General features: G+C 68.3%; 216 protein-coding genes, 1 tRNA gene, 3 rRNA genes, 3 pseudogenes and 2 riboswitches (2 of these 225 running past the window's edge). Of the genes and pseudogenes, 98 read left to right on the top strand and 125 right to left on the bottom strand.

Annotation, left to right across the window (positions count from 1 at the left end; all coding sequences use genetic code 11):
* From egtD to ACFQGD_RS15955, 5 genes are all read right to left on the bottom strand, one after another.
* On the bottom strand, positions 1-490 hold the 5' portion of the coding sequence (egtD, locus tag ACFQGD_RS15975; RefSeq protein ID WP_345390532.1) for an L-histidine N(alpha)-methyltransferase. Its footprint begins 479 nt before the window's first position; only the first 490 of its 969 coding nucleotides appear in the window; its start codon is at positions 488-490; the stop codon falls past the left edge of the window.
* The gene (egtC, locus tag ACFQGD_RS15970; RefSeq protein ID WP_345390529.1) at positions 487-1,239 is read right to left on the bottom strand and encodes an ergothioneine biosynthesis protein EgtC; all 753 of its coding nucleotides are present in this window, start codon (positions 1,237-1,239) and stop codon (positions 487-489) included. Before egtC ends, egtD begins: the two co-directional genes overlap by 4 nt.
* A gap of 3 nt (positions 1,240-1,242) precedes the next feature.
* Positions 1,243-2,586 carry an ergothioneine biosynthesis protein EgtB gene (egtB, locus tag ACFQGD_RS15965; RefSeq protein ID WP_390183617.1) on the bottom strand — a complete coding sequence of 448 codons (1,344 nt, stop codon included), beginning with the start codon at positions 2,584-2,586 and terminating at the stop codon, positions 1,243-1,245.
* Complete coding sequence (locus tag ACFQGD_RS15960) at positions 2,580-3,827, bottom strand: glutamate-cysteine ligase family protein (RefSeq protein WP_345390830.1); 1,248 nt, start codon at positions 3,825-3,827, stop codon at positions 2,580-2,582. Before ACFQGD_RS15960 ends, egtB begins: the two co-directional genes overlap by 7 nt.
* Positions 3,828-3,937: 110 nt before the next feature.
* Positions 3,938-4,855: a LysR family transcriptional regulator gene (locus ACFQGD_RS15955; RefSeq protein WP_345390523.1), complete on the bottom strand. Its 918-nt coding sequence runs from the start codon at positions 4,853-4,855 to the stop codon at positions 3,938-3,940.
* A gap of 357 nt (positions 4,856-5,212) precedes the next feature.
* On the opposite strand from ACFQGD_RS15955, the gene ACFQGD_RS15950 reads away from it, so the two are divergent.
* From ACFQGD_RS15950 to ACFQGD_RS15920, 7 genes are all read left to right on the top strand, one after another.
* Entirely contained in the window at positions 5,213-6,406 is a 1,194-nt protein-coding gene (locus ACFQGD_RS15950; RefSeq protein WP_345390827.1) for a Glu/Leu/Phe/Val dehydrogenase dimerization domain-containing protein, read from the top strand.
* A gap of 110 nt (positions 6,407-6,516) precedes the next feature.
* Positions 6,517-7,104 (top strand): TetR/AcrR family transcriptional regulator, encoded by a 588-nt coding sequence (locus tag ACFQGD_RS15945; RefSeq protein ID WP_345390520.1) that lies wholly within the window; start codon positions 6,517-6,519, stop codon positions 7,102-7,104.
* 260 nt (positions 7,105-7,364) lie between these two features.
* Positions 7,365-8,705, top strand: a complete 1,341-nt coding sequence (locus ACFQGD_RS15940; RefSeq protein WP_345390517.1) for a hemolysin family protein — start codon at positions 7,365-7,367, stop codon at positions 8,703-8,705.
* The gene (locus ACFQGD_RS15935; protein ID WP_345390514.1) at positions 8,702-9,778 is read left to right on the top strand and encodes a hemolysin family protein; all 1,077 of its coding nucleotides are present in this window, start codon (positions 8,702-8,704) and stop codon (positions 9,776-9,778) included. Before ACFQGD_RS15940 ends, ACFQGD_RS15935 begins: the two co-directional genes overlap by 4 nt.
* Positions 9,775-10,659: a 3-methyladenine DNA glycosylase gene (locus ACFQGD_RS15930; protein ID WP_345390511.1), complete on the top strand. Its 885-nt coding sequence runs from the start codon at positions 9,775-9,777 to the stop codon at positions 10,657-10,659. Before ACFQGD_RS15935 ends, ACFQGD_RS15930 begins: the two co-directional genes overlap by 4 nt.
* A 304-nt stretch (positions 10,660-10,963) precedes the next feature.
* The gene (locus ACFQGD_RS15925; protein ID WP_390221061.1) at positions 10,964-12,202 is read left to right on the top strand and encodes a hypothetical protein; all 1,239 of its coding nucleotides are present in this window, start codon (positions 10,964-10,966) and stop codon (positions 12,200-12,202) included.
* 75 nt (positions 12,203-12,277) lie between these two features.
* On the top strand, positions 12,278-13,582 hold the full coding sequence (locus ACFQGD_RS15920; RefSeq protein ID WP_345390505.1) for an MFS transporter: 1,305 nt from the start codon (positions 12,278-12,280) through the stop codon (positions 13,580-13,582).
* Positions 13,583-13,586: 4 nt separating this feature from the next.
* Here ACFQGD_RS15920 and ACFQGD_RS15915 read toward each other — a convergent pair whose 3' ends face one another.
* The 7 genes from ACFQGD_RS15915 to ACFQGD_RS15885 all read right to left on the bottom strand — a co-directional run bounded on the left by ACFQGD_RS15915 (position 13,587) and on the right by ACFQGD_RS15885 (position 21,580).
* Positions 13,587-14,486: an Rpn family recombination-promoting nuclease/putative transposase gene (locus ACFQGD_RS15915; protein ID WP_345390502.1), complete on the bottom strand. Its 900-nt coding sequence runs from the start codon at positions 14,484-14,486 to the stop codon at positions 13,587-13,589.
* A 308-nt stretch (positions 14,487-14,794) separates the two neighbouring features.
* Positions 14,795-17,707 (bottom strand): aminomethyl-transferring glycine dehydrogenase, encoded by a 2,913-nt coding sequence (gene gcvP / locus ACFQGD_RS15910; protein WP_345390499.1) that lies wholly within the window; start codon positions 17,705-17,707, stop codon positions 14,795-14,797.
* 56 nt (positions 17,708-17,763) lie between these two features.
* A riboswitch (glycine riboswitch) is annotated at positions 17,764-17,876 on the bottom strand.
* Positions 17,877-17,879: 3 nt separating this feature from the next.
* Positions 17,880-17,991: riboswitch (glycine riboswitch) on the bottom strand.
* A 93-nt stretch (positions 17,992-18,084) separates the two neighbouring features.
* A complete protein-coding gene (locus ACFQGD_RS15905; RefSeq protein ID WP_345390496.1) occupies positions 18,085-18,630 on the bottom strand; it encodes a MerR family transcriptional regulator in 546 nt (181 codons plus the stop codon).
* Positions 18,631-18,894: 264 nt separating this feature from the next.
* Entirely contained in the window at positions 18,895-19,368 is a 474-nt protein-coding gene (locus ACFQGD_RS15900) for a bifunctional nuclease family protein (RefSeq protein ID WP_345390493.1), read from the bottom strand.
* A 183-nt stretch (positions 19,369-19,551) separates the two neighbouring features.
* Positions 19,552-20,301 (bottom strand): transcriptional regulator FtsR, encoded by a 750-nt coding sequence (ftsR, locus tag ACFQGD_RS15895; protein ID WP_345390490.1) that lies wholly within the window; start codon positions 20,299-20,301, stop codon positions 19,552-19,554.
* Between the two features lie 95 nt (positions 20,302-20,396).
* Positions 20,397-20,858 (bottom strand): glycogen accumulation regulator GarA, encoded by a 462-nt coding sequence (gene garA / locus ACFQGD_RS15890; RefSeq protein ID WP_345390487.1) that lies wholly within the window; start codon positions 20,856-20,858, stop codon positions 20,397-20,399.
* A gap of 119 nt (positions 20,859-20,977) precedes the next feature.
* Positions 20,978-21,580 (bottom strand): CDP-alcohol phosphatidyltransferase family protein, encoded by a 603-nt coding sequence (locus ACFQGD_RS15885; RefSeq protein ID WP_390183618.1) that lies wholly within the window; start codon positions 21,578-21,580, stop codon positions 20,978-20,980.
* A 284-nt stretch (positions 21,581-21,864) separates the two neighbouring features.
* Here ACFQGD_RS15885 and ACFQGD_RS15880 point away from each other — a divergent pair, with 284 nt between their 5' ends.
* Positions 21,865-22,686: an alpha/beta fold hydrolase gene (locus ACFQGD_RS15880; protein WP_345390824.1), complete on the top strand. Its 822-nt coding sequence runs from the start codon at positions 21,865-21,867 to the stop codon at positions 22,684-22,686.
* A gap of 162 nt (positions 22,687-22,848) precedes the next feature.
* Here ACFQGD_RS15880 and cobA read toward each other — a convergent pair whose 3' ends face one another.
* The 7 genes from cobA to rpmB all read right to left on the bottom strand — a co-directional run bounded on the left by cobA (position 22,849) and on the right by rpmB (position 26,000).
* Positions 22,849-24,075 carry a uroporphyrinogen-III C-methyltransferase gene (gene cobA / locus ACFQGD_RS15875; RefSeq protein ID WP_345390481.1) on the bottom strand — a complete coding sequence of 409 codons (1,227 nt, stop codon included), beginning with the start codon at positions 24,073-24,075 and terminating at the stop codon, positions 22,849-22,851.
* A gap of 75 nt (positions 24,076-24,150) precedes the next feature.
* On the bottom strand, positions 24,151-24,594 hold the full coding sequence (locus ACFQGD_RS15870; protein ID WP_345390478.1) for a type II toxin-antitoxin system VapC family toxin: 444 nt from the start codon (positions 24,592-24,594) through the stop codon (positions 24,151-24,153).
* Positions 24,591-24,899 carry a toxin-antitoxin system HicB family antitoxin gene (locus ACFQGD_RS15865; RefSeq protein ID WP_345390475.1) on the bottom strand — a complete coding sequence of 103 codons (309 nt, stop codon included), beginning with the start codon at positions 24,897-24,899 and terminating at the stop codon, positions 24,591-24,593. The genes ACFQGD_RS15870 and ACFQGD_RS15865 overlap by 4 nt, the downstream gene beginning before the upstream one ends.
* A gap of 153 nt (positions 24,900-25,052) precedes the next feature.
* Positions 25,053-25,292 carry a 30S ribosomal protein S18 gene (gene rpsR / locus ACFQGD_RS15860; protein WP_390183606.1) on the bottom strand — a complete coding sequence of 80 codons (240 nt, stop codon included), beginning with the start codon at positions 25,290-25,292 and terminating at the stop codon, positions 25,053-25,055.
* A 2-nt stretch (positions 25,293-25,294) separates the two neighbouring features.
* A complete protein-coding gene (gene rpsN, locus ACFQGD_RS15855; RefSeq protein WP_345390472.1) occupies positions 25,295-25,600 on the bottom strand; it encodes a 30S ribosomal protein S14 in 306 nt (101 codons plus the stop codon).
* Positions 25,600-25,764 carry a 50S ribosomal protein L33 gene (gene rpmG, locus ACFQGD_RS15850; RefSeq protein ID WP_345390469.1) on the bottom strand — a complete coding sequence of 55 codons (165 nt, stop codon included), beginning with the start codon at positions 25,762-25,764 and terminating at the stop codon, positions 25,600-25,602. The genes rpsN and rpmG overlap by 1 nt, the downstream gene beginning before the upstream one ends.
* Positions 25,764-26,000: a 50S ribosomal protein L28 gene (gene rpmB, locus ACFQGD_RS15845; RefSeq protein ID WP_345390466.1), complete on the bottom strand. Its 237-nt coding sequence runs from the start codon at positions 25,998-26,000 to the stop codon at positions 25,764-25,766. Before rpmB ends, rpmG begins: the two co-directional genes overlap by 1 nt.
* Positions 26,001-26,048: 48 nt before the next feature.
* On the opposite strand from rpmB, the gene mrf reads away from it, so the two are divergent.
* The 3 genes from mrf to ACFQGD_RS15830 are packed head-to-tail and all read left to right on the top strand — an operon-like array spanning position 26,049 to position 28,040.
* On the top strand, positions 26,049-27,293 hold the full coding sequence (mrf, locus tag ACFQGD_RS15840) for a ribosome hibernation factor-recruiting GTPase MRF (RefSeq protein WP_345390463.1): 1,245 nt from the start codon (positions 26,049-26,051) through the stop codon (positions 27,291-27,293).
* Positions 27,293-27,451, top strand: a complete 159-nt coding sequence (gene rpmF, locus ACFQGD_RS15835) for a 50S ribosomal protein L32 (RefSeq protein ID WP_345390460.1) — start codon at positions 27,293-27,295, stop codon at positions 27,449-27,451. The genes mrf and rpmF overlap by 1 nt, the downstream gene beginning before the upstream one ends.
* 40 nt (positions 27,452-27,491) lie before the next feature.
* Entirely contained in the window at positions 27,492-28,040 is a 549-nt protein-coding gene (locus ACFQGD_RS15830) for a methylated-DNA--[protein]-cysteine S-methyltransferase (RefSeq protein WP_345390457.1), read from the top strand.
* Here the strand turns inward: ACFQGD_RS15830 and ACFQGD_RS15825 are convergent.
* Together ACFQGD_RS15825 and ACFQGD_RS15820 are read right to left on the bottom strand one after the other, a co-directional pair.
* Complete coding sequence (locus tag ACFQGD_RS15825; protein WP_345390454.1) at positions 28,037-29,065, bottom strand: LLM class F420-dependent oxidoreductase; 1,029 nt, start codon at positions 29,063-29,065, stop codon at positions 28,037-28,039. The two genes, ACFQGD_RS15830 and ACFQGD_RS15825, sit on opposite strands and share 4 nt — an antisense overlap.
* Positions 29,066-29,104: 39 nt before the next feature.
* Positions 29,105-30,130, bottom strand: coding sequence for an oxygenase MpaB family protein (locus tag ACFQGD_RS15820; RefSeq protein WP_345390451.1), 1,026 nt, complete (start codon positions 30,128-30,130; stop codon positions 29,105-29,107).
* A 102-nt stretch (positions 30,131-30,232) separates the two neighbouring features.
* On the opposite strand from ACFQGD_RS15820, the gene ACFQGD_RS15815 reads away from it, so the two are divergent.
* Entirely contained in the window at positions 30,233-30,838 is a 606-nt protein-coding gene (locus tag ACFQGD_RS15815; protein ID WP_345390448.1) for a TetR/AcrR family transcriptional regulator, read from the top strand.
* Between the two features lie 15 nt (positions 30,839-30,853).
* Here ACFQGD_RS15815 and ACFQGD_RS15810 read toward each other — a convergent pair whose 3' ends face one another.
* Positions 30,854-32,341, bottom strand: coding sequence for a flavin-containing monooxygenase (locus ACFQGD_RS15810; RefSeq protein ID WP_345390445.1), 1,488 nt, complete (start codon positions 32,339-32,341; stop codon positions 30,854-30,856).
* A gap of 687 nt (positions 32,342-33,028) precedes the next feature.
* Here ACFQGD_RS15810 and gltB point away from each other — a divergent pair.
* A complete protein-coding gene (gltB, locus tag ACFQGD_RS15805; RefSeq protein WP_345390442.1) occupies positions 33,029-37,570 on the top strand; it encodes a glutamate synthase large subunit in 4,542 nt (1,513 codons plus the stop codon).
* Positions 37,563-39,023 (top strand): glutamate synthase subunit beta, encoded by a 1,461-nt coding sequence (locus ACFQGD_RS15800; protein WP_345390439.1) that lies wholly within the window; start codon positions 37,563-37,565, stop codon positions 39,021-39,023. The genes gltB and ACFQGD_RS15800 overlap by 8 nt, the downstream gene beginning before the upstream one ends.
* 159 nt (positions 39,024-39,182) lie before the next feature.
* Here ACFQGD_RS15800 and ACFQGD_RS15795 read toward each other — a convergent pair whose 3' ends face one another.
* Positions 39,183-39,614 carry a hypothetical protein gene (locus tag ACFQGD_RS15795; RefSeq protein ID WP_345390436.1) on the bottom strand — a complete coding sequence of 144 codons (432 nt, stop codon included), beginning with the start codon at positions 39,612-39,614 and terminating at the stop codon, positions 39,183-39,185.
* Between the two features lie 101 nt (positions 39,615-39,715).
* Positions 39,716-40,744 carry an RNA polymerase sigma factor gene (locus tag ACFQGD_RS15790; RefSeq protein ID WP_345390433.1) on the bottom strand — a complete coding sequence of 343 codons (1,029 nt, stop codon included), beginning with the start codon at positions 40,742-40,744 and terminating at the stop codon, positions 39,716-39,718.
* Between the two features lie 190 nt (positions 40,745-40,934).
* Here ACFQGD_RS15790 and ACFQGD_RS15785 point away from each other — a divergent pair, with 190 nt between their 5' ends.
* The gene (locus ACFQGD_RS15785) at positions 40,935-42,050 is read left to right on the top strand and encodes an alpha/beta hydrolase (RefSeq protein WP_390221060.1); all 1,116 of its coding nucleotides are present in this window, start codon (positions 40,935-40,937) and stop codon (positions 42,048-42,050) included.
* Here the strand turns inward: ACFQGD_RS15785 and ACFQGD_RS15780 are convergent.
* Positions 41,959-42,858 (bottom strand): universal stress protein, encoded by a 900-nt coding sequence (locus tag ACFQGD_RS15780; RefSeq protein ID WP_345390427.1) that lies wholly within the window; start codon positions 42,856-42,858, stop codon positions 41,959-41,961. The genes ACFQGD_RS15785 and ACFQGD_RS15780 overlap by 92 nt on opposite strands.
* 155 nt (positions 42,859-43,013) lie before the next feature.
* On the opposite strand from ACFQGD_RS15780, the gene ACFQGD_RS15775 reads away from it, so the two are divergent.
* From ACFQGD_RS15775 to ACFQGD_RS15755, 5 genes are read left to right on the top strand one after another with little or no spacing between them, the layout of a single operon-like run.
* Positions 43,014-43,910, top strand: coding sequence for a DUF4129 domain-containing protein (locus tag ACFQGD_RS15775; RefSeq protein ID WP_345390424.1), 897 nt, complete (start codon positions 43,014-43,016; stop codon positions 43,908-43,910).
* Positions 43,895-44,320, top strand: coding sequence for a hypothetical protein (locus ACFQGD_RS15770; RefSeq protein WP_345390421.1), 426 nt, complete (start codon positions 43,895-43,897; stop codon positions 44,318-44,320). The genes ACFQGD_RS15775 and ACFQGD_RS15770 overlap by 16 nt, the downstream gene beginning before the upstream one ends.
* A complete protein-coding gene (locus ACFQGD_RS15765; protein WP_345390418.1) occupies positions 44,317-45,291 on the top strand; it encodes an AAA family ATPase in 975 nt (324 codons plus the stop codon). The genes ACFQGD_RS15770 and ACFQGD_RS15765 overlap by 4 nt, the downstream gene beginning before the upstream one ends.
* A complete protein-coding gene (locus tag ACFQGD_RS15760) occupies positions 45,288-46,580 on the top strand; it encodes a DUF58 domain-containing protein (protein ID WP_345390415.1) in 1,293 nt (430 codons plus the stop codon). The genes ACFQGD_RS15765 and ACFQGD_RS15760 overlap by 4 nt, the downstream gene beginning before the upstream one ends.
* A complete protein-coding gene (locus tag ACFQGD_RS15755) occupies positions 46,577-46,822 on the top strand; it encodes a hypothetical protein (protein ID WP_345390412.1) in 246 nt (81 codons plus the stop codon). The genes ACFQGD_RS15760 and ACFQGD_RS15755 overlap by 4 nt, the downstream gene beginning before the upstream one ends.
* A 47-nt stretch (positions 46,823-46,869) precedes the next feature.
* Here the strand turns inward: ACFQGD_RS15755 and ACFQGD_RS15750 are convergent, their stop codons facing one another.
* Genes ACFQGD_RS15750 through ACFQGD_RS15740 form a run of 3 tightly spaced genes read right to left on the bottom strand, consistent with a single transcriptional unit; the run spans position 46,870 to position 49,621 of the window.
* Positions 46,870-48,069, bottom strand: a complete 1,200-nt coding sequence (locus ACFQGD_RS15750) for a PLP-dependent aminotransferase family protein (protein WP_345390409.1) — start codon at positions 48,067-48,069, stop codon at positions 46,870-46,872.
* Entirely contained in the window at positions 48,066-48,857 is a 792-nt protein-coding gene (locus ACFQGD_RS15745; RefSeq protein WP_345390406.1) for a tryptophan 2,3-dioxygenase, read from the bottom strand. Before ACFQGD_RS15745 ends, ACFQGD_RS15750 begins: the two co-directional genes overlap by 4 nt.
* Positions 48,854-49,621 (bottom strand): PaaX family transcriptional regulator, encoded by a 768-nt coding sequence (locus tag ACFQGD_RS15740; RefSeq protein WP_345390818.1) that lies wholly within the window; start codon positions 49,619-49,621, stop codon positions 48,854-48,856. The genes ACFQGD_RS15745 and ACFQGD_RS15740 overlap by 4 nt, the downstream gene beginning before the upstream one ends.
* Before the next feature lie 104 nt (positions 49,622-49,725).
* Between ACFQGD_RS15740 and ACFQGD_RS15735 the strand changes: the two genes are divergently transcribed.
* Genes ACFQGD_RS15735 through ACFQGD_RS15700 form a run of 8 tightly spaced genes read left to right on the top strand, consistent with a single transcriptional unit; the run spans position 49,726 to position 58,054 of the window.
* Positions 49,726-50,535, top strand: a complete 810-nt coding sequence (locus ACFQGD_RS15735) for an LLM class flavin-dependent oxidoreductase (protein WP_345390403.1) — start codon at positions 49,726-49,728, stop codon at positions 50,533-50,535.
* Positions 50,532-52,664 carry an oxidoreductase gene (locus ACFQGD_RS15730; protein ID WP_345390400.1) on the top strand — a complete coding sequence of 711 codons (2,133 nt, stop codon included), beginning with the start codon at positions 50,532-50,534 and terminating at the stop codon, positions 52,662-52,664. The genes ACFQGD_RS15735 and ACFQGD_RS15730 overlap by 4 nt, the downstream gene beginning before the upstream one ends.
* On the top strand, positions 52,661-53,428 hold the full coding sequence (locus ACFQGD_RS15725; RefSeq protein ID WP_345390397.1) for a creatininase family protein: 768 nt from the start codon (positions 52,661-52,663) through the stop codon (positions 53,426-53,428). The genes ACFQGD_RS15730 and ACFQGD_RS15725 overlap by 4 nt, the downstream gene beginning before the upstream one ends.
* Positions 53,429-53,433: 5 nt before the next feature.
* The gene (locus tag ACFQGD_RS15720) at positions 53,434-54,990 is read left to right on the top strand and encodes a benzoate-CoA ligase family protein (protein WP_345390394.1); all 1,557 of its coding nucleotides are present in this window, start codon (positions 53,434-53,436) and stop codon (positions 54,988-54,990) included.
* Positions 54,987-55,685, top strand: a complete 699-nt coding sequence (locus ACFQGD_RS15715) for an SDR family NAD(P)-dependent oxidoreductase (protein WP_345390391.1) — start codon at positions 54,987-54,989, stop codon at positions 55,683-55,685. The genes ACFQGD_RS15720 and ACFQGD_RS15715 overlap by 4 nt, the downstream gene beginning before the upstream one ends.
* Positions 55,675-56,520 (top strand): enoyl-CoA hydratase family protein, encoded by an 846-nt coding sequence (locus ACFQGD_RS15710; RefSeq protein ID WP_345390388.1) that lies wholly within the window; start codon positions 55,675-55,677, stop codon positions 56,518-56,520. Before ACFQGD_RS15715 ends, ACFQGD_RS15710 begins: the two co-directional genes overlap by 11 nt.
* A complete protein-coding gene (locus tag ACFQGD_RS15705; protein ID WP_345390385.1) occupies positions 56,520-56,930 on the top strand; it encodes a RidA family protein in 411 nt (136 codons plus the stop codon). Before ACFQGD_RS15710 ends, ACFQGD_RS15705 begins: the two co-directional genes overlap by 1 nt.
* Positions 56,930-58,054, top strand: a complete 1,125-nt coding sequence (locus ACFQGD_RS15700) for an acyl-CoA dehydrogenase family protein (RefSeq protein WP_345390382.1) — start codon at positions 56,930-56,932, stop codon at positions 58,052-58,054. The genes ACFQGD_RS15705 and ACFQGD_RS15700 overlap by 1 nt, the downstream gene beginning before the upstream one ends.
* Before the next feature lie 36 nt (positions 58,055-58,090).
* Here the strand turns inward: ACFQGD_RS15700 and ACFQGD_RS15695 are convergent, their stop codons facing one another.
* Both ACFQGD_RS15695 and ACFQGD_RS15690 read right to left on the bottom strand, forming a co-directional pair.
* Complete coding sequence (locus tag ACFQGD_RS15695; RefSeq protein ID WP_345390815.1) at positions 58,091-58,696, bottom strand: maleylpyruvate isomerase family mycothiol-dependent enzyme; 606 nt, start codon at positions 58,694-58,696, stop codon at positions 58,091-58,093.
* Positions 58,697-58,722: 26 nt separating this feature from the next.
* Positions 58,723-60,090, bottom strand: coding sequence for a TrpB-like pyridoxal phosphate-dependent enzyme (locus tag ACFQGD_RS15690; protein ID WP_345390379.1), 1,368 nt, complete (start codon positions 60,088-60,090; stop codon positions 58,723-58,725).
* A 152-nt stretch (positions 60,091-60,242) separates the two neighbouring features.
* Here ACFQGD_RS15690 and ACFQGD_RS15685 point away from each other — a divergent pair, with 152 nt between their 5' ends.
* Positions 60,243-61,520 (top strand): YncE family protein, encoded by a 1,278-nt coding sequence (locus ACFQGD_RS15685; RefSeq protein WP_345390376.1) that lies wholly within the window; start codon positions 60,243-60,245, stop codon positions 61,518-61,520.
* A gap of 79 nt (positions 61,521-61,599) precedes the next feature.
* On the opposite strand, the gene ACFQGD_RS15680 is transcribed toward ACFQGD_RS15685, so the two are convergent.
* A complete protein-coding gene (locus tag ACFQGD_RS15680) occupies positions 61,600-64,575 on the bottom strand; it encodes an AMP-binding protein (protein WP_345390373.1) in 2,976 nt (991 codons plus the stop codon).
* Positions 64,576-64,969: 394 nt separating this feature from the next.
* On the opposite strand from ACFQGD_RS15680, the gene ACFQGD_RS15675 reads away from it, so the two are divergent.
* Positions 64,970-65,227 (top strand): hypothetical protein, encoded by a 258-nt coding sequence (locus ACFQGD_RS15675; protein ID WP_345390370.1) that lies wholly within the window; start codon positions 64,970-64,972, stop codon positions 65,225-65,227.
* Between the two features lie 9 nt (positions 65,228-65,236).
* On the opposite strand, the gene ACFQGD_RS15670 is transcribed toward ACFQGD_RS15675, so the two are convergent.
* Positions 65,237-66,316, bottom strand: coding sequence for a hypothetical protein (locus ACFQGD_RS15670; protein WP_345390367.1), 1,080 nt, complete (start codon positions 66,314-66,316; stop codon positions 65,237-65,239).
* 179 nt (positions 66,317-66,495) lie between these two features.
* Here ACFQGD_RS15670 and ACFQGD_RS15665 point away from each other — a divergent pair, with 179 nt between their 5' ends.
* A complete protein-coding gene (locus ACFQGD_RS15665) occupies positions 66,496-67,140 on the top strand; it encodes an alpha-ketoglutarate-dependent dioxygenase AlkB family protein (RefSeq protein WP_345390364.1) in 645 nt (214 codons plus the stop codon).
* A gap of 3 nt (positions 67,141-67,143) precedes the next feature.
* Here ACFQGD_RS15665 and ACFQGD_RS15660 read toward each other — a convergent pair whose 3' ends face one another.
* Entirely contained in the window at positions 67,144-67,329 is a 186-nt protein-coding gene (locus ACFQGD_RS15660) for a PspC domain-containing protein (protein WP_345390361.1), read from the bottom strand.
* Positions 67,330-67,407: 78 nt separating this feature from the next.
* On the opposite strand from ACFQGD_RS15660, the gene ACFQGD_RS15655 reads away from it, so the two are divergent.
* Positions 67,408-68,352: an RluA family pseudouridine synthase gene (locus ACFQGD_RS15655; RefSeq protein WP_345390358.1), complete on the top strand. Its 945-nt coding sequence runs from the start codon at positions 67,408-67,410 to the stop codon at positions 68,350-68,352.
* An 8-nt stretch (positions 68,353-68,360) separates the two neighbouring features.
* On the opposite strand, the gene ACFQGD_RS15650 is transcribed toward ACFQGD_RS15655, so the two are convergent.
* The 3 genes from ACFQGD_RS15650 to ACFQGD_RS15640 form a co-directional block, all read right to left on the bottom strand.
* Complete coding sequence (locus tag ACFQGD_RS15650) at positions 68,361-69,224, bottom strand: hypothetical protein (protein ID WP_345390355.1); 864 nt, start codon at positions 69,222-69,224, stop codon at positions 68,361-68,363.
* A gap of 1 nt (position 69,225) precedes the next feature.
* The gene (locus ACFQGD_RS15645; RefSeq protein ID WP_390183607.1) at positions 69,226-70,872 is read right to left on the bottom strand and encodes a choice-of-anchor B family protein; all 1,647 of its coding nucleotides are present in this window, start codon (positions 70,870-70,872) and stop codon (positions 69,226-69,228) included.
* 297 nt (positions 70,873-71,169) lie between these two features.
* A complete protein-coding gene (locus tag ACFQGD_RS15640; RefSeq protein ID WP_345392731.1) occupies positions 71,170-72,327 on the bottom strand; it encodes an MFS transporter in 1,158 nt (385 codons plus the stop codon).
* 196 nt (positions 72,328-72,523) lie between these two features.
* Here ACFQGD_RS15640 and ACFQGD_RS15635 point away from each other — a divergent pair, with 196 nt between their 5' ends.
* The 5 genes from ACFQGD_RS15635 (at position 72,524) to ACFQGD_RS15615 (ending at position 80,012) form a co-directional block, all read left to right on the top strand.
* Positions 72,524-76,171, top strand: a complete 3,648-nt coding sequence (locus ACFQGD_RS15635; RefSeq protein ID WP_345392505.1) for a nitrate reductase subunit alpha — start codon at positions 72,524-72,526, stop codon at positions 76,169-76,171.
* Between the two features lie 139 nt (positions 76,172-76,310).
* On the top strand, positions 76,311-77,855 hold the full coding sequence (gene narH, locus ACFQGD_RS15630) for a nitrate reductase subunit beta (RefSeq protein ID WP_345392508.1): 1,545 nt from the start codon (positions 76,311-76,313) through the stop codon (positions 77,853-77,855).
* Positions 77,852-78,496 carry a nitrate reductase molybdenum cofactor assembly chaperone gene (narJ, locus tag ACFQGD_RS15625; RefSeq protein ID WP_345392511.1) on the top strand — a complete coding sequence of 215 codons (645 nt, stop codon included), beginning with the start codon at positions 77,852-77,854 and terminating at the stop codon, positions 78,494-78,496. The genes narH and narJ overlap by 4 nt, the downstream gene beginning before the upstream one ends.
* The gene (narI, locus tag ACFQGD_RS15620; RefSeq protein WP_345392514.1) at positions 78,493-79,281 is read left to right on the top strand and encodes a respiratory nitrate reductase subunit gamma; all 789 of its coding nucleotides are present in this window, start codon (positions 78,493-78,495) and stop codon (positions 79,279-79,281) included. Before narJ ends, narI begins: the two co-directional genes overlap by 4 nt.
* A complete protein-coding gene (locus ACFQGD_RS15615; protein ID WP_345392517.1) occupies positions 79,278-80,012 on the top strand; it encodes a hypothetical protein in 735 nt (244 codons plus the stop codon). The genes narI and ACFQGD_RS15615 overlap by 4 nt, the downstream gene beginning before the upstream one ends.
* Positions 80,013-80,034: 22 nt before the next feature.
* Here ACFQGD_RS15615 and ACFQGD_RS15610 read toward each other — a convergent pair whose 3' ends face one another.
* Positions 80,035-81,219, bottom strand: a complete 1,185-nt coding sequence (locus tag ACFQGD_RS15610; protein ID WP_345392519.1) for a lipid-transfer protein — start codon at positions 81,217-81,219, stop codon at positions 80,035-80,037.
* Between the two features lie 657 nt (positions 81,220-81,876).
* Here ACFQGD_RS15610 and ACFQGD_RS15605 point away from each other — a divergent pair.
* Positions 81,877-82,176, top strand: a complete 300-nt coding sequence (locus ACFQGD_RS15605) for a hypothetical protein (protein ID WP_345392522.1) — start codon at positions 81,877-81,879, stop codon at positions 82,174-82,176.
* Positions 82,177-82,178: 2 nt separating this feature from the next.
* On the opposite strand, the gene ligD is transcribed toward ACFQGD_RS15605, so the two are convergent.
* The 4 genes from ligD to ACFQGD_RS15585 all read right to left on the bottom strand — a co-directional run bounded on the left by ligD (position 82,179) and on the right by ACFQGD_RS15585 (position 86,068).
* Entirely contained in the window at positions 82,179-83,183 is a 1,005-nt protein-coding gene (gene ligD, locus ACFQGD_RS15600; protein WP_345392525.1) for a non-homologous end-joining DNA ligase, read from the bottom strand.
* A 10-nt stretch (positions 83,184-83,193) separates the two neighbouring features.
* Entirely contained in the window at positions 83,194-84,270 is a 1,077-nt protein-coding gene (locus tag ACFQGD_RS15595) for an ATP-dependent DNA ligase (protein WP_345392528.1), read from the bottom strand.
* A 66-nt stretch (positions 84,271-84,336) separates the two neighbouring features.
* The gene (locus tag ACFQGD_RS15590; protein WP_345392531.1) at positions 84,337-85,083 is read right to left on the bottom strand and encodes an SDR family NAD(P)-dependent oxidoreductase; all 747 of its coding nucleotides are present in this window, start codon (positions 85,081-85,083) and stop codon (positions 84,337-84,339) included.
* A gap of 16 nt (positions 85,084-85,099) precedes the next feature.
* Positions 85,100-86,068 carry an Acg family FMN-binding oxidoreductase gene (locus ACFQGD_RS15585; protein ID WP_345392534.1) on the bottom strand — a complete coding sequence of 323 codons (969 nt, stop codon included), beginning with the start codon at positions 86,066-86,068 and terminating at the stop codon, positions 85,100-85,102.
* Between the two features lie 263 nt (positions 86,069-86,331).
* On the opposite strand from ACFQGD_RS15585, the gene ACFQGD_RS15580 reads away from it, so the two are divergent.
* A complete protein-coding gene (locus ACFQGD_RS15580) occupies positions 86,332-86,763 on the top strand; it encodes a pyridoxamine 5'-phosphate oxidase family protein (protein WP_345392537.1) in 432 nt (143 codons plus the stop codon).
* A gap of 5 nt (positions 86,764-86,768) precedes the next feature.
* On the opposite strand, the gene ACFQGD_RS15575 is transcribed toward ACFQGD_RS15580, so the two are convergent.
* Positions 86,769-87,689: a universal stress protein gene (locus tag ACFQGD_RS15575; protein ID WP_345392540.1), complete on the bottom strand. Its 921-nt coding sequence runs from the start codon at positions 87,687-87,689 to the stop codon at positions 86,769-86,771.
* A 96-nt stretch (positions 87,690-87,785) separates the two neighbouring features.
* Positions 87,786-87,986 carry a hypothetical protein gene (locus ACFQGD_RS15570; RefSeq protein WP_345392543.1) on the bottom strand — a complete coding sequence of 67 codons (201 nt, stop codon included), beginning with the start codon at positions 87,984-87,986 and terminating at the stop codon, positions 87,786-87,788.
* 202 nt (positions 87,987-88,188) lie between these two features.
* Here ACFQGD_RS15570 and ACFQGD_RS15565 point away from each other — a divergent pair, with 202 nt between their 5' ends.
* From ACFQGD_RS15565 to ACFQGD_RS15550, 4 genes are all read left to right on the top strand, one after another.
* The gene (locus ACFQGD_RS15565; RefSeq protein WP_345392546.1) at positions 88,189-90,522 is read left to right on the top strand and encodes a LuxR C-terminal-related transcriptional regulator; all 2,334 of its coding nucleotides are present in this window, start codon (positions 88,189-88,191) and stop codon (positions 90,520-90,522) included.
* Positions 90,523-90,699: 177 nt separating this feature from the next.
* Positions 90,700-91,962 carry a hypothetical protein gene (locus ACFQGD_RS15560; protein WP_345392549.1) on the top strand — a complete coding sequence of 421 codons (1,263 nt, stop codon included), beginning with the start codon at positions 90,700-90,702 and terminating at the stop codon, positions 91,960-91,962.
* A gap of 168 nt (positions 91,963-92,130) precedes the next feature.
* Positions 92,131-93,966 (top strand): dynamin family protein, encoded by a 1,836-nt coding sequence (locus ACFQGD_RS15555; RefSeq protein WP_345392552.1) that lies wholly within the window; start codon positions 92,131-92,133, stop codon positions 93,964-93,966.
* Positions 93,963-95,444, top strand: coding sequence for a dynamin family protein (locus ACFQGD_RS15550; RefSeq protein WP_345392555.1), 1,482 nt, complete (start codon positions 93,963-93,965; stop codon positions 95,442-95,444). The genes ACFQGD_RS15555 and ACFQGD_RS15550 overlap by 4 nt, the downstream gene beginning before the upstream one ends.
* Positions 95,445-95,455: 11 nt before the next feature.
* Here the strand turns inward: ACFQGD_RS15550 and ACFQGD_RS15545 are convergent, their stop codons facing one another.
* A complete protein-coding gene (locus ACFQGD_RS15545; protein WP_345392558.1) occupies positions 95,456-96,004 on the bottom strand; it encodes a hypothetical protein in 549 nt (182 codons plus the stop codon).
* 93 nt (positions 96,005-96,097) lie between these two features.
* On the opposite strand from ACFQGD_RS15545, the gene ACFQGD_RS15540 reads away from it, so the two are divergent.
* Entirely contained in the window at positions 96,098-98,209 is a 2,112-nt protein-coding gene (locus ACFQGD_RS15540) for an Hsp70 family protein (RefSeq protein ID WP_345392561.1), read from the top strand.
* Positions 98,210-98,329: 120 nt separating this feature from the next.
* Positions 98,330-98,821, top strand: coding sequence for an SRPBCC family protein (locus ACFQGD_RS15535; protein ID WP_345392564.1), 492 nt, complete (start codon positions 98,330-98,332; stop codon positions 98,819-98,821).
* 70 nt (positions 98,822-98,891) lie between these two features.
* Here the strand turns inward: ACFQGD_RS15535 and ACFQGD_RS15530 are convergent, their stop codons facing one another.
* Positions 98,892-99,647 (bottom strand): ATP-binding protein, encoded by a 756-nt coding sequence (locus ACFQGD_RS15530; protein ID WP_345392567.1) that lies wholly within the window; start codon positions 99,645-99,647, stop codon positions 98,892-98,894.
* Positions 99,648-100,091: 444 nt separating this feature from the next.
* On the opposite strand from ACFQGD_RS15530, the pseudogene ACFQGD_RS15525 reads away from it, so the two are divergent.
* From ACFQGD_RS15525 to ACFQGD_RS15500, 6 genes and pseudogenes are all read left to right on the top strand, one after another.
* Positions 100,092-101,489, top strand: a pseudogene (locus tag ACFQGD_RS15525) (ATP-binding protein); the annotation flags it as partial.
* Positions 101,466-102,935, top strand: a pseudogene (locus ACFQGD_RS15520) (Hint domain-containing protein); the annotation flags it as partial. The pseudogenes ACFQGD_RS15525 and ACFQGD_RS15520, both read left to right, overlap by 24 nt.
* Before the next feature lie 6 nt (positions 102,936-102,941).
* A pseudogene (locus ACFQGD_RS15515) lies at positions 102,942-103,580 on the top strand (toprim domain-containing protein); the annotation flags it as partial.
* Between the two features lie 71 nt (positions 103,581-103,651).
* Positions 103,652-106,138 carry a DNA gyrase/topoisomerase IV subunit A gene (locus tag ACFQGD_RS15510; protein WP_345392570.1) on the top strand — a complete coding sequence of 829 codons (2,487 nt, stop codon included), beginning with the start codon at positions 103,652-103,654 and terminating at the stop codon, positions 106,136-106,138.
* 4 nt (positions 106,139-106,142) lie between these two features.
* Positions 106,143-106,622: a YbaK/EbsC family protein gene (locus ACFQGD_RS15505; protein ID WP_345392573.1), complete on the top strand. Its 480-nt coding sequence runs from the start codon at positions 106,143-106,145 to the stop codon at positions 106,620-106,622.
* A gap of 165 nt (positions 106,623-106,787) precedes the next feature.
* Positions 106,788-107,465, top strand: coding sequence for a CPBP family intramembrane glutamic endopeptidase (locus tag ACFQGD_RS15500; RefSeq protein WP_345392578.1), 678 nt, complete (start codon positions 106,788-106,790; stop codon positions 107,463-107,465).
* 26 nt (positions 107,466-107,491) lie between these two features.
* Here ACFQGD_RS15500 and ACFQGD_RS15495 read toward each other — a convergent pair whose 3' ends face one another.
* The 5 genes from ACFQGD_RS15495 to ACFQGD_RS15475 all read right to left on the bottom strand — a co-directional run bounded on the left by ACFQGD_RS15495 (position 107,492) and on the right by ACFQGD_RS15475 (position 113,212).
* Positions 107,492-108,982, bottom strand: a complete 1,491-nt coding sequence (locus ACFQGD_RS15495; protein WP_345392581.1) for a vWA domain-containing protein — start codon at positions 108,980-108,982, stop codon at positions 107,492-107,494.
* On the bottom strand, positions 108,969-109,895 hold the full coding sequence (locus ACFQGD_RS15490) for an AAA family ATPase (RefSeq protein ID WP_390183608.1): 927 nt from the start codon (positions 109,893-109,895) through the stop codon (positions 108,969-108,971). Before ACFQGD_RS15490 ends, ACFQGD_RS15495 begins: the two co-directional genes overlap by 14 nt.
* A 91-nt stretch (positions 109,896-109,986) precedes the next feature.
* Positions 109,987-111,570, bottom strand: a complete 1,584-nt coding sequence (locus ACFQGD_RS15485; protein WP_345392584.1) for an FAD-dependent monooxygenase — start codon at positions 111,568-111,570, stop codon at positions 109,987-109,989.
* 3 nt (positions 111,571-111,573) lie between these two features.
* Entirely contained in the window at positions 111,574-112,533 is a 960-nt protein-coding gene (locus tag ACFQGD_RS15480) for an MBL fold metallo-hydrolase (protein WP_345392740.1), read from the bottom strand.
* Between the two features lie 64 nt (positions 112,534-112,597).
* Positions 112,598-113,212: a TetR/AcrR family transcriptional regulator gene (locus ACFQGD_RS15475; RefSeq protein ID WP_345392587.1), complete on the bottom strand. Its 615-nt coding sequence runs from the start codon at positions 113,210-113,212 to the stop codon at positions 112,598-112,600.
* Positions 113,213-113,292: 80 nt separating this feature from the next.
* On the opposite strand from ACFQGD_RS15475, the gene ACFQGD_RS15470 reads away from it, so the two are divergent.
* The gene (locus tag ACFQGD_RS15470; protein ID WP_345392590.1) at positions 113,293-114,666 is read left to right on the top strand and encodes an MFS transporter; all 1,374 of its coding nucleotides are present in this window, start codon (positions 113,293-113,295) and stop codon (positions 114,664-114,666) included.
* Positions 114,663-115,079: a PPOX class F420-dependent oxidoreductase gene (locus ACFQGD_RS15465; RefSeq protein WP_345392593.1), complete on the top strand. Its 417-nt coding sequence runs from the start codon at positions 114,663-114,665 to the stop codon at positions 115,077-115,079. Before ACFQGD_RS15470 ends, ACFQGD_RS15465 begins: the two co-directional genes overlap by 4 nt.
* On the opposite strand, the gene ACFQGD_RS15460 is transcribed toward ACFQGD_RS15465, so the two are convergent.
* The 3 genes from ACFQGD_RS15460 to ACFQGD_RS15450 all read right to left on the bottom strand — a co-directional run bounded on the left by ACFQGD_RS15460 (position 115,067) and on the right by ACFQGD_RS15450 (position 117,232).
* Positions 115,067-116,386 (bottom strand): LVIVD repeat-containing protein, encoded by a 1,320-nt coding sequence (locus ACFQGD_RS15460; protein WP_345392596.1) that lies wholly within the window; start codon positions 116,384-116,386, stop codon positions 115,067-115,069. The two genes, ACFQGD_RS15465 and ACFQGD_RS15460, sit on opposite strands and share 13 nt — an antisense overlap.
* Before the next feature lie 208 nt (positions 116,387-116,594).
* Entirely contained in the window at positions 116,595-116,855 is a 261-nt protein-coding gene (locus tag ACFQGD_RS15455; RefSeq protein WP_345392599.1) for a GlsB/YeaQ/YmgE family stress response membrane protein, read from the bottom strand.
* Between the two features lie 119 nt (positions 116,856-116,974).
* Positions 116,975-117,232 carry a helix-turn-helix domain-containing protein gene (locus tag ACFQGD_RS15450; protein ID WP_345392602.1) on the bottom strand — a complete coding sequence of 86 codons (258 nt, stop codon included), beginning with the start codon at positions 117,230-117,232 and terminating at the stop codon, positions 116,975-116,977.
* Positions 117,233-117,318: 86 nt separating this feature from the next.
* Here ACFQGD_RS15450 and ACFQGD_RS15445 point away from each other — a divergent pair, with 86 nt between their 5' ends.
* From ACFQGD_RS15445 to ACFQGD_RS15435, 3 genes are all read left to right on the top strand, one after another.
* Positions 117,319-117,666, top strand: coding sequence for a hypothetical protein (locus ACFQGD_RS15445; protein WP_345392605.1), 348 nt, complete (start codon positions 117,319-117,321; stop codon positions 117,664-117,666).
* 137 nt (positions 117,667-117,803) lie between these two features.
* Positions 117,804-118,283 carry a hypothetical protein gene (locus ACFQGD_RS15440; protein ID WP_345392608.1) on the top strand — a complete coding sequence of 160 codons (480 nt, stop codon included), beginning with the start codon at positions 117,804-117,806 and terminating at the stop codon, positions 118,281-118,283.
* Positions 118,280-118,504, top strand: coding sequence for a hypothetical protein (locus tag ACFQGD_RS15435; RefSeq protein WP_345392611.1), 225 nt, complete (start codon positions 118,280-118,282; stop codon positions 118,502-118,504). The genes ACFQGD_RS15440 and ACFQGD_RS15435 overlap by 4 nt, the downstream gene beginning before the upstream one ends.
* Before the next feature lie 181 nt (positions 118,505-118,685).
* On the opposite strand, the gene ACFQGD_RS15430 is transcribed toward ACFQGD_RS15435, so the two are convergent.
* Positions 118,686-118,762, bottom strand: a tRNA-Pro gene (locus ACFQGD_RS15430).
* A gap of 230 nt (positions 118,763-118,992) precedes the next feature.
* On the opposite strand from ACFQGD_RS15430, the gene ACFQGD_RS15425 reads away from it, so the two are divergent.
* From ACFQGD_RS15425 to ACFQGD_RS15415, 3 genes are all read left to right on the top strand, one after another.
* Complete coding sequence (locus tag ACFQGD_RS15425; RefSeq protein ID WP_345392614.1) at positions 118,993-119,265, top strand: hypothetical protein; 273 nt, start codon at positions 118,993-118,995, stop codon at positions 119,263-119,265.
* A gap of 151 nt (positions 119,266-119,416) precedes the next feature.
* On the top strand, positions 119,417-120,388 hold the full coding sequence (locus ACFQGD_RS15420) for an NAD(P)H-dependent flavin oxidoreductase (protein WP_345392617.1): 972 nt from the start codon (positions 119,417-119,419) through the stop codon (positions 120,386-120,388).
* Positions 120,389-120,624: 236 nt separating this feature from the next.
* Positions 120,625-121,461, top strand: a complete 837-nt coding sequence (locus ACFQGD_RS15415; RefSeq protein ID WP_345392620.1) for an SGNH/GDSL hydrolase family protein — start codon at positions 120,625-120,627, stop codon at positions 121,459-121,461.
* Between the two features lie 147 nt (positions 121,462-121,608).
* On the opposite strand, the gene ACFQGD_RS15410 is transcribed toward ACFQGD_RS15415, so the two are convergent.
* The 5 genes from ACFQGD_RS15410 to ACFQGD_RS15390 form a co-directional block, all read right to left on the bottom strand.
* On the bottom strand, positions 121,609-121,956 hold the full coding sequence (locus ACFQGD_RS15410) for an ArsR/SmtB family transcription factor (RefSeq protein ID WP_345392623.1): 348 nt from the start codon (positions 121,954-121,956) through the stop codon (positions 121,609-121,611).
* Between the two features lie 160 nt (positions 121,957-122,116).
* Complete coding sequence (locus ACFQGD_RS15405; protein ID WP_345392626.1) at positions 122,117-122,854, bottom strand: energy-coupling factor ABC transporter ATP-binding protein; 738 nt, start codon at positions 122,852-122,854, stop codon at positions 122,117-122,119.
* The gene (cbiQ, locus tag ACFQGD_RS15400; RefSeq protein WP_345392629.1) at positions 122,842-123,606 is read right to left on the bottom strand and encodes a cobalt ECF transporter T component CbiQ; all 765 of its coding nucleotides are present in this window, start codon (positions 123,604-123,606) and stop codon (positions 122,842-122,844) included. Before cbiQ ends, ACFQGD_RS15405 begins: the two co-directional genes overlap by 13 nt.
* Positions 123,603-123,908: a PDGLE domain-containing protein gene (locus tag ACFQGD_RS15395; protein WP_345392743.1), complete on the bottom strand. Its 306-nt coding sequence runs from the start codon at positions 123,906-123,908 to the stop codon at positions 123,603-123,605. Before ACFQGD_RS15395 ends, cbiQ begins: the two co-directional genes overlap by 4 nt.
* Before the next feature lie 2 nt (positions 123,909-123,910).
* Positions 123,911-124,606: an energy-coupling factor ABC transporter permease gene (locus ACFQGD_RS15390; RefSeq protein ID WP_345392632.1), complete on the bottom strand. Its 696-nt coding sequence runs from the start codon at positions 124,604-124,606 to the stop codon at positions 123,911-123,913.
* 205 nt (positions 124,607-124,811) lie between these two features.
* On the opposite strand from ACFQGD_RS15390, the gene ACFQGD_RS15385 reads away from it, so the two are divergent.
* From ACFQGD_RS15385 to ACFQGD_RS15375, 3 genes are all read left to right on the top strand, one after another.
* Positions 124,812-125,432, top strand: a complete 621-nt coding sequence (locus tag ACFQGD_RS15385; protein ID WP_345392635.1) for a D-sedoheptulose-7-phosphate isomerase — start codon at positions 124,812-124,814, stop codon at positions 125,430-125,432.
* A gap of 71 nt (positions 125,433-125,503) precedes the next feature.
* Positions 125,504-125,710 carry a HypC/HybG/HupF family hydrogenase formation chaperone gene (locus ACFQGD_RS15380; protein ID WP_345392746.1) on the top strand — a complete coding sequence of 69 codons (207 nt, stop codon included), beginning with the start codon at positions 125,504-125,506 and terminating at the stop codon, positions 125,708-125,710.
* A gap of 6 nt (positions 125,711-125,716) precedes the next feature.
* Positions 125,717-126,400 (top strand): D-sedoheptulose-7-phosphate isomerase, encoded by a 684-nt coding sequence (locus ACFQGD_RS15375; RefSeq protein ID WP_345392638.1) that lies wholly within the window; start codon positions 125,717-125,719, stop codon positions 126,398-126,400.
* A 45-nt stretch (positions 126,401-126,445) separates the two neighbouring features.
* Here ACFQGD_RS15375 and ACFQGD_RS15370 read toward each other — a convergent pair whose 3' ends face one another.
* Together ACFQGD_RS15370 and ACFQGD_RS15365 are read right to left on the bottom strand one after the other, a co-directional pair.
* Positions 126,446-126,817, bottom strand: coding sequence for a PadR family transcriptional regulator (locus tag ACFQGD_RS15370; RefSeq protein WP_345392641.1), 372 nt, complete (start codon positions 126,815-126,817; stop codon positions 126,446-126,448).
* A gap of 8 nt (positions 126,818-126,825) precedes the next feature.
* Positions 126,826-127,227, bottom strand: a complete 402-nt coding sequence (locus tag ACFQGD_RS15365) for a hypothetical protein (protein ID WP_345392644.1) — start codon at positions 127,225-127,227, stop codon at positions 126,826-126,828.
* A gap of 100 nt (positions 127,228-127,327) precedes the next feature.
* On the opposite strand from ACFQGD_RS15365, the gene ACFQGD_RS15360 reads away from it, so the two are divergent.
* The 4 genes from ACFQGD_RS15360 (at position 127,328) to ACFQGD_RS15345 (ending at position 128,665) form a co-directional block, all read left to right on the top strand.
* Entirely contained in the window at positions 127,328-127,858 is a 531-nt protein-coding gene (locus tag ACFQGD_RS15360; RefSeq protein ID WP_345392647.1) for a NifU family protein, read from the top strand.
* Between the two features lie 81 nt (positions 127,859-127,939).
* A complete protein-coding gene (locus tag ACFQGD_RS15355) occupies positions 127,940-128,227 on the top strand; it encodes a hypothetical protein (RefSeq protein WP_345392650.1) in 288 nt (95 codons plus the stop codon).
* Positions 128,224-128,484, top strand: a complete 261-nt coding sequence (locus ACFQGD_RS15350; protein ID WP_345392653.1) for a hypothetical protein — start codon at positions 128,224-128,226, stop codon at positions 128,482-128,484. Before ACFQGD_RS15355 ends, ACFQGD_RS15350 begins: the two co-directional genes overlap by 4 nt.
* A gap of 4 nt (positions 128,485-128,488) precedes the next feature.
* Entirely contained in the window at positions 128,489-128,665 is a 177-nt protein-coding gene (locus ACFQGD_RS15345) for a DUF1059 domain-containing protein (RefSeq protein WP_345392656.1), read from the top strand.
* A gap of 7 nt (positions 128,666-128,672) precedes the next feature.
* Here ACFQGD_RS15345 and ACFQGD_RS15340 read toward each other — a convergent pair whose 3' ends face one another.
* The gene (locus ACFQGD_RS15340; RefSeq protein ID WP_345392659.1) at positions 128,673-129,167 is read right to left on the bottom strand and encodes a hydrogenase maturation protease; all 495 of its coding nucleotides are present in this window, start codon (positions 129,165-129,167) and stop codon (positions 128,673-128,675) included.
* An 18-nt stretch (positions 129,168-129,185) separates the two neighbouring features.
* On the opposite strand from ACFQGD_RS15340, the gene ACFQGD_RS15335 reads away from it, so the two are divergent.
* From ACFQGD_RS15335 to ACFQGD_RS15305, 7 genes are all read left to right on the top strand, one after another.
* Positions 129,186-130,421, top strand: coding sequence for a tetratricopeptide repeat protein (locus ACFQGD_RS15335; protein ID WP_345392662.1), 1,236 nt, complete (start codon positions 129,186-129,188; stop codon positions 130,419-130,421).
* Between the two features lie 2 nt (positions 130,422-130,423).
* Entirely contained in the window at positions 130,424-131,206 is a 783-nt protein-coding gene (locus ACFQGD_RS15330; RefSeq protein WP_345392665.1) for a hypothetical protein, read from the top strand.
* 210 nt (positions 131,207-131,416) lie between these two features.
* Positions 131,417-133,027: an ABC transporter substrate-binding protein gene (locus ACFQGD_RS15325; RefSeq protein WP_345392668.1), complete on the top strand. Its 1,611-nt coding sequence runs from the start codon at positions 131,417-131,419 to the stop codon at positions 133,025-133,027.
* An 11-nt stretch (positions 133,028-133,038) separates the two neighbouring features.
* Entirely contained in the window at positions 133,039-134,004 is a 966-nt protein-coding gene (locus ACFQGD_RS15320; protein WP_345392671.1) for an ABC transporter permease, read from the top strand.
* Positions 133,988-134,860, top strand: a complete 873-nt coding sequence (locus tag ACFQGD_RS15315) for an ABC transporter permease (RefSeq protein ID WP_345392674.1) — start codon at positions 133,988-133,990, stop codon at positions 134,858-134,860. The genes ACFQGD_RS15320 and ACFQGD_RS15315 overlap by 17 nt, the downstream gene beginning before the upstream one ends.
* Positions 134,857-135,849, top strand: coding sequence for an ABC transporter ATP-binding protein (locus ACFQGD_RS15310; protein WP_345392677.1), 993 nt, complete (start codon positions 134,857-134,859; stop codon positions 135,847-135,849). Before ACFQGD_RS15315 ends, ACFQGD_RS15310 begins: the two co-directional genes overlap by 4 nt.
* Entirely contained in the window at positions 135,846-136,811 is a 966-nt protein-coding gene (locus ACFQGD_RS15305) for an ABC transporter ATP-binding protein (RefSeq protein ID WP_345392680.1), read from the top strand. Before ACFQGD_RS15310 ends, ACFQGD_RS15305 begins: the two co-directional genes overlap by 4 nt.
* A 17-nt stretch (positions 136,812-136,828) precedes the next feature.
* Here ACFQGD_RS15305 and ACFQGD_RS15300 read toward each other — a convergent pair whose 3' ends face one another.
* The 3 genes from ACFQGD_RS15300 to ACFQGD_RS15290 are packed head-to-tail and all read right to left on the bottom strand — an operon-like array spanning position 136,829 to position 140,656.
* On the bottom strand, positions 136,829-137,323 hold the full coding sequence (locus ACFQGD_RS15300; RefSeq protein ID WP_345392683.1) for a hypothetical protein: 495 nt from the start codon (positions 137,321-137,323) through the stop codon (positions 136,829-136,831).
* 27 nt (positions 137,324-137,350) lie between these two features.
* Positions 137,351-139,249: a nickel-dependent hydrogenase large subunit gene (locus tag ACFQGD_RS15295; RefSeq protein WP_345392686.1), complete on the bottom strand. Its 1,899-nt coding sequence runs from the start codon at positions 139,247-139,249 to the stop codon at positions 137,351-137,353.
* Between the two features lie 21 nt (positions 139,250-139,270).
* Positions 139,271-140,656, bottom strand: a complete 1,386-nt coding sequence (locus tag ACFQGD_RS15290) for an NADH-quinone oxidoreductase subunit B family protein (protein ID WP_345392689.1) — start codon at positions 140,654-140,656, stop codon at positions 139,271-139,273.
* Between the two features lie 162 nt (positions 140,657-140,818).
* Between ACFQGD_RS15290 and ACFQGD_RS15285 the strand changes: the two genes are divergently transcribed.
* Genes ACFQGD_RS15285 through ACFQGD_RS15275 form a run of 3 tightly spaced genes read left to right on the top strand, consistent with a single transcriptional unit; the run spans position 140,819 to position 141,650 of the window.
* Positions 140,819-141,085, top strand: a complete 267-nt coding sequence (locus ACFQGD_RS15285) for a hypothetical protein (protein ID WP_345392692.1) — start codon at positions 140,819-140,821, stop codon at positions 141,083-141,085.
* Positions 141,082-141,387, top strand: coding sequence for a hypothetical protein (locus ACFQGD_RS15280; RefSeq protein ID WP_345392695.1), 306 nt, complete (start codon positions 141,082-141,084; stop codon positions 141,385-141,387). The genes ACFQGD_RS15285 and ACFQGD_RS15280 overlap by 4 nt, the downstream gene beginning before the upstream one ends.
* Positions 141,384-141,650: a hypothetical protein gene (locus ACFQGD_RS15275; protein ID WP_345392698.1), complete on the top strand. Its 267-nt coding sequence runs from the start codon at positions 141,384-141,386 to the stop codon at positions 141,648-141,650. The genes ACFQGD_RS15280 and ACFQGD_RS15275 overlap by 4 nt, the downstream gene beginning before the upstream one ends.
* 61 nt (positions 141,651-141,711) lie before the next feature.
* On the opposite strand, the gene ACFQGD_RS15270 is transcribed toward ACFQGD_RS15275, so the two are convergent.
* Positions 141,712-142,476 carry an ATP-binding protein gene (locus ACFQGD_RS15270; RefSeq protein ID WP_345392701.1) on the bottom strand — a complete coding sequence of 255 codons (765 nt, stop codon included), beginning with the start codon at positions 142,474-142,476 and terminating at the stop codon, positions 141,712-141,714.
* Between the two features lie 131 nt (positions 142,477-142,607).
* On the opposite strand from ACFQGD_RS15270, the gene ACFQGD_RS15265 reads away from it, so the two are divergent.
* Positions 142,608-143,351: a nucleotide-binding protein gene (locus ACFQGD_RS15265; protein ID WP_345392704.1), complete on the top strand. Its 744-nt coding sequence runs from the start codon at positions 142,608-142,610 to the stop codon at positions 143,349-143,351.
* A gap of 6 nt (positions 143,352-143,357) precedes the next feature.
* On the opposite strand, the gene ACFQGD_RS15260 is transcribed toward ACFQGD_RS15265, so the two are convergent.
* Together ACFQGD_RS15260 and ACFQGD_RS15255 are read right to left on the bottom strand one after the other, a co-directional pair.
* Positions 143,358-144,092 (bottom strand): nucleotide-binding protein, encoded by a 735-nt coding sequence (locus tag ACFQGD_RS15260; protein ID WP_345392707.1) that lies wholly within the window; start codon positions 144,090-144,092, stop codon positions 143,358-143,360.
* Entirely contained in the window at positions 144,089-144,883 is a 795-nt protein-coding gene (locus tag ACFQGD_RS15255; protein WP_345392710.1) for a nucleotide-binding protein, read from the bottom strand. Before ACFQGD_RS15255 ends, ACFQGD_RS15260 begins: the two co-directional genes overlap by 4 nt.
* 171 nt (positions 144,884-145,054) lie before the next feature.
* Here ACFQGD_RS15255 and ACFQGD_RS15250 point away from each other — a divergent pair, with 171 nt between their 5' ends.
* The 5 genes from ACFQGD_RS15250 (at position 145,055) to hypE (ending at position 148,695) form a co-directional block, all read left to right on the top strand.
* Positions 145,055-145,459, top strand: coding sequence for a hypothetical protein (locus ACFQGD_RS15250; protein WP_345392713.1), 405 nt, complete (start codon positions 145,055-145,057; stop codon positions 145,457-145,459).
* A complete protein-coding gene (locus ACFQGD_RS15245; RefSeq protein WP_345392716.1) occupies positions 145,443-146,000 on the top strand; it encodes a hypothetical protein in 558 nt (185 codons plus the stop codon). Before ACFQGD_RS15250 ends, ACFQGD_RS15245 begins: the two co-directional genes overlap by 17 nt.
* 173 nt (positions 146,001-146,173) lie before the next feature.
* Positions 146,174-146,446 carry a HypC/HybG/HupF family hydrogenase formation chaperone gene (locus tag ACFQGD_RS15240; protein ID WP_345392719.1) on the top strand — a complete coding sequence of 91 codons (273 nt, stop codon included), beginning with the start codon at positions 146,174-146,176 and terminating at the stop codon, positions 146,444-146,446.
* Positions 146,447-146,456: 10 nt separating this feature from the next.
* Positions 146,457-147,593, top strand: coding sequence for a hydrogenase formation protein HypD (gene hypD / locus ACFQGD_RS15235; protein ID WP_345392722.1), 1,137 nt, complete (start codon positions 146,457-146,459; stop codon positions 147,591-147,593).
* On the top strand, positions 147,580-148,695 hold the full coding sequence (hypE, locus tag ACFQGD_RS15230; protein WP_345392725.1) for a hydrogenase expression/formation protein HypE: 1,116 nt from the start codon (positions 147,580-147,582) through the stop codon (positions 148,693-148,695). Before hypD ends, hypE begins: the two co-directional genes overlap by 14 nt.
* 102 nt (positions 148,696-148,797) lie before the next feature.
* Here the strand turns inward: hypE and hypF are convergent, their stop codons facing one another.
* Positions 148,798-151,155 carry a carbamoyltransferase HypF gene (hypF, locus tag ACFQGD_RS15225; protein ID WP_345392749.1) on the bottom strand — a complete coding sequence of 786 codons (2,358 nt, stop codon included), beginning with the start codon at positions 151,153-151,155 and terminating at the stop codon, positions 148,798-148,800.
* A gap of 145 nt (positions 151,156-151,300) precedes the next feature.
* Between hypF and ACFQGD_RS15220 the strand changes: the two genes are divergently transcribed.
* The 4 genes from ACFQGD_RS15220 (at position 151,301) to ACFQGD_RS15205 (ending at position 156,521) form a co-directional block, all read left to right on the top strand.
* The gene (locus ACFQGD_RS15220; RefSeq protein WP_390183609.1) at positions 151,301-152,575 is read left to right on the top strand and encodes an ATP-grasp domain-containing protein; all 1,275 of its coding nucleotides are present in this window, start codon (positions 151,301-151,303) and stop codon (positions 152,573-152,575) included.
* A 110-nt stretch (positions 152,576-152,685) separates the two neighbouring features.
* A complete protein-coding gene (locus ACFQGD_RS15215) occupies positions 152,686-153,960 on the top strand; it encodes an ATP-grasp domain-containing protein (RefSeq protein ID WP_390183610.1) in 1,275 nt (424 codons plus the stop codon).
* A gap of 72 nt (positions 153,961-154,032) precedes the next feature.
* A complete protein-coding gene (locus ACFQGD_RS15210) occupies positions 154,033-156,057 on the top strand; it encodes a CocE/NonD family hydrolase (RefSeq protein WP_345399543.1) in 2,025 nt (674 codons plus the stop codon).
* A gap of 191 nt (positions 156,058-156,248) precedes the next feature.
* Positions 156,249-156,521, top strand: a complete 273-nt coding sequence (locus tag ACFQGD_RS15205; protein WP_345399546.1) for a hypothetical protein — start codon at positions 156,249-156,251, stop codon at positions 156,519-156,521.
* Here the strand turns inward: ACFQGD_RS15205 and der are convergent.
* The 3 genes from der to cmk are packed head-to-tail and all read right to left on the bottom strand — an operon-like array spanning position 156,518 to position 159,323.
* Positions 156,518-157,957 carry a ribosome biogenesis GTPase Der gene (der, locus tag ACFQGD_RS15200; protein WP_345399549.1) on the bottom strand — a complete coding sequence of 480 codons (1,440 nt, stop codon included), beginning with the start codon at positions 157,955-157,957 and terminating at the stop codon, positions 156,518-156,520. The two genes, ACFQGD_RS15205 and der, sit on opposite strands and share 4 nt — an antisense overlap.
* Entirely contained in the window at positions 157,954-158,625 is a 672-nt protein-coding gene (locus ACFQGD_RS15195; RefSeq protein ID WP_345399552.1) for a lysophospholipid acyltransferase family protein, read from the bottom strand. Before ACFQGD_RS15195 ends, der begins: the two co-directional genes overlap by 4 nt.
* 8 nt (positions 158,626-158,633) lie before the next feature.
* The gene (gene cmk / locus ACFQGD_RS15190) at positions 158,634-159,323 is read right to left on the bottom strand and encodes a (d)CMP kinase (RefSeq protein WP_345399604.1); all 690 of its coding nucleotides are present in this window, start codon (positions 159,321-159,323) and stop codon (positions 158,634-158,636) included.
* A gap of 151 nt (positions 159,324-159,474) precedes the next feature.
* Here cmk and ACFQGD_RS15185 point away from each other — a divergent pair, with 151 nt between their 5' ends.
* Both ACFQGD_RS15185 and ACFQGD_RS15180 read left to right on the top strand, forming a co-directional pair.
* Positions 159,475-159,957, top strand: a complete 483-nt coding sequence (locus ACFQGD_RS15185) for a cation:proton antiporter regulatory subunit (protein WP_345399555.1) — start codon at positions 159,475-159,477, stop codon at positions 159,955-159,957.
* A gap of 5 nt (positions 159,958-159,962) precedes the next feature.
* On the top strand, positions 159,963-161,150 hold the full coding sequence (locus ACFQGD_RS15180) for a cation:proton antiporter (RefSeq protein ID WP_345399558.1): 1,188 nt from the start codon (positions 159,963-159,965) through the stop codon (positions 161,148-161,150).
* 79 nt (positions 161,151-161,229) lie between these two features.
* Here ACFQGD_RS15180 and ACFQGD_RS15175 read toward each other — a convergent pair whose 3' ends face one another.
* The 8 genes from ACFQGD_RS15175 to ACFQGD_RS15140 all read right to left on the bottom strand — a co-directional run bounded on the left by ACFQGD_RS15175 (position 161,230) and on the right by ACFQGD_RS15140 (position 168,421).
* Complete coding sequence (locus ACFQGD_RS15175) at positions 161,230-161,967, bottom strand: pseudouridine synthase (protein WP_345399561.1); 738 nt, start codon at positions 161,965-161,967, stop codon at positions 161,230-161,232.
* On the bottom strand, positions 161,957-162,703 hold the full coding sequence (gene scpB, locus ACFQGD_RS15170; protein ID WP_345399564.1) for an SMC-Scp complex subunit ScpB: 747 nt from the start codon (positions 162,701-162,703) through the stop codon (positions 161,957-161,959). Before scpB ends, ACFQGD_RS15175 begins: the two co-directional genes overlap by 11 nt.
* Entirely contained in the window at positions 162,700-163,569 is an 870-nt protein-coding gene (locus tag ACFQGD_RS15165; RefSeq protein ID WP_345399567.1) for a segregation and condensation protein A, read from the bottom strand. The genes scpB and ACFQGD_RS15165 overlap by 4 nt, the downstream gene beginning before the upstream one ends.
* A 24-nt stretch (positions 163,570-163,593) precedes the next feature.
* The gene (locus ACFQGD_RS15160) at positions 163,594-163,998 is read right to left on the bottom strand and encodes a cobyrinic acid a,c-diamide synthase (protein WP_345399570.1); all 405 of its coding nucleotides are present in this window, start codon (positions 163,996-163,998) and stop codon (positions 163,594-163,596) included.
* Entirely contained in the window at positions 163,995-164,990 is a 996-nt protein-coding gene (locus ACFQGD_RS15155) for a ParA family protein (protein ID WP_345399573.1), read from the bottom strand. The genes ACFQGD_RS15160 and ACFQGD_RS15155 overlap by 4 nt, the downstream gene beginning before the upstream one ends.
* A 116-nt stretch (positions 164,991-165,106) precedes the next feature.
* Complete coding sequence (gene xerD, locus ACFQGD_RS15150) at positions 165,107-166,030, bottom strand: site-specific tyrosine recombinase XerD (protein WP_390183611.1); 924 nt, start codon at positions 166,028-166,030, stop codon at positions 165,107-165,109.
* Between the two features lie 50 nt (positions 166,031-166,080).
* Positions 166,081-166,716 (bottom strand): NUDIX hydrolase, encoded by a 636-nt coding sequence (locus ACFQGD_RS15145; RefSeq protein WP_345399610.1) that lies wholly within the window; start codon positions 166,714-166,716, stop codon positions 166,081-166,083.
* A gap of 22 nt (positions 166,717-166,738) precedes the next feature.
* Positions 166,739-168,421, bottom strand: coding sequence for a CTP synthase (locus ACFQGD_RS15140; RefSeq protein WP_345399577.1), 1,683 nt, complete (start codon positions 168,419-168,421; stop codon positions 166,739-166,741).
* 203 nt (positions 168,422-168,624) lie between these two features.
* Here ACFQGD_RS15140 and aroA point away from each other — a divergent pair, with 203 nt between their 5' ends.
* Positions 168,625-169,893, top strand: a complete 1,269-nt coding sequence (gene aroA, locus ACFQGD_RS15135; RefSeq protein ID WP_345399580.1) for a 3-phosphoshikimate 1-carboxyvinyltransferase — start codon at positions 168,625-168,627, stop codon at positions 169,891-169,893.
* A gap of 62 nt (positions 169,894-169,955) precedes the next feature.
* Here the strand turns inward: aroA and ACFQGD_RS15130 are convergent, their stop codons facing one another.
* From ACFQGD_RS15130 to tyrS, 13 genes are all read right to left on the bottom strand, one after another.
* Positions 169,956-170,903 carry a copper transporter gene (locus tag ACFQGD_RS15130; RefSeq protein WP_345399583.1) on the bottom strand — a complete coding sequence of 316 codons (948 nt, stop codon included), beginning with the start codon at positions 170,901-170,903 and terminating at the stop codon, positions 169,956-169,958.
* The gene (gene steA / locus ACFQGD_RS15125; RefSeq protein ID WP_345399586.1) at positions 170,900-172,084 is read right to left on the bottom strand and encodes a putative cytokinetic ring protein SteA; all 1,185 of its coding nucleotides are present in this window, start codon (positions 172,082-172,084) and stop codon (positions 170,900-170,902) included. The genes ACFQGD_RS15130 and steA overlap by 4 nt, the downstream gene beginning before the upstream one ends.
* Before the next feature lie 75 nt (positions 172,085-172,159).
* Positions 172,160-173,905: a DNA repair protein RecN gene (gene recN, locus ACFQGD_RS15120; protein WP_345399589.1), complete on the bottom strand. Its 1,746-nt coding sequence runs from the start codon at positions 173,903-173,905 to the stop codon at positions 172,160-172,162.
* Between the two features lie 120 nt (positions 173,906-174,025).
* Positions 174,026-174,943 (bottom strand): NAD kinase, encoded by a 918-nt coding sequence (locus ACFQGD_RS15115; protein ID WP_345399592.1) that lies wholly within the window; start codon positions 174,941-174,943, stop codon positions 174,026-174,028.
* Positions 174,940-175,755 carry a TlyA family RNA methyltransferase gene (locus ACFQGD_RS15110; RefSeq protein ID WP_345399595.1) on the bottom strand — a complete coding sequence of 272 codons (816 nt, stop codon included), beginning with the start codon at positions 175,753-175,755 and terminating at the stop codon, positions 174,940-174,942. The genes ACFQGD_RS15115 and ACFQGD_RS15110 overlap by 4 nt, the downstream gene beginning before the upstream one ends.
* Positions 175,756-175,763: 8 nt before the next feature.
* Positions 175,764-175,949, bottom strand: coding sequence for a hypothetical protein (locus tag ACFQGD_RS15105; RefSeq protein ID WP_345399613.1), 186 nt, complete (start codon positions 175,947-175,949; stop codon positions 175,764-175,766).
* 16 nt (positions 175,950-175,965) lie between these two features.
* On the bottom strand, positions 175,966-176,970 hold the full coding sequence (locus ACFQGD_RS15100) for an HAD-IIA family hydrolase (RefSeq protein ID WP_345399598.1): 1,005 nt from the start codon (positions 176,968-176,970) through the stop codon (positions 175,966-175,968).
* Positions 176,970-177,797 carry a hypothetical protein gene (locus tag ACFQGD_RS15095; RefSeq protein WP_345399601.1) on the bottom strand — a complete coding sequence of 276 codons (828 nt, stop codon included), beginning with the start codon at positions 177,795-177,797 and terminating at the stop codon, positions 176,970-176,972. Before ACFQGD_RS15095 ends, ACFQGD_RS15100 begins: the two co-directional genes overlap by 1 nt.
* A 177-nt stretch (positions 177,798-177,974) precedes the next feature.
* Positions 177,975-178,091 (bottom strand): 5S ribosomal RNA (rrf, locus tag ACFQGD_RS15090).
* Between the two features lie 212 nt (positions 178,092-178,303).
* Positions 178,304-181,421: ribosomal RNA gene (locus ACFQGD_RS15085) — 23S ribosomal RNA — on the bottom strand.
* Between the two features lie 400 nt (positions 181,422-181,821).
* A 16S ribosomal RNA gene (locus tag ACFQGD_RS15080) occupies positions 181,822-183,352 on the bottom strand.
* The 16S, 23S and 5S rRNA genes sit together here, the layout of an rRNA operon.
* Positions 183,353-183,796: 444 nt before the next feature.
* Positions 183,797-185,734, bottom strand: coding sequence for an acyl-CoA dehydrogenase family protein (locus tag ACFQGD_RS15075; protein WP_345398763.1), 1,938 nt, complete (start codon positions 185,732-185,734; stop codon positions 183,797-183,799).
* A gap of 163 nt (positions 185,735-185,897) precedes the next feature.
* Positions 185,898-187,178, bottom strand: coding sequence for a tyrosine--tRNA ligase (gene tyrS / locus ACFQGD_RS15070; RefSeq protein ID WP_345398760.1), 1,281 nt, complete (start codon positions 187,176-187,178; stop codon positions 185,898-185,900).
* 65 nt (positions 187,179-187,243) lie between these two features.
* Here tyrS and ACFQGD_RS15065 point away from each other — a divergent pair, with 65 nt between their 5' ends.
* A complete protein-coding gene (locus tag ACFQGD_RS15065) occupies positions 187,244-188,281 on the top strand; it encodes a DUF2293 domain-containing protein (protein ID WP_345398757.1) in 1,038 nt (345 codons plus the stop codon).
* 5 nt (positions 188,282-188,286) lie between these two features.
* Here the strand turns inward: ACFQGD_RS15065 and ACFQGD_RS15060 are convergent, their stop codons facing one another.
* The 16 genes from ACFQGD_RS15060 to ACFQGD_RS14985 all read right to left on the bottom strand — a co-directional run bounded on the left by ACFQGD_RS15060 (position 188,287) and on the right by ACFQGD_RS14985 (position 204,604).
* Positions 188,287-188,766 (bottom strand): PIN domain-containing protein, encoded by a 480-nt coding sequence (locus ACFQGD_RS15060; RefSeq protein WP_345398754.1) that lies wholly within the window; start codon positions 188,764-188,766, stop codon positions 188,287-188,289.
* Positions 188,763-189,848, bottom strand: a complete 1,086-nt coding sequence (locus ACFQGD_RS15055) for a helix-turn-helix domain-containing protein (protein ID WP_345398751.1) — start codon at positions 189,846-189,848, stop codon at positions 188,763-188,765. Before ACFQGD_RS15055 ends, ACFQGD_RS15060 begins: the two co-directional genes overlap by 4 nt.
* Before the next feature lie 190 nt (positions 189,849-190,038).
* The gene (locus tag ACFQGD_RS15050; RefSeq protein ID WP_345398810.1) at positions 190,039-190,644 is read right to left on the bottom strand and encodes a DNA-3-methyladenine glycosylase; all 606 of its coding nucleotides are present in this window, start codon (positions 190,642-190,644) and stop codon (positions 190,039-190,041) included.
* 182 nt (positions 190,645-190,826) lie between these two features.
* A complete protein-coding gene (gene argH / locus ACFQGD_RS15045; protein WP_345398748.1) occupies positions 190,827-192,236 on the bottom strand; it encodes an argininosuccinate lyase in 1,410 nt (469 codons plus the stop codon).
* A complete protein-coding gene (gene argG, locus ACFQGD_RS15040; RefSeq protein WP_345398745.1) occupies positions 192,236-193,666 on the bottom strand; it encodes an argininosuccinate synthase in 1,431 nt (476 codons plus the stop codon). The genes argH and argG overlap by 1 nt, the downstream gene beginning before the upstream one ends.
* A 23-nt stretch (positions 193,667-193,689) precedes the next feature.
* Positions 193,690-194,202, bottom strand: a complete 513-nt coding sequence (locus tag ACFQGD_RS15035; protein WP_345398742.1) for an arginine repressor — start codon at positions 194,200-194,202, stop codon at positions 193,690-193,692.
* Positions 194,199-195,122 (bottom strand): ornithine carbamoyltransferase, encoded by a 924-nt coding sequence (argF, locus tag ACFQGD_RS15030; protein ID WP_345398739.1) that lies wholly within the window; start codon positions 195,120-195,122, stop codon positions 194,199-194,201. Before argF ends, ACFQGD_RS15035 begins: the two co-directional genes overlap by 4 nt.
* Before the next feature lies 1 nt (position 195,123).
* On the bottom strand, positions 195,124-196,305 hold the full coding sequence (locus tag ACFQGD_RS15025; RefSeq protein WP_345398736.1) for an acetylornithine transaminase: 1,182 nt from the start codon (positions 196,303-196,305) through the stop codon (positions 195,124-195,126).
* On the bottom strand, positions 196,302-197,222 hold the full coding sequence (gene argB, locus ACFQGD_RS15020) for an acetylglutamate kinase (protein WP_345398733.1): 921 nt from the start codon (positions 197,220-197,222) through the stop codon (positions 196,302-196,304). Before argB ends, ACFQGD_RS15025 begins: the two co-directional genes overlap by 4 nt.
* Complete coding sequence (argJ, locus tag ACFQGD_RS15015; protein ID WP_345398730.1) at positions 197,219-198,442, bottom strand: bifunctional glutamate N-acetyltransferase/amino-acid acetyltransferase ArgJ; 1,224 nt, start codon at positions 198,440-198,442, stop codon at positions 197,219-197,221. The genes argB and argJ overlap by 4 nt, the downstream gene beginning before the upstream one ends.
* A gap of 5 nt (positions 198,443-198,447) precedes the next feature.
* A complete protein-coding gene (gene argC / locus ACFQGD_RS15010) occupies positions 198,448-199,491 on the bottom strand; it encodes an N-acetyl-gamma-glutamyl-phosphate reductase (protein ID WP_345398727.1) in 1,044 nt (347 codons plus the stop codon).
* Positions 199,492-199,637: 146 nt separating this feature from the next.
* Entirely contained in the window at positions 199,638-200,759 is a 1,122-nt protein-coding gene (locus ACFQGD_RS15005) for a muconate cycloisomerase family protein (protein ID WP_345398724.1), read from the bottom strand.
* Between the two features lie 52 nt (positions 200,760-200,811).
* On the bottom strand, positions 200,812-201,579 hold the full coding sequence (locus ACFQGD_RS15000) for a dienelactone hydrolase family protein (protein WP_345398721.1): 768 nt from the start codon (positions 201,577-201,579) through the stop codon (positions 200,812-200,814).
* Between the two features lie 20 nt (positions 201,580-201,599).
* A complete protein-coding gene (locus tag ACFQGD_RS14995) occupies positions 201,600-202,379 on the bottom strand; it encodes a dioxygenase family protein (protein WP_345398718.1) in 780 nt (259 codons plus the stop codon).
* Between the two features lie 75 nt (positions 202,380-202,454).
* Positions 202,455-203,975 carry a 4-hydroxyphenylacetate 3-hydroxylase N-terminal domain-containing protein gene (locus tag ACFQGD_RS14990; protein WP_345398807.1) on the bottom strand — a complete coding sequence of 507 codons (1,521 nt, stop codon included), beginning with the start codon at positions 203,973-203,975 and terminating at the stop codon, positions 202,455-202,457.
* A gap of 68 nt (positions 203,976-204,043) precedes the next feature.
* Positions 204,044-204,604: a flavin reductase family protein gene (locus ACFQGD_RS14985; RefSeq protein WP_345398715.1), complete on the bottom strand. Its 561-nt coding sequence runs from the start codon at positions 204,602-204,604 to the stop codon at positions 204,044-204,046.
* A gap of 121 nt (positions 204,605-204,725) precedes the next feature.
* Between ACFQGD_RS14985 and catC the strand changes: the two genes are divergently transcribed.
* Positions 204,726-205,010 carry a muconolactone Delta-isomerase gene (catC, locus tag ACFQGD_RS14980; protein ID WP_345398712.1) on the top strand — a complete coding sequence of 95 codons (285 nt, stop codon included), beginning with the start codon at positions 204,726-204,728 and terminating at the stop codon, positions 205,008-205,010.
* 57 nt (positions 205,011-205,067) lie between these two features.
* On the opposite strand, the gene ACFQGD_RS14975 is transcribed toward catC, so the two are convergent.
* From ACFQGD_RS14975 to infC, 8 genes are all read right to left on the bottom strand, one after another.
* The gene (locus ACFQGD_RS14975) at positions 205,068-205,946 is read right to left on the bottom strand and encodes a dioxygenase family protein (RefSeq protein WP_345398709.1); all 879 of its coding nucleotides are present in this window, start codon (positions 205,944-205,946) and stop codon (positions 205,068-205,070) included.
* Positions 205,947-205,982: 36 nt separating this feature from the next.
* Positions 205,983-206,759: an IclR family transcriptional regulator domain-containing protein gene (locus ACFQGD_RS14970; RefSeq protein ID WP_345398706.1), complete on the bottom strand. Its 777-nt coding sequence runs from the start codon at positions 206,757-206,759 to the stop codon at positions 205,983-205,985.
* A gap of 125 nt (positions 206,760-206,884) precedes the next feature.
* Entirely contained in the window at positions 206,885-209,389 is a 2,505-nt protein-coding gene (gene pheT / locus ACFQGD_RS14965; protein WP_345398703.1) for a phenylalanine--tRNA ligase subunit beta, read from the bottom strand.
* A gap of 67 nt (positions 209,390-209,456) precedes the next feature.
* Positions 209,457-210,509: a phenylalanine--tRNA ligase subunit alpha gene (gene pheS / locus ACFQGD_RS14960; protein ID WP_345398700.1), complete on the bottom strand. Its 1,053-nt coding sequence runs from the start codon at positions 210,507-210,509 to the stop codon at positions 209,457-209,459.
* Positions 210,510-210,596: 87 nt separating this feature from the next.
* Positions 210,597-211,409, bottom strand: a complete 813-nt coding sequence (locus ACFQGD_RS14955; RefSeq protein ID WP_345398697.1) for a TrmH family RNA methyltransferase — start codon at positions 211,407-211,409, stop codon at positions 210,597-210,599.
* Between the two features lie 11 nt (positions 211,410-211,420).
* A complete protein-coding gene (rplT, locus tag ACFQGD_RS14950; protein WP_345398694.1) occupies positions 211,421-211,801 on the bottom strand; it encodes a 50S ribosomal protein L20 in 381 nt (126 codons plus the stop codon).
* A gap of 77 nt (positions 211,802-211,878) precedes the next feature.
* Positions 211,879-212,076: a 50S ribosomal protein L35 gene (rpmI, locus tag ACFQGD_RS14945; protein WP_345398691.1), complete on the bottom strand. Its 198-nt coding sequence runs from the start codon at positions 212,074-212,076 to the stop codon at positions 211,879-211,881.
* A gap of 122 nt (positions 212,077-212,198) precedes the next feature.
* Positions 212,199-212,756 (bottom strand): translation initiation factor IF-3, encoded by a 558-nt coding sequence (gene infC, locus ACFQGD_RS14940; protein WP_345398804.1) that lies wholly within the window; start codon positions 212,754-212,756, stop codon positions 212,199-212,201.
* A gap of 329 nt (positions 212,757-213,085) precedes the next feature.
* On the opposite strand from infC, the gene ACFQGD_RS14935 reads away from it, so the two are divergent.
* Complete coding sequence (locus tag ACFQGD_RS14935; RefSeq protein WP_345398801.1) at positions 213,086-213,394, top strand: DUF1844 domain-containing protein; 309 nt, start codon at positions 213,086-213,088, stop codon at positions 213,392-213,394.
* An 86-nt stretch (positions 213,395-213,480) separates the two neighbouring features.
* Here the strand turns inward: ACFQGD_RS14935 and ACFQGD_RS14930 are convergent, their stop codons facing one another.
* From ACFQGD_RS14930 to ACFQGD_RS14920, 3 genes are all read right to left on the bottom strand, one after another.
* Positions 213,481-213,921 (bottom strand): SRPBCC family protein, encoded by a 441-nt coding sequence (locus tag ACFQGD_RS14930; RefSeq protein WP_345398688.1) that lies wholly within the window; start codon positions 213,919-213,921, stop codon positions 213,481-213,483.
* A gap of 59 nt (positions 213,922-213,980) precedes the next feature.
* A complete protein-coding gene (gene uvrA, locus ACFQGD_RS14925; protein WP_345398685.1) occupies positions 213,981-216,836 on the bottom strand; it encodes an excinuclease ABC subunit UvrA in 2,856 nt (951 codons plus the stop codon).
* Between the two features lie 66 nt (positions 216,837-216,902).
* Positions 216,903-218,174 carry an acyltransferase family protein gene (locus ACFQGD_RS14920; RefSeq protein WP_345398682.1) on the bottom strand — a complete coding sequence of 424 codons (1,272 nt, stop codon included), beginning with the start codon at positions 218,172-218,174 and terminating at the stop codon, positions 216,903-216,905.
* 178 nt (positions 218,175-218,352) lie between these two features.
* Here ACFQGD_RS14920 and ACFQGD_RS14915 point away from each other — a divergent pair, with 178 nt between their 5' ends.
* Complete coding sequence (locus tag ACFQGD_RS14915; protein WP_345398679.1) at positions 218,353-219,030, top strand: MBL fold metallo-hydrolase; 678 nt, start codon at positions 218,353-218,355, stop codon at positions 219,028-219,030.
* A 136-nt stretch (positions 219,031-219,166) separates the two neighbouring features.
* Here ACFQGD_RS14915 and ACFQGD_RS14910 read toward each other — a convergent pair whose 3' ends face one another.
* Together ACFQGD_RS14910 and ACFQGD_RS14905 are read right to left on the bottom strand one after the other, a co-directional pair.
* Entirely contained in the window at positions 219,167-220,183 is a 1,017-nt protein-coding gene (locus tag ACFQGD_RS14910; RefSeq protein WP_345398677.1) for a tryptophan--tRNA ligase, read from the bottom strand.
* Between the two features lie 94 nt (positions 220,184-220,277).
* Positions 220,278-221,495 (bottom strand): PucR family transcriptional regulator, encoded by a 1,218-nt coding sequence (locus tag ACFQGD_RS14905; RefSeq protein WP_345398675.1) that lies wholly within the window; start codon positions 221,493-221,495, stop codon positions 220,278-220,280.
* Positions 221,496-221,620: 125 nt separating this feature from the next.
* Here ACFQGD_RS14905 and ACFQGD_RS14900 point away from each other — a divergent pair, with 125 nt between their 5' ends.
* Together ACFQGD_RS14900 and ACFQGD_RS14895 are read left to right on the top strand one after the other, a co-directional pair.
* Positions 221,621-222,331, top strand: coding sequence for an esterase/lipase family protein (locus tag ACFQGD_RS14900; protein WP_345398672.1), 711 nt, complete (start codon positions 221,621-221,623; stop codon positions 222,329-222,331).
* 173 nt (positions 222,332-222,504) lie between these two features.
* A complete protein-coding gene (locus ACFQGD_RS14895; protein ID WP_345398669.1) occupies positions 222,505-223,365 on the top strand; it encodes an SCO6745 family protein in 861 nt (286 codons plus the stop codon).
* Positions 223,366-223,368: 3 nt separating this feature from the next.
* Here the strand turns inward: ACFQGD_RS14895 and ACFQGD_RS14890 are convergent, their stop codons facing one another.
* Both ACFQGD_RS14890 and ACFQGD_RS14885 read right to left on the bottom strand, forming a co-directional pair.
* Positions 223,369-224,304: a threonine ammonia-lyase gene (locus tag ACFQGD_RS14890; protein ID WP_345398666.1), complete on the bottom strand. Its 936-nt coding sequence runs from the start codon at positions 224,302-224,304 to the stop codon at positions 223,369-223,371.
* Between the two features lie 33 nt (positions 224,305-224,337).
* Positions 224,338-225,321 carry a serine protease gene (locus ACFQGD_RS14885; protein ID WP_345398664.1) on the bottom strand — a complete coding sequence of 328 codons (984 nt, stop codon included), beginning with the start codon at positions 225,319-225,321 and terminating at the stop codon, positions 224,338-224,340.
* Positions 225,322-225,504: 183 nt separating this feature from the next.
* Between ACFQGD_RS14885 and ACFQGD_RS14880 the strand changes: the two genes are divergently transcribed.
* From ACFQGD_RS14880 to ACFQGD_RS14870, 3 genes are read left to right on the top strand one after another with little or no spacing between them, the layout of a single operon-like run.
* Complete coding sequence (locus tag ACFQGD_RS14880; RefSeq protein ID WP_345398661.1) at positions 225,505-226,497, top strand: LacI family DNA-binding transcriptional regulator; 993 nt, start codon at positions 225,505-225,507, stop codon at positions 226,495-226,497.
* A 44-nt stretch (positions 226,498-226,541) separates the two neighbouring features.
* The gene (locus ACFQGD_RS14875; protein WP_345398657.1) at positions 226,542-227,123 is read left to right on the top strand and encodes a DNA-binding protein; all 582 of its coding nucleotides are present in this window, start codon (positions 226,542-226,544) and stop codon (positions 227,121-227,123) included.
* Between the two features lie 16 nt (positions 227,124-227,139).
* On the top strand, positions 227,140-227,796 hold the full coding sequence (locus ACFQGD_RS14870) for an RES family NAD+ phosphorylase (protein WP_345398654.1): 657 nt from the start codon (positions 227,140-227,142) through the stop codon (positions 227,794-227,796).
* A gap of 17 nt (positions 227,797-227,813) precedes the next feature.
* Here the strand turns inward: ACFQGD_RS14870 and ACFQGD_RS14865 are convergent, their stop codons facing one another.
* On the bottom strand, positions 227,814-228,313 hold the 3' portion of the coding sequence (locus tag ACFQGD_RS14865; protein WP_345398651.1) for a TerC family protein. 487 nt of this gene lie beyond the right edge of the window; only the last 500 of its 987 coding nucleotides appear in the window; its start codon lies beyond the right edge, outside the window; the stop codon is at positions 227,814-227,816.

Genomic DNA, 228,313 nt, shown 5'->3' with positions numbered 1-228,313 from the left:
TGGTACTGCCCAGGAAAGCCACCAGCCGGGGCTCGTCGCCGTCGATCCGGTCCATGTGCGCGGTGAAGTCAGCGACGACGCCGTGGACGCGGAGGCCGGGGTAGTCGGCGGCGATGGCCTCGGCCGCTTCGCGCAGCGCGCTCTCCGAGACATCGAGGGGCACCATGTCGTGTAGCGTGCCCGCTTCCCGCAGCGCGTCCAGCAGCAGCCGGGTCTTCTCCGAGGAGCCGGAGCCCAGCTCGATCAGCGTCCTCGCCTGAGTGGTGGCCGCGATCTCGGCGGCACGGTCCGCGAGGATCTCCCGCTCCGCCCGGAACGGGTAGTACTCGGGCAGCGCCGTGATCCGCTCGAACAGCACGCTGCCGTCGGCGTCGTAGAACCACTTGGGTGGCAACGACTTCGGCGTCGACGTCAGTCCCTCCTTGACGTCGCGGCGCAAGCTCTGGCTGAGGTAGTCCGCCGTGAGATGAACCTCGATGGTGACTGTCATGCCGTACCTTTCGTCAGCGGGCGCACGTCGACGCCGTCCCGGTTCGCGACGACGAGCGAGCGGTCCGGCAGCACCGTCCACCCGTCGTCGTCGAGTGGTTCGGACGCGACCAGCACCGCACCGGGGTCTTGGCGCACCGCGAGGGCGTGTGTCCAGGTCGTCGCCACGATCGTCCTTCCGTCGGTGAGCAGCAGGTTCAGCCGCGAACCCGGCGCGGCCTCGCCGACCTCGGTCGCGACACCGGCCACCGCGTCCGCCATGTCCTGGCCCTCAGCGAGCCGCGCTCGCACCAGCTGCCAGAGCAGCGCGCTGTCGGTCGGCGCCGCCATGGTGAGCAGTTCGACCACCGACAGCCGTTCCGCGATCGTGGCGACCGAGTGCGGCCAGCCCGCGATGAGGCCGTTATGACTGAACAGTAGTCCGTCGTCGGCGAAGGGTGCACACGCTAGTTCGGTGACTGGCATGCCTGGAGTCGCCGAACGCACGGCTGCGAGCAGCGCGGTGCCTGTCACGCCGCGCGCGAGCTGGTCGAATCCGGGGTCCGCCCATATCGAGCACGCCTGGCGGTAGCGCAGCGGCTCCTTCTCGTCATCCGGATACCAGCCCACGCCGAAACCGTCCGCGTTGACGGTGCCGCCGCCCCGCATATCCCGTGGCGCCCAGCTTTGCGCCAGCAGCGAGTGCGGCCGATCCAGCACGGGGTCGGCGAGGCACAGCGGTGGGCCAAGGTAGGCCAGGTGTCTGCACATGGCTCAGCGCTCGCCGGCGGCGATGTCACGGGCACAGCGAAAGCCAGCGAATATCTGCCGCCGGATCGGGAAGTCCCAGTTGCGGAACGTGGCCCGGCAGGCGACGGCGTCCGTGCCGAACGACCCGCCGCGCAGCACCGCGTATTTCGTGCCGAAGAAGACCTCGGAGTACTCGCGGTACGGGAACGCGACGAAACCCGGATAACCGGCGAACGAGCTCGCCGTCCACTCCCAGACGTCGCCGATGAGCTGGTGCACGCCAAGCGGCGACGCGCCCGCGGGGTAGGCGCCGACCGGGGCGGGCCGTAGGTGCCGCTGACCCAGGTTGGCGTGCTCGGCGCCGGGATCGGCGTCGCCCCATGGATACCGGCGTGACGCGCCGGTATCCGGGTCCCACCGCGCGGCCTTCTCCCACTCCGCCTCGGTGGGCAGCCGCTTGCCAGCCCACTTCGCATAGGCGTGGGCCTCGTGCCAGGACACGTGCATCACCGGCTCGTCATCCGGCACCCGCTCGATGACGCCGAACCGTCGACGCCACCACGCGTCGCCGTCGGCCAGCCAGAACCGGGGCGCGCGGATGCCGTGCTCGCCGCGGTACGCCCAGCCGTCAGGAGTCCACCAGTGTGGGTCGTCGTAACCGCCCGCGTCGATGAACGCGGCGAACTGGCCGCACGTCACGGGAAACGCGTCGATCACGAACGTGTCGACGTCCACCTCATGCGCGGGCCGTTCGTTGTCCAGCGCCCACGGTTCCACTGAGGTACCCATGGTGAACCGCCCGCCCGGCACGATCACCTCGTCCGGCTCCGGATCCTCACCGCGCGGGGGTGGCTCCGGGGCGGACAACACCGGATCACCTACACGAAGCTGATGGGTGGCGAGCATGGTCTCGTCGTGCTGCTGCTCGTGCTGGGCGATCATGCCGAACGCGAAGCCGTTCGACGCCAGATCGCGCCCGGTCAACGCGGCGTGGGCGAGGACGTCGAACGCCTTGTCTCGCACCTCGGACACATAAGCGCGTGCCTCGGCGGGACCAAGCAGCGGCAACGCGGGCCGGTCCGCCCTCGGATGTTGGAAGGCGTCGTAGAGATCGTCGATGTCTGGCCGCAACGGCTGCCTGCCACCGACGTCCCGCACCAACCACAGCTCCTCCTGGCTGCCGATGTGTGCGAGGTCCCACACCAGCGGCGACATCAGCTTCGAGTGCTGGCGCACCAGGTCGGAATCGTCGACGACGTCGGTCAGCGCCCGCGTGCGGGTGCGGGCCGTCGTCATGGCCTCGGCGGCCCGTTCCTTCAACCGGGACTCGTCGACAGAGACCAACGGCGGGTTCGGCGCACTCACGATACTTCCTCCCTGCGGTGTGCTTTCCGATGCCACGATTCGGCCACCGCGGCCGTGCGCGGCGGTGCGAGACCGAGCCGGTCGATCCGGGTCATGGCGACGTCGACGAGCGACCGTGCGATCCGTGCCAGCTCGGGGTCGGCGAGCCCGGCCCGGGCCGCCCGCTGCCACAAGCCGAGCGCGGGCGCGCACCGGTCGAGGACGGCATCGGTCGTGGCGTCGTCGTGTAGCAGCGCGGCGAGCATCGCGACTGGGGCCAGCCACTGCCCGCGCGGCTGGGCGTCCAGGTAGCGCACCTCAAGGTGGCCGCGCGGGCGCACCGGCGTGAACAGCGTCGTCAGGTGGTAGTCGAGGTCGGCGTACGTTGGCCGCCGACCGCCCGCGTCGCCCCGTGCGATCCACTGCGCGAACGTCAGCCGTGGTGGCGCGTCCCACGAGCCGGTGTCATCGCGCAGCACCATCAGCGGCGTGTCCATCACCCGTCGCGCCCAGTCGGCGGCCGGATCGGGCGAGAGCGGCTGGGCCGCGGTCCGTGCCGGTTCGGTACCCATCACGGCGAGCCAGCGTGCCGATGCGTAGCCGGTGTCGCGTCCAAGGAGTCGCCGTGAGTTCGCGAACATCGCCAGCAGCGGCGGTCCCATCGCGTGCAGGGCGGCCCACCGACGAGCGAACTGGTGTGCTTCACCGGCGTCGAGACTGACCTGAATCGCCGCCGTGGCGCACATCATCGTGATGCCATCGCCGCCGCGGCGGGCGAACCGTCGCTCCATCGCCGCGTAGCGCGGGGTGCCGAGCACCCGTACCGGTGGCCGGTGCGGGTCGGAACCACTCGCGCCAAGCACGAGCCCGTACCTGGCTAGCAGGGCGGTGACGTAGTCGAGGTCCCGCTCGGCAACGTTGTCCACGACGGACAGGCTGTCGAGCGGCGGAGTGGAGATTTCCAGCTGTCCACCCGGCTCGACGGTGAGCACGGAGCCGGAAGGCAACGGCTTCGCGGGCGAGTCATCCCGCAGGGTACGGGGCGCGTGGGGGCCGATGGCGCTGGCGAGACGGCTGGGAGCGACGGGGCGAACGGGGTCGTGCCTGTGATGGACGGTGTACTCCAGTTCGACGCCAATCCGTTCCGGTGGGCCGTGCTTGAAACACACCGACGCGACATACGCCTCGCCTGCCGCTCTGTCGGAGATCACCTCCGCGGCGATATCACAGGGACGCTGGCACGTCGCGGCGGACAACTCACCCATCGCCGTCATGTCTCCCCTCGCGATCGATCAGGGCGGTGCCGTCGACCGCACCCGCGCCGACGCTACCGGGAGGCACCGACAATCGCGGTCGCCGAAACAGGCATGCGACGTCACCGCCCGGCCGCCGAGAGCCCCATCTCCGCTGCCGTCGAGCGCACGACGTCGATCACCAGGTTCAGCGCGGGACGCCGCAGCGCGGTGCTGCGGTACACGATCGACACGGTCCTGGTCAGCGGTGTGGTGAGGGCGAGCGCGTCCATGCCGGGCGGGGCGAGCGTGAGCCCGAGATCGGACACCATCGTGATGCCGAGACCGGCGGCCGCCATGTACATCGCCGTCGACTGCTCTTCCACCTCGTGGGTGATCTCAAGCTTAAATCCCGCGCGTAGGCACGCGGCTCGAACGGCGGTGCCGTAGTGGCTCTTCGGGCTGCACAGGATCCACGGATGCTCGGCCAGATCGGAGAGCGCGATCGGGCCTTCCCCCAAAGTGCCAGCCGCCGCGGCGACGTGCAGCCGCTCCACGGCGATCTGTGAGCCGAGCAGCCCGGCTTCCATCGGCATCGGCGCGTCGGGATAGTCGATGACGAACGCGAGATCCAGATCGCCGTTGGCGACGGCTTTCGCGCAGGACTCCGGCGGCAACTGTTTGGTCTTGACGTGGATGCCCGCGTGCCTGCTACCGATCGTGCGCAGCGCCTGCGGCAGCAGTCCAGCCGCGACGGTGGCGAACACCCCCGCCCTGAGCGTCACCGTCGCCGTCTCCTGCGCCTCCTCCAACGCGAGCGACGCACGCTCGACGGCGTCAAGGATCTCCTCGGCGTGCGCGGCGAGCAGCATCCCGAACTCGGTCAGCTGAACCCGGCGCCCCACCCGCTCGAACAGGCGTGCGCCCACGTCACGTTCCAGCTGCGCGAGTTGCTGCGACACGGCGGACGCGGTGTAGTGCAGCGCGGCCGCCGCGGCGGTGACCGTGCCCTTGCGGTGCAGCTCCCGAAGCATCCGCAACCGATGCAACGACAGTTCCATACGAAAACCCTACGAGAACTGATCGCCATCCCGGTCGCGCGGCGCGAAGCGGGCACGCCACCCATCACGGTGACGCGCTCGGCCAGATGCGCTGAAATACCCGTTGACCTGCGACGACGCCGGTCCGCCGATGATGTACGAACCCTGAACATCGCTGTGCAGGAACCGTAACTGGACGTAGCCAGCGTGCCGGGCACACCCTGGCAGTACCGACGGCGATCATGAACCCACTCGCCCGGCTCATTCACCAGGACGCAAGCGGCGTGACCACGTCGCTTGGTTACTCCTGTGCGCACGGGCAGGGGATCTCGGACCGCGGCACACGGACAACGCGAACGCAGGAGGTGGGTTGCAATGATGAGTGCGAGTGTCACCGAACCAACGGTCCGGGTGACCTGGACTGATCCGGTGACTGGCACGCACGGCTACCTAGTCGTGCACAGCCTCGTCTCCGGCATCGCCACCGGCGGCACGCGGATGCGTCCCGGCTGCACGTTGTCCGAGGTAGAGGACCTCGCCAGGGGCATGGCGATCAAGACAGCGACGTTCAACCTGCCCGTCGGCGGCGCGAAGGGCGGCATCGACTTCGACCCGAAGCACCCAGAGGCGCGCGGTGTGCTGCTGCGGTTCTGCGAGGCCATGCGGCCGTGGATCGACACCCGCTGGGTCACGGCGGAGGACCTCGGCGTGCCGCAGCATCTGATCGACGACGTCTTCGCCGAACTGGGGCTGCAGCAGTCCTACCACGCCGCGATCCGCCGCTCCGCCGACCCGCAGCTGACGCTCCAGCGGGTTCACGCCGGCCTAAACACGCCGGTGCCTGGCGGGCTGTTGCTCGGCGACGTCATCGGCGGCTACGGCGTCGCGCAGGCGTGCCTCGGCATCGCGAACGCGTGGGATATGGCCGAGGCTGACACCACCGTCGCCATCCAGGGTGTCGGCACCATGGGCGGCGGCGCGGCGTGGTACCTGCACGAGGCGGGCGTGCGTGTCATCGCCGTCGCGGACGCGGCTGGCACACTGTACGACCCGGCGGGCCTCGACGTTCCGGCGCTACTCGAACAGCGCGACCGCTACGGCGAAATCGACCGCACAGCGGTGCCAGAGCGGATCCAGCGGCTGGACCGCGACGCCATCGTCGGCATCAGCGCGGACATCTTCGTGCCAGCGGCGGTGTCGTACGCGATCCGTGAGGACAACGCGATGAACGTCGCGGCGCGAGCCGTCGTCGAGGCGGCCAACGCGGCGACCACCCCGAGGGCGGAGGCGATGCTGGCCGCACGGGACATTCCGGTGATCCCGGACTTCATCGCCAACGCGGGTGCCGCCGCATGGGCGTGGTGGCTGCTGCTGGGCGAGGTCGGCGCGGAGCCCGCCGACTCGTTCCTGCGGCTGCGCGGCGAGATGCAGTCAAAGGTGGCGCTGGTGCTCGCCGACTGGGACACCTCCCGCGTGCCACCCCGCGAGACCGGTCAGGCCATCGCCGATCGCAACCGCGCGGACCGGCTGGCGGAGGAGGCCGTCGGCGGCGGCGCGCTGGTCGTGCCGTAGGCGGTCGGGTGCGTCGTGGTCGCTGCCACGCCACACAGCGCGGCCACGACGCACGTCACAGTACGTACGTACGGATTGCGTTGGGCTGATCCTGGTGACAAGATCGCAGGGTGCCTAGGGTCAGCCAGCACCATCTTGACACCCGCCGTAGGCAGATCCTCGACGGTGCCCGCGTCTGCTTCGCGCGCCATGGGTACGAGGGCGCGACCGTGCGGCGGCTGGAGGAGACGATCGGCCTCTCCCGAGGCGCGATCTTCCACCACTTCAAGGACAAGGAATCGCTGTTCCTCGCCCTCGCCGAGGACGACGCCGCGCGCATGGCCGACGTCGTCGCGGAGCAGGGCCTGGTGCAGGTCATGCGCGAACTGCTCGCCGGGGACGGTGAGCACCCCGCCGACTGGCTTGGCACCCGCCTCGAAGTCTCACGGCGGCTGCGCACCGACCCCGACTTCCGGCGGCGCTGGGCGGAGCGCTCGCAACAGCTCACCACCGCCACCCGCAACCGGCTGCTGCGCCGTCGCGAAGCGGGCCAGCTCCGCCAAGACGTCGACATCGACGTGCTGACGTCGTTCCTTGAACTGGTGCTCGAGGGACTGGTCTCGCACCTCGCCATGGGCCTTCCCGCCGACGACCTCGAGCCGGTGCTCGACCTCGTCGAGGAGACCACCCGCCGACACCAAAGCCGGGAGGACGACTGAACTCTCCGGCCCTGCGCATCCGGTGTCGGGAGGAAGTACCCTAATGGCTAAGCACGGCGTAGCGTGACGTCCCGCTGATCGGATTGGCTCCGGCGTGCCACCCAACCCACACGAGCCCACTGGGCTTACCCATCGAGCTTCACGAGGAGTGAGACGTTTCCCGTGCGCGACGCGCAGTCACCGGGTGACAGTACCGAGCCGGGCTTATCGCCCGGCGAACCCCAATCGACCTGCCCTGTCTCCATCCGGGGTGCTGCCTGATGGACATCGTCATCACCATCGGCGGCATCATTCTGTTTCTGCTGCTCACGGTCGGCACCGGTCTCGCGGTCGCCGCTGAGTTCTCGCTCACGGCGCTGGAACGCAGCACCGTCGACGCCAACGTGCGCCAGGTCGGTGACCGCAGGTCCAAGGCCGTCCTCAAGGCGCACCGGACACTGTCGTTCCAGCTGTCCGGCGCCCAGGTGGCCATCACGATCACCACACTGGTCAGCGGGTACCTCGCGGAGCCGATCATCGGCGAGCTGCTGCGTCCGGCGGTCGACGCCGCCGGTCTCGGTGATGCGGCGGCGCAAGCGACGTCGCTGGCGCTGGCGATGCTCATCGCGACGTCGTTGTCCATGGTCGTCGGCGAGATGCTGCCGAAGAACCTGGCGGTGGCCCGCCCACTGGCCACCGCGCGCGCCGTCGCCGGATACCACGCCGGGTTCTCGGCGCTGTTCGGCTGGCTGATCGCGTTCATGAACAACAGCGCCAACTGGGTGGTGCGCAAGTTCGGCGTCGAACCGGCAGAGGAGCTGCGGTCGGCGCGCTCGCCGCAAGAGCTGGGCTCGATCGTGCGGTCCAGCGCCGAACACGGCACGCTCGACTCGGAGACGGCGGCGCTGCTTGACAAGTCGCTGCGCTTCGGCGACCGCACCGCCGACGAGCTGATGACGCCTCGCGTGCAGATCGCGTCGCTGTCGGCGGACAGTTCGATCAACCAACTGTTGTCACTCGCTCGCGAGACGGGCCTCTCCCGATTCCCGGTATACAGCGAAGACCTCGATGACATCAGCGGCGCGGTGCACATCAAGCAGGCGTTCACCGTCCCGATGGCCGAACGTAACCAGGTCAAGGCCGGTGCGCTGATGCGGCCGGTGCCGACGGTGCCGGAGTCGCTGCCCGGCGACGCCCTGCTGAACCGGCTGCGCGACTCCAGCTTCCAGCTCGCCATCGTCGTCGATGAGTACGGCGGCACGGCAGGGCTGGTGACGCTGGAGGACGTCGTCGAGGAGATCATCGGCGACGTCCGCGACGAGCACGACATCGGCGAGGCGCCATCCTCGCGGCGCATCGACGACGACAGCTGGCTGGTGTCCGGCCAGCTGCGGCCGGACGAACTGGCCGAAGCCACCGGGTTCGAGATGCCGGAGGGTGACTACGAGACCGTCGCCGGGCTGGTGCTAACCAAGCTGGGTGAGATCCCCGAATGCGGCACCCACGTGGACGTCGACGGCTGGCGGCTCACCGTCACCGAAATGGACCGACACCGTATCGCGGAGCTGAGCGTGCACCGGCTGAACGGCGCCGCTCCCGAGCATGAGGAGGCGGACCAGTGAGCGATACTGTCGCGATCCTGCTGATCGTGCTGCTGCTCGCGGCGAACGCCTTTTTCGTCGGCGCCGAGTTCGCGCTGATCTCGTCACGCCGCGACCGGTTGGAGGCGCTGCTGGAGCAGGGCATGCAGCGCGCGCAGATCGTCATCAACGCGAGCAAGAACGTCTCGCTGATGCTGGCCGGTGCGCAGCTCGGCATCACCATCTGCTCGCTGCTGCTGCTCACCGTGGGCGAACCCGCGATAGCGCACCAACTGGAGCTGGCGGTAGGTGCGTTCGGGCTTGACCTGCCGGACTACGTCGTGCACGCCATCGCGTTCACCGTGGCGCTTGGCGTCATGACGCTGCTGCACGTGCTTGTCGGCGAGATGGTGCCGAAGAACCTGGCGATCGCCGAGCCGGAGCGGCTGGCGCTGTGGCTGGTGCCGGTGCACGTCGGCTGGGTGAAGCTGGCGCGGCCGTTCATCGGGCTGCTGAACTTCCTCGCCAACTCGCTGCTGCGGCTGGTGCGGATCACGCCGAAGGACGAGCTTGAGACCGCCTACACCTCGCAGGAGCTGGCCGAGCTGCTCAGCGAGTCGCGCAGGGAAGGCCTGTTGGAGCGTTCCGAGCACCGCAGGCTGGCGCAGACACTGTCCTCGGCGGGCAAGTCGGTGGCGGACGTGCTTGTCCCGTATTCGGACCTGACGACGTTGCCGCGTGGCGCGACCGTGGGCGACGTTGAGCGCGCCGTGTCGTCGACCGGTTTCTCCCGGTTCCCGATCAGGACGCCGAGCGGCGATCTCACCGGCTACATCCACGTCAAGGACATCCTCGACCTGGCGAACGCCGCACCGGACACCGAGGTGCCCGCGCGGAAACTGCGGCGGCTGACGACGTTGCGTGCCGACGCGCGGCTTGACCAGGCGCTCTCGACGATGCGTAGCGAGAACAGCCACCTCGCCACTGTTGTCGGCGCGGACAGCACCACCCTCGGCGTGGTGGCACTGGAGGACATGCTCGAGGAGTACGTCGGCACGGTTCGCGACGGCACGCACGTCACGATCGGCCGCAGGCCCCACCCCAGGACGGTATGACCGCTGTCGAACATCTGACGGAGCGGGAATGGGAGGCACTGGCCGCCGCCCACCGGGACCGGATGCGGGTCTGGACGGAGCCGCGCCGCGCGCGCCAAGCGCGGGGCGAGCCGCATCCGGTGCTGGATTTCCTGTTCACCTACTACTCGCACCGGCCGTCGCTACTTGAGCGCTGGCATCCTGGCCCGTCACGCGTGCTCGCCGGGGATGCGGCGCGGGAGTTCCTACGCCGCGACGAGTACATCGCCACCGACGACGGCGTGCGACTCGATCTCGCGCGGCTGTCGGCGAAACGGCTCAGCGCCGTGCGGTTCATCCGCTCCCTGCTGGCCGCCACCGCGGACCGCCCCGCGCGCCTGAACTGTTTTGGCCTGCACGAGTGGGCCATGGTGTACCGGCTCCCGGACGACGAGGTCCGCCACGCCGGGGTGCCGCTGCGGCTCGGCGGCGCTGGCACCGACGACGTCGTCGAGTCGCTGGACATCCGGTGCGGCCACTACGACGCCTTCCGGTTCTTCACCGAGCCAGCTACGCCGCGTAACACGCTGTCACCCACCCGTGCGACGCAGCGGGACTACGAGCAGCCTGGTTGCCTGCACGCGAACATGGACCTCTACAAGTGGGCGTACAAGCTCTATCCGTACGTGCCCGCCGAGTTGGTCGCCGACTGTTTCGAGCTGGCCGCCGAGATAAGGGAGATGGACATGCGGGCCAGCCCTTACGACCTCACCGACTACGGCTACCAGGCGATTCGCATCGAAACCGCGGCCGGAAGGGCCGAGTACGCCCGCGCCCAAGGGGCCTTCGCGCGGCGTGCGGCTCCGCTGCGCACACGACTCATCGATGTCTGCGACATCCTGCTCGCCAACGCGACGTTGTGACCTCTCTCGCATCGGGCGTCGAATGGACTAATATCACGGTCCGATTCCGGAGTGTCGTCACGATTGGTCGCCCCACGTGCCCCGTTGGGGTGATATGGTTCATGGCCGACAAAGCGACGGCATCGATTCGATCTCGAAAGGATATCGACGCATGGGGCGACACAGCAGGCCCGAACCGCCCCCGAGCCAGCGCAGCCCCGAACCTCCCCCTCGCCAGTCGGCCCCGCGGGGACGCAGACGACGCGCGGCCGACGACGAGCACCCCAGCGGCCCACTCCCCCAGGTATCCGGCTACCACGAACCGGTGGCCTTCCCCGACGACCTGAGTAGTCTCGACGCACCCACCCGGAGAAACCCGTCCGGCGAGGACCTCAGTGGCCTGACGGGCGGGCAGGAAGAGTCCGGTTACTTCGGTGGTGCCGGGTTCTTCAGTGATTTCGGTGGCTACACCGAGCTGGAAGTCCCCACTACGAAGACGACGTCCGACGACTTGGATGCCCCGACCACCAAGACGTCCGGCGACGAGGAGCTGGAAGCCCCCACTACGAAAACGTCGTTCGGCCTCACGCGCCGCCGTCGCCGCGAGCCCGAACCAGACGTGCCCGAGGACCTCGACGCCCCCACCCGCAAGCACTCGCCCGGTCCGAAACGACGTCGCGCGGAGCCTACCGAGGACGAGCTCCGGCGGAAACGACGCCGTTCGGCGGAGAAGGCAGGGCGACGCGCCGCGACGGAGGAGCCCGCACCGGAGCGTGATACGGACTCCGCGCTGGACGAGAGCGCCGCCCCACGCGCCGCGTCGTCCCGCTCGGTGTCGTCGGAGCGGCCTGACACCCACACGGGTTCGGCGACACGGTCCCGAACCCGGCCGGGACCCGGACCATGGTCGAAGCGTTCCGGGTCAACCCGTGCGGAACCCAACTCCCGCACGGAATCTCCCGTCGAGACCGACGCCACGTCCTCACGCTCGGCCGCGGAGCCGAGCGAGACCGGCTACCACCGCGCTGTCGGCTCGTCCCGGCGCGGGATCGCCAAGTGGCCCATCGCTGTCGCGGCCGTGCTCGCGTTGCTCGCGCTCGGCGGTTTGGGGGCGGTCTGGGCGAACAAGTCGCTCAACGCGCAAGCCGAAGCCGAGGCGAACAGCTGCACCGAGGGCAACCGCACCTTGCGGGTGACCACGACGCCGACCATCGAGGACGACGTCGTCAGTGCCGCGAAGAACTGGAACGGCGAGAAGCCCCCGGTGTACTCGCACTGCGTCACCGTCAAAGTCACCGCGAAGCCATCGGACAAGGTGCTACCGACGCTGCGCGAGACCGGCTCCGACGCGGTGCCCGCCGTGTGGATCACGCCATCGGCCAAGTGGGCCGAGAAGTTGGCGAAGACGAACCCGGAGCGGGTGTCAAGCACGGCGAAGCCGCTGAAGAACGCCAAAGGCACGTATTACACCTACGTCGTCGTGGGCGGCGAGGGCGTCGACGAGATCCAGCAGCGCGCAGCGCAGCAGTTCCGTGACTACGTGCGGGAGGTCGTGGCGCGGTAACCCGTGCGGTGAGCCACCCCACCCGGCGCACCGGCACGCCGCCGTCGGCATCCGGTGACGAGGGATGATGCGTGGGTGACCACCCGCGCGCCCGCAGCCCCGCCGCGACGGCACGTCCGCCGTCGCGCACTCGCGCTGCTGCTGATTGGCACGACCGTCGTGCACACGACGATGTTCCTCGCGAAGCCGATCGTGTCGTACCGCGTGCTGGCGCTCGGCGGCGACGAGTTCGACGTCGGCGTGGTCGCGGCGGCCAGCGCGTTGCTGCCGATCTTCCTCGCCATCCCGATGGGACGGTTCTCCGACCGGGGGCGGGCGCCGGTGTTGCTGGTGTCCGGCGGGGTCGTGCTGATCGCGGGACCGTTCGGGCTCGCGAACGTCGAGTCGATCCTCGGCGTCGGGCTGGTCAACGCGGCCTACGGCTTCGGGCTGCTCGCGCTGATGGTCGCCGGGCAGGCGGTGGTCGTGGCGCTGTCCGGGCCGGGCGAGCACGACCGCAACTTCGGCTGGTTCACGGCGTCGGCGTCATTGGGGCAGATGCTCGGGCCGCTGCTGGGAGGTTGGGTGATGGGGGCGTCGAGCGGCCCGCTGCTGGCCGACACGACGGCGGCGTTCCTCACCGGCGGCGGCGTCGCGGTCGGCGCACTGCTCGCATATGGACTTGTCGTGGTCGTGCTGCGGGGCAGCGCGGCGTTCGGGCCAAGCGTGCCGGAGACGTCGAGTTCTCGCGCCGCCGGGAGCCGCAGCGCCCCGGCCACCAGCGCCACCCCAGATATCCCCTCAAACCGCCACGACGCGGACAGCGCGGGACGTGGCTCCGCACTAGGGCTGCTGCGGAACCGGCAGCTCGCCGTGGCGGTGTTCGTCAGCTTCGCGTTCATCTCCGGCGTCGACCTGCTGATCGCCTACCTGCCGGTGTACGGCGAGCACGCCGGGCTCTCCCCCAGCCTGGTCGGCACCATGCTGGCGATCAGGGCGGGGCTGTCGTTCGTCACCCGGCTGTTCCTCGACGCGCTCGTGCGCTTCGCGGGACGTCTGGTGGTGATCGTCGTCAGCGCCGCCGTGGCGACGGCGACGATGCTGACCATCGTCGCCAGTTCGGGACCGTTCATGCTCGGTGTCCTGATGGTGCTGCTCGGCCTGACGCTGGGACTCGGCCAGCCGTTGACGATGACGTGGGTGGTCGAACAGGCCCCGCGGCGGCTGCGCGCGACGGCGTTGGCGCTGCGGATCACCGGCAACCGTGTCGCGCAGACGACCGCGCCCGCGCTGGCGGGCGGGTTCTCCAGCATCATCGGCGTGGCTGGCCCGTTCGTGCTCGCCGCCCTGTTACTCGGCGCGGCGGGCGCGAGCGTCGTGCCGTTTCTCCGGAACCGCTGAGCTGTCAGGCGAACAGGTCGTCGGCCGACGTCACGGTCACGGCCTGGCGCACCCACGTTTCGAGCTGGGCAAGGTCGGTGCACTGCGTGATCCGCGCGCGAGCGGCCTCAGACACGGTGATGCCACGTGCCCCAAGCACCGTCAGCACTGACTCGGCCTTCGCCGCGACTGCACCCTCGGTGCGCCCCTCAGTCCGTCCTTCGGAGCGGAGCACCTCTGCGGTGGTCACGTAAGCCTCCTCTGCCTCCGGTCCCAACTGTGCGAACAGATCGTGCAACTCGCCCGTGGGCGCCTCACCCACGCTCTCAATGTACGTCAACAGTGCCACGAAATCCTCGATGCCACCGGAATTGTGCAGAATCTCCCGCAGATCGTCGATCCATTTTCGCAGCTCATCAGCTATCCGGGGGTTGCCAGCCGCGATCTTGAGCAACAGCAGCGTCATCCGAGCTTGCGGAGTCAACGGCCGAGCCCGCAACGCCTGCTCATCGACGCGCGCCAGGTCATCGAGCAGGAACCGAAATCGCGGCAGATACTGCCGCGCGGCGTCGGCGGTGGCTCGATCGAGATCGAGCAGGTCGAGCACGTCCGTCGGGCAGCTCCACGCCCGGTGGTTGTGGTGCACGACCAGCGGGATCACCGCAGGTAGGCGCGTCGCGTTCGGCTGCTCTGACAGGTAGCGATCCCAGATCCGCATGATGTAGCGCAGCATCCGAAACGCCATCAGCGGATCTTCGCCGCTCTGATGCTCGACGAGCACGTACACGAACGCGTCGCGGCAATCCACGGGGGCGGTAAATAGCAGGTCAGAATGTCGCCAGCGCAGCGTGGCGTCTACGAAGCTTCCGGAGAGCGCCTTCAGCCGGTCCAGGTCCAGCCGACTGGTCAGGGCATCCGGCAGCACCGCGCGCACTGCGATGCCGCGTTCGCAGGCTCACCAAGAACCCGGCGGAACACAGCATCGTGCGGACTCGGCTGGTTCGACATGTCGGCGACCGTACAAGCGGGCACCGACAGTCTTCGCCCGATCACGCGGGGAGATGCGCCGAAGGCTCGCCACCCTGCCGATATGACCATCGATACTCCGCAAAACGGACACGGATGTGGGCATATCGGCAGGGACGACGTCACGGCACCTGCAGGCCCGATGCAGCGAAAGCGTCATTCGCCGCGTTCCACGCAGCGAAGGCGGCATCCGGCAGCACCGCGCCCTCAGCTCTCGAAGGCCTCCGGAGCCGGGCAGGAACAGACCAGGTTGCGGTCGCCGCCTGCCTGGTCGATGCGGCCCACCGGTGGCCAGATCTTGCTGCCCGGGTCCCCCGCGGGGAACACGCCGATCTCGCGGCTGTACGGCCGGTCCCATTCCCCCGCGATGGACGACGCGGTGTGCGGGGCGTGGCGCAGCGGGCTGTCCTCCAACGGCCACTCGCCCGAGGCCACCCGGTCGCTCTCCCGCTTGATCGCGATCATCGCCTCGCAGAAGCGGTCCAGCTCGGCGAGGCTCTCGCTCTCGGTCGGCTCCACCATCAGCGTGCCAGCGACCGGGAACGACATCGTCGGCGCGTGCAGGCCGTAGTCGGCGAGGCGCTTGGCGACGTCGTCCACCGTCACGCCGGTCGCCTTGGTCATCGGCCGCAGGTCGAGGATGCACTCGTGCGCGACAAGACCGTCCGCGCCCGCGTATAGCACCGGGAAGTGCTCGTCGAGCCTGCGAGCGACGTAGTTCGCCGCCGCGACAGCGGTCAGCGTCGCGTCCCGCAGCCCGTCGGCGCCCATCATCCGCACATACGCCCACGAGATCGGCAGGATCGACGCGCTGCCCCACGGCGCCGCGCTGATCGGCCCGACACCGGTCTCCGGGCCCGCAGTCGGCTGTAACGGGTGGTTCGGCAGGAACGGTGCCAGGTGCCCGCGCACGCCGATCGGGCCGACGCCGGGACCACCGCCACCGTGCGGGATACAGAACGTCTTGTGCAGATTCAGGTGCGAGACGTCGGAACCGAACTTGCCGTAGCGCGCCAGCCCGATCAGCGCGTTGAGGTTCGCTCCGTCGACGTAGACCTGCCCGCCGTTGTCGTGGATGATCCCGCACACCTCCCGCACGGTGTCCTCATAGACGCCGTGCGTGGACGGGTACGTGATCATGATCGCGGCGAGGTCGTCCGCGTGCTTCTCAGCGACCTCACGCAGGTGCGCCAAGTCGATGTTGCCCTGGTCGTCACACTTCACGACGACGACGCGCATCCCGGCCATCACGGCGCTGGCGGCGTTGGTGCCGTGGGCGCTCGACGGGATCAGGCAGACGTCGCGCTCTGCCTCGCCCCGGTTGCGGTGGTACGCCCGGATCGCCAGCAGCCCGGCGAACTCACCCTGACTGCCCGCGTTGGGCTGCAACGACACGGCGTCGTAGCCGGTGATCTCGGCCAGCCACCGCTCTAGGTCGCCGATGATCCGCAGCATCCCGGCCGCGTCCTCGACCGGCGCGAACGGGTGCAGGTCCGCGAACGCGGGCCACGTGATCGGCTCCATCTCGGCCGCCGCGTTGAGCTTCATGGTGCAGGACCCGAGCGGGATCATGCTTCGGTCCAGCGCGACGTCCTTGTCCGCCAGCGTGCGTAGGTAGCGCAGCAGCGACGTCTCGGAGTGGTGGCTGTGGAACACGGGATGGGTCAGGTAGTCGCTGGTACGGCCCAGCGACTCGGGGATCGCGTCGGCGGTCTCCGCGTCCAGGGCGTCCACATCGGACACCGATAGCCCGAACGCCTTCCACACCAGCGAGATGTGCTCACGGGTGGTGGTCTCGTCGCAGGTGATACCGACCCGGTCGTCGTCCACCTGGAGCAGGTTCACGCCGAGCCCGCGGGCCTGCTCGACGACGGCCGCCGCCCTGCCTGGCACCGACGCGCGCACAGTGTCGAAGAAGGCCTCGTGCTCGACCCCGACACCGCCCTGGCGCAGCCCAGCCGCGAGCACGGTCGCCATCCGGTGCGCCCGCTGCGCGATCGCGCGCAGGCCCTCTGGCCCGTGGTAGACGGCGTAGGTCGCGGCGATCACCGCGAGCAACACCTGCGCGGTGCAGATGTTCGACGTCGCCTTCTCCCGTCGGATGTGCTGCTCCCGGGTCTGCAACGCCAGCCGGTACGCCTGCTTGCCCTCGGAGTCGACGCTGACGCCGACCAGACGGCCGGGCAACTGCCGCTCAAGGCCCTCGCGCACCGCGAGGTACCCGGCGTGTGGGCCACCGAAGCCGATCGGCACGCCGAAGCGCTGCGCCGAGCCGACGACGACGTCCGCGCCGATCTCACCGGGCGGACGCACCAGCGTCAGCGCGAGCGGGTCGGCGGCGACCGCGACGGACCCACCGAGCTCCTTGGCCTCGGCGATCAACGCCTCCTGGTCGCGCAGCACACCGGACGCACCAGGGTAGGACAGCAACACGCCGAAGAAGTCGCCCTCGATCCCAGCGGCGGCGATCCCGTTCGACAAGTCCGCGACGACGATCTCGATGCCGAGCGGCTCGGCGCGAGTCTCGATCACCGAGATCGTCTGCGGCAGCGTGTCGGCGTCCACGACGAACCGCGACGACGTGTTCTTGCGCGCTGCCCTGCGGATCAACGTCATCGCCTCCGCGGCGGCGGTCGACTCGTCCAGCATCGACGCGTTCGCCACGGGCATGCCGGTCAGGTCCGCGATCAGGGTCTGGAAGTTCAGCAGCGCTTCCAGCCTGCCCTGCGAAATCTCCGGCTGGTACGGCGTATACGCGGTGTACCAGGCGGGGTTCTCCAACACGGCGCGGCGGATCACCGGCGGGGTGACGGTGCCGTGATAGCCAAGCCCGATCAAGTGGGTCATTGGTCGGTTCTGTGCGGCCAGCTCGCGCAACTCGGCGAGCGCCTGCGCCTCGGTGGCTGGCGCGGGGAGCCCGAGCGTGTGCCCGGTGTCCCCGGCGTCCCGGATCGACTCGGGTACGGCCTTGTCGGCCAGCGTCTCCAGCGAGTCGACGCCGATGGCCTCGAGCATCCGCCGCAACTGGTCGTCATCGGGGCCGATGTGCCGTCGCGTGAACGGGATGCCCTGCTCCAGCTCGGCGAGCGGGCGACGGTTCGTGGGCTGACGAGGTGTCATACACGTGCCTCCGGTCATCGGGTTCCGGCCACGGACACCGCGTCCGCGGCCCTCCCCCTCTGTCCGTGCCCGAGTCCGGGCGCCTGAGAGCTTCACCCGCCGCACGCGGCGAGCTTGCACCTTCGGCGGGGCCCGATGGCGTCATCGCCGTGGGCCCGCTTTCCAGAGGCAGCTCACCCGAGCGGTCCTGGGTGCCTGAGAGGTTCCGGGGAGGATTTGCTCCTTCGGCGCCGGTCATAGCGCACTTTTCGTGCGATCCGACCAGACTCTCCCGCTCGGGTTCAGCTTCTGCGTAATCAAGTCTACCGGGTGAGGCCAGCCCCTGGCGGAACCCGTGAGTTGAAACGCATGTCGTAGCGGCGCGCCACGCCGTGTATCTATCCGGTGCGCCGGGCCTTGCGGCGCTCGGTCAGCTCGTCCGGCACGGTCGGCGCGATCTCACCGCCATCGGCGCGTTCGGCCGGGAACTCGTGAATGGAACCGGTGATCTCCTGCATGGCACCACTGACGGCGATCCCGAACACGCCCTGCCCACCCTGCAGTAAATCGACGATCTCCTCGGGAGACGTGCACTCGTAGACCGTGGTGCCGTCGGAGAACAGCGTGACAGAGGCGAGATCACGCACACCGCGCTTGCGCAGGTGCGCCACCGCGGTGCGGATGTTCTGCAGCGACACGCCCGCGTCGAGCAGCCGTTTGACGATCTTGAGGACGAGGAGGTCTTTGAAGGAGTACAACCGTTGGGACCCGGAGCCATGCGCGGTGCGGATGCTCGGCTCGACGAGTTGGGTGCGCGCCCAGTAGTCCAGCTGCCGGTAGCTGATGCCCGCGATCTGGCACGCGGCCGCACCGCGGTAGCCGACGAGGTCGTCCGGCACCGTCGCGTCGGGAAACAGTTCGCCCTGCTCGCCCGTGACCCGCATGGGACTCTCCTCGACCACGCATACCTCCCGCAGCTGCCGTGTAGTCGACACGTCATCGCGGATCACGCTGAATCACATCGACGCGATTCGCCACGACTACCACTGACGGTATGCCTGTCCGACATGCCGGTCAACGCGACTCGCGGTAGACCTCAAGTCGTTGTTGAGACTTACCTCGCAGGACACGGCCTAACCTGGCCCTTGTCACCAGCGGGTCCTCCGGTGTAGTGAATACTCCGCCCGGGTGATCCCGGCCCAGCGCCGCTAGGTGTCGGCGCCCCGGAAGTCCTCCGGCGAAACCGAGTCCAGGAACTCCCGGAACTTCTCGACCTCGTCCTCCTGCTCGTCCGGGATGATCAACCCCGCCTCGTCGAGCACGGACTCCTCGGCGTGAATCGGCACCCCGGCACGCAGCGCGAGCGCCACCGAGTCGCTCGGCCTCGCGGAGACCTTGATGCCGCCGTCGAAGACCAACTCGGCGAAGAAGGTGCCTTCCTTGAGGTCGGTGATCACGACCTGCTCCAACTCCCTGCCCAGCGCTCCGATGACCTCCTTCAGGAGGTCGTGAGTCAACGGTCGTGCGGGACGCACACCCTGCTGCTCCAGTGCGATGGCGGTCGCCTCGACCGAGCCGATCCAGATGGGGAGGTACCGCTCGCCTTCGGTTTCCCGCAGCAACAAGATCGGTGTGTTCGCGGGCAGTTCGACCCGCACACCGACGACGCGCATCTCGTTCATCGGGCCTCGCCTCCCTCTCTTGTGCGCGGGTTCAGCACCATCATCAACCTTCCCGCATCGACACTGTCGACGCTACCCGTCATCCGGGCCGCGTGCCCAGCGCTGGGCCATCTACACAGCGTAGGCGTGATCGCCAAGGACCTGAAGCCCCAGCGACCACCCGGTGCGTCGCTAACCCAAACGTCAGCGTCCTGTGACAGCACGGATACCCGCCTTGACCAGCAACGTATGCAACGTGACCGATAGTGCGGCCAATTCCCGCACCATCTCGTCCGCCCGCTCACGCGCCTCGGTGTCACGATGCCGCGAAACCGGGGTCACGATTTGTTCAAGGAGCCCCACTTCGCGGTCCGCCGAAGCACGAAACGCCCGCAGGTGGCGCGGTTCGATCCCGAAATCGGTCATGGCACGCACCGTTTTCGCCACCAGGACCGCATCGGGATCATAGAACCCGGCAGCGCCGGGTTTGATCAGGCCGTACTGCTCCAGCTCACTGAGCATGGCCTTGTCGATCCCCGCCTCAGCGAGTAATTCGTCTTCGGTCAGGCGGATCTCGGCACCGTCGGCGAAATCCGCCGCCGTCGGCAACCCCGCTCCGTTGCCGTCGGCGCCGTTGACGGAGACCAGCTTCCGAGGAAGCTTCGGCGTCGGCATCGACGGCTCCAGCCCCCGATCAGCGGCATCGAGCTGGTCCTTGATCACCTTCAGCGGAAGGTAGTGATCTCGCTGCGCGAGCAACACGAACCGAAGTCGTTCGACGTCGGCCGCGGTGAACTGCCGGTAGCCCGACGCGGTCCGCGCGGGCTGAACGAGACCCTCCGATTCCAGGAATCTGATCTTGGAGATCGTGACATCGGGGAACTCGGGGCGCAGCTGTGTGAGGACCGCCCCGATACTGAGCCCGTTCCGCTGAGGCCTGCCCGCAGCCGTCACCGTGCCGTCCTCCTCGTCGGGGCCATCATGATCGCCGTGGCACCTCCAGCAGGACCAGTCGCCGTCAGCCAGCCATCAACTCCGTCGCGGAACCGTCACTGACCGGCTTGTCCTTGCTTCGCACCGGTGAGGAACACCAGCCGGAACTTGCCGATCTGCACCTCATCACCCCCGGCGAGCACCGCCTGGTCAACCGGCTCGCGATTGACGTATGTGCCGTTCAGACTGCCGACGTCGATGACGACGAACTCCCCGCCCTCACGCCGAAACTCCGCGTGCCGCCGCGACACGGTCACGTCGTCGAGGAAGATGTCGCTGTCCGGGTGCCGCCCAGCGCTGGTGGTGTTGCGGTCCAGCAGGAAGCGCGAACCGGCGTTGGGGCCACGCTTGACGACCAGGAGCGCCGAACCAGCCGGCAGCGCCTCGACTCCCGCGACAGAAGCATCCTGTGACTGCGCGTCCGACGCCTGGGGCTCATCGAGGAAGTCGGCCCGGAACACGGAGGTCCGCTCCGGAGCCTCTTCTGGGGGAACGCCGGGCCCGTCGTTCGTGCTCACCTGGACTCTCCTTACGCACTGCTCAATGTGGGACTCGCGATCGTGTGGTTGCCAACGTACCGTGCCCGTCCGCTCGCGTCCCCCCTGACTCCCCAAAACCCGCCGGGAACGTGGCGGTCTTAGGCACCAGTGCCCTTGGCCGGTTCCGCCCCGCTGACCCCCGCCGCTCGCGCTCCCCGGATAGCCAGCACTGTTTGCACTGCGTACAGCACTCCCGACCAGACGTAGAGCGCTCCGCCCCAGATCATGAACGCGTAGGCGAGGGGGCGGACGATCTCGACCACCCACGGGTCGGCGAACGCGCCCTGGACCAGCAACAACAGCGGGAAGGCATACATCAGCACGAACGTCGCGCCCTTACCGATGTAGGTGACCTCGGGGTAGCTGAACCGGTAACGCCGCAACGCGAGCACACACAGCACGAGCAACAGTTCCCGCGCCACCAACGCGGCGATCACCCACGGCGGCAAGATGTCGCGCAGCAGGAACGCGATCAACAACGCCAGGATGTAGAGCCGGTCGGCCGCGGGATCGAGCAGCTGTCCCAGCTTGCTCATCTGGTCCAGCCAGCGGGCGAGCTTGCCGTCGAGCCAGTCGCTGACACCCGCGAAGACCAGCACCGCGATCGCGAGGCCGTCCTCCCTCGGACCGAGCAACAGCCACAGGAACACCGGCACCAGCGCCAGCCGCAGCAGCGACAGCAGGTTCGGCAGCGTCACCAGCCGCTGCGGCGCAGGCGGCGCGTCGCCATCGGCGTGTCCCGCGCGTTCCCGAGTGCTCACCAGACCACCATAGGCGACATGCGGGATGAGGCTGGCCTGATCGCGCTGCGAAGCTGATCACGGCCCGGGACCACTGCGCTTACCATGGTGGCACCCGGTTGGGGGACGCCCCGCGCCGGTGTGGCGACCGATGAGGAGGTCATGCGGTGAGGAAAGCGGCATCGGGGCCTGGTGCCCCCCACGACGGATCGACACCGGTCACTCCCCCGCTCGCGCTCGCCCCGCTGGAACTGGCGGGCGCGTTCACCTGGGACGGCTTCCGGCTCGAGTACACCGAGTACGGCAAGGGCGAGAAGGTCGTCGTGCTCACCCACGGCTTGCTGATGACCCGCAGGCTGCACCGAGACCTCGCGCGCAGGCTCGCGCGAGAGGGCTTCCGCGTGATCACGCTCGACCTGCTCGGCCACGGCGGCTCCGACCGCCCGACGGAGTCATGGCGGTACTCCATGACCGACAGCGCGCAGCAGGTCATCGCGCTGCTGGACCACCTCGGCATCGACAAGGCCGTCGTCGGAGGGACTTCGCTGGGCGCGAACGTCTCGCTTGAGGTCGCGGTGGCCGCGCCAGAACGGCTCGCCGGTCTGCTCGTGGAGATGCCAGTACTGGACAACGCGGTGTTCGCCGGCCTGCTTGCCTTCCCACCGCTGATGTTCGCCGGACGATTCACGCCGCTGCCGGTGCGTGTCGTCGCCCGGCTGGCGGCCATGGTGCCGCACGGCAACCTGTGGGTCGACGTCGTCACCGACACGTTGCGGCAGGAGCCCGCGTCGATGGCCGCCGTGCTGCATGGGTTGCTGTTCGGCAGGATCGCCCCGCCCCGGCGACTGCGCCAGCGGATCGAGACCCCGACGCTGGTGATCGGGCACGCGCGGGACCCGATTCACCCGTTCGGTGACGCCGACACGCTCGCCGCCGACCTGCCCGACGCGCGATTCGTCAAGGCGAGCAGCCCGGTGGAGCTGCGGTTCCGGCCGGAGCGCATCACCGAGTTGATCGTGACGTTCCTGCGGGAGCGCTTCGACGCCGAGGATGCCGCGGTGGCCTGAGGTACAGCTCACCGCGCGTTCAATGAGGCGACCGCGTACGGCGAGGTGTCTTTCGCGCAAACCGATACGATCGTATCGCGCACGATGCAGCCGTATCGGTTTCCACGCAAGAGGGCCTGCCCCGAGACCCGTGTCCGACACTCACAACGCCGTGTCCGACGTTCAGCCGAGTTCGGCGTAGAGACCCGCGACGGGGCCGATCACGATCACAGCGGGCGGGCGGATGTCCTCCGCGGTGATGTCGTCGGCCACGGCGTGCAGCGTCGTGCGCACGACACGCTGCCGCCGTGTGCTGCCCTCCTGGATCACCGCGACCGGCGTGTCATCCTTCCTGCCGCCCGCTAGCAGAACGTCGGCGAACTGCCGGACGCGCTGCACGCCCATCATCAGCACGATCGTGCCGCTGAGCTTGGCGAGCGCGTCCCAGTCGACCAGGCACTCGTCGCTGTCCGGCGACACGTGCCCGGACACCACGACAACCTCGTGTGTCACGCCCCGATGCGTGACCGGCACGTTCGCCAGCGCGGGCACCGAGAACGCACTGGTGATGCCGGGGACGACGCTCACCGGGATGCCCGCCTGGGAGCAGGCGATGAACTCCTCGAAGCCGCGGCCGTAGACGTACGGGTCGCCGCCTTTGAGGCGGACGACGAACTTGCCCTGCTTGGCCTTCTCGATCAGCGTGGAGTTGATCACGTCCTGGCTTGCGGAGCGACCGTACGGGATCTTGGCCGCGTCGACGACCTCGACGTGCGGCGGCAGATCGTCCAGCAGCTCACGGGGCGCGAGCCGGTCGGCGACGACGACGTCGGCTCTGCTGAGCAGCCGACGTCCGGCCACAGTGATCAGTTCAGGATCGCCCGGCCCGCCGCCGACGAGCACAACCGAACCGGTCCGCTCCCCAGGCGCGGGCTCCGGGCGCTGGTCAGCGACCCGGCCTTCGCGCAGCGCGTCGAGCAGGCCGTCGCGCACGGCGGCAGAGCGCAGCGGCTCACCGCCGGAGAGCACCCCGACTAGCAGGCCCTCGTGATTCCCGGTCGCGGGCGTGACGGCCGTGCCCAGCTCACCCGCGTCGGCACGCACACAGAACACGGCTCGCCGTTCCGCCTCGGCACAGACTGCCTCGTTCACGGCGGGGTCGTCGGTGCAGGCGAGCGCGTACCAAGCGCCGTCGAGGTCCCCGTCCGCATAAGCGCGCCGTTCCCAGCTCACCTCACCGGAGTCGACCATGCCCTCCACGGATGGCGTCGTCTCCGGAGAGATCACCACCACCCGGGCGCCAGCACCGACCAGGCGCGGCAGCCGCCGCTGAGCGACCGTGCCACCACCCACCATGACAACCTTGCGTCCGGTGAGATCGAGGCCTGCGAGGTAGTGCTGTTCCGGCATGCCCTAAGCATGACGGGCGTCCCGGTTCGTGGCGCGACGAGGTGGCGCGCTTCATGTCGCGCCCCACACCAGGGGTTACAGGACCGCGCGGAAGCCGTAGGCTGCCGCGACGTCCGCCTGCGCCCTGTCGCGCGTGGCGAAACCGTAATCCTCTTCAGCGGCGAGTTCCGGCACGGTGAGGGTGGCGGCCGCGATGTGCCAAGCGTCCATCGCACGGATGCCGTAGTCCAGCACGATCCGCAGCGCAGTGCGTTCGACGTCGTCTTGGTTCGCGGTGAGCACAGTGATCGGCCCGCTGTCGTGGTCGATGTCGGCGAACCACAGTGCGAGCAGGTCATCGCGCAAGCCTCGGTGCGCCTTCGCAGCACGGACGAGCGCACCTGGAACCTCGATGCGGGACCACGAGCCGGTGACCAGCACGGTCTCCGGATCATCGAGCAACGCCCGCGCATTGTCATGCCCCGGTTCGTCGGCCAGATAGGCACGGGCGAGCACCGAGGAGTCGGCGTAGACGATCACGCGCGGTCCCGGTCCTCATCGATCAGGTCGTCGAGCATGGGGCCGAGCCCGCGTGTCCGCTCCAGCACTCGCTGCCGATCATCACCCTCCTCGGAGCGACGTCCCGGTGTTGCCAGCGGCGCGGCAAGGAGACCAAGCGCCGCCGCACGAGCCCGGACATGGTGCCGAGGCGAGGTCGCTCCGGCTTGTGTCGCCCGGCTGAGGATCTCGTTGGCGAGCGCATTGACCGATCTCCGTTCACGCTGTGCGCGTTCCGTCAACTGCGCATGCAACTCGTCATCGACACGCAGGAGCAGCTGCTTCATAAGCATGATGATAGCACTCCGTATAATTGATAGCATCGCCTCGCTCAAGGGCTGAGTATAATCGAACATAAGTTCGATCGCTATCTCTGCGGCTCCGCGTGTCGGCGGCCGTCGGGCGCACCCCGAACTGCTCCCGACGGCCGCGCCCCAGACTCAGGGCTTCCCGGACCGACCCGGGTATGGCAGCAGCGCCATCTCCCTCGCGTTCTTGATCGCCGCCGCCACCTCGCGTTGCTGCCTCGGCGTCAGGCCGGTCACCCGGCGCGCCCGGATCTTGCCCCGGTCGCTGATGAACTTCCGGAGCAGTTCGACGTCGGTGTAGCGGACCTCGGTGACGTTCGCGTCGAGCAACATGTTGCGCTTGCGCTTCGGGTATCGCTGTGGTCGTGGCATGGCTACCAGCTCGCTTTCGACACGCCGGGCAGCTCGCCGCGATGCGCCATCTCTCGCAGCCGGATGCGGGACAGCCCGAACGCGCGGTTGTACGCCCTCGGCCTGCCGTCCACGACGTCGCGGTTGCGCAGCCGCGTCGGGCTGGCGTCGCGCGGCATCCGCTGCAACGCCGACACGGCCGCCGCCTTCTCCTCCTGCGACGACGACGGCGACGCGATCACCGCCTTCAGCTCGGCGCGACGTTCGGCGTAGCGCGCCACGATGGCACGCCGCTGGACGTCCTTGGCGATCTTGGACTTCTTCGCCATCAGCGTTCCTCCTTGAACTCGACATGGGCCCGCGCCACCGGGTCGTACTTCCGCAGCACCATGCGGTCGGGGTCGTTGCGCCGGTTCTTGCGGGTCACGTAGGTGTAGCCGGTGCCTGCCGTGGACCGGAGCTTGACGAGCTGACGAATCTCGGCGCGTGCCATCAGCAGCGCACCCCCTTCGCGCGCAGCTCGGCGACGACGGCGTCGATGCCACGCTTCTCGATCGTCTTCATGCCTTTGGTTGACACCCGCAGCCGCACCCAGCGCCGTTCGCTCGGCACCCAGTACCTGCGTGTCTGCAGGTTCGGTTCCCAGCGCCGCGACGTTCGCCGATGCGAGTGCGACACCCGCTTGCCATACCCGGGTTCGCGCCCGGTGACCTGACATACCGCCGACATGGACCCTCCTCTTCGTAATGACATTCGTTTTCAATTACACTACACGGCATGCCAACCGACTCCCGCACCCCGCTGGTGCTCATCAGCGGTCTCGCCCTGACGCCAGCCACCGAGTTCGCCGAACGTTTCCTCGCCCTGCCGGGTACGGCCGTCGTGGAGTACAACCTCCGGCAAGTCACCGAGGGCGTAGTCACGCGCAGGTTGCGGCAGGGCCAGGCGAATCAGCTCAGCGTGCTCGAACTCGCCCACGGCTGCGTGTCCTGCACGCTGCGCCACGACATGCTGCCGCTGCTGCGCAAGCTGTCCCAGCGCCCCGAGGTGCGCCGGATCGCCGTCCGTCTCGACGAGGCGATGGAGCCGGAGCCGGTCTGCTACGCCATGCAGGAGGTGCTCGTCGGCGACGCGCCGCTGGACGACTTCGTGCGCCTCGACGGCGTCTACACCGTCATCGACCGAGGCAGCTGGCTCGACGCGGCAACCGGCGACGACCTGCTCGCGGACCACGACCTCATCGCGAGCCCCGAGGACGAACGCACGCTCGCGCAGGTCGCGATCTCGCAGGTCGAGTTCGCCGACGTGCTCATCGAGGCGGGCAGGGAACCCGACACTTGGACGGCGGCCCGCACCAACGCCGTGCTGGACCGCGTCGCGCCTGGCACGCCGAGGGTGCCGCTGTCCAACCTGGACGCCGCGGGCGCGCTGGCCCGCGTGCCGGACGGCGCCCGGCTCGGCGAGCTGACCGACATGCACGGCGCGCTGCTGCGCGGCCAACCCCCGTTGCACGACGAATGTGGCGTCAGCACCGTGCTGTTCGGCGCAACCCGCCCATTTCATCCCGAACGCCTGCACGAGGCCATCGATGTCTTGCTCGACGGCGTCGTCCGGACACGGGGCAGGGCCTGGGTCGCCAGCCAACCCGACGTCGCGCTCTGGGTCGAGTCGGCCGGCGGCGGTCTCGGCATCGGCCACGCCGGTCCATGGCTGGCGGCGGAGAACGGCCCCGGCTGGCAGAACGTCAGCGACGAACGCCGTGCCCTGGCGTCGTTGCGCTGGGATCCGATGTTCGGCGACCGCGCCCAGGAGCTGGTGATCGTCGCGCACCGGATCAGCGCGTCCGAGATCGAGGCCGCCCTGACCGAGGCCCTACTCACCGACGCCGAACTCGCCGCGGGCGAAGAGGAGTGGCTGCGCTACCCGGACCCGTTCGGCGAGTGGCACACCGACCCGTGCGAGGACTCCCAGGTCCCCGACAACCGCACCGACGCGACCCGCGCCGACGAGGGTGACCGCTGATGGCCGTCCCCAAGCGCAAGAAGTCCCGCGCCAACACCCGCTCCCGACGTTCGCGGTGGAAGGCCACCGCGCCCGACCTGGTGCCGATCACGGTCGCGGGTGAGCGCAAGCTCGTGCCACGCAGGCTGGTGAAGTATTACCAGACGCTCGGCCGGTAACTCGTCACGAACTGTCGGTGCCCGCGGGCACAATGCGGGCATGACCCGCTCCCCTGGCTCGACGCTCGCGACCGCCGACCTGGCAACACCAGTGGGCCGGGTGGCGGTCGCGGTCAGCGACGTCGGCGTCCGCGCGATCGGCTGGGGCTCGGCGGACGAGCTCGCCGAGCACCACGACGTCGTCCCCGACGACACCGGACGCGCCGACGCCGCCCTGGCCCAGCTCGCGGAGTACTTCGCGGGCGAGCGCCGCGCGTTCGACGTCCCGCTTGACTGGGGCGGCGTCACCACGACGCAGCGCCGGGTGTTGCGGGCGCTCTACGACCGCGTCCCCTACGGCAGTTCCGTGACGTACGGCGAGCTGGCGACGTTGTCCGGCACCGGCGTACCCGCGCGGGCGATCGGCTCGATCATGGGCAGCAACCCGATCCCGATCGTCGTGCCGTGCCACCGCGTGCTGGCCCACGACGGTCTCGGCGGCTACAGCGGCGGCGCGGGGAACGGCCTCGAGGTGAAGCGGTGGCTACTCACCCTCGAGGGCGCGCTGCCGCCGACGCTGGACTGGAACCCCGCCGGGCTGCCCGGCTAACCCAGCACGACCTCCGCCGCGGCGCGCAGCCGGGACGCGTCGCCCTGCAGCAGCAACGTCGTCGCGCACGTCTCCCGCCAGCGGTCCAGCTCGTCACGGATCTTGGCCGCCGGGCCGATCAGCGCGACGTCCTCCACCAGCTCGGTCGGGATCTTCGCGGTCGCCTCGTCCTTCCGCCCGTCCAGGTACAGCTCCTGGACAGTGTTCGCGACCGACTCGTAGCCCATGCGTACGAACACCTCGTGGTGGAAGTTCGCCTGCTTGGCGCCCATGCCGCCCATATACAGCGCCAGGTACGGCCGGATCTGGTCGGCGGCGGCCTCGACGTCGTCGTGCACGATCAGCGGCACCGACGCCGCCACCTCGAAGTCGTCCCAGCCGCGCCGCGCACCGGGCCGAGCGAAGCCTTCGGCCAGCCGTTCCCGATAGAACGACTCCATCTTCGGCGAGAAGAAGATCGGGAACCAGCCGTCGGCGATCTCGGCGGCGAGCGAGATGTTCTTCGGCCCCTCCGCGCCCAGGTAGATCGGGATGTCCTCCCGGAGCGGGTGCACGATCGACTTGAGCGGTTTCCCGAGGTTCGCCCCGCCCTGGTAGGGCAGTTGGTAGTGCTTGCCGTCGTAGGTCACCGGCCCCTTGCGCGCCAGGACCTGCCGCACGATGTCGATGTACTCGCGCGTCCGCTCCAGCGGCCTCGGGTACGGCTGGCCGTACCACCCCTCGACGACCTGCGGGCCAGACGCGCCGAGCCCCAGGATGAAGCGCCCGCCGGACAGGTGATCGAGGGTGAGTGCGCTCATCGCGGTGGCCACCGGAGTGCGCGCGGACATCTGCACGATGTTCGTGCCAAGCTTGATCCGCGACGTCGACGCGCCCCACCAGGCCAGCGGCGTGAAGGCGTCGGAGCCATACGCCTCGGCGGTCCACACCGAGTCGAACCCGAGTCGTTCGGCCTCCAGGATCGTCTCCCGCGCGCCCTCCGGCGGACCGGCCGACCAGTACCCGATGTGGTAGCCGAGCTTCACACGATCTCCTTTGATCGAATTCACGCAGCGCGTGCGACGTCAGACTCGCGGCGAATAGTGCTTCGGATCGTCGCGACGTGCAAGGGGCGGCAAGTTCCGCGCCGGGGTTTCCACCAGCGGCGCTTCCGCCGCGCGAACACCGCGAGCGCGCTGCCACCCTGCTCGCGCCCGAGGATGGAACCGCCGCTCGAACGGCAACAACGAGAACATGACGTTGATCACCTTCCCGGCGAACCGGTGCAGCCGGGCGTCCCGTGAGGTCCAGCGATAGCCCAGCCGACGCCGCACCGCGGGATGGTAGAAGCCGACGGACAGCCACACGTACCCGCGCGCGATCGGAATCCGCAGCACCCGCCACAGCGGGTCGGGTACCCACGCCGCGAACGGCGGCTTTGGCAGGTCGGAGAGGTCGAGGACGTCGCGAGTGGCCTTGTTGTCCTCCAGCACCTCGGTGCACATGCGGTCGTAGTAGTCCAGAAAGTCCTCCCACGTCTCCGGCACCGGCCGCATGCTCATGCCGTAAAGCCGGTACCACTGGACGTGCTCGTCGAACAGCCTGCGCTTGTCTGCCTCGCTCAGCCCACCGGCGAACACCTCGGCGGTGTGCAGGGTGACCAGGAAGAACGTCGCGTGCGCCCAGTAGTAGGTGTCCGGGTCGAGCGCGTGGTACCGCCTGCCGTGTTTATCGACGCCCTTGATCGTGTCGTGGTAGCCGCGCACTTGCAGCGCTGTCTCGTGCGCTTTCGGGCCGTCGTAGACCACGCCGCCAATCGGATACAGCGAGCGGAACAGGCGCGCGAAGCGCTCCTCGAAGAAGTGGGAGTGCTCCTCGACGCCCGCACCGAGGCCAGGGTGCATGTTCTGCATCGACCCGGCCCACAACGCGAGCAACAGGCCTCGCCAGTCCCCGAAGTACCGCCACGTCAACGAGTCGGGCCCCAACGGCGTGGGCTCGACCTCACGAGTCCCCCGCTCCGGTGTCGCGAGTCCCGCGTTACGGGGCCGCGAGTCCCGACTTCCCGCATCGCGAGTTCCGTCATCCTGTCGCGCGACGTCGTGGCTCATTCCGGCCCCTTTCCGGGCTCGTCTTCGGCGATCCCTATCTGACTACGCCCGTTGTCACGTTCGGATTGACAACGACCGTAGTCAAGTGAGGAGCGACACCCCGTGACAGCCGCGCAGCGCACCTGGGCAGGAACGACGCTCGCCGACCGCAAGGCGGCGCGACGACGTCAGCTCATCGAGGCGGGGCTGGAACTGCTCGGCACGGCAGGCACGCAGGCGGTGTCGGTGCGTGCGGTGTGCCGCACGGCCAAGCTGACCGAACGCTACTTCTACGAGAGCTTCGCCGACCGCGACGCGCTGCTGCTCGCCGTCTACGACCAGGTCGCCCAGGAGGCCCACGACGCGCTGGTCACTGCCGTACGCGACACGCAGGATGAGCTGACCGCGCTGGTCCGCGCGGCGGTGACATCGTTCGTCGAGCTGATCATCGACGATCCGCGCAAAGGCACGGTGCTACTCCTCGCGCCGCTCACCGACCCCGCACTGATCCGGCGCGGGGCGGAGCTGCTGCCGACGTTCACGACGTTGATCCACGACCAGCTCCCGGCAAGCGACCACACCGAACGGCGGCTGATCGCGGTCGGCGTCACCGGTGCGCTGACGAACCTGTTCATGGCGTATCTGAACGGCACCCTCGACGTTCCCCGCGACCGGCTCGTGGAGCACTGCGTGCGGATGCTGCTCACGGCAGCGCGCGGCGCGCGGTAAGGCCGCCGGCCGCCGTCAGTCCCGCTCGGACGAGCGTCCCACCAGCTGAAAGTCGTTCGGCTTGACCTTGCGGGTGCCCAGCCAGTACTTCCAGGTGAACCCCGGCCAGATCGTCCGGTTCACGCCCTGGGAGTCCAGGTACCACGACGTGCACCCGCCAGTGGTCCAGATGCCATCGGCGAGCTTGCGCTGGATGTCGTCCTGGAACTCGTCCTGCACCTCGGGGCGCACTTCCAACGCGGCGGCCTCGGCGCGCTCGGCGAGCCGGATCGCGTCGAGCACATAGCGGGCCTGCGACTCGATCATGAACACCACGGACATGTGACCGAGTCCGGTGTTCGGGCCGAGTAGGAAGAACAGGTTCGGGAACCCGGCGACGGTGATGCCCTTGTGGGTGGTCATACCCTCGTCGCGCCAGGTCTTCGCCAGGTCCCTGCCACCGACGCCGGTGATCTCGATGTAGTCGAACGCGTCGGTCACGTGGAAGCCCGTGCCGTAGATGATGACGTCGACCTCGTGCTCCTCCCCTGCGGCGTCGACCACGCTGTGCTCGCGCACCTCGGTGATGCCCTCGGTGACGACGTCGACGTTCTCCCTTGCCAGCGCCGGGTAGTAGTCGTTGGCCTGCAACACCCGCTTGCAGCCCATGGTGTAGTCCGGCGTCAGCTTCCGCCGCAGCTCCGGGTCCTTGATCGCGCGCCGCATGTGCCACTTCGCGATCCGCTCAGCGGCGCGCATCAGCGCCGGGTGGCCGTTGAACCCGATGGCGCGGGCCTCGAGGAACCAGTACAGGAACGTACGCACCAGCCGCTGCGTGAACGGCAGCGCGCGGAACAGCGCCTTCGCGAACGCGGGCACCTGGTGGTCCGGCTTCGGCATGACCCACGGCGCGGTGCGCTGGAACAGCGTCAGTTTCTCCACCTCGGGCGCGATCTGGGGCACGAACTGGATCGCGCTCGCGCCCGTGCCGACGACGGCGACGCGCTTGCCCCGTAGGTCGACGTCGTGGTCCCACTCGGCGGAGTGGAACGACGGCCCCTGGAAGCTCTCGACGCCGGCGAGCTTCGGAATGTTGGGGATGTGCAGCGCGCCGACACCGGAGACCAGGAAACGGCCGGTGAAGCTGTCGCCCTTCGTGCTAGTCACCGTCCAGGTCGCGGCGTCCTCGTCCCAGCGGGCGCTGGCCATCTCGACGCCGAAGCGGATGTGGGAGCGGAGGTCGTACTTGTCGGCGACGCCCTTCAGGTAGTCGAAGATCTCCGGCTGGCCGGAGAACGCCCGCGACCAATTCGGATTCTGCTCGTAGGAGAACGAGTACATGTGCGACTGGATGTCGCAGGCACAACCGGGATACGTGTTGTCACGCCACGTGCCGCCGACCTCGTCGGCCTTCTCCAGGATGACGAAGTCGTCGCGGCCGTCCTTGAGCAGTTGGATGGCCATGCCCAGGCCGGAGAACCCGGTACCGACGATAATGACTGTGGCACGCTCGGGCTGCGCCATGCTTCCTCCACACCCTCGGGGCTGCACCTGTGTTACTAGAGGTAACGGTTACCTCCAGGTAGCATGAGCGACCAGCCCTAGCCGTGTCAAGCGCAACTGCAAGCACTCCGCAAGCGCTACAGCGGTTACCATGGACGTTCGAGCAACGGCGCTCACCGCACGACGACGTGCCCATAACCGAACGGATCGGCAGGCTTTCCGCAACGCGGCGGAAACAAGCACGATGCTTCACCGCATCTGAGCGACCTCCAGCTGGGTCGTTCGGACGCGGAGCCTCCAGGCGAGGGTCCACGGGTCAGGTGACCCAGGCCCGGGGTTCGCGGGGGCGGAGCCCCCGCAGGAGCGTCAACCGCACGTGGGATTTCCCACGACTCGGCCCGCAGGTATCCACATAACCCGAATTTCACACTAAAGTAATCTGACCCCGGAAATCCCGGGGACAGCGAACTGCGCGCCTGCGGCCTCCGCCAATCCGGGGGCGACGCCGAGCGCGCATGGACACACGACGAGGTGTGTCAGCAGGTCACACAGTGCGGTGTGATCGCCTGCCTATCGGGCAGCTCAGTCTCACTATCGCGACTCCGGGCGGCATCGTTAGCTGCCGATCTCAGTACCGCTGGATCGGACTAGTCAGCGCGCGATCAGCCGCGACCGGCAGCGCCGACACCCATGGGAGGACGGCCAGCCGTGACCCACCACAACCCCCTTACCCGCAGCGGCGCGGGGCTCTACGACGAGTCTTTCGAGCACGACGCCTGTGGTGTCGCCTTCGTCGCCGATCTCGCGGGAAGGCGCGATCACGACATCGTGCGTAAGGCTCTCGTCGCCCTGCGAAACCTCGAGCACCGCGGTGCGCGCGGCGCCGAACCGGAGACCGGTGACGGCGCTGGCCTGCTGATCCAGGTGCCTGATGCGTTCTACCGCGATGTCGTCGACTTCGAGCTGCCCGAGGCGGGCGGCTACGTGGTGGGCACCGCGTTCCTGCCAGCCGACGACGATGCGCGGGACAAGGCCAAGTCGACCATCGAGCGCATCGCGGCCGAGGAGGACATGCGCCCGCTCGGCTGGCGCGAGCTGCCGGTCGACCCCGAGCACGTGGGTCCGACCGCGGCCACGACCATGCCGCACTTCTCCCAGCTGTTTCTCGCCCCGCGCGACGAGACCGTCACCGGGATGGCGCTGGAGCGGCTGGCGTTCATCGTGCGCAAGCGCGCCGAGCACGCACTCGAGGACCGGAACGTCTACTTCCCGAGCCTGTCGTCGCGCACCATCATCTACAAGGGCATGCTCACCGAGCCGCAGGTGGAGAAGTTCTTCCTCGATCTGCGAGACGAGCGCGTGACCAGCTCGATCGGCCTGGTCCACTCGCGATTCTCCACGAACACCTTCCCGTCGTGGCCGCTGGCGCACCCGTACCGCTATGTCGCCCACAACGGTGAGATCAACACGCTGCGTGGCAACCGCAACTGGATGGACGCGCGCGAGTCGATGCTGGACAGTGACCTGTTCCCCGGCAAGCTGGAGCGGGTCTACCCGATCATCACCAGGGGCGCCAGCGACTCGGCGTCGTTCGACGAGGTGCTTGAGCTGCTCCACCTCGGCGGCCGCCCGCTGCCGCACGCCGTGCTGATGATGATCCCCGAGGCGTGGGAGAACCACGACGAGATGGACCCGGCGCGCAGGGCGTTCTACGAGTACCACTCCACGATGATGGAACCGTGGGACGGTCCCGCCCTGGTCGCGTTCACCGACGGCACCCAGATCGGTGCGGTGCTTGACCGCAACGGCCTGCGTCCCGCCCGTTACTGGGTAACCGAGGACGGCCTGGTCGTCGCCGCGTCCGAGGTCGGCGTGCTCGACATCGAGCCGTCGTCGATCGTGAAGAAGGGTCGCCTCGAACCGGGCAGGATGTTCCTGGTCGACACGGCCGAGGGCCGCATCATCGACGACGCCGAGATCAAGGGCCAGCTCGCCGCGGAGCACCCCTACGGCGCGTGGGTGGAGAAGGGCATGCTGCGCTTGGCGGAACTGCCCGACCGCGAGCGAGAGGTGCCGACGCATTCCTCGCTGGTGCGCCGCCAGCAGTCGTTCGGCTACACCGAGGAGGAGCTGTCGGTGCTGCTCGCGCCGATGGCCCGGGCCGGTGCCGAGCCGATCGGCTCGATGGGCAACGACTCGCCACTCGCACCGCTTTCGGCGCGTTCGCGGCAGTTGTTCGACTACTTCACCCAGCTGTTCGCGCAGGTCACCAACCCGCCGCTGGACGCCATCCGTGAGGAGATGGTGACCGCCCTCGGCGCGCAGCTCGGCACCGAGCCGAACCTGCTCGAGGCAGGGCCGGAGCACGCCCGCAAGATCGTGCTGCCGTTCCCGGTGCTGGACAACGACGAGCTCGCCAAGCTCATCCACATCAACGACGACGGCGACCTGCCGGAGTTCCAGTCGGTCACCATCGACGGCCGCTATCCGGTTCACGGCGGCGGCGAGGCGCTGGTGCGCAGGCTGGACGAGATCCGTAGTGAGGTCGTCGAGGCCATCCACGACGGCGCGCGGGTGATCGTGCTCTCCGACAGGGGCGTCGACGCCGAGAACGCACCGATCCCGTCGCTGCTGCTGACCGGCGCGGTCCACCACCACCTGGTGCGGGAGAAGCTGCGCACGCAGGTGGGCCTCGTCGTTGAGTCCGGTGACGCCCGCGAGGTGCACCACATCGCGCTGCTGATCGGTTTCGGCGCGGCCGCGGTGAACCCGTACCTGGCGATGGCCACCGTTGAGGAGATGGCCGAGCGCGGCATCCTGGGCGACACCGACCCGAAGCACGCCACCCAGAACCTCATCAAGGCGCTGGGCAAGGGTGTACGCAAGACGATGTCGAAGATGGGCGTCTCGACCGTCGCCTCCTACACCGGCGCGCAGATCTTCGAGGCGTTCGGACTCGGCGAGGAGGTCATCGAGTCCTGCTTCACCGGCACGACATCGCGGCTGGGCGGCGTCGGCTTCGACACCCTCGCCGAAGAGGTCGCGCAGCGGCACCGGGTCGCGTTCCCGGCCGACGGTGTGCACGCCAGCCACCGCGAGCTGGAGTTCGGCGGTGACTACCAGTGGCGTCGTGAGGGCGAGCACCACCTGTTCAACCCGCAGACGGTGTTCAAGCTCCAGCACTCCACCCGCTCGGGCAAGTACGACATCTTCAAGGAATACACCAAGTCGGTTGACGACCAGGCCGAGAAGCTGATGACGCTGCGCGGCCTGTTCGAGCTGAAGGAGGGCGTGCGCCCGCCGGTGCCGATCGAGGAGGTCGAGCCGGTCGAGTCCATCGTCAAGCGGTTCTCCACCGGCGCCATCTCCTACGGCTCGATCTCCAAGGAGATGCACGAGACCCTCGCGATCGCGATGAACCGGCTCGGCGCGAAGTCGAACACCGGTGAGGGCGGCGAGGACGTCGACCGCCTCTATGACCCGGAGCGGCGCAGTGCGATCAAGCAGGTCGCGTCCGGCCGATTCGGCGTGACCAGCGAGTACCTGGTCAACGCCGATGACATCCAGATCAAGATGGCCCAGGGCGCGAAGCCGGGCGAGGGTGGCCAACTGCCCGGCACCAAGGTGTACCCGTGGATCGCGACGACGCGGCACTCGACGCCGGGCGTCGGGCTGATCTCACCGCCGCCGCACCACGACATCTACTCCATCGAGGACCTGGCGCAGCTCATCCACGACCTGAAGAACGCCAACCCGAACGCCCGCATCCACGTGAAGCTGGTGTCCGAGGTCGGTGTCGGCACGGTCGCGGCTGGTGTGTCCAAGGCGCATGCCGACGTCGTGCTGATCTCGGGTCACGACGGTGGCACCGGCGCCTCGCCGCTGTCGTCGATCAAGCACGCGGGTGCGCCGTGGGAGCTGGGGCTGGCCGAGACGCAGCAGACGCTGCTGTCCAACCGGCTGCGGGACCGGATCGTGGTGCAGACCGACGGTCAGCTCAAGACCGGCCGCGACGTGATCGTCGCCGCGCTGCTCGGCGCCGAGGAGTACGGCTTCGCGACCGCACCGCTGGTCGTCTCGGGCTGCATCATGATGCGGGTCTGCCACTTGGACACCTGCCCGGTCGGTGTCGCCACGCAGAACCCGAAGCTGCGGGAGAAGTTCTCCGGCAAGGCCGACTACGTGGTGAACTTCTTCGAATACATCGCCCAAGAGGTGCGGGAGTACCTCGCGGCGCTTGGCTTCCGCTCGCTGGACGAGGCGATCGGCCACGCCGAGATGCTCGACACCAGCAAGGCGGTCGACCACTGGAAGGCCAAGGGACTAGACCTGTCGCCGATCTTCCACGTGCCGGAGATCTCCGAAGGCGCGGCGCGCCACCAGGTCGTGGGCCAGGACCACGGCCTCGACAAGGCGCTGGACAACACGCTGATCCAGCTCGCTGAGGGAGCGCTCAACGAGGGCACCCCGGTCAAGCTGGAGCTGCCGGTGCGCAACGTGAACCGCACCGTCGGCACCATGCTGGGCCACGAGCTGACCAAGCGCTGGGGCGGCGAGGGCCTGCCGGACAACACCATCGACGTGACGTTCACCGGAACCGCGGGCCAGTCGTTCGGCGCGTTCGTGCCGAAGGGCATCACGCTGCAGCTGATCGGCGACGGCAACGACTACGTCGCCAAGGGTCTCTCCGGTGGCCGGGTCATCATCCGGCCACACGACGACGCGCAGTTCGTCGCCGAGGAGAACCTGATCGCCGGCAACGTCATCGCCTACGGTGCGACCGGCGGCGAGCTGTATCTGCGCGGCAAGGTCGGTGAGCGGTTCTGCGTCCGGAACTCAGGTGCGACCGCCGTCGTCGAGGACGTCGGTGACCACGGCTGCGAGTACATGACCGGCGGCAAGGTCGTCGTGCTCGGCGGTATCGGCCGCAACTTCGCGGCGGGCATGTCGGGCGGCATCGCCTACATCCTCGACCTGGAGGCCAAGCGGCACCGGGTCAACACGGAGATGGTCGACCTCGACCCGCTGGACGACGACGACCGCGAGTTCCTGCGCGATGCCGTCGAGCGGCACTACGCCGAAACCGGCTCAACCGTCGCGCACCGGCTGCTGACCGACTTCGACACCGCCGTGGAGCGGTTCGGCAAGGTCATGCCGAAGGACTTCAAGCGCGTGCTCGCCGCGCAGGCTCAGGCCGAGCGCGATGGCCGCGACATCAACGAGGCGATCATGGAGGCGGCGCATGGCTGACCCCAAGGGTTTCATGACCACCGAGCGGGAGGTGCCGAAGACTCGGCCGGTGCCGCTGCGACTGAAGGACTGGCGCGAGGTCTACGAGGACCCGGCCGAGTTCGCCCAGGGCAAGCTGCCCAAGCAGGCTGGCCGCTGCATGGACTGCGGCATTCCCTTCTGTCACGAGGGCTGCCCGCTAGGCAACCTGATCCCGGACTGGAACACGCTAGTCTGGCGGGACGACTGGGCCGACGCCATCGAGCGGCTGCACGCGACCAACAACTTCCCGGAGTTCACCGGAACGCTGTGCCCCGCGCCGTGTGAGTCGGCGTGCGTGCTCGGCATCAACGACGACCCGGTGACGATCAAACGCGTCGAGATCTCGATCATCGACCGCGCCTGGGACGAGGGCTGGGTCAAGCCGGTGTTGCCGGAGACCAAGACCGGCAAGAAGGTCGCGGTCGTCGGTTCCGGCCCCGCTGGGCTGGCCGCCGCGCAGCAGCTGACCCGCGCGGGACACGACGTCGTCGTGTTCGAGCGGGCCGACAAGATCGGTGGCCTGCTGCGCTACGGCATTCCCGAGTTCAAGATGGAGAAGTTCCGGCTGGACCGGCGGCTCGACCAGATGCGGGCAGAGGGCACCGAGTTCCGCACCGAGGTCAACGTCGGCGTCGACGTCACGGCGGCGCGACTGCGCGAGGAGTACGACGCGGTGGTGCTGTCCGGCGGCGCGACGCAGTGGCGGGACCTGCCGATCCCAGGCCGCGAGGCGGAAGGCGTCTACCAGGCGATGGAGTACCTGCCGCCCGCGAACAAGGTCGCCAGCGGTGACCTGGCGGACACGCCGATCAGCGCCAAGGACAAGGACGTCGTCATCATCGGCGGCGGCGACACCGGCGCCGACTGTCTCGGCACGGCCCACCGGCAGGGCGCGCGATCGGTGACGCAGCTGGAGATCATGCCGAAGCCACCGGAGTCGCGCGGCGAGGCGAACCCGTGGCCGACGTATCCGATGATCTACCGGACCTCCTCGGCACACGAGGAAGGTGGCGAGCGGGTCTTCTCGGTCAACACCCAGGAGTTCCTCGCCGACGACGACGGCAAGCTGCGGGCGATCAAGCTCGTCGACGTCGAGCGCGTCGACGGCCGCTTCGAACCGGTTCCCGGCACGGAACGCGAGATCCCGGCACAACTGGTGACGCTGGCGATGGGCTTCGTCGGCCCGGAGAAGGGCGCGCTGCTGGAAGACCTGGGCGTCGACTACGACGAGCGCGGCAACGTGGCGCGTGACCAGGACTACCAGACCAATGTGGACGGCGTGTTCAGCGCCGGTGACATCGGCCGGGGTCAGTCCCTGATCGTGTGGGCGATCGCCGAGGGCCGCGCCGCCGCGGCCGGGGTGGATGCCTACCTGACCGGCAGGGACGTGCTGCCCCGCCCGATCAACCCGACCGATCGCCCGATCGCGTAACCCGCGGCCACCGGTCGGCGACCGCACCACGGCCACCGGTCTACCGCATCCCCCGAACGCGGCCCGCTGACAATGGCGTCAGCGGGCCGTTTCTCGCGGACCACTACGAGAATCAACGCGCCGGTCGGGGGCGGCGAATCCACCATGCTGGATGTCGAATCATTGGGGTGGTACGCACGTCTTCTCGCCGTCGATCTCCACGCAGATGGCGGCCGACGGTGGCGCCGGAGCGTGCAGCTCGAGACGGCGGATATTGTCGGACGGCCCGGAACGCTCGAAGTGAGCGTATTTGAGCACCGCGACGACATACTCCTCGACGCCGGTCGGGTTGGCCGTTACTCGGACTTCCGATCCCGTCTCGCTCCTGTCCGCCGTCGAACAGGACGCCCGCGTAATCACGATCCGTGTTCCCACGGGAGTCAGGGTGGTCTCGGACTCTTGATCGACCATCACCACGTCGTCATCGCACCGAGGATCGTGGGATGCGGCAGCCGACTTCTGACCCAGTTCGGACGCTCCCACCACCGCCGAGGCGATCAGAAGCGGCAGCACCGCCAGCGTCGTAGCGATCCGTCGACGATTTTCCCTCATGTCCATCTCCTTCCCCGGGGGTTACGTCATCCCCGGTCCGCCCAGGAGTACGGAGCACAATGCCGCCACTGACAGCCGCGGCGAGATTTTATGGCTGGGCCTCACCCGAGCGTCGACGACGTGCCCGTGGGTGGAGACGGCGTCGCGGCCTGATCCGGCTCGCAAGACACGAGACGGCACGGGAGCATGGGGCCGGTGGCATCGCTGCGCCCGTCGATCACGACCGTCCCAACGGGAGTGTCGATCGTGACCCGGTGGCTGCTCTGCGGACCGCCGCGGGGATCAGGATGAACCGCCAACTCGTGCCGCACCTCCGGCACCGGGCCATCGTGGCGCGGAGGTGGCGACCCGGAGTCTCGCCGCTCGCCCGTTTCGCGCGCGGTCGACGACGCCGGCCGCGACGATCGTGCCGTCGAGTTCGGCGAGCTGGTGGAGCTCGGCCGCTGCTCGATGGATTGTTCAGCGGCCGCCCTCGGTGGTGGGGATTCGGTGCTGTTCACCGCGCTCCCACCGACAAGGCCCGTGCTCACCGCCGCGACCGTGGCGACGGTGGCTGCCGATGTCGTGGTGAGCTGCCTGCGAACCGCCCTGACGGTCACCACGACGCCGACCCACGCCGCGACGAAGCCGCGCCGGAGCACGGCGAGGTGATCCTGACACCGCCGCCGAGCGCGTGATGTTCGCTGATGCACCGCCGGCAGCGCGACACCGGTCCGCTGCGCGATCGCGCTGGGACTCATCTCCTGCCAATACCGCATCACCAACATGTCCCGATCACTTGGCGACAGCGCCGCGAGTGCCCGATGGATATCGGTGTGATCATCTCGAGTGATGACCGCGTCGGCGGCGTCGGCGACATCTGGCGTGACCGCGCGCGCCAACATTCGCCGCTCGGCGCGACGTCGCCGTTGCCCGTCGGCCACGACCCGTCGTGCGATCGTGAAGATCAGCGGCTCGAGCGGCTGGTCGGGGTCGATCCGAGACCACATCGCCCAGAGCCGCATCAACGTCACCTGCGTGGCGTCCTCGATGTCCTCGATGCTGAGCTCGCCCTGTCCCTTGGCGCGCACGTACCCAAAGATCCGGCCCCGGTACCGGCGGCAGAAATCGCCAAAACCGTCGTCCCCCACATCCACCACCTATTTCACTGAGTGATTCATATGTATTAGCAGGGAACCTATTATCCGAATTTCGCATGTCCTCGTCAAAGGACATTCGACGTGATGGCGCCTACAGACCGGTATCCACACCGGACCGCCCCGCGTTAGTTTACGCGTGAGTAGGTTTGGAGGATCGGTGCTGCAGTTTCTGACAAAACCCATGGCCACAGCGGCCCGCAACGCCTGGGCATTGGCGTTCGGCGATGGTGTGGAGCCACCGCACGCCACGCCGTCGATGGTGGTCCACGACGAACCGCACCAAGTGCTGCGCCGATTCACCGAGCCGTCCTCGTCCACGGCACCGGATGCCGTGCCATCGCCGGTGCTGCTCGTGCCACCGCTCGCCGCGCCCGCGAGTTGCTTCGACCTGCGCGAGGGCCACAGCGTCGCTGAGTTCCTCGTCGGCACCGGCAGGCGCACCTACCTGGTCGACTACGGCGAGATCGGCTTCGCCGACCGGCACATGGCTATGGAGGACTGGATAGACGAGATCATCCCCAACGCCGTCCGCCGCACCTCCAACGCCGAGGACGGCGCGAGTGTCGACGTCGTAGCCTGGTCCATCGGCGGCACGCTCAGTCTGCTGGCCGCCGCAGCGCACCATGACCTACCGATCCGCTCGATCACGGCCGTTGGCAGCCCAATCGACTACGGCAAGCTGCCGATGCTGCGACCGTGGCGACGGATCGGCAGGCTCACCGGTGGCGAGCCCGTCACCAGCGTCTACCGGCTCGCGGGCGGCATCCCCGGCACGCTGGTACGCACCGCGTTCAGCGTCACCGCGCTGGATCGCACACTCACCAAGCCGGCGTTCATCGCCCGCAACCTGCTCGATACCGACGCGCTCGGCAAGATGCAGGCGGTCGACCGTTTCATATCCGCGATGCCCGCCTACCCTGGCCGGTTCTACGGCCAGGTCAACGGCAGGCTCATGATCCACAACGATCTCGCGCGCGGGACGCTGAAGCTCGGCGGGCGCCGGATCGATCTCGCCAACGTGTCGGTTCCGGTGCTGCTCGTCGCGGGCACCACCGACGTCATCACCACTGAGGCGGCGGCGCGCGGCGGCGTCGCGGTGCTCACCGGCACGTCAGTGCGGTTCGAGACGACGAGGGGCAGCCACCTCGGCATCCTCACCGGTCCAGAGGCGCGCCAGACAACGTGGCGCTACCTCGATGAGTTCCTCACCGCTCAGGATGGGCCCGCACCACAAGTACCGGACAACGCGCGTGGTGCAGCAGAGCCTGGCTCGTCGAACCGAGCAGCAGCCCGCTGAAGCCGCCCCTGCCCCTGCTGCCGACCACGACCAGGCACGCGGACTCGCTCCACTCCAGCAGCCGCTCGCGCGGTTTCGACCGCACCAGATCGCGCTCGACGGTCACATCGGGATAACGCTCGGTCCACCCGGCGAGCCGCTCCGCCAGCACGCGCTCCTCGGCTTGGTCCAGTGGCTCCCAGTCGTGGGCCATCCTGGTCTCACTGAACACGGCCTTCGCGTCGCTGTCGGTGTAAGCGTGCATCGCGACCAGCCGCACCCCGCGATACGCCGCCTGCTCGAACGCGCATCCCAGCGCGTGCTCGCTGAGTTCGCTGCCGTCCACGCCGACGACGACGGGTGCGTCGGCGCGATCGACGTCGCCTCGCACCGCGATCACCGGGCAGTGCGCGTGCGCGGCCAGCGTGATGGTCGTTGAGCCGAGCAGCACTCCGGTGAACGTACCCCGGCCCGACTCGCCGAGCACGATGCTGCGTGCGGAGCTCGACGCCTCGATCAGCGCGATCACCGGCGGGTCGGTCGTGGACTCCGCGCTGACCTCGATGCCCGGCGCCGCCTCCGCCGCGGCGCTCTCGGCATCGCGGAGCACGTTCTCCGAGTCCTGTTCGAGCAGATGGAACAGCTCCGTGGACGGTGAGATCGCCCCACCGGGAAAGAACTCCGGCACCCCGATGGCATGCACGACTCGTAGCCCGACACCGTGCCCCGCGGCTTCACGGGCGGCCCAGCGCACCGCGCGTAGCGCCGGTTCCGACCCGTCGACGCCCACCACGACCGGCCCGGTCCACTCCTGGTGCTCCTGTGTCATCGCCGCCTCCCGCCGTGCAGACGTGTTCGATATCAACTTTCCCAGACCCATGGCGGGCATGGAAGCCGACCCACGTCCGTCACCAGCACGAACAAGACACGATGTGGACACTCGCATGGGTTGTGCGGTGGTCGCCGATCGCGCACCGTTGACACATGGCGTCGCGGTCTCGCGTGCTCCTGTTCGTGCTGCTGCTCATCACAGCGGCGACGGCGCTGCGCGTCCCCGCACCCGGCCCATCGATGCCCGCCGCCGATCGCACCCCGACCACCGTCGTCATCGGATGGTTGATCGTGCTGATCGCCCCAGCACTACTGGTGCTGCTGTACGCGGGCCTGCGCTACCGGTCTCCTCCCCCACGTCCGCCCGCACGACCACGGCTCATGCGCCCCAAAGCGGGTGCCGTCCCGCTGGCGCTCGCCGCGCTGCTCGCCGTCACGGCGGCCCTTGCCGCTTTGCCACGGCTACTGCCACCCACCCGGACCACGGTGCGTGGTGGGGACGAGAGCCGCAGCGGCCCGGAGACGTCGGCACCCGCGTCGCCGCCACAAGCAGAACCAGCGGGCACCGGCGGTTCAGCACTTGAGGTCGCGGGGACGGCAGTGGCCGTCGCGCTGCTGCTCCTGCTGGCCGTCGCCGCGCTACGCGCGCGACCGTCCGTACCTCACGACGTCCCTCGCCCTGAGACGTCCGCGCGCACCGGTACGGGGTCGCAGCCGCTGGTCGCCGCGGCTGGGGAAGCACTCACCGCCATCGACTCCCCCGGCACTGATCCGCGCACCGCGATCATCGACTGCTACGCGGCGATGGAACGGGCTCTGGCCGAGGCGCCCGCCGCCGCGCCACGACCCGCGGACGCTCCAGCGGACGTGCTGCGCAGAGCGACCGAACAAGGCCAGCTCAGCGTGGGCACCGGAAGCACACTGCTTGACCTGTTTCACGAGGCGCGCTACAGCACGCATCCCATGACCGAAGCCGATCGCGGCGCCGCCTCGGCGACGCTGCGCGCGATCCTCGCCGAGCTCGGGAGGCCCCGATGGCGGCCATCATGACCACCACCGTGCTCAACGCCGTCGCGAACGGCGTCGCCGTCCTCCTGCTCATCGGTGCGGCGCTGTGGCTGGCCTCGCGCGCCGTGCCGCGCATCGTCCCGGCGGAACCCGCCGTCGACGCGGCTGATCTGGACTCCACGCTCGCGCACGCGCAGGTCACGGTGAGCTGGGCGTCCGGGACACGGCGGGACTGGGACCGCCATGTCAGGCCGGTGCTCGCCAGGCAACTCGACGAGGTACTCGGACCTCGCCGCGGTGACGATTCCCGCCGCGCGGCGGGCGAGCTGCTGTTCGGGCCCCGGCTGTGGCCGTTGGTCGACCCGCACGACGCCTTCACCACCCGGCTCGACGCCCCTGGTCCCGGCAGGGACGCGCTCGCCGCCATCCTCGACCGCCTGGAGTCGGCATGAGCGAGACCGACACCGCGACCGCGGCGACCACGGCGCGAGCCCGCGAGGTGCTGGCCGAGATCGAACGCGCCGTCGTCGGCAAGCGCGACGCCCTTGAGTTGATCTTGACCGGCGTGCTCGCGCACGGCCACATCCTGATCGAGGACCTGCCAGGTATGGGCAAGACGCTGATCGCCCGGTCGTTCGCGACCGTGTTCGGGCTCGAGTTCACGCGGGTGCAGTTCACTCCCGACCTACTGCCGGCGGACCTACTCGGCTCCACCGTCTACGAGCAGGCCACCGGCGAGTTCGTGCTGCGCAAAGGACCGGTGTTCACCCACCTGCTGCTGGCAGACGAGGTCAACCGCACGCCGCCGAAAACCCAGTCGGCCCTGCTCGAAGCGATGGCCGAGGGGCAGGTCAGCATCGACGGCGTCACGCACCGGCTCGCGGAGCCGTTCCTGGTGCTGGCCACGGACAATCCGATCGAGTACGAGGGCACCTACCCGCTGCCTGAGGCGCAGCTCGACCGGTTCTGCCTGCGGGTGCGGTTGGGCTACCTTCCCGCGGACGGTGAGGTGGAGATGCTGCGACGCAGGCTCCGGCGGGGTGCGGAGCCGGAGCGGTTGCGTGCTGTGCTCACACCCACCGACCTGCTGCTGATGCGGGAGTCGGTGGAGTCGGTATCGGTACACGCGGACATCCTCGGCTACGTCGTCGCGTTGGCCGACGCCACCAGGAACCATCACCAGGTCGATGTCGGCGTCAGCCCGCGCGCCGAACTGGACCTGGTGCAGCTGGCCAGAGCCAGAGCGCTGCTCGCGGGCCGCGACTACGTCATCCCCGAGGACGTCAAGGCGCTGGCAAGCTCCGCGTGGGCGCACCGCGTGGCGCTGCGCCCCGAGATGTGGGTGCGCCGGGTGCGTCCGGAACAGGTGCTCGCCGAGCTGCTGGATCGGCTGCCGGTACCCCGGATCGGACCAGGAAAATGACCGGCGCGACGCGGTACGCACCGGCCGCGTCCGTCAACTGGCGGCCGTCACCCCTGGCGGTGACGCTGACCGTGCTCGCGTCGGCGACGCTGATCGGGGCCGTGCTCTTGCGGCGGGTGGAGTTCCTCGCCTTCGCCGCGCCACTGTTGGGGGCGCTACTCAGCGCGGGACGCCCTTCCGGCCACGTCGAGGTGAGCAGCGATCGCGATGAGGAGCACTGCTTCGCGTCGGAGTCCGTCGACTTCGCGGTGAGCGTCACCGCTGCCGGCTGCGTCGTGGAACGGGTGTCGGTCACCGGTGCGGACGTCGACGTCGTGGATACCGTCGTCACCTGGACATCCGGCGGTACCGTCGTGCGCTGCCAGGTGCGGGCGCCGTCGTGGGGCCGGTTCGCGCCCACCGTGACGATCGCGCTGCGGGCGGCGTCTGGGCTCCGCACCGCGACGGTGGTACGGCATCCAGTGCGACTGCGGGTGTATCCACACCCTGAGCCCATGCGTACGGCCCCGCGCACCACGGACCTTCCCGACCGCATCGGCGCACATATCGGCAGGAGACTCGGAGCCGGCGTCGAGTTCGCGGGCATCCGGCCCTATGTGCCGGGTAATCAGCTGCGCATGGTGAACTGGCACGCCAGCGCACGGCGGGGCAGGCTGCACGTCACCGAGCGGCTGGCGGAGCGGTCGGCGACCGTGGTCGCGCTCATCGACGCCTGGGCGCTGCGCTCCCCCGGTGGCTGCCCACCGCCCGTGCGACAGGCGTGTTCGCTCGCCGTCGCGGGCGCGACCCAACTGGCGCGGGCAGCGCTGCGGCGCGGCGACCAAGCAGGCGTGATCGCGCTGGGTGGTCCGCTGTGCTGGGTCCGCCCGGACATCGGGCGGCGGCAGTTCTATCGGATCGCCGACGCGGTGCTCGACACGATCCCCGCCGAGGGCGACACCGCGTCTCGAACGGGCCACAGCGATCTGCTACCACGCGGCATCCTGCCGCCGTCCGCGCTGGTCGTCGCGTTCACACCGCTGCTGGACAGCCGCATCGCGACGACACTCAACGACGTCCGGCTGCGCGGGCACGCCGTCGCGGTGGTCGACGTACTGCGGGACTTACCAACGCGGGGCGAGACCGACCCGCTGGTCGGCGCCATGTGGCGCTGGGAACGCACCACGATGTACCGCAACTTCGGGCTACTCGGCATCCCGGTCGTCGCGTGGCCGCACGACTCCACTGTGGACGAAGCACTTGCCCCCCTCGCGCTCCGTCCCCTCACGGTACGGCGGCCGTCGCCATGACGGTGCCGCTCGCGCTGGCAGCCGGTGTCACGACACTGGCACTGCTGATCGCTGCCAGCGGCGGCAGGAAGGCGAGCGTGCGGTTGCGCGAAGGCGTGGGGCTGCTGCCGGGCGTGGCACTGGCTTGCGCCACGGTGTTGGTGGCTGATGCCCTGCCCGGCCTTCCTCCCTGGGCGTGGCTCGGCGCGGTGGGCTCGGTCGCCACCGCCGCGCTGCTGTTGACCGCGCTGCCGTCGCGCTAGATCGAGGCTTATGGCGCGGCTGTCCCGGCGCCCCGCACAGGGTGCGCTCAGCCCCGGACGATCTCGCCAAGGCTGGCCATCGCGTCGGTCAGCTGAGTGTCGCTGAGGTACGGCGCGGGACCGAACCGTAGGTACGCGCCCCTGGCGTCGGTGCGCACGCCCCGCTCCCCCAGTGCCGCTTGCAAGCCCTGGGCGTCCCGGCACCGCAGCGCGAGGAACCCGCCGTACTCACTGAGCGGCGCCATACGGTCCCTGGTGACGACGTCGGACGGCAACGCCAGTTCGTCGAACGTCGTAGCGAGCACACCAAGCTGGTGCTGGGCGAGCTCACGTAGGAACGCCGGGACCAGGCCGTGCTCGTCTCGGAACCGCAGCACCCGCGCGGCGCGGTAGTGACTGGTTGGGTCATACGTCGATCCCGCGTACCGGCCAGCACCGTTCGGGTACCGCACCAGGCCTGGCGACTTCTCCTCCGCCAGTTCCCCGAACTCGGCGAACCATCCGGTGATGACCGGCCGGAACCGGTCAGCGTGCGGCGGCAGCCGCAGGAAACAGTTCCCCTCACCGAGCTGCAGGTACTTGTACCCGCCACCGGTCACCCACGCGTCGGAAAGTCCCAGCGCGGCGAGGTCCACCTCAACGACACCGAGCGCGTGGTAAGCGTCCACCAGCAGTTCCGCGCCCTGCCGCGCGCACGCGGCGGCCACGACATCGAGCCCGTCGACGATTCGCGCGGTCTCGAACAACACCAATGAGACCAGCGCGGCGGCGGTGCCATCATCCACTTCGGACGCGATGCGTTCGGCGAGGGTGTCCGCCGGTTCCGCCGGGACCCGCACCACCTCGATGCCTTCCTCCGCCAGCCGTCCGAGCTGCCTGCGCAGTGTGTGGAACTCGCCGTCGGTAGTGACCAGGCGGGGCCTGCGCCGCAGGTCCAACGCGGACAGGAACCGCAGCACGAGATCGTGCGTGCTGGCACCGAGCGCGATCTCCCCGCCGGGGTCGCCCAGCAGCCGCCGGTAGCCATCGGCCACCTCCTCGGCCTTCGCCGCGGCGCGGTCCCACTTGCCGTCGACGTACTCGGCCGCGTCCGTGGCCGCCTCGATCTGTCCCTCCAGCGCGACGTCGGGCCACGCCTGGTGCGAGTGCCCCGTCAGCAACAGCCGCTCGGTGACACGGAACCGCGAGTAGTGCTCCGCCAGCGCGTTTGGCGCATGCGCCAGATCTTCGATGCCGTACCCGCTCACAGCTTGCTCCGCACCGCCCACAGGTCGGGAAACGCCGGTTTCCCGACGGTGGTCCGCAGGTACGCCGCGCCGGACGACCCGCCGGTGCCCGCCTTGTCACCGATGGTGCGCTCGACCATCTTGACGTGCCGGTAGCGCCACTCCTGGAACCCCTCGTCGAGGTCGACCAGGTTCTCGCACACCGTCGCCGGACCGGCGTCGTCGGAGTACACCCGCAGCAGCAGTTCCTGCACCTCCTCCGACGGCTCAAGCGGCCGCGTGACGTCGCGGTGCAACGCGGCGTCGGGGACGTCGTAGTCGTGCACGGCGAGGTAGCGCAGGAAGGAGTCGAACAGCGATGGGCGCGCCATCCGCGTCGCGATCCGTTCGCGAGCGACCGTGCCCTCCGGGTAGTGTTCGAACACCCGCCGATCGCGCCTGCCGAGCACCGCCTCCAGCTCTCGGAACTGTCCTGACTGGAACCCGCTGGACGCGTCGAGCCGCTCCCGGAAGCTGAGGAACTGGCTCGGCGTCATGGTCTCCAGGACGTCGATCTGCGCGACGACGACCTTGAGGATGGTCAGCGCGCGCCGCAATGTGCGCACCGCGTGCGGAGTGTCGCCCGCGTCGAGCCGCACCTGGAGGTGGTCGAGTTCGTGCAGCAGTTGTTTGAACCACAACTCGTAGACCTGGTGGATGACGATGAACAGCATCTCGTCGTGCTCGTCGGAACGGGGATGCTGTGCGTTCAGGACGTCGTCGAGCGCGAGGTAGGACGTGTAGGTCAGGGCGGCGTGCTGGTCGGTCACGGGGTGGTCACCTCATCAAAGTGGCGCTGCGCCGCTGGTGCCAGCGCGGCGTACAAATCGTGGAACAGCGCGACGGCATCGGCACGCTGACGGGGAGCGGCGATCAGCTCCTCGGGAAGTTCCGGGTCGCGGAACGGGAATTGCCTGAACGTGTGTACCAAACGGGTGCGCAGCAGGAACGCGGACCTGTCGTCGGCGGCGGACGCCCCGTCGAACTCGGCGACGAACGCGGCGTAGGACTCGGCGAGCGCATCGAGGTCCCACGCCCGCGTGATGAGCGCGCGGGCGTCGGCCATGCCGTCGGGTGAGCACCGCAGCAACCCCGCGTGCTCGCGGACGTCCAAGTCGTCGAGCAGGCCGCTCACCGGACCTAGCACGTCGCGCACCGCGAGCCAGGTGCCGTCCTGGATCGGGCCGAACCCGAGGAACCGCAGCCGTCGCACCAGCGCCTCCCGTGCGCGCCGGTGGGTGTCGGGGATGCCGTGCCAGAGCAACGTCCAGTGCTCGGCGGGCGTGCCGTTGGCGCCGAGCGTGAAGATGCGGCTGTCACCTTCCGCGAGCACCGCGCGCGCCCGGTCGGTGAGCGTGTAATACACCAGCCTGCCTTGCTTGCGGCGGGCGATCAGGTCGCGGCGGGCGAGCCTGGTCAGCGCCACTCGTGCCGTGCCCTCCCGGAAGCCCATCTCGGCGAGCAGCGCGACGAGGCCACCCGCCCACACCTGGCCGTCCTCGCGCGGCCACACGTAGGCGCCGAGCAGGGTCATCACCAGCTCCTGCGGGGTCGGGTCGAAGCGCATCCCCCGCGCACCGTCTGCCTGCACACCTCAACTCTATACACAACACCGCGCTCCGCTGTAATGTGAATCTCATGGAGATCGGGGTCGGGCTCCCCAACACCACTCCCGGCGCGACCGGAGCACTGCTCACCGACTGGGCGCGCCGCGCTGACGCTGGCCCTTTCGGCTCGCTGGCCGTACTGGATCGCCTCGTCTACGACAGCGTCGAGCCGTTCGCCGCGCTGTCTACCGCCGCCGCCGTGACCGACCGCGTCCAGTTGGCGACGATGATCGCCATCGGCCCACTGCGCCCCGCCGCACTGCTGGCGAAGCAGGCCGACGCGGTGCACCGACTCGCCGACGGCCGGTTCACGCTCGGGCTCGGTATCGGCGCGCGCCGCGACGACTACACGGCAGCGGGCGTCGACCACCGCCGCCGGGGTGCGCTGTTGTCGGAACAACTCGCTCACCTACGTGGCAACGACTATCCCGGTGAGGTCCTCGTCGGTGGCAACAGCGGTCCCGCGTTCGCGCGCATGGCCCGCTACGCCGATGGCTACGCCCACGGCGGCGGCCCGCCCCGTGCGTTCGCGTCGGCGGCGACCAAGGCGCGAGCGGCATGGCGCGACTTGGGCAGGCCCGGCGCACCCCGTCTGTGGGCGCAGGGCTACTTCGCGCTCGGCGACGACGACACCGTCAAGGCGGGCTGCGACTACCTGCGCGACTACTACGCCTTCACCGGCCCGTTCGCGGAGACCATCGCCTCGGCCAACCTCACCACCGGCAGGGCGATCAAGGACTTCGTGCGCGGCTACGCGGCCGAGGGCTGCGACATGCTCGTGCTGCTGCCCACGGTGTCCGATGTGGACCAGATCGACCGGCTCGCTGAGGTGATCGGATGAAGGTCACCATCGTCGGTGCCGGCCCGTCCGGGCTCTACCTTGGCATCCTGCTGGCGAAGGCCGAGCAACGGCACGAGATCACCGTGCTGGAGCGCAACCCGGCGGACGCGACGTTCGGCTGGGGCGTCGTGTTCTCCGAGGAAACCCTTGGCGCGCTGCGCGACGCGGACTACTCCAGCTACCTCGACATCACCGACACGTTCGCCCGATGGGACGCCATCGACATCTCCTACCGCGACACCGTGTTGCGCTCGCGCGGTCATGCCTTCTCCGCCATCGCACGCAAGCAACTGCTGGCGATCCTGCAGCGCAGGGCAGCTGAGCTGGGCGTGATTCAGCGCTTCGGCCACGAGATCACCGACGTCGAGGCGCTGTGCGCGGACGCGGACCTGCTGGTCGGCGCGGACGGCGTGCGCAGCGTGGTGCGTGAGGCGGCGGCCGAGACGTTCCGGCCGACGATCACCCCACAGGGTGGCACCTACATCTGGTACGGCACCGATCTTGTCTTCGACGCCTTCCGATTCATCTTCGCCGAGTCCGAGCACGGGCTGTTCCAGGTACACGGATACCCGTTCGACGAGCACGCGAGCACATTCATCGTGGAGTGCCCGGAGTCGACGTGGCGCGACGCGGGGCTCGATGCGATGTCCGAAGCGGACAGCATCGCGTTCTGCGAGCGACTGTTCGCGACCGAGCTCGGTAGCCACCGGCTGATGTCCAACAAGTCCACGTGGCTGCGATTTCCGTTGGTGCACAACCGCTCCTGGCACGCCCGTATCGCGAACACACCGGTGGTTCTGCTCGGCGACGCCGCTCACACCGCACACTTCACCATCGGCTCCGGCACCAAGCTCGCCATGGAGGACGCCATCGCGCTCGCCGCCGCGTTCGTGAGGCACGGCAGCGAGAACCCTGCAGCGATCCAGGCGGCGTTGGTGCACTACGAACGCGAGCGCAAACCCGTCGTGGAGCGTTTCCAACAAGCGGCGACCGACTCGGCGGACTACTTCTCCCGCGTGCACGAGCACACCCACCTCGCACCGCCGCAGTTCGCGTTCAACCTGCTCACCCGCAGCGGCCGGATCAGCCATGCCAACCTCGCACAGCGGGACGCCGACTTCGTGCGTGGCGTCGATGTCTGGTTCGCTACCGGCACGACTGAGCGTGCGATCGCTCCGCCGCCCGCGTTCACCCCGCTAGCACTACGCGGATTGCGGCTGACCAACCGCATGGTCGGCGCGCGGGGTGATGTCGGGCCAGGTGACGCGGGCCTGGTCCTGACGCCTATGACGGCCGTGTCGCCCGGCGGCAGGGTCAGCCCCGACTCCCCCACCCTGTGCGCGGACACCGACGTGGCGCGGCTACGCACTGCCGTCACCGACGCACACGCGCACGGCAGCGCGCTCGGCGTGTTGCTTGGCCACGCGGGACGTCGCGGCGCCACGCGACCACCGAAGCGCGGCGTCGACGTCCCGCTCCCCGAAGCCGAGGCGTGGCCACTGCTGGCACCTTCGCCGTTGCCGTTCGTGCCGGGCGGCCAGACACCGACCGCCATGACCGGCGACGACCTCGCCGAGGTGCGGGACGCCTTCGTCGCGGCGGCCCAGCGCGCGGTCGAGGCGGAGTGTGGGCTGGTGATGCTGGACTGCGGCTACGGCTACCTGCTGGCGAGCTTCCTGTCGCCGCTGACCAACCACCGCACCGACGACTACGGCGGGACAGCCGAGAACCGGCTGCGCTTCCCGCTGGAAGTGGCGGAAGCGGTGCGAGCGGCGCTGCCGGATGACTGCCCGCTCGGCGTGCGGCTGACCGTCACCGACTGGGCGCGCGGCGGGCTCATCCCAGACGACGGCGTGGTGGCGGCGCGGGCGTTCGCGGAAGCGGGCGTCGATCTGGTGCACGTCGTCGCGGGGCAAACCGTCGCGGAAAGCGCCCCGGAGTACCGGCGCGGGTTCCTCAACACGCTCAGCGACCAGGTGCGCAACGGCGCGCGAGTGCCCACCCTGGTCGGTGGGCACCTCACCACGGTGGACGCGGTCAACACGGTGCTCGCCGCCGGCCGCGCCGACCTGTGCGTCGCGGAGTTCCTGGACGCCCCGGCGGCACTGACAGCGAGGAGGGCGGCATGACCAGGCCTACCTACTTCGCCGAGCTGACCTCCCCCGAGATCGCCGCGCTGCGCGAGTCGTCCCGCACCCCGGTGTTGCTGCTACCACTCGGCGCGGTCGAACCGCACGGCCCGCACGGTCCACTCGCGACGGACCAGCTCATCTCCACCGGCATGTGCGAGCGAGCGGCCGTAGACCTCGCCAACGATGCCGGCGTGCGAGTATTGCTCCTGCCGCCACTCCCCTACGGCGTGACCCGCTACGCCGCCGGGTTCGCGGGCGCGGTCGGCGTCAGCGAAGACACGCTGCACGCGGCGCTCGTCGACGTCTGCGCGTCGCTGATCAGCCAGGACTTACGCTGGATCGTGCTGGTCAACAACCACTTCGAGCCGGAGCAGGTCGCCACCGTGCGCCGCGCGGTGGCGACGGTCGAGCGCGAACACGGCGTCACGATCGGGCATCTCGACCTCGTCCGCGGGCGCAACGCCGAGCGGCTGACCGAGGAGTTCCGTTCCGGGTCCTGTCACGCGGGCCGCTACGAGACGTCGTTGGTGCTCGCCGAACGTCCCGGCCTGATCGACGTCGAGCGGATGCGCACGTTGCCCGCGAACCCGGTCGACATGCCCGCCGCGATGGCACGCGGCGAGCGGGACTTCACCACGATGGGCATGCCAGAGGGCTACTGCGGCGCGCCCGCCGAGGCCAGCGCCGCCGAGGGCGCGGCGACGTTCGAGACCCTGGCCGAAATGCTCGTCGAGACGATCCGCGCGCTGGTCGAGGAGTGATACCGGTGGCAGCCAGGTTCAACATCGCCAGCTACTTCATCGACCGACACCTCATCGAGGGCGCGGGCGGGCGCACCGCGCTACTCCACCACGAGGGCAGCACGAGCTACGCCGACCTGGCCGCACTGGTCAACCGCGCCGGGAACGTCCTGCTCGACCTCGGCGTCGCGCGCGGCGACCGTGTGCTGCTGATCCTCTCGGACAGCGTGGAGTTCGTGGCCTGCTGGTACGCCGCGCAGAAGATCGGCGCGGTCACCGCCGAGGGGTACACCTTCCTGCCAGCCAAGGACTACGCGCACTTCCTCAGCTACACCGAAGCGGACGTCGTCATCGTGGACACCGTCGCGCTGGCGGCGGTCCGGGAAGCGTGCTCCCTGGGAAGAACACCGAAACACCTGCTGGTCCTCGGCACGGACGACACCGAACTCCGCGCTGGTCAGGGCGCGAACGAGCTGCCGTTGTCGACCGCCCTGGCGCAGGCGTCCGACCAGCTCGACCCGGCACCGACCACGGTGGACGACGTCGCGATCTGGAAGTTCACCACGGGTAGCACCGGTGCGCCGAAGGCGTGCGTGCACACGGCGGGCGCGCCGCTGGCCAGCTACGAGACGTACGCCAAGTCGGTGCTGGGCATCCGTTCCGACGACCGGGTGATCGCGGTACCGAAGCTGTTCTTCGGCTACGCCCGCGACCTGGTCGCGCTGTATCCGTTCGCGGTGGGCGCGGCCGGGATTCTGTTCCCCGAACGCTCCACGCCGGAGCTGCTGTTCGAGCTGATCGCGCGCCATCGGGCGACGATCCTGGTGAACGTGCCGACGATGATGTCCGCGATGCTGGCCAGTCCCGCACTGGCCGACGCGGACCTCAGTTCGCTGCGACTGTGCACTTCGGCGGGTGAGGCGCTGCCCGCCGACCTGCTGCGCGCCTGGCAGAACCGCATCGGGGTGGACGTCATCGACGGCGTCGGGTCGTCCGAGGCGTACCACATTTACCTCTCGCAGCGGCCCGGCGAGGCCACGCCCGGCGACGTCGGCACCCCGGTACCCGGCTACCGCGCCCGTGTCGTGGACGACGACGGCAACGAGGTGCCCACCGGCCAGGTCGGGGTGCTGGAGGTGAGCGGGCCGACGATCGCGCGGGAGTATTACCGCGATCCGGTGAAGTCGGCGCACACGTTCCGGGGCGACACCGTGCACACGGGTGACCTGTTCAGCGTCGACGACCGTGGCCACTACCACCATCACGGCCGCGCGGACGACCTGCTCAAGGTTGGCGGCATCTGGGTCGCGCCAAGCGAGATCGAGCATTGCCTGATCGGCCACCAGGACGTCGTCGAATGCGGTGTCATCGGCCACGCCGAGGAAGGCTTGGTACGTCCGCGCGCGTACGTGGTGCTGCGCGAGGGCGCAAGCACCACCGAGGACGAGTTGATCTCCTATGCCCAGGAACGGCTCGCCGGACACAAACGGCCCCGCGACGTCCGCTTCGTCGAAGAACTGCCGCGCACCAGCAACGGCAAGCTGGACCGGCGCGCCCTGACCGCCTTCGAGGAGACGTCGTGAGTGGGCGGGTCGTGGTGGTGACCGGTGGCGGAAAAGGCATCGGCGCGGCCGTCGCCCAGCGGTTCACCGAGGCAGGTGACCGCGTGTTCGCCGCGACCCATGCCGACTGCGACGTCACCGACGAAGCCGCCGTCGCCGAATACTTCGCGCACGTTGGCGACGTCGATGTGCTGGTCAACAACGCGGGCGTCGCCGCGAGCGCCCCGGTGGAACGGACGACGCTGGAGCAGTGGGAGGCGCAGCTCGACGTCAACGCGACCGGCGCGTTCCTGTGCACCCGCGCGGTGCTGCCCATGATGCGCGAGCGGGGCACGGGGCGGATCATCACGGTGGCGTCGACGGCTGCGCTGACCGGCGCCCGCTACACGGCGGGCTACACCGCGTCGAAGCACGCCTCGGTCGGTCTCATGCGGACGGTCGCGGCGGAGGTCGCCGGAACGGGTATCACCGCCAACGCGGTATGCCCCACATTCGTGCGTACCGAGATGACCACCCGGTCGGTCGAACGCATCGCGGCGAAGACCGGCCGCGGCGAGGACGACGCGACCGCGTTGCTGGCGAAGGCAAGCCCGTTGGGGCGGCTGCTGGAGCCCGCTGAGGTGGCGTTCGCGGTCAGCTTCCTCGCCGCACCCGAGGCGGCGGCGATCAACGGCCAGGCTTTGGTACTGGATGGAGGAGGGATCAGTGTCACCTGAGCGGACGACAGGCCCGTTCCGGGCATCGGCGGGATTCACCGAGCGCTGGGAGCACTTCGACGTCGACATCACCGACGGCGTAGCGACGGTGACGTTCACCCGGCCCGACAAGCTCAACGCGCTCACCTTCGACGTCTATGCCGACCTCCGCGACCTGCTCACCGAGCTGCCACACCGAGGCGACGCGAAGGTCGTGGTGATCGCCGGGCGGGGTAAGGGCTTCTGCTCCGGCGGCGACGTCGAGGAGATCATCGGCGTGCTCCAGGAGCTCCCCGCGAAGCAGCTGTTGGAGTTCACCCGAATGACGGGCGCGGTCGTGCGCGCGCTGCGGGAGTGCCCACTGCCGGTGATCGCGTCGGTCAACGGTGTGGCGGCGGGCGCGGGCTCGGTGATCGCGCTGGCCTGCGATTTCCGACTGTTGGCGACGTCGGCGAAGTTCGCGTTCCTGTTCACCAAGGTCGGCCTGGCCGGAGCGGACATGGGTTCGGCGTATCTGCTCCCCCGGCTCGTGGGCCTCGGCAGAGCGACCGAGCTGCTGATGCTGGGCGACACCGTGCGCGCGGAGCAGGCGGAGCGCATCGGGCTGGCCACTCAGGTCGTCGACGACACCGAACTTCCCACGACCACCACAGCGCTAGCGCGGCGGCTGGCGGACGGCCCGGCATTCGCGTACTCCGCCACCAAGGTGCTGCTCAGCCGGGAGCTGGACATGGACCTGCCCGGCGCGCTGGAGCTGGAGGCGATGACCCAGGCGCTGCTGATGACCAGCGACGACCACCGCGAGTTCTACCGGGCGTGGCAACAGGGCCGGAATCCACAGTGGACGGGGGCGTGATGACGTCACATCGGATCGTCACCGCCGATGGGTTGGCGCGTCCGGCCGGGTTCGCGCACGCCGTCGTCGCCGCGCCCGGCACGCCGGTCTACCTGGGCGGACAGACCGCGCAGGGCCCGGACGGATCCATCGTCGGCGAAACGATGGTGGAGCAGTTCGACGTCGCGGCGGGCAACGTCGTCACGGCACTGCACGCGGCGGGCGCGATGCCACGCGACCTGGTGCACTTGCTGATCTACGTCACCGACGTCGCCGCGTACAAAGGTTCGTTGGGCGCGATCGGCACGCTGTACCGCAAGCATTTCGGCCGCCATTTCCCGGCGATCGCGCTGTTCGGTGTAGCCGAGCTGTTCGACGCGGACGCGATGATCGAGCTGCTCGGCACCGCCGTGCTCCCGGAAGGTGCGTGATGCTCACCGACGCGCAGCAGGCACTCCGCGACATCGCCGAGGCGAAGGCGAAGAACCACCTCGCACCGCTGGCGGGCACCGCTCCCGAGGGCACGATCAACCACCGGATGTTGACCGCGCTGGCCGCGCAAGGCTTGCTGAGCAGGGTGTTCCGGCAGCGCGACGACGGCTTCGAGCGGGTCTCCGCGATGGACTTGTGCCTACTGCGGGAGGGGCTGGCGCGGTACTGCACCGAGGCCGAGACGGCGTTGGCGTTGCAAGGGCTCGGGGCCTACCCGATCCTGCTGGCGGGCAGCGTCGACATCGTCAGTCGCTGGATTCCGCGGGTCGCGGCAGGCGAGATCGCGGCGGGGTTCGCGCTGACCGAACCGGCCGCCGGGTCGGACGTCGCCGGGCTCGAACTCGCCGCGGATGAAGACGGCGACGGCTTCCGGCTCACCGGCGAGAAGTCCTACATCTCCAACGCGCCGCACGCTGGGGTGTACTCGGTGTTCGCCCGCACGACGCCGGGTGCGGGAGCGCGAGGCATCACCGCGTTCGCGGTACCGGGTGACGCCGACGGCCTGTCGGGCGAGCCGATCCATCTGGTGTCACCGCATCCGATCGGCAGACTGCGGTTCGACAGCGTCTACGTGCCGAAAGCGGCGGTGCTCGGCGAGGTCGGTGGCGGGATGCGCGTCGCGATGACCACGCTGAACCTGTTCCGGCCGAGCGTGGGCGCGTTCGCGGTCGGCATGGCCCAAGCCGCGCTGGACGCGGCGGTCGCGCACTGCGGCTCCCGGGAAGCGTTCGGCAAGCCGCTGCGAGAGTTCCAAGGTGTGTCACACCAACTCGCGGACATCGCCACGCAGGTCGAAGCGGCGCGGCTGCTGGTCTACCACGCGGCGACCGCCTACGACGCGAGCGGTGCCGACATCGCGAAGACGTCGGCCATGGCGAAGTTGTTCGCCACCGAGACCGCCCAGCGCGCGGTGGACGTCGCGATACAGGTGCACGGCGCACGAGCACTGGAGCACGGGCACCCACTGGAGCACCTATACCGGGACGTCCGCGCACCTCGCATCTACGAGGGCGCCTCGGAGGTGCAGCGGGAGATCATCGCCCGCGCCCTCTTCCGCGCCTAACGAGCCGTGTCCCGTTCCCGACGCCGTGTCCCCCGTTCACAACCGCTGCGCGAGCACCGCCTGGCCAGGACCGGACAACTCATCCACCGCATGGCCGCGCCCGGCGAGGGCCATCAGCAGCGCCTCGCCGGGACCACGCAGCTCCGGACCTGAGCCACGGGACCAGCCCAAGTCGGTCGCGACGAGCGTCAGACCCCGCGCCCGCGCGAACGCACGGATCGGCGGCGCGAGCAGCGCCAACCGCAACGCCGTCCGGAGCCGTTCACGCGGAATCTCGCGGGGCATGCCTAGCGGACGCCGAATGTCCTGCTGGTGGATCATCCCGTCCACCAGGCCGATCATGCCGCCGAACGCGGCGGTCAACCCCCGTGGCCGCGGGTGGGCACGGAACAACGCGATCAGCTCGCTCGGATCGCGGGAGTACTCCGCCACGCCGACGTCGTTGACCTTGCCCAGCGTGAACCGGCCCCGAGCGACCCGCCGGAACGTCTGCCGCCAGCTCAGCTCGTCGTAGCTGATGACGTGGGCGACGACGTCGCGTACCCGCCAGCCATCGCACAGGCTCGGCGCGTCCCACTGCCGCGGCGACAACGTCTCCAGGAAGTCCGCGAAGTCGGCCCGCTCCTGGATGGCGAAGTCCATGACGGTCACGCCATTCTGCTCGCCACTCACGACCCGACCCCGGCGGGCAATGCCGCCAGCGACGTCCGCAGCACGTCGTCGTCCAGTTCGTTGTCCACCATCTCCCCGGCGAGGTACGCACCGTACGCAGGCAGGTCGAGGTTGGCGTGCCCGCACAGCGCGGTGAGAATCACCTTGTCCTCGCCAGTTTCCTTGCAGCGCAACGCTTCCTCGATGCACGCGGCGACGGCGTGCGTCGGCTCCGGCGCGGGAATGATGCCCTCGCTGCGCGCGAACTGGATGCCCGCAGCGAAGCAGTCCCGCTGGTTGATCGCCTGCGCCTCGTAGAACCCCTGCTCGTAGAGGTGCGACAGCAACGGCGACATGCCGTGGTAGCGCAAGCCGCCCGCGTGGATCGGGTCTGGGATGAAGTCGTGGCCCAGCGTGTGCATCTTCATCAGGGGTGTCAGGCCCGCGGTGTCGCCGAAGTCGTAGGCGTACGTGCCCCGCGTCAGCGACGGGCAGGCGGCTGGCTCGACCGCGCGGATCACCGGGTTCGCCCTGCCCGCCAGCTTCTCCCGCAGGAACGGGAACGTCAGCCCGCCGAAGTTCGAGCCACCGCCGGTGCAGCCGACGACGAGGTCCGGGGTGTCACCCGCCATCTCGAACTGCTTCAGCGCCTCCTCACCGATGATCGTCTGGTGCAGCAGCACGTGGTTGAGCACGCTCCCGAGCGCGTACCGCGCGTTCGGGTCCTGCGCGGCCATCTCGACCGCTTCGCTGATCGCGATGCCAAGGCTGCCGGTGGAGTCCGGGTGCTCGGCCAGCACCGCACGGCCCGCCTCGGTGAGCTTCGAGGGGCTCGGGTGCACGGTCGTGCCATACGTCTCCATCATGATCTTGCGGTAGGGCTTCTGGTCGTAGGACGCCCGCACCTGCCACGCCTCGCACTCCAGCCCGAACGTCGCGCAGGCGAACGCGAGCGCGCTTCCCCACTGCCCCGCGCCGGTCTCGGTGGTCAGCTTCGCGATGCCCTCGGCGGCGTTGTAGTACGCCTGCGGCACGGCGGTGTTCGGCTTGTGCGAACCGACCGGGCTCACGCCCTCGTACTTGTAGTAGATGCGTGCCGGGGTACCGAGCGCCTTCTCCAACCTGCGCGCCCGGTACAACGGGGACGGCCGCCACAGCCGGTAGACCTCAAGCACCTCGGCCGGAATGTCGACGTAGCGCTCGGTGGTGACCTCCTGCTCGATCAGCGCCTGCGGAAACAGCGGCGCCAGGTCATCCGGGCCGACCGGTTCGCCCGTACCGGGGTGTAGCGGCGGAGGCGGCGGGACGTCGAGGTCCGCGATCACGTTGTACCAGCGCGTCGGCATGTCCGCTTCATCAAGAATGTACTTCGTCCGTTCCACCATGACTGCTCCTCACGCTCGCTGTAGGGCCCTCTTACGCTACGACGTTCTGGCCCAGGCAACCACCGCGCGAAATATGTGAATTACTTCCGCGTATCTTCGTGGCATCTCGCGCGTTGAACCTTCACGAGACGCCGCACGGAGAAAGGACCAACGTGACCGCTCGCACGCCTCGACGTCTGCTCGCGCGACTCGCCGCGGCCGTCACCACCGTCGCCGCGGTCGCGGCGCTCGGGTCGGCGTCCGCGTCCGGCATGGCGGCACGCACAGCACCCACCACGCCAGCGACGACGCAGCCGGTGATCTTCGTCGGCAACAACTGGGATGGCACCGTGCAGGTGATCGACCCGGACGGCTACGACGTCCTCGGCCAGATCGACGCCATCCCGGACATCGACGAGCGCATGCTCGAGATCTACACCAATCCGGTCCGGCTGGCGTACTTCCTGGCGATCCGCATGGGCCCCGGTGAGGGCAACGACCAGTACGTCGACGACATGTACAGCACCCGTGACGGCAGGCTGCTCGTCGCGTCGCGCCCGAGCCTCGCGGACGTCGTCGGCATCGATACTCGAACCGGTGAGATCGCGTGGCGGTTCGAGGTCGAGGGCCAGCGTTCCGACCACATGGCACTCTCCCCCGACGGCGAGCATGTCGCGGTCTCGGCGTCCACCGCGAATCTGGTGCACGTGCTCGACGTCAACACCGGCGAGGAAATCGGCCGATTCCCTTCCGGCGATACCCCGCACGAGAACGTCTACTCCGCCGACGGCGAACGCATCTTCCACGCCAGCATCGGCCTCGTCTACACCCCGCTGGACCAGCCGGCGTTCGACAGCACCAAGGGTGAGCGGATCTTCCAGATCGTCGACGCCGACAGCTTCGAGATCTTGGAGCGCTTCGACCTCCGCGACAAGCTGGACGCGGCGGGTTACCACGACATCAGCTCCGCGATCCGGCCGATGGCCCACACGCCCGACGAGCGCTACTTCTACTTCCAGGTGTCGTTCTTCCACGGCTTCGTCGAGTACGACACCGTCACCGGCGAAGTCACCCGAGTCGCGAATCTGCCGAACCTGGTGCCGGACATGCCGCGCGAGCAGTACGTCAACGACTCGGCGCACCACGGCCTCGCGATGAACCGCAAAGGCACCAAGCTCTGCGTCGCGGGCACGATGGACGACTACGCCGCGATCGTGGACCGCGAGACGTTCCGGCACAACATCGTCAGCCGCCCCGAGAACGGCAAGCCGTACTGGGCGACGTCCAATAAGGACGGTTCCCGCTGCTACCTCTCCTGGAGCGGAACCGACGAGATGTCGGTGATCGACTACAAGACCGAGACCGAGATCGCGCGGGTGCCGGTCGGCAACCACCCGCAGCGCATCCGCGAGGGTTTCGTGCCAACTGACTGGACCCCTCCGGCCGGGTAAGGCCCGGCACCCAGCCGCCGGGGTGCCGCCCGGTCCCCCGGCACCCCGGCGGCCTCCTTACCGAGCACCCCGGGCAGACTCAGCTTCGCGCCACCAGCCGCGCCCGAGTGACCTCGGTCAACGGCAGGTAGGCGACCTCCGTGGCGTCGTAGTACCACGCCCGCCCGGTCGGGACCCCGTGCTCGCGCAACGCGGCAGCGCTCGGCCGGTACCACGTCGTCAGCGGCATGTCGTCCACGACGTGCACGAGGTCCGGTCGCTGGTCGACGGGCAGTTCTGCCAGCGCCTTCGTGACGTCTTCCCCGGTGATCTCGGCACCCTGCCACGGCGTCACCGCCGCCACCGCGATCTCGTGTTCGCCCTCCGGGACGCCGTAGGCGATCGCGAGGTCGACCGACGGCAGATCGTCGAGGGCGTCGGCGATGGGCTGGCCGTAGACCGGTCCGCGTGGCGCCCGGATCACCGTGTGGACGTTGTCGACGAGCCAGTAGTCGCCGTCGCTGTCCGCGACGAACAAGTCGTCGGTAGCCAACCAGGTGTCACCGGGCGCGAATACGCCGCGAAGCCTGCGCGCGGTCGGATCGATGTCGACCCTCGGGTTCGCCAGCAACAGCCCAACCTCACCGGGGCCACACGGCACCGCGTAGCCGCGCTCGTCCTCGACAAGCCTGCGTGCCACCGGGTCGTATTTCGCAAGCCGCACCTCGGCACTTCCTGGCAACGGCCTGCCCTTCGCGCCCGGCTTCGCCCCGGAGAGGTTTGCCAGCACGGCATCACCCTCGGTGGAGGCGTAGAACTCGAGCACTTTGGCGCCGGGGAACCGCGCCAGCACGCGGCGCCACAGCCCGCGCGGCATGCCGGAGCCGAGGAACAGCCGGATCGGCCGGTGAGGCTCGCCGCCCGCCGGTTCCGGTCGCGCGACCAGCTCCCGCAACAACGTCCAGGTGTAGGAGACGACGGTGACGCCGTAGCGATGCACCTCGGCGTCGAACCGCTCCGGGTCGTAGCCCCTCGACAGCGCGATCCGCGAACCACCGGCCACCGCGCCGCCCACGCTGGTCAGCAGCCCGGACGGGTGGTGCAACGGGGTGATGCAGTATACGGTGTCGCGGCTGGTGAGCGCGGCCGCCGACGCGGTGCCGAACGCCGAAAGCGCCCAACGGTGGTTGGTGATCAGCTTGGCTTCCGTGTGCCCGCAAGACCGGCTGAACACGATGAACGCCAGGTCCTTCGCCAGTCCCGGGTTGGGCCGATACCAGCCCGGCAGCGTGACGGCGTCAGGATCGATGCGCTCCATGTCGACGATATTCGCCCCACCGTTCGCGGTGGTTGCCGAGATGACACGCTCGCCGCCTCCGCCGCCGAGGACCAGCACCTCGCATCCCGTCGCGACGGCGGTGTCCACGTGTTGCGGGTCGACGATGATCTCGGACACCTCGCCGAGCCGCACCGGAGTGGACAGGTCGGCGGCAGGCGGTAGCAGGACGGCGACCGCGCCGAGCCGAGACAGGGCGGCGATCGCGACCAGCGCGCTCGGCCGGGTGTCCATCAGCACACCGACGTGATCGCCCTGCCGGATACCGACGTGGATCAGCCCGCGCACGACGTTGTCGATGCGGTCGGCGACGGCGGCATTGGTGTGAACCCGGTCGTCGAACAGGAAGCATTCGCCGTCCGGACTGCGTTTGGCCTGTTCGGCGAGCAGCTTGCCGAACGAGACGCGAGTGTGCCCCTGGATCTGGCCGAGCCGGAACAGCCTCGGCAGTGCCTGTGCTGCCTCCGCGGTGATCTCGCGGGACGTGCGCACCGCCTCGGTAGCGCGGGCGGCGATGGTCTTCGTCGCGCCGAGCCCGACATCGGCGAGCTGGTTGAAACCGTAGGTGATGCGAGACGTCATGTCGGAGGCGCGCGTGGTCGTGGCCGGTTCGGTGCTCAGCGGGGCCACGCCGCCTGGGCGCGGCCCTTCGCCCTCGCGCCAGCGGATCCAGTCGACCACGGCGGGCCAGGTCGTCTTGGTCGCCGCCGACCCGACGACCAGCCCGAAGTGTCCCGCGCGCATCGCGAACTCGAACACATCGGCCTTGGGTGCCGCCTTGCCGATGCCTCGCACGGCCGCGGGCTGACCGATGTCATCGACCTCCCCGACGAACGCGAGGATCGGGCAAGTGATGTCGGCCAGGGTCACCAGGCGGTCGCCGATGGCGAACCCGCCGGTCATCATGCGGTTGTGCACGACGAACTGGCGCAGCAGCTCCACGATCGCCGGACCGGACCAGGCCACCCAGCCCTCGCCTTCCAGGAATCGGCGCTGCCGTTCCCTGCCGATGAGCGCGTCCCGGTTATGCAGCTGGCGGAGGAAGTCGACCTGCGAGCGGGCGGACTTGACCGGGTCGAGCAGTTTGAACCCGAGCCGTGCCGCCCAGCTGGGCAATGCCAACCTGCTGAAGACGTGGTCGGCGAGGAACTCGGCGCCTTTGGTCAGCACTTCCTCGGACAGCCCGAGCGGCGCGCCGGCGAGAATGTCGGCGGGTGCGCCGAACGTAATGACACTCGCGACGTCTCGGGCCTTGCGATACGCGGCGGCTTGGTAGCAGAACATGCCGCCCTGCGAGTATCCGGCGAGGTGGACGTCCTTGCCGGTGTGCTTACGAACGAGATCGATCGTCTCGCTGACGGCGATCACGTGATCGGTCAGCGTCCGATCAAGACCACCGGATTCCTTGTCGGGAGCGCCGAAATCCACTACCCACGGATCGATGCCCGCCTCGTGCAAGGCGGTGACGGCACTGCTTGACGGCGCGACGTCCCAGACGTCGGCGGCGAGCATCATCGGATGCACCAGCAGCAGCGGCGGCCGGCCGTTCGTCTCGGCACCCCCGGCGGTGTCGGGATAGTAACGACGTAGCCGGAACATCGGCCCACGCTCGACCACCTCGTACGGCGACGGCTGCTCGCCCGTGTCAAGCCCACCGAAACGCAGCACCTCGAGCCCGTTCTGCGCGTAGGCCACCAACCGGCCGAGCGGGCCGGTCACCACGTCGGGTTCCACTCGCATGCCGATCCTTTCCGCTGCCAACCACCGTGTTCACCATGGTGGTGCCGCTCCCGACATTCCGCCGGTGACACGCCCGCGCCTGATTGCGCTGAATGCCGCATCGCAGTCTAGTGCGGCCGGGTTACCGTCACGCGCATCGCACAGCGTGAGGTATTGGCCACGCCACACTCACGGCGCCATCGTCACCCGCACGAAGGGCGGTCCCGGCACCCACTGGCAGCCCGGTCTGGCGGCTGCGCTGACCGGGTGATGCCCATGCTGGCCCCTTGACCCGGATTTGACCTCTTGCGATGGTTAAGTTGTCCAGTCAACCCGTCAACTCAACCCCTTCTGAGGCACAGAACATGATGCGCGTCCAGACCTAGCTGGCTGATCCGCACACTCACACATCGCCATGGTGGCGATCGGCCCGCAGGCAGGAACTGGTCGGCCCGGCCGATTGGAGATCACCATGCTCGCCACCATCGTCTTGCTCGCCCTTATCGCCGTCGCCTTCTGGCGCGAGTCGCTCAAGCTCCTACTGGCGGGCGTGCTCACGCTCATCGTGCTCGGTCTGGTCCAGGTCGCCTCGTTCACCGGCGCCGTCGACCTGCCCGCCGACACTCCCGTCTCGGAGAAGGCCCAGGTCGCGACCGAGCCAGAGGAGCGCTGACGGCGGGCGTCACCGGGAGCCGTTCGCCTTCGCCCCGATACCCGACGCCGTGATCATCGTGTGCGAGAGCCGCTGCGGCGGCACCCGACCGTTGACGACGGGCACCCGGAACAGCACGAAGAAGTCCGTCAGCCCGCCGACCTCGGCGCGGATCGTCTCGACGTTGTCCGCCACGACGTCCGGATGGGTGAAGCTGCGCACCGCGCCGAGCACCCCGGCCGGATGGCACCCACCGCACAACGTGATGTCCACCGAGGGGTTCGTCGGGTTGCTCGCCCGCACGAACAGGCCGACGTCCTCGATCAGCTCTCGTTCCCCGTCCTCGAAGTCCGCCATGACGGGAGCCAGCTCCGAACCATCGTCGAGCAGGAACGTCTCCGGGCCGTCGTCGTGCACGATGTGCTGCGTGAACGGCAGGTGGAGCAGCCGCATCACGTTGCGCGTCACCCGGTTGTTCGACGGGCCGCCAATCAGCACGAGCGTGCTGGCCGGGTCGATGCCACGGTCGTTGGCAGAGCGATGCCGCCGGTTGCGGTAGCCAAGCTCGGCGATGCGCATGTACATCTCGAAAAACGCGTCGATGTGGCCGTACCGCGCGAGCCGCGCGTAGTTGACGCTGCCCGCCCGCGCGTTCGCGGGCAGCTCGTCTCCCGGCACTTCCGAGGTGACGACGACGATCTCCTCGTCGCGGTCGTGTCGCCACATCTCGTTGACGACTGGTCGCACCGAACTCGGCGCCCGTTCCCGGCGTGCCTCCTGCTCGGCTTCGTCCCGCAGGCGAGCCAACTCCCTGCGCAACGCGTAGAACTGCTCCCGGGCGGACTTGTCGAGCGATGACTCGGTCGGCACGTGCGGCTCCGGCTTGAGGTTGTCCGGTGTGCTGAACAGCAGCGCGTACTGCACGATCCGTTCGTCAGACGGCCGCTTCTCACTCTCGCCGTTCTCCCACGTCGACACCGCGGCACCGGAGAGCCGCTTCCGCCCGGACAGCGCGGCGGCTAGACCGTCCTGGGTCAGCTTCTCCCCCAGCTCGAACTCGCGCAGCTCCCGCAGTCGTCGCGCGAGCTGGCGCCGAGCGTTGCGTGCCATGGCACCCTCACCTCCGGTTCGTTGCGGACGAGCATAACCCCCAAGGTCGGTTAAGTCAGTTAAGAACACTCGAAAGCCGCACTAGCGGCGTGTTTCGCCGACCCCACTCTCGACGCGGCATAGACACATGGTCGACATATAACGAACACATGTTCGATGAAATCGAGTATGATGGCGTCATGTCCGTCGCACTGCAAGGCTCCCTGTTGGATGTCGTGGATGATGGCGCGGGCGATCCCCCGCCCGCGCTCCGCTCGCTGACCGGCGTCGAACGCACACCGCTGCGCGACGGCGCGTGGCTCGACATCCTCCCCAGCTGGCTGACCGGGGCTGACCTCCTATTCGAGCATTTGGCCGACCATGTTCCCTGGCGCGCGGAGCGCCGTCCGATGTACGACCGAGTGGTCGACGTCCCGAGGTTGCTCAGCTTCTACGACGAAGGCGACCCGCTGCCGCATCCGGTACTCACCCAAGCACGGTCCGCACTTTCGGACCGGTATGAGGGCGAGCTGGGTGAACCGTTCCAGACCGCCGGGTTGTGTTTCTACCGTGACGGCAGGGACAGCGTCGCCTGGCATGGTGACCGCATCGGCAGGGGCAACACCGAGGACACCATGGTCGCGATCATCTCGATCGGCGCGCCGCGCGACCTGCTGCTACGCCCGCGCGGCGGCGGTGCGACCCAGCGACATCGGCTCGGCCACGGCGATCTGCTCGTGATGGGCGGTTCCTGCCAGCGCACCTGGGAGCACGCGGTGCCCAAGACGGCCAAACCGGTCGGACCACGGATCAGCATTCAGTTCCGGCCACGCGGCGTGCGGTGATGCTTACCGCTCCTTCGGCATCAAGATCCACAGCGCGATATAGGCCAGGAACTGCGGCCCTGGTAGCAGGCATGAGAGCACGAACACCAGCCGTACGGTGTTGGCGTTCCAGCCGAACCGATTGGCGATCCCGGCGCACACCCCGGCGATCATCTTTCCCTCACGGGGGCGAGCAAGCACATCACTCATGTCTCCACAATGCCGCAGACCGGCGCCCACGGCGAGCGGGCGGCACCGGCGAGTGACCCGCCCCGTACGCTGGGCGTGATGCGCAAACGCCTGCAGTCCCCGTTGCCGAGGAGGCATGGCCTCGACGCCGCGCGGCTCAAGCTGCCCGCGGCGGGACCGTGGCGCACTGTGCGAGACCACCTCGTCGACCGGCTGCCGGTCGCGCCGGAACGCATCGACGCGATGTTCGGGGAACGACGCTTTGTCGGCATTGAGGGACCGCTGGCGCACGACGCGCCGTTCGTGCCGGACTCCTTCGTGTGGTTTCATCGCGACCTGCCGGACGAGGTGCCGGTCCCGTTCGACATCGACGTCTTGCACCGGGACGACGACCTGCTCGTGGTGCACAAGCCGCACTTCCTCGCCACGATCCCGCGCGGCAAGCACGTGCTGGAGACCGCGCTGGTGCGGCTGCGCCAGCGGCTCGACCTGCCCGAGCTGAGCCCCGCGCACCGCCTGGACCGGGTCACCGCTGGCCTACTGGTGTTCGTGATCCGCCCGGAACTACGCGGCGCGTACCAGACGTTGTTCGCGAATCGTCGGGTGCACAAGGAATACGAGGCGATCGCGCCGGTCCGGGATGACCTGGCGCTGCCGACGACGATCCGCAGCCGCATCGTCAAAGAGCGCGGCGTCATCGCGGCCCGCGAGGTCGACGGGCCACCCAACGCGGAAACGCACGTCGAGTTGATCGAGCGGCGCGGTGATCTTGGCCGTTATCGCGTGACTCCCACCACCGGCCGCACCCACCAGATCCGGCTGCACATGGCGAGTCTCGGCATCCCGATCCTCGGCGACCGGTTCTACCCGACGCTGACCGAGACGCCGCTCGACGACTTCAGCCGCCCGCTGCAACTGCTGGCCAAGACGCTCGCGTTCACCGACCCGATCTCCGGCGAGCACCGCCGGTTCGACAGCCCCGCCACGTTGCGGGCGTGGACGTCCTATGAGGACTGGGACCAGCCCAACCACGCGGCAAAGTAGGCGGCGAACTAGGTAGCGAATACTGTGAACGCGGCGATGTGCACCTCGCCGTCCACCTGAAACTCGACGAACACCCGATGCTCGCCGCGCTCATCGAACTCCACCGTGCCGCTCAGCTCACCGCCGGGCAGCGGATCGCCGGGTTGTTGCGTGAGCTGGACGTCGTGGGCAGCCAGGGTCATGCCGTTGAACGCCCAGATCGTCGCGTAGTTACCGAGGTAGGGCTCAAGGTCGACGGGCTTCCCTGAGTCATCGGTGAACCGGAATCGCAGTGTGACGGGTGTATCCACGGGTGGCTGTGCCGCTCCGTCTGGGCGGGACACGGTGACGCCGCCGACCTCGACTTCCGCGCGTGGCTCCGGCATCGGCACCAACTCGGTGTCGCCAGGCACCACGAACGGCGCGCCGAGCACGGTCGGGTGTTCGTCCTTCGGCTCGCCTTTCGGCACGAAGATAGTGAAGATCCGATACTGGCCGCCATCCGGCACCGAGATCTCCGCACGCCACGTGTCACCGTCGAGCGTCGGGGATACCCGCTGGTAGGCGTGCGTGTCGTCGCGCAGCACCAGCAGGTGCATCGGCTTCGTCCGGTACGGCAGGTACTCGGTTTGCGGCCTGCCGGACGGATTGAGGATCTGAAACGCCACCGGCATCCGCTTCCCGGTGGCCGACGGCAAGTCGTCGGCCACCAAGCGATAACCGGTGTGCGAGGTCGCCAGCCCGTCGCCATGGACGATCACACCGTCCGACTCGGGACCAGACGGGTCGTCGCCGGAGCCCACCGCGGCCGTGATCAGGATGCCGAGCAACACGAGGCCGACGACCGCCAGCACGATCTCGTAGCGCGCGGCGAGGGCACGCAGCACTGCCATATCAGAACCGCAGCGACCAGCTCGTCAGCTCACCGGGCTTCCCGCCGTTGCGGGTGTCGGTGATCCGCAGTTGCCACGTCCCGGACGCCGGTGACGCTGAGGCGTCCACCGTGTAGGACGGTTGCGGGGCCTCCCCGTCAGCCTTGAGCGGGTACACCCCGCCATCCGGGGCGATCAGGTCGATGACGAGCGCGCTCGGCGTACGGTGGGTGATCTCCGGTGCGACCTCGAGGTTGGTCGGCGCGCTGCCGTCGATGCCGCTGACCTCGACCGCGCTGGTCACCGTGCTGCCCGCCTTGATGCGCACCGACTCGGTGCTGCTGAACTCGGTCGAGGCACCCCCGGTGAGGTCTGGTTTGACGACGACGAGGCCTTGTTCGATACCGCTGATGATCACGGTCCCGCTGTCGAAGTACGGGTACACGCTCCAGGCGCCGTTGAACTCGGCGGCGTTGCCGCTGGGGTAGATGTCGAAGTACGCGACCTCCGACAACGTGCCGCCGCCGACCTGCGTGACGTCGAGGATGCGCAGCCCGGCCTGGTAGTTGGCCTGGTAGACGTAGTCACCCTTGACGTACTGGTTGTGGTCGATCGCGGTCACCGACGACTTGTGCGTACCCACGTGCTCCGGATTGTCCAGATCAGACACATCGAAGATGTAAGTCTTCGTCTTCTTGTCCAACACATTGTTGGACTCGTCGAGTTCGTCGTCGAGGACGAAGTAGCGCTGGTCCTCGGTGAACCAGCCCTGGTGGGTGTAGGCCGCGCCGCTGTAACCGGTGCGAGACACCCGAACCGGGTTGGCCTTGTCGGTCACGTCCTCGATCGTGAGCGTGTCCTCATTGGAGTTCATACAGATCTCACGGCCCGCGTAGTCAGCATCCGGACCGGCGTAGTTCACGCACTGCGCGTCGTGGGTGTAGCCGTCGCCACCCACGCACCCGGCCGCGACCGGCGACTTCGGCGTCGAGATGTCAACGATGTGCGGACCAGCGTTGCACGTGTCGGACCCGACCGCGTACGCGTAGCCGCTGTCGGTGTTGATCACGATGTTGTGCGCCGGACCGAAGTCATCGTAATGCGCGTCCTCGGTGAACGTCTGCGGCGACGACACACCCCGCAGCCGCGTCAGGTCGAACACCTGCATCCCGTGCCCACTAATGGCATCGGCCACCACGAACGCGTGGTTCTTGTAGACCTTCACATCGCGCCAGGAACTGCTGGTGCCGTTGTGCGACGGCAAATTGCCGAGGTAGACCGGCGAGGTCGGGGTGGTGACGTCGACGAACGCGGTGCCGTTCGTGCGCCCCATGATCGCGTATTCCTTACCGGTACTGGCATCGGTCCAGCCCCAAATATCGCTACCATTACCGCCGCCGATGTCCGACAGCGGCAACACGCTCTGCAAATCCACATTTTGGCACGGATAGTCACCGGCCATGCCGTTCTCACACGGCACCTCGGCACCGGTGATCGCGGCCATCCGCTCCGCGGGCTCATGGTCGGCCATGAACGCCGCGATCGCGGCGGCCCCTTCCTCGGTTTCCGGGTCATGCGCTTGCGCGGCGGGCGCACCCACCACCAGCGTCGCCGCCAGCGCGGCTGCCGCGCCCATGAGTATTCGGCTGGCCCGTCGCGTGGTGCGCATACCGCGCTCCTCTCCCTTTCTGGCCGACAACCTCCGGCCAGAGTAGAGAGAAGAACCGACGCCGAGAACCGACGAAGGTCGCTACCGCACCCGCCATTTCTCCCGCTGTGACGGCACATTCACCGGAACGGAGCGCCGCCCGACGTTAGTCGTCGTCTCAATGGCGGTAGCGGATTGGCGGCGATTACGGTAATCGGCCGCATCCCTGGACGCCCAGCACTCCCAACGGCCGTCAGCGCTCACACTTTCGAGCGGACCGCACCTCGCCCCGCACGGCAGGGGCCGTGAGCAGGCCTACTACGCGGCGCTGCTGATCCAGTCACGCTTGATCATGCGGACGGTGATCGCGGCAGCGGTGGTCGCCCCGGCCAGCAGCAACAGACTCACCGCGTACGTCCCGATCATCTCGTAGTTCGCGCCCATCAACAGCGGCGGCACGAACCCACCGAGACCGCCCGCGGCGCCGACGAACCCGGTCACCGCGCCCACCCGGTGTGCCGGAGTGAGCAGGGCTATGAGGGCGAACGTCGCACCGGTCGCCGCTCCCAGTGCCGTGGCCATGGACAGGAATGCGATCGTCCCAAGCGGCATCAGCTCTGGTGCGAACGACTGTGCGACGGCGCCACCGGCCACCACCAGCAGCGACGCGCTGAGCACCCGCTCCGGTCCGAACCGGTCCGATAGCCAGCCACCGAGCGGCCGGGCCACGACCGCGAGCAACACGAAGCCCGCCATCCGGTTGGCGGCGTCGATCCGCGCCAGCTCGTAGCCGGTGCGCAGGTACGTCGGCAGGTACACCGAGAACGCCACGTAGCCGCCGAACGCGAGCGCGTACAGCATCGAGGCGTACCAGGTGATCGGCAGCCGAACGACAACGGCCATCCGACGCAGCAACGACTCCGACGCTCCCGCGGCGGCGGGAGCGTCGCGGAACCACAGCGCCGCGACGACGGCGAACGCGGCGAGCGCGATCGCGGTGAGGATGAACGGCACTGGCACGCCACCGGCGTTGACCAACGGCACCGTGGTGAGCGCACTTATCGCCGTGCCACCCATGCCCGCGCCGAAGATTCCGATCGCCAGGCCACGCTTCTCCGGCGGGAACCACTTGTTGACCACCGGGACGCCGATGGCGAATGCGGTACCGCCGATGCCGAGGAAGAAGCCGCCGACCAGCAACGCGGCCAGCGAGCTGTGTCCCGCGATGCCGACGTAGAGGACCGGCACCAGCGTCGCGACCGAGACGACCGGGAACATCACCCTGCCGCCGAACCGGTCGGTCAGCGCGCCGACGGGAATGCGGCCGACCGAGCCGACCAGCACCGGCACAGCCACGATCAAGGACTGCTGGAACGCCGACAGTCCGAGGTCCTCGGCGAACATCGGCCCCAGCGGGCTGAGCAGCGCCCACGCCCAGAAATTCAGGGCGAAACCCGACGTCGCCATCGCGAGCATGATCCAGGGGGTTCTTCCGATACCGGGCGTCACGCGCGCCGGTTCGTGGGCCGTAGCAGTCACGACATCGACGTTGCCGACCTCGTGGCGCGGCCGAGTAGACACCACGGTCCCGAGTTCACGCATCGAAAGGCCCATCCGATCGGGGGCCTTCGTCTCTGCCGGGCAAACCCCATTCAGCAGCACGCTCGTCACCATGCCGGATGACGCACAAACCCCGCGGCGGTACTTCCGCCGTGCCGACGTGTCCGCCGATGGACACACCCTGCACCAGATCGACTCGTCACAGTGGGAGCACTTCTACCGCGACCGCTGGTCACACGACAAGGTCGTGCGCTCGACGCACGGGGTGAACTGCACTGGGTCGTGTTCGTGGCAGGTGTTCGTCAAGGACGGCCTGATCACCTGGGAGCACCAAGCCACCGACTACCCCTCGGTCGGCCCCGACTCCCCCGAGTACGAGCCGCGCGGCTGCCCAAGAGGTGCGTCGTTCTCCTGGTACACATACTCGCCGTCACGGGTCCGCTACCCGTATGTGCGCGGCGTGCTGCTGGAGATGTGGCGCGAAGCCAAGCAACGTCTCGGCGACCCGGTGGCCGCGTGGCAGGAGATCACCGGCGACCCCGAGCGCGCCCGGACGTACAAGCGGGCGCGCGGCAAGGGCGGTTTCGTGCGCGCGAGCTGGGAGGAAGCCACCGAGATCATCGCCGCGGCGCACGTGGCTACCACCAAGAACTACGGCCCGGACCGGGTTGTCGGCTTCACCCCGATCCCCGCGATGTCGATGGCGTCGTTCGCGGCAGGCACGCGGTATCACTCGCTGATCGGCGGCACGCTGTTGTCGTTCTACGACTGGTACGCCGACCTGCCGATCGCCTCGCCGCAGGTGTGGGGCGACCAGACCGACGTCCCGGAGTCAGCTGACTGGTGGAACTCCAGCTACCTGGTCATGTGGGGCTCCAACATCCCGGTCACCCGCACCCCGGACGCGCACTTCATGACCGAGGCCCGCTACAAGGGCACCAAAGTGGTCGCGGTCAGCCCGGACTACGCCGACAACGTCAAGTTCGCCGACGACTGGCTCGCACCGCACCCCGGCACGGACGGCGCACTGGCCATGGCGATGGGTCACGTCGTGCTCACCGAGTTCTTCCGCGACCGGCAGGTGCCGTACTTCGACAACTACGTGCGCCGCTACACCGACCTGCCGTTCCTGGTGACGCTGACCGAGCGGGGTGGCGGCTACCAGGCGGACAAGTTCCTCACCGCCGCCGACCTCGGTCACGACGACGAGCACGCGGCGTTCAAGACCGTGCTGTTCGACGACACCACCGGCGAGCCGGTCGTGCCGAACGGCTCGCTGGGCCACCGCTGGTCGGAGTCCGGCAAGGGCACCTGGAACCTCGACCTCGGCGAGACCGACCCCGCGCTGACCCTGTACTCCTGGGCCGACGAGCACGTCGCCGTCGAGCTGCCCCGCTTCGATGAGGGCGCCACCGAGGGCGGGGCCACGCTGCGGCGCGGCGTTCCGGCGCTGCGCATCGGCGACGAGCTGGTGACAACGGTGTTCGACCTGCTCATGGCGCAGTACGGCGTCGTCCGCGAGGAACTGCCCGGCGACTGGCCGACGTCCTACGACGACGCGAGCCAGCCCTACACCCCGGCGTGGGCGGAGGAGATCACGTCGGTGCCCGCCGCGACCACCGCGCGGATCGCCCGCGAGTTCGCCCGTAACGCCGAGCGTTCCGAGGGCCGGTCGATGATCGCGATGGGCGCGGGCACCAACCACTGGTTCCACTCCGACACGATCTACCGCGCGTTCCTGTCGCTGGTGATGCTGACCGGCTGCCAGGGTCGCAACGGCGGCGGCTGGGCGCACTACGTCGGCCAAGAGAAGGCCCGGCCAATCACCGGCATGCAGCACCTGGCGTTCGGGTTCGACTGGCAGCGCCCGACCCGGCACATGGCGGGCACCGCGTTCTGGTACCTCGCCACCGACCAGTGGCGCTACGAGGGCTTCCGCGCCGACGAGCTGACCAGCCCGCTCGGGCGGGGCACGCTGCGCGGCAAGTCGTTCGCCGACTGTAACGCCCAGGCCGCGCGCCTAGGTTGGCTGCCGTCGCACCCGACGTTCAACCGCAACCCCCTGGACGTCACCAACGACGCACAGGCGGCGGGCCACAGCGTGGCCGAGCACATCGTCGCGCAGCTCAAGTCCGGTGAGCTAGGTTTCGCCGCCGACGACCCGGACGACCCGGCGAACTTCCCCCGCGCGTTGACGGTGTGGCGGGCTAACCTGCTCGGCTCGTCCGGCAAGGGCAACGAATACTTCCTGCGCCACCTGCTCGGCACCGACGCCGCGGTGCGCTCAGAGGAAACCCCGCCCGAGGGCAGGCCGGTCGACGTCACGTGGCGCGACAACGCGCCCGAAGGCAAACTCGACCTGCTCACGTCGATCGACTTCCGCATGACGTCGACGGGCCTGTTCGCTGACATCGTGCTGCCCGCCGCGACCTGGTACGAGAAGCACGATCTGTCCACTACGGACATGCACCCCTACGTGCATGCCTTCAACCCGGCGATCGCGCCGCCGTGGCAGGCCCGCTCGGACTATGACGCGTTCCTCGGCATCGCGGACGCCTTCTCGACCTTGGCCGCCGACCATCTGGGCACCCGCACCGACGTGCTCGCCGTTCCGCTGCCCCATGACACTCCGGACGAGCTGGCCCTGCCGGGCGGCCGGGTGCGCGACTGGAGGCACGGCGAGTGCGATCCGGTGCCGGGCAAGACCATGCCGAAGCTGGTGACGATCAAGCGGGACTACGCCGCGATCGGCGCGAAGATGCGCGCGATCGGCCCACTCCTGGACACGCTCGGCACGACGACCAAGGGCATCACCTACGACGTCGGTCCCGAGCTGGCGTACCTGCGCAGCCAGAACGGCGTGCGGGACGCGGGTGAACACACGCGCAGGCCATCGCTCGCGAACGCGGAGCACATGTGCGAGGCGATCCTCGCACTGTCAGCAACCACCAACGGACGGCTCGCCGCGCAGGGTTTTCGCACGCTGGAGCAGCGCACCGGCACGAAGCTGGCCGACCTCGCCGACGAGAACGAGGGCAAACGGATCACCTTCGAGGACACCAAGAAGGGTCCGCAGCCGGTGATCACCTCGCCGGAGTGGTCGGGCAGTGAGACCGGTGGCAGGCGCTACTCGGCGTTCGTCATCAACGTCGAGCGCGACAAACCGTGGCACACGCTCACCGGGCGGCAGCAGTTCTTCGTCGACCACGACTGGATCACCGAACTCGGCGAGCAACTGCCGGTGTACCGGCCGCCGCTGCACATGGGACGGCACTTCGGAGGCCAGGAGATCGGCGGCCAGGCCGAGGTCACCGTGCGGTACCTGACGCCGCACTCGAAGTGGTCCATCCACTCCGAGTACCAGGACAACGCGCACATGCTGGCGCTGTCGCGGGGCGGGCCGGACATCTGGCTGTCCGAACAGGACGCCGCGAAGATCGGCGTCGCCGACAACGACTGGATCGAGGCGTACAACCGCAACGGCGTCGTCGCGGCGCGCGCGGTCGTCTCACACCGGATGCCCGAGGGCACCGTCTACATGTACCACGCGAAGGACCGCAACGTGAACGTGCCACTCGCCGAGCTGTCCGGCAAACGCGGCGGGGTACACAACTCGCTGACCCGCCTGCTGCTCAAGCCGACGCACCTGATCGGCGGCTACGGACAGTTCACCTACGCCTTCAACTACTACGGCCCGACCGGGAATCAACGTGACGAGATGACGGTGATCCGTCGCAGGAACCAAGAGGTGACGTACTGATGCGCGGTTGGGAGCTTTGCCAACCGGCCGAGGCGGGCCGCCCGAGCTCGCGAGGGTGGCTCTCCGAGGCCGGTACCGCCGCACCATGCGAGCGCGAGGCGACGTCCGAAACGGCAAAGGTCACAGAGCTGGAGATGTTATGCGAGTGATGGCACAGGTCGCGATGGTGATGAACCTCGATAAATGCATCGGGTGTCACACCTGTTCGGTGACATGCAAGCAGACCTGGACCAACCGGGACGGCACCGAGTACGTCTGGTTCAACAACGTCGAGACGAAGCCGGGCATCGGCTACCCGAAGTACCACGAGGACCAGCAGCGCTGGCGCGGCGGGTGGGTACTCGACCGGCGCGGCAAGCTAAAGCTGCGCTCCGGCGGCAAAGTGAAGCGGCTGCTGAGTCTGTTCGCCAACCCGAACCTGCCGTCGATCGACGACTACTACGAGCCGATCACCTACGACTACGACACGCTGCTGACCGCCCCAGCTGGCCCGCACACGCCGGTGATCCGGCCAAAGTCGGCGCTGACCGGCAACGACACGTCGATTACCTGGGGCGCCAACTGGGAGGACGACCTGGGCGGCGCACCCGAGCACGCGCCAGGCGACCCGAACATCGCCGCCATGCCGCCCCAGGCGGCGGAAAAGGTGCGGTTCTCGTTCGAGCAGACGTTCATGTTCCACTTGCCGCGCATCTGCGAGCACTGCCTTAATCCGGCGTGCGTCTCCGCGTGCCCGTCCGGCGCGATGTTCAAACGCGAAGAGGACGGCATCGTGCTGGTCGACCAGGACCGGTGCCGGGGCTGGCGCATGTGTGTGTCCGCGTGCCCGTATAAGAAGGTCTACCTCAACCACACCACGGGCAAAGCCGAGAAGTGCACGTTCTGCTTCCCACGCATCGAGAACGGTCAGCCCACCGTGTGTGCGGAGACCTGCGTCGGCAGGCTGCGCTACATCGGCCTCGTCCTCTACGACGCTGACAAAGTCACCGCCGCCGCCAGCGTGCCCAACGAGCAGGACCTCCTCGACGCGCAGCGGGACGCTTTCCTCGACCCGCACGACCCCGAGGTGATCGCCGCGGCCCGTGACGAGGGCATCCCGGACGACTGGGTTGAGGCGGCGCAACGCTCCCCCGTCTACGCGCTCGCGGTGAAGCACCGGGTGGCGCTGCCCCTGCACCCGGAGTACCGGACCATGCCGATGGTCTGGTACGTGCCGCCGCTGTCGCCGGTGCTGGACGCCGTCACCGACGCCAACGGCGACAACACCGACCCGGACCAGGTGTTCCACGCGATCACCGACCTGCGTATCCCGATGGAGTACCTGGCAAGCCTGTTCAGCGCGGGCGACGCCGACGTCGTCGCCGGGGTCCTGATGAAGCTCTCCGCGATGCGCGGGTACATGCGCGCCCGCACACTCGACGGGACCGTCGCCGACAACCTGCTCGCCGCGACCGGCATGTCCGCCGACGACATGGAGTCGCTGTACCGGCTGCTGGCGATCGCCCGCTACGAGGAGCGCTACGTCATCCCGGCCGCGCACCGCGAAGACGCCGCCGACCTGGCGATGCTCGATACCGGATGCAGCCTCGACGTCCCCGGCGGCCCCGGCATGGGCGGCGAGCCCGGCGGCCCCGCCGTCAGCCTCGGAATGCCCACCCCGCGTGGCAAGGAGCGGACCCGATGAGCACCTGGCCCGACGACCCGCGCGCCCGCGCGCTGCTGGTGATCTCCGAAACGTTGCGCTACCCCGACGAGCACCTGCTCGCCCGCCGCGATCTGCTCACCGACGTCGCGGCGTCGCTGCCCACGTCTTCGGCCGGTACACGGAAGCCGCTGCTGCGGTTCCTCGGCTGGTTCCGTAACGCCGAGCCGTTCGCGCTGGCGCGGCACTACGTCGAGATGTTCGACCTGCGACGCAAGAGCAGCCTGTACCTGACGTACTACCTGCACGGCGACACCCGCCGCAGGGGCATGGCGCTGCTGACGTTGAAGCAGACGTACCGCGCGACCGGGCTGGTCCCGCCGGAGGACGAGCTACCGGACTACCTGCCGCTCGTGTGCGAGTTCGCCGCCACGGCTCGGCGCGGCGAGACACCGCTGCGGCAGCACCGGGCGGGGATTGAGCTGATCCGCACGGCGCTGTGCGACTCAGGCTCGCCGTACGCCGACGTCCTCGACGCCCTGGCCGCGCTGCTGCCCACGCTGTCGACGTCCGAGTACGGCCGCGTCGCCGACCTCGCCGCGGACGGACCACCCACCGAACAGGTCGGGCTGGCGCCGTTCGCCCCACCGGAATACCTAGCGGGAATGGAGATACGGGCATGACCACCGATGTCGCACTCTGGGTCGTGTTGCCCTACATCGCGCTGACGGTGTTCGTGGTCGGCCACGTCTGGCGCTGGCGCGCGGACCAATTCGGCTGGACGACTCGCACGACGCAGCTGCTGGAGAACCGCTGGCTGCGGCTCGGTTCGCCGCTGTTCCACCTGGGGATGTTCGCGGTGATCGCGGGACACGTGGTCGGGCTGCTGGTGCCGACGTCGTGGACCGAGGCGTTGGGCGTATCCGATGACGTCTACCACGTCGTCGCGGTCGGCGCGGGCACGATCGCCGGGGTGATGCTCATGGCTGGTCTCGCGCTCTTGCTGGCCCGCCGGTTCGTCAACGGCCGAGTGCGGCGCACCACCACCCGCATGGACAAGGCGATGTACGCGGTGCTGATCGTGGTGATTCTGCTGGGCATGGGCGAGACCGTGCTGGTCAACCTGCTCGGCGGCGGCTACGACTACCGCGAGACCGTCGCGGTCTGGTTCCGCGGCATCTTCTACTTCCAGCCGGACGCTTCACTGATGGCGGGCGCGCCGCTGGTGTATCAGGCGCACGCGGCGGCGGCGTGGGTGTTCATCGGCATGTGGCCGTTCACCCGGCTGGTGCACGTGTGGTCCGCGCCGATCGCCTACCTGTGGCGGCCGTACGTCGTGTATCGCAAGCGCGCCAGCACCTCCCATACGCACGCCGCCGTGCGGCGCGCGGGCCGGATCGAGCCGCGCCTGCGCACCCGTCCGCGGTCGCCAGACCGGCGCGCGACAAAGGAGAGGCAGCCGTCATGACCAAAGCCACGCCACCCACGACGCAGCCGGACGCCATACCCCGGCCGCGTGCCGACAGTCCCCCAGCCACCCCGGCACCCGAGCCGCCACCCGCGCTACCGGTGCCGCCGGGGCAGCTCATCGACGAGTTCACCCCGACGGTCGACGTCGGGCTGATGGAACACCTCGTCGTCAACGCACCGCCCGACGTGACGTACGAGAAGGTCGGCGAGCTGCGGTTCACTGACATCCGCACGCCGCTGGTGCGGGCGATGCTGGTCGCCCGCGGTCTACCCAGGCTGGTGCGATGGGTGCGGCGCGGCGGAGTGCGGGGCTGGCGACATCACCACGCCGTACCCATCGAGTTCACGCTGGACGACCTTGTGATGGGCACGACGTGGGTACTGCTCGGCGAGCATCCCGGCAGCGAGATCGTGCTCGGTGTGGCGGGCCGGTTCTGGACGCCGATCATCCGCTGGCAGGACGTCGCGGCGGACGGTTTCGCCGACTACGAACGGCCCGGCAGCGGTACCATCGCCGCGTCGTTCTCGGTGCACCCGTACGGCGCGGGCAAGACGTTGCTCACCCACGAGGTTCGGGTGCGGCTCACCGATCCGTTCAGCCGCCGGGTCTGCGGTTGGTACTGGTTCGTCGTGCGGCCGTTCGCACACCTGCTCGCGCGCGGGATGCTGCACGCCATCCGCCGCGAAGCTGAACGCGAGGCCGGCCGCGCGGGGCGGACGGGAAACTGATCCCACCACCCCGCTCGCGGCTTCAGGCGACTTTCTCGTACAGCGTCACGACCACGGAACTGCCACCGCCGACATTGTGCTGAAGCGCCAGGTTCGCACCCTCGACCTGACGCGGGCCCGCTTCACCGCGCAACTGCCACGTCAGTTCCGCGCACTGCGCCATGCCCGTCGCGCCGAGCGGATGGCCCTTGGACAGCAGCCCGCCGGATGGGTTGGTGACGACGCGACCACCATAGGTGTTGTCGCCATCAGCGATGAACTTCTCGGCCGTACCTTCCGGCGTCAGGCCAAGCACCTCGTAGGTGAGCAGCTCATTCGGCGTGAAGCAGTCGTGCAGTTCCACGACGGGAATGTCCTCCGGGCCAATACCGGACTGCTCATAGACCTGGCGGGCGGCCTCGCCAACGATGCCGGTCCACGCCCAGCCCTGGCGATCACGTTCCTCGGCCTCTGGGGTATCCGTGGTCATCGCCTGCGCCCGGATGTGCACGTCGGCACGAAGCCCGTGTTTCCTGGCGAAGTCCTTGCCGCAGATCACCGCCGCGGCTGCGCCGCAGGTGGGTGGGGCACATTGCAGCTTGGTCAACATGCCGCAGATCGTCGGCGAGCTCAGGACGTCGTCGATCGTGATCGGGTCGCGGAACACGGCGTACGGGTTGTTCGCCGCGTGCTTGCGGGCCTTCACCGAGATGGCGGCGAACGTCTCGGGCGTGGCGCCGTACTTTTCCATGTAGGCATCCGCGGCGATGGCGAACCACCGTGGCGCGGGTGGCGCCGACGCGTAGTCGCCGCGCTCCACGCCCACGATCTCGTTGAGCCTGCTCAACGGATTCGGTCGATCGGTCCACACCGCGTCCAACGCCCCAGGACGCATCGTCTCGAAGCCAAACGCCAGCACGCAGTCCGCCGCGCCGCTTTCCACGGCCTGGCGTGCCAGCCAGAGCGCGGTCGAGCCAGTGGAGCAGTTGTTGTTCACGTTAATCACCGGGACACCGGTCATCCCCACCCGATACGCGGCGAGCTGGCCGCTGGTCGAGTCGCCGAACACGTACCCGGCGTAGACCTGCTGAACCGTGCCGTAGTCGACCCCAGCGTCGGCGAGTGCGGCCTTGATCGCGCCCTCCGCCATCACGTCGTAGGGATCCGCCTTCTTCGGCGTCGCGAACGGCACCATCCCGACACCGGCAACGTAGGCCCCACCGCCCATAACACTCGCTCCTTTGATCACGACCCACCGACAGGGAAACCGCGCCAGTTCCGAAGCATCCGGACCGGCATATCTCACGTGGCTTGTTCCACCGGAATAGCTCAAGGCTCGCCGCAAGAAAAGGTGACATTACCGCACGGCCGAACAAGTATCCTGCGACTGAGAGTAGACCTACGGAAACCAACGAGCAATGCATATTGGTCGATTAAATTCGCGGAGATGAATTGGTGAGAGCGTGCGATTATTCCTAGCGACGAATCCGAATTCTCACCTGAAATTCGGGACCATTACCGCCGCCTCCGACAAACGGGTGAACCGGGTCAATACCGGTTGGGGCGTCTTCCGCAAAATCCAATACAACCGCATCGCTCGCGATACGATCGTATCGGATTTCCGAAGAGCAACCACAGCGCGGGCCCGCGATGAGGCCGCTGCCGATAGCGAGCGGGACGTCTAACCCCGGAGCGCGGGGACACCCGGCACCGCCTTGTGCGGACGTCTGGTGGTTTACCGGTGCCCGATCCGGGACATCCGGTCGGAGGCCGGGACATAGGCCCCATGGCAGGGGGCACAGCGGCCCTGGCCCCGACGACATTCGACCGCTGACACCACCTCCCGGTAGGAGCAGGATGGTGTCAGGACGCAGGGAGGTCCACCATGATCACGCAGCGCGGTCCGCTCACCACCTCGGTGACCAACGAACCAACCGCCGAGGAACGATCCCACGCCGTGCGGGTCGTCGCGTCGTACGCGCGGGACGCAACCGAACTCATCGACCTGCTCGACATGCTCGGACTCGCCGCGAGCGAAGCCCACGAGCCGGGCAGCGCGCCCGACCAGGTCGAGCGACGCGAGCAGGCGGCGGCCCGCGGCCGGCGCGGTCGCCCGCTACTGGTGAGCGAACTGACGGAGATGTTCGCCGGAGCGGACGTCGAAGCACGAGCCGGCGTGCGGTAGTCCTACTCTCGCTTCGCCCGGCTCGGCGCGACCCGAGGTGGTTCGTTCGGCATCTTCGGATACACCGGAGGCCACGGCGCGTCCATCAACCCGGCCGCCATGTCGCGTTCCGACTGCGCCAGCAGCGGCTCGATCGACTGCGGCCGGTCGTGATAGCCCTGCCATGGATCGCCGCGCTCAGCCACAAGGTCAGGCACCGTCGCGATCGTGAGCCCGCCGGGATCGAGGGTCTCCAACTCCTCCCAGGTGATAGGAGCCGACACCTGCGCGCCCACCCGTGGCCGCACGCACCACGCACCGAACACCGTCTTGTGCGGCGCGTTCTGGTTGAAGTCGACGAACACGCGCTGCCCGCGCTCCTCCTTCCACCACTGCGCGGTCATCTCCTCGGGGTACCGGCGCTCCAGCTCGCGCGCGAGCGCGACGGCGGCCGCCCGTACCTGGTAGCCGTCCCACCGCGGCTCAAGCGCCACATAGATGTGGAGGCCCCGAGATCCCGACGTCTTCAGCATCGCCTCGATGCCATACTCGGCGAGCAACTCTCGTGTCAGTAGGGCGCCACGCGTCAGCTCCGCGTATCCGACACCGGGCGACGGGTCGAGGTCGATGCGTAGTTCGTCGGCGATGTCGGGCGTCTCGGCGTGGAACGGCCAGACATGAAAGCCCAAGCACCCGAGATTCACCGCCCACAACACATGCGCCATATCGGCCGCGACAAGGGCGTCACTCGTAGTACCGTTCGGCGTGGCCACCACGGTCGTGCGCAGCCAGGACGGCGCCGACGACGGCACCCGTTTCTGGAACCAGGACTTGCCGCCCGCGCCCTGGGGGTAGCGCTCCATCAGCAATGGCCGGTTCCGCATCGTCGCCATGAGCGGCTCGGCGACCGCCTGGTAGTAGCGCACCAAGTCCAGCTTTGTCTCTCCGCGCCGCGAGAAGTACACCTTGTGCGGGTTCGAGATCGTCACCTCGGTGCCATCGACGTCCAGCGTGATCGCGTCGGCCATCCGCTCCCCCTCATGCCCGCTGTTCGGTGAAGATCTCGGCGAGCTCTGCCGGTGCGACCTCATCGAGCTGGCCGTAGGTGCAGGACTCCGGGGTGCGGTCGGACCGGAAGCGCACCAGCCTGCCGCCGTGCCGGAACCGCCCCGCCATGACGTGCTCGTAGCGCACCTCCGCGACGAGTTCCGGCCGCAACGGTTCCCAGGAAAGGTCCTTGCCCGCGCTCCATCGGCTCAGCCCGCCCGGCATCCGGCCCTCGGTATGCGCCTCGGCCTCGGCCCAACGACGCCACGGGTGCCCGTGCAGCGCGCGCTCTCTGAGTGGAGCCAGTTCGTCGACCAGTTCCCGTCGTCGCTTGGCGGTTAAGCTGCTGGCGACGCCGACGTGATGCAACGTTCCCGCGTCGTCGTAGAGGCCAAGCAACAGCGAGCCGACGCCCTCGCCGTCCTTGTGCCAGCGGAATCCGGCGACCACGCAGTCGGCGGTGCGCTCGTGCTTCACCTTGACCATGACGCGCTTGTCCTGCGCGTAGGTGACGTCGAGCGGCTTCGCCATCACGCCGTCGAACCCAGCACCCTCGAACCGGGTGAACCAGTCCTCCGCCACGTCCGGGTCCTCGGTGAGCGGAGTGAGGTGCACCCGGGACAACTCGGCGTCAAGGACGTCCGCGAGCAACGCGCGACGTTTGCGGAACGGCTCGTCGGTGAGATCGTCGTCGCCGAGCGCGAGCAGGTCGAATGCCACGAAGCTAGCCGGAGTCTCGACGGACAGTTTGCGGATGCGGGAGGCGGCCGGATGCACCCGGTTCCGCAGCGCGTCGAAGTCCAGCCCGTGCTCGGTGACAAGCACGATCTCGCCGTCGACGACGCAGCGCGGCGGCAGTGCCTCGGCGAGCAACTCGACCAGCTCAGGAAAGTACCTGGTCAGCGGCCGGTCATTACGGGAGCCGAGCTCGATCTCGTCGCCGTCACGGAACACCACGCAACGGAAGCCGTCCCACTTCGGCTCGTAGGCCAGCCCCTCGGTGCGCGGTACCTCGCGGACCGCCTTGGCCAGCATCGGCTTGACCGGCGGCATGACTGGTAGATCCACGAGGCACAGCGTATTCCCCGGCACCGACAGTTCGCGCGGTTTTCGCTCGCTCGGTTCAGCCTCGGCTCACCCTTCGCCCTCGGCGTCCGCGACGAACAGCGAACCGCAGGTCGCGCCGCCATCGATGATGAACTCCGCGCCGGTGGTGTAGGTCGCCTCGGTGGCGATGAAATACGCCATCCGCGCGACCTCGTCCGGGTCACCGAACCGGGGGATCGGCTGCGCCGCGGTCATGGTGTCGTCGAATCCGGCGGTCATCGGAGTGCGAATCGGACCAGGGTGGATCGAGCACACCCGTACGCCGTCCGGCGCCAGTTCCAGCGCGGCGGTCTTGGTCAGCCCGCGCAGTCCCCACTTGCTCGCGGTGTAGGCCCCGAGGTTGGCGTAGCCCATCAGCCCCGCAGTCGAGGAGATGTTGATGACCACGCCGCCCGCGCGCCGCAGCGACGACCCGAACACATGCATCCCGAGCCATGGCCCGACCAGGTTGATGTCGAGCACCCGCTGAAACGCCTTGGGCTCCTGCTCCTCGATCGTGCCGAACGCGACGATCCCGGCGTTGTTCACCAACACGTCTAGCGCACCGTGCCGTTCGATCTCGTCGCGCGCGGCGCGCCAATCATTCTCCTCGGTGACGTCGAGGTGCAGGTAACGCACCCGCTCGCCTAGCGCGGCGGCGAGGTCGGCACCCTCGTCGTCGAGCAGATCCGCGACGAAAACCTCCGCACCCTTGCCAGCGAAGAGCCGAGCGATGGCGGCACCGATGCCCCGCGAGCCGCCGGTGACCAGCACCCTCATGTTGTTTGTTGTCATGTCCCCTCCTGGGTCCCTAGTGGGTTGGCGCGTGCAGCCGTTCCCTGACGTCTCGCTGCCGTGCCTTGATGACCGCTTCCGGACGGCCGATGCGCAGCAGCACCTGCGGGTAACCCGCGAGGCCGAGCCGGTCGACCATGCCGGAGCGGACCTCGCTCAGGTGCAGTGCCTGGGTGAGCACCGCACCGGCGAGGCCGTCGGAGACCGCGGCGAGCCAGGCACGCTGCATCGCTTCCCCCGCGCGCACATGATCGACGGGAGTATCGGTGTCGCTGACGACGACGAACAGGGTTTCCTCGGCGAGCCGCCGAGCCAGCGTAGGTACGTCAGGCAGCCGGGTATCCGTGCTGACCAACCCCGCCCACGGCAGGGTGTCCCTCGGCCTGGCACCGCGGTGCCCATCTGAGCCGCCGATGTAGCGCGCATAGCGGCGGGTCCATGCGTCGAGTTCGCGTTGGTAGCCCTTGTCGGCACGCAGAACGTCCGCGGCGTAGCAGAGCAGGGTCGCCAACGCCCGGCACTCGTCTCGCTCGACCCGCCGTAGCCGCACGCCATCGCCCGCCGCGGCGCTGACGACGCCCACTATCTCGGCCTCGGTGACCGGATCCGGCAGGAACGGCTTGCGATAGCTCCGTCGGCGAAACATCGACCAGTAGCTGGCGAGCTCGGTTTCGGTGGCCGGTTGACGCGCGGTCGTCGTCAGCCGCGCGACGAGGTCGCCTCGGCGTTCCGGGTACAGCGTGACGTCGAACCGCCAGCCGAGCGAGCGGACAGCGAGCCGCAGGTTGGCCAGTGCGGCGCCGCAGGAGATCAGCCGATCCCGCCCGGTGGGGTCGTGGTGCGGTAGCGATCGTTCGACGTTCTCGTAGAGATCGGCCCGGTGCTCGCGCGTCTCGAGGATCCACGGCATCGTGTCGTGCACCGAGGGGGCGTTGCTGACGGCGCGCACCAGCACCCCGACTTCCGCGCGTGTCCATGCGCTCATGACCACAGCTCCTTCACCCGTCCGACCGGGTCCACACTCATCGGGACGTGCGCGGCGGTGCAGAGGCTTCCGGTGGCTGTATCGGGGCCGTTCGTCCCGAACCGGACGCCACGAACCGGACGACTCACCGAGCGGTGCTGTCATCGATTCCTGATCAGCAGGTGACTTTCTGCCCTAGCACGGCGCCGCGGTAGCTCAGGATGCTGGAGTCATCACGGGATGTCGCGATGTCGGCATTCCCCGGGACAACGACAGGAATCAGCATGCACAGTGACCCGAAGCGACTGCGCGAGCTGCCGCCCGCCACCGCGCTGCGCCTTCTCGGGTCCGTCCCTATCGGCAGGATCGTGTTCACCGCACACGCCTTACCCGCCATCCGGCCGGTCAACCATGTGCTCGTCGATGGCGATGTCGTACTGCGTTGTCACGCTGGTGCCGCGTTGCTCGGCGCCATTGGCCAGGTTGTCGCCTACGAGGCGGACGACATCGATCCCGAAACCCACGCGGGATGGAGCGTGATCGTCACCGGCAAGGCCGATGAGGTCACCGGCGCCGACGAGGTGGCTCACTACGAGCGCCTGCTGCGCCCGCACGTCGACCTGACGATGGAGCACGTCGTGCGCATCTCTCCGGAGATCATCACCGGTTTCGAACTGACCGACGTCACCCAGGACGCGAAAGACCTCATCGCCTGAGCCGCTCAGCCCACCGTCGAACGCACCATCGCGACCGGGCAGTGGGCGTGGTGCAAGACCGACTGACTGGTCGAGCCCAAACTGAGCCCGGCGAGGGCGCTCTTACCGCTGGTACCGACCACGATGAGTTGTGCCGCCCTCGCCTCGGAGAGCAGACACTTCGCTGGTTTACCCCTACGCACCCTGCTGTCCACATCGACATCCGGATAGCGCTCCCGCCAGCCGGCGAGCCGCTCGGCGAGTAGCCGGTGCTCGGCGTCGACGACGTCCTGTTCGGACAGCCGCATCGGGTAGTCGGGCCAACCGGTTTCGATGGTCGCCTCATTCCAGACATGCACCGCCATCAGATCGACGCCGCGCACAGCGGCGGCCTCGAATCCGAACCCGAGCGCGGCGTCGCTGAGCGGGCCGCGACCGACGCCGACGGCGACCGGCCCGCGCTCGGTATGGGCGTAGTCGTCACGATCACGCTCCTTGGCTGCCGGGGTGACGACGACGGGACACCGCGCCCCCGCCGCGACGGTCAACGCGACCGACCCGACGAGCAGGCTCGTGAACCCGCCGACGCCGCGTGAACCGATGACGATCAGTCGCGCCGAGTCGGACGCGTCGATCATCTCCTCGGCAGGGTGCCCCTCACGCTGCTCCGATCGGACAACAACGTCCGGCGTCACCTCGGCCACGAGATGCTCCGCCTCGGAGAGGTACTCCTTGCCGCAGTCCGCGAGCGCCTCCGCGACACCGCGTGGCAGCGCGACGCGGCCGTGCCTGATCGGCGGTGGGTGACAGACATGCACCAGGCGCAGTGGCGCGGCATGGCGTCTCGCCTCAAGAGCCGCCCAGTGCACCGCCCACAGCGAGGAATCCGACCCGTCGACGCCCGCCACGATGTCGTGGTGCGCCGCGGTGTCGCTCACGTTGGTCATGGCGTGCTCCCGTCAGCGCGATCGGCTGCTAGCGGTGTGTAGTGGATACCCTCACCCGGCGGAGGTCACACTCCGGCGACCGGCATACCGAGCCGCTCAGATGCCGAAGAGGTGCGGACGGAACCGCTGCCCGTATGGGTCGGTCAACGCCGACCGGAACGTTTCGCTCCAAGCCATCCCGGAGTCCCAGTCCGCGCCATCATCCTCGTGCTCCACGGTCTGGGCGTCAGCATCGGGCTGTCCCTGGCGCCAGTGCGGCACTGGCACTACGGCGGCGAGTGTCTCGGTCGTACTCATCACATGCCTCCAACGTCGGCCCTGACGGTAAGCGGCCAGGAGCGCTCGTCGACAGAGTCGAAATGCCTCATTTGGCGGGGCCACGCGGGACCGCTGGCGACGACGTCCCGATACCGCGCCACGCCGGGCCTGCGCATAACCGTCTGTCAGGCGCTAATCTCGCAGCACGAACAGACCGCCCGTATCAGGCAGGACAGGGAGCATGAGCGAGCAGGTAAGGGTGATCGTCGGAGTGGACGGCTCCGGCCGCAGCCACCGACTCCGGCAGCTCGCCGCCCATCACGATGGCCCCGTCCACACCATCCCACCCACGATCACGACAGACGATCTAGCACGACTGCTCGACGACGCGGACGATGGCACCCTGGTCGCCGTCGACGACGTCCACCTACTCGAGCCAGCACCATTGCGGCTGCTGACCACGGCGGCGGCCAACGGGGTCGACGTCGTCGCCACCAGGCGACCATCGCTGCCGTCGCCGGAACTCGCCGCGCTGGACGCCGCGCTCTGCGCCAGAGGCACGCTGGAATGGCTCGGCCCGCTGGACGAGACCGCCGTCGCGGCGCTGCTCCCCCGCGTCGACCACACCACGATCAGTGCGGTGCGTACCGCGACCGGCGGCCTGCCCGCACTCGTCATGGCCGTGTCCCCGGAAAGGCCCGCAAGCGCGACGCCCGCGTTGGTCGCACGTGTGCAGCGCACACTCACACTCCTCGGACCGGAGGCCACGCGGCTGGCGCGACTCCTCGCGCTCGGCATCGAGCTCCCAGACGACGCCCGCTGCCACGCGCTCGACGTCGACCGCGCACGGCTGGCGGAAGCGATGCACCGCTTGCGCGACGCCGGGCTGCTCGCCGAGGACGCCGATCATCTGATCCCGGTCATCGCGCACGCCGTGCTCGCCGAACTCGCGCCCGCCGAGATCCGAGCGCGGTATGCCGACGCCGCCAACGCCCTGCGCGCACTCGGCAGCGGCGCGGTCGCGGTGGCCGACACACTGGCTGCCGCCGATGCTCGCGGTGCCGAAGCGGCGACGGCGTATGTAGCAGCCGCGGACACGCTGCGGTTCACCGCTCCCGCTATGGCGGTGCGGTGGTACGAGCACGCACTCAACGCGGGCGCCGACCTGGACTCGCTCGCGCTCGGCCGTGCGGAGGCCGCGGCGATGCTCGGCGAGCCGATCGACCCGGACCTGCGCGCGGACACCCCTCACCAGCGCCACCGCAGAGCACTGCTCATGGGCGCGAGCGCTGCTCATGATGGCCGCCAAGACCGAGCCGCTCAGGCACTGCTCACCACTGACTCACCAGGTCAGGTACTCGCGGTCGCTTCCCTCGTGGCGACCGGCGACATCGACACGGCACGAGACGTCGCCAAGCACGACGCGCCACCGAGCCTTCGGCTACTGGCCGATGCCGCGCTCGCACTGCCGGAACCAGCCGACGCGCTGCCCGCGTTCATCGAGGCGGCTGAGGCGGCCGAACGCGCCGACCCGGAGTACGTGCTGCCCGACACCCCACACGCCATCGGAGCACTCGCCGCCGTCACCGCGGGTGACGCCGCCACCGCGGAGCACCTACTTGAGCGCGCACTACACACCAAGACCGGCGGACCGGTCGCCGACACACGGCACCGCATCCTCCTCTCCTGGATCCAGTTGCGCACCGGGCGCTACGAGCCGGCCATCGCCGAATCGCGGCGGCTCAGCCAGCTCCAGCTCGGCGGCAGAGAGCGGCTCCTGCTCGCCGCGGTGACAGCCGGGCTGGCCCGGCGCACCGGTGACATCGCCCAGCTGCGTGCCGCTTGGCACCAGGCAGAGCCGGTGCTGGCGCGCCGCGCCGTCGACCTCCTACACATCGAGCCACTCGAGGAACTGCTGGTCGCGGCGGCCCGGCTCAAGCAGCACGACCGGACAACGACGACACTTGCCCACCTGCGAGCCATACTCGACCGCTGCGGGCATCCCCCGACGTGGGCCGTCACGCTCGGCTGGGTTCGCTGCCAGGTCGCCGTCGCCGCCGAGGATGCCGAGGCCACGGCGACCGCGGCACGTGACATGAGCGGTCACGACGCGCCAGGACGCAGGCAGCGAGCACAGCAGGCAGCCGCCCGCCGCTGGGCCGACGTCATGGCGGGCATCGTCGAGGCCGACACCGTACTCACCACCGCCGCTGACCTCGCGGTCGCCGAACTGCCATGGGAGGCGTCCCGGCTCGCGGGCGGCGCCGCGATCAGGACGTCCGAACCGGCGACCACGCGACGGCTGCTCGAACGCGCCAGAGAACTCGCCGACCTCGACGCGCTCACCGGCGGGGAGACCACCGCCGCGCGCACGGGCACGCTGTCCGAACGAGAGGTCGATGTCGCGCGGATGGTGCTCGCGGGCCGCACACATCGGGAGATCGGCGCGCAGCTCTACGTCTCCCCCAAAACCGTCGAGCACCATGTGGCGCGCATCCGTACCAAGCTCGGCGCCACCAGCAGGGCGGAGCTGCTCGCCGCGCTGCGCGATGAGTTAGGCGATGACCAGGCGTGACTCCGCCGGACACACCGCGAGCGATGAGGGCTTAAGCCTCTAGTCGAAGGGCCCCCTAGCGGCGTCTGCTGAGCATGGGGGTTTTCCCGATGTGGCGCGGGGTGATGGACCCGCATTGTTGTCTCATCACCCGCTCCGCCACACCGGCAGCGGAGCACCAACCGAAGGAGACCAGTCATGGCAGTCGACGTCAGCTCGCAGCTGTACCAGGCGATCAAGGACATGATCAACCAGCTCTTCAACGACAAGCAGGCCGCGGCACAGTTCGCGGAGGATCCCTTCGGCGCGGTCGCGGCGCAGGGCATCAGTGGCGACCTCGACGGACTGGACATGCACCAGCTCGTCGGCGAGTGCGCGGCGGACTCGACCCTCCCGGACGGCCCGAAGCAGGCGTTGCAGAGCTACGCCAGCGGCAGCCCCGCCCCGGCCAGCTCACCGGTCAAACCGCCACCTGGCCCGGCGAACAACACCACGGAGGTCGTCCAGCAGCTGCAGTACGCGACCTACGTGGCCCACGAGGGCGACACGCACATCCAAGAGACCATCATCGACAACAGCGTCAACACCAACGTCGAAGGCGATGTGCATGGCGACGTCGACATCGACTCCACCAACGTCAACGCGACCGGCGACGACGCCATCGCGGCGGGAGACGACGTCAACGCGGCCACCGGCGATGGCTCGCAGGTCATCGACGGCGACAACTTCGGTCAGGCCAACACCGGCGACAACGCCGCGGTGGCAGGCGACGACGGTCAGGCGAACACCGGCGACGGCGCGGTGCAGGCTGGCGACGACATCAACGCCCCGGTCAACACCGGCGTGAACACCGGCATCCTGGCCGACGGCAGCGTCGAGGACGCGGTCGTTGGCGACGGCAACACCGTCAACCAGGTCGACGGCAGCGCCGACGGCGCCGTGTTCGGTGACAACAGCGGCCTCGCGGGCGGCATCGACATCGACGCCAGTGGTGGTGACGCGAGCGGCACCGGCGGCGACGCCTTCGGCGGGTTCGGTGGCGACGGCGGCGACGCGGGCGAGACGTCCACGGGCGGCGGCGGTGGCCTGTTCGGCGGCGGCGACGACACCGCGATCGGCGGCATCGGCGGGTCCGGCGGCAGCGCCGACGCCACCGGCGGCGCGGGCACCGGCGGCAACTCATCCGGCGGCGACGTCAACCTGAACCTCAACTTCGGTGGCGGCTCGCAGACCAACGTGCAGGACTCGACCGTGGAGGAGTCGGCCGTCAGCACCGGCGGCGACGCGAACAACGTCGCGGACAACAACGTCTATGACGGCTCGGCGGCCTCAGCGGGCGGCGACGCCAGCGGCTACTACGAGGAGACCGACGTCGACGCGGACTTCTCGGAGGTCACGACCGAGCAGGGCCCTGGCGACCAAACGCAGGAGGCGAGCGCGGCCGACGACCCGGCGCTCTGACCAGGTTCCAGCGGGGTTCCCCGGCCACCGGGCCGAGGGACCCCGCTGAGCCACGCCCGGAAGGGCGCTGATAGTTCCTCACACAGCACCAACTAAGCCAATTGCACGTTGATGACTGAATCGCGTGACTTATTCCCTGCGAGTAGATGATGAGGCACGATGATGGCCATGGCATCCCAGCCCGCGGGTAAGGAGGCGGTCGCGCGGGCCACCGCAGCGGTGTCCGCGGGAATCAAGGCGTGCGGCGCCTACAACCGCCCCGACCTGGCGAAACGGCTGGAACGGGCGGCGGCGTCACTGGCGGAACCAAGCGTGCCCGTCGTAGTCGTCGGCGAGTTCAAGCAAGGCAAGAGCTCGCTGGTCAACGCGCTGCTCGGCGCGAACATCTGCCCGGTGGACGACGACGTCGCCACCGCGATCCCCACCTCGGTCGCCTACGGCGAGCAGCAGCGTGCCGAGCTGGTCCTCGAAGGCGACCCGCCCGTACGCGAGCCCATCGAGCTCAGCGACGTCCGGCGCTGGGTGGTGGAGTCCGATCCGGTGACCGCCGCCGTCGAGCCGGAACCGGTCAACGCCGATCGGGGCCGACCGGTTGGCGTCGAGGTCACGTTGCCGCGCAAGCTGCTGTCCGGCGGGCTGACGCTGGTGGACACCCCCGGTGTCGGCGGACTCGGCTCCGCGCACGCCGCCGCGAGTCTGGCGGCGGCATCCATGGCCGACGCGCTCGTGTTCGTCACCGACGCCTCGCAGGAGCTCACCCGCAGCGAGCTCGACTTTCTGATCAAGGCGCGCAACCTGTGCTCAGCCGTCGTGTGTGTGCTGACCAAGACCGATTTCTACCCGCGCTGGCGCACCATCGCGGAGCTCAACGCCAAGCATCTGCGCGAGCTGGGCGAACCGCCGATCATCCCGGTGTCGTCCACCCTGCGGTCGCAGGCGGCGGCGACCGGCGACACCGCGCTCAACACCGAGTCCGGCTTCCCTGAGCTGGTAACGTTCCTGTCCGCCCAGGTCGGGGGCGGCGCGGCGCGGCGAAGGGCCGCCACGGCCGCGGGTGAGGTCGCGACCGCATGCACCCAGATCGAGGCGCAGTTCGAAGCCGAACGCGCCGCGCTGGACGACCCGGAGCAAGCCAAACGCGTCGTCGCGGAACTCACCGAGGCGAAGGAACGCGCGGCGGCGCTGAAGTCCACCGCCGCGAAGTGGAGTCAGACGCTCACCGACGGCGCCGCCGACCTGACCTCGGACATCGAACACGATCTCCGCGGCCGTATCCGCGGCGTGCTGCAGGAGGCCAGCGACGCGATCGAGGAGAGCGACCCGGCCGACACCTGGCACGAGATGGAGTCGTGGCTCGAGGCACGAGTCGCACACGAGCTGATCGAGAACTACACCATGCTGCGCGACCGCGCGATCGAGCTGAGCGAACGCGTCGGCGAGCACTTCCGCGAGGCGTCCGGTGGCGTACTTGACGCGATCGCGGTGCGCAACCCGGAGCCGATGCTGGCGGGCGCGAAGATCGACCACAAGATCGAGCTGGAGCGGATGAAGGTCGGCAAGCAGGCGATGGTCGCGCTCAAGAGCGCCTACGGCGGCGCGATCATGTTCGTCATGCTCGGCACCCTGACCGGCGTCTCGCTCGGGCCGATCGCGCTCGGCATCGGTCTCGTGATGGGCCGCAAGGGGCTGCGGGACGAGAAACAACGACAGCGCAGCGCGCGGCAGTCGCAGGCGAAGAACGCCGTCCGTCGCTACTGCGACGAGGTCAGCTTCGTCGCCCAGAAAGACTCGCGCGACACGATGCGCGCCATCCAGCGGCAGCTCCGCGATTACTACACCGGCCTCGCCGAGGAGTTCAACACCTCCAACGCCGAGGCATTGCAGCGCGCGACCGAGGCCGCCGCGCGCACCAAGTCCGAACGCGCGAAGCGGCTCGCCGACATCGACGCGGAGATGGATCGGCTCAAGCAGCTGCGCGAACACGCCATGGCGGTGACGTCATGACCAGCCTGCTCGACGACACTCGTGCCGCGCTGGACCGCGCTATCGACGTCTACCGGGGCACCGAGGACGGCGATCGACTCGGTCACGTGCGCGCCCGGCTGGACGAGCCACTGCGAGTCGCGGTGGCTGGCCGGATCAAGGCGGGCAAGTCCACGCTGCTCAACGCGCTCGTCGGCGAACGCCTCGCGCCCACGGACGCTGGGGAATGCACCCGCATCGTCACCTGGTACGCCGACGGCCACACCTACCGAGTGGAGGCGGAGCTGACCGACGGTGACGCGCGGCAGCTCTCGTTCACCCGCGACGAGGGCGTCATCGATGTCGACCTCGGCGGGCTGCCGCCGGAAAAGGTCACTCGGCTGCTGGTGACGTGGCCGTCCGCGCGGCTGCGCACGGCGACGCTGATCGACACGCCAGGCATCGGCTCGCTCTCGGAGTCGGTAGCGCAGCGCACGTGGGATCTGCTCTCGGCGTCGGGCGAGGACGCTGCCGACGCCCCCGCCGACGCGGTGCTGTACCTGCTGCGGCATCTGCATTCGCACGACCTGGAGTTCCTGCGCGCGTTCCACGACACCGAGGTGTCCCACCCGAACCCGGTGAACGCGATCGGCGTGCTGTCGCGGGCGGACGAGATCGGCGTCGGCAGGCTCGACTCGATGACGTCGGCGAGCAAGATCGCCGCGCGGATGGCGAGTGACCCCACGGTCCGCACGGTCGTACAGACCGTGGTTCCCGTTGCTGGGCTGCTCGCGGAGACAGCGGCGACGCTGACCGAAGCCGAGGTGGCGCGGTTGCGGCGCATCGCGGAGCTGCCGGTCGCCGATGCCGACGCGTTGCTGCTCACCGCCGACCGGTTCGTGGACCGCATGCCCGAGCTGGGCGTGACGTCGACGGAGCGCGAGGAGCTGTTGGACCGGTTCGGGCTGTTCGGCATCCGGCTGGCGACCAGCGTGCTGCGACACCGCGTCGCGTCCACCGCGACCGAACTCGCGACGGTGCTGACCGAACGCAGCGGCATCGGGGAGCTGAACCAGCTACTGCGATCGCTGTTCTTCGATCGCCGCGATGTGTTGAAAAGCCGCTCGGCGTTGGCCGCGCTCGACGCGCTGACCCGCGCGGCTCCCCGGCCCGGCAGCGAGGCGGTTGCCGCCGACGTGGAGCGGATCATGGCCTCGGCGCACCCCTTCCAGGAGCTGCGGGTGCTGTCCGCGATCCGCGCTGGCTGGGTGACCGGCAAACCCGCCGTGCTGGACGACCTGGAACACGTCATCGGCGGCACGGGCGCCGACATCGGCCAACGACTACGACTGGCGGACGACGACAGCCACGACGCGCGGGTGGCGGCCGCCTCAGCGGCGCTCGACCGCTGGCAGCGACGCGCCGAGAACCCGCTGACCAAGCACGAACTGGCCGTCGCGGCGCGGGTGGCGATCCGCTCCTGCGAAGGCATGCTGACCGAGCTGAGGCGAACGTCATGAGCGTCCCAGGCTCACGCGTCGGTGATGCCAGGATCGGTCTCGCCGTCCGTCGCTCCCGCATCGGTCTCGTCCGGGCTGCCGCTGCCAAACAGTTCCGGCAGTGCCGCCACGGACGAGTCCTCGGGCACGTCGGCGGGCGCGGGCAGCGGTTCCGCGTTCTCCAGCCCAACCAGCCCCGCCTCGTCGGCCGCGCCGTCGACGGTCGCCGCGCCTGCGCCGAAGTCCAGGTCGTCGCTACCCGTGCCGAACGCGATCCCCAGCGCTTCGCCCGCCTCGGCGTCAGCCGCGTCAAGGTCGTCGAGGTCCCCGGTGGGCGCGCTGGCCAGCAGCGCGAGGGCCGCCTCGGGGTCGACGTCCTCGCCAGCCGCGTGCGCCGTGACGAAGGGCGCGAGGTGCTCGGCCACGGCGATGTCGGCAGTACCCGCATAGTGCGCGAGCGCGTCGCCGATCAGGTCGATGGGCAGGTCGTGGCCCGCATCGCGCAATGCGGCAACCGGATCGTCGAGCGCGCCATCGGACAGGGCGTCGAATACCTCATGCAACGGGCGGGCGGAATCCATACCACCACGGTAGGCGCCGCACGCGCGCCGTGCCTCGGGGAGATCCCCCGCACCACCCCCATTCCCCCGCGACCGGATGACACGGAGCATTAGATGTACACACTCGGTATCGACCTCGGCACGACGTTCACGGCGGCGGCCACCTGGCGGGACGGCCACGCCGAGATCGCCTCATTGGGCAGCAAAGCGGCGGTCATTCCCTCGGTCGTGCTGCTGCGCGACGACGAGGAGGTCCTGACCGGCGAAGCAGCCAACCGGCGCGGCCTGAGCGAGCCGCAACGCGTCGCGCGCGAGTTCAAACGGCGGTTCGGCGACACAACGCCAATCTTGCTCGGCGGCGCACCGCACTCGCCAGAAGCGCTGACCGCGAAGCTACTGCGCGCCGTGATCGACGACGTCGCCGAGCGCGAGGGCGAGCAGCCGTCGCGAATCTGCGTGTGCCACCCCGCGAACTGGGGCCCGTACAAGCGAGATCTGCTGGATCAGGTGATCCGCCTCGCCAACATCGACCAGCCGGTGCGGTTCACCACCGAGCCCGAGGCGGCGGCCGCCTGCTACGCGCATCAACAACGCGTCGAGGTCGGCTCCGTTGTGGCGGTGTACGACCTGGGTGGCGGCACGTTCGACGCCACGGTGTTGCGCAAGACGCCCACCGGGTTCGAGATTCTTGGCGCCCCTGAGGGCATCGAACGGCTCGGTGGCATCGACTTCGACGCCGCCGTCTTCCACCACGTCGCGCAGGCGCTCGACGGCGCCCTTGACGACCTGGACGAGGACGACCCGGGCGTCGTCAACGCCGTGGCCCGGCTGAAAGAGGAGTGCGTCGAGGCGAAGGAAGCGCTGTCCTCCGACACCGACACGTCGATCCCGGTACTGCTGCCGTCCCTGTCGACCGAGGTGCGGTTGACGAGGGCGGAGCTGGAGGCGATGGTGCGGCCCGCGCTGTACAGCTCGATCGAGGCGCTGCGACGGGCGTTGCGGTCGGCAGACGTCACCCCGGAACAGCTGCACTCGGTACTCCTCGTCGGCGGGTCGTCGCGTATGCCACTTGTCGCGCAGCTCGTGGGTGCTGAGCTGGGAAGGCCGGTCGCGGTGGACGCGCACCCGAAGCACGCCATCGCGATCGGTGCGGCGTGGTTGGCCAGCGCGGCGGAACGTCCAGAGCAACAGGCGCCGCCGGTCTCGCACCACGCACCACGGCGTACGGTGCCGACGGGGGCGGGGCATGCCGGTGCGGCCACCGCGGGAGCGGCGGGTGCTGTCGCCGGCGCGAGTGCGGCGGGCGGTGCCAACAACGCGGCGGCGGAGCAGGAGGCACGCCATGAACAGCGGGCGACGCGGCACCAGTCGTCACCGTCGCGGCCGCCGACCCAACCACCGACCGAGTCAGCACCACAACCCACCCAGCTGATATCCACCTTCGGCACCAGCAGCGGACCGCCCACCCCCGCCGGACACCGCGGTGAGAGCGGCCAAGGTCGCTCCCATGCCGAACACGCGGGCACCGGCGTCACACACGGCGTCCTGAACGCCGGACACAACGTCGGGAGTGCGGGACACAACGTCGAGAGTGCCGGACACGGCAACGGCGGCGATGGCGGTGGCGGGACCGCCCTGCGGCGGATCGGACTCGTCGCGGGCGGCGTGATCGTGGCGGCGCTGGTGGCGACCGCGGCGGTATGGGCCATCGGCGGTGACGACGGCGGGACCGGCGGCGATGCTGACGCGGGGACCGGCCAGAACCAGGGACAGGGCCAGAACCAGGGCGCCGATGACGGCGGGGGCGCCGATGAAGGCGGGACCGGCACGCAGGTGCCACCTGACGAGCGGTGCACCGACGCGATCAAGAGCAACGAACGCTGGGTGTGTCTTGTCGGCGCGCGATTCCAGGGCGGAGAACTCGTCGTGGACTACGAAGCGGAGTGGGCCGGTGTGCCACCGAACGTCAACGGCGGTTTCCACCTGCACCTCTGGGGTAGTGATGGCGAGAACCCGCCCGCCGCGACCATGGGCACGCATGCCCCGGACCGCGGCACGTGGGTGATCAAGGACGACCAGCCCGCCGTACTGACCGCCCAACAGGTCGCCAACGTCATCGGCGACAACCCCAAGGTGTGTGCCCGGATAGCCAACGGATCGCACGAGTTGGTGCCGGACAACGACGGCGGCTACGCCACCGGCAACTGTGTCCCGATCGAGCGGTAGCCGCACCCGCGCCGGGTCCGGCACACCGAAAAGGAAAAGCTCGGCATCCCAGGTGTGAACTCCGAGCAGTCGGGTACTCCCGCATGGCCCGTACTGGCACGACAGAAAGGGAGGCCAGTCATGACGGCCATCCAAGTCTCGGTCGATGTCGCACGGCCAGTGCGCACGGTCTACAACCAGTGGACGCAGTTCGAGTCGTTCCCGGAGTTCATGTCGGGCGTCGACCGCGTGGTGCAGAAGAGTGATACCCGCGCCCGTTGGGAGACCAGCATCGGCGGTGTGAAGCGAGAGTTCGACACCGAGATCACCGAGCAGCGCCCCGACGAGCGGATCGCGTGGACGTCCCTCGACGAGCCGAGGCACGGCGGCGTGGTGACGTTCCACCGTATCGATGACCACAGCACACGGGTGCACCTGCAGATGGAGTATGAGCCGCACTCGATCCCGGAGAAGGCGGGGGCGGCGCTCGGTGTCGTGCAGCACCGCATCAAGGGCGACCTCAACCGGTTCAGGGACTTCATCGAGCATCGGCGGCGGGAATCAGGATCCTGGCGCGGCAACGTAACCACTCCGCGCCAACGCGACCTCGGCCCCGTACAAGACCGCGCGTAGCGCGAGCCGAGACGAAACGATCCGGTGACGGCACGGGCGACGCGGCAGCTCCGTCCCGGCCTACAGCGCGCTACAACGACTCGACGACGTCGACGAGCTCATGGTCGGGAAAGGCACCGAGCTGTGCCGCGGCGAGGCTTTCCGGCGGGATGACGAGTACCACCTTGCCGCCGACGCCCGCGGCGGCTTCGGCGACCTCGTCGACCGCGAGCGCCGCTCCCTCGGTCACCGGCCCGAGCGCGCCGAGATCCAACGTCAGGGGAACGACACCGCCGCAACTGACGCCGAGCAACTGCCTGCGCAGCAGCGGCGCGGCGCTCGCGGGCACGTTGCCTGTGATGCGCACGATGATGTTGTCGACGCTACTGCGCACGGCGATCCGGTGCTCACCGTTATTGCGACCCGAAGAGTCCTCGCCGTGCGCCACATCGAACTCCAGGGTGACCAACGTGCCACCCGACGTGTGGTCGATATAGACCCGATCGACGCACTCCTGCATCATCAACACGCCCCTGCCGCCGAGTCCCTCGCCGGGACGTGCGGGTTTCCAGCTGCCTTCGTCGGCCACCGTGAGCACCACGTCGTCCCCCCGATGCCGCCCGGTGACACGCAACGGGCCAGCGGGGCGATCTCGGTAAGCGTGCACCATCGAGTTCGTAATCGCCTCGTTGAGCGCGAGCAACGCGCGCTCAACACCGTCATCGGGACATGTGGTGTGCCGTAGCCAACGTTCGAGGCGATCTCGCAACCATGGCAGCTGCCGCGGCTCGGCACGCACCTCCACCTCAACGTGGTGCGGGTGCGACTGTCCGCCGGTTGATTTCACCAGCGCCCTCCTGCACCTGCCTTATCACTGCCTGTGAACATCTGGGTTCATCCGATGGAATACCGCGATATAGATGGTTCAAAACGGGCAGTGACCATTCCGTAATGTCACCACAAACGGCTCGCCACCGTCAGCAGGTAAACACACACGTAAGGCCAGATCAACCGCGCGGCGTGGCGGGGTTCTTCGTCGTCACGGCACGGCGGACCCACCCCGCCGCACCGGCCACTCCCCGTCGCGGTACACACTGTGTACACGAAACGACACGGGGCAAGGACGACCAAGAACACAGCCCCAAATGCACCGATCAGCGACCCACCCTCGCTACCCTGCCAGTGCAGCGGGTGTGGTCGCCTGTGGCGACCCGCCACCTGTCGATCGTCTCGATGACCGCTAGTTGACCACGATTTCGGAGAAGGACCTGTGACCGCTCTCGCCGAGGACATGTACGGGGCCGACGACCTCACCCACCTTGAAGGGCTGGAAGCCGTCCGCAAGCGGCCCGGCATGTACATCGGTTCGACCGACAGCAGGGGCATCAACCACCTCTTCGCCGAGATCGTCGACAACGCGACGGACGAGGGTGTCGCAGGCCACGCCAGCAAGGTCGTCGTGACGCTGCACGCCGACGGGAGTGTGCAGGTCGACGACGACGGACGCGGCATCCCCACGGACGTGCACGCCAAGTCGGGGCTGTCCGGTGTCGAGCTGGTGCTGACCAAGCTGCACGCGGGCGGCAAGTTCGGTGGCTCCGGATATAAGGCGTCCGGCGGGCTGCACGGCGTCGGCGCGTCGGCGGTCAACGCGCTCTCGCACCGGTTCGATGTCACCGTCAAGCGGGGTGGCAAGGTGCACGAGATCTCGTTCGCGCGCGGCGTGCCCGGCGTGTTCGACGGCCCTGGCCCGAAGGCGAAGTTCACCAAGCAGCCGGGGCTGCGTGTGGCACGCAAGATGAAGCGGGGCGAGTCAACCGGCACATCGATCCGCTACTGGCACGACTCACGCTACTTCGAGTCCGGTGCCGAACTGGACATCGAGACGGTGCGCGCGAAGCTGCGCAACACCGCGTTCCTCGTGCCAGGTGTGACCTACGTGCTGCGCACGGCGGTTGGCGACGAGATTAGCGAGGAGACCTTCCACTTCCCCAACGGCCTCGTCGACATGGTCGACTTCCTCGCACCAAGCGGCGAGAAGCCGATCTGCGACACGCTGCTGATCACCGGCGAGGGCATGTACAAGGAGAACGCGGCCGACGACAACGGCGTGATGCGGTCCAATGTGGAGCGCCATGCCGAGGTGGAGATCGCGCTGCGCTGGGGAACCGGCTACGAGCGCACCGTCGAGTGCTTCAGCAACACCATCCGCAACGTCCACGGTGGCACCCACCGCAAAGGTTTCGACCGGGCGCTCACCCGCTCGTTGCAGGACGCCATTTCCAAGACACGCGGGTTGCTCAAGCCCAAGGAAGACCCGCCGACGCTGGACGACTGCCTCGAGGGCATGACCGCCGTGATCCACGTGCGCATCCCTGAGCCGCAGTTCACATCGCAGACCAAGGACGAGCTGTCCACCGCGGGCATCACGAAGGTGGTGCAGCAAGTCGTCGAGAAGGAGATCAAGGCGTGGATTTCGGCGCGTAAGACCAAGACCGAGGCCAAGACCGTCCTGCAGAAGATCGTCGATGCCGCTCGTGTCCGGCTGATCCAGAAGCAGCAGAAGGACGCCGCCCGCCGCAAGACCGCGCTGGAAGGCGCGTCCATGCCAGCCAAACTGGTCGACTGCCGCACCACCGGCGTCGGGCGAAGTGAACTTTTTCTCGTGGAAGGCGACAGCGCCCTCGGCTGCTTTACCGGCGACACCAGGGTAGCGCTTGCCTCGGGCGAGTCGAAGACGTTCGCCGAGCTCGCCGCCGACTGGGACAACGGCGTCACGCACTTCGGCTACACGACCAACAAGGCCGGTCGTGTCGTGATCGCGCCGCTCGTCGAACCACGTCTGACCAAGCGGAACGCGTCGCTGGTGCGCGTGACGTTGGACAACGGCGAGTCCATCCGCTGCACCCCGGATCACCTCTTCCGCCTGCGCGACGGCTCGTACCGCCGCGCTGACGCCCTCCAGCCCGGCGACTCGCTGATGCCGCTGTACCGATCGGTGTCCGCCAAGTCCGATGGCGACAAGCTCGACGGCTACGAGCGAGTCTGGATGAACGACCGGGACGAGTGGGTCTACACCCACTACCTCGCCGACGCCTACAACCTCCGGCACGGTCTCGACAGCACGGACAACGGCACCGTGCGCCATCACATCGACATCAACAAGCGCAACAACGATCCGCGCAACATCGAGCGCATGACGTGGGAAGACCATGCGGCGCTGCACGCGTCCCTGATGGGCGAGCACGTCCATGCGGGCTACCGAGCCTGGCTGGAGCAGGGCGGCCTTGAGTTCAAGTCCGCGATGTTGTCGCAGCAGTGGCGGGACCCCGACTTCCGCACCGCGTGCCTGGCGCGTCTCGCCGCCCGCAACAGCGACCCGGAGTTCCGTGAGCGGTTCGAGCAGGGCTTCCAGGACTGGTACGCCTCCTTGTCCGACGACGAGAAGGCGGACTACGCCGAGCGGATGCGGCAGGCGCAGGCGGACTACTGGCAGCACCCCGAACACCCGGCTGACGCAGCCGAGCGCGTGCGGATCTTCTTCGCCAAGCCAGGACGTCGCGAAGAGTGGAGCCAACGCTCGCGAGAGCAGTGGGCCGACGAGGACTTGCGCGCGTGGCGGTCGGCGGAGACCACCCGACAGTTCTCCGACCCTGCCGAGCGGGAACGGCAACGCCAGGCCGTGCGGAGCTGGCACGAGAAGAACCCGGACTTCGGGCAGCGGCATTCGCTTCGCATGAAGCTACGCATGCTGGACCCCGAGACCGGACACCTGGAGCGGATTCAGTCGGGTCGGGCACGCTACGTCGCCACCGTGCCGCGTGAGGAGCGGGTGGCGCAGCAGAACGAAGGACGGCGGATCGCGGCGTTGAAGCGGGTGGCCGCGCTGTCATCCGTGCCGGACGACGAGCTTGCGTCGGCGTACGACGCCGACCGCCTGCGTACAGCGCGTACCGGTCTTCGCTTCGCCCGGCTGCTCGATCACTACGACGGCGACTACGCGGCGCTGCGCGAGGCTGCTGCGAATGTCAACCACACCGTTGCGGCGGTTGAGCCGCTGGCGGAGACCGAGGACGTCTACGACCTGACCGTGGACAGCTACCAGAACTTCGCCCTCGAATCGGGCGTGTTCGTGCACAACAGCGCCCGTATGGCCCGAGTGTCCGAGTATCAGGCATTGCTTCCATTGCGCGGGAAGATCCTCAACGTCCAGAAGGCCAGCCTGTCGGACGCGCTGAAAAACGCTGAGATCACCTCGATCGTGCAGGTCCTCGGCGCGGGCACCGGGCGGACCTTCGACGTCGCCGCGATGCGTTATGGCCGCATCATCCTGATGGCCGACGCCGACGTCGACGGCTCCCACATCCGCACCCTGCTGATCACGCTGTTCGCGCGCTACATGCGCCCGGTGATCGCGGAGGGCAGGCTCTACGCCGCGATGCCGCCGCTGCACAAGGTGATGACCAAGGGCCGTAACGCGGAGACGCACTACACCTTCACCCAGCGCGAGATGGAGGACACCGTCGCGCGGCTGGAGCGCGAGGGCAAGCAGATCGTCACCCCGGTGCCTCGGTTCAAGGGTCTTGGCGAGATGGACGCCGACGAGCTGTGGGAGACGACGATGAACCCCGCGACGCGTTCGGTCCGTCGCATCACCCTTGACGACGCCGACGCCGCCGAGACCGCGCTGGAACTGCTCATGGGCGAGAAGGTCGAACCGAGGCGGAACTGGCTTGTCGAGTCATCCACGCGGGTCGACCAGGCCGCCATCGACATCTAGCGCCCGCCCGCTGACCACTAAGCACAACCAACGCCACCGCGCCGCAGCACCACACAAGGAGTACCCGCACCATGGCACGCCGCAAGGGCACCGTCACCCGCGTCGATCCCGCCGCGTTCGACCAGGCGGGCGCGCAGGTCTTCGAGAATCCGGTCAAGACCGAGATCGAGGATTCCTACCTGGAGTACGCGTACTCGGTCATCCACTCCCGCGCCCTGCCGGACGCGCGGGACGGCCTCAAGCCGGTGCACCGCCGGATCTTGTTCTCCATGAACGAGAACGGCTACCGGCCGAACCACGCCTACGTGAAGTCGTCCCGCGTGGTCGGCGACGTCATGGGCCGCTACCACCCGCACGGCGACACCGCGATCTACGACGCCATGGTGCGGCTGGCGCAGGACTTCTCGATGAACGTCCCGCTCATCGACCCGCACGGTAATTTTGGAAGCCCAGACGATGGACCGGCTGCCTCGCGTTACACGGAAGCACGCCTCTCGCAGGAGGCGATGCTGCTCGTCGGTGAGCTGGGCGAGGACACCGTCGACTTCCGGCCAAACTACGACGGCTCACTGGAAGAGCCCTCCGTGCTGCCAGCGGCGTTCCCGAACCTGCTTGTCAACGGCACATCAGGCATCGCGGTCGGCATGGCGACCAACATGATCCCGCACAACATGGGCGAGGTCATCAACGCCGCCCGCCACCTCATCGAGCACCCGGACGCCTCACTTGACACGCTGATGGAGTTCGTTCCCGGCCCCGACCTGCCAACCGGCGGCACGCTGCTCGGGCTGGACCAGGTGCGCAAGGCGTACGAAACCGGGCGCGGCGTCGTCCGCATGCGCGCCAAGGCCGAAACTGGCCCGCTGGAAGGCAGCCGCGGCCGCCAGGCGATCACGGTGACCGAACTGCCCTACGCCGTCGGCCCGGAGAAGATCATCGAGAAGATCACCGACGAGGTGAGCAAGTCCAAGCGGCTCACCGGGATCGCCGACGTCAAGGACCTCACCGACCGGGAGAACGGCACCCGCCTCGTCATCGAGTGCAAGGTCGGCGTCAACCCGCAGGCGCTGTTGGCGGACCTGTACCGGCTCACGCCGATGGAGCAGTCGTTCGGCATCAACAACCTGGTACTCGTCGACGGCACACCGGCCACCCTCGGCCTCAAGGAGCTCCTTGAGGTCTTCCTGCGGCACCGCTACGAGGTCGTCACCCGTCGCACCCGCTACCGCCGCCGGAAGCGGGAGGAGCGGCTGCACCTGGTCGAGGGTCTGCTCAAGGCGTTGCTTGACATCGACAAGGTGATCAAGCTGATCCGGGGCAGCGAGAACGCCAAAGCCGCCCGCGAAGGGCTGATGAAGCGGTTCAAGCTCTCCGAGATCCAGGCGAACTACATCCTCGACACGCCGCTGCGTAGGCTCACCAAGTACGACAAGCTGGAGCTCGACGCCGAGCACGACAAGCTGCGCGAGGAAATCGCCGAGCTGTCGAAGATCCTGGACGACGAGGCGGTGCTCAAGCAGGTCGTCTCCGATGAGCTGGCCAAGATCGCCGAGGACTTCCCCACTCCGCGCCGCACCTCACTGATCGACGGCGACCTCAAGGAGGTGCTGGCCGCGTCGCAACCCGCGGGCCCGCTGGAGGTGGCCGACGACCCGTGCCAGGTCATCTTGTCAGCGACCGGCCTCGTCGCGCGCACGGCGGCCGAGTCGGAAGAAGTCTCCGAGAAGCGGCGGCGCAGCGGGCGCACCAAGCACGACGCGGTCGCCGCCGTTGTCCATACCACGGCACGAGGCCAATTCCTACTGGTCACCAGCCAGGGCAGGGCGTTCAAAACGGACGTGCTGCCGTTGCCGGTGCTACCAGAGCAGACCGGCACGGTGTCACTACGCGGTGGGATGCCAGCCACCGAGCTGGTGCCGATCGACGACGGCGAGCGGATCGTCGGCATCGCCCCGCTCGGCGAGCAAGCTGAGGGCTCCCCCGGCTTGGCGCTCGGCACCCGCAACGGCGTCGTGAAGGTGTGCTCGCCGGACTGGCCGGTACGTGCGGACGAATTCGACGTCATCTCGCTCAAGGACGACGACGAGGTGGTCGGCGCGAGTTGGCTCACCGATGGCGAGGAAACCCTGGTGTTCGTCTCCACCGCCGCGTCGCTACTGCGATTCGAGGCCTCGCTGGTGCGCCCGCAGGGCCTCAAGGGCGGCGGTATGGCAGGCATGAAGCTACCCGAGGACGCGCACGTGCGGTTCTTCGGCGCCGTGCGCACCGATGACCCAGAACACGGCGAGCCACAGGTCATCACAGTGACGGGACAGAGCGTGAAGACGACGCCGTTCGCGGAGTACCCGGCGAAGGGACGCGCGACCGGTGGCGTCCGGGCCCATCGCTTCCGCGCCGGGGAGCACGAACTGACGCTGGCGTGGATTGGACCACGCCCGGCGGGCGCGACAGAGAAGGGCGAGCCCGTGGAGCTACCCGACCCTGACCCACGCCGCGACGGCGCGGGCCACGCCCACCCCGGTCCCGACGTCATCGGCCATATGATCGAACGGGCCTAGCACCATGGACACCACGCTGCATCCGAATGTCGCGCACGTGGCCGACGTACTCGCGGAGCACGGCGCCACTGGTCGTCCGCACGTCTTCACCGAGCCGGTACCGACCGCCGCCGCGGCGGCCGAACAACTCGGCGTCGAGGTCGGGGCGATCGCCAACAGCCTGATCTTCGATGCCGACGGCGAGGCCGTACTGATCCTCGCGAGCGGCGCACACCGGGTCGACACGACGCGGTGTGCGACGGTGCTCGGCGTCTCGTCGCTGCGCAGGGCGAAGCCGGACTTCGTCCGTGCGGCTACCGGGCAACGGGTTGGTGGCGTCGCCCCGGTGGGCCACCCCACGCGGCTGCGCACACTGGTCGACGTGTGGCTGCGTGCCTACCCGGAGGTCTGGTGCGGTGCGGGTGAACCGAGCGCGGTGTTCCCGACGACGTACGACGAACTCCTGCGCCTGACCGGAGGCACACCAGCGGAAATCGGCGACTGAGCCGCACCGCGGTGCTCACAGGGTGCCAATCGACCCGCATGGCACCAGGCGGTTCCACCGCTGCCGCCGAATGGGCGATCGAAACGGTACACTGAACATATCGAATCGGTAACGACGCGCCTCGCCGCTGGCGGGCGGAACGGAGCCCCCACGCCGCTACGACGCGTGCTTGTCGTCGCGGTGACCCTCGCGCTGCTCGTCGCGGTCAATCTCACCATCGGCTTCGGCCCCGCTGGGATCGGTCTGATCGCGGGTCCCGCCGTCGCCGTCGTGCTGGTCGGCCTTGCCCGCCGTATGGGTCTGACCTGGCACGACCTTGGCCTCAGTCGGCACACCTGGCGTAAGGGCGCGGTGTATGGCGGAATCGCGCTACTGGTGGTGGGCGCGGTGTACACGATCGGCGCGCTCCTGCCGCTGACGAGCGCGATGTTCCTCGACGTTCGCTATGACATCGCCATCGGGTCAGCACTGTTCATCGCTTTGGTGATCATCCCTGTCAAGACGGTTCTGCTGGAGGAGATCGCCTTCCGCGGGGTGCTGCTTGGCCTATTCCGGCACCGGTTCGGGGCCGCGTGGGCGGCGGGTGTGTCGTCGGTGTTGTTCGGGCTGTGGCACATCCTGCCCGCGCTGGGACTCGACACCCAGAACACGGCGCTCGATGCCGCGGTAGGCCCCGGCTCACAGCTTCTTGTGGTCGCCGGAGTGGTGGCGTTCACCGCACTGGCGGGCGTGGTGTTCGCCGAACTGCGACGTCGCAGCGGCAGCATCCTCGCCTCGGCGGGACTGCACTGGGCCACCAACGGCCTCGGGGTGCTGCTGTCGTCAGTGCTGTGGGCCGTCTGAGGTCCGGCGCTACCCCAGGTCGCGCGCTACTCCAGGTCGCGCACGAAGTCGGCGAGTTGCGCGAGGCTGCGGCACTCGACCATGTCGATGACGTCGGCATACGTCAGCGCGGCCGAGTCGCCGGTCCCCCAGTTGCCACGCGGTTCCGGGTTGAGCCAGTACGCGTGTTTGGCCCGCCCCACCAGCCCCGCGAACGTCGTCACCGCCGGGTCGACATAGTTCGCCCGAGCGTCGCCAAGGACGAGCAGCGTCGTCTTCGGCGTGATCGCGTCGACATAGCGTGCATCGAACCGGGTGAACACGCGCCCATAGTTGGTGCCGCCGCCCATGAGTCGCATGCTGAGCCCCTGCTCCATCCGACTGATGGCGTCGGTGACGTCGTCCGCGTCGGTGAAGTGCCGCGTGACCTCCTCGACGGTGTCGACGAACGCGAACGACCGCACCGCGCTGAACTGCTCGCTCAGTGCGTAGACCAGCAACAACCCGAACCGGGCGAATGATGCGACCGACGAGCTGACGTCGCACAGCACGACGAGCTCCGGCTTATGCGGCTTGCGTGGCCGGTGCCGGGTGTTCACCGGCACCCCGCCAGTGGCGAGCGAAGCACGGATGGTGCGGCGGAAGTCGAGCGGACCCCGGCCACCGCGCCTGCGTTTCATGCTCTTCTTAGTCGCGAGCCGCCGAGCAAGCGGGTAGATCTCCCTGCGCAATGCGGCGAGTTCGGTTTGGCTCGCACCGATGAGATCGATCTGGTCGAGCGGTGGCCGCACGACCGACTTCGCGGTCGCGTCCGCGCCCCGATCCTCCGCGATCCGTCGGCGCGCCTCGGCATTGACCAGACGTTCGAAGCGCGCGATGCGCTCGCGGTATGTACGGCGAGCGAGGGACTGAGCGAACTCGTCACGCTCGGCATCGCTGCGCAGCAGCCCCGCGAGCAACGTCTTCGGGGTGAGCGCGTCCAGCACGGCGTTCGGTGACCACGACCGGGCACCGGTACTCGCACCAGCCCTGGTGCCGCGCGTGCCGCCCGTACCACCGGAACGACCTGACGCCGCACCGCCCTGCCCACCCGCTCCCTCACCAGATCCGCCGCCCACTTCCCCGAATCGCGCGACCGCCCTGCTCGCGAGCTGCCGCATTCCCGCGTCGTCGCCGTCGAATAGCAGCTCCGCGAGTTCCGCACGCATCTCCGACGCACCGTCTGGGGCCGCTCGACCACCGGTGACCTCGACACGAGGTTCTGGTCGCGCGCGGCGAGCGTCGCTACGGCCTGCGCCGATCGCACGCGGGAACCACAAGTCGAAGAGCTCGTCGAACAATGGCCGGTGACCGTGGCGCTTGACGACGGTCGCCGCATAGGCCGCGCGCAGCGCCTCCCGTTCGAGGGGTTCGACCATCGTCATGGCCCGCGCGGCGTCGAGCCCCTCGGCAAGCGACACGGGCAGACCGGCTTCCCGCAGCGCGTCGAGGAACGCGATGTGGTGGTCGAGCAGTGCGGTTCGGTCAGCGTCCGACACCGGGTAGCCCCAGTTCCTTGACCGCGCGAAGCTGATCGGACTGGTGTTTCAGCACGACGCCGAGCGTGCTTGTGATCGCACCTTCGTCCATCGTGGACGTCCCCAGCGCGAGCAGGGTGCGCGCCCAGTCAACGGTTTCGGCGATGGACGGCACCTTTTTGAGCTCCAACGTCCGCAGCGTCGCGACCACCTCAACCAACCGGTCGACCAGCGTGGTCTCGATACCAGGCACCCGCGCGAGGACGATCTCGCGTTCGCGTTCCCGCGTGGGGTAATCGAGGTGGAGGTACAAACACCGCCGCTTGAGGGCTTCCGATAGCTCCCTTGTCGCGTTCGACGTCAACACCACGAACGGTCTTCGCGCGGCCTGGACGGTACCGAGTTCGGGGATGGTGATCTGGAAGTCCGACAACACCTCGAGCAGCAGACCCTCGATCTCGATGTCCGCCTTGTCGATCTCGTCGATCAGCAGCACCGTTGGCTCGACGCGTCGGATAGCACGCAGGAGCGGACGTGCCAGCAGGAACTCGTCAGTGAAGATGTCATCGTGGGTCCGCTCCCACGTCGCGTCGGACCCAGCCGCTTGGATGCGAAGGAGCTGCTTCGAGTAGTTCCACTCGTAAAGCGCACGCGCCTCGTCCAACCCCTCGTAGCACTGCAGCCGGATCAGCTCAGCCTCGGTCGCCGCGGCGACAGCCTTGGCGAGCTCGGTCTTACCCACACCGGCAGGCCCCTCGACCAGCAGCGGCTTGCCCAGCTGATCGGCGAGAAAGACCGTGGTAGCGATATCGGACCCGGCCAGGTAGTTGACCTCGGCCAGCCGCTTCGCCACCTCGGTCGGCGAATCGAACGCGGGCGTCGCGGACGGCTCGAACGCAGGCGACACGGACGGGGTGTCGGAGGCAGGCGCCACGGCAGTCTCCCTTCGCTGCGGGCACGGTAGCACCATGATGCTACTGACGGGTAACGAATAGCGAGTCAAGCCGACACGGCCGCGAAGCGCATTACGCCCTAACGGCACCGCACGCCCGGCGCACCGCCGCGACCACCTCCTCCGGCGTTGGCCCATCGAGCACCGCCGCGATGTGCGCGTCCGGGCGGATCACCCACAGCTCCGCAGTCCGCGCCGCGAGCGAGTGTGCCACCGCGCCATCGACGTCGATCGACGCCAGCGAGAGCACCCGTACCGGCGCGGAGGTCGCCGCCGCCGCGGCGGCGCTCATGCCGTCGGCGTCGACGTCGGCCCCAGCGAGCAGCAGGATGCCGTCGCGTGCGAACTCCCTGAGCCGGGCAGGAACACCGTTGACGACCACGGGCGCGTCCGGTAGCACGACACCCGGCCCCGCGTCCGGCGCCACTCCCCGAGGCGGCCGCCCAGCGAACGGGCGAGCCGGATTCCGTGTGGTCAGTGGTGAATCGACGTACCAATACGGCTCAGCCAACCGACCCGAGTCCACATCGGATGCGGCGGACGGATCAGCGACCGCCCGCTCCAAAGCAGCCACGCGATGCCGTCGCTGCGACTCGGTGTGTGGCACCAGGAAATCCATCGTGGACGTCGTGACGGCGAGATTCTCCAGTGCGGCGGCGTGTCGTTCGTCATGGTAAGTGTCCAGCAGTTCGTCGGGCGCCCAGCCGCGCAGGACGAACGCGAGCTTCCACGCCGCGTTCTCGACGTCCGCGACGCCCGAGTTGAGCCCGCGTGCGCCAAACGGCGCGTACAGGTGCGCGCAGTCGCCCGCGAGAAGCACCCTGCCGACGCGCAGGCGGTTGGCCACCCGCGAGTGGAACCGGTATACCGACCGCCACACAACGTCGTAGTCCGTGTCGCCGATGATGGCACGGACGCGTTTGTCCAGCGCACCGCTGCGTTCCTCGGCGGCGAGGTCGTAGTCGCTCGGCACCTGCCAGTCGATGCGGAAGGTCGACCGCGGGCACTGATGGATCAGCACCTGCCTGCCAGGGTTGAACGGCGGGTCGAAGTAGAAACGGCGTTCCTCGGCCCAACCGGGCATATCCGCGCGGATGTCGCAGATGAGGAACCGGTCGTCGAACGAACGTCCGTCGAACGACACACCGAGCGTATGCCTGAGGTCATCGGCTTTGGCACCCGCGCACACGACGGCGTAGTCCGCCGTGACCTCAACCCCACCAGCACACCGCACCGTGACCGTTGACGACGTCTGCTCGATGTGGACGACCCGGTGTCCCCACCGGACGTCGATCAGTCGTTCGGCTGCGATGCGTCCGTCGAGCACGGCTTCGACCCGAGACTGTGAGATGTTCACGAATGGCGGGAACGCTGACTGGCCTGGGTCCGGCAGTGTGATGGCGAACAGCTCTCGGTCACGGTAGAAAGTCCGGGCGGTGGTCCAGGTGACGCCCTCGTCCGCGATCTGACGACCGATCCCGACCGCCTGCCAGATATCGAGGACATCGCGTTGCTGGCAGATCGCCTTCGAGCCGACGAGCTCGCGCTGTGGCGCGGCGTCCAGCACGGTGACGGCGATGCCCCAGCGCGCGAGCAGCAGCGCGGCGGTCTGTCCGACCGGACCGTTGCCGATGACGATCACCCGCTGGTCCGTCACGTTTCAGCCCTGGAGCCGCTGCCAGATCGACCGATCCCGTTCGGCGGTCCAGATCGTTGGACGGTCCACACCGGACAATTCCTCCCACGCCCGTGCGACGTCGAACGGCAGGCAGTGCTCGAAAATCGGCCAGTCGCCGTAGCGATCGACCAGCGCGGCATGGGCGGCGTCGAAGGCGTCCTTCAAAGCGCCGCCACGCTGATGCACAGCGCCGACCTCGCGCAGCAAGACGTCGAGGAAATGTCGCGTCTGCTTGATCGCGGCGTCGACCGCGTCCCGGCCGCGCGCCACCGCTCCCCTGCCGCCGACCAGCGATTCCGCACCGAGCGCGGCTACCGCGTCCAACGTGGACGTCGACCAGTCGCGGTGGAAGGCGTCACCGGTGTAGAGCGCGGCCCGCGCCTCGACCAGGTCACCGGCGAACAGGATGCGCTGCCGGGGCAGCCACGCCACGATGTCGCCCTCGGTATGTCCCCTGCCGAGGTACCGCAGCTCCAGCGTGCCGCGGTCGCCACCGAGATCGATCGTCGCGGTGTCGCTGAACGTCAGCGTTGGCCACGTCAGACCAGGAATCGACGCCGGGTCGTCGAACAGGCGGGGCATACGACCTAGCTCGGACGCCCAATCCTCATCGCCGCGCTCGGCGATCAGCGCACGGGTGTTGTCGTGCGCGATGATCACGTCGGCGTCGAACGCGCTCGCGCCGAGCACCCGCACCGCGTGGTAATGGGACAGCACCAGGTAGCGCACCGGCTTGTCGGTGTGCTCGCGCAGCTTCGCCAGCCACTTCCGCGCCGCGACCGGGGTCGCCAGCGCCTCGAAGCACACCAGGAAGTCCTCGCCCTCGATCGCGCCGACGTTCGGATCGCCCTCGGCGGTCAGCGCGTAGACACCGTCGGCGAGCACCTCAAGCGTCTGTTCCTTCTCCGCCAGGTCGGCTGAGGACGCGAATGCCTTCACGATCCACCCCTTTGTGCGACGTCGCTACGACCCCATCGTGTCGGAGCGCGCGCGGGCCGTCTACCGGCTACTCGGTGGTTACGAACGTCGCCTGACACAGCGCCCACAGGTGCTCCTCCAGCGAGGAGGACGACCATGAGCGGCCGGTGAGCAAGCGCTCGAACAGATCGGTCGCGATGAGACCCCACAGCATGTCGGTGGCGGTGTCGACCGTCCACGGCGAAGCGAGCCGACCCTCGGCCGCGAGCCCAGCCGCGAGACGGCGACACCTGGCGAGCTGCGCCTCGGTCACCGTCTCGCGGTGCCGTGCGGCGTCCGGATCGGTGCGCTCGACACGCTGAATCGCCCGGTCAACCAGCATCACTCGCGGGTGGTAGCTGACCAGGTGCCGCACCCAGGCGCGTAGCGCGCTCACCGCGTCGGGCGCGTGCTCCACCTGAGCCAGCGACGACGCCAGGTCCTCCTGCTCGGCGATGTATCCGAACAGTGCGCTGACCAGCGCGCTCCGCGAGTCGAAGTGCAAATACACGGAGCGCCGTGTCACCCCGGCACGCTCGGCGACCGCACTCATCGTCAGCGCCTCGAAGCCGTCGGTTTCCAGTATCGACCGCGTCGCGGCGAGCAGCGCGTCACGGGTGCGCTTGCTGCGGGCGTTACGCGGGTCGTCGATCGTCTTCGCCATCACCACCCCTTGCACAGAACTTATCAGCGTGTGCAGTTTATCAGCTACACAGGCTGTGTACTTCTCGTTGAGGAGGGGGTATGGACTCGGGCGACGAGCCACGGGGAAACCGCTGGTGGCTGGTATTCGCGGCCGGAGCGGCCGTGTTCATGGCGCAGTTCGACGTCACCGTCGTCAACGTCGCGCTGCCAACCATCGAGCGGGACTTCGGCACCAGCACGAGCGTCACTGAGTGGGTGATCCTTGGCTACGTCTTGCCGCTGATCGCGCTCACTCTGCCGAGCGGCCGGTGGCTGGAGGGCATCGGCAGGCGCGCCGCGATGGTGTTCGCGGTCGGCGGTTTCGCCACGGCCAGTGTCGCGGTAGGGCTCGCTGGAGACATCAGCTGGCTGATCGCGGCCAGGGCGACGCAGGGAGCGTTCGGCGCGGTGCTTTTCGCGCTGGTCCCGGTGCTGGCGACGATCGCGGTGCCGCCGGAGAACCGTGGCAAGGCGATGGCCATCGTCATGACACTCGGACCACTCGGCGGGGTGAGCGGCCCCGCGCTGGGTGGCGTGCTGATCGACACGATCGGGTGGTCGTGGATCTTCTACGTCAACGTGCCGGTGGCGGCACTGATCTTGATAGCAGCAGTGACGCAGCTACCAAGGGGAACCCGTGTTCACCTACCAGGCCGAGCATGGCTCACCGAAACCGGTGTACTCGGCGCGGCCACGGTCGCACTGCTGTTGTCGCTGTCGCTGACGGCCGAACACGGCATCGCCTGGCTCGCGCTCGCTCCAGCGGCCGTACCGTTTCTGCTGGTGTGGCGTCAGCTACCCAGTAGTGAACCGGTCAAGGAACTGCTGCGTGCACCGGGCATGTCAGGGCCGCACTTCGCGCTGCTACTGGAGATGGCGGCGGTGCTCGCGGTGCAGTTCCTGCTGCCGTTCCACCTCCACCGCACGGGTGCGACGCCCACCGAGGTCGGGTTGATCTTGCTGGCGTTCCCGGCTGGCGTCATGCTGTTCGGCATCCTCGGCGGCGTACTCACCGACCGCTGGAATGGTCGCTCCATCGCGACGATCGGCGCGGTCACCGTCGTGCTCGGCCTCCTGCTGACCATGCCGCTCGATCCGGAGTGGGCCGCCGCGGATCTGGCCTGGCGACTCGGCGTGGCCGGAGCCGGTGCGGGGCTGTTCGCGGGTCCGAATCAGACAGTCGCGATGAACACCGCACCACAGCATCTACTCAACACCACCGGCGCGACCACCAGCGTGGCACGGCAGCTCGGCATCGCGCTCGGACCAGCGCTTGTCACCGCGAGCTGGGCGCTGTCCGGCGACGACGCGATGCGGTGGTCCGTCGGCCTTGCCGCGGTGCTGGCGATGCTCAGCGCCCTTGCACTCGTCCGGCGCACACCGCGCCGGACCAAGACGGAACTGGAACCAACAACGGAAAGGACGTCAGCATGACCGTTTTCACGCGGGACGAACTCGCCTATCTGAGCGAACGTCGTCTCGGCCGCATCGCGACGACCGGCCCCGACGGCACGCCGCACGTCACCCCGGTTGGCTGGCGCGTCGACGCCGCGCGTGGCGTGGTCGAGGTCGGCGGCATCAACTTGCCTGGCACCAAGAAGTTTCGCGACGTCGTCCGCACCGGACGCGCCGCCATCGTGATCGACGACGTGGCCAGCGTGGACCCGTGGCGTCCCCGAGGCATCGAGATACGTGGCCACGCCGCCGCGATCGACGAGCCGTCGGCAGTCATCCGCATCACGCCGGAACGCGTTATCAGCTGGGGCCTGGACGGCACTGGCCGGAAGCACGCCCGCAGCGTCAATGCCTCAGATGCGCACCTCCGGCCCAGCGGTCAGTCGTCGTAGCCGTCCAGTGTGAACGTCCAGACTCCGCCCTTGTCCGCCGTCTCAGGCGCGGTGCCGGTGAGCGTGGCGGGAGCGAAGCTGCTGGCGTACAGCTTTCCCCGGTACGGGTACGCGGCCCAGAAGTTCGCGCCGTCCGGCTCATAAAAGGCGTGCGTCGTCGGCGCGGCTGGGTCGGAGAAGTCCACCACCCAGACGCCGTGCTGGTAGTACGACGTCACGACCATGTCGCGGGCTGCACCGTTCTCCCCAGGCATCTCGAAGGTGCCGAAGAAGTGTGTGGTGCAGAAGTCCGACGTGGGGTCCGGCCGCGGCGCGGACCAGTACGACTTCGGCTGCGGGTTCTTCGGATCCGAGATGTCGTAGAACCAGATCGTGCCGGATGGCTGGTCCGGCGCGAGGCACCCCGTGTTCGCGCCCGCCGCGCCGAGCCACTCGTCCTGCACCAGCAGCACATCACCGGACTCGTTCACCTGCGCGCCGTGGTGGATCGAGACGTCAGGGTTGCGAATGATCGTCTCGATGGTCGGGTTCTTCGGGCTCGAGATGTCCCAGATCATCGTCTCAGTGATGCCAGCGCAGAACGCCCGGTCCCGCTCGAGGTCGAGCCCAATGTCGTGACACCCCATCGACGTCGGCATGGTGCCGCTGTTGTTGGTCATCTGCTCGTGCTCGCCGCTGGCATCGGCGTCCGGGAACTCCAGGAACGTCACCGGCGGGTTCTCCGGGTTCGCCGCGACGTCAATGATCGACACACCGTCCACCGCGGACGGATCGCCGAGGTTGTAGGAGGCGTTGTAGACCAGACCCGTATCGCCCACGGCGGTGAGGTTGTGCGAACCGTGGATGGTCTCGGCGAACCCGACTGACCGCGGCTTGCGTGGGTTCTTCGCGTCGATGACGCGAATGCCTTCTTCACCCTCGCCGGGCGCGCAGTTGACGTTGTCACCGCCGGAATCGTGCGACTGGACGATGTAACGGCCGACCCAGTCGACGTCGGCGTGCCATGCGGAGCAGTTCAGAAAGGACAGCGGCTCGAGCGTGCCGTCCTTCCGGTGGCGCTTGAGGATGTGCACGCCGCTGTCCGCGCGTGCGCTCTCGTCCCACGCACCCGCGCCCGCCGCGACCAGACTGCCGTTGAACGCGAGGTCGGTGCCGTAAGGGAAAGCGTCGTGGTCCGTGAGCGCGATGTTGTCGGTGTGTGTGATCGTGCTGGCCTCCTGGGCTGAGGCCGCACCGGCCAAACCTGCGGCCACCAGGGCCGTCGTGCTGATCACCGCGATGGTGCGGTATCGGTGCCACTTCGACATCAGGATCTCCGATCTGTCGTCTCGCCGGCATGGGTGTCCGCCCACACCCGTGTGCGCACCGCCGATGAACAGGCGCACGATGTTCGGCTCAACGAGTGACAACGCGTGAGGAAACCCGGCTCACGTTCGCGCAGGTCACGGCGCGACGCGCAGCGCGGTGGAGATCCCAGGCGAGGACGCCGCGTTCAGTACCCAGCTGGTCTTGACGTCACCCTTTCGCTTTGGCTCGTCCAGCGAGTCCTTCGGCGACGCCGATGAGCAGCACCGCGGCTATGACGGCGATGATGAAGCCGAGCACGTTCAGTTCGAAAATGCCGCCGGTCCCGAGAAGGTTGGCGATCGTGCCGCCGATGACCGAGCCAGCCAGACCCAGTAGCAACGTGGCGATGATTCCCAGGTTCTGCTTGCCAGGTTTGATGAGTCGCGCGAGAGCGCCAATGATGAGACCCGCGACGATGAAGCCAATCATGCGATGATCCTCCGCCCTGAGCTGTTACCGGTCTAGTGGCCGGATGATCTCATCGTAACGATGGTTCGCGGGTTCGACGCACCGTCGCGCGGCAGGAGGAGATCCAGCACGCGATCGCGCTATTCAGCCGGCGGCGGATCGACCTCATCAACAGGCTGAATGAGCTCCGCCGCATCGACCTCCAGCGCGCGTGCGAGCGCGGCGATGGTGAGGAGCTGGGGATTGCTCAACCCACCTTCCAGGTAGCTCACCGTCCGCCTGCTGACCCCGCTGAGGTTCGCCAACTCATCGAGGGTGTACCCGCGCGCCTTCCGGGCGGCGGCGAGGGCGCGCCCGAAAGCGACAAGACGAGGATCGGTGACGACGCGGGGAGACACATGATCAACTGATCAGCGCATCCGCTGGATGTCAGTGCAATATATTGCTACTTTCTCGTGGGGGCTGGCGACGGGAAGGATGGCTGATGCTCGACCACGACGACCACTCGTGCTGGGCTGGCTGCTGGGACGAACACGGCGTCCGAACCGAAGACGACAGGATCGTCCGGATCCGGGCGGGCGTGCTGCGCGAGCGCGACCTGCCCATCGCGATCAGTGTCGCCGGCGAGTCACCTGTCCGGTTGACGGAGGACTCGGCGGGCAGCCTCGCCGAGCTGATGCGGTGGGCAGCGGACGAGCGGCAGATGCTGATCAAGCGGCGAGACGAGGCAACGGCCGACGACGATCACGTGGTGCTGACCCGCGAACAGTGGGAGAACATCGTCAACGCGCTCGAATCCCTACAGGCGTCGCTACCCGACCCCTGTCGCTGATGGTGTGCAACAGCGCGGCGTGGACGTCGCTACGGGGCCAGCGAGACGACGTCGCGTCAGCTGGGTCGCGCTTTATCATCTATGCGTATTTGACACGTTGCGCGTAATCTGCACTGAAAGTCCCACGCGGGGGTCTGATGGCAGATCAGGTGCTGGAGATCGCGTATGAAGCCGCCAGGGCGGCCTTGCGCGAGCAAGATGGCACGCTCACCAGCCTTCGCAATCGCGCGACCGCACTGCTGTCCGCCGCGATGGTCGGTACGTCGGTGTCCGCCGCGGTCGGACTACTGCGGACCGACGTTCAGCGTGGTGCCGTGTTTCCACCCTGGGCTGCCTGGACGTTGCTCTCGTTGGTTATCGCCATCGGCGCCGCGGCGATGATCGCGTTATGGCCTACTCGCCGCTGGAGCTTCGGTCCAGACCCGGCGAAACTGCTGGCGAACGCTGGCGGAGACATCGACGAGGTCCGCACCGCGGTAACCAAGGCGCTGGTCACAGGGATTGAGCGGAACAATCAGGCAATCATGCTCCGCGGCACCGCGTATCGGCTCGGGGCGGCTCTGCTGCTCGTGGAGATGGCCGTACTCGTGATCGCGCTCGTTGTAGGGGTCGGGTGAGGTACCTGATGGTCGGCGAGAACAAGGACGAACACAGCCACGACGAATGGATCCGGCAAGGACTCAACTACGGGCCGCCTCCCCCGGCGGAGGCGCCAGGCGAACATGATTGGCCCGGGCCAGAGGACTCCGCGCCAACGTCCGCTCGGTGGATCGTGCCGCTCATCGCCCTGATCGTGCTTCTCGCGCTGATCATCGTTTTGGTGGTGTGGGCGTTCTAACCGCGACCGAATGCGTCGTGTCGAACAGGTCGATGCCAGCAAACGCACTGGCATCGAAGTTTCGCGCTGGTTGAAACACGAACACCGCCATCCGCGCCAAGCATTAATGTGGCACGCCATCGAGCGGTTTCGAACGTCTGTCTACTTCAGACCTCGTTTACCTGGGTAAACGATGGTCGATTGGTCGGGCTGACAGGATTTGAACCTGCGACCCCTTGACCCCCAGTCAAGTGCGCTACCAAACTGCGCCACAGCCCGGCCCGCCTTCTCGCGAAGGCGATGGGTCATACCCTAGCGCGCCTGCTTCGACGACCTCACAGCAGGGTGGCCTCGACGCGCACACGACGTCCGGACGTTGATCCACACACGAGATCCGCGCGCACCGTATTGAGACGGAGGCCACACTGCAATGTTGCTCACATAAGAGAAGTGTTCACGCGATGTTTGCTTCATCCTCGGGAGTACGTCGCAAGGAGGCAAGCGTTGACATGGACTCCCGAACGGTCGAACTGAACAACAGGGAACGGGCAGCGCTCCGGGCGATCGCGCGCGGAGCGGCGGAGATCACCTGCAGCTGCGAACCCGACCTGTTCATCGATGGCCTCGCCTGTTGTGACCAATTCACCGCGCGCCGTCTCGCGCACCTCGACTACATCGCGCCCGCACGGCCCGGTCTCCCCGGACAGCGTGTGCGCGCGGTCCTCACCGAGAGCGGGCGCGCCGCGCTCGACCAGAAGTCCGCACAACGATCCGCGGCCTGAGCAAGCCGCCCCAAGTCAAGGGCCCGCCGGCACCGAACCCCGGAGTCGGCGGGCCCGCACCATGTGTGGACCTTGCCACGCCAGTATTGACAATCTGACAACAGCGCCGCGATCGTGGGTTCACCCGGTCACCCAGCGAAAGGAACGGCGGATGCTGTCCACCCGGTTCACCGAACTGTTCGGCGTCGAACATCCCATCGCGCAAGGCGGAATGCAGTGGGTCGGCCGCGCCGAACTGGTCGCCGCCGTCGCCAACGCGGGCGCACTCGGCTTTCTCACCGCACTCACCCAGCCAACGCCGGAAGATCTCACCAAGGAGATCGCTCGTACCCGGGAGCTGACCGACAAGCCGTTCGGTGTCAACCTGACCATCCTGCCGTCGATCAACCCGCCGCCGTACGAGGAGTACCGACAAGCCATCGTCGAGTCCGGCGTCAAGATCGTCGAAACCGCGGGCTTCAACCCCGTCGAGCACCTGCCGTCGTTCCAGGACGCGGGTATCAGGGTCGTGCACAAGTGCACCAGCGTGCGGCACGCCGTCAAGGCGCAGTCCATCGGCGTGGACGCCGTCAGCATCGATGGCTTTGAGTGCGCCGGTCACCCGGGCGAGGACGACATCCCTGGCCTCGTGCTCATCCCCGCCGCCGCCGACAAGATCACCATCCCCATGCTGGCGTCCGGCGGTTTCGCCGACGCGCGCGGCCTCGTCGCCGCCCTCGCACTCGGCGCGGACGGCATCAACATGGGCACCCGCTTCCTCTGCACCCAGGAGGCGCCGGTACACCAGCGCGTCAAGGAGCAGATGGTCGCGGCGACCGAGCGCGATACCGAGCTGATCTTCCGCCCGCTGCGTAACACCGCGCGCGTGGCCAGCAACGAGGTCAGCCGCAAGGTCGTCGAGATCCTGGACGGCGGTGGGCAGTTCGAGGACGTCCGCGAACTGGTCGCGGGCACACGCGGCCGGAAGGTCTTCGAAGACGGCGATCTCGACGCGGGTATCTGGAGTTCCGGCATGGTGCAGGGCCTGATCACCGACATCCCGAGCGTCGCCGAACTGGTGGACCGCATCGTCACCGAGGCGAGTGACCTCATCCAGGCGCGACTGGCTGGGTTGACTCGCTGACCTACAGACGCACGGTCAGCGGGACGACGTCTAGTTCCTGGCTGGCGAGCAGCACGTGCGTCGGTTCCTTCGATCGCTCAGCGAGATCACGCGCGACATCGCGGCTGTGAATTGTTCTCACGAACAACTCTTTCTGGTGAGAAAGCCATACCACTCACCGGGTGACCGCACGCACGATGTCTCCTCGGGCACGCCGTGTCCTCTCGGAATGGCCACCCGAGCGATTGGAGACTCGCTTGAAGACCACGACCGCTGCTCGCAGGGTTCGCATCGCGCTCACCTGCGTACTCGCGGCCCTGCTCACCGCCATCACCGCACCATCGGCTAGCGCTTCCACTTACCCGAGCTCCATGGACGCGCTGGGCGACTCGATCACCCGCGCGTTCAACACCTGCTGGTTCCCGTTCGTCGACTGCGTGCGGAACAACTGGTCGACGGGTACGAACTCCGAGGTCGACAGCTACTACCTGCGGCTGACCGAGCTGAACCCAGATCTGCGAGGCAACAACCACAACGACGCGGTCAGCGGCGCCGTGATGGCCGATCTCGACGCCCAGGCCGCCGACGCGGTGAGCCGCGACGTCGAGTTAGTGACCATCCTGATGGGCAACAACGACGCCTGCGCTGACACGATCGACACGATGACGTCGGTCTCGGAGTTCCAGTCCCAGTTCGAGACGGCGATGTCTCGGCTGGACAACGGCATACCGAACGCCGAGATCAAGGTGGCATCGCTACCGGACATCTACCAGCTGTGGGAGCTGTTCCACGACGACTCGGACGCCGTGTCAACCTGGGACGCCTACGACATCTGCCAGGCATTGCTGGAGAACCCGCAATCCACCGATCCCGCCGACGTCGAGCGACGCGAGACCTTCCGGCAGCGCGTGATCGACTACAACACGGTGCTGGAGGACGTCTGTTCCCAGTACAGCCAGTGCCAGTTCGACGGCAACGCCGGGTTCAACACGACGTTCAAAGAACGGCACGTATCCACTCGCGACTACTTCCACCCGAGCGTGGAAGGCCAGACACTCTTGGCAAGCGTCGCGTGGAACTCGCTCGGATACTAAGCCGCTGTCGATAGCCGTTGCCAGGCCCCGAACCCTGCGCGGGGCCTGGCACCAGCCGCTCGCCTGCCACGCCGTGTCCTGCACTCCGGACGCTGTGTCCGACACTCACGACACTGTGTCCTGCGTTCCGAACGCTGTGTTAGACATTCAGTGCGGGTGCGGCCGGACGTGGTGGATCAAGTCGTGGACGGTCTCGTCAGCCAAGCGGTAGCGCATCAGCCGTCCGCTGCGCCGCGCTGTCACGAGCCCGTGCGCTTTGAGCAGCCGCAACGCCTGGGAGACGGCGGTCTCGCTCATCCCCGCGGTGGCGGCGAGGTCGGACACGCAGATGTCCTCGGCGTAGTGAATGCACACCAGCAGCGTCAGGCGGGACGGGTCAGCGAGCACCGCGAATCGCTGTGCCCAGTCCAGGACATCCTCGCGGTCGCCGAGACCCGTGAGCGCCTTGTCGACGAGCTCGGGATCGATCGCGTGTCGAGAAGAAGGGACCGGCACGCCGCAAATGGTGCCACGCCGCGCCCGCCGAGGCCACTGAGAGTGAGCACGGCGCCTAGAGCGACCGGCACGGTGCCCGGAACGTCAGACACGTTGTCGGGAGTGCAGGACACGGCGTCCGGAACGTCAGACACGTTGTCCGGAGTGCAGGACACGGCGTTTAAGGGTGTGGGACGAAACCCCACGGGAGTTCGAGGCGGTGAGCGGCGAGTAGGTCGGCGTCGGCGAGCAGATCGCGGGTGGGTCCGTCCGCGACGACGACGCCATTGTCGATGAGCACCGCACGTGGGCATAGCTGTAGTGCGTACGGCAGGTCGTGGGTGACCATTAGCATCGTCCGGTCCAGCGACAGCAGCACGTCGGCCAGCTCGCGCCGCGCGACCGGCTCCAGGTTCGCGGACGGCTCGTCCAGCACGAGTAGCTCAGGATCGCTGGCCAATACCGTGGCCAGCGCCACCCGGCGCCGCTGCCCCTCGGACAGGTGCATCGGCGAGCGGTCGGCATGCGCGGACATGCCCACGGCAGCCAGCGCGGATCGGACCCGCTCCCCTAACTCGGGCTCGGCGACGCCGAAGTTGGCTGGTCCGAAGGCGACATCGTCGGCGACGGTCGGCATGAACAGCTGGTCGTCCGGGTCCTGAAACACCACACCAACCCGGCGGCGGATCTCGCGCAGCGTTCCCGGCGACAGCGACAGGCCCGAGACCTCGATGTGGCCGGTGCCAGTCAGCACGCCGTTGAGGTGCAGCACGAACGTCGTCTTGCCCGCGCCGTTCGGACCGAGCACCGCGACCCGCTCCCCCGGCTCCACGCGCAGATCGATCCCGTCGAGCGCGCACGTGCCGTCCGGGTAGCGATACTCCAGGCCCCGCACGTCCAGCGCACTCACCCCGGCCACGCCGCCACCGCCCACACCGTCGCGATCACCAGCGCCGGGCTGCCGCCCGCCACCCAGCGCAGCGCACCGACCCGCACCGACGGACCAGCGGGCATGTGCCCCGCCCAGCCGCGCGCGAGCATCGCTCGGTGCACCCGCTCGCCCCGCTCGTAGCTGCGCAGGAACAGCGTGCCCGCGCCGCGTGCCACGGCGCCGACCTGCCACAGAAACCGTGGATCATCGCCCCTGGAGATGCGTGCGATCCGCATTCGTCGCAGTTCCCCCGCGATGACGTCGACGTAGCGCAACATCAGGGTCGCGATCGTAATGAACCACGCGGGCGCGCGGAGCCGTTGCAGTCCGAGCACCAGATCTCTCGGGGGTGTGGTCGCCGCGAGCGTGAGCGCGATCAGCACGCCTAGCGTGCCCTTGGCGAGGATGTTCCATCCGGCGAGCAGGCCGTCCTGGGACAGCCCCAGGCCGAGGACGTCTACCCGAGGTCCGCCACTTACGAACGGCAGCACCATGGCCAGCAGCACGAACGGCGCCTCGATGACGGCACGTCGGGCGAACCAGCCCACCGGTACCCCGGCGACGGACCACACCGCCAGGACGACAAGGACGTCGATGCCGAACGCCCAGAAAGACTCGCGCGGCGTCGCTACGACACCGAGCACGGCCGCGAACGCGACGAGCAGTTTGACCTGCGGCGGGAGCTGATGCACCGGCGAGTCGCCAGGCCGGTACAGCATGGTGGCGTGTCCACCGCTCATTCTCGCGCCCCGCGTCCGCGCATGAGCGCGACACCACCCCAGACGAGCAGCAACACCAAGGCGGTACCCACACCCGCCGCGAGACCGGTGCCGTCAAGCGCGAACTCCCCCAACGCGTGCTCCCGCTCGTGCTGGGCGGGACACGTGCCACGCAGCTCCCCGGCTTGCGAGGTGCAGCCGTCCCGCAACGCCCATTCCAGCCCGTCCGGCGAGGCGGACGCGAACGCCGAGACGCCAATCGCGAGCACGGCGGTCACCACCACCGCTACCAGCGCGAACCGTCGCAGCGACACCCTCGACATCGTCACGACGTCACCTCCACCGGCTGGCGGGCCTCAGACGTTCGCACCAGGTAAATCAAATCCGGCCGGACCTTGGCGATCGCACCGACGGCGAGCGCGGTGATCACACCTTCACCGATACCGATCACGGCGTGCACCCCGATCACCACCCCGGCGAGCCCACCGAGTGAGACGTCGGCCTGCCCACCGATGGCGTACTCGACGACGAAGCCAGCGGCGGCGGCTACCGTGCTCACCAGTCCGGCGAGGAACGCGACCGCGAGCAGCCCCGTGCGGGAGCGTCGCGCCAGCCCGCGCGCGGCGAGCGCGACGGCGAACCCGACAGCGGTGCCCAGCAGTGCCATGTTGGTGACGTTCGCGCCGAGCGCGGTCAGTCCCCCGTCGGCGAACAGCAAGGCCTGGATCGCGACGACGACACTCAGGCACAGCGCGCCCACCCACGGTCCGAGCAGGATCGCGGCCAGCGCTCCGCCATACAGGTGACCGCTGACGCCGGGCAGCACCGGGAAATTCAGCAGCTGCATCGCGAACAAGAACGCGGCGAGCAGACCGGCGAGCGGGGCGGTGCGGTCATCGATGTCAATGCGCCCCCGGGCGGCGGCCACCGTCAGCCACGTCACCGCGACCGCTCCGAACAGCAGGGATGTCGGGGCGTCGAGGACGCCGTCACTGAGATGCATCGCGACCGAGGCAGTCATGGCTCTCCCTGGCGAGACGTCGATTCTGTTGTGAAGTGTCTCGCCATCGGCGCCAGAGTTCAATACCTGATCAGATGGACAGGTATAGCCTCTACTTTGGGTAAATCCCCAGGTCACGCGGCCCTGGTCGGGTCGGTTGTGAGGGCTCCGCGACGGGACTACCGTCAAAAGAACCTGCCTCCCACCACTGAGGAAGTGACCCGCGATGTCATGGCCCGCATCGGGCGAGGAGCTGGTCGACGCGGTTTTCGGACGTCGTGCCGAGCCCGTGCAGGATCTGGCCGATCAAGCCGACACCGTGGCGCGCACGTGTCACGCGATGGCGCTGCGGTTTCACCAAGGCGGCAAGCTCATCGTGTTTGGCAACGGCGGCGCCAGCACCGACGCGCAGCATGTCGCGGTCGAATTCGTGCACCCGGTGATCGTCGGCAAACGAGCGCTGCCGTCGGTGTCGCTGACCGCCGACGTCGCCACGCTGACCGGTGTGGCGAACCGTGCCGGGCTCAGCGAGGTCTTCGCGCACCAACTTCGATTCATCAGCGCCCCCGCCGATATCGCGTTGGGCATCTCCAGCGACGGCGAGTGCGACAATGTGCTTCGCGGGCTGCGATGCGCGCACGAACGCGGGCTGCTCACCGTCGCACTGACCGGCGGCCATGGCGGCCGAATCGCCCGCGACCCCGACATGGACCACGTAATCGTCGCCCACTCCGACGATCCCCGCGTCGTCAAGGAAGTGCACGTCACGACGTACCACATCCTGTGGGAACTGGTGCATGTGTTCTTCGAGAATCCCGGTGTCCTCGATGAAGAGGTGGCGTCGTGAGCACCGAGCCGATCCCACCGGACGGCGGCGGGCCCGCTGTCGAGCCGCACACCGGTCACTGCCACGACGGCGTGTGCATCACCTGCTCCGATACCGCCGTCGAGGTGACGATCACGGCGGTGCACGAACTGGAGATGGCCACGGTGGACACCGGGCGGGGCACCGAGGAGGTCAGTATCGCTCTCGTTGACGCGAGCGTCGGGGACACGATCCTGGTGCACGCGGGCGAGGCGATCGCCGTCGTCGGCGACGCCGAGACGTCCGAGCGAGAGGAGTGAGGACCCATGACCCGGGATTCCGCCGCGGAAGACGCCGCGGGCACCGAGGCGATGGAGTCGCTGTATCCGTTCCTGTACTCGAGGGAGACCGACCTCGCCGCCGTGCTCGACCAGGTGCGACAGTCCACAGTGGACAAGGCACGCGAGATCACGGCGTTGCGCGCGACGGTCCTCGAGCAGGACCGTACGCGACTGACCGAATGCGCCGACGCGATGGCGGCGGCGTTCACGATGGGCGGCAGGCTACTCACGTTCGGCAACGGTGGCAGCTCCACCGACTCACAAGACATGGCCAGCCTGTTCCTCAACCCGTCGACAGGTGAAAGACCGTTGCCCGCGTTCGGGCTGACCAACGACATCGCCGTGGTGACCGCGCTGTGCAACGACATCGGCTTCGATGTCGTCTTCGCCCGCCAGGTCGAGGCGTGGGGCCAGCGCGGCGACATCGCGGTGGGCCTGTCCACCAGCGGTAACTCGGCGAACCTGCTCCGCGCGTTCGACGCGGCCCACGAACGTGGCATGGTCACCGTCGGCATCGCGGGTTACGACGGTGGCAAGATGGCCGAGCTGGACTCGATCGACTACCTGTTCGTGGTGCCGTCGCCGTCGGTGCATCGCATCCAGGAAGCGCAGACCACCGTCTACCACGCGCTGTGGGAGCTGACCCACGCCGCGCTGGCGGCATCGTGAGACGTCGCGGCACGCTAGTGTGCCGACGAGAGGCCACGCCTCAAACTACCCCCGCCGGGAATTTTCCGCGGCGAAGGCCGCGTACCGCGCCACGAACCGTTGCAGCACCCGCTCGGTCTCTCGAAGGCTGCCCGCCCAGGCATGCAACCAATCGCGACCTTCCTCGCTGAGCACATAGGTGCGGCGACGTGGTCCTAGGTCGGAGATCTCCCAGTCGGACTCGACAAGGCCTTCCTGCTCCATCGCGCGCAGCGAGCGGTACAGCATTCCGGGATCGGCCTGCTTGAACCCCAGCTCGCGCAGCCGTTCAAGCAGGTCGTAACCATGCGATGGCTTCTCTCCAATCAGCAGCAGCAAGCAGGGCCGCTGAAAGTTGCGGGGCAGACCAGCGAGCGGATCGTCGCTCGCACGTGGCATCGGCACACTCAACTCCCTGATCTGTTGTCGACCGGCTGTCCTCGTTCGGCCAGACACGCTTCCGCCTCGTCCGCCGACATGTGACACCAGCAGTCCGCGCCGCATTCCCCGTGAGCAGGCTGGGTGATCTCGGCGAACTCCGCCGCGAACACCCGTGCGCCCTGCTCATGCCCAAACGTCGTCAGTCGGTAACGCCCCTCGACGTCCCGCTCGATCAGGTTCTCATCGACAAGCCGGTCCAGGTAGGTCAGACCCACCTCGGCCCGGACGCCAAGGAACCGCTCCAGCAGTTCCGCGTCCACCGCATCGCCGAACCCCTCGCCTTTGACCCAGAACATCAGCTGCAGGATCTCGTCGCGCCAGAACAAGGCGCGCAGGGCTTCCGACTTCGGCTCGTGCAGCTCGTCCATGCCAGCGCACCGCCTCTCGATTGCTGGTCACCAGCGGGTCGTCTCGATCGTACCGCTCGACACCAAGCGCGACCGGCCGTCGCGGCACTACCCTCGGACCATGGACTCGCTGGAGTCGCTGCTGGCGCGCATGGAAGAGTTGCTGCGCGCCGTCGAAGGGCTGGCCGAGGACGACCGTGCGCACGTGTTCGAGTTGCTCGACGGCATCGACACGCTGCACCGCCATGCGCTGACTGACCTCGCCCGCCAGCTGCCCGGCGACACGCTCGCGGCGCTACGCGACGGCAGCGACGCGGTGGCCTGGCTGTTCGACGCCTACGGCGTGGGCGTCGACGAACACGCGGCCGCGGAACGCGCGCTGGACGAGATCCGGCCCTACATTCACTCCCACGGCGGCAACGTCGAACTGCTCGACGTGACCGACGGTGTCGTACGGTTGCGGCTCGCGGGCGCCTGTGCGGGCTGCACCGCGTCCGCGATGACCCTTACCGACGGCATCGAACGGGCGCTTCGCGAGCATCTGCCGGGCTTCGTCGGCGTCGAGGCGGAACAGGACGAGGCCGAACCGCACCCGCCGCCGGGACCGGTGCTGATCGAGCTGAAGTCGTCACCACCGGACGGCTGGCGATAACCCGCTTTCGTGGCCGGGTACATGCAAGCCACACATAGTACACTCGGGAGATCAACCGCCCAGCGTGTTGCGAGGTGCCTCATGGACAACCTCTCCACCGGTGGCGCGATCATGTGGTGGATCGGCGTCGCCGTGCTCTTTCTCGTGGTCATTCCCCTTGTGCTCGCGCTGTCGCTGATGGTGTTGCGGCGCCTGCGCGAGATCAGGGACTACGCCGCCGACGTGCTCGACAACGGGGTGCGCGTCACCGCGAACCTGGAACCCGTGCCCGCGCTGCACGACACCCTCACCCTCACCGCGTCGGTCGCCGACGGTCTGCGCCGCTACGTCGGCGCGGTCAGCAGGCTGCTACCGGGAGGCAACAGATGACGACGACCCTGGTGACACTGACCCTGATCGCGGCGGGGCTGATCGTGGTGGCGCTCGCCGTCGTGCTGATCACGATCCTCGTCCTGCTGCGCAAGACCCTGTTCACGCTCGGCACCGTCAACGTCGGGTTGCGCTCAATCGCACGACGGGTCGAGCCGCTGCAACCCGTGCTCGCGGACCTCAATACCGAACTCGCCGGCGTGCAGCGAGAGATGTCGACCGCTCTCGCCGAACGCCGCGCACCGAGCGGGGTGTGATCGCATGACCTACGACTTCCACTGCCGCGACGCCGGCGCACCCAGCTGCGGCACCCACATCAAGGCCGAGTCCGAACAGGAGCTGCGCGAGAAGCTCACCGAGCATCTGCGCAAGCACGACGTCGAGACGCCGAACGAGACCCTGCTCGATCACCTTGTGGCCTCGGCTGAGCAGCGCTGACGCCCGGCTACGGCCAGTCGACGCCGAGCCAGCGCACCAGCGTGCGCACCTCGGCGATGGCGACGTCGATCGCAGCAGCGACGTCCGGGTGCAGCTCGCGAGCCACGCTGTCGGCGTCGACCGGCTGGCAGCCGACGACCCAGGTCTGCTCCGGCAGCACGCCGAGCGCGTTGGCCAGCATGAACGCGCGTTCCGGGGTCGCGTAGTGGACGTCGGCCAGGGTGTCGTTGCGCTCCAGCAGCGGCAGCGACACGACGTCGGTGATCTCTGGTCGGACGACGAGCACGGTGCCCGGGGCGCGGCCGAGGTCGATCGAGTCGATGACGATCAGGGCGTCGGCACCCGCCATCAGCTCCTGCACCAGGTGGAGCCCGCCGATGCCGGTCTCGACCACCCGCACGCCGTCCGGCACGGCGGCCGTTTGGAGCCGTTCCGCGACGACAACGCCGAAGCCGTCATCACCCCGCAGCACGTTGCCCACCCCGGCGACCAGCACCGTCATCGCTGAAGGATAGCGCCGATGCGAACCACCGAGCCGCCCGACAGTCCGCTCGCCGAGCTGCGCGATCGGCTGACGCGCTATCCGGCGGACCGTTATCCGGTGCAGCACGCGACGGCGCAGTTCCATCTCGGCGGGCTGCTGGTCGAGGCGAACCGGATCGACGAGGCCCGCGCGGCGTTGGCATGCGCCAGCGAGCTGTTCGGCCCGCGGCGGATGCCGGTGGAGCACGCCAAGGCGCTCAACGCGCTCGGCGCGGTGCACCGGCTCACCGGCGACCTCGACCGCGCGGAGGAGTGCTTCGCCTCGGCCGAGCGGCGCTTCGCCGAGGCCAACCTGCCGAGGGAGCGTGGCGCGGCCGCGTTCAACCTTGGCCTCGTACACCGGCAGCGGCAGGACGAGGCGACGGCGTTGGACTGGTTCCGGCTGGCGGCCGAGCTGTTCGACGAGGCACCGGCGGAGGCCGCGGCGACCGCGCGGGAAATTGCGGCGAGCCTGCTGGCGACCGGTGAGCCGCAGGCCGCGCTCGACGCGCTTCGTCCCGCGTCGGAGCGCGCGGAGAAGACCGGTGACGTCGCGGCGCGCGGCGCGGTGGCGAACCTGCGCGGGCTCGCCCACCTGGCATTGGACGTCCCGGAGCAGGCGATCGAGGACTTCACGCTCGCGATCGCCGCCAACCCGCGCGGGGTGCGGCCCGGCGAGTACGCCATGGCCAAGGCCAACCTCGCGCTTGCCTGCGAGCGTGCGGAGCAGCCTGACCACGCCCGGCTCGCCGCAGCGCAGGCGCTCGGAGTACCGGACGCCGCCGAGCCGGTACGGGCGCAGGCCACCGGGGTGCTGGACCGGGTCGGACACCGCCCGTGCGCGCTACCCGAGGTGCTCGACACCGTGGCCGAGGACAACTGGCCGCCGCTGCTGCGCGAGGAGCTGTCCCGCTGGGCCGATCTCAGCGAGCCCGACCGGCGCGCGGCAGCGGGCGCGTGGATCGACGGCCAGCTCGCCCGACCGCAGACGGCGATGGCGCTCGCGGAGGCGTGGCTGGGCGGGCTGCTCGAGCTGCCCCCGGACGCCATGGAGCGGCTGATCCGCAGCACTCTCGCGGCGCTGGCGAGCAAGGAGCACGCGGACGCGTTCCGCCGCACGGTGTCGTCCGCGATGATCCACTTCCACGTGCCGCAGTGGATGCGGCTGCGCGACACCTTCGCCTCGGTGGCGGCGGAGTTCGACGGCGCATCCGCCTGGGAACGGTGGGGCTAGGCATGACGCTCGGCGACGACCTCGCGGAAGACGTGCTGGCGGCGACGCTGCCCGACAGGGAGGTGCGCTGCTACCCTGCCGTGCTGTCCAGCGAGAGCGTGGCGCTGGCCTGGGCGCGCGAGGGCGCACCGCACGGCGCGGTGGTGACGGCGGGCTACCAGGTCTCGCCGCGCGGCAGGGGCGGCGTGCCGTGGACCGTCGATCCAGCGCGCGACGTCTGTTTCTCGCTGGTGCTGCGCCCCGACCTGCCGGTGGCACGGGAGGGTTGGCTTTACACGACGGCGGTGTCCGGGCTCGCCGATCGCCAGAACGACGCGACGATCACGTGGCCGGACGAGGTGCACACCGTGCGGGGCCGGGCGGCGGCGGTGGGCGCCTGGGTGGAACTCGGACCGGACGGGGTGCGGTGGGCGGTGCTGACGGTGCTGCTGTCCGGCGTTGATGCTGACGGTCCTGATGGTCCTGACGGTGCCGCGGGCCGGGCGGCGGAACTCTCGCGTGCCGTGCGGGCGATCGAGCACCGCCTGGCGGCGGACGCCGATGACGTCCTCGCGGACTACCGCGCCCGCTGCGACACACTCGGTCGCCGAGTGCGCGCGCGGATGATTCCACTCGGCCCCGCCGGTCCGCGGGTCGAGGGCGATGCGGTCGACGTCTTGTCCGACGGGTCACTGACCATCCGCACTGACCGGGGCAGTCGCGTCGCCGTCCGGCCGCAGAACCTCGGCGTCCTCGATGTGCTGTCGGCGGACGAGCCCTCGGCGGCGACGCCGGACGACCGCTAGGCCAATTGGGCGAGATCAGCTCGGTATATGCGGTCGACACTTACCTACGCCATTTGCCGAAGCGGACACTCGTTTCACCTGACCTGAATACCGGCGATTCATCCTATTCCCCAGCCGGCCCCGGAGGTCACCATGGCGCAGCGCAGTGCCAGTGTCCGTTCCACGTCTCGACCAGCCCGACCGATCCGCCGCCCAGCGACGACCGCAGCCGTGGCCACCACCCTCGTGCTGGTCGCGACGGCCTGCGCGGCCGACGATACCGGCCCAGCGGCACCACAGAGCGAGGGTGAGCCGACGAAGGGCGGCACGCTGGTGGTGGCGATCAGCTCCGATCCCGACCACCTCAACCCCGCGATCACCACCAGCGGCGCCACCCACACCGCCGCCGAGCTGCTCTACAACGGACTCGTCCGCCTGGACGCCGACGGCACGCCACAGCCGGAACTGGCAGAGTCGTGGGAGGTCGCCGACGACGGCGCGCGCTACGTCTTCCAGCTGCGCGATGACGTCACCTGGCACGACGGCGAACCGTTCACCTCGGACGACGTCAAGTTCGCCTTCGAGGACGTGCTGCTGAAATACCACTCGCGCACCCAGGCCTCCCTCGGCGACGCGCTGGCGAGCATCGAGACCCCGGACGAACACGCTGTGGAGTTCATCTTCGACGAGCCGTACGGCCCGCTGCTGCAACAGCTCGACGTCACCGAGGCGCCGATCGTGGCGGAGCACGTCTACGAGGGCACCGATCCGTTGGAGAACCCGGCCAATCGCAAGCCGATCGGCACCGGACCGTTCACGCTGGAGGACTACACACCGGACGCGGAGATCCGGTTCGCCGCCAATGAGGACTATTTCAAGGAAGACCTGCCTTATCTTGACAGTGTCGTGATGCGGGTGATACCTGAGGAGTCCAACCAGGTCGTCGCGCTGGAATCCGGCGAGGTGCAGTGGCTGTGGGGCGTACCAGGCCCCGACCTGGAACGACTGCGCGCCGACGGCCGCTTCGAATTCCTGGAGACCAGCGTCAACCCCGGCGGCGCGAACTGCATCATGACGGTCACGTTCAACCTGGACCGCCCTATGTTCGACGACGTCGACACGCGGCGGGCGATCGCGCTCGCGCTCGACAAGCAGCAGTACCTCGACCGCGTTCAGTTCGGACAGGGCAAGGTCGCCGAAGCGCCCATCTCCAGCGGCATCTCCTATGCCCACGCCGAGAACCTCGACGGCATGCCGAGCTACAACCCGGACGAGTCGGCGCGGCTGCTCGACGAGGCGGGCTGGGTGCGCGAGGGAGACGATACCCGCGTCGCGCAAGGCGTCGACGGCGTCAAGGACGGCACGCCACTGGAGTTCGACTTCCTGCACTTCCCGAACTTCGCGGACTACGGCGAGCTGTTCCGCGCGCAACTGGCCAAGGTCGGCGCGGACGTCGAGCTGCGCCCGCTCGAACCGCCGGTGTTCGTGGAGACGGTGTTCACCCACCGGAAGTTCGACACCAACGTCATCTCGTACTGCAACGGCAACGACCCCGAGATCGGCGTGAAGCGGATGTATCTGTCGTCGAACATCGGCCCGGTCCCGTTCTCCAACGCGGCCGGATACCGCAACCCGACGGTGGACACGCTGTTCGAGGAGGCCCGCACGGCGATCGGGGACGAGCGCACGGAGGCGTATCGCAAGCTGCAAGAAGCCCTCGTGGCGGACCTGCCCTACGCCTGGCTGGTGGAAACCACCGCCACCAGGGTGTTTCCCAAGCGCTGCGGCGGGTTCTCGCACTCCGGGCACTTCGCGGAGGCCGCCTACTGCGCGACGAGTTAGGTCACGGCGCGATGAGCTGGCGCTACGTCGCCCGCAGGATCGCGCAGCTGGTTCCCACGGTCGCCGCGATCCTGCTGGCGAGTTTCCTGCTCATCCACCTCGCGCCCGGTGACCCCGTGCTCGCGCTGGCTGGCGAGCACGGGGACGCCGAGTACTACGCGTTCATGCGCGACAAGTTCGGCCTGGACGAACCGCTGCACCAGCAGGTGCTGACCTACGCGGGCAACGTGCTCACCGCCGACTTCGGCATCTCGTACGTCCAGGGCAGGCCGGTGCTGGACGTCGTGCTGGAGCGGCTGCCCGCCACGATGCTGCTCACCGGGGCGGCGCTGGTGCTGTCCACGCTCACCGGCCTGCTGGCGGGTGTGTTCACCGCGACCCGGCGCAGCCGCTGGCCGGACCTCACCGTCAGCGGCGTACTGCTCACGCTCTACGCCGCGCCGGTGTTCTGGCTCGGCCAGCTCGCCATCCTCGGGTTGGCGCTGGGCGCGGGCTGGTTCCCCGTGCAGGGCATGAGCACGGCGGGCAGCGACGCCACCGGCCTCGCGCGGCTTCTCGACGTCGCGCACCACCTCGCGTTGCCGGCGATCGTGCTCGCCTCCCAGGAAATCGCGGCGGTCGGCAGGCTCACGAGGGTCGGGCTGCGCGACGAACTGGACAGCGACCACGTCCGAATGGCACGCGCCAAGGGCCTCGCCGAGGCCACGGTCGTCGTCAAGTACGGGCTGCGGCGGGCGCTCTCCCCCGTCGTCACGATCATCGGCGGCCGGATCGGGCACCTGGTCGCGGGCGCGGTGATCGTCGAGGTGGTGTTCGGCTGGCCGGGGCTGGGCAGGCTGCTTGTCATCTCGATGCAGAACCGCGACGTGCCGATCGTGCTCGGCATCTTCCTGCTGGTGGCCATCGCCGTCGTGATCGCCAACGTCCTCACCGACCTCTGTTACGCCTGGTTGGATCCCCGTGTCCGCTACCGCTGACGGTGTCCCCTTCGAGCCCGCCGCGACCGGCGGGCGGCGGCGTGGCGTGCTGCGTGGGGTGCTCACCACGCCCTCGGGGCTGCTCGGCGCGGGGCTGACGACGACGTTGACCCTGGTCGCGGTGTTCGCCCCCGCGCTCGCGCCGTACGACCCGTTCGCCATCGACGGCCCCGTCCTGCGTCCGCCCTCGGCGGCGCATCCGCTCGGCACCGACGCCCTGGGCCGCGACATGCTGTCCGGGGTGCTCTACGGCACGAGGACGTCGCTGTTCGTCGCGGGCACCGTCGGTGTGCTGGTCCTGCTGATCGGCTCGCTCGTGGGTGCGGTGTCCGGCTACACGGGCCGGTGGACGGACGACGTGCTGATGCGGCTCACCGAGGCGTTCCAGGTGCTGCCGAGGTTCTTCCTCGCCATCGTGGTGATCGCGTTCTTCGGGCCCGGCATCGATCGGCTCGTGCTGGTGCTCGGCTTCACGTCGTGGCCGATGCTCGCGCGGGTGGTGCGCGGCGAAGTGCTGTCGCTGAAACAGCGCGAGTTCGTCGCCGCCGCACAGGCGCACGGCGCGTCGAGCGTGCGGGTCGTCGTCCGCGAGATCCTGCCGAACGCGCTCCCAGCGGCGATCGCGCTGCTCGGGCTCATCCTGGCGCAAGTGATCCTCATCGAGGCCAGTCTCGGCTTCCTCGGTCTCGGCGATCCCAACGCGATGAGCTGGGGGTATCTGGCCAACGAGGCGCAGCGGTTCCTGCGGGTGGCGTGGTGGCTGCCGCTGTTTCCCGGGCTGGCGATCCTGCTCGCCGTGCTCGGGCTGAACCTCCTCGGCGACGCGCTCACCGACATCCTCGGCGGACGCCGATGAGTGAACCACTGCTGGCGATCCGGGACCTGGTGGTCGAGTTCGGCACCGGGCGCGACGCGGTGCGCGCGGTGGACGGCATCGACCTCGACGTCTATCCGGGCGAGACGGTCGGCGTCGTCGGTGAGTCCGGCTCAGGGAAGACGGTCGCGATGCTGGCGGCGCTCGGGCTACTCCCCCGCTCCGGCCGCGTGGTGCGCGGCCAGGCGCTGCTCGGCGGCACCGACCTGCTCCGGTTGCGCCGCCGCGCGCTTCGCCGGATCAGGGGCAGCCGGGTGGGCATGGTGTTCCAAGACCCGCTGACGTCGTTGCACCCGTCCTACCGGGTGCTGGACCAGGTCGCCGAGGCGGTCCGGGTGCACCATCCCAAGCTGTCTTCGGCCGAGGCGGACGCACGGGCCATCGACGTCCTTGACCTGGTGGGGGTGCCCGAACCGGCGCGGCGCGCCAGGCAATACCCGCACCAGTGGTCCGGCGGGATGCGGCAACGCGCGGTGATCGCCGCGGCGATCGCGAACCAGCCCGCGCTGCTCATCGCGGACGAACCGACGACAGCGTTGGACGTCACGGTGCAGGCGCAGATCCTGGACGTCCTGCGCTCGGCGCGGGCGCTGACCGGAGCGGCGTGCGTGCTGATCACCCACGACCTCGGCGTGGTCGCGGAGCTAGCCGAACGGGTGGTCGTGATGTACGCCGGACGGGTGCAGGAGACGGGCACGGCGGAACAAATCTTCCGCGGGCCCCGGCACCCGTACACCGTAGGACTGCTGGCGACGTTGCCCCGGCTGGAGGGCCCGGTGTTGCCGCTGACGCCGATCCCCGGCCAGCCGCCGGGCCCCGGCGAGCGGATCGCGGGGTGTCCGTGCCGGCCGCGGTGCGCGGTGGGGCGCGACCGGGTCGAGTGCGCCACCAGCCGTCCCGAGCTGCGGGAGCTGGACGGCACCGGACAGCAGGTGGCCTGCCACTGCCCGCACGACGGGACGGCGTCATGACCGGCGAGCCGGTGCTGCGGGTGGAACACCTGGTCAAGCACTTCCCGGACGGGCACGGGGCGACGGTGCGCGCGGTGGACGGCGTCAGTTTCACCCTCGGTGCCGGCGAATCGCTGGGGTTGGTCGGCGAGTCGGGATGCGGCAAGAGCACACTGGCTCGCACCGTGATCCGGTTGCTGGAGCCAACCAGCGGGCGGATCGTCTTCCGGGGCGTCGACATCACGCACGCCAGCAAACGGGAGCTGCGCTCGGTGCGGCGGGCGATGTCGATCGTGTTCCAGGACCCGTACGCCTCGCTCAACCCGAGGATGCGCGCGGGTGAGATCATCGCGCAGCCGCTGCGGATTCAGGGTGTCTGGCGTTCCGGTGGTGAAGAGCGAGTCGCGGAACTGCTGCACACCGTCGGGCTGAACCAGCAGCACGCCTCTCGGTTCCCGCACGAGTTCTCCACCGGCCAGCGGCAACGCATCGGCATCGCCCGCGCGCTCGCGCTCGACCCCGAGCTGCTGATCTTGGACGAGCCGGTGTCCGCATTGGACGTCTCCATCCGCGCGCAGATCATCAACCTGCTCGACCGCTTACGCACCGACATCGGGCTCGCCTACCTGTTCATCGCGCACGACCTCGCCGCCGTGCGCCAGACCTGCGACCGGGTCGCGGTGATGCACCTCGGCACGATCGTCGAGACCGGGACACGGGAGGACATCTACCGCCGCCCCACGCACCCGTACACCCAGGCGCTGCTGTCGTCGGTGCCAGTGACCGATCCCGGACTGCGCGGTCGCCGGCGGCGTATCCGGCTGACCGGCGAGCTACCCAGCGCGATCGACCCGCCGAGCGGCTGCCGGTTCCGCACCCGCTGCTGGAAGGCGACCGCGCATTGCGCCAACGAGACGCCCGCGCTGATCGACCGGAACGGCCACCCCAGCGCGTGCTTCTACCCCGAGCTGGCCAGCCCGTGAGGCCCGGCGCGCGAACGTCACATCTCGATCGGCGCGGCCACCTCAGCGCGCACCAAGGTCACGACCTCGGCGAGGGCGCGTTCGGCGACGTCGGACAGCCGTTCGCTCGGCTCCGTCGTCGCCGGTTCGACCTCGATGCACACCGTCCGCTCCGGTAGCGCGCCGAACGCGGCGGCGACGTCAATGATGAGGTCGACGTCGACGTAGCCGGTCACCGCCTGCTGCACCAAGCGCTGCACCTCGGCGGGTTCGCGCACCGGCGGCGTCACGTCGCGGCGCACCACCGCGCCCGGCTCACGTCCGCGCGCGATAGCCCCCACAAGCACGAATACCGACGGCTCTAGCTCGGCGAGCCGCTGCGCCACGGCGACCGCGCCGTAGTGCAACTCCTCGACGACAACGTCGCTGCCGTTCTCGCCCAGACGTTCGGCAGCCAGCCGCTCGGCGGCGCGCCGCCCCAGGTCCAGATCACCCTGGAACAGCTCGCCAGCCCCACCGACGAAGACCGTCACCGCAGCGCCAATCCCGGCGGCATGGCGCTAGTCCGCGCCACAGGAGCAGGTGTTCACCTCGCGCATCACCGTGCCGGATCCGGTGTGCACGTGCGTGGTGCACGGCATGCACGGGTCAAAGCTGCGGATGGTGCGCAGCATGTCGATGGAGGTGAACTTGTCCGGGGATGCGTCCTCGATGATCGGCGTGTTCATCACCGCCTCCTCGTACGGACCGGGCTGGTCCCACGGGTCGCGCGGCGAGGCGTTGATGGTCGACGGCGTACAGATCTGGTAGTTCGCGATCTTGCCGCCGTCCATCACCAGGTGGTGGGTCAGGAAGCCGCGACCAGCACCCCACCAACCCATGCCGACCCGCTCGCCGTCGGGGATGTGCTTGTCCAGCTCGCCCGCCGGCACCGCGGCCACCTTTCGCTCGCCCCGTTTGAACAGGTCGTACGCCTGGAGCAGGCTGAGCCAGCCGACCAACTGCGAGAACAGGTAGTGATACGCCCTGCCCCGGTTGCGCTCCAGCGCGTTCCACACCTCGGGCACCTTCCACTCCACAACGGACTGTTGCGATGTTCCTTTGGGAATCCGCATCCGCAAGCTGTGGCCGGTCGACTCGATGAAGTCGTTGTGGGGCTGCAGTCCAGCCATGGCGGTGGTGAACAGCCTGGCGTAGGCGCCCGCCTCGACGACGTTGCGATCCCAGCGCGGGGTGCAGGCCCAGGTGTACTTGTCCTTCCACGACTTGCCGGTCGGGCTGGGCAGCGTGCGCTTGTTCCACGGGTGGTAGGTGCTGATCGGGTTGCCGAGCGGATCGGTCGTGTAGCGGTCCCCCGCCCACTGCTCGTAGTAGGAGTGCTCGACGAACTCCTCCCACCCGATGTTGATGTCGGTGAGCCGGGTGGTCACCAGCTCACCGTCGATGACGACGCCGGGCGTCGACCAGCGCCGCGCACCCCAGCCGTTGCAGTTCTCGTAGGTGGCGTCGTAGGCGAACGGGTCGTCCCAGAACCCGGGGTCGATCAGGTTCATCGGCCGCGCGCCGACCTGCTGGTAGCGCTCGTCGCACTCGTAGAAGAAGTCGGGGATGTCGTTCCACACCCCGAGCATCCGCTGGGCGTAGTCGAACAGCCTGCCCAGCTTGGAGTGGTACTCGTTGAGCGTCTGCATCGTCACGGTGGACGACACCCCGCCCGGCACGACGGTCTGCGGGTGCGGATACTTCCCGGCGAGGATCGAGAACATCTCCCGCGACAGCCGGGTGAACTCCAGCCCCTCCTGGTAGAGCTTGCCGGTCAGCGGGTTCAGCTCGGTCATCAACTCGGCCATAGTGGCGAAGCCGTGGGTCTTGGCGTTCGGGCACTTCCACTGCTCCGCCTTCGGCCACAGCTCCGGGTTGACCGCCTTGACCACGGACTCGGAGTAGTCCGGCCCGGCGAGCAGGTACAGGTGCAGCGGGTTGTCGTAGCCCATCTCGGCCGCTTCCTGCATGTTGCGCACCACCGTGCCCAGCGGCGGCGGCTTCAAGCCCATCGCCATCTCGATCGCGTACGCCGAGCAGTGCGAGTGCACCCCGCCGCAGACGCCGCACGCCCGCGAGGACACGAAGATCGCGTCACGGGGGTCGCGGCCCATCAGGATGACCTCGTAGCCGCGGAACAGCGTGGCCTGCGAGCGGGCATCCAGGTAACGCCGATTGTCCAGGTCGGCCGTGACGTTGACGGCGAGCGCGCCCGCGACCCGAGTGACCGGGTCCATGTTGATGTCCTTGACGTGGCCGTTGGCGGCCATCAGCCGCTGGATCGTGGCTTCCCGCTCGGCGTCGGTGACGCGCACGTCCGGCCTGCTCGTCGTGATCGCGTAGGGGTCGGGGATGCCTTGCTTGAGCTGCGCGTTCCCGTTCGCGTCGAACTCGATCGGCAGGTTCTTGAAGCACATACGAAGCTCCCTACTCGCAGGTTATTCCCCGCCGCTGTCGCGTCGCTCGCCACCGGGCAGCCGGGCCTCGGTGGCGGGTTCCCGCTTGGTGGTCCACTCGTCGCGCTTGCCCCAGGCTGGTGTCTTGGTGTTCTTGCCGGTGTCGGTCGAGCGCCGGAACTTGTCGTAGAACTTGTGTCCGATCTCGGACAGCGTGGTCGGTTCGGACTTCTCCCGGGCCCAGCCGCTGGGGGTTTGCTTGTGCAGGTCCCAGCGCACTTCCCGGTTGAGGTGGGCGTTGGTGTACAGCCGCATCGGCCGGATGACACCGCCGAGCAGCCGCGACGCCGTGGTCGAGACCTTGGAGCCTGGTGGCGTCTTGTAGAACGGCGTGAACTTGTCGGGGAAGCCGGGCATGGTGCAGCCGATGCACGCGCCACCGGCGTTCATGCAGCCGCCCGCGTGGTTGATCGCACCCCGCGACGTGATGTTGCAGTTGACCACCGGACCCCAGCAGCCGATCTCGACCAGGCACTCCTTGTCGCCGAACTCCTCGGCGTAGCTGCCCTCCTCGTAGTACGCGCCGCGCACGCAGTGCCGGTGCACCGTCTCACCGAACAGCCAGGCGGGCCTGCCCAGGTCGTCGAACTCCGGCAGCGGACCGTAGCCCTGCAGAAAGTAAAGGATCGCGGCGACGGTCTCGGTGAAGTTGTCCCCGATGGGGGCGCACCCGGGCACGTTCACCACCGGCAGCCCGAACGCGCTGCGGTAGTCCTTGCCGAGGAAGTCCATCATGCTCATCGCGCCGGTCGGGTTGCCGTCGGCGGACGGGATGCCACCCCAGGTGGCGCAGGTGCCGATCGCGATCGACGCCGCCGCGCCGGGGGCGAGCCGTGCGATCCACTCGTCGGTGGTCACGGTGCGCATCGCGCCGTCAGGGCCCCACGGCTCCTCGCCCTGGCCTGCCCAGTAGCCGCCGGTCTCCAGCGCGATGGTCTCGTCGGTGATCGAGCCTTCCAGCACGATCGCGTAAGGAGCGTCCAGTTTGCCCTGCACCGCCAGCTCGTGCGGGCGCATGTACTTCGGTCCTGACTCGACGTTGACGACCGGATGGTGGAGCACCACCTGCGGCAGACCTGGGTGCGCGCCGAGCAGCAGGCTTTCCACCGAAGGGGACTGCGCCCCGGTCACCGACACCGTGCAGCCGTCGCAGCTCATCCCGGCGAACCAGAACACGTGGATCTTCTCCAGCGGACCGACGCGCCTGCTGGGGTCGGTGTGGGCGACCGGATCCAGCATGTCCTCCATTGAGGACCGCGTCGGCATCCCGAAGTCACCGAGGTCCTCCTGGTTGTGGAACTGGTCGACCGGGCCAAGGACCTCGAGCAACCGCTGCGCCGGGGTTCGTTCGGATGACTGCGCGACCATGGTTGTCGCCTCCGTCGGGTCACCGGGACACTCGGTATCTGACGATCACATCTACCGTATCGCGTACCCGGTGGCACCGAAAGTGGGAGCTGACGGACTACCACTCCGGTGTATGCTCAATGCATCTAGCGGACTTGACGTCTCGCGAACACGAGGTGCGATATGACCCTCGCGACTGACCATCTGACCGGCTGGTGGGTCGGGTACGTGATCGGCGCCGCTGTGGTGCTGGTCGTCGCCGTCCTGCTGATCCTGATCATCGCGACCGTGCGGCGCATCGCCGCCGTCGCGGCGGACGCCACGGAGTCGCTGCGCACCACCCAGCAACGCACCGAGGTGCTCTGGGAACTCGAGGCGACCCGCACGGCAGCCAAGGACATCCTCGCCGGTGCCACCGAAGCCCGACACGCGCTGGGAGGCAACCGATGACCCGCGCCCTCTCCGACGACACCCAAGTGCTGTGGTGGATCACGCTCGGCGTCGGCCTCGTCGTGGCCGTCGTGGTGGTGATCCTGCTGCAACTACTGCTCAACGCCGTCGGCGCGGTGGAACGCAACGTCATCACATTGTGGGACACCGCGACCACCGTCGCCCGCAACACCGCGACGTCCTGGCAGCTCGACTCCACCGGCGACCAACTCGACGCGATCAAGGCGGAGGCCCTGCGGCACGACGCGCTGCTGGGCGGCAACGGCAAGCACGCCCGCCCGACGGAAGGGGGCACGCCATGACCGCCCTGCTGGTGACGTTGACCGTCATCGAGATCGCGCTGGTCGTGGGTGTGCTCGCGGTGTATCTGATCCTGATCGGGCGCAAGCTGCGAATCGTGTCGAACACCCTCGGCAAGGTGGCGTTCGGCGTGCGCGCCGTCGAGTCGCAGACCGCGCCGATCGGGCCGTCGGTGGTCCGCATCAACCAGCGGCTCGGCGAGATCAACGACGCCCTCGGCCCGCTCGCGGAGAAGGCCGAAGCCGCCGCCCGGCAGCGCGGCTGACCCGGCGTTCGCCGTACGCTGGCCACGGCTGGCCTGGGCGTATCGGCTGGCGGGCGCTGTCTCAACCCTGTGGCGTGCTCGCCGTGCGCAGCTGCGTGGCCAGCTCACCGATCGCGGCCGCGGCCGGACTGTCCGGGGTGGCGTCCAGCAGCGGCGTGCCCGCGAGGTCGGCGGCGGCCACGGCGTCGTCGTAGGGCACGCTGGCCAGCCGCGTCAGCTCGTGCCGCTCGCAGAACTCGGCCATCGCGTCGCCCTCCGACGTTGAGCGCAGCTTGTTCGCGATCACCCCGATCCGCGCGATCGACAGCTCCGCCGCGAGCGGCGCGAGCCTGCGCACCGTCTCCAGCGACCGGAAGTACGGCTCCGCGACCAGCAGCAAGATGTCGACGTTGCGCACCGTTCCCCTGCTGAGTTGCTCCGGCGACGCCTCCATGTCAACGACTGTCACGACGTCCAGCGTGGCACCGAGGTCGGCCAGCACCGCGCCAACGGTGGCGTGCGCCGAGCACAGGCAGCCCTCCCCCGCGTGCGCGGGCCCGCCCATCGACAGCAGGGTCACGCCGTCGGGGCCCGCGGTGCCGTGCGCGGCGAGGACGTCGTCCACACTGCCGGTGAGCGCGGGACCGCCCAGGCGTTTCGACACCACCGACACCGGGAGCGGATGCCCCGATGTCACTCGATTGAGCCCCAAGGCGGCGGCGAGATTGGGGTTGGAGTCGGCGTCGATGGCGATCGTCGTCGCGCCCGATCTGGCGGCCAGGCGCGCCAGGGTCGCGGCGATGGTGGTCTTGCCGACCCCGCCCTTGCCAGCGATGCCGATGCGCATGGTGCACCTCTCGTCGTGGGCGGGGCTGTCCTCGGCAGGGCTTCGTCCGCTGGCCTGCCCGCGGCAGCCGTTCTATCGTTGGCCTCATTCTGCGACTGGCGCAGCGTGGGAACAACACGAAGGAGCTGGTCATGAAACTTGGCGTGGTCGGCAAGGGTGGCGTAGGCAAGACGACTGTCAGCGCGTTGCTCGGACGGGCGTTCGCGGCGCGGGGACGACGCGTACTCGCCGTCGACACCGACTCGAATCCCAACCTGGGCGTCTCACTCGGCCTCGACCAGTGGCGCACCGACGCGATGTCGGTGCTGCCCCGGTCGCTGATCGTCGGCGCCGCGGGTTCGGCGAGTGCGGCAGACGTCGTGCGCGACTACGGTGTCGAGACGCCGACCGGGGTGACGTTGTTGTCAGCGATCAAGGTGACCGAGGCGGGCGCGGGCTGCACCTGCGCGGGCCACGCCAGCGTGCGCAGCCTGCTCGGCGAGGTCATGGCGGAGCAGGCCGACGTCACGCTGGTCGACATGGAAGCCGGGCTGGAGCACCTGAGCCGATCCGGCGGCACGCTCGCCTACGCCGACGTGCTACTCGTCGTCATGGAACCCAGTCGCAAGTCGGTGATCACGGCCGCCCGCACGCAGGCGCTCGCGGCGGAGCTGGGCATCCCGCTGGTGTTCGGCGTCGGCAACAAGGCACGCGGCGACGACGAGGCGTTCTTCACCGCACTGTGCGGGGAGTTCGACGTTCCGTTACTGGGCGTGCTGCCATACGACGACGCCGTGCCCGCCGCCGACCGGGCCGGTACCGCGCTCGGCGAGGTGCCAGCGGCGGTGGACGCGCTGGTCGACGCGCTGGAGTCGCGCACCGCCATCGCGGGCTGACGTCCGTTACGCCGGGGCAGTCAGCCTGCCCGCGAGCGTGGCGATCGCCCGCACACCCTCGGCGTCCGGCGCGAGGTCAAGCGGGGCGAGTCCCTGCCGGTCGGCCTCGGCGATGCGCTCGTCATGCGGCACGCACACGACGTCCGCCTCGGAGAACGCGTCGGTGATCAGCGCGCGGTCGACGTCGTCCCGGACCTGGTTGCCGAGGATGACGAGCCTGCCGAGCCGCTTCTCCGCCACCAGTTCAGCCGCCCGCCGCGCGACCTCGACTGACTTTGCGGTCGGCACGACTACCAGCACGACGACGTCGACGGCGCCTTCCTCCAACCGCGTCAGCGTGCCGGTGCCCGCCTCGAAGTCGGCGATGACGGTCCGCTGGTCGAACGCGACCGTGCGCAGCAGTTGCTCCGGCGACAGCCCACAACACGGGCAGCCCGGCTCCGGCTTCTCGATAGCGCTGACCACGGCGAGTCGCACGCCGTCCGGCGCGTCGCTGCCGAAGACGTCGACCAGCGAATCCCAGCTCGGCGCGTGCTGCTGGTCTCCGTCGTCGAGCGATTGCCGCAGGCCGATGAGTCGCTCGGTTTCGTCATCCCCGATGCCGAGGGAGATGCCGAGGTTGGGGTTGGTGTCGCAGTCCAGCGCGACGACCTTCGTGCCGCCACGCGCGAGGGTGCGCGCGAGCACGGCGGCCGTCGTCGTCTTGCCGACGCCGCCCTTACCGACGACCGCGAGTTTCATCGTCCACCGCCTTGGAGTTCCGCGAGTACTGGTGTGGTCTGGCGTGCCGCGAGCCGTTCGGTGAGCGTGACGATCGCCGTCACGGCGGGCGCGTCGGGCGCGGCGTCCAGCACCGAGCGGCCCTCGCGCTCAGCGGCGAGCACGTGCTCATCCCACGGCACGCTGCCGACGACGTCGAGGCCGGTACGCCGCCGTACGCGCTCGGTGTCGCCGTCATCGCGGGCTTGGCTGATCACCGCGACGATGCGGTTCGGCGCGGCGTCCGTCGCCGCGAGCTTGGCGAGCCTGCGTGCCGAGAGCAGTCCCGCCGAGGTCGGCGGCGTCACGACGACCACCGTGTCGGCGTAGCCGGCCCAGCCGAAGAACGGCTGCCGGGTGCCGCCCGGCAGGTCCCCGATGATCGTCGGTGTCTCGGGTGGCAGGCCGTCGAGGATCTGCCGGAACGCCCACTGCGACCGCATCAGCGGCGCGCCCGACGCGCGGGTCTTGCCGAACTGGAGGAACCGGACGCCATCCGGGGCGGGCAGCGCATAGTCGCGGAGCGCGTCGAACGCCGTCAGACCCTGCCGCAGCCGAAACCGGGGACCGGGCTCCCCCTCGGCCTTCTCCTCGACAGCGTCCGAGGGGATCGCCGCGTCAACGACGCCGAGACCGAGCGAGATCGATAGGCCGGGCAACGGATCGGAGTCCACCGCCAGGACGTCCTCGCCCTGACGCGCGAGCAGCCGCGCCACTACCCCGGCGATCGCGGACTTCCCCGCGCCGCCCTTGCCGACGAACGCCACCCGCATTGGTTTCGTCCTCTACGCCGTTTGGCTGTCAGGTCGTATCGGCAGCATAGTCCTGTCCCGATAGCGTTGCCGGTCGTGCGAGTCGCTACGCCATTCGGACCACTAGATGACCATTACATCTAGTGACTCTGCAGTCACTCAGTCGTAGCGTTATCACTCGTGAGGTGACGTATGACACACACGTGGCACTTACGACCCGCACGAAAATCCGGCACGACGAGCCGTCCGGCTGACGCCCAGACGGGCGATACAGACGTCGCAGCCGCACACCCTCACTGCACCTTCTGCGCCATCGCCAATACCACGGTCGGCGTCCTGATCGGCCTCGCACCGGTGGCGACCCCGCTGCTCACCGGCCGCGCGGAACTCGCGTTGTGGGGCCTGCCACTGACCCTGCTCATCCTCGGCTACACCGCACGTCGGGTCGGCCACGTCGGCTTCCTGCCAGGAGCGGATCGCATCGCGCACGCGACCGGATTGAGCCGCATCGTCGGCCCCGACTCACCTGAGCACGACGCCCAGACGGATACGGCACTACCGCAACGGAAAGGAGGCAGCGATGACGAACAGCGCTGAACATCGGAGTGCATCCGGCGACACGGGAGGACGCGTCGGTGTGGGCTGGCGCGTGTTCCAGGTGCTCGCCCTGATCGCGGGCGTCTCCTACATCATCGGCTGGGTGGCCACCGGCCCGGCGCGGTACTTCGACGGCATCGTCGCGTCACCGACCGCGTTGTCCAGCTACACCAGCGTGATCAGCTTCCTGTCGCCGATCGTCGCGCTCGCCGCCATCCTGCTCGCGGTGGATCCGCACCGGCTCAACATGCTCATGAAGAAGTCACCGGCGGCGCGCGCGGTCGCCGTGCTACTGCTGGTGCTCACCGTGGGCTGGCTGCTCAACGGCATGTTCACCCCGATGTACGAAAAGCTGGTCACCGTTCCCATGAACGAGTCCAAGGTGCTGCCAATTCCTGGCGGCGTCTTCCTGCACATGGTGTTGCAGCACTGGTTCATGTCGATCGCGGTGCTGACGCTGGCGCTGATGCCGAACCGGTTCTCGGCGCTGATCGCCAACCCACAGCCCGCCTCGTTGCAGTGCGCCGTGGTGCGCTGCTGATGCCTCTCTCGGCCGCCGGGCGCAGCGTGAGCGCGCCCGGCGGCGTCGTGCTGCCACCCGATCGCCACGTTGTGTGCCGTGGCTAACAGTCGTACCGTCACAAGCGGTATAGGACTTCGACAGATAGTGGCTCGGCTCAGTGGCCACGCTGTCGGCCAGGGAGGTGACCCGCGATGTGTCTCGGCATCCCCGGTGAGGTCATCGAGATCGATGAGGAACGTCCTGACCTCGCGAAAGTGGCGGTCAGCAGTGTCAAGCGCAAGATCAACATCGGACTGCTGTCGGACGACCCACCTGAGCCAGGCGACTGGGTGCTGATCCACGTCGGGTTCGCGCTGTCCAAGATCGACGAGGCGGAGGCAACGGCGACGCTGGAGTTCCTCACCGATCTGGGCCAGTCGTATGAGGACGAGTTGGCCGCGCTTCGCGAGTCGCGGATCGACTGAGGAGGCACGCATGCGCTTCGTTGACGAGTTCCGCGACGCCGAGAAGGCCCGCGCGCTGTCGGCCAAGATCACCAGCCTGTGTGAGCCGGGCCGCGAGTACAAGTTCATGGAGGTCTGCGGCGGGCACACCCACACGATCTACAAGCACGGGCTGGAGGACTACCTGCCTGAGAACATCCAGCTGGTGCACGGCCCCGGCTGTCCGGTGTGCGTCATCCCGATGGGGCGGGTGGACGACGCCATCCACATCGCGCGACAACCCGATGTACTGATGACTTCGTTCGGCGACATGATGCGCGTCCCCGGATCGGGTGGGAACTTCTTCGATTCCAACGCCGAAGACACCAACATCCGCATGGTCTACTCACCGCTGGACTCACTGAAGATCGCACGACAGAACCAGGACACCCACGTCGTTTTCACGGCGATCGGGTTCGAGACCACCACGCCGTCCACCGCCATGACCGTGCTACGCGCGGCGCACGAAGGCCTGGACAACTTCTCGGTGTTCTGCAACCACGTCACGATCATTCCCGCGATCAAGGCGATCCTCGACTCCCCCGATCTGCGACTGGACGGCTTCATCGGGCCGGGTCACGTGTCCACCGTGATCGGCTGCCGCCCGTACGAGTTCATCGCCCGCGATTACGACAAGCCGGTCGTCGTCGCCGGGTTCGAGCCGCTGGACATCCTGCAGTCGATCTACCAGCTCATGCTCCAGCTCACCGAGGACCGCCGCGAGGTGGAGAACCAGTACGCGCGCGTGGTGCCGTGGCAGGGCAACACGGTGGCGTTGAAGGCGATTCACGAGGTCATGGAGCTGCGGCCGTACTTCGAGTGGCGCGGGCTCGGGTTCATCTCCCACTCGGCCATGCGCGTCCGGGAGAAGTACGCCGAGTTCGACGCCGAGCGGATCTTCGACATGCCCGGCGTGCGCGTAGCCGACCCGAAAGCCTGTCAGTGCGGCGAGGTACTCAAGGGTGTGCTCAAGCCGTGGGAGTGCAAGGTGTTCGGCACGGCGTGCACGCCGGAGACCCCGATCGGCACCTGCATGGTCTCGCCGGAAGGCGCCTGCGCGGCGTACTACAACTTCGGCCGCTTCACCCGGGAGCGTGTCAAGGAGGCCGCCCACCATGAGCACGTCTGAGCGGGTCTCCACCCGCACCGACCAGCCCACCGACCGCGAGCAGCAAGTCCTCGACCGCATCGACAAGGCGCGCCGGCGTAAGCCGAAGGTGCGCGAGGAGCGCGTCACCCTCGCCCACGGTTCCGGCGGGAAGGCGACGCAGACACTGATCGAGGCAGTGTTCCTGGACGCCTTCCGCAACCCGCTGCTGGAGCCGTTGGAGGACAGCGCGTCATTCCCGGTCGATGCCGGGCGGATGGCGCTGACGACGGACTCGTTCGTGGTGTCGCCACTGTTCTTCCCCGGCGGCGACATCGGTGAACTCGCCGTCAACGGCACAGTGAACGACCTCGCCGTCGCGGGCGCTCGGCCGCTGCATCTGACAGCCGGATTCATTCTCGAGGAAGGCTTCCCGATCGAGGACTTGCGGCGCATCGTGACGTCGATGACCGCGGCGGCCGAAACGGCCGGCGTGCAGGTCGTCACCGGCGACACGAAGGTGGTACAACGCGGCAAAGCTGACGGCTGTTACATCAACACGACCGGCATAGGCGTCTACGAGCATGCCCGCGAGCTAGGTGTCGCCACCGCACGGCCCGGTGACGCGGTGCTGGTGTCCGGACCCGTCGGCGAGCACGGCATCACGATCATGCTGGAGCGCGGCGAGCTCGACATCGAGGCCGACGACCTGACGTCGGACACCGCACCGTTGAACGGCTTGGTCACCGCGCTGCTGGACGCCGTTCCGGGAGTGCGGGCGATGCGCGACGCCACGCGCGGCGGGGTCGCGACGATCTTGAACGAGGCGGCCCGCGCGGCGAACGTTTCGGTGACCGTGCACGAGGACGCCGTGCCGGTACGCACCGAGGTGCGAGGTGCGAGCGAATTGCTCGGCATCGACCCGCTTTACGTCGCCTGCGAAGGACGTCTAGTAGCCATTGTGGATGGCGAGCAGGCCGACGACGCCCTCACGGCGCTCCGCGCCCACCCGCTCGGCACGGAGGCGGCTATCATCGGCCGCATTGGCGACGACCCGCCGGGGATGGTGCTGCTCAACACGGCGTTCGGTGGCACACGGATCATGGATCTGCTGGTCGGAGACCCGCTCCCCCGCATCTGCTGAGGTCGGTGATGCGGCACAACGCGGAGATCGAACACTCGCGGACAGTTGATCTTCTTTGCTCCCTGAGCAACCAAAATTGTCCTGATTGTCCGGATCTGCTGGTCATTCAAGGAGCAAAGGAGATCCACTCACCGAAGTAGCGGCCACAACAGGAGTCGTTTCGCCGGTCGCGGCACGCCGCTGGTGAGCCGCGATGACCGCCTGGCCGAGGCTGATGCCGCCGTCGTTTGTCGGTACTCGGGAATGGATCAGCACCCGGAAGTCCCGCTGTTCTAACGCGTCCACCGTCGCGCCGAGCAGCAGCAGGTTCTGGAACACCCCGCCCGACAACGCGACCGTGCCGATGCCGGTCGACGTCCGCAACCGGTCACACACCCGCGCGATCACGTCCGCGACGCCGTTGTGAAACCGCGCGGCGACGACGGCGGGCACGACCCCCGCGCGCAGGTCCGCGACACACGCCCGCACGAGGTCTACACCGGACACCCGTAGCGGATCGTCTCCCATGACAGCGGCCTCATACGCGCCCCGCTCGCTCGGACTGGCCACCTGCTCCAGCTCGATCGCCGCCTGCCCCTCGTAGTTGATCGCGTCCCGGATCCCGAGTACGGCGGCGACGGCGTCGAACAAGCGACCCGCACTCGACGTCGACGGCGCGTTGACCCCGCTGCGCGCCATCGACCGCACCGCCCGCCAGTCTGCCGCGTTGCGGGTGACGACGCCGAGGTCCGGCACGTCATCGCCGTACGCACGGTCCAGGTACGCCGCCGCCATCCGCCACGGCTGCTTGATCGCCTTCGCCCCGCCGGGCATGGGCACGGAGTCGATCAATCCGAGCCGACGGAACGACGTCAAGTCCGCGAGCAGGAACTCCCCGCCCCAGATCGTGCCGTCGGTGCCGTAGCCGGTGCCATCGAACGCGACACCAAGCACCGGGCCCCGCTCCCGGTTGTCCGCGAGACACGACGCGATGTGCGCGTGGTGGTGCTGCACCCCCACCAGCTCCACATCGGACAGGTCGAGCGCGTACTTGGTGGACAGGTACTCCGGATGCAAGTCGTAGGCGACAACGTCCGGTTGGACGTCGAACAGCGCGCGAAAGTGTTCGATACCCTGGGTGAACGAACGCAGCGTCTCGAAGTTCTCCAGATCGCCGATGTGGTGCGACAAGAAGGCATGCCGCCCCTTCGCCACGCAGAACGTGTTCTTGAGCTCCGCCCCGCACGCCAGGATGTGCCTGCCGACGTCGAACTCCAGCGGCACCGCTTCCGGCACGTACCCGCGTGACCGACGCTGCACCTGCGCCGTGCGCCGGAAACTCCGCACCACCGAGTCGTCGGTGCGGATGTGAATGGGCCGGTCATGGGTGAGCATGGCGCCCGCGATCGCGCCAAGGCGGTCGACGACGTCCTCGTCGCGATACACGATCGGTTCGTCGGAGATGTTTCCGCTGGTCAGCACGATGGGACGGCCAACGCCGGCGAGCAAAAGGTGATGCAGCGGCGTGTAAGGCAGCAGGACGCCGAGCCGGCGGTTACCAGGCGCGACGGCGTCCGCGATCGGCGTGCCATGTCGCTTCGGCAGCAGCACGATCGGACGTCGACGGCTGGTCAGCAGCTCCGCGTCGACGTCGTTGACCTCGCACAGCTCCCGCGCGGCCGCGAGGTCGGGCACCATCACGGCGAACGGCTTGTCCTCGCGGTGCTTGCGGGCACGCAAGGTGGCCGACGCCGTGGGGTGGGTGGCGTCGGTCGCGAGGTGAAACCCGCCGAGGCCCTTGACCGCGAGCACATGGCCGTCGCGCAGCAACCGCGCCGCTGCCGCGAGCGGGTCGTCGATGTCAGCACGCGGGCCAGGCTGGGCACCGTGCCCGGCAGTGTCCCCGCCGGTGAGGAGGTCCAACCGCAACCTCGGCCCGCACGCGGGGCAGCACACCGGCTGCGCGTGGAACCGCCGATCGGCCGGGTCGTGATACTCCGCCGAGCACGCCTCGCACATCACGAAGTCGGCCATCGTCGTGAGCGGCCGGTCGTACGGCACGCCGCGCACGATGGTGAACCGGGGACCGCAGTTGGTGCAGTTGATGAACGGGTACCGGTAGCGGCGATCGGCCGGGTCGGCCATCTCGCGGAGGCAATCATCACAGGTGGCCGAGTCCGCCGAGATCAGTGTGCTGGCTTCGTCACCGGCCAGACTCGCCACGATGGTGAACCCGGCCTCGCCGGTCGGCGGGATCTCGCGCGACCGCACGTCCTCGACCACCGCCAGTGGCGGCGCCTCGGCCGTGACGGCGCGCAGGAACTCCTTCGTGGCGGCGGCGTCGCCCTCCACTTCGGCGAACACACCAGACGCGTCGTTGCCGACGTGGCCGGACAGCCGCAGACGGGTAGCGAGGCCATACACGAACGGGCGAAAGCCGACCCCCTGCACCACCCCGTCGATCCGCACCGCCATCCGCATCACACGGTCCACGCGTCCAGTGTGCGGCAGCCCCCGCGGGTATGCGACCCGCGACAACGTCGCCGAAAAATGAGCCAGCGGGGTGTATCGATCATGCGTCCTGGGTACCCATGCTGGTTACGCCCGCACCAGTGAAGGATCCACCATGCCCACGAATGTTTTCGTTCTCGGTCACGACGAACACAACCAGCAACTGTTGGAGGCCATGCCCTCCGCGGAGCACTGCGTGTTCCATCCGCTGCTGACCTTCGAGGAGATCTGGGGCGACGAGATCTCGTTCCACGACATTCTCGCCTCGGCACAGCGTGACCTCGACGGCTTCGACGGCAGCATCGACGCGATCGTCGGTTTCTGGGACTTCCCTGTCAGCTCCGCCCTCCCGCTGCTCCGCGAGCGCTACGGCCTGCCGACGGCCAGCATCGAGGAAGTCGTCATGTGCGAGCACAAGTACTGGAGCAGACGAATACAACGACAGGTGATCGGCGAGGCCGTGCCGCCGTTCGCCCTCGTCGACCTCGACGCGACCGACCCACCGGCGGACGTCCGGTTCCCGATGTGGGTCAAGCCGGTGAAGTCATTCAGTTCCGTACTCGCCTTCGGCGTCGCCGATCTCGAGGCGTACCAAGCCGCGCTCGCCGAGATCAGAGATGGGATCGGATGGCTCGGTCAGCCGTTCGATGCCCTGCTGGAACATGTCACGCTGCCACCGGAGATCGACGCGGCGGGCGGACAGTCCGGTCTTGCCGAGGAAGCGCTGGTCGGCCAGCAGCTCACCGTCGAGGGTTACCGGTACAACGGCGAGATCGTCATCTACGGCGTGGTCGACTCGGTCAACTACGAGAACAGCCCCAGCTTCCTGCGCTACCAGTACCCATCCACACTTCCCGAGGGAGTCATCGATCGGCTGACCGACCTGTCCCGCAAGGTCGTCACGGCGATCGGGCTGGAGCGCATGACGTTCAACATCGAATACTTCTGGGACCCCGGCACCGACGCCATCAACCTGCTGGAGATCAACCCCCGCCACTCACAGTCCCACGCCGAACTCTTCGCCGACGTCGACGGCATGGCCAACCACGAAGCCATGCTCCGCCTCGCCCTCGGCCGCGACCCCGAATTCCCACACCGCGAAGGCCGCTACGGCGCGGCCGCGAAATGGTTCGTCCGCCGCTTCGAAGACGGCGTCGTCCGGCAAGTGCCCACCCCGGAAGAAATCGAGGCGATCCAACACATCGTGCCAGGCACCACCATCGAACCCACCGTCAACGAAGGCGACCGGCTCTCCGAACTGCAACACCAGGACGCCTACAGCTACCTGCTCGCCAACGTCTACATCGGGGGAGTCGACGAGTCCGAGGTGAACACGAAATACGAGCAGGTCCTCGCCGCCCTGCCGTTCGACATCGAGGACGTGACCTGATCGGCGGATGCTTCGCTGGCTCGAATACCCGGTCGGAGTCAAGATCAGCGTTTACGCTGTTACGTGCGGGAACCCAGTGGCGACAAGCTCGGGTGACGTAAGGAGCCGCCATGACAGCGAACGTCTTCATTCTCGGCCATGACGAGCACAATCAGCGCCTACTGGAGAACATGCCGTCCGCCGACGGCTGCATCTTCCACCCGCTGCTGACCTTCGAGGAGATCTGGGGCGATGAGATCTCGTTCCGCGACGTCCTCGCCTCGGCACAGCGGCAACTCGATAACTTCGACGGTTCGATCGACGCGATCATCGGCTTCTGGGATTTCCCGGTCAGCACGATGCTGCCGCTGCTGCGCACCCGTTACGGCCTGCCGACGGCCAGCATCGAAGAGGTCGTCATGTGCGAGCACAAGTACTGGAGCAGGCTTGTGCAGCAACGCGTTGTCGACGCGATCCCCCCGTTCGGCCTCGTCGACCCAGCCGTGGACACCGAACCGCCGGAGAACGTGCGATTCCCGATGTGGGTCAAGCCGGTGAAGTCGTTCGCGTCCGAACTGGCCTTCGGTGTCAACGACCTTGACGCCTTCCGCGACGCGCTCGCCAAGATCGACGAGGGGATCGACTGGGTCAGCAAACCGTTCGAGGCGCTACTGGAGCACGTCACGTTACCGCCGGAGATCGACGCGGCGGGCGGTCGCATGTGCCTGGCCGAGGAGGCCATCATCGGCAGGCAGCTCACCGTCGAGGGTTACCGGTACAACGGCGAGATCGTCATCTACGGCGTGGTCGACTCGGTCAACTACGAGAACAGCCCCAGCTTCCTGCGCTACCAGTACCCATCCTCGCTGCCCGAGGACGTGGTCGAGCGCGTCTCCGAGCTGTCGCGCACGCTCGTCACGGCGATCGGGCTGGAGCGCATGACGTTCAACATCGAATACTTCTGGGACCCCGGCACCGACGCCATCAACCTGCTGGAGATCAACCCTCGCCACTCACAGTCCCACGCCGAACTCTTCGCCGACGTCGACGGCATGGCCAACCACGAAGCCATGCTCCGCCTCGCCCTCGGCCGCGACCCCGAATTCCCACACCGCGAAGGCCGCTACGGCGCGGCCGCGAAATGGTTCGTCCGCCGCTTCGAAGACGGCGTCGTCCGGCAAGTGCCCACCCCGGAAGAAATCGAGGCGATCCAACACATCGTGCCAGGCACCACCATCGAGCTCACCGTCAACGAAGACGACCGGCTCTCCGAACTGCACCGGCAGGACAGCTACAGCTACCAGCTGGCGAGTGTCTACATGGGTGCCGAGGACGAGGCGGAGCTGATCGCGAAGTACGACCAGGTCGTCGCCGCGCTGCGGTTCGAGATCGACGCCGTAGAATAGATCGTGTTTGGCAGTCCCGTGATCGAGGTACGACGCAGACGGCCTTGATCACACGCGCCGAGGAGTTGGTCCATGCGGACGGTGACATCGCTGCCACATGCTGTCCGCGAGGAGGAACACGTCTGGGTGCCGATGTCCGACGGGACACGGCTCGCGGCCAGAATCTGGCGTCCGGCGTCGTCCGAACTCGAGCCGGTACCCGCGATCCTCGAGTTCATCCCGTACCGGCAGCGTGACCTAACCGCACGCCGCGACTCGATCCATCACCCTTATCTCGCGGGGCACGGCTACGCCTGCGTCCGCGTCGACCTGCGCGGCAGCGGCGACTCCGAGGGGGTACTCACCGACGAGTACCTGGAGGAAGAGCTCGCCGACGCCGAGGACGTCCTCGCCTGGCTCGCCAAGCAGCCGTGGTGCACCGGACGAAGCGGGATGATGGGCATCTCGTGGGGCGGGTTCAACGCGCTCCAGGTCGCCGCACGCCGCCCGCCGGGCCTCGACGCGATCGTCACCGTCAGCTCCACCGACGACCGGTATGCCGACGACGTCCACTACATGGGCGGCTGCCTACTCTCGGACAACCTGTCCTGGGCGTCAACGATGTTCGCCTACAACTCGAGTCCGCCCGACCCGGCCGTCGTCGGTGACCGGTGGCGGGACATGTGGCTCAAGCGGCTCGCCCGCAGCGGGCTGTGGCTGGAGGAATGGCTGATCCACCAGCGCCGTGACGAGTACTGGCAGCACGGCTCCATCTGCGAGGACTACGCCAGTGTTGAGTGCCCCGTGCTCGCGGTGAGTGGCTGGGCGGACGGCTACACCAACGCCGTGTTCCGGATGCTGGAGAACCTGACCGTCCCGCGCAAGGGCCTCGTCGGTCCGTGGTCGCACAAGTACCCGCACCTGGGTGAACCCGGTCCCGCGATCGGCTTCCTGCAGGAGCTCGTGCGCTGGTGGGATCACTGGCTCAAGGACGTCGACACCGGCATCATGGACGAGCCGATGCTGCGGATCTGGATGCAGGAGACGGTGCCGCCGTTCACCGCCTACAAGGAGCGGCCAGGCCGCTGGGTCGGTGAGCTGAGCTGGCCGCCGCCACACGTCCACACCGAGGCGCGTCAGCTGCACCGCAACCGGATCGCATTGCCCGGCGAGGAGGTCGAGAGCGAGGAGCTGACGATCGAGTCGCCGCTGTCGGTCGGGCAGTACGCGGGCAAGTGGTGCTCCTACAACGCCCCGCCGGACCTCCCCTACGACCAGCGCGAGGAGGACGGCGGCTCGCTGGTGTTCGACACCGACGCGTTCACCGAACGCGTCGAGCTGCTCGGCGCTCCGGTAGTGGAGTTGGACGTCGCGGCCACCCAACCGATCGCGATGGTGGCGGTACGGCTTTCCGACATCGCCGAGGACGGCAGGGCCACCCGGATAAGCTACGGCCTGCTCAACCTCACCCACCGGGACGACCACGCCAACCCGAAGCCACTCGTCCCCGGCGAGCGTTATCAGGTAAGCGTGCAGCTCAACGCGATGGCACAGGCACTGCCGCCTGGGCACCGACTGCGCGTGGCGATCTCTACGTCGTACTGGCCGCTTGCGTGGCCGCCCCCGGAACCGGTGCGGCTGTCGGTGTTCGGCGGCACCAGCCGTGTGCTGCTGCCGGTCCGTCCGGTAGGTGAGGCCGACGAGGTCCCGCTGCACGCATTCGAGGAGCCGGAAGGGACCGAGCCGATCCCGGTGACCCAGGTGCTGCCCGGCGAGGAGCGCTGGACAGTCACGCGTGACCTTGTGAACTACCACTCGTCGCTGGACGTGGTGAAAGACCTCGGCACGGTACGGCTCGACGACATCGACCTCACCGTCACCCGCCGCGCGTTCGAGCGCTACAGCTGGGTGGGTGACGACTTCGGGTCGGTATCCGGCGAGACCGCGTGGACGATGGGGTTCGAGCGCGACGGCTGGAAGGTCACGACGGAGACCCGCACCGTCCTGACGTCGTCCGCGACGGACTTCCACCTGCGCGCGGAGCTGGACGCCTACGAAGGCGACACCCGCGTGGCGTCCTACAACTGGGACCGCACGGTCCCCCGCGACATGGTCTGACCAAGCCTGGCACGTCGGTGCCACTGGCGTGGCCGTGTCACACATCAGTGTGAACCGCGTCATACCATGCCGTCGTCACGCTCTCCGGTAACAGCGGAACCGCACACAGCGACACAACGTCGCAGAGACCGTCACGGAACCGCTGGCGCGGGTAGCGCGACGGTCGCAGCAGGAGAGAGGGGCACAGCGTCGTGTCGGGCAGTCAGGAAGAACTCAACTATCGCGAAAGAGCCACGCTGCGGGCCGTCGCGCTCGGCAGGGCCGAGATCACGTGCAGCAGCGAGCCCGACCTGTTCGTCGACGGTCTCGCCTGCTGCGACCAGTCCACCGTGCACCGGCTCGCCCGGCTCGGCTGGATCGAGCCCTCGGTGTCCGGACGCCCCGGGGAGCGCGTGCCCGCGCAGATCACCGCACTCGGCCGTGCCGCCCTCGGCACCGAGGGCATCCCCGGCCGCGCCGCCTAGCGCTTGCGGGGTTTCTTCTCCCGAACCCGGACGTTGATCCGCACCGGAGAGCCCTCGAAGCCGAACTCCTCCCGCAGTTTGCGCTCGATGAACCGGCGGTAGCCCGCCTCGAGGAAGCCCGTCGAGAACAGCACGAACGTCGGTGGCCGGATGCTGGCCTGCGTCGCGAACAGCACCTTCGGCTGCTTGCCGCCCCGTACCGGTGGCGGGGTGGCCGCGATGAGATCGGACAACCAGCCGTTGAGCCGCCCGGTTGGCACCCGGGTGTCCCAGGAATCCAGCGCCGTGCGCATAGCGGGCGCCAGCTTGCGCACGGCACGCCCGGTCAGCGCGGACACGTTGACCCGCTGCGCCCAGCGGATTCGCGTCAGACCACGATCCAGCTCCCGATCCAGTTGATAACGGCGTTCATCGTCGACCAGATCCCACTTGTTCATCGCCAGCACACATGCCCGGCCAGACTCGACCACCATGGTCAGCACCCGCAGGTCCTGCTCGGTGATCGGTTCGCTCGCGTCGAGCAGCACGATCACCACCTCGGCGGCGTCGATCGCGGTCTTGGTGCGCAGCGAGGCGTAGTACTCGGTGCCCTTCGCCGTGTTCACCCGCTTGCGCAAGCCCGCGGTGTCGACGAACCGCCACGCCTGCCCGTCCAACTCGACCAGCGAGTCCACCGGGTCGACCGTGGTGCCCGCGGCGTGGTGCACCACCGACCGGTCCTCGCCGGTGAGCTTGTTCAGCAGGCTCGACTTGCCCACGTTCGGCTTGCCGACCAGCGCCACCCTGCGGGGACCGCCGACCTTGTCCGCCTCACGAGGCGCGTCCGGCAGCGCGCCGACGACCGCGTCCAGCAGGTCACCGGAAGAGCGGCCATGCAACGCGCTGACAGGGTACGGCTCGCCCAGCCCCAGCGACCACAACTGCGCGACGTCGGCCATGAGTCGTTCGTCGTCCACCTTGTTGGCCGCGAGGATCACCGGCCGCTTGGAGCGCCGCAGCACCCGCGCCACCGCCTGCTCTGCCTCCGTCGCGCCCACGGTGGCGTCGACAACGAGCACCACCGCGTCCGCCGTGGACATCGCCAGTTCGGCCTGCGCGGCCACCGCGGCCTGGAGCCCGCTCGCCTTCGGCTCCCAGCCACCTGTGTCGACCAGGGTGAACCGCCTGCCAGCCCAGTTGGCGTCGTAGGCGACCCTGTCACGCGTGACGCCGGGAGTGTCCTGGACAACCGCTTCCCGCCGACCGAGAATGCGGTTCACCAGCGTGGACTTGCCCACGTTGGGCCGACCGACGATCGCGACCACCGGCTGCACCTCGGGCGCCTGTTCCTCGTCAGCGGCCGCGATGGCGTCGTCCAGCGCCCTGAATTCCGACTCGTCCGACCAGGTGCCGTCCGCCGCGGTTCCCGCCGCATCGGTCCCGTCCGAATAAGTCATCGTCGCACATCCCTTGTTCGTTCTGTCCTGCCGTGCGACGCACGCCAGCTATCTAGCTCAGCGACCGTGTCCGCGAGCCGCGTCCGCAACCGTTCGGTCGCCTCGACCAGTCCCGTCCTGCCCCGGGGCACCTCCAGCGCGAACGGCTCGCCGAAATAGACGTCCACCTTGGGCCGGAACCGCTTGCGCGCCCCGGCAGGGCGCCGGGTGCCACGCACCGCGACCGGCTGCACGATCGCCCCGGATGATCGCACCAGCCACGCCGCGCCCTGCTCGGCGACCCGCACATCGCCACTGCCCCTCGTGCCCTCTGGAAACACCGCGACCAGCCCGCCCGCGCGTAGTAGCCGCACGGCGTGTAACAACGGCGTCCGATCCGGCTCACCCCGCCGCACCGGCAACTGCCCGATAAGCTCGAGTCCCTTGCCGACCGGCCCGCGGAACATCTCCTTCTTCACCAAGAACACCGAACGACGCGGCAATAATCCGAACAGCAGCTGCGGTTCCACCATCGACATGTGGTTCGCCACCAGCACGACCGGCCCGGTGCGCGGCACACGGTCGTCGCCACGCACGGTGATCTTGAAGGCGGGCCGGAACGTCCACCGCGCCAGCGCCCGGGCGACGTCGTGCAGGCCCGCGTGAGCGCCAGCGGGCAGATCGCTCACGTCACCACTCACGTCGGGGCCCCGCGCTCCGCAACGATGCCGCGCTGCTCCGCCAGCTCGCACAGCGACGTCACCACGCCCTCGATACCGAGATCGCTGGTGTCGAACTCGACGGCGTCGTCGGCGGGGCGCATCGGGTTGGTCGCGCGCGTCGAGTCGAGCCGGTCCCTGCGGTCCACCGAGCGCAGGACGTCGACGTGGTTCGCCTCGCGACCAGCGGCCGAGTCCTGCGCCAGCCTGCGCGCGGCCCGCACGTCGGCGGACGCGGTCAGAAAGATCTTCAGTGGGGCATCCGGCGCGACGACGGTGCCGATGTCGCGGCCCTCGACGACGATGCCGCCACGCTCGGCCAGCACGCGCTCGATGATGCGCCGCTGCATGCCGACGAGCAGGTCCCGCACCGCGGGCACCGCGGCGACCGCCGAGACAGCCGAGGTCACCTGGTCACCGCGGATCTCGGCGGCGACGTCCTCACCGTCCAGCAGCGCGACCGGGGCGTTCGGGTCGGTGCCGACCTCCAGCTCTGCCGCCTTGGCCGCCTTCGTGACCGCGTCGGCCTCCGCGACATCGACCTCGGAACGCAGCGCGGCCAAGGTGATCGCCCGGTACATCGCGCCGGTGTCCAGATATCCGGCGCCGAGCCGGTTGGCGAGCTTGCGCGCCACCGTCGTCTTTCCGGTGCCAGACGGCCCGTCCATGGCGACGACACCCCGCAGTTGAGCAGCCAACGATCACTCCTTGTCCAGCCTGTTCCTCTCCCGACATTCTGCCTGCCGCCCTCACGCGGGAACGCAGCGCATGCCACTGACCGCACCCGCGCCCACGCGCCACCTCAGCTACGGTGAGTGCGTGAACGTAGAAGTAACGCCACTTCCTGGCATCGGTGTGCGCAAGGACTTCGCGCTGCGCAACGGCCAGCGCATCGGTGTCATCAACCACCGTGACGGGGCGATCGAGCTGATCATCTCACGTGCGGACGACCCCGACGCGTGCGTGGCCTCGCTCCCGCTGACCATCGACGAGGCCGGCACCCTCGGCAACCTGCTCGGCGCGCCCCAGCTCGTCGCGCAGCTCACCGAGGAGCACAAGGACCTGCCGGGAATCCAAACCAAGCAACTGCCGATCGAAGATGGCTCCCCCTACGACGGCCGCACCCTCGGCGACACCCAGATGCGCACGCGCACCAAAGTGTCCATCGTCGCGGTGATGCGGGCGGGCACCGTGCACCCGTCACCAGGCCCCGACCACACGTTCACCGCGGGCGACCTACTCGTGGCCGTCGGGACCTCGGAGGGCCTTAACGCTGCGGCGAAGGTCCTCAAGAACGGCTGATCGGCATGGAAGCCGACCACACAGCCCTTTCCCTGATCCAGCTCGGCGCGGTGTTCTTTGGGCTTGGCGTGCTCGGCAGGCTCGCCCAGCGGGTCGGCATGTCACCCATTCCGCTGTACCTGCTCGGCGGACTCGCTTTCGGTAACGGCGGTGTCATCGAGCTCGGCAACATCGAGGAGTTCACCCACCTCGCTGCCGAGATCGGCGTCGTGCTGCTGTTGCTGATGCTCGGCCTTGAGTACACCGCCACCGAGCTGTTCACCGGGCTGAGACGGTCGTGGCTGGCGGGACTGGTCGACATCGTGCTCAACGCGACGCCCGGTGCGGCGCTCGCGCTGCTGCTCGGCTGGGGACCGACGGCAGCGCTGGTCATGGCGGGCATCACCTACATCTCGTCGTCCGGCATCATCGCCAAGATCCTCAACGACCTGGGCCGCACCGGTAACCGCGAGACCCCGGTCGTGCTGTCGATCCTGGTGTTCGAGGACCTGGTCATGGCGGCGTACCTGCCGACGCTCACGGCCATGCTTGGCGGCATCAGCCTGATGGCTGGGCTGCGGGCGGTTGGCATCTCACTGTTCGTCGTGACCGTGGTCCTCGTGGTGGCGATGCGGTACGGGCGCTACGTCTCGGCGGTGCTGTTCAGTGAGGACCGCGAGATCTTCTTGCTCAAGCTGCTTGGCTCGGCATTGCTGGTCGCGGGTGTCGCGGCGGCGATGCAGGTCTCGGCTGCGGTCGGCGCGTTCTTGCTTGGCATCGCGATCGCAGGTCCCGCCGCGCGCAGCGCCACCCGAGTACTCGAACCGCTGCGCGATCTGTTCGCGGCGATCTTCTTCGTGGTGTTCGGGCTGAACACCGACCCGAGGGACATACCACCGGTGCTGGGTTTCGCCGTGGCGCTGGCGGTGGTCACCACGATCACGAAACTCGCGACGGGTTGGTGGGCGGCCCATCGGCAAGGCATCGGGCCGCTCGGGCGAGCGCGCGCGGGCGCGTCCCTGATCGCGCGCGGCGAGTTCTCCATCATCATCGCGGGATTGGCGGTGTCCGCGGGCGCGGTCGAGCCGCGACTCGCCGCGCTGGCGACGACGTATGTGCTGCTCATGGCGGCACTCGGGCCGATCGCCGCTCGTGTGGTCGAGCCGACCGTCCGGTTGGTCCGGGGCACCCCCGCGCCGAAGCCGGTGTCGTAGCGGCGCGCGGTGCGGTCCGCGCGCCTGCCCGTCTGCCGCCACACTGAAGACGTTTCGGTCGTCATAGCGACCACAACGTCTAGAGTCCAACGGCGGCGTGCAGCGCGGCGAGCTCCTTGCGGGTCAGCGGGCGCAGCGAGCCCGGCTTGAGCTGGCCGAGCGTGACATCGTCGATCGCCGTGCGGACCAGCCGACGCACGGGGTGACCCACCTCGTCGAGCAGCCTGCGCACGATGTGGTTGCGCCCCTCGTGCAGCACGATCTCCACCATCGCCCGGCCAGGGCGCGAATCCAGCACGCGGAACCGGTCGGCTTTCACCGGGCCGTCGTCCAGTTCCACGCCAGACGTGAGCCGCGCTCCGAGACCACGCGGCACCACGCCCTCGACCTCCGCGACGTACGTCTTCAACACCTCGTACGACGGGTGCATGAGGCGGTGCGCCAGCTCGCCGTCGTTGGTGAGCAGCAGCAGGCCCTCGGTATCGGCGTCGAGCCTGCCGACGTGGAACAGGCGCTCGGTGCGGTCGGCCACCAGGTCACCAACACATGGCCTGCCCCGGTCGTCGGTCATGGTGCTGTGCATGCCGCGCGGCTTGTTCAGCGCGAGGTACACCAAGTCGTCGCGGACAACGACGCGGTCGCCGTCGACACGGATGACAGCGGTGTCGGGGTCCACTTTGGTCCCGAGCTCGCGGACGACCTCGCCGTCGACGCTCACCCTGCCGCGCACGATCATCTCCTCGGCGGCGCGGCGCGAGGCGACGCCCGCCTTGGCGAGCACCTTCTGCAACCGTACGAGTTCTGGCTCAGAGGTCATCGATGGAATCCACTTCAGGCAGCAACGGCGCGATCGGCGGCAGGTCGGCGAGCGAGGGCAGCCCGAGACGTTCCAGGAACAGCTCCGTGGTGACGTAGAGCGTGCCGCCGGTTTCGCTGTCGGTGCCGTGCTCGTCGATCAGTCCGCGCGCCAGCAACGTCCTGATCACGCCGTCGACGTTGACGCCCCGCACCGCCGCGACACGCGACCGGGTGACCGGCTGCCGGTAAGCGATCACCGCGAGGGTTTCCAGCGCGGCGCGGGTCAGTTTGGAGCGCTGCCCATCGAGCAGCAGTTTCTCCACGAACGGCGCGTACGTGTCGCGGGTGTAGAACCGCCAGCCGTCGCCCGCCCGGCGCAGCTCGATACCGCTCTCCTTGTCAGTGAGGTCCTCGGCAAGGGTGCGCAGCGCCTCGGTGACCCGGTCGACCGGCTGCTCGACGGCGGACGCCAGCGATTCCTCGGACACTGGCGAGTCGACGACCAGCAGCAGCGCCTCCAGCGCGGAGATCAGCCGCTCGTCGGTGGAGACGTCCGGGAGCGCGTCGGTGACGTCGATGGGCGCGCCCTCAGATTCGGGCACGGTGTCGGGCTCGGCGGCGTCGGGCTCCACGGGTGCGGCGCCCTCGGCGGTGTCGGGCTCGGCGGGCGCGGCGCTGTCCTCCGAGGCGGTGTCCAGGGCGACAGCGGGGTCAGGGCTGTCGGGCGCGGGGGCGTTCTCGTCCGGGGTACTCACCCGTACTCCTCCTCGTCGTCATCCGCGCGGTCGCGCTCGGCGGCGGCGCTGGCCTCATCGACCGAGCCGCCGGTCCAGGTCACCCGCAGTTCTCCGAGCGGGTCGGACTGCTCGAAGTCCACCGTCGCCTCGCGATACAGCTCAAGCAGGGCGAGGAACCGAGCGACCACCTCCAGCGTGTGCTCACAGTCCGACACCAGGTCGGAGAAGCTCGCCACGCCATGCTCGGCGAGGCGCAGCCGCAGGATCGCGGCATGCTCACGCACCGAGACCTTGCCCGCGTGCAGGTGGTCCAGCGACACCGTGGGAGGCGGCTTCGGCCGGAACACCGCGGCCGCGATCTCCGCCAGGCCGTCCGGGTCGACGCCGAGCATCACCTCGGGCAGCAGTCCCAGATAGCGCTCCTCCAACGACACCGAGCGCGGATACCGCCGTAGCGCGCCGGCTTCCAGCTCCGCGAACAGCGCCGCGACCTGCTTGTACGCACGATACTGCAGCACGCGAGCGAACAGCAGGTCACGTGCCTCGAGCAGGGCGAGGTCTTCTTCGTTCTCGACGTCGCCGGACGGCAGCAGCCGCGCGGCCTTCAGGTCGAGCAGCGTCGACGCGATCACCAGGAACTCGGTGGTCTCGTCCAGGTCCCACTCCGGGCCAAGCGCCTTGGTGTGCGCGATGAAGTCGTCGGTGACCTGATGCAACGCCACCTCGGTGACGTCCAGCTCATGCTGCGAGATCAGCTGCAGCAGCAGGTCGAACGGGCCTTCGAAGTTCTCCAGCCGCACCCGGAACTTGGAGCTGGGCCGCTCCTCGACGTCACTGCCAGCGACAGCGTCGTCCACCGCGACAGCGTCGTCCGCTTCGGTCATGTGTGCTCTATTCGCGCTCGGGTGCTACCCGAGCCGGGCTTGCGCACCGTGCTCGTCTTCCTCGATGCGCAATCGTCGCACAAGTACCGAATCCTCGCCGTTGACCTCGAAGTCCTCCAGCATCACCGCGACCGCCTCACGCACCAGCCTGCCCCGATCCACCGCGAGGTCATGGGTGGCACGCAGCGCGAGCCGCGCCTGCTCCAGCGCGAGCAACTGCTCACTGGACAGATACACCGTGATCTTCGAGTCGTGCTTCTTGCGCGGCGCTGCGCGCCGGTCTGTCGCGGAGCCCTCTTCGTTCCCGCGCGGAGCGGGTGCGGTCTTCCCCGTCGAGCCACCGGACGAATCCGTGCCGCTCGACTCGGATGGTGCTGTGGTGCGGAAGAAGAGTTCTGTGGCGCCGGGCAAAGACACCCGTCTTGTCACCGGCGAATCACCTCACGAGCGAGTTGACGATACGCGGTCGCACCAACCGACTTCGGTGCCCACGTCGTAATGGGCTCCCCAGCGACGGTGGTCTCCGGGAAACGCACCGTGCGGTTGATGACCGTGTCGAACACGGTGTCCCCAAACGCCTCGACCACCCGGGAGATGACCTCCTTGGAATGCAATGTACGCGGGTCGAACATGGTGGCGAGGATACCGATGATGTCCAGGCTTGGATTCAGGCGCTCACGAACCTTGTCGATGGTGTCCATGAGCAGCGCCACCCCGCGCAGGCTGAAGAACTCGCATTCCAGCGGAATGATCACGCCGTCGGCCGCGGTGAGCGCGTTCACGGTGAGCAGCCCAAGCGACGGCTGGCAGTCCACGAGCACGAAGTCGTATTCCGGGATCAGCGGGCGCAGCACCCGCATCAGGCTGTGCTCGCGGCCGACCTCGGCGACGAGCTGCACCTCGGCCGCCGACAGGTCGATGTTGCTCGGCAGCAGGTCAATGCCGTCGATCGACGTCTTGTGCAGGATGTCGCGCACATTGATCGACGACTCCATGACGGCGTTGTAGACGGTCTGGTCCAGCTCGTGCGGCTGCACCCCGAGGCCGACGGACAGCGCACCCTGCGGGTCGAAGTCAACCAGCAGCACTTTCCTGCCGTACTCGGCCAGCGACGCGCCGAGGTTGATGGTCGACGTCGTCTTGCCGACGCCGCCCTTCTGGTTGCACATCGCGAGCACGCGCGCCGGACCGTGCCGATCGAGCGGCGGAGGTTCCGGGATCTCACGCAGCGGCCTTCCCGTCGGGCCGAGCTTCGGTTTCGACGGTTGGTCCGGTTTGCCGTTCGCCGGGGCGTCCGACACGTCAGTGCCCGGCGACGACGTGCTCGCGGCCGAGCCCTTACCCGGTGCGCTTTCCGGCGCACCGGTGGACGGCGCTTCGCCAAAAACCTCCGGTGCCCGAAGTGAGTGAGGTGTCGCCATGACGCGAAGACTCCTTGCTCTCCCTGCTCAACGGCAGCCTATGGGGGAGCAACAAGGCACGGCAAAGCGGCTCGCCGCAGAATCCCAAATCAATCCGAGACATCCGTGGCGCCCACCTACCTGGACCGGGGGTGCGCCGTGGCGTACACCTCCCGCAACGTGGTGACGGTGACACGGGTGTAGACCTGGGTCGTGGTCACCGAGGCGTGCCCCAGCAGCTCCTGCACCACCCGGACGTCGGCTCCGCCTTCGAGCAGATGGGTGGCGAACGAGTGCCGCAGCGTGTGCGGCGAGATCGTCGCCGACAGTCCCGCGCGCTCGGCGTTGGCCTTGAGCACCTGCCACGCGCCCTGCCGCGACAACCGCCCGCCCCGCGCGTTGAGGAACAACGCCGACGTCCCCCTGCCCTTGCGGGCAAGCGTGGGCCGCGCACGCACCAAGTAGGCGTCCAGCGCCGCGAGCGCGGGCCTGCCGATCGGCACCAGCCGCTGCTTGCCGCCCTTGCCGTCGAGCAGCACGGTGCGTTCGCTGGCGTCGACGTCATCGACGTCAAGCCCGACCGCTTCGGAGATCCGCGCGCCGGTGGAGTACAGCACCTCGAGCAGCGCCTGGTCTCGCAGCGCCCGCGCGTCATCTGTCGGTGGCATGTCCAGCAGCGTCGCGACCTCGTCGATGCCAAGCGCCTTGGGCAGCCGTTTCAGCGGGGGCGGCGGGGTGACGTCGCGGGCGACGTCGTTCGCGAGGATGCCCTCCCGCGCGGCGAACCGGTGCAGCCCACGCACCGCGACCAGTGCCCGCGCCGCCGAGGACGCGGCCAAGGGCGGGTGATCCTCGCTGCCTTCGCGCAGCCCCACGACGAAGCTGGTGACGTCGGACTCGGTGACATCGCCCAGGTCGTCGTGGCCTGCCGCGTCCAGGTGGGCGAGGTAGCGGCGCAGGTCACGCTCGTAGCTGTCGAGGGTGTTGCGCGCCGTCGCGCGCTCGACGGCGAGGTGGTCAAGGTAGGCCCTGACCACCCGCGCCGGGTCGCTGCGTGCCACGCGGGACACCGTACCGCCAGCGACCGACGGCGCGGGGGATGTCTCCTCGCTCAGCCGCCGTGCTTGCGCTTCGCGAACGCCGTCGGGCGGTCCCGCCACGGCGCGTCGGCGGGCCGAGGCTTCGCCGCGCCGGTCAATACCGCGTGCGCCGCGAGCACGCCACTCACCGTGGCGCCGTTGATCAGCTCCCCCGCCAGCACCCGCCGTACCGCCTCGGCCAGCGGCATCCTGGTGAGCACGATGTCGGCTTCCTCGTCGCCCGCTGCGATCTCGCGGTCCACGACGGTGAGCTCGCGCGCAAGGTAGACCCGCACGACCTCGTCGGTGAATCCCGTCGACGCGGCCACGTCCGCGAGGGTGTCCCACCGCTCGGCCGTGAGCCCGGCCTCCTCCCGCAGCTCCCGCCGCGCTGTCACCATCGGGTCCTCGCCCGCGACGTCGAGCAGTCCGGCCGGCAACTCCAGCAACCGCCGCCCGATCGGGTGGCGGTACTGCGAGATCAGGGTGACCTGCTCGTCGTCGTCGATCGCCACGATGGCCACCGCGCCGAGATGCTCGACGATCTCGCGCCGTCCGACCTTGCCGCCGGGCATCACAACGTCGTCGACGCGCAGTCCGACGACCCGGCCGATGTGGATGTCCTCGGAGGCGACAACGTCGAACTCGTGCGTGCCCGGCTCGGCCAGGTTGTCGTTGCCCATCACTCGCTCACGATGTCTCGGGCAGCGGCAGCCGCTCCGCCTTGTGGTAGTTCACCGCCGCGTGCACGAAGGCGTCGAACAGCGGGTGCGGGCGGGTCGGCCTGCTCTTCAGTTCGGGGTGCGCCTGGGTGCCGACGAAGAACGGGTGGGTCTCCTCCGGCAACTCGACGAACTCGACCAGCTTGCCGTCCGGGGACGTCCCGGAGAACACCAGGCCGGCCTTGGTGAGTCGCTCCCGGTAGTGGTTGTTGACCTCGTAGCGGTGACGGTGCCGCTCGGACACCTCCGTCGTGCCGTACGCCTTCGCGACCTGCGTCCCGTCGGTGAGCTTCGCCGGATACGCGCCGAGCCGCATCGTGCCGCCCATGTCGGCGTCCCCCGCGACGACCTCCTTCTGGTCCGGCATGGTCGAGATAACCGGGTCGGTGAGGTCGCCGTCGAACTCTGTCGAGCCCGCACCCGTGATGCCCGCGAGGCCACGGGCGACCTCGATGACCATGCATTGCATGCCGAGGCACAGGCCGAGCACCGGGATCTTGCGTTCGCGGGCGTAAGTGATGGCGCCGATCTTGCCCTCGATGCCCCGGATGCCGAACCCGCCGGGCACCAGAATGCCGTCGACGCCGTGCAGCGCGTGTGCCGCACCCTCCGGTGTGGCGAGGTCATCGGAGGCCACCCAGGTGATCCGCACCTTGGCGTGATGGGCGAAACCTCCGGAACGCAGCGCCTCCATGACCGACAGGTAAGCGTCCGGCAGGTCGATGTACTTGCCGACCAGCGCGATCCGCACGGTCTCCTTCGGGTTGTGCACCCGGTCGAGCAGGTCGCCCCACACCGTCCAGTCGACGTCGCGGAACGGCAGCCCAAGCCTGCGCACCACGTAGGCGTCGAGGGCCTCACGGTGCAGCACCTTCGGGATGTCGTAGATCGACGGCGCGTCGGGACAGGCGATGACCGCCTCGTTCTCGACGTCACACATCAGTCCGATCTTGCGCTTGAGCTCCTCGGGAATCTCCCGGTCGGCGCGGCAGACCAGCGCGTCCGGCTGGATACCGATGTTGCGCAGCGCCGCGACGGAGTGCTGCGTCGGCTTCGTCTTGAGCTCACCCGAAGGCGCGAGGAACGGGATCAGTGACACGTGCAGGAAGAAGCAGTTGTCCCTGCCGACGTCGTGGCGCACCTGGCGGCAGGCCTCAAGGAACGGCAGCGACTCGATGTCACCGACGGTGCCGCCGACCTCGGTGATGACGACGTCGGGGCGGTAACCGGTGCCGTCCGACTCGGCCAGTGCGGTGATCCGCGACTTGATCTCGTCGGTGATGTGCGGAATGACCTGCACCGTGTCGCCGAGGTACTCACCCCGGCGTTCCTTGGCGATGACCTCGGAATACACCTGGCCGGTCGTGACGTTCGCACGGCCGGTGAGATCCCGGTCGAGGAAACGCTCGTAATGGCCGATGTCCAGGTCGGTCTCGGCGCCGTCTTCGGTGACGAAGACCTCGCCGTGCTGGAACGGGTTCATCGTTCCGGGGTCGACGTTGAGGTAGGGGTCCAGCTTCTGCATCGTGACCCGCAGGCCCCGAGAGGTAAGAAGCTGACCCAGGCTGGAGGCTGTCAACCCCTTGCCGAGCGAGGAGGCGACACCCCCCGTGACGAACACATGCTTGACTGTCCGAGGCTGAAGTCCCACGGGCCTTTACGCTAACACGCACAAACCCGACCCGAGGGAGGACACCCGGAGGGCTAGTCACCAAGTGAGCTGGCGGCGCCCTGCCGTCGGGGTGGCGGGCGGGAACCAGCACAGATGGGTCACGACGGCTCACCGCAGGTGAGGCTCGCGATCGACGGGACGCGCCGGGGTGAATCGCCCGGCTCATGGATAGGATCGCTGACATGTCAGCCGAGACATGGGTGGCGCCGACCGCGACCGGCGCGTTCGACGCGACAGTGCGCGTGCCCGGCTCGAAGTCCATCACCAACCGGGCGTACGTCCTCGCCACCCTGGCCAGCGGACCGACGACCGTGCGACACCCGCTGGACTCCCGCGACGCACGGCTGATGCTGGGTGCGCTGGACGCCCTCGGCGCGTCGTGGCGTGCGACACCCGACGGGGTGATCGTGTCGCCGCTCACCGCGGGCATCGGCGAAGTGTCGGTGGACCTGGGTAACGCGGGCACCGTGGCGCGATTCACCCCGGCGCTGGCGGCGCTCGGCTCCCGTACGGTGCGCTTCGACGGCGACGAGGCGATCCGCAGGCGTCCCATCGCGCCGCTGCTCAGCGCGCTGCGCGACCTCGGGGCGGACATCGACGACGACGGCCGGGGCGCGCCGCCGTTCACCGTTCGTGGCTCCGGCGGCCTACCCGGTGGGGCGGTGACCGTGGACTCGTCGGCGTCGAGCCAGTTCCTGTCGGCGTTGCTGCTGGCGGGGCCCGCGTTCGACAAGGGCGTCACGGTCCGGCTGACCGGCGGCGCGCCGCCAAGCGAGCCACACGTGGCGATGACGCTGGACCTGCTGCGGCGCTTTGGCGCGGCACCCGAGCGCGACGGCACGGAGTTCCACGTGCCCCCTGCGACGCTGTCCTGCCCGGAGTACGTCGTGGAGCCGGACCTGTCCACCGCCGCGCCGTTCCTGGCCGCCGCCGCGCTCACCGAATCCACCGTGCGGGTACGCGACTGGCCGTCGACGACGACGCAGCCGGGCGACTGGCTGCGGGAGCTCCTGCGCTCACTGGGGGCACGCGTGTCACTCGACGCCGAGGGGCTGGTCGTCACCGGCGCTGGCGGCTTTCCCGGGCAGGACCTTGACCTGCACGAGGTGGGTGAGCTGACGCCCGTGGTCGCGGCACTGCTGTGCTTCGCTGACGGCCCGTCGCGCATCTCCGGGGTGGCACACCTGCGAGGCCACGAGACCGACCGCCTTGCCGCGCTCGCCACCGAGCTGTCCGGACTGGGCGCTCGCGTCGCCGAGACGTCGGATGGCCTGCGGATCACCCCCGCGCCGCTGCACGCGGGGACGTTCCACACCTACGACGACCACCGCCTGGTGATGGCCGGAGCGGTGCTCGGCCTGCGCGTGCCCGGCGTCGTCGTGGCGAACCCCGCCACGGTCGGCAAGACGTTCCCCGGATTCGTGGCGACGTGGGAGTCGATGCTGGGTTAGGCGGGTGCTGTGAAGGGCATCTTCCCGGCGTCAGGTGCCAGTAAGATGCCCTTCACGGCACCTCACCGTCCGGACGCCCGCACGCCAGGCGCGGGGGCCTCGGCGTTGCCCGCGGTGCCGTAACGGCCGGTGCCGTCCTCCAGCTGCTCCCGCAGCGCCAGCACGGTGGTGACCCTACCGGCCTGAGTATCGACGTTGTCCACGGTCGAGAGGATGTCCGACGCCGCCGTGTCGGCCCGGACGACGCCGATCGAGCCTGACGCGCCCGCGGCCGACGTCCTGCCCGCCAGCACGGCACCCGCGCCTGCCTTGTCCAGCTGCGTGGCGAACCGCGCGAGTGTGACCGCCTTGTCACCAGCACCCGTGCCCTGTGCCCTGTCGCCGACAAGCACGACGGCGAGCTGCGCGGGCCGGACGTCGTCGGTCACCTCGATGAATCCGCCATCGGTCAGCCCGGACACGGCGGCCTCTCGCTCCCCGGACGACGTCTGCGGCTTAGCGGACTCGCCGTCGAGTAGCAGTGTCTCGCCGAGCAACGCGCCCGCGAGCGCCCCAGGACCACCCGACGTCGGGAACTTCGCGCCCGCCGGTTGCAGCCGGATCGCGATGTCGGAGACCTGCTCGGACTCGCTGGGATCGGTGAACGCCTCGGTCAGCTTGATCTCGCCGGACACGGTGCCGCCCGCGTCCTCGATCAGGGTCACCACGCCATCGCGTTCGGATGGCGCCACACCCTCGGTGGTCACGACGAGCACGGTGCGCTTGTCCAGCAGGCCAGACACCACTTTCGGCCCGACCGCGCCGGCGAAGGCGTCGGCGTCAGCGAGCCGCGCCTCAAGCCCGTTGCGCTCCGCTTCGAGGTCGGTCACCTGGTTGGCCAGCTCGCTCTTCTCGTTCGACAGCGACGACAGCAGCGTGCCGCTCAGCGTGGTCGAGCCGAGCACGACGCCGACCGCGAGCGCGAGAAACACCGCCGCGATGGAGATGATGTGGTAGCGCAGCGAGATCACGTGACCAACCCCTTGATCCACGTCGTCAGGGACCGCCACTGCTCGGCGGCCCAGTCGAGATAGACGTCGCCGACATCGGAGACAAACAACGCGGCGGCGACCGCCACCAGCGCGGAGACCACCAGCAGCACGACAGCCCACACCGAGATCCGGCTGCGGTGCAGCATCGCGACCGCCTTACCGTCAACGATCTTCGTGCCGAGCTTGAGCCGGGTGAGAAATGTCGACGGGTTGGAGCCGGAGCGGCCCCTGTCGAGGAACTCCGCCAGCGTGGCCTGGAAGCCGACCGTGACGACGAGGCTGGCCTCGTGGGTGTCGGCGAGCAGCAGCGCGAGATCCTCGGCGTTGCCGGTGGACGGGAACGTCACCGCGCCGACGCCGAGGTCCTGGATGCGGTCGATACCGGGCGCGTAGCCATCGAGCTGCGCCGGGATGACGATCTCGCCCGCGTTCTTCAGCGTCGCCGACTCGACGGCGTTCGGATCACCGACAACGACGTCCGGGGTGTAGCCCTGCTCGCGCAGCGTGTCGGCGCCGGCATCGACACCGATCAGCACCGGCCGGTGCTCGGCGATGTACTTCTTGAGCCGTTTGAGGTCGGCGGTGTGGTCGGTGCCCGGCGCGATGACGAGCGCGTGCCTGTCCTTCATCGACACCCGCAGGCCGGGCACGCCAACGCCGTCCAGGATCAGCGTGCGCTCGGCGCGCAGGAACTCCATCGTGTTCGCGGAGAACGCCTCAAGCTGGGCGGTCATGCCCGCCTTCGCCTCGATCATCTGGTCCGCGACGCTGTCGGGGGTCTGCTCCGTACCCCGCGCGATCTCGCGTTCTCCGTTGTAGACGACGCCCTCGTGCAGCCGGATCTTCGCGCCGTCTTTGATGCGGCGGAGAACATCGCTTCCGACGTCGTCCACGAGCGGAATTCCCGCGCCGACAAGGATTTCCGGACCAAGATTGGGGAATCGTCCCGAGATGGACACCGATGCGTTCACGACGCCAGCGACCCCTGCCGCCGCGAGCGCTGCCGCCGTCGCGCGGTCGAGATCGAGCTGGTCAAGGACGACGATGTCGCCGGGACCCACCCTGCGCAGCAGTTCCCCGGTGCGTCGATCGACCCGCGCCACGCCTGCCACTCCAGGCAGCGTTTCGGTGCTTTTCGAAAGCAGGCCGCTGAGTTTCATGGGCCCGATAGTGACAAACGGAAATGAGAATGCGAGCCCGCCACGCCGAAGGACCGGGTCGAACTCAGTGGTGATTCACACCTTCTCGGCACCCGCGACGGCCAATAGCTCCTCTGCGTGCGCGCGACCAGTCTCGGTGCCGTCCATACCGGCCAGCATCCTCGCCAGCTCCATGACCCGCTCCTCGTCGTCGAGAGTGCGGACGTCGCTGCGCGTGACTCCCCCGTCGGTGCCCTTGTCGACGACAAGGTGGTGGTCCGCGTACGCGGCTACCTGCGGGAGATGCGTCACGACCAGCACCTGGTGGGTGCGCGCCAGCCGCGCGAGCCGCCTGCCGATCTCGACAGCCGCCCTGCCACCGACCCCGGCGTCGACCTCGTCGAACACCAAGGTCGGCACGGTGTCCGCACCCGCGATGACGACCTCGATCGCCAGCATCACGCGGGACAGCTCACCGCCGGACGCGCCCTTGTGCACTGGGAGCGCCGGCGCACCGGGGTGTGCGCGCAGCAGCAGCTCAACCTCGTCGACGCCTTCGGGACCGGCGTGTAATCGCTGCCCGTCGACGGTGAGAGCGGCGGGGTCGTCGGCGTCCGCTGGCATCGGGCGCACCACGACGTCCACCTCGGCCTGCGCCATGGCGAGCCCGGACAGTTCCGCGGTGATCGACGTCGCCAGCTCGGCGGCCGCCTCGCTTCGCGCCCGTGAGACGGCGGCCGCGTGACCTGCCAGTTCGGCGGCCAGCGCGTCCCGGCGCTCGGCGAGCTCCGCCAGCGCCTCCTCCGACGTGTCCATGCCCGACAGCTCTTGCCTTGCCTGCTCCGCCCAGGCGAGCACACCGTCGACGTCGGCGGCGTACTTGCGGGTGAGCTGCTTGAGCTCGGCCTGCCGCGCGAGCGCTCTGTCGAGCGTGGCGGGGTCGGCATCCAGCGCGTCGAGGTAGCCGCCGAGCTCGGATCCAACGTCGGCGAGCAGCACGGCAGCCTGCTCCAGCCGAGCGTCGAGCTCGGCGAGCATGGGGTCATCCACCGAGGCGAGGCGCTGCCGCCCTTCGCTCACCAGCCCAAGCGCGCCAGGCTGCTCCGGGTCGCCATCATCGGCGCCGGACACGGCTGCCTGCGCGGCGCTGGCGGCGGCGCGCAGCTCGTCAACCTCCGAGAGCCGCTTGATCTGTTCGACCAGCGCGGTGTCCTCGCCAGATTCCGGGGCGACGGCTTCGATCTCGTCTAACCCGTGCCGCAGCATGTCCGCCTGCTGCGCGAGCTCGCGGGAACGACTACGGCGCTCGGCCAACTCGCGGACGACGTCCTGCCACTCGGCGCGGACTCGTCTGTACTCGGCGAGCGGGGTGGCGACGGCGTCCCCTGCGAAACGGTCGATGACCGCCCGCTGCTCGGTGGCGCGCATCAGGCGGAGCTGATCGTTCTGCCCGTGCACAGCGAGGAGCTGATCGGACAGCTGCCCCAGGACGCCCGCGGGCACGGACCTGCCACCGAGGTGCGCACGGGAGCGACCGTCCTTGCCGACGCTGCGGAGCGCGATCACGCTGCCGTCCTCGTCGACCTCGCCGCCGGAATCCTCGATCATCTCGACGGCGGACGGCATCTTCGCCAGCTCGAAGCGGCCCTCCACCACGGCCTTCTTCGCACTGCTGCGCACACGGGAGGCATCAGCGCGCCCCCCGGAGAGCAAATGCAACCCGGTGACCACCATCGTCTTCCCCGCACCGGTTTCGCCGGTCACCACGGTGAGTCCCGGGTGCAGTTCAAGTAGGGCGTCGTCGATAACACCGAGGCCCTGAATCCGCATCTCGGCCAGCACGGCTCCCACCGTAGCGGGTTAACCGGACACCGCGTCGTGTCCCACGCCCAACGGTGTCGTGTCCCCCATTCTCAACGTCGTGTCCCCCGCTCCCGACGCCGTGTGTGCACTTCCGTGCCCTCACTCTGGCGCGTGACGCTCCCGCCAGCCCTTCACCGGAAGGGCGAACTTGTGGACAAGGCGGTCGGTGAACGGCCCCTCCCACAACCGGGCGAGCAGCACCGGCACCTCACCCGCGACGACGTGGATGCGCGCGCCGACCGGAAGCTCGACGTGGCGCATTCCGTCACAGGTCAGCACGCCAGTCGAGCCGTGCGGGTCGATGTCGATGTCGATCACCGACTCCCGCGAGACGACCATCGGGCGCGCGAACATGGCGTGCGCGTTGCTCGGGACGACGACGAGCGCCTCGACGTCCGGCCAGATGATCGGTCCGCCCGCCGAGAAAGCGTACGCGGTCGAGCCAGTGGGTGTCGCGCACAGCACGCCATCGCAGCCGAAGGACGAGACGGGGTGCGCGTCGATGCTGATCAGTGCGTCCAGGATGCGTTCCCGCGAGCTCTTCTCGACGCTGGCCTCGTTGAGCGCCCATGTCCTCGCGAGGACGTCGCCGTCGACGGTGACGGTGACGTCCACCGTCATGCGCCGCTCGACCTGGTACGACTTGTCGACCACGCGCCGCACGGCATCTGCGAGCGCGGAGGAGTCGGCCTCGGTGAGAAAGCCCATCCGGCCGAGGTTGACACCGAGGATCGGCACCCGAGCGGGTCGTGCTAGCTCGGCGGCGCGTAGCAACGTGCCGTCGCCGCCGAGCACGAACACCAGCTCGACACCGGACGCCGGTTCGTCCTCGCTGATCGTGAGCGGCAGCGGGTCCCGGACCGTGGTGTGGCCCTGAGCCGCGAGGAAGTCCGCCACCTTCGCGTCGAGCACCCGCAGCTGGAACCCCGCCGCGCCGAACAGTTCGGCGACCTCCCGCGCCGCTTCCCGGTTGGTCTCCCTGTCGGGATTGACCACGAGCAGTACCTGGCGTGTCATGCCGGTCCCTCCTCCACTGCCGTGGCGACCAGTTCGCCGCGCCGCGTGGCATCGTCGACCGCTCCCGTTCGGCGCAGCCAGGCGAAATACTCGACGTTGCCGGAGGGGCCTGGCAAGGGGCTCGCCACCACCGCGACCGTATTCAGGCCCAGTTTCGCGGCCTCGTCGAGCACGTCGAGTACGACTTCGGCGCGCAACTCGGGATCACGCACCACACCACCGCTGCCGAGTCGGTCCTTGCCGACCTCGAACTGCGGCTTGATCATCGGCACCAGGTCGGCGTCCGGCACGGTGCAGTCCACCAGCGCGGGCAGCACCAGCCGCAGTGAAATGAACGACAGGTCGCCCACGACCAGCTCCACCGGCTCGCCGATGTCGGCCAGTGACAGGGAGCGCACGTTGGTCTTGTCCATCACGACGACACGCTCGTCGGTTCGCAGCCGCCAGTCCAGCTGTCCCCTGCCGACATCGGCCGCGATCACCGTTCGCGCACCCCGGCGTAGCAGAACGTCGGTGAACCCGCCGGTGGACGCGCCCGCGTCGAGGCAGCGTTTACCCGTGACAGCGAGCCCCAACGGTTCGAACGCCGCGAGCGCGCCGAGCAATTTGTGCGCGCCACGCGACGCCCAGCCGGGATCATCGGTGTCGCGCACCACAATCGGGGTGTCCAGCTCAACCCCGGTGGCCGCCTTTTTCGCCGCCATGCCTCGCACCAGCACGCTGCCGTTGGTAATCAGCTCGCCCGCGTGCTCCCTCGAGCGCGCCAGGCCGCGCCGGACCAGCTCGGCGTCGAGCCGCGCCTTGCGCCCCACGCGATGTCCTAGACCTTGTCGATACTCGACAACGCGACGGTCAACTCGGTATGCACCGCGTCGAAGCGCTCCACGTGCTCCGCGACCGGGCGCTGGTCGAGGTCGTCCAGTGCCCGTACCGCTTCGGTGACGCCCGCGAGCGGGTCAGTGTCCTGCGGCACGTCCCCAGCCTGCTCGGTGCCAGGGTCGCTCATCTGCTCCTCCACGGCATCAACGGTAGTCGATGTCCCCGACACCGAGTGTGTTCACCACGGCTTTCGCGGTGTCAGTGGTACCACTGGCACGCGAAATCCCGTGCCGCCAGGCTAGCGGGCACAGCGCGCGCAGCAGATCGAGTGGTTCTCCGCTGCCAGCCACCCGCAGCTCATCGTCACCGACGTCGATCCGCCAATCTGGCCGCGCACCGACGGCGAGGGCTTCCGCGGTCGACGTCACGGCAGCGACGTCGTCCGCGAGATACCGCGGCCGCTGCCCTTCGGGTGCGGCGAGGATTTCCGCCGGGGTCGTGACACCACTGAGCACCAGCATGGCGTCCATTCCCGCGGCTTCAGCGCCCGCGACATCGGTGTCGAGCCGATCGCCGACGACCAGTGGGCTCCGTGCGTCCGCCGCACGGGCCGCCTCGGTGAACAGGCCAGGTTCCGGCTTGCCCGCGACGTCAGGGCTAGCACCGGTCGCGGTCCGCAGCGCCGCTACCATGGAGCCATTGCCAGGCAGCTGGCCGCGTTCCGTAGGCAAAGTCGGGTCGACGTTGCAGGCCACCCACCGCGCACCCGATCGAATCGCGGTGCAGGCCTCGGCGAGGTCGGCCCACGCGGTGTCGGGTGAGTGGCCCTGCACCACGGCGGCGACGTCGTCGCTGTAGGTGCGTGTTGTCCGCAGGCCAACGCCGTTGACCTCGGCCGCGAGGGCCTCCGTACCGACGACGAGCACCATCGCGCCCGCTGGCACCATTTGCCCCAGGAGCCGCGCGCCCGCCTGCGCGCTGGTAGCGACCTCCTCGGTCCGCGCGGGGACGTCTAGATGACGTAGGTGCGACGCCACGGCGTCCGGCGCCTTGGACGCGTTGTTGGTCACGAACCGCACCGCGACACCTTTCGCGTGTGCTGCGTCGATACCGCTGATGGCGCCCTTGATCGCCTCCGAGCCGTGATAGACCGTGCCGTCGAGGTCGAGCAGCAGGCAGTCATAGCGGTCCAGGAGCGGCTGCGCCATCATCCCAGTTCTGCCGCCCGCTCGGCCGCGTCGGTTTCCTCTTCGGTGTCGGCTTCGGCGGCGCGCATGAACCAGGTCGCCGCCTCGTCTCTCCTGCCCGCCGCCAGAAGATTGTCCGCGTAGGCGTAGAAGAGTCGTGCGCTCCACGGCAGCCGCTTGGCGGGATCGAGGTCGTCCCCCTGCAGTGCCACGACGGCCGCGTCGAGTTGTCCCAGGTCTCGCCGGGCACCTGCCGCGACGATACGCAATTCGACGGCGGTCTCCGGCGGCAAGCTTTTCACGTCGGTTTCCTTCGCGAGGTCAAGCGCCCGTTCAGGCCTGCCGAGAGCACGTTCGGCGTCGGCCATGATCGCGACGTGGGCGTTGCTGCGCGTCATCCGCCGCACCGCCCTGAGCTCGGACAACGTCTCCGCCCACTGCCCGGCGTGGTACGCGGTCAGCCCCAGCGCCTCCCGCACCACCGGGATCCGCGACGCCTTCGCCTTGGCGAACCGGGCGTGCGCCAGCGCCGCGTCCGGGTCGACGTCGATGAGTTCACCGGCAGCGACAAGGTGCTTTCCGACGAGCTCGGCCAGGTCTTTGGGCAGGCTGCGCAGCTCCTTGCGCACCTCGATATCCAGTGCCGAGACATCGACGTCCTCGGGAAGATCTGGAGCGACAGGCCCTTGCGGCGTGTCGTCCTGGCGACGATCCCGACGATCGCGGTGATCCCGCTGCCCGGACGGCTTGCCGTGCCGTTGCTGGTCACGCTTGCCGTGCTGGTCGCGGTGTGGCTTGCCGCCCCTATCACCGCGCGCGGGCGCGCCCCGACCACGTGGTTCCGACACCGTGACCTCCATACTGTTCAACTTTATGCAGCGTAACCGGTGCATGCGCGCGAACTGTCGCGCCCTGTGCTCGGCATGACGAACGTGACACCAGTATCGATTCCAACCGCCCTTGGAGATGGCTGAGGCCCCGGGAGAACGGGTGTTCGTTCTCGACCGGGGCCTCAGTTAGGTGGTGTCCGGCGGTGTCCTACTCTCCCACACCCTCGCGAGTGCAGTACCATCGGCGCTGGCAGGCTTAGCTTCCGGGTTCGGAATGGGACCGGGCGTTTCCCTGCCGCTATAACCGCCGTAACCTTATCCACAAAAACCCTCCTGGGGTTTTTGGGCACCCTCCAGAGCCATGCTGGCCGGTGGAGGGTGTAAGCCTGACGACAATTTCTGTGTATTCAGTTATGTGTTCGTGTCACAACGGTTCCGTTGTGTTGTTCACCCAGCCCCCTGTGGGGGTGTGCCCCCCCGCAGGATGGTGTTTCAGAGTTGTAGAGTGGATGCGTAGCATGTTTGTGGGCAAGTCCTCGGCCTATTAGTACCAGTCAACTTCACACATTACTGCGCTTCCATTTCTGGCCTATCAACCCACTGGTCTGGTGGGGGCCTTAACCCACAACGGGGTGGGAGACCTCATCTAGGAACAGGCTTCCCGCTTAGATGCTTTCAGCGGTTATCCCTTCCGAACGTAGCTAACCAGCCGTGCCCCTGGTGGGACAACTGGCATACCAGAGGTTCGTCCGTCCCGGTCCTCTCGTACTAGGGACAGCCTTCCGCAAGTCTCCTACGCGCGCGGCGGATAGGGACCGAACTGTCTCACGACGTTCTAAACCCAGCTCGCGTGCCGCTTTAATGGGCGAACAGCCCAACCCTTGGGACCGACTCCAGCCCCAGGATGCGACGAGCCGACATCGAGGTGCCAAACCATGCCGTCGATATGGACTCTTGGGCAAGATCAGCCTGTTATCCCCGGGGTACCTTTTATCCGTTGAGCGACACCCCTTCCACCAGGTGGTGCCGGATCACTAGTCCCGACTTTCGTCCCTGCTCGACCCGTCAGTCTCACAGTCAAGCTCCCTTGTGCACTTACACTCAACACCTGATTGCCAACCAGGCTGAGGGAACCTTTGGGCGCCTCCGTTACTCTTTGGGAGGCAACCGCCCCAGTTAAACTACCCACCAGGCACTGTCCCTGAACCGGATCACGGTCCGAGGTTAGATTTCCCATTCGACCAGAGTGGTATTTCAACGATGACTCCACCCACACTAGCGTGTGGACTTCCCAGTCTCCCACCTATCCTACACAAGCCGAACCGAAAACCAATACCAAGCTATAGTAAAGGTCCCGGGGTCTTTCCGTCCTGCCGCGCGTAACGAGCATCTTTACTCGTACTGCAATTTCGCCGGGCCTGTGGTTGAGACAGCCGGAAAGTCGTTACGCCATTCGTGCAGGTCGGAACTTACCCGACAAGGAATTTCGCTACCTTAGGATGGTTATAGTTACCACCGCCGTTTACTGGCGCTTAAATTCTCAGCTTCGCCCCGAAAGGCTAACCGGTCCTCTTAACGTTCCAGCACCGGGCAGGCGTCAGTCCGTATACCTCGAATTGCTTCTTCGCACGGACCTGTGTTTTTAGTAAACAGTCGCTTTCCGCTGGTCTCTGCGGCCACCACACGCTCCCACCGCACGGGTGTTCACGTGCACTGGCCCCCCTTCTCCCGAAGTTACGGGGGCATTTTGCCGAGTTCCTTAACCACAGTTCACCCGATCGCCTTGGTATTCTCTACCTGACCACCTGTGTCGGTTTGGGGTACGGGCCGCACATGCACTCGCTAGAGGCTTTTCTCGGCAGCATAGGATCACTCACTTCCCCTCATACGGGTACGCATCACGTCTCAGGCCCATGACCGGCGGATTTGCCTACCGATCGCCCTACACGCTTACACCAGTCATACCACTTACTGGCGGAGCTACCTTCCTGCGTCACCCCATCGCTTGACTACTACAGGATCAGGTCCCACGCTCCACCAACCACCACCCCGAAGGGCATATGGTCGGCTTCGGGTGGTTAGTCTCACCTGCCTCATCAGGGACGCACACACGCGGGTACGGGAATATCAACCCGTTATCCATCGACTACGCCTGTCGGCCTCGCCTTAGGTCCCGACTTACCCTGGGCGGATTAGCCTGGCCCAGGAACCCTTGGTCATCCGGCGGCAGAGGTTCTCACTCTGCTTTCGCTACTCATGCCTGCATTCTCACTCGACCACCCTCCACCGCTAGCTTCCGCCACGGCTTCACCGGATGATCGACGCTCCCCTACCCATCAACACGACTGCACCACCACCCGAAGATGATGGCGGATCACATGTGTCAATGACACAGCTTCGGCGGTGTGCTTAAGCCCCGCTACATTATCGGCGCAGGACCACTTGACCAGTGAGCTATTACGCACTCTTTCAAGGATGGCTGCTTCTAAGCCAACCTCCTGGTTGTCTGGGCAATCCCACATCCTTTTCCACTGAGCACACACTTAGGGGCCTTAGCTGGCGCTCTGGGCTGTTTCCCTCTCGACGACGAAGCTTTTCCCCCGCCGTCTCACTGCCGCACTCTCACACACCCGTATTCGGAGTTTGGTTGACTTCGGTAACCCGGTAAGGCCCCTAGGCCATCCAGTAGCTCTACCCCAGGTGTGAAACATACGACGCTGCACCTAAATGCATTTCGGGGAGAACCAGCTATCACGGAGTTTGATTGGCCTTTCACCCCTACCCACAGCTCATCCCCTCAGTTTTCAACCTAAGTGGGTTCGGGCCTCCACACCGTCTTACCGGCGCTTCACCCTGGCCATGGGTAGATCACTCCGCTTCGGGTCTAGACCACGCGACTCCAACGCCCTCTTCAGACTCGCTTTCGCTACGGCTACCCCACACGGGTTAACCTCGCCACGCAGCACTAACTCGCAGGCTCATTCTTCAAAAGGCACGCCATCACCAAACCAAAGATTCAGCTCTGACGGCTTGTAAGCACACGGTTTCAGGTACTCTTTCACTCCCCTCCCGGGGTACTTTTCACCTTTCCCTCACGGTACTCGTCCGCTATCGGTCACCAGGAAGTATTTAGGCTTACCGGGTGGTCCCGGCAGATTCACAGCAAATTCCACGAGCTCGCTGCTACTCGGGAACACCAACAAAACACCAACGCATGATTTTCGCGTACGGGACTCTCACCCACTACGGCACGCCATCCCAGACGTTTCCACTAACCACACGCGGCATCCCGAAGAATGGCAGTCCTTCGACGCTGGGTCCCACAACACCACACACACAACCCCTGCCAGGTATCACATGCATGCGGTTTAGCCTCCTCCGCTTTCGCTCGCCACTACTCACGGAATCACACTTGTTTTCTCTTCCTACGGGTACTGAGATGTTTCACTTCCCCGCGTTCCCTCCACACACCCTATACATTCAGGTGCGGGTAACACTCCATCACGAGTGCTGGGTTACCCCATTCGGACATCCTCGGATCTCAGCTCGGTTGACAGCTCCCCGAGGCTTATCGCAGCCTCCCACGTCCTTCATCGGCTCCTGATGCCCAGGCATCCACCATGTGCTCTTAACAACTTGACCACAAAGATGCTCGCATCCACTCTACAATTCTCAAACACCACACCTTGCGGGGGGCAAACCCCCCGCACACCCCCCAATCCCGCTGGGCACGGTGACAACGAATGTCAACGCTTCCCAGCAGAACCCGGGGGCCGGGTTTCGATCCAGAGCAACACTCGCGTGTTGTCTCAGGACCCAACAGCATGCCTTGCCCACAACCACCACCGACCGACAGCCCAGCCCGTTCCACACCCGCCTCCGAAAAGACCGGCAGTACTAAACACTGACCATCCACCCGCGGTGGCCATCACCAGTAGTTCCACAAATCCTCGAGCAACCACCAGCCAAACACCCGTTGGCATCCAGTGGCCACCCCACCAACCACACACAGCATGTTTGATGGAAGTGATGTGCTCCTTAGAAAGGAGGTGATCCAGCCGCACCTTCCGGTACGGCTACCTTGTTACGACTTCGTCCCAATCGCCAGTCCCACCTTCGACCACTCCCTCCCCACAAAAGGGGTTAGGCCATGGGCTTCGGGTGTTACCGACTTTCGTGACGTGACGGGCGGTGTGTACAAGGCCCGGGAACGTATTCACCGCAGCGTTGCTGATCTGCGATTACTAGCGACTCCGACTTCACGCAGTCGAGTTGCAGACTGCGATCCGAACTGAGACCAGCTTTCAGGGATTCGCTCCACCTCACGGTATCGCAACCCACTGTACCGGCCATTGTAGCATGTGTGAAGCCCTGGACATAAGGGGCATGATGACTTGACGTCATCCCCACCTTCCTCCGAGTTGACCCCGGCAGTCTCCCACGAGTCCCCACCATTACGTGCTGGCAACATAGGACAAGGGTTGCGCTCGTTGCGGGACTTAACCCAACATCTCACGACACGAGCTGACGACAGCCATGCACCACCTGCACACAGGCCACAAGGGAACCGACATCTCTGCCGGAATCCTGTGCATGTCAAGCCCAGGTAAGGTTCTTCGCGTTGCATCGAATTAATCCACATGCTCCGCCGCTTGTGCGGGCCCCCGTCAATTCCTTTGAGTTTTAGCCTTGCGGCCGTACTCCCCAGGCGGGGCGCTTAATGCGTTAGCTACGGCACGGACAACGTGGAATGTCACCCACACCTAGCGCCCAACGTTTACAGCGTGGACTACCAGGGTATCTAATCCTGTTCGCTCCCCACGCTTTCGCTCCTCAGCGTCAGTATCGGCCCAGAGTCCCGCCTTCGCCACCGGTGTTCCTCCTGATATCTGCGCATTTCACCGCTACACCAGGAATTCCAGACTCCCCTACCGAACTCAAGTCTGCCCGTATCGACCGCACGCTGAAGGTTAAGCCTCCAGTTTCCACGGCCGACGCGACAAACCGCCTACGAGCTCTTTACGCCCAATAATTCCGGACAACGCTCGCACCCTACGTATTACCGCGGCTGCTGGCACGTAGTTAGCCGGTGCTTCTTCTCCAGGTACCGTCACCCCAAAAGGCTTCGTCCCTGGCGAAAGAGGTTTACAACCCGAAGGCCGTCATCCCTCACGCGGCGTCGCTGCATCAGGCTTGCGCCCATTGTGCAATATTCCCCACTGCTGCCTCCCGTAGGAGTCTGGGCCGTGTCTCAGTCCCAGTGTGGCCGGTCGCCCTCTCAGGCCGGCTACCCGTCGTCGCCTTGGTAGGCCATCACCCCACCAACAAGCTGATAGGCCGCGGGCCCACCCCATACCGCCGGAGCTTTCCACCACCACCCATGCAGGCAATGATGCGTATCCGGTATTAGACCCCGTTTCCAGGGCTTATCCCAAAGTACAGGACAGGTTACCCACGTGTTACTCACCCGTTCGCCACTCATCCACCACCCGAAGATGGCTTCAGCGTTCGACTTGCATGTGTTAAGCACGCCGCCAGCGTTCGTCCTGAGCCAGGATCAAACTCTCCAACAATGAACAAAATCAGAGAGAAAAATCGACTCTCAAAAAACTCAAACAGAACCAACAAAGGTTCCAAAAAAATCTACTGGCTTAGTAAACAAAGCACACTGTTGAGTTCTCAAACAACACGCCTCTGAGCACCAGTCATCACGACTGTTAATCAGGAGGTTTGTTTTTCTCCGTTTATTTGGCGCCTCCTACTCTACCACCTGAGGTGGAAGCTTGGTTCGAGGCCCCCTTGTCCGGTATCCGTTCGCTTCGCTTCTCTGCGTCGCGCCCGTTTCCCGCTGACGTGTGTAAACATTACACGACGCCGAACCCCGGAAAAACAGGGGGGTCCCTTTCTGCAACGCCCCTGGTCACAGCGGGGCGCTGCCCGCAAGGCCCCACGCCCGGGTCCGACATCCGATCCAACGCCTCGACGCGGTTGGCTATTCCATGCCCGGACTCGCCCGGTCAACGGGTGTTCGGCAGGAACCGCCTCGCGACGTTCTCCTCCGTCGACGGCCCCGGCTCCCATGGCGCGATCCACGGCCCGGTCCCCTCGCTCGGGTCGAGCACACCCGCTTCGAGCCAGATGTAGTCACCCCGCAGCGCCGCCTTCGCGATCCGGTTGTCGGTGTCGTCGGTGTTGTCCCAAAGTTCCTGGAACAGCTGATCGATCCGCTGCCGTGCCTGGCGGCAGAAGGCATCGGCGAGTTCGTATGCCTTTGCGCCGGCGTCCGGGTCGTCGGATCGCTGCATCTCCGCGCGCACACACGACGCGGACATCGCGAACAGCTCCGTGCCGATCGTGACGATCCGACCGAGGAAGACCTGCTTCTTCTCCAGCCCTGCCTGCCATCGGGCCATGCCATAGAACGTGCTGCGCGCCAGCTTGCGCGCCGTGCGCTCGATGAAGCGCAGGTGCTTGGCGAGCGTGCCGAACTCGCTGTACGACGTCGGCACCTGCCCCTTGCCCGCGACCAGCTTCGGCAGCCAGCTCGCGTAGAAGCCGCTCGCCTTGGCCGCGGCACGCGCCTTGCTCTTGGTGTCCGCCTCAGGGTCGGCCAGATCGCCAGCGGCCTGGAGGTGGGCGTCGACCGCCTCCCGCGCGATCATCAGGTGCATGATCTCCGAGGACCCCTCGAAAATCCGGTTGATGCGCAAGTCACGCATGATCTGCTCGGCAGGCACCGCACGTTCGCCCCTGGCGGCTAGCGAATCGGCCGTCTCGTAACCGCGGCCACCCCGGATCTGTACCAGTTCGTCGGCGATCTTGTACGCCATCTCGCTGGCGTAGAGCTTCGCGAGCGCCGCCTCGATGCGGATGTCGTTGCGCCCCTGGTCGGCCATATGCCCGGACAGCTCCAGGATGCTCTCCAGTGCGTACGTCGTCGCGGCCATGAAGGAGATCTTCTGCGAGACAGCCTCGTGCTTGCCGACCGGTTTGCCCCACTGCACCCGCTCGTTGGACCACTCGCGCGCGATCTTGAGGCACCACTTGGCCGCCCCCGCGCAGGACGCGGGCACGGAGAGACGTCCGGTGTTCAACGTGCCGAGCACGACCTTGAGTCCCTTGCCCTCGCCGCCGATCACGTTCTCCTTGGGCACCCGGACGTTGTGGAACCGGGTCACGCCGTTCTCGATGCCGCGCAGGCCCATGAACTGGTTGCGGTGCTCGACGGTGATGCCAGGCGAGTCGGCCTCCACGATGAACGCGGTGACGCCGCCTGGGTGTCCCTCACTCTTCGGTACGCGGGCGGCCACGACAAGCAGCTCCGCGACGACGCCGTTCGTCGTCCACAACTTGACGCCGTTGAGCTCGTACGCCTGGCCGTCCTCGGTCGGCGTCGCGGTGGAGGCGAGCCTGGCGGGATCGGAGCCAACGTCCGGCTCGGTGAGCAGGAACGCGCTGACGGCACCTTTCGCACAACGCGGCAGGAAGCGCTGCTTCTGCTCCTCGGATCCGGCAAGCTTGAGCGGTTCGGGCACGCCGATCGACTGGTGTGCCGAGAGCAGCACACCCAATGTCGGGTGCACCGAACCGACCAGCATCAGCGCCTCGTTGTAGGCAACCTGCGAGAGCCCAAGGCCGCCATAGGCCTGCGGGATCTTGATGCCGAAGCAGCCGAGTTCGGCGAGCCCCTTAACGTAATCGTCAGGAATCTTGGCGTCCCGCTCGATGACAAAGCCGTCCAGCGTTTCGCAGTAGCGACGCAGGTCCGCGATGAACGAGCGCGCCCGGTCGTCGTCGGTGGGATCGGGTCTCGGGTGCGGATGCACTAGGTCGAGCCGGAAATTGCCCAAGTAGAGCTCCTTTGCGAAGGACGGCTTCGCCCAGCCGCTCTCCCTGGCTTCCTCGGCGAACTGCCGCGCTTCCTTCTCGGTGACCTTGACCTGCTGCTCGACCATGAGGCCCTCCTCGTCGACGGACCGGAGAAGTCGTGCTCTGTGACCAAGGTTACCCAGAAGTAGCTTGACCTGAAACCCTTTTCGCGGCTCGGGTCGCACATTCGCCCGGTTGTCAGGGGGCCGGTGCCACTGGGCGCGCCTACGTCGCACCCGGCGGCAGGGGTCAGGCCACCCGAATGCCGCCGAGGTTGCGCTTGCCGCGGCGGACGACGAGCCAGCGGTCGTGCAGCAGGTCATCCGCCGACGGCTGCCAGGTGTCCTCGGTGATCTTGGCGTTGTTGACGTACGCGCCGCCTTCCTTGACGACGCGGCGCGCGGCACCCTTGCTCTCCACGAGTCCGGCCGCCAACAGCAGGTCGATGATCGTGGGACCGTCGCCGAGCGCGACCTCGCCAGTCGGCACCTCCGCCATCGCCGAGTCCAGCGTCGAGCCGTCGAGCGTGCTGAGTTCGCCCTTGCCGAACAACGCCTGGCTCGCGGCGACGACCTGCTCGGTCTGCTCCTTGCCGTGCACCAGCGTGGTCAGCTCCTCGGCCAACTTGCGCTGTCCCGCCCGCAGGAACGGCTTGTCCTCGGTGAGCTGCGCCAGCTCGGCGATCTCGTCCCGGTCGAGGAAGGTGAACATCTTGAGGTAGCGCACGACGTCGGCGTCCGCGACGTTGACGAAGTACTGGTACCAGGCGTACGGCGTCGTCAGCTCCGGGTCGAGCCACACGCTGCCGCCACCGGTGGACTTGCCGAACTTGCGGCCGTCGGCATCGGTGACCAGCGGCGTGGTCAGCGCATGCACGCTCGCACCGTCGACCTTCCGGATGTAGTCGACGCCGCCAACGATGTTGCCCCACTGGTCGGAGCCACCGATCTGCAGCGCGGTGCCGTACTTGCGGTGCAGCTGGAGGTAGTCGTACGACTGAAGCAGCAGGTAGCTGAACTCCGTGTACGACATGCCGTCGCCCTCAAGCCGTCGGCGCACCGTCTCGCGGGCGAGCATGACATTGATCGAGAAGTGCTTGCCGACGTCGCGCAGGAAGTCCAGCGCGGAGACGTCGGCGAACCAGTTCATGTTGTTCTCCATGATGGCGGCGGTCGCCGGATCCGCCTTGTCGCCGAAGTCGACGAACTTTTCCAGCTGGACGCCGATGCGCTCCAGCCGATGCGCGATGACCTCGCGACTGACCAGGCTGCGCTCGCCAACGTCGCGAGGGTCGCCGATCTGGCCCGTCGCGCCGCCCGCGAGCACCACCGGACGGTGCCCCGCGCGCTGGAACCGCGACAGCGTCAGGAGCTGCACGAGGTTCCCGGCGTGCAAGCTTTCCGCGGTGGGGTCGAAACCGGCATAGAGCGTGAGCGTGCCCGCGTCGAGATCTTCGCGCAGGGCGTCGAGGTCGGTGGACTGCGCGATCAGGCCGCGCCAGGACAGCTCGTCAAGGATGTGCTCACTCACGACGTCCATCTTCCCAGGAGGGGTTGACCAGGTGTTCAGCGACCTCGACGTGCTAGAACATGGCCATGGGCAAGCCGAGCTTGCAGCGGCGCGTCGCACGAGCCGCGGACGACGTCTTAAGCGAGCAAGGCTACGTCGCGTTCACCGACGTGCTCGCGCGACTCGGCTGGGTGCACCCGGTCAACGTCGAGTCGTGGCGCAAGGGACGGATTCGCGAACTGGAGCAGCTGCTGCCCGTGCCTGCCGAACGTGTCGTACGGGCGTGTGAGCTGCTGACGGACTGGGGTCGGGAACGCGGTCTGCGGGCCGAGGACGTCGAGTACGTGGCGGGGACGCGCGATCGCCGTCCGCTGCGGTTCTTCTCGGCTACCACGCCAGAAGAGGAACGCGCCCTGCGCACGCATTGGTTCGCGCCGGACGCCCCGCGCGAGAAGGTGGTCGAGAAGCAGAGCAAGGCGCCGGACCTCGTCGCGATCATGCCGACACGGGACTGGGAATGCGCGGGCTGCGGCGACACCGGGGACATCCTGGTCATGGACAACGACGAACCGTTGTGTCTCGACTGCGCGGACATGGGCCATCTGGTGTTCCTGCCCGCTGGCGATGCGGCGTTGACACGCCGTGCGAAGAAGGCGAGCGGGCTGTCGGCGGTAGTGATCCGCTGGGCGCGGGCACGGCAGCGGTACGAACGGCAGGGGATTCTGGTCGAGGAACGCGCGCTGGAGCAGGCGGAGGAGCAGTGCCTCGCGGACGCCGATGCTCGCGAACGACGTCGCGAGCGGGACCGGGAACGGCGTGCGGTGCAGGACGTGGAGTTCCAGGGTGAGCTGTGCGCGGCGATCCTGCAGTTGTTCCCGGGCTGCCCGCGCGAGCGGGCGGAATCGATCGCGCGGCACGCTGGGAAGCGCGGCAGTGGCCGGGTCGGGCGGTCGGCCGCGGGGCGGGCGCTGGACAACCGCGCGGTGACGCTCGCCGTGGTGGCGTCCGTGCGCCACACGGACACGGCGTACGACGAGCTGCTGATGGCGGGCGCGCCCCGGGAGGAAGCGCGGAAGCAGGTGGCGGAGGACATCGATCGCGTGCTGCGGGTTTGGGAGGGTTGATCCGGCTACGGAAGCAGACCGTGGTCGCGGACGAAGACGCCGAACTCAGCGCCGGTGCAGGGCAGCCGCAGGTTCGTCGCACGCAGTGTGTCGATGAGGTTGCTCGCGCTGACCTCAGTCAGTTTGCCGTTCCTGCAGGCGGCGGCAAGCAGCCAGATCGTGCCATGCACGTCGAGACCGTGTGCCCGGCCGACCCGTACCGCGTCGCGGTCGTCCGTTATCACCGTTCCGCCGCATTGCTCAGCTGCCGCGAAGCTCACCAACGCCTCCCCCGAGTCCAGTGGGAGAATGACCAACCATGCGAGGTCAAGCGCATCGGCCAACTCCGGGTAGTCGACGGCGCCTTGACGCAGCTCCTGTTTAACTACCTCAGTCGTGCCGCACGTCTCCGCGATAACCAGGTCACACAGCACGTCGAGGCGATCAGCGCGGGCGAAGTGGGACAGGACGGTCGTGTCGAAGATCAGCGACGGCTGCGCTGTCACGGGGCATGCCCCTGGTCGTCACGCGTCGGAAGATCCTCCAGCGCGAGCTGGCCGTGCATGAGTTCGACCGCTCGCTCCGAGGTGATCAGGTCCCGGCCCCACGCCTGAATGACAGCGTGGGCGTAGCTTGGCGGCACCGTCACGGATTCGAGGTCCGTCTGCGGCGCCCAGCCAAGAGCTTCCATGAACTCAGCGCGCGTCGGGTTCGCGAATCGCAGGCGACGGGCTCCGGCGGCATCGAACGCGCCGGCCAACTCAGCCTGCCGGACGGCCATCGACCAGGAGATTCGATACTCCGCGGCTATTCTGATCAGCAAGCTCCGCACGTCAGCCTGTTCGTTCGAGAACTGCTTCGCGAAGAGTTCGCGAGGTGCCAGAAACTCTGCTGCGAAGGCATCGACAACCCTTTCCCGATCCTCTCGGGAGGAAGCGACACCAAGGTCACTGGAGTACTCATCGCCAAGTACGAGATGGCCGAGCTCGTGCGCTGCGGTTGCCCTGCGACGTCCGGGATCCGTGATCCGGCTGACGACGGCGACCGCGAGATCCCCGTCGACCAGCGACGCACCCTCGCCTGGCAGGTCAGTCACTAATACAAGCTGTCCTGCCTGCTCACACACCGCCATCACTGTCTCAATCGGTTCGAGCGGCTTTCCGATTCGCTCACGAAGCCACAGAGCGGCCTCCCGCGCCGAATCCAGGTTCTCGACAGGTTCTTCGTAGACCATCGGCCGGGTTGGTTGAAGCAGCCCCGTCTCGACGAGTTGCCTGACATCCTCGCGCCATTCCAGAAGCTTGGCTTCCAACCAGTACGCCTGCTGATCGACGTCAGTCTGGGCTTCCTCGGCGAGTTGCGCGCGCCGGGACAGCACGAGCGGCCGATCCTCAAGGAACTGCTCCATCGGGACGCCGAGCACCGCGCTGAACCGAGCCAACTCCAGCGCGTCGACACGGCGTGCTCCCGCTTCGATCTTGGCGAGCATCGTGCGGTCCAAGCCGACCGCTCGAGCAAGCCCGATCTGCGACATGCCAGCGGCTAAGCGGCAGTCCCGAATACGCTCGCCAATCTCAGTCCAGCTCACATCTCCCATGGTCGTGCGATTTTCGCACATGTCAAGTACTATACAGCGCGACCACCCGACATTGGCTAACGCGCTAATCGGTATCAGAGGTAAAACTCACCGCGATTAGAGTGCTACCCGCGCCAACAGGGGCGGGACTCGCCGGGCTGGAAGTCGGAACTCGCGGCACCAAAGCGAGGAACTCGCGGGCTCAGGCGCGGCGGCGCTTCTCGTGGCGCCGGTAGGTCGACACCGCGCGGGAGTCCGGAAGCCAGAAGCGCCACGGCGTGTCCTTCGCCGCCGCGACACCGACACGCGGCCCGCTGCGGATGCGTTCGTCCGCCACCGGCTCCGCCTCGTAGAGCCGCACGGACGACGCCCCGTCGGTGAGGTCGACGCCGTTGTGCTCCCGGACAAGCCCCAACGCCGATGCCAGCCGCGCGGGCCCGCGCGCGAGGTCGTGATGGTTGCGCGCGGCGGGCCTGCGCTGCTGAGCCAGCTCGATGCCTGACGTGATCTCGCCCGCCCGAAGCAGCACCGCGCCGGGCACGCCGTCGGTCAGGCACACGATGTTGGCGCAGAAGTGCATCCCGTAGACGAAGTACACGTACAGGTGACCCGCCGGTCCCCACATGACGTCGTTGCGGGCGGTCCTGCCCCGGTAGGAGTGGGACGCCGGATCGTCCAGCCCCCGGTAGGCCTCGACCTCCACGATCCGGGCGGCCACGGTGCCCTCGGACGTCGTGGACTCCAGGGTGCAGCCGAGCAGGCGCGCGGCGGCCTCGACCGGGTCGATCGCCAGCTCGGCACGCGGCATCAGGTCGGTGGTGACATCACGGTGTGGCGACACGCGGCGAGCCTACGTCGTCGCCATGCCGGCGTGCGCACCGCTCCGTGCGCGTTGATCTTTCGCTTGCCGGAGTCGAGCGTCGCGTCCCGAGAGAGTCGTGCGGTCCAAGGTGCCCGGCCAGACCACCGCGCCGCCCGGGGCCAGCCGCGCTACTCGCCACTCCAGGCGCGGGCGTCCGCGACCCGCTTCTCCACCCGACCGAGCTGCTCCGCGACCCGGGCGGGGGCGGTGCCACCGTGGGCGTCACGGGAGGCGATCGACCCGGCCACCGTCAGCACCTCGCGCACGGCGGGTGTCAGCGCGGGGTTGATGCCCGCCAACTCGTCGTCGGTCAGCTCGTCGAGCCCGACGTCGCGGGACTCCGCCACCCGGACGCACTCCCCCGACGCCTCGTGCGCGACCCGGAACGGCACGCCTTGGCGCACCAGCCACTCCGCGATATCCGTGGCCAGCGTGAAACCGGCGGGAGCAAGCGAAGCCATCCGCTCGGTGTGGAACGTGAGCGTGCCGACCATCCCGGCGATCGCGGGCAGCAGCAGCTCCAGGTGCGCGACCGAGTCGAACACCGGCTCCTTGTCCTCTTGCAGGTCCCGGTTGTACGCCAGCGGCTGCGCCTTCAACGTCGCCAGCAGACCGGTGAGATTACCGATCAGCTTCCCGGACTTGCCGCGCGTCAGCTCCGCGACGTCCGGGTTCTTCTTCTGCGGCATGATCGAGCTGCCGGTCGCCCAGGCGTCGTCCAGCGTGACGTAGCCGAACTCCGCGGTGTTCCAGATGATCACCTCTTCGGCGATCCGCGACAGATTCACGCCGAGCATCGCCACCGCGAACGCGAACTCCGCCGCGAAGTCCCGCGACGCCGTGCCGTCGATGGAGTTCTCCACCGCCGCGCCGAAGCCCAGGTCAGCCGCCACCGCCTCCGGGTCGAGCCCCAACGACGACCCGGCGAGCGCACCGGAACCGTACGGCGACTCGTCGGTGCGGGCGTCCCAGTCACGCAGCCTGCTGACGTCCCGCAGCAACGCCTGCGCGTGCGCGAGCAGATGGTGCGCCAGCAGCACCGGCTGGGCGTGTTGCAGGTGCGTGCGTCCGGGCATCACGGCGTCAGGGTGGGCCTTGGCTTGCGTGACCAGCGCGTCCACGACGTCCAGCGTGCCCGCGGTGACCCGGCGCGCGGCGTCGCGGAGCCACATCCGAAACTGCGTCGCCACCTGGTCGTTCCGCGACCGACCGGCGCGCAGCTTGCCGCCCAGCTCGACGCCCGCGCGCTCCAAAAGCCCACGCTCCAGCGCGGTGTGGACGTCCTCGTCGGCGATGGTCGGCGTGAACTCCCCCGACGCGACGTCCGTTTCGAGGGTGTCCAGCGCGGCCAGCATCCGCTCCAGCTCATCGGCGGTGAGCAGCCCAGCCGAGTGCAGCACGCGGGCGTGCGCGCGGGAACCGGCGATGTCGTAGGGCGCGAGCCGCCAGTCGAAGTGCGTCGAGGCGGACAGCTTCGCCATCGCCTCGGCTGGCCCGCTGGCAAACCGGCCGCCCCACAGCTTCACGTCGCCTGCCATCAGTCGGTCCCGGCTTCCATCGCGGCCTCGTCCAACGACGTCTGCGTGTCGTGCGAAGCCTCCGGATTGGCCGTGATCCGGTCGGCGCCCCCAGCGGGAAGCTCGCCGAACAGTGTGCCGTTCTCGACGAGGACCTGGCCCTGGTCGAGCGGCTGTTCGGCGTAGAACTCGAGCTTGTGGCGCGAGTCGGCGATATCGAGGTTGCGCATGGTCAGTTGCCCGATCCGGTCGGTGGGACCGAACGCGGCGTTGGACACCTTCTCCATCGACAGCTTCTCCGGGTGGTACGAGAAGTTCGTGCCTTCGGTGTTCAGGATCGTGTAATCCTCGCCGCGCCGCAGCCGCAGCGTCACCTCGCCGGTGACCAGCGACGCGATCCACCGCTGAATCGCCTCCCGCAGCATCAGCGACTGCGGGTCGAGCCAGCGGCCCTCGTAGAGCAGCCGCCCGAGCTTGCGGCCCTCGGAGTGGTAGTTGGCGATGGTGTCCTCGTTGTGGATCGCGTTGACCAGCCGCTCGTAGACGACCCAGAGCAGCGCCATGCCGGGTGCCTCGTAGATGCCGCGCGACTTGGCCTCGATGATCCGGTTCTCGATCTGGTCGGACATCCCGAGGCCGTGACGACCGCCGATGGCGTTGGCCTCCATGACCAGGGCGACCGGGTCGTCGTAGCGCTTGCCGTTGATCGCGACGGGACGGCCCGCCTCGAACCGCACGGTGACGTCCTCGGGCGCGATCTTCACCGCTGGGTCCCAGAACCGCACACCCATGATCGGCTCGACCGTCTCCAGCGAGACGTCAAGGTGCTCCAACGTCTTGGCCTCGTGGGTGGCGCCCCAGATGTTGGCGTCGGTGGAGTACGCCTTCTCCGCCGGGTCGCGGTACGGCAGGTTGTGCTCGGTCAGCCACTCGCTCATCTCCTGCCGACCGCCCAGCTCGCGCACGAAGTCCGGGTCCAGCCACGGCTTGTAGATGCGCAGCTCCGGGTTGGCCAGCAGGCCGTAGCGGTAGAACCGCTCGATGTCGTTGCCCTTGAACGTCGAGCCGTCGCCCCAGATATCGACACCGTCGGAGTGCATCGCGCGGACCAGCATCGTGCCGGTCACAGCGCGGCCGAGCGGCGTGGTGTTGAAATAGGCGCGACCGCCGGAACGCAAGTGGAACGCGCCGCAGGCCAGGGCCGCGAGGCCCTCCTCGACGAGCTGCGGCTTGAGGTCCAGGATGCGGGCGATCTCCGCGCCGTACTCCTTCGCACGATCGGGGACACCGTCGATGTCGGACTCGTCGTACTGCCCAATGTCGGCGGTGTAGGCGCACGGAATCGCACCCTTCTCGCGCATCCAGGCCGCGGCCACAGAGGTGTCAAGCCCGCCGGAGAAGGCGATGCCGACGCGCTCTCCCTTGGGCAGGGACATCAAAACCTTGCTCAATTTCCTCTTCCTTCGCTTCTGAGTCAGTCGTCGTGGGTGTGGCCGCGTGCGTTCCCGCCGCCCGCCCCATCGGCCAATGAGGTGAGGAGGCTGGCGAGCGCGTCGCCACCGGCCGGGTCGCGGGCGATCACCATGACGGTGTCGTCACCCGCGATGGTGCCGAGGACCTCGCCGAGCGCGGCACGATCGATCGCGCTCGCCAGGAACTGCGCCGCGCCGGGCGGGGTGCGCAGCACGGTTATGTTCGCCGAGCCTTCGGCCGACACCAAAAGCTCGCCGAGCAGCCGGGACAGCCGTGACGTCCCACCTTGCACGCCCTTGACCGGGCTGCCGTCCTCCGGGATGACATACACGGGCGCGCCGCCGTCGGCCGCGCGCAGCTTCACCGCGCCCAGCTCGTCGAGGTCCCGCGACAGCGTCGCCTGCGTGACCTCGATGCCGTCCGCCGCGAGGATCTTGGCGAGCTCGGTCTGGCTCCGGATGCCCCGGGTCGAGACCAGTTCGATGATCCGCGCCTGCCGCCCCGCTCTGGTCATCGGCTCAGCAACCACACCAGCAGTGCCTTTTGGGCGTGCAACCGGTTCTCGGCCTCGTCCCACACCGCGCTGGCCGGGCCGTCGATCACCTCGTCGGTGATCTCAGCGCCCCGGTGCGCGGGCAGGTCGTGCAGCACGATGGTGTCGTCCTTGCCGGTCTTGGCCAGCAGCTCCGAGTTGACCTGGAACGGCCGGAACGGCCCCACCCTGTCCTTGCCGTCGTTCTCCTGTCCCATCGACGTCCACGAGTCGGTAGTGACGACGTCGGCGCCGTCGACCGCCGCGACGGGGTCGGTGAAGACGCCTACCGAGCCGCCGGTGTCCGCCGCCCGTGCCCGCACCAGATCCAGGACCCACGGCAGCGGGTGGAATTCCGCCGGCGCGGCGATCCGCACATGCAGGCCAGCCGTGACACCGCCGAGGAGCAGCGAGTGCGCCATGTTGTTGGCGCCGTCACCGAGGTAGGTCAACGTCTGCCCGGCGAGGGTGCCCTTGCGCTCCCGGATCGTTTGGAGATCCGCGAGCACCTGGCAGGGGTGGAACTCGTCGGTGAGCGCGTTGACCACCGGGACGGTCGCGGCGTCGGCGAAGTGGTTCATCCGCTCCTGCGCGAACGTCCGCCACACCACGCCGTCGACGTACCGGGACAGGACCCGCGCGGTGTCCTCGATAGTCTCCTCGCGGCCGAGCTGCATCGCGCGACCGTCGACGACGACGGCATGACCGCCGAGCTGCGCGATACCGACCTCGAACGAGAACCGGGTGCGGGTGGAGTTCTTCTCGAAGATCACCGCGACCGCGCGCGGGCCCTCGAGAGTGCGGGTGCCGTACGGGTCCGCCTTCAGCGTGTCGGCGAGGTCGAGTACCTCGGCCTGTTCGGCGGGAGTGAGGTCGTCGTCCCGCAAGAAGTGGCGTGGCATGTCAGCTCTCCTGTCCGGCTTGAAGTCCGTGATCGAGTGCGGCGGGCAGCGCCGCGAGGAAGTCCACGACCTGCCGCTCGGTGATGATCAGCGGTGGAGCGAGCCGGATCGTGTCCGGTCGCACTGGGTTGACGAGATAGCCCGCCCGTTGCGCGGCGGTGGCCACGGCGGGCGCGACCGGCTTCGTCAGGCCGATGCCTTGCAACAGCCCGGTCCCCCGCACCTCGGACACCAGCGGGTGGTCCAGCTTGGCCACACCCGCCGCGAGGTCCTTGCCCAGTGTGTCGACGTGGTCCAGCAGCCCGTGTTCGCGGATGGTGCGAATCACCGCGAGGCCCGCCGCGCAGGCGATGGGGTTGCCGCCGAACGTCGTCCCGTGCTGGCCAGGCTTGAGCAGTTCGCCCGCCTCGCCGACACCGATCACCGCGCCCAGCGGAAGGCCGCCGCCGAGTCCCTTGGCCAGCGTGATGACGTCCGGCGTCACGCCAGCCTGCTGGAAGGCGAACCAGCTGCCGAGCCTGCCGATCCCGGTCTGCACCTCGTCCAGCACCAGCAGGGCGCCCGCGTTCGACGTGATCTCCCGCGCGGCTTGCAGGAACCCGTCGGGTGCTGGCACGACGCCGCCCTCGCCGAGCACCGGCTCGATGAACACCGCGGCGGTGTCACCGTCCACAGCGGACTCCAGCGCGGCGGCGTCCCCGAACGGCACGTGCGTGACGTCGGGCAGCAACGGCTCGAACGGTTCCCGTTTGGATGGTTGCCCGGTGACACTCAGCGCCCCCATGGTGCGGCCGTGGAAGCCACCGTCGCAGGCGACCAACTTCGACTTGCCGGTGAGCCGGGTGATCTTGGTCGCGCCCTCGACGGCTTCCGCGCCCGAGTTGCAGAACAGCACCTTGCCGCTCAGCCCCGCGACGTCGAGCAGCGTCTCGGCAAGCGAGAGCGCGACCGGGTTGATGTAGAGGTTCGACGTGTGCCCGAGCGTGGCGACCTGCTCAGACACGGCCTTGACCACGGCCGGGTGAGCGTGGCCGAGCGCGTTCACCGCGATGCCGCCGACCAGGTCAAGATACGGCGTGCCGTCGGCGTCGAACACGGTCGCGCCCTCACCCCGGACCAGCTCCAGCGCGGGCGTGCCGTAGTTGTCCATCATCGCGGCCTGCCACCGCTGCTGCGCCGTCATGCCCGCTCCTGTTCCGGCAGCACCATCGTGCCGACTCCGCTCGACGTGAACACTTCCAACAACACCGAGTGCGCGAGCCTGCCGTCGATCACGTGCGCCCGCCCCACGCCGCCGCGCACCGCGTGCACGCACGCCTCCATCTTCGGGATCATGCCGCTGGCCAGGCCGGGCAGCATCTCTTCGAGCCGATCCACTCGTACCTTGTCGATCAGCGACGACCGGTCGGGCCAGTTGGCGTAGAGGCCTTCGACGTCGGTGAGTACGACGAGTTTCTCCGCGCCCAGTGCCGCCGCGAGCGCACCGGCCGCCGTGTCCGCGTTGACGTTATGCACGACGCCGTTCGCGTCCGGGGCCACGGTGGACACAACAGGGATGCGGCCCGCGTTGACGATGTCCAGCACCGCGTCGGGATTGACGCTGGTGACCTCGCCGACGAGTCCGATGTCGACGTGTTCGCCGTCCACTGTGGCCTGCTTGCGGGTGGCGGTGAACAGGTGTGCGTCCTCGCCGGAGATGCCGACCGCGTAGGGGCCATGGGCGTTGATCAGACCAACCAGCTCGCGGCTGACCTGCCCGGTGAGCACCATGCGGACGACGTCCATCGTCTCCGGCGTCGTGACGCGCAGGCCCCCGGTGAACTCGCCGTCGATGCCGAGACGGTCCAGCATCGCCGAGATCTGCGGGCCGCCGCCGTGCACGACGACCGGCCGGATGCCCGCGAGCCGCAGGAACACCATGTCCTGCGCGAACGCTTGCTTCAGCTCGTCGTCGATCATGGCGTTGCCGCCGTACTTGATCACGACGGTCGCGCCGTGGAATCGCTGCAACCACGGCAGCGCCTCGATCAGCACTTCCGCCTTTTGCCCCGCCGTGGCGAGCCGAGTGTCGGCGAGAATGGTCTGTTCGCTTGGGGTCATGACGAGTACGCGCTGTTCTCTTCGACGTAGCCGTGGGAGAGGTCGGTGGTGTAGATCGTGGCCGCGTGGTCGCCGTCGCCGACACCGATCGCGATCTCGACGTGCGGACCACTGAGATCCACAGTGGAGCGATCCTGCGCCGGGACACCGTCGGCCAGCAGCGGGACGTCGTTGATCGTGATCGACAGCATCGACGGGTCGACCCGCGCGTCGCTGCGGCCCACGGCCATGGCGACCCGGCCCCAGTTCGGGTCGGAACCGAACAGCGCGGTCTTGACCAGGTTGTCCTCCGCGACGGTGCGTCCGATTCGGACGGCGTCCCCGTCGCTGGCCGCGCCCGTCACGGTGATGTCGACCAGCTTGGTCACGCCCTCGGAGTCGGCCTGCAACTGCCGCACCAAACTCATGGAGACGTCGGTGAGCGTGCTGATGAAGTCGTCCAGCGACGGGGTGACACCACTCGCGCCGGAGGCGAGCAACAGCACGGTGTCGTTGGTGGACGTGCCGCCGTCGACGTCCAGCCGGTCGAACGTCGCCTTCGTCGCCGCCCGCAGCGCCGTGTCCAGCGCCTCCCCGCTGAGCGCAGCGTCGGTGGTGATCACGGACAGCATCGTGGCCAGGTTCGGCGCGAGCATCCCCGCGCCCTTCGCGAAGCCACCGACGCTCCAGCCGCCCGGATGACTGGCATTGGCCTGTTTGGGTCGCGAGTCGGTGGTCATCACGGCGGTCGCGGCGTGCAGCGCCGACTCCGGACTGCTGGACAGCGCCGACGTCGCCGTATCAACCCCAGGCAGCAGCGCGTCCATAGGCAGCCGCTCGCCGATCAGGCCGGTGGAGCACACCGCGACCTCGATGGCTCCGACCTCCTGCTCGTCGCTGGTCAACGCCTCGGCGACCTTCTCGGCGGTGGCGTGCGTGTCCTGGAAGCCTTCGGGGCCGGTCGCGGCGTTGGCGCCGCCGGAGTTCAGCACCACCGCGCGCAGCCTGCGCTCGGTGAGCACCTGCTGCGACCACAGCACCGGCGCGGCCTTGACGAGGTTGCGGGTGAACACGCCAGCCGCGTCCTGCTTAGGGCCATCGTTGACGACAAGGGCGAGGTCGAGTGCCCCACTGTCTTTGATCCCCGAGGCGATGCCGGACGCGCGAAATCCGGCGGGCGTGGTGACGCCGCTGTCGGTGGACACGCCGGGTACTGCGATTGGCTCGACGGTAGTGGTCACATCGGTCACGGTGCGACTCCTGTCGTGGGTAGTCCTGCGGTTTCCGGCAGGCCGAGCGCGAGGTTCATGCACTGCACCGCGCCACCAGCCGTGCCCTTGGTGAGGTTGTCGATGGCCGCGATGACGACCAGCCTGCGGGTGTCGACGTCCACCGTGACCTGTATGACGACGTTGTTCGAGCCAACCGTCGCCGCCGTCGTCGGCCAGGAGCCCTCCGGCAACACGTGCACGAACGGTTCCTCGGCGTACGTCTTGGCGTAAATCGCACGGACAGCGTCAGCGTCCATGCCGGCGGTGAGCGGCGCGCTCGCGGTGGTGAGAATGCCGCGCGGCATCGGCGCGAGCACCGGCGTGAACGACACCGACACGCGCTGCCCCGCCGCACGGCTGAGGTTCTGGGTGAACTCGGGCGTGTGCCGGTGCGCTCCGCCGACGCCGTAGGCACTGACCGAGCCCATCACCTCGGCGCCGAGCAGGTGCGGCTTGAGCGCCTTGCCCGCCCCGGAGCTGCCGGTAACCGACACGACGGTGACGTCCGGCTCGATCAGCCCGGTATGCAGCGCCGGCGCGACGGCGAGGGTGCCGCCGGTCGGGTAACAGCCGGGCACGGCGACGCGACGCACGTCCCGGAGCGCGCCGCGCTGGACGCTGCCGTCCGGTAGCGGCAGTTCGGGCAGTCCGTATGGCCAGGCGCCCGCGTACTCGCCGCCGTACCAGCGGTGCCATGCGTCGGCGTCGGTGAGCCGGTGGTCAGCACCGAGGTCAACGACCAGGGTGTCGTCGCCGAGTTGCCCGGCGAGCTCGGCGCTGTGGCCGTGCGGCAGGGCGAGGAACACCACGTCGTGGCCGCGGAGCGCTTCGGGCGTGGTGTCGGCGAGCGTTCGATCAGCGAGCGGCGTGAGGTGCGGGTGATGTTGCCCCAGCGGGGTGCCCGCGTTCCCGCCCGCGGTGAGCGTGCCAATGCGCACGTCGGGGTGGGTGAGCAGCAGGCGCAGAAGCTCGCCCCCGGCGTATCCGCTTGCCCCTGCAACAGCGACCGTAACCGTCATGTGTATGAGTATGCACTACCATGCAAAGCTACTCAAATCGATTTCGGGTGCGTTGTGTCACTGGCGCGGTGTGGAATGTGAGCGATTCTGGTCGTTCAGACGACCACAACTGCTCACGTTCCCGCCTTGTGACGCCGGGCGCGACGTCACTCACGGGTGTAGTGGCGGACCTTGTCCTCATCAAGGGTGACGCCGATGCCGGGGCCGCTCGGGACATGCAGATTCCCGTCGCGGTACTCGAGCCCTTCGGCGACGACGTCGTCGGCGAGCAGGAGGGGACCGAACAGCTCGCTCCCTTCGGTGACCTCGGGCAACGCACCGTACAACTGGGCGCTCGCCGCGGTGCCGATGGAGCTCTCGATCGTCGTCCCGCCGTGACAGCCGATACCGGCCGCGGCCGCGATGTCCGCGACGCGACGGACCATCGTGAGACCGCCCGACTTCGGGATCTTCAGGGCGAAGACGTCGGCGGCGGCCGCGCGTGCCAGCGAGAAGGCGTCCTGCGGACTCCACACGCTCTCGTCGGCCATGATCGGGATCTGAAGCAGCGCACTGAGCCGCGCGAGCGCGTCGACGTTCCACCCAGGAACCGGCTGTTCCACCAGTTCGATTCCGCCCGCTTCCAGTTCCGGCAGCCATCGCGTCGCCGCCAGCTCGTCCCAGGCGCAGTTCAGGTCCACTCGCAGACTGGTGCGCTTCGCGAGCGCCCGCGTCACGTCCAGGACGCGCGCGACGTCGCGCGCGGGCGCTTCCGCACCCATCTTCAGTTTGAAGCTGGCGTGCAGCCCCGCGTCGAGCTTGCCTTCGATCTCGTCGATGACGACCTTGGCGTCGTCGGCGCCAAGCGCCCACGTCACCGGGATCGTCTCCCGATAAAGCCCGCCGAACAGGTCGTAGACGGGGACGCCGAGCGCCTTGCCCCAGGCGTCGAACAACGCCATCTCGACCGAGGCCTTGGCGAACGGGTTGCCGTGGACGAGTCGGTCCATCTCGCGGCGCAGCGACTCCACCTGGGTGGCGTCCCGCCCAGTCAGGCACGGCCCGAGGTAGGTGTCGATGGCCACCTTAATGCCCTCGATGGACTCGCCACCCCACCACGGCCCGCCGGGGACGACGGCCTCGCCGATTCCCTCGATCCCCTCGGCGGTGCGCACCCGGACCAGCACGTAACTCTGGTGGTCGATCGTCAGTGACGAGAACCGGTGCTGTCGCCGCAGCGGCAGGTCGATGATGGCGGTGTTGACGGACTCGACGGTGAGCCGGGTCATCGCGAAAGGGGCTCCTTAACGTAGTCGGCGCTGGTCCATGCGCGGGCCAGAGTCAGCTGACACGCGCGCCCGTGAGATGCGCGGCATAGAAGTCGAGCGTCTTGGACCAGGAGTCCGTTGCCGCGCCGGTGTTGTCGCTGTCCTCGATGAGCCCGCTCAGAAAGCCATGCCCCGCACCCGGGTAGATCTCGTCGCCGTAGCTGATGCCGTGCGCACGCACCTCGTCCGAGAATTCGCGCACCTCATCGAGGTCGATGTAGTCGGCATCGCCCCAGAACGACAGGATCGGTCCCTGGATGGCGTTGACGATGTCTATCGGACGTGGGGCTTGGTTGGGCCCGCTCCTGCTCTTCGGGAACGCGTAGTAGCACACGGTCGCCAAGTCGTCGAGCCGGGCACACAGGTCGAGGGCGAACGTGCCGCCGAGACAGAACCCGAGCTGCCCCACCGTCGACGTCCGCGAGTCCGCGTGTTGGCGCAACCACCCGATCGCGGATTCCAGATCGGACAGTGCCTGATGTTCGTCGAGCCGGTCCCAGCGGGCGAACGCCGCGTCTCGGGTGACCTCCGGCAGCGGACCGAGCCGGAAGAACATATCCGGCAGCAGCGCGACGTAGCCCGCGCCGGCGAGCCGCTCCGCCAGGTGCTGGTAGAACGGTGTCCGCCCGTAGATGTCCGAGATCAGCAGGATCCCTGGGCCGCGCCCGCGCTCTGGACGGCAGCACGACCCCGGTAGCCGCTCCCCCGACGCCAGCGAAATCCCGACCTCCTCTCGCGCGACCCCGGGAACCGGCTTGTCGACATCTTCCGGATGACACATATAACCTCCCCCGAGCGCCGTTACCCCGCCGGCTTGAGCCGGAACTCGTGGGACGTGGTGAAGAAGGGCTTTGTCATCCCGCGCGCATCCATCTCCTCAGGCGAGTCGTGCTCCCGCAGGGTCAGGATCAGCTCGGGCTTGACCGCACTGGCGACGTCCGAGTCGAGATACCGGTCGCCTTCGAAGTACAGCTGGGTCGTCAGCGGCGTGTAGCCATCGGCGGAGACGATGAAGTGCAGGTGCCCCGGCCGGAAGTCGTGCCAGCCCGCCGCCTTGAGCAGTTCCTCCATCGGTCCACCGCGTGGCAAGTGGTAGTACGGCGGCACGATGGTGCGGACCTCGAACTCGCCGTTCTCGTCGGTGGTCATCTTGCCCCGCAGGTTGAACGGCGGCGGCTCCTGCTGGATGTTCGAGTAGTTGGTGTCAGCGTCCGCCTGCCACATGTCCAGCACCGCGCCGGGTATGGGATCACCGCTCGTGGAACGTACGGTCCCGGACAGGATCAGCGGATCACCCTTCTCATCCTCGCGCATCGGCAACACGTACGGGCGCTCCAGCCATGGCGCGTCCGGGACGTAGTACGGCCCCATGATGGTGCCGCCCTCACCCTGGTTCAGCTGCTCCACCGTGTGCTCGAAGAACACGTCGGTGAACAGCGGCCACTCCCCGGCCTCGCCGACCCGGATGAGGTAGTTCACCGCCGCGCGGTACTCGTCGTAGGTCACTTCATGCTTGGCGATCGCATCGTTGATCCGGTTGACGAGGTCACCCACAACGGTCGCGACACGCTCGGTAGTCATGATCAGCTCCTTTCCGGCCGAGCGCCGGGTACCGCTATGGCGCTCGCGCCGCTGGTTCGGTGGTCGTGCGAGACGTCAGCGGTCGCCGTCCGGGTTGAACAGATCGGGCACGGTCCAGCCGTCCAGGTCGTACTCGGCCATGCACTGCTCGGCGAAGCCAGTCATGTCGTCGGCCATGCCGGACTCCTGGGCGGCGAACAGCAACTCGGCGCGCACGCCCTCGTGGTTGCCGGAGTAGTTGCGCTCGTACAGTTCGTGCCTGCCGCCGAACTCGGTGCCGATGGAGTCCCAGATCAGTTTCATCAGCTTGATCCGCTCGACGGCGTCCATGTCGTCCGTGCCGCGCAGGTAGCGGTCGAGGTACGGCCGGATCTCCGGCGACTTGAGGTCCTTGACGTGCGAGGGCAGGTAGATCAGCCCGCTGCCGAGGTCCTGCAGGATGATCTCGCGGATGCGCGGATACCCGACCGTCATGAACCAGCGGTACGCCAGTCCGTAGTCCAGGTGCGGCAGCACCGCACCATCGACCCATTCGTCCGGCCGCGCGCACATCGCGTCCGAGATCGCCCAGAACATGTTGCGCCAGCCAATGACCTCGCCGACGCGGGTCTGGATCCCTCGGAAGTCTTTCGTGCCGGTCGCCGCGACGCCCTTCAACAGCAAGCCAGCGATGAAGTCGAGCTTGACGGCGAGCCGGGTCACGCCGTGGAAGGTGAATCGGTGCAGGAAACCCGAACCTGGGAAGAAGGTGCTCGCCTTCTCCGGGTCACCGTAGATGAACACGTTCTCCCACGGGATCTTCACCTTGTCCAGCACGAAGATCGTGTCGTTCTCGTCCAGCCTCGACGACAGCGGGTAGTCGAACGGACTGCCCATCTGGTCGGCTGTCTGCGCGTAGGACGCGCGGCAGATCAGCTTCATCCCGGGCGCGTTCATCGGAATCGTGCACACCAGCGCGAACTCCCGCGTCTTGATCGGGAGCCCGTAGTGGGCGATGAAGTTGTAGTGCGTGATCGCAGAGCCGGTCGCCACGACCTTCGCACCGGAAGCGATCAGGCCGTCGTCGCGCTCCTCTTCGACATGCACGAAGACGTCCTTCACCTCGTCGGGCTGCCGGTTGCGGTCGACGGGCGGGTTGATGATCGCGTGGTTCCAGTAGAGCAGCCGCTCCTGTGACTCGGTGTACCAGCGACGCGCGTTCTCGCTGTACGGCTCGTAAAACTCGGCGTTCGCGCCGAGCGTGCCGAGAAAACTTGCCTTGTAGTCCGGGCTACGGCCCAGCCAGCCGTAGGTCATCCGCGCCCACTCGGCGATGGCGTCGCGGTCAGCGTAGAGATCCTCCCGCGAGCGCGGAGTACGGAAAAATGGATGCGTGATACCGCCGTTACCGGTGTCGGTTGGCGCCGTGACGACCGACTGCTTCTCCGGATCGTGGAGGGCGTCGTACAGTCGTGCCGTCATGCGCGCCGCGTTGCGGAAGGCCGGGTGTGTGGTCACGTCCTTGACCTTCTCGCCGTAGATGAAGACGTCCCTGCCATCGCGCAAGCTCTCCAGGTACTCATCACCCGTCATCGGACGCTTGGCACGATTGGCCATCCTTTCGGCTGCGGTTTCCTGCTGTGTGGTCACTTTCCGCTCCCTTCACGCGGATAACTTCGGCGTGATCAGCTGGACGGGAACCACGACAGGCCGGGGTAGTCGGCGGACTCCAGCCACGGAACCTCGGCGAACGCGGAACCGAGATGACGGAACTTGCCGCAGTAGAACACCAGCGGCTCGCCACCGCGATGCTCGATGTTGACGACCTCACCCAGATACAGCACGTGGTCACCACCGTCGTAGCTGCGCCACGGGGTACACGCGATCGCGGCGAGCGACCCAGCCAGCCGCGGCGCCAATTCGCCGCCAGGCCACTCCCACCGCACCGGATCGGACATCGGCTTGCCCGCGAAGTTCAGCGCCACGTCGTCCTGCGAATCACGTAGCACGTTGACCGTGAACGGCCGATCGTCGAGGTACTTGCAGATCTTGGTGTCGCGATCCAGCGATACCAGCACGAGCGGCGGCTCAAGGGATACCGCGGTGAACGCGTTGACCGTGGCTCCGTGAGCCTCGCCGTCGGCTTCCACGGTGACGACCGTGACACCAGTCGCGAAGTAGCCGAGGCATGTTCGCAGCGATCGTGAGTCGATCCGCACGGCGACGTCCCGCCAATCTGTACGCATTGCGTATAGTTTGGACGCTATCCGGTCACATACGTTAGTGTGGTGCAGGCCACACTGGGTGTCAAGCCGAACGGAGTCGCCTCGTGGTCGACCGGTTCAACAGGCATAACAGGAGGACCGGATGCTCTTTCACGTCGCGATGCGGGTGAATCTCCCGCCCGACCTCGATCCCCAGATCGCGGACGAACTCAAGCGCGCCGAGAAGCAACGAGCGCAGGAGCTGCAGCGTGCGGGTACGTGGCGGCATCTCTGGCGAGTCGCGGGCCGGTACGCGAACATCAGCATCTTCGACGTCGACTCGCACGAGGAACTCCACGACATCCTCTCGAGCCTGCCGTTGTTCCCCTACCTCGATATCGAGGTGACTCCGCTGGCGCGGCACCCGTCCGCACTGCCGGAGTCGTGAGAGCACCGGGCTAGTCCACAGGGACGCGATCGTCGCCGAGGACGCCGGTCACAGCCCTCATCCGTCCTGCTCACGGGGCTCCAGTACGAACTCAACGGTGGCAAGGCGGAACGGGGCTGATACGCCGTAGCGCGTCGCCTCGTCCTCGTCGTCGATCTCCCGGAACTCGCGGATCAGACTCCGCTTCACCGCGAACACCGCGTCGCCGTCGATGTAGGGACTGTCGGCGACGAACACGTGGGTGGTGACCGGGATATGGCCGTCAGCGCTGACGATGAAGTGGATGTGCGCCGGGCGGTAGGGGTGTCGCCGCGTAGCGGTCAGCAGCCGGCCAACAGGGCCATCGGTCGGTATCGGGTAGTAGCTCGGCACTACGGTACGGAACCAGAAGGCGCCGTCGCCGTCGGCGGTGAACAGCCCACGACCGTTGCCCTCCGGCTGCACGTCCGGCTGCTGGACGTCGTAGAACCCTCTGTCGTTCGCCTGCCAGACGTCCAGCCACGCACCGGGCAACGACGTGCCGTCAACGGAACGCACCCGCCCGGTGATCACGCACGGCTCCCCGCCGCCGAGTAGGTCGATGCTGTCACCGAGCTCGCGTCGCGGTGACTCGACCACATGGAAAGGGCCGAGCACGGTCGACGCGGTGGCCTCGGGCGCTCCCCGTGCGTTGATCGTCTCCACCAGCATGGACACGCCGAGTACGTCGGAGAGCAGGATGAACTCCTGGCGTTTGTCGTCGCATTTTTGCCCCACGGCGGTCAGGAACTCGATGGCCCGCTCCCACTCCCCTAGCGTGGGCTCGACGTCCCGCACGAAGCCATGCAGGTGATGAACGAGGCTGCTCATCACGGTGCGCAACCGGGGATCGGGAGTGTCGGCAAAGCTGTCGACGACCGCGTCGGCGGCGTTGTCTTCGGTGAAATCGGTAGCCATGATCGCCCCTTTCCGACGATCGCGGGTGGCTCGCGGCTACAAGGTGGCTCCCAGGCGCGAGCTGATCTCTCCGGCGGCCTTGACGAGGATGGGCAGATACTCGTCGTGGATGGTCGCTAGGCTCACCGTGGCGGCATGGCAGGACATGCTCAGTGAGGCGACGACCCGATTCGTCGAGTCCCGCACCGGCGCGGAGAACGAGCGGACCCCTTCCTCGAGCTCCTGGTCCACCAGCGCCCAGCCCTGTTCCCGTACCGTCAGGAGGATCTCGCGGAGCCGGTCCGGATCGGTCGTAGTTCTCGGCGTCAGCGGGTGCAGCGTCACCTGCGCGAGGAAACGCTCGATCTCCCCGTCGGTCAGGCCTGCGAGCAGGACGCGCCCCATCGAGGTCGCGTACGCGGGTAACCGTGTCCCTGTCGTCAGCGTGATGCTCAGAACTCGCCCGGCGGGCACGCGCGCGATCTGCACCGCGTCCTCGCCGTCCAGTGCCGCCATCGAACACGTCTGCCCGGTCTTGCTGGTGACCTCTTCCATGTACGGCTGGGCGACCTCGGTGAGATCGATCGACGACAGGTACGCGTTGCCGAGTGCGAGCACGTGCGGCGTCAGCGAATAGAGCCTGCCGTCCCGCCGCAGATAGCCGAGCTCCTCCAAGGTCAGCGCGATACGCCGCACGGTCGGCTTACTCAACCCCGTCGCTTCGGCCAACGCGGAGATGCTCAGCTGCGGGTGATGGTCGGCGAAGGCCAGGATGACCGAAAGGCCCCGCTCAATGGACTGCACGTAGTCGCCGCGATTCTCCGGCTTCGCCATCGAGTTCTCCCGTGTGGCCGCTAAGGTGCCGAACCCATGTCACGCCTAGCGTAAAGCTTCGGTCACGAGTTGTGGCCGTACGGCAGGAAGATCGCTGGTCACGGCCTGGCCGTGACCAGCGTTCCTCAGCCGCGCAGGGTGGCGCCGTGGCGGTCGTTGGCGGCGGCGACGGCCGCGTCACGGACCTCCGTGGCTTCCTCATTCGTCAGCGTGCGGTCGGGATCACGCACCCGCAGCTTGAACGCCAGCGACCGCTTCCCCTCACCGACCTGCTCGCCGGTGTAGACGTCGAACAGCGCGACGTCCTCAAGCAACTCGCCACCGCCATGACGCAACGCATCCGCCAGGTCGGCTGCGGGCACCGACTCGTCCACCACGAGCGCGACGTCAAGCAGCACCGGCGGGTACGGCGACACCGACGGCCGCGGCCGCAGCTCGGCGACCGGAACGGCGTCAAGGTCCAGCTCCATCGCGACGGTGCGCTTCGGCAAACCCAGCGCCTCGATCACCTTCGGATGCAGCTCCCCGGCGAACCCGACGATCCGCTCCCCGACGTCGAGCCGCGCGCACCGACCCGGGTGCCAGGGCAACTCGTCGGCGGCCGACACGGTCAGTTCCACCCCGGACGCGGCGGCCACCGTGCGAGCGGCCTCGATCGCATCCGCCCAGGTCGCCTGCTCGCCGGGACCCCACCAGCCCGCGCGACGACGCAGGCCGGTCAGCACCACCGCGACGTGCAGCGGCTGGGCGGGCACGGCAGCCTCCAGCGTGGCGACCTCCTCATCGGACGGCCGACCAGCGACGCTGGGATCAGGCACAGCTGGCGCGTCGGGGCTCGGCTGGACGACCTGCCCGATGTGATACAGCGACAAATCCTTGAAGCCGCGGGAGACGTTGCGCTGCAACGTCTCCAACAGGCCAGGCAGCAGCATCGTGGCCAGCTCGTTCTTCTCCGCCTCGAGGGGGTTGAGAACGATCGACGTCCTGCGGCGCGGGTCGTCGTCGGCGAGGCCGAAGGCGTCCCACACCGAGCCGGACACGAACGGGAACGGCAGCACCTCGACGTAGCCCGCCTCGGCCAGCGCGCGGGACACGGCTCTACGCCTGCGCTGAGCCGGAGTCAGCCCCGACCCGGCTGGCGCGACCGGCAGCGTCGACGGAATGCTGTCGTAGCCTTCCAACCGCAGCACCTCCTCGACCAGGTCGGCGGGCTGCCGCAAGTCGGCGCGCCAGCTCGGTGGCTCCGCCAAGACGAGCGCGGTGCCATCGTCGGCGGTGTCGATGCCGACCTTGCAACCGATCTGGGTGAGTCGACGCACGGTGACGCCGCGCTCGTAGCGCACGCCAGCGGTCTCATCCGGCAACGAGATCGGCATCGCGATAGCGGGCAGGGGCGTCACGCCACCTTCGTCGGTCCTGCTGCCCTCGATCGTGCCCGAGCCGTAGTCACGCAGCAGCCGCGCCGCCATGTCGACCGCCGCCGCGCACACGGCCGGGTCGGCGTAGCGCTCGAACCGCTTCGCGGCCTCGGAGAACAGCTTGTGCCTGCGTGCGGTGCGGCTGATCGACGCCGGATCCCAGTGCGCGGCCTCCAGGAGCACGTCGGTGCTCTCCGGGGTGATCTCGGTGCTGGCGCCACCCATGGTGCCCGCGAGGGAGATGACGCCGGAGTCGTCACAGATCACGATGTCGTCGGGGTCGAGCTCGCGCACCACGTCGTCCAACGTGGTCAGCTTCTCGCCCTTCTCCGCGCGCCGCACCACCAGCTCGCCCTTCACGCTGCCGGTGTCGAAGGCATGCAGCGGCTGGCCGAGCTCCAGCATCACGTAGTTGGTGACGTCAACGGCGAGCGAGATCGACCGTATTCCGGCGAGCATCAGCCTGCGCCGCATCCACCACGGTGTCGGTGCGGACACGTCCAGTCCGGTCACCCTGCGCAGTACGAAGCGGTCGCAACCAGCGGGATCGGCGATGCTGACCGGCCAGGTGTCGCCCCGTGCGTCTTCCACCTCTCGCGCACCGGGGTCGGCGAACGGCAAGTCGAGCGCGCAGGACAGTTCCCGCGCCAGGCCACGGACGGACAACGCGTAGCCCCGGTCGGGGGTCGGCGCGAGGTCGAGCACGGTGTCGTCGAGGCCGAGCCGCTCACGGGCGTCGTCACCGGGGCTCGCGCTGTCACGCGGCAGCACCAGGATGCCGGTGTGGTCCTCGCCAAGCCCCAACTCGCGAGCCGAGCAGATCATGCCCTCACTGACGTGGCCATACGTCTTGCGCGCCGAGATCGTGAAGTCGCCAGGCAGCACCGCACCGGGCAGCGCCACAACGACAAGGTCACCTTCGGTGAAGTTGGTCGCACCGCAAACGATGCCACGGGTGGGCAATTTGCCGTCGGTGCTCTCCGGCTCGATGTCGCCGACCTCGACACGGCAGTAGCGGATCGGCTTCTTGAACTCGGCCAGCTCCTCAATGGCGGCGACCTTGCCGACCACGAGCGGACCGGTGACCGGGCCAAGCTCATCGACGCCTTCCACCTCGACACCGACGCGGACCAGCGCGTCCACCAGCTCGGTCGGACCAATGTCCGGACCGACCTCGAGGTGCTCGGTCAGCCAGCTGACAGGAACCCTCATGACGCCTCCGTATCCTGCGGGACACCCGCACCCGGTCGGCTTACCTGAGCGGAATGGCGAGTGTCGCTCATGACGCCTCCACTCCGAACGGCATGGTGAACCGCACGTCCCCCTCGACCATGTCGCGCATGTCCGGAATCCCGTTCCGGAACTGGAGCGTGCGCTCCAGGCCCATGCCGAACGCGAACCCGGAGTACACCTCGGGATCGACCCCGCAGGCGCGCAGCACGTTGGGGTTGACCATGCCGCAGCCGCCCCACTCGACCCAGCCGGGGCCGCCCTTCTTCTCCTCGAACCAGACGTCCACCTCGGCGGACGGCTCGGTGAACGGGAAGAAGTGTGGGCGCAGCCGCGTCTCCGACTTCTCGCCGAACATCGCCCGCGCGAAGGCGTCCAGCGTGCCCTTCAAGTGGGCCATCGTGATGCCCTTGTCCACCGCTAGGCCCTCGACCTGGTGGAACACCGGGGTGTGGGTGGAGTCGAGCTCGTCGGTGCGGTACGTACGGCCGGGACAGACGACGTAGACCGGCGGCGCGCGGTGTAGCAGCGTCCGCGCCTGCACCGGCGAGGTGTGCGTGCGCAGCACCAGCCTGGAGTCCTCCGGGGCGATGTAGAACGTGTCCTGCATCTGCCGCGCGGGGTGGTCCTTGCCGAAGTTCAGCGCGTCGAAGTTGAACCACTCGGCTTCCAGCTCGGGGCCCTCGGCGACCTCGTAACCCATGCCGACGAAGACGTCCGAGATGCGCTCGGCCAGCGTCGTCATCGGGTGGCGTGCGCCACGCGGGACGCGGTCCCACGGCAGCGTGACGTCGACGGCCTCCTCGCGCAGCATCCGTTCGTCCCGCTCGGCCTGCAGCACGGCCTTGCGTTCGTCGAACGCGGCCTGGATCGCCGCGCGCGCCTCGTTCACCCGCTTACCGGCGTCTGCCTTCTCGTCCTTCGGCAGCGATCCGATCTGCCGCCGCGCCACCAACACCGGCGCTTGGTCACCGAGATGTGCTGGCTTGACCGCGGCGAGCTGGTCGAGATCGGCCGCATCGGCGAAGGCGGCCTTGGCCTCATCGACCGCCGCGCTGAGCGCCTCCTGCGTCAGCACCTGTGTGTCGTCCGCTTTCGACATCGCGCTGTCTCACGACTCCTTGCGTCCCAGTTCTTCCCCTGCGATCGTGCCGCATGGTCGGTGACTCAGTGCGACCGGCCCCGCCGCCTACGACCTGGCTCGTTGTGCCCGTGCGCTGGCATAAAGGCAGACCGCGGCCGCCGTGGCCAGGTTGAGGCTTTCCGCGTCCCCGTAGATTGGCACGCGAATGGCACCATCGGCAGCCGATATTTCGTCGGCGGACAGGCCATGCGCCTCGTTCCCGAACACCCACGCGGTCGGTGTCGCCAGGTCCGTCGCCGTGTCGAGGTCATCGGAAGCCGAGCCGTCGGCGGCCACGAGCCGCAGGCCGTGCGCGCGACAGGCGTCATACACCGCGTCGACGTCGTGCTCTCGCGCGAGCGGGAGGTGGAACACGCTGCCGGTGGAAGCCCGCACGCACTTGCCGTTGTGGACGTCGACGGCGTCCCCCGCGAAGATCACGGCGTCCGCACCGGCCGCGTCGGCGACCCGGACGACGGTGCCCGCGTTACCGGGGTCGGCGATCCCGGCGAGCACGACGACCAGCCCGGGTGTACCGCGCAACGCGTCGTCCAACGCCATATCGAGTAACGAGCACACCGCGACGATGCCCTGCGGCGTGACGGTCTCAGACAGCAGCTCGGCGGCACGGGTGTCGATCTCGGATACCGTCACCCCTGCGTTCGTCGCCTGTGTCACCAGCTCGGCGTGCCGCCCCGCCGCCGCTTCGGTGACGAACAGCTCGTGCACCCGTTCGGGTACCCGCAACGCCTCGCGGACCGCCTGTGCGCCCTCAGCGAGGAACCGACCCGCCTGACGTCTGCCGCTACGCGACGTCAGCTTGCGCGCAGCGACGACCCGGGGCGTCCGATGGGTGAACACCCCGGGTCGTCGAGTCACGGACGTGTCGCTCAGGCCGACTTCTTGGCGTCCTGCGCGGGCACGTTCTGCTTGGCGAGCTCGGCCAGCGCGGTGAACGCGGCCTCGTCGCTCACGGCGAGCTCGGCGAGGATCTTGCGGTCCACCTCCACACCGGCGGCCTTGAGGCCCTGGATGAACCGGTTGTACGTGATGCCGTTGGCCCTGGCGGCCGCGTTGATGCGGGTGATCCAGAGCTGGCGGAAGTCTCCCTTGCGGGCCCTGCGGTCCCGGTAGGAGTAGGTGAACGAGTGGAGGTTCTGCTCCTTGGCCTTGCGGTACAGCCGCGAACGCTGGCCTCGGTAGCCCTTGGCCATCTCGAGAGTTGCGCGACGCTTCTTCTGGGCGTTCACCGCCCGCTTGACGCGTGCCACGGGTCCATCCTGTCGATTTCAGGGGGCGCTAGGGTCGCCCCGGGTGTACATCTGTCAGCGGTTGTCAGGCGTCAGGCTCAGCGGCGGCCGAGCAGCCGCTTGATCTTCTGGGCGTCACCGGCTGCGACGTCGGTCGTGCCCTCCAGCCTGCGGGTGACGCGGCTCGACTTCTTCTCGAGCAGGTGCCTACGGCCTGCCTTCTGCCTGCGGAGCTTGCCGCTGCCGGTCGTCTTGATGCGCTTGGCTGTGCCGCTGTGCGTCTTCTGCTTGGGCATTGCTGCCCCTCCTTCGATGTCCGTCTGCAACGGGCGGGCGGCTCACGCACGAGGCCGAGATCGGCCGTCCGGTTGCCCCGCGAGGCGCACCGGTGCGCGAACGATGTCGACGAGAGGAGGCTTTACTTGCCTGCCTTCGCCTTGGATTTGGAGCTTTTGTGTGGCGCGAGCACCATGATCATGTTTCGGCCGTCCTGCTTCGGGGCGGACTCGATCGTCCCGAGGTCGGCGACATCATCAGCCAGCCGCTGCAACAGCCGGAACCCCAGCTCGGGCCGCGACTGCTCGCGACCACGGAACATGATCGTGACCTTGACCTTGTTTCCCGCGCTGAGGAAGCGGGCGACGTGGCCCTTCTTCGTCTCGTAGTCATGCGGGTCGATCTTCGGCCGGAGCTTCTGCTCCTTGATCACCGTCTGCTGCTGGTTGCGGCGAGACTCACGGGCCTTCTGCGCACTCTCGTACTTGTACTTGCCGAAGTCCATGAGCTTGGCCACGGGTGGGCGCGCCTGCGGGGCGACCTCAACGAGGTCAAGGTCCGCTTCCTGCGCCAGCCGCAGGGCGTCCTCGATACGGACGATCCCGACTTGTTCGCCGTTCGGCCCGACGAGCCGAACCTCGGGAACGCGGATGCGCTCGTTGATGCGCGTGTCGGAGCTGATGGGGCCTCCTTGGTCTATGTCCTGTTCGTCTGCGTGACCCGGTGCCCCAAATACGTCGAGCCCCTGCTGCCTGACGGCAAACTGGGGCCCGCTTCCGATCGGTGCCGCATACACGGGCACCTCCGCCGACGGCATGCACCGCCGACGAGACCGGACCCGGCCACCGGGTGTGGTGACTCAGGTGGGAGCGGGGCTCCACTTGCTCACCCCCGATCTCTCAGGGGCTGGTCGCACATGGAAGGGTAGCAGACGTGCAGCACAACGATTCATCCTCCTCCGATTATTCCGAGCGTCGCTCGGGCGGCGCCACCCTTGGCGCCGGCGATTCCGAGCTCAGCTCACGCGAACTGGCGACGATCCCGAGCGTGGAGGTCATCAGCAGGGCGGCCGTCATGCTGCTGTCGGCATCGGCGGAGCGCCTGGGCCTCGCCGACGAGGACCCCGACACGAGCCCGCACCGTGACCTCGACGAGGCCCGTCGGCTGATCACGGCGCTCGCGGGCCTGGTCACGGCATCGGCGGAGTACCTCGGCGCGCACGCGGGGCCACTGCGCGACGGGCTGCAATCCGTGCAGCGCGCGTTCCGCGAGGCGTCGGCGGTGCCGGACGCCCCGGGCATGGGACCAGGTGAGAAGTACACCGGACCGGTGAGCTGAGCGGCATCCTGAGGGACCGGCGAAGCCGCCACGAGCCCGGTGAAGGTCCCACGACACACGCGGGCGGTGGTGCGCTGCGCGATCGCTCAAGCCAAGTGGCGGCGCAGGCCCCGCTGACCGCGCCACATCATCGCGGCGTGGTTGGCTCTCAGCACGGGTCGGAGCAGCGGCTCGAACGGCATGAGTGCACGTTTGCCCAACATGACATCTTGTTCGATCCACACCACCGTACGGTCGCCGTGTTCGTCGACCCGTGCGGCGCAGTAACCCTCCAGATCACCGGAAATCGCCACCCGCATCGTGCCCGCAGCGGGGTCTTCCTCGGCGCGCTTGAGCCGTAGTCGCAACGCGACGGGCAACACCGCACGGACCACGAGGTCTCCCGAGTCACCGTCCCGTCGCCGTACTTCGCGCACGTCCGGCCACCATGCCGGATACCCGTCGACGTCAACGAGCGCGGCGAACACCGCCTCCATCTGTGCACGCACGGTCCAGACGTTGCGGAAACGGTAGCTGTCTCGGGACACCGTGCCAGCGTAGGTGCTCGGTACCAGGCGAGCCCCGGGTGTGGGGCCGGGCCGGAATCTCAGCCCACGATCGGCTGCAAGTATTGGCCCGTGAAGCTTTCCGGGATCGCGGCGACGTCCTCCGGAGTGCCCTCGGCGACGACCGTGCCACCACCGGAACCGCCGCCGGGACCGAGGTCGATGATCCAGTCCGACATCTTGATGACGTCGAGGTTGTGCTCGATCACCATCACGGTGTTGCCCTTGTCGACCAGCCCGTTGATGACGCCGAGCAGCTTGGAGATGTCCTCGAAGTGCAGTCCGGTGGTCGGCTCGTCAAGCACGTACACCGTCTTGCCGGTGGAGCGCTTCTGTAGCTCGGACGCCAGCTTTACGCGCTGCGCCTCACCGCCTGACAGGGTCGGCGCTGGCTGGCCGAGCCGCACGTACCCGAGCCCGACGTCGACCAACGTCTTGAGGTGGCGGTGGATCGCCTTGATCGGCTCGAAGAACTCCGCCGCCTCCTCGATCGGCATGTCCAGCACCTCGGCGACGGTCTTGCCCTTGTAGTGAACCTCAAGGGTCTCCCGGTTGTACCGCGCGCCCTTGCAGACCTCACACGGCACGTAGACGTCCGGCAGGAAGTTCATCTCGATCTTGATGGTGCCGTCACCCGCGCACGCCTCGCAGCGCCCGCCCTTGACGTTGAACGAGAACCGTCCCGGCTGGTAGCCACGCACCTTAGCTTCGGTGGTCGCCGCGAACAGCTTGCGGACGTGGTCCCACACGCCGGTGTAGGTGGCGGGGTTGGAGCGCGGCGTCCTGCCGATCGGTGACTGGTCGACACGCACCAGCTTGTCCACGAGGTCCAGCCCGCGCACCCGCGTGTGCCTGCCAGGCACCTGACGGGCGCTGTTGAGCTTGTTCGCGAGCACCGTCGCCAGAATGTCGTTGACCAGCGTCGACTTGCCGGACCCTGACACGCCGGTGATCGAGATCAGGCAGCCGAGCGGGAACGAGACGTCGATGTTGCGCAGGTTGTGCTCCCGCGCGCCGACCACGGTGAGCTGGCGCTTGCGGTCCACCGGACGTCGCATCGCGGGAACGCTGATCTCCTTGCGCCCCGCAAGATAGTCGCCGGTCAGCGACTTCTTGTTGCTCAGCAGCTTCTTGTACGGGCCGCTGTGCACGATCTCGCCGCCGTGCTCGCCCGCGCCGGGACCGATGTCGACCACCCAGTCGCTGGACTTGATGGTGTCCTCGTCGTGCTCGACGACGATCAGCGTGTTGCCCAGGTCGCGCAGCCTGCTCAGCGTCTCGATGAGCCGGTGGTTGTCGCGCTGGTGCAGCCCGATCGACGGCTCGTCCAGCACGTACAGCACGCCGACCAGGCCGGATCCGATCTGCGTCGCGAGCCGGATGCGTTGTGCCTCGCCGCCGGAGAGCGTGCCCGCGCCGCGGTCTAGTGAGAGGTAGTCCAGCCCGACGTCGAGTAGGAAGTGCAGCCGCGCCTGGATCTCTTTCAGCACCGCGCCCGCGATCATCGCCTCGCGTTCGCCCAGAACAAGGCCGTCCAGGAACTCCGAGGCCTCGGACACCGAATACGCGCAGACCTCGGCGATGGAGCGCGCGCCCATCGTCTTGTGCTCCATCGTCACCGCGAGGATCTCCGGTTTGAGCCTACTGCCCTGGCACGCCGGGCAGGGCACCTCGCGCATGTAGCCCTCGTAGCGCTCCCGCATGTACTCCGACTCGGTCTGCTCCCGCCTGCGCTCCAGGAACGGGATGACACCCTCGAAGTTCGCGTAGTACGAGCGCTTCCTGCCGTAGCGGTTGCGGTAGCTGACGTGGACCTGCTCGTTGATCCCGTGCAGCACGGCCTTCTGCACCTTCGCGGGCAGCTTGCGCCACGGTGTGTCCATGCGGAAACCGATGGTCTCCGCCAACGACGTCAGCAGCCGCTGGAAATACTCCGCCGTGTGGCCACCCGCCCACGGCGCGATCGCGCCGTCGCCGAGCGAGAGTTCGTCGTCCGGCACGACCAGCTCGGGGTCGACCTCCTTGCGCACACCAATGCCGGTGCACTCGGGGCACGCGCCATACGGTGAGTTGAACGAGAACGACCTCGGCTCCAGGTCCTCGACCGCGAGCGGATGCCCGTTGGGACAAGCCAGGTTCTCGGAAAAGCCGCGCGTGCGATGCGGGTCGTGCTCCGGCAGGTCGACGAAGTCCAGCTCGACAAGGCCGTCCGCCAGGCGAAGCGCGGTCTCGATGGAGTCGGTGAGCCGCTGCTTGGCGCTCGCCTTGACCGTCAGCCGGTCCACGACGACGCCGATCTCGTGCTTCTCCTGCTTCTTCAACTTCGGCGGATCGGTGAGCGAGTGCACCGCGCCATCGACCCGTACGCGGGAGTAGCCCTGCTGCTGGAGGTTCGCGAACAGGTCGACGTACTCACCCTTGCGACCCCGCACGACCGGCGCGATCACCTGGAACCGGGTGCGCTCCTCCATGTCGAGCACCTGGTCCACGATCTGCTGCGGCGTCTGCTTGCTGATCGGTTCGCCACACTGCGGGCAGTGCGGCTTACCCGCGCGGGCGTACAGCAGCCGCAGGTAGTCGTAGACCTCGGTGATGGTGCCTACGGTCGAACGCGGGTTACGCGACGTCGACTTCTGGTCGATCGAGACGGCGGGCGAGAGCCCTTCGATGAAGTCGACGTCCGGCTTGTCCATCTGGCCGAGGAACTGGCGCGCGTACGCCGACAGCGACTCGACGTACCGGCGCTGCCCCTCGGCGAAGATCGTGTCGAACGCCAAGCTCGACTTGCCGGACCCGGACAGTCCGGTGAACACGATCAAGCTGTCGCGGGGCAGGTCGATGTCGACGCTGCGCAGGTTGTGTTCGCGGGCACCACGAACGACGAGACGGTCGGACACCGAAGGGTTTCCCTTCACTGGCGATGTGGGTAGCGAGCACGGCTTGAGTAAGCCGTCGCTCCCATGCTAAAGCCGACCCCCGACAAGTTCGGGCTCGCGTTCGGTAACCCGCTTGCGCCGTGTCCCCCATTCCCGACGCTGTGTCCCGCCTTCCGGACGTCGTGTCCCCCGCTCTCGACGTCGTGTTCCTCGGTCGGGACGCCGGGGACCACGTGTGAGCGCGCGGTACGCCGGGCGTTCGACCAGCACCGCCAGCGCCCAGCCCGCCAGCAACGCCGCGCCGGTGACGACGACGAGCCGCAACCAGCCGGACAGGCCGACGTCGGAAAGCACGCGTGCGAGCACGAAGCCGAGCTGTTGATGCACCAGGTAGAGGCTGTAGCTGATGCCGGCCAACCACACGATCGGACGACGCAACGCACGCAACACCCGGTTGTCCCACTCAGGACCTCGCGCGGCGGCCGCGATCAGCACGAGCATGACCGCGAAGCCGACGCCCGCCTCGACCGGGAACGGAGCGCGGATGGAGTGCACGACGACGCCGATCGAGCCGAGCACGACCAGTTCGACGTGGGACATCTCTCGTCGCGACCACAGCCAGATAGCGACGCCCAGCCCGAACAGGTACGCGTGACCGATGCCGGTGCCCGCTTGAAGTGGGCCAAGCACCGTCTTCGCCGCTTGCGGCAGCCACCCCAGCGGCCACAACACGATCGGGAGAACGACGAGCGTCCGCGCGAGCATCTTGAGCCGGGCGCCGCGCAGCCGGTGCCGCCACAGGATCGCCGCGCCGATGAACGCCGCGACCTGCACCGGGAGCGTCCAGTAGGCCCAGTCGAGGAAGCGCCATTCCGCGCTCCACGGCTGCATCAGCGTCAGGTTCGCCAGCAAGTCAGCGGGGGTGGGTAGGTACCACGGGTCGTGCGCCGCGGACGACGCCGCATACGGCGTGCCGAACAGGACTCCGAACAGGCCGTGACGCACGTGCCAGCCGTTGAAGGCGAGTACCGCCACCCGAGTGACGACGTAGGTGAGGACGACCGCGACGAGGTAGGCCGGAAGCAGGCGCGCGAGACGTCGCCGCAACCACCTCCCTGGCTCCTCGCGACGGATCGTGACGCAAGCGAAGAACGCCGAGATCACTAGCAGCACCGACGCGCCCATGCGCACCGAGAACGTGATCGGATACGGATCAACACCGGACATGACGGCAGGGCCAATGAAGGTGATGTGCCCCATCATCACGGCGACCACCGCGACCACTCGGATCAAGTCCCAGTTGATCTTGCGGGCGCTCGGCGGACGCGCGGCACTGCCACGCATTTCGGTTCCGGCCACGCGAGTCCCCTGTCTACCAGTTGAATCCGACACACAGTACGAGATCGACGCCGTGCGTGATCACCGGCGTACCTCGTAACGTGACGGCGGCCGCATGAGATATGGGCGACACGACGTCAGCGAGCGAGGGACACGACGTCCTGGGCGGGGGACACGGCGGATCGATAGGGTGGGGGTCGTGCGGATTCTCGACACCTACACCGGCAATGTCGCGCCCGGCGGCGACGCTGAGCGGCGCACGCTGGACGCGCTGACGATCACGAAGTTGTCCGTCGGGCCGATGGACAACAACGCGTACCTGCTCACCTGCCGCGCGAGCGGCGAGGCGCTGCTCATCGACGCGGCGAACGAGCCGGAGCGCATCTCGGAGATGATCGGCTACGGCGACGACCGGCCGACGCTGCGCACGATCGTCACCACCCACCAGCACGCCGACCACTGGCAGGCGCTCGGCGCGGTCGCCGGGGCGTACGGCGTGAACACGGCGGCCCATCCGGACGACGCCAACCCGCTGCCGGTGCCGCCGGACATCCTGCTGGAGCACGGCGACACCATCGCCGTCGGCGACTGCGAGCTGGAGATCATCCACCTGCGCGGCCACACTCCCGGCTCGATCGCGCTGCTCTACCGCGACCCGAACGGGCACCCGCACCTGTTCACCGGCGACTCACTGTTCCCCGGCGGAGTCGGCAAGACCACGTCGCCGGAAACGTTCACGTCGCTACTCAACGACGTCGAGGAGCGCGTGTTCGGCACACTGCCGGACGACACGTGGTTCTACCCGGGCCACGGCGACGACTCCACGATCGGCGCGGAGCGGCCGAAGCTCGGCGAGTGGCGCGAACGCGGCTGGTAAGCGGTCCGATCTTGAGCGTTCATGGTCGTCCAGACAACCGCGAACGCTCGAGATCCACGTCGTATCCGCTGGTCAGCCGATCCTTGATGGCAGCACGTGAGACCTCCGTGGTCTTCCAGTCGACGCGGAACGACAGTCAGCTGATGCCCACCGCCTTGCGCACCGAGCGCAGCACCTTGCCCGCCCGCTCCCGGGCCTTCTCCGCGCCCTCGGCGAGGTAGGTGTCGAGGTCGCTACCCGGTTCCATCAGCTCGTTGTAGCGCTCCCGCAGCGGTGCTATCTCGGCGTTGAGCACCTCGAACAGCTGATTCTTCAGCTCACCCCAGCCGACGCCGCCCGCTTCCAGCCGCTTGCGCGTGTCAGCGATGACATCCGGCGTCGCGAAGTGCTCCAGGATTTGGAACACCGTCGAGCTGTTCGGGTCCTTGGGCTCCTCGACCGGCGTGGAGTCGGTCGGAATCCGCCGCACCAGCTTCTTGAGCTTGTTCTCCGGTAGAAACAGCGGAATCGTGTTGTCGTACGACTTGCTCATCTTGCGGCCGTCAATGCCCGGCACGGTGTGCGCGGAGTCCTCCTCAGGAATGACAGCTTCGGGGATCTTGAACCGGTACGAGTCGCCGTACAGGTGGTTGAAGCTGCCCGCGATGTCGGCGGCGTACTCGACGTGCTGCGCCTGGTCCCGGCCCACCGGCACGACATCCGCCTCCATGATCAAGATGTCGACGGCCATCAGGACCGGGTAGTTGAACAGCCCCATGTTGATGCCGAAGTCGGGGTCCTCCCCCGCATCGATATTGCGGTCACGGGCGGCTTTGTAGGCGTGCGCCCTGTTCATGAGGCCCTTGCCGGTGACACACGACATGGCCCAGGTCAGCTCGAAAATCTCCGGGACGTCGGATTGCCGGTAGAAGACCGTCCTATTCGGATCGAGACCAGCGGTCACCCATGTCGCCGCGACGGACCGCGTGTAGTGCCGGAACGCGGCCGGATCACGCTCGGTGGTCAGCGCGTGGTAGTCAGCGATGAAGTAGATCGAGTCGTACTCCTCGGCCAACGTCAGCGCGGGCCGGATCGCACCGATCAGGTTGCCGAGGTGCGGTTCGCCGGTCGGCTTGATGCCCGTCAGGGAGACCTTCGTTGCTGGCTCTGGCATGCCGGTCATCCTACTGACCTGCCGCGGCTCGCCCGTGCGTGCATCCGATGCCCGGAGGTGAGTCGCGCCAGCGGACGCGGCCAGCGATCACCGCTCACCCAGCGGACGCGGCCTCGCGGAGATCGTGCGCCGTCAGCGCGGCCGAAAGCACCCGCATCCCTTCGGGGTCGGCCGGATCCAAGCCGGTGACCTCCGCGATCCGCCGCAACCGGTACGCCAGCGTGTTGGGATGGACGTGCAACGCCGACGCCGCCTTGCGCCGGTTGTCCTTGGCCTCGATCACCGCGCGCAACGTCGTCAGCAGCTCATGCCTTGACCGCAGCGGTGCCAGGCGCTGCACCAGCCGGTCGTTGGCGACACCTGGCCGTGCCAACTGCACCTCGAGCACGAGATCGTCCAACGCGTACAAACCCGGCGCGCGTTCCAGTCGCAACGCGACCCGAAGGACCTCCCGCGCCTCCTGCGCCGCGTCCGGCACCTCCCCCACCGTCGGCGCTACGGCGGCCGTCGCGACGACGGGTGCGCCGACGATGCCGTTCAGCTCGTTCAGAAACCGGCGCAACGTGGCCATGACGTCGTCGGCACGCTCCGGCACGGTCGGCACCAGTCCCGTACCGCCGCGCTCGTCCAGCACGGTCAGCACCGTGGTGTCGAACTCGGCGTCGAACGCGCCCCGAACGCGCCGTCGTCGCACCAGGGTGGACCGCACCGTGCCCGGCGGTGACGGCCGCGCCACGTGCCACACGCACACCACGTATCCCTCGGCGACCCGCACACCCGCCGGGGTCTCCAGTCCCTCGGCCGGGTCTCCCGCGAGCAGCGCGGCTGCCAAATCCCGTCGCGCCTGGCCGACCTCGCTGTGCAGGTGCTCCTGTTCCTCGAAGTAGACCCGCGTCGCCGTGACGAACATTCGCTCCATCTGCTTCGTCATCGGCGCGACCAGCTCGTGCAGCGCCTCCCGGTCAGCGGCGCTCGCGTGCTCAAGCACCCAATCCCACGCCATCCGGGATCCGATGAAGTACGCCTGCAAGACGTCCGCGAACGACAGGTTCTCCTCGACCCGGGACATCACCCGCCGGAGCGGATCACCAAGACGTTCCAGGCTGAACTCGCTGCGGTCCCGCAACGCCTGGAACACCATCATGAGGTTCTCGTCGACCGCGGGACGGATCTCCATCTGCAGTACGTCGTCGGGCAGCATCTGAAACGACGGCACATCCCGCGCCAGCCGCGCGACGATCCGCGCGCTCAGCCCAGGCAGTTCGGCCAACAACTGGTTGACGACCGCTGTGGGCCACGTCTCAGATCGCACGGAGCGACATTGTGTCTGATCACAACACTTTCTGGCCAGATCTTGGCCTGCTGGCGCAGAGACGCCGCACCCACAGCGCCGTCATGCTGTGAGCTATCCCACTCGTCACACCGAGAGGACGATTGATGACCCTGCGTTCCCACAAACGGCGAGGCAATACCCCGCTGTCACGACGTCTGACCCTGCTCCTGTCTCTCGCGGCCCTCGCGCTCGGCTCACTGTTCGCCGCGCCCGCCGCCGCTGCCGCCGACCGCAACCCGGTCGTGTTCGTGCACGGCTGGTCCAGCAGCAGCTCCGCATGGGACGAGATGGTGGCCGACTTCAAGGCCGCCGGATACGCCGACAGCGAGCTATACGCCTGGGACTACAACTCCGCCCAGTCCAACAAGACCACCGCCCAGCAACTGGCCGCCCTCATCGACGATGTGCGCGCCGCGACGGGAGCCGCGCAAGTCGACATCGTCACGCACTCTATGGGTGGGCTGAACTCCCGCTGGTACGTGAAGTTCCTCGGCGGCACGAGCTACGTCGACGACTGGGTCTCGCTCGCCGGCCCGAACCATGGCACCAACTCGGCGTACTGGTGCTGGACGACGTCCTGCTACGAGATGCGGCCTGGCTCGGGCTTCCTCAGCGACCTCAACGCCGGTGACGAGACGCCGGGATCGGTCGACTACGGCACCTGGTGGTCTTCCTGTGACGCGGTGATCAACCCGGACGACAGCACGGTGCTCGACGGTGCGGCCAACACCCACACCGCCTGCATCGGACACAGCGACTTCCTCAGCAACGACACCGTCTCGCGGCAAGTGCGGGACTTCGTCGCCGCGACATAGCGGCGAGGCGCGGACCGAGTGGCGGGATCCCGCGGCCCCTCCTCGTGAGCGGGGTCCCGCCACACATCGGTTTTGCCCGCCACATCGGTTTTGGGGGTCAGTGGAGTTCCCGTGACCGCACGGCTGAGCGCGGGACCTCCACTGCTTTTCTACTCGTGGGTATCGTGGCCGTCATGTCTGATGCGAAGGCGGCCGAGCTCGCCGCGAAATGCCACCGCGCCCTTGACCCGCTGCACTCGCTGGTCTATTTCGCGCCGGAGGCCGACGAGAAGCTGGCCGGGATCGGCTTGAAGCCGGGCAGGATGTCCTACTTCGCGAGCCGGTCGGCCCCGATGGGGCCGGTCGGTGCCGGGGTGGTCACCGCGACGTTCTACAACTTCAACCCCGATCTCGTCGCCCGCCACATCCCGAAGGCGTGGGGGCTCGCCTCGCCGGAGACGATCCTCGCCACCCGGCTTGAGGTGGCCGACGCCGCGTTACGGCGTCTGCTCGGTGACGCCGTGGACTCCCACGAAGTCGCTGAGGCCGCCGAACTGGCACGCGAAGCCACGGCGGGCTGCACGCCGGAGGGCAGGCCGCTCTACTCCGCCCACGCCGAGCTCGACTGGCCGGAGCAGCCGCATCTGGCGCTGTGGCACGCGATCACGCTGCTGCGGGAGTTCCGGGGCGACGGCCACATCGCCGCGCTCACCACTCACGACGTCGACGGCCTCTCCGCGCTCATCACGCATAGCGCCACCGGTCGGGGCTTCACCGAGGCCGCCGCGAAGGCGACCAGGGGCTGGTCCGACGAGCAGTGGTCCGCCGGGGTGGAACGGCTGCGTGAGCAGGGCATCCTGGACGACGACGGCGAACTGACCGCCGAGGGTGTCGCGCTGCGGGAGCGTGTCGAAGCGGCCACGGACGCGGCGGCGACCGCGCCATTCACCCACCTCGGTGAGGAGAAGTGCCTGCGGCTGCGTGAGATTGGCAAGACGTTGAGCCGGACGGTCGTCGGGGCGGGCGCGTTCCCCGCCACGGTATTCGGGAAGTAGCGCTCAGTCCCGGGGCGGTGCGGCGTTGCCGCCGGAGGCGACCAGCACCACGGTGCCGCCGTCCGGCACAGCCACCGCCCCGGCGCGCAACGCGGCGAGCCCGACAACGGCGGACGGTTCCAGCATGAGCCGCGTCGCCGCGATCATGTCGGGCCACGCCGTCGCGATGTCGCTCTCGGCGACGCTGACGACGTCGTCGACGTAGCGCCGCACCTGCGCGAGGGTGTGTTCCCCCGCGAATGGCGCGGCGAGGCCGTCGGCCATGGTCGGGGCGCCGCGCGGCAGGCGAACCACCTCGTTCGCGGCGAGTGCCTGCCCGACCGCGTTGGAAAGCGCGGGTTCAACGCCAACTACGCGACAGTCAGGCGCGGCGGCCTTCACGGCGGTCCCGATGCCGCCGACGAGGCCACCACCGCCGACCGGGACGAGCACGAGGTCCGGCTGGACGTCTTCGCGGATCTCGCGACCGACGGTGCCCTGGCCCGCGATCACCTCGGGCAGGTCGAACGGATACAGCGCCGGACAATCGTGCTCCCGCGCCAACCGGTCGCAGGTGCCCCTCAGATCGTCGGTGGGTACGATCTCACCGCCGTAGCGGCGCACGTTGTCCACTTTGGCCTGTTGTGCCGACTCGGGCATGCTGACCGTCACGGTCACGCCGAGCTGTCTGCCCGCGAACGCGACCGCCGCCGCGTGGTTGCCCGCCGAGAAGGTGACGACCCGCTCGGGCAGCTCGCCCCGCTCCCGCCAGGACAACAGCGTGTTGCACGCGCCCCGGGGTTTGAAGCTGCCGGTGTGCTGCAGGTTCTCGGCTTTGACCAGGACGCGGCAGCCGAGTTCGTCCGAGAGTCGTTCGGAGTGAAGCAACGGCGTGCGCAGCACATACGGCTTGATCCGCCTAGCTGCCGCATCGATGTCGTCGCTACTTACGAGCTCCATGACGTCCGAGGCTACCGGCGTGGGGCGTCCCGGTCAGGGCGCTGACGTCGTCGTGGGTGTGGTGGTAGGAGCGGGCTGTGGCTGCGGCGCCGGCTCGTCGGTTGCCGACGGGGTGCTGGTCGGCGCCGGTTCCGGCTGCGGCGCTGGCTCGTCGGTCGGCTCTGTCGTCGGCTCGGGCTCCTCCGTGGACGTCGACGTCGGTTCCGGCTCGTTCGGATCACCCTCGTCGTCACCAATCTGGTCGGACAGCTCCTCGACGAAGGCGCCGACCTTGGCGTAGACCCCCGGCTTTCCTGGCCGGGCGCAGCCCTCGCCCCAGGAGACGACGCCGATCAGCGTCGACCCAACGACGATCGGCCCGCCGGAGTCGCCCTGGCAAGCGTCCTTGCCACCTTCATCGAGTCCGGCACAGAACATCCCTGACTTGCGGTAGGAGTCGCCGTAGGCGTCCGAGCAGTACTCGTCCGTCGTGATCGGCACCTGGACCTGCTGCAGATGGTCGGCGGACTCCCCGCCCTCCGAAGTGCGGCCCCAGCCGAGCACGGTCGCCTCGGTATCCGGCTCGTACGCCGGGTCGTCCCGCTCGGCGAGGTCGGCGGTCCGCCGGTCGAGCGACTCGGCCAACGTCAGCACGGCGACGTCGTAGTTCGCGCCGTCGGTGCCGTTGTCGGGGTGTACCCAGATGTCGCTGACGTCTGACACGGTCCCGTCGTTCGAACTCAACTCCGTCCTGCCGGAAACCACCGCGAGATCGCCGGGGTCCTGCGGCGCGACGCAATGCGCCGCCGTCACGACCTTGTCTGGCGCGACCAGCGTTCCGCCGCAGAACTGCTCGCCGCTTGAGGAGAACCGCAGCGCCACAGTGAACGGGAAGTCCTCGATCTCGGCGTCCTGACCACCGACGATGGCCGGTTCCACTGGCTTCGCGTGCGCCCCGGACAATCCGGCGGCCACCACTGTGACTACCGCCACACCGACTCCCGCCGCACGCGCCACCGCCCCGACGAGCCTTGCCATGGCGACCTCCTCCTCGTGCCCTCCACAGGGTCACTGAGAAGCCGACCGAAGGCCACCGTCGCGACCCCGGATAGCGGCCATTGTGGTCCATGTGGGTGATACCGTGCTCGGCGTCTCCGTGACACCGGCGCTCGCGTGCCGTTAGTAGTGCGAAGCTATTCGGAGGCAGAAAGGACGCTCACGATGCCGACGATCGGCGACGTGGCGGCGCGAGCGAATGTGTCGACGGCGACCGTGTCGCGCGCGCTGAACGGGAAAGCCACGGTCGATCCCGAACTCGCCAAGCGAGTGCGCGCCGCGGCGGAAGAACTCGGGTATCGGCCCCACGGGCCTGCCCGCAACCTGCGCCGCAAAACGACCGCGACACTGACGCTGGTCGTCACCGACATCGGCGATCCATTCTTCGCCGCGCTCGCCCGGGGACTCGAGGACACCGCTCGAGACAGCGGCTACTCCGTCGTGCTCTGCGACACCGACGACGACCCCGCCAGGGAGCGGTCCGCCCTCGACGTCGCGCTGCAGGAGCGCGTCGCGGGCGTCGTCATCGCCCCAACAAGCGCCGCGACTGACGTGAGCAAACTGATCGATCACGGTGCCGCGGTCGTCGCGGTGGACCGGCCATTGGACGAGCCACGCAGCGACCGAGTGCTCGTCGACACGCGAGCGGCGGCGGCCAAGGCCACCTCGCAGCTGCTCGACGCGGGCTATCGCCGGATCGGCTACTTCGGCTGCCGTGCGGATGGCTACCCGGATCGGCAGCGCCTCGCCGGATACCAGGACGCCCTGGGAACGAACGCCGACGAGTGCCTTATCCGCCACGCCTGTCCCCGCTCTGACACCGCCGCCAGCGCTATCCGGGACCTGCTCACGCCACCTGTGTCCGCCGACGCGCTGCTGATCGCGTCACCACAGCTCACACCGGACACGCTCGGGGCGGTGACCGAGCACGAACTGGCGCTCGGCACGGACTTCGGCGTCGTCGCGTTCGACGTCGCGGCGTGGGCGATGGCGGTGCGACCAGCGCTGTCGGTGGTCAGCCAACCGGCCTACGAGATGGGCGTGACCGCCGCACGGCACATTGTCGCGCGACTCGCGGGTGAGACCGGCGCACCGCGGCACACGGAGCTGAGTCCGGAGTTCGTCGTCCGGGGCAGTTCACTGCGTGAGTCACGGTGAACACACGAGCGCACGAAAGCGCACGCGCGTGCTATGATGACGCCATGACCGCGGGATTGGAATCGGTCCTCGCCGAAGCCGGGTTGAAGATCGACCCGGGCAAGTTCCTGCGGCTCGTCGCCGACGCGGCACGCAAGGTCTCGCCGCCGCAGCCGAACCCCGCCGACTACTTCTCCCCCGCGCAGCGACAGGTACTAACTGACGTCGGACTCGATCTGTCGTCCTATGACGAGCGGGAGACCGACCCGAGGGCCAGCACCATCGCGGCACGTGCGGTGTTCGCGGACTCGTCGTACTCGGTCGCCGACACCGCGCGGCTGCTCGGTATCGACAGCAGCCGGGTGCGGCACCGGCTCAAGGAAGGCAAGCTCACCGGCTGGAAAGACAAGGGCTGGCAGCTACCCGCGTGGCAGTTCAGCGGCTCGACCGTACTGCCTGGCCTGGACGTCGTGCTGCCCGCGCTGCCGGAGGACCAACCGCCCTTGATGATCGCCGCGTTCATGAACACCCCGCAGCCCGATCTGGAGATCGACGGCAAGCCCGTCACCCCAAGGCAGTGGCTGCTCGCCCACGGCGACCCGCACGCGGTCGCGGAGCTGGCGTCGACCCTCGGCACGGCGGCCTGACCGCGCCTTGGTCCATATGGCACGACTCCCACCCCCGCCGTCGGCGTCCGAGCTGGCTGGCGCCCTCCGACCCGAGGAAGACGTCGTCGCGGTGCATCCAGCGACCAGGCTGGTACGGATCTTCACCGCGCTCGGCAACCACCCGCAGCGCTGGAACTCGTTCCGCTACACCGGGCCGCTGCCGCACGGCCGGTTCGACCCGCAGCAGCCCGCGCCGGACGGCACGCCCGCCACCGACGATCATTCGGGCGTGCTCTACTTCGCGTTGTCCGTACGCACCAGCGTCGCCGAGGTGTTCCAGACGACGTCGGCCGTCGACCGCACCACCCGCTCACCGCACCTCGTCGTGCTCCGGCCCGCCCGCACGTTGCGACTACTGGACCTGTCCGGGCTGTGGCCCACGCGCGTCGGCGCGTCGCAGGAGATCTCCAGCGGGCCGAAGAAGATGACGCAACGCTGGGCAAGGGCGATCCGTGCGGCGCATCCGCGGCTCGACGGCGTCTGGTACCGGTCGTCGATGGACTCCGGCGAGCCCGCGCTATGCCTGTGGGACCCGCCCGCCAGCGCGGCACTCCCGGAAGAGCCGGACGTCTTGCTGCCGCTCAACCACCCCGGTCTCGACCTGCCACTGACCAGGGTGTGCGACGAGCTGGGGTACTTGCTGCTTGGCTGAGACGGAGTGCCTGGGGATCACGACGACTGGTGCACCGGCTCCTGGCGCGGCTCGAGCCCGCGCTTGCGGTCCCTGCGGCCCTTGAGCAGGCTCGCCACCGTCGTCGCGAGCAACACGGACGCGATCACGCCGAGAGAGACCCAGTTGTTGATCTCCCACTCAGGCGGCGTCCAGCCGTACTTGTACGTCGCGTGCAATACCAGCTTGACACCGATGAACGTGAGAATGGCCGCCAGCCCGTACGACAGGTAGACCAGCTTGTCGACGAGACCGCCGATCAGGAAGTACAGCTGGCGCAGGCCCATCAGCGCGAAGGCGTTCGCGGTGAACACGAGGAACGCCTCTTGCGTGATGCCGAAGATCGCCGGGATGGAGTCGACGGCGAACAGCAGGTCCGCGCTGCCGATCGCGACGATCACGATGAACATGGGCGTGATCCAGCGCTTGCCGTCGCGCTTGACCATCATCTTGTGCCCAACGTAGTCGTCGGTGACGGGAAAGAGCTTCCGCAGCCGCC

It is taken from the genome of Haloechinothrix salitolerans, assembly GCF_042662605.1.
Taxonomy (GTDB): Bacteria; Actinomycetota; Actinomycetes; order Mycobacteriales; family Pseudonocardiaceae; genus Haloechinothrix_A; species Haloechinothrix_A salitolerans.
Note: the sequence above shows the minus strand (reverse complement) of the source record. Positions and strands in the feature narration are given on the sequence as shown.

Coding starts and splice junctions, on each gene's coding strand:
- rpmF (WP_345390460.1), top strand. CDS start 27,293: ATGGCCGTCCCCAAGCGCAAGAAGTCCCGCGCCAACACCCGCTCCCGA.
- ligD (WP_345392525.1), bottom strand. CDS start 83,183: ATGGCCGACGCGATCACGCTGGACGTCGATGGCACCGAGGTGACGATC.
- ACFQGD_RS15765 (WP_345390418.1), top strand. CDS start 44,317: ATGAGCGAGACCGACACCGCGACCGCGGCGACCACGGCGCGAGCCCGC.
- ACFQGD_RS15780 (WP_345390427.1), bottom strand. CDS start 42,858: ATGACACAGGAGCACCAGGAGTGGACCGGGCCGGTCGTGGTGGGCGTC.
- ACFQGD_RS15660 (WP_345390361.1), bottom strand. CDS start 67,329: ATGAGTGATGTGCTTGCTCGCCCCCGTGAGGGAAAGATGATCGCCGGG.
- ACFQGD_RS15795 (WP_345390436.1), bottom strand. CDS start 39,614: ATGAGGGAAAATCGTCGACGGATCGCTACGACGCTGGCGGTGCTGCCG.
- ACFQGD_RS15370 (WP_345392641.1), bottom strand. CDS start 126,817: ATGCCACGTGCGAGCGACGATCCGCTCGCTGGTCTGCCCCGCAACTTT.
- ACFQGD_RS15730 (WP_345390400.1), top strand. CDS start 50,532: ATGAAGGTCACCATCGTCGGTGCCGGCCCGTCCGGGCTCTACCTTGGC.
- ACFQGD_RS15590 (WP_345392531.1), bottom strand. CDS start 85,083: ATGACAACAAACAACATGAGGGTGCTGGTCACCGGCGGCTCGCGGGGC.
- ACFQGD_RS15005 (WP_345398724.1), bottom strand. CDS start 200,759: ATGACCCGGCTCACCGTCGAGTCCGTCAACACCGCCATCATCGACCTG.
- ACFQGD_RS14895 (WP_345398669.1), top strand. CDS start 222,505: ATGTCTGATGCGAAGGCGGCCGAGCTCGCCGCGAAATGCCACCGCGCC.
- ACFQGD_RS15465 (WP_345392593.1), top strand. CDS start 114,663: ATGACCGTTTTCACGCGGGACGAACTCGCCTATCTGAGCGAACGTCGT.
- ACFQGD_RS15605 (WP_345392522.1), top strand. CDS start 81,877: ATGATCACGCAGCGCGGTCCGCTCACCACCTCGGTGACCAACGAACCA.
- ACFQGD_RS15440 (WP_345392608.1), top strand. CDS start 117,804: ATGGCAGATCAGGTGCTGGAGATCGCGTATGAAGCCGCCAGGGCGGCC.
- narI (WP_345392514.1), top strand. CDS start 78,493: ATGACCACCGATGTCGCACTCTGGGTCGTGTTGCCCTACATCGCGCTG.
- ACFQGD_RS15560 (WP_345392549.1), top strand. CDS start 90,700: ATGGCAGTCGACGTCAGCTCGCAGCTGTACCAGGCGATCAAGGACATG.
- hypF (WP_345392749.1), bottom strand. CDS start 151,155: ATGCGGATGGCGGTGCGGATCGACGGGGTGGTGCAGGGGGTCGGCTTT.
- ACFQGD_RS15065 (WP_345398757.1), top strand. CDS start 187,244: ATGGGCAAGCCGAGCTTGCAGCGGCGCGTCGCACGAGCCGCGGACGAC.
- ACFQGD_RS15390 (WP_345392632.1), bottom strand. CDS start 124,606: ATGACTGCCTCGGTCGCGATGCATCTCAGTGACGGCGTCCTCGACGCC.
- ACFQGD_RS15665 (WP_345390364.1), top strand. CDS start 66,496: ATGTCCGTCGCACTGCAAGGCTCCCTGTTGGATGTCGTGGATGATGGC.
- ACFQGD_RS15865 (WP_345390475.1), bottom strand. CDS start 24,899: ATGAAGCAGCTGCTCCTGCGTGTCGATGACGAGTTGCATGCGCAGTTG.
- der (WP_345399549.1), bottom strand. CDS start 157,957: ATGACTTATTCGGACGGGACCGATGCGGCGGGAACCGCGGCGGACGGC.
- ACFQGD_RS15305 (WP_345392680.1), top strand. CDS start 135,846: ATGACCGGCGAGCCGGTGCTGCGGGTGGAACACCTGGTCAAGCACTTC.
- ACFQGD_RS14875 (WP_345398657.1), top strand. CDS start 226,542: ATGACCGCGGGATTGGAATCGGTCCTCGCCGAAGCCGGGTTGAAGATC.
- cobA (WP_345390481.1), bottom strand. CDS start 24,075: ATGCCGGAACAGCACTACCTCGCAGGCCTCGATCTCACCGGACGCAAG.
- ACFQGD_RS15940 (WP_345390517.1), top strand. CDS start 7,365: ATGGACATCGTCATCACCATCGGCGGCATCATTCTGTTTCTGCTGCTC.
- ACFQGD_RS15760 (WP_345390415.1), top strand. CDS start 45,288: ATGACCGGCGCGACGCGGTACGCACCGGCCGCGTCCGTCAACTGGCGG.
- gcvP (WP_345390499.1), bottom strand. CDS start 17,707: ATGACACCTCGTCAGCCCACGAACCGTCGCCCGCTCGCCGAGCTGGAG.
- ACFQGD_RS15585 (WP_345392534.1), bottom strand. CDS start 86,068: ATGAGCGCATGGACACGCGCGGAAGTCGGGGTGCTGGTGCGCGCCGTC.
- ACFQGD_RS15175 (WP_345399561.1), bottom strand. CDS start 161,967: ATGACCTCTGAGCCAGAACTCGTACGGTTGCAGAAGGTGCTCGCCAAG.
- ACFQGD_RS15240 (WP_345392719.1), top strand. CDS start 146,174: ATGTGTCTCGGCATCCCCGGTGAGGTCATCGAGATCGATGAGGAACGT.
- ACFQGD_RS15320 (WP_345392671.1), top strand. CDS start 133,039: ATGAGCTGGCGCTACGTCGCCCGCAGGATCGCGCAGCTGGTTCCCACG.
- ACFQGD_RS15810 (WP_345390445.1), bottom strand. CDS start 32,341: ATGGCGCAGCCCGAGCGTGCCACAGTCATTATCGTCGGTACCGGGTTC.
- ACFQGD_RS15155 (WP_345399573.1), bottom strand. CDS start 164,990: ATGGCGACACCTCACTCACTTCGGGCACCGGAGGTTTTTGGCGAAGCG.
- hypE (WP_345392725.1), top strand. CDS start 147,580: ATGAGCACGTCTGAGCGGGTCTCCACCCGCACCGACCAGCCCACCGAC.
- ACFQGD_RS15050 (WP_345398810.1), bottom strand. CDS start 190,644: ATGCCGCGTGCCGAGCTGGCGATCGACCCGGTCGAGGCCGCCGCGCGC.
- ACFQGD_RS15250 (WP_345392713.1), top strand. CDS start 145,055: ATGACACACACGTGGCACTTACGACCCGCACGAAAATCCGGCACGACG.
- ACFQGD_RS15335 (WP_345392662.1), top strand. CDS start 129,186: ATGCGAACCACCGAGCCGCCCGACAGTCCGCTCGCCGAGCTGCGCGAT.
- cbiQ (WP_345392629.1), bottom strand. CDS start 123,606: ATGAGCGGTGGACACGCCACCATGCTGTACCGGCCTGGCGACTCGCCG.
- ACFQGD_RS15650 (WP_345390355.1), bottom strand. CDS start 69,224: ATGGCAGTGCTGCGTGCCCTCGCCGCGCGCTACGAGATCGTGCTGGCG.
- ACFQGD_RS15290 (WP_345392689.1), bottom strand. CDS start 140,656: ATGGTCGCGCAGTCATCCGAACGAACCCCGGCGCAGCGGTTGCTCGAG.
- ACFQGD_RS15735 (WP_345390403.1), top strand. CDS start 49,726: ATGGAGATCGGGGTCGGGCTCCCCAACACCACTCCCGGCGCGACCGGA.
- ACFQGD_RS15580 (WP_345392537.1), top strand. CDS start 86,332: ATGCACAGTGACCCGAAGCGACTGCGCGAGCTGCCGCCCGCCACCGCG.
- catC (WP_345398712.1), top strand. CDS start 204,726: ATGCTCTTTCACGTCGCGATGCGGGTGAATCTCCCGCCCGACCTCGAT.
- ACFQGD_RS15425 (WP_345392614.1), top strand. CDS start 118,993: ATGGACTCCCGAACGGTCGAACTGAACAACAGGGAACGGGCAGCGCTC.
- ACFQGD_RS14885 (WP_345398664.1), bottom strand. CDS start 225,321: ATGGCAAGGCTCGTCGGGGCGGTGGCGCGTGCGGCGGGAGTCGGTGTG.
- ACFQGD_RS15245 (WP_345392716.1), top strand. CDS start 145,443: ATGACGAACAGCGCTGAACATCGGAGTGCATCCGGCGACACGGGAGGA.
- ACFQGD_RS15740 (WP_345390818.1), bottom strand. CDS start 49,621: ATGACCCTGCTCGGCGCCTACGTGTGGCCGCGCGAGGACGGCCAGGTG.
- ACFQGD_RS15705 (WP_345390385.1), top strand. CDS start 56,520: ATGACGTCACATCGGATCGTCACCGCCGATGGGTTGGCGCGTCCGGCC.
- ACFQGD_RS15445 (WP_345392605.1), top strand. CDS start 117,319: ATGCTCGACCACGACGACCACTCGTGCTGGGCTGGCTGCTGGGACGAA.
- ACFQGD_RS15830 (WP_345390457.1), top strand. CDS start 27,492: ATGACCCGCTCCCCTGGCTCGACGCTCGCGACCGCCGACCTGGCAACA.
- ACFQGD_RS15545 (WP_345392558.1), bottom strand. CDS start 96,004: ATGGATTCCGCCCGCCCGTTGCATGAGGTATTCGACGCCCTGTCCGAT.
- ACFQGD_RS15820 (WP_345390451.1), bottom strand. CDS start 30,130: ATGAGCCACGACGTCGCGCGACAGGATGACGGAACTCGCGATGCGGGA.
- ACFQGD_RS15330 (WP_345392665.1), top strand. CDS start 130,424: ATGACGCTCGGCGACGACCTCGCGGAAGACGTGCTGGCGGCGACGCTG.
- rpmB (WP_345390466.1), bottom strand. CDS start 26,000: ATGTCGGCGGTATGTCAGGTCACCGGGCGCGAACCCGGGTATGGCAAG.
- argB (WP_345398733.1), bottom strand. CDS start 197,222: ATGACCCCAAGCGAACAGACCATTCTCGCCGACACTCGGCTCGCCACG.
- argF (WP_345398739.1), bottom strand. CDS start 195,122: ATGCCACGCCACTTCTTGCGGGACGACGACCTCACTCCCGCCGAACAG.
- ACFQGD_RS14995 (WP_345398718.1), bottom strand. CDS start 202,379: ATGACTACCGAGCGTGTCGCGACCGTTGTGGGTGACCTCGTCAACCGG.
- aroA (WP_345399580.1), top strand. CDS start 168,625: ATGTCAGCCGAGACATGGGTGGCGCCGACCGCGACCGGCGCGTTCGAC.
- ACFQGD_RS14970 (WP_345398706.1), bottom strand. CDS start 206,759: ATGGCGAAGCCGGAGAATCGCGGCGACTACGTGCAGTCCATTGAGCGG.
- ACFQGD_RS15165 (WP_345399567.1), bottom strand. CDS start 163,569: ATGACCGAAGCGGACGACGCTGTCGCGGTGGACGACGCTGTCGCTGGC.
- ACFQGD_RS15680 (WP_345390373.1), bottom strand. CDS start 64,575: ATGCGAGTGGAACCCGACGTGGTGACCGGCCCGCTCGGCCGGTTGGTG.
- ACFQGD_RS15460 (WP_345392596.1), bottom strand. CDS start 116,386: ATGTCGAAGTGGCACCGATACCGCACCATCGCGGTGATCAGCACGACG.
- steA (WP_345399586.1), bottom strand. CDS start 172,084: ATGAAACTCAGCGGCCTGCTTTCGAAAAGCACCGAAACGCTGCCTGGA.
- ACFQGD_RS15210 (WP_345399543.1), top strand. CDS start 154,033: ATGCGGACGGTGACATCGCTGCCACATGCTGTCCGCGAGGAGGAACAC.
- ACFQGD_RS15655 (WP_345390358.1), top strand. CDS start 67,408: ATGCGCAAACGCCTGCAGTCCCCGTTGCCGAGGAGGCATGGCCTCGAC.
- rpsR (WP_390183606.1), bottom strand. CDS start 25,292: ATGCCACGACCACAGCGATACCCGAAGCGCAAGCGCAACATGTTGCTC.
- ACFQGD_RS15615 (WP_345392517.1), top strand. CDS start 79,278: ATGACCAAAGCCACGCCACCCACGACGCAGCCGGACGCCATACCCCGG.
- ACFQGD_RS15000 (WP_345398721.1), bottom strand. CDS start 201,579: ATGTGTCATCCGGAAGATGTCGACAAGCCGGTTCCCGGGGTCGCGCGA.
- ACFQGD_RS15360 (WP_345392647.1), top strand. CDS start 127,328: ATGGACTCGCTGGAGTCGCTGCTGGCGCGCATGGAAGAGTTGCTGCGC.
- ACFQGD_RS15025 (WP_345398736.1), bottom strand. CDS start 196,305: ATGACGGCGCAGCAGCGGTGGCAGGCCGCGATGATGGACAACTACGGC.
- ACFQGD_RS15355 (WP_345392650.1), top strand. CDS start 127,940: ATGGACAACCTCTCCACCGGTGGCGCGATCATGTGGTGGATCGGCGTC.
- ACFQGD_RS15640 (WP_345392731.1), bottom strand. CDS start 72,327: ATGCTCGCGATGGCGACGTCGGGTTTCGCCCTGAATTTCTGGGCGTGG.
- ACFQGD_RS15785 (WP_390221060.1), top strand. CDS start 40,935: ATGGCCACAGCGGCCCGCAACGCCTGGGCATTGGCGTTCGGCGATGGT.
- ACFQGD_RS15105 (WP_345399613.1), bottom strand. CDS start 175,949: ATGAGCGACCCTGGCACCGAGCAGGCTGGGGACGTGCCGCAGGACACT.
- ACFQGD_RS15645 (WP_390183607.1), bottom strand. CDS start 70,872: ATGCGCACCACGCGACGGGCCAGCCGAATACTCATGGGCGCGGCAGCC.
- ACFQGD_RS15725 (WP_345390397.1), top strand. CDS start 52,661: ATGACCAGGCCTACCTACTTCGCCGAGCTGACCTCCCCCGAGATCGCC.
- ACFQGD_RS15690 (WP_345390379.1), bottom strand. CDS start 60,090: ATGGTGGAACGGACGAAGTACATTCTTGATGAAGCGGACATGCCGACG.
- ACFQGD_RS15470 (WP_345392590.1), top strand. CDS start 113,293: ATGGACTCGGGCGACGAGCCACGGGGAAACCGCTGGTGGCTGGTATTC.
- ACFQGD_RS15905 (WP_345390496.1), bottom strand. CDS start 18,630: ATGCGGGTCACGGGCGAGCAGGGCGAACTGTTTCCCGACGCGACGGTG.
- ACFQGD_RS15570 (WP_345392543.1), bottom strand. CDS start 87,986: ATGAGTACGACCGAGACACTCGCCGCCGTAGTGCCAGTGCCGCACTGG.
- ACFQGD_RS15700 (WP_345390382.1), top strand. CDS start 56,930: ATGCTCACCGACGCGCAGCAGGCACTCCGCGACATCGCCGAGGCGAAG.
- ACFQGD_RS15575 (WP_345392540.1), bottom strand. CDS start 87,689: ATGACCAACGTGAGCGACACCGCGGCGCACCACGACATCGTGGCGGGC.
- ACFQGD_RS15215 (WP_390183610.1), top strand. CDS start 152,686: ATGACAGCGAACGTCTTCATTCTCGGCCATGACGAGCACAATCAGCGC.
- ACFQGD_RS14985 (WP_345398715.1), bottom strand. CDS start 204,604: ATGCGTACAGATTGGCGGGACGTCGCCGTGCGGATCGACTCACGATCG.
- ACFQGD_RS15565 (WP_345392546.1), top strand. CDS start 88,189: ATGAGCGAGCAGGTAAGGGTGATCGTCGGAGTGGACGGCTCCGGCCGC.
- ACFQGD_RS15350 (WP_345392653.1), top strand. CDS start 128,224: ATGACGACGACCCTGGTGACACTGACCCTGATCGCGGCGGGGCTGATC.
- ACFQGD_RS15340 (WP_345392659.1), bottom strand. CDS start 129,167: ATGACGGTGCTGGTCGCCGGGGTGGGCAACGTGCTGCGGGGTGATGAC.
- ACFQGD_RS15505 (WP_345392573.1), top strand. CDS start 106,143: ATGGACACCACGCTGCATCCGAATGTCGCGCACGTGGCCGACGTACTC.
- ACFQGD_RS15180 (WP_345399558.1), top strand. CDS start 159,963: ATGGAAGCCGACCACACAGCCCTTTCCCTGATCCAGCTCGGCGCGGTG.
- ACFQGD_RS14870 (WP_345398654.1), top strand. CDS start 227,140: ATGGCACGACTCCCACCCCCGCCGTCGGCGTCCGAGCTGGCTGGCGCC.
- argC (WP_345398727.1), bottom strand. CDS start 199,491: ATGACGGTTACGGTCGCTGTTGCAGGGGCAAGCGGATACGCCGGGGGC.
- argH (WP_345398748.1), bottom strand. CDS start 192,236: ATGGCAGGCGACGTGAAGCTGTGGGGCGGCCGGTTTGCCAGCGGGCCA.
- ACFQGD_RS15385 (WP_345392635.1), top strand. CDS start 124,812: ATGTCATGGCCCGCATCGGGCGAGGAGCTGGTCGACGCGGTTTTCGGA.
- ACFQGD_RS15035 (WP_345398742.1), bottom strand. CDS start 194,202: ATGACCAGAGCGGGGCGGCAGGCGCGGATCATCGAACTGGTCTCGACC.
- ACFQGD_RS15280 (WP_345392695.1), top strand. CDS start 141,082: ATGACCCGCGCCCTCTCCGACGACACCCAAGTGCTGTGGTGGATCACG.
- ACFQGD_RS15510 (WP_345392570.1), top strand. CDS start 103,652: ATGGCACGCCGCAAGGGCACCGTCACCCGCGTCGATCCCGCCGCGTTC.
- ACFQGD_RS15255 (WP_345392710.1), bottom strand. CDS start 144,883: ATGCGGGTGGCGTTCGTCGGCAAGGGCGGCGCGGGGAAGTCCGCGATC.
- ACFQGD_RS14975 (WP_345398709.1), bottom strand. CDS start 205,946: ATGGCTACCGATTTCACCGAAGACAACGCCGCCGACGCGGTCGTCGAC.
- ACFQGD_RS15395 (WP_345392743.1), bottom strand. CDS start 123,908: ATGTCGAGGGTGTCGCTGCGACGGTTCGCGCTGGTAGCGGTGGTGGTG.
- ACFQGD_RS15675 (WP_345390370.1), top strand. CDS start 64,970: ATGGTGGCGATCGGCCCGCAGGCAGGAACTGGTCGGCCCGGCCGATTG.
- ACFQGD_RS15265 (WP_345392704.1), top strand. CDS start 142,608: ATGAAACTTGGCGTGGTCGGCAAGGGTGGCGTAGGCAAGACGACTGTC.
- ACFQGD_RS15930 (WP_345390511.1), top strand. CDS start 9,775: ATGACCGCTGTCGAACATCTGACGGAGCGGGAATGGGAGGCACTGGCC.
- narH (WP_345392508.1), top strand. CDS start 76,311: ATGCGAGTGATGGCACAGGTCGCGATGGTGATGAACCTCGATAAATGC.
- ACFQGD_RS15270 (WP_345392701.1), bottom strand. CDS start 142,476: ATGCGCATCGGCATCGCTGGCAAGGGCGGGGTCGGCAAGACCACCATC.
- ACFQGD_RS15285 (WP_345392692.1), top strand. CDS start 140,819: ATGACCCTCGCGACTGACCATCTGACCGGCTGGTGGGTCGGGTACGTG.
- ACFQGD_RS14990 (WP_345398807.1), bottom strand. CDS start 203,975: ATGGCCAATCGTGCCAAGCGTCCGATGACGGGTGATGAGTACCTGGAG.
- ACFQGD_RS15345 (WP_345392656.1), top strand. CDS start 128,489: ATGACCTACGACTTCCACTGCCGCGACGCCGGCGCACCCAGCTGCGGC.
- ACFQGD_RS14890 (WP_345398666.1), bottom strand. CDS start 224,304: ATGGAGCTCGTAAGTAGCGACGACATCGATGCGGCAGCTAGGCGGATC.
- ACFQGD_RS15955 (WP_345390523.1), bottom strand. CDS start 4,855: ATGGAACTGTCGTTGCATCGGTTGCGGATGCTTCGGGAGCTGCACCGC.
- ACFQGD_RS15375 (WP_345392638.1), top strand. CDS start 125,717: ATGACCCGGGATTCCGCCGCGGAAGACGCCGCGGGCACCGAGGCGATG.
- cmk (WP_345399604.1), bottom strand. CDS start 159,323: ATGGACGGGCCGTCTGGCACCGGAAAGACGACGGTGGCGCGCAAGCTC.
- ACFQGD_RS15770 (WP_345390421.1), top strand. CDS start 43,895: ATGGCGGCCATCATGACCACCACCGTGCTCAACGCCGTCGCGAACGGC.
- pheS (WP_345398700.1), bottom strand. CDS start 210,509: ATGTCGAAAGCGGACGACACACAGGTGCTGACGCAGGAGGCGCTCAGC.
- pheT (WP_345398703.1), bottom strand. CDS start 209,389: ATGAGGGTTCCTGTCAGCTGGCTGACCGAGCACCTCGAGGTCGGTCCG.
- ACFQGD_RS15115 (WP_345399592.1), bottom strand. CDS start 174,943: ATGACACGCCAGGTACTGCTCGTGGTCAATCCCGACAGGGAGACCAAC.
- ACFQGD_RS15800 (WP_345390439.1), top strand. CDS start 37,563: ATGGCTGACCCCAAGGGTTTCATGACCACCGAGCGGGAGGTGCCGAAG.
- ACFQGD_RS15420 (WP_345392617.1), top strand. CDS start 119,417: ATGCTGTCCACCCGGTTCACCGAACTGTTCGGCGTCGAACATCCCATC.
- ACFQGD_RS15695 (WP_345390815.1), bottom strand. CDS start 58,696: ATGGACTTCGCCATCCAGGAGCGGGCCGACTTCGCGGACTTCCTGGAG.
- ACFQGD_RS15365 (WP_345392644.1), bottom strand. CDS start 127,227: ATGGACGAGCTGCACGAGCCGAAGTCGGAAGCCCTGCGCGCCTTGTTC.
- ACFQGD_RS15295 (WP_345392686.1), bottom strand. CDS start 139,249: ATGTGCTTCAAGAACCTGCCGATCGAGTTCGACGCGAACGGGAACGCG.
- ACFQGD_RS14910 (WP_345398677.1), bottom strand. CDS start 220,183: ATGCCAGAGCCAGCAACGAAGGTCTCCCTGACGGGCATCAAGCCGACC.
- ACFQGD_RS15755 (WP_345390412.1), top strand. CDS start 46,577: ATGACGGTGCCGCTCGCGCTGGCAGCCGGTGTCACGACACTGGCACTG.
- ACFQGD_RS15610 (WP_345392519.1), bottom strand. CDS start 81,219: ATGGGCGGTGGGGCCTACGTTGCCGGTGTCGGGATGGTGCCGTTCGCG.
- ACFQGD_RS15275 (WP_345392698.1), top strand. CDS start 141,384: ATGACCGCCCTGCTGGTGACGTTGACCGTCATCGAGATCGCGCTGGTC.
- ACFQGD_RS14880 (WP_345398661.1), top strand. CDS start 225,505: ATGCCGACGATCGGCGACGTGGCGGCGCGAGCGAATGTGTCGACGGCG.
- ACFQGD_RS15635 (WP_345392505.1), top strand. CDS start 72,524: ATGCCGGATGACGCACAAACCCCGCGGCGGTACTTCCGCCGTGCCGAC.
- ACFQGD_RS15550 (WP_345392555.1), top strand. CDS start 93,963: ATGACCAGCCTGCTCGACGACACTCGTGCCGCGCTGGACCGCGCTATC.
- ACFQGD_RS15950 (WP_345390827.1), top strand. CDS start 5,213: ATGAGTGCGAGTGTCACCGAACCAACGGTCCGGGTGACCTGGACTGAT.
- rpmG (WP_345390469.1), bottom strand. CDS start 25,764: ATGGCACGCGCCGAGATTCGTCAGCTCGTCAAGCTCCGGTCCACGGCA.
- ACFQGD_RS15310 (WP_345392677.1), top strand. CDS start 134,857: ATGAGTGAACCACTGCTGGCGATCCGGGACCTGGTGGTCGAGTTCGGC.
- mrf (WP_345390463.1), top strand. CDS start 26,049: ATGCCAACCGACTCCCGCACCCCGCTGGTGCTCATCAGCGGTCTCGCC.
- ACFQGD_RS15260 (WP_345392707.1), bottom strand. CDS start 144,092: ATGAAACTCGCGGTCGTCGGTAAGGGCGGCGTCGGCAAGACGACGACG.
- ACFQGD_RS15075 (WP_345398763.1), bottom strand. CDS start 185,734: ATGGTCGAGCAGCAGGTCAAGGTCACCGAGAAGGAAGCGCGGCAGTTC.
- rpmI (WP_345398691.1), bottom strand. CDS start 212,076: ATGCCCAAGCAGAAGACGCACAGCGGCACAGCCAAGCGCATCAAGACG.
- ACFQGD_RS15960 (WP_345390830.1), bottom strand. CDS start 3,827: ATGGGTGAGTTGTCCGCCGCGACGTGCCAGCGTCCCTGTGATATCGCC.
- ACFQGD_RS15535 (WP_345392564.1), top strand. CDS start 98,330: ATGACGGCCATCCAAGTCTCGGTCGATGTCGCACGGCCAGTGCGCACG.
- ACFQGD_RS14900 (WP_345398672.1), top strand. CDS start 221,621: ATGACCCTGCGTTCCCACAAACGGCGAGGCAATACCCCGCTGTCACGA.
- hypD (WP_345392722.1), top strand. CDS start 146,457: ATGCGCTTCGTTGACGAGTTCCGCGACGCCGAGAAGGCCCGCGCGCTG.
- ACFQGD_RS15540 (WP_345392561.1), top strand. CDS start 96,098: ATGTACACACTCGGTATCGACCTCGGCACGACGTTCACGGCGGCGGCC.
- ACFQGD_RS15475 (WP_345392587.1), bottom strand. CDS start 113,212: ATGGCGAAGACGATCGACGACCCGCGTAACGCCCGCAGCAAGCGCACC.
- rpsN (WP_345390472.1), bottom strand. CDS start 25,600: ATGGCGAAGAAGTCCAAGATCGCCAAGGACGTCCAGCGGCGTGCCATC.
- ACFQGD_RS15775 (WP_345390424.1), top strand. CDS start 43,014: ATGGCGTCGCGGTCTCGCGTGCTCCTGTTCGTGCTGCTGCTCATCACA.
- ACFQGD_RS15100 (WP_345399598.1), bottom strand. CDS start 176,970: ATGGCGCAGCCGCTCCTGGACCGCTATGACTGCCTGCTGCTCGACCTC.
- narJ (WP_345392511.1), top strand. CDS start 77,852: ATGAGCACCTGGCCCGACGACCCGCGCGCCCGCGCGCTGCTGGTGATC.
- egtC (WP_345390529.1), bottom strand. CDS start 1,239: ATGTGCAGACACCTGGCCTACCTTGGCCCACCGCTGTGCCTCGCCGAC.
- ACFQGD_RS15555 (WP_345392552.1), top strand. CDS start 92,131: ATGGCATCCCAGCCCGCGGGTAAGGAGGCGGTCGCGCGGGCCACCGCA.
- ACFQGD_RS15670 (WP_345390367.1), bottom strand. CDS start 66,316: ATGGCACGCAACGCTCGGCGCCAGCTCGCGCGACGACTGCGGGAGCTG.
- ACFQGD_RS15455 (WP_345392599.1), bottom strand. CDS start 116,855: ATGATTGGCTTCATCGTCGCGGGTCTCATCATTGGCGCTCTCGCGCGA.
- ACFQGD_RS15220 (WP_390183609.1), top strand. CDS start 151,301: ATGCCCACGAATGTTTTCGTTCTCGGTCACGACGAACACAACCAGCAA.
- ACFQGD_RS15900 (WP_345390493.1), bottom strand. CDS start 19,368: ATGAACGAGATGCGCGTCGTCGGTGTGCGGGTCGAACTGCCCGCGAAC.